This is a genomic window from Massilia sp. GCM10023247, from assembly GCF_042653325.1.
Classification (GTDB): Bacteria; Pseudomonadota; Gammaproteobacteria; order Burkholderiales; family Burkholderiaceae_D; genus Telluria.
Window position 1 is genome coordinate 1 of record NZ_JBHSIB010000023.1, and the last position, 186,582, is coordinate 186,582.

Here is a 186,582-nt window from a genome sequence, read left to right on the forward strand (position 1 = left end):
GGCGCAGGCGGCACGGCGACCGGCGGCGCAGGCGGCACCGGCGGCGCCAACACGGCGGGCACCGGCACCGGTGGCGCAGGCGGCACGGCGACCGGCGGCGCAGGCGGCACCAACACCGTCAGCGCAGGCACCTTCGACATGTCCAACACGATGAGCAGTGTCGGCCAGTCGGCCGCCGGGGTGATGGTGATCAGCCAGAACAACGGCTTCTCGTCCCTGATCCAGCAGAGCGTCAACGTCCAGAGCAACTTGACGGTCGGACCGTAAGCGCTGGCCGGCAAGCGCCGGTCCTGCTGTCGCGCTGTAAGTGTTCAGTATAGATGTTCAATGTCAGTGCTTTACCGGAAGGCCGTCCCGCCTGCGGGCGGTCTTCCGGACCCGGGAGAAACGATGAGCCCTACCTTTGCATCTGCCCGCATGGGCCAGGCCTGCGCGCTGGCGCTGGCCGCTATCCTGGCCGCGCCGGCCGGCGCAGCCGAACCCGCGGTGCTCGGCGCGGCCGACCTGCACGGCGCGCCCACGGTCGACGTCAGGACGCAATTGCTTGCGCTGCCCAGGCTCGAAGTGCACGCCAGGCTGCAGGTCGGCGGCGACAGCATCGAGGCGGTCGACCTCGAACGGCTCGGCCACGAACGGGGACGCGCGGACACGGTCGTCAACGACACCAGGCTCAACGGCGACGTGGCGAACAACAGCGCGGTCAACGTCAGCACCGGTTCGAACACGATCGACGCCGGCTCGTTTTCCAACATGTCCGGTATTCCGGTGGTCATCCAGAACAGCGGCGCCAACGTGCTGATCCAGAACGCCACCGTCATCAACCTGCAATTCCAATGAAATTGCCATTCCTGATCGTTTCAACGGCGCTGCTGTTCGCGCCCGCGGCCGGCGCGGCCGAGCTGTCGCTGCCGACCGGCCTGCGCGTCGGCATGCCCGTCAAGAGCATGAAAGACCTGCGTTTCCAGGCCACGCTGCGCCAGCAGTACGACTTCAGCTGCGGCTCGGCCGCGCTGGCAACGCTGCTGACCCACCATTACGCGACGCCGACCAGCGAGCAGGACGCCTTCCGCCAGATGTATGCCGACGGCGACCAGCAAAAGATCCGCCGCGAGGGGTTTTCCCTGCTCGACATGCAGCGTTTCCTGAAGAGCCGCGGCTTCACCGCAAACGGTTTCCTGCTGCCGCTCGACAAGCTGATCGAGGCAAAGCTGCCGGCCATCGTGCTCATTTCCGACAATGGCTACCACCACTTCGTGGTCGTCAAGGGCTACGAGGACGGCCGCATCCTGCTCGGCGACCCCTCGCGCGGCACCCGCCTGATGGCGCGCGCGCGCTTCGAATCGATCTGGGCCAACCGCATCCTGTTCGTGGTGCATGAAGGCCCCGTGAAACCCGGTTTCAACCTGGCCGCCGACTGGCGTAACGCGCCGCGCGCGCCGCTGGCGGAGGGCCTTGGGCGCGCCATCGAGACGACCTACGGGTTACCGAAATTCGGCCCCGGCGATTTTTAATACGTAAGTGCGAAGGAATACCGTCATGCGGCTTCATCTTTCCCTGCCGATGCTGCTGGCCCCGCTGGCCGGCCTGGCACTCGCGGCGCCGGCCGAATTGGCGCCTCCCAGCCTGTTTACGCCCGACCATGCCGTCGACAGTGCGACGCTCGACGAAACGCGCGGCGGCTTCATCACCCCCGAGGGCCTGGTGGTGCGGCTCGGGCTGGAGCGCATGGTGAGCATCAACGGCAATGTTGTCGAGCGCACCGAACTGCAACTGGGCGACATCGGCAAGCTCGCCAGCGGCCAGGGCAGCATCTCGGGCGAAGCCCTGGGGCAGCTGCGCCTGATCCAGAACGGGGATGTACGCGCGGTGGCCTCCGATTCCTCGACTTTGCTGGGCGGCACGCTCATCCAGAACACCTTGAACGACCAGCTGATCAAGAGCCAGACCGCGATCAATGCCACGGTGAACACCGCCGGCATGCTGCGCGCGCTCAATTTCGGCACAAGCCTCAACAATGCATTGTCAACCGCCGTCACGCCCCGCTGACGGCTCTCATCCAGGGAGCGATTCATGCAGAAAATCCCGGCGCTCAGTGCTGGTTTACTTTCCGTCAGCGCCGCCTTGTGCGCGGTACCGGCGCAGGCGCAATCCGTCGAGGAACTGGTCGAACAGGTCAAGGCGATGCGCCAGCAGCTTGCCTCGCAGCAGGCCCGCATCGAGGAACTCGAGCGCGGCGTGCGCAGCGCGCGCGCAGTTGTTCCCGCAGTTGTTCCCGCTGTTGCTCCCGCTCCCGATCCGGCCGCTGCACCGGCTGCCGCGGCGCCGCCCTTCCTCGCAGGCACGGCGGCGCCGCCCGCATCGGATGCCGAACTGGCAGCCACCCGGGGCGCCGCCATCGCCGCGGGCGCGGCCGCCAATCCGGCCTCGGCGTCGCCCCTGGCGGCAGGACTGGCCGTGCCGGCATCCGGCGCCCAGCTCGAGCTGCTGCGCGGTACCGGCGGCGCGCCCCAGGCCCCGGCCGCACCGGCCGCGCCCGTCGGCGGACCGGCCAGCGCGCCGACCGCCCCGGTGGCGGCACCGGCCGCCGGCACGGCCGCCGTCGGCCGTGCTCCGGCGCGCGACAGCCGCCTGCCCGAGGTGGCCCCGATCTTCGAGCAGCCCGGCGTGCTGACGCCACGCGGCAAATACGTCGTCGAGCCTGCCCTCCAGTACGGCTATTCCTCCAGCAACCGCGTGGCGCTGGTCGGCTATACCGTGATCCCTGCCCTGCTGATCGGCCTGATCGACGTGCGCGAGGTCAAGCGCAACACGACGACTGCCAGCCTGACCCTGCGCCGCGGCCTGACCAACCGCTTCGAGGTCGAGGCCAAGCTGCCGTATGTCTACCGCAGCGACGCGACCGTCAGCCGCGAAGTGTTCACCGGCACCGCGGTCGAGCGCGCCTTCGAGACCAGCGGCCGCTCGCTCGGCGACGTCGAGCTGGCGGCACGCTACCAGCTCAACGATGGCGGTCCGGACAAGCCGTATTTCATCGGTGGGCTACGCTACAAGTCGCGCACCGGCAAGGACCCCTTCGAAGTCGTCACCGATTGCCAGCGCCGCTGCATCGGCGACAACATCACCGGCACCGGCCTGCCGCTGGAACTGCCGACCGGCTCCGGCTTCCATTCGCTGCAGCCGAGCCTGACCTGGCTCTTCCCCTCGGACCCGGCCGTCTTCTTCGGCAGCTTCAGCTACCTGCACAACTTCAAGCGCACCGTCGCGCGCACGGTGATCGGCGGGGTGCAGGAACCGCTCGGCGAAGTCGCCCCGGGCGGCGTCATCGGCTTCAATTTCGGCATGGGCCTGGCGCTCAACGACAAGGCCTCGTTCAGCGTCGGCTACGACCACAACTCGATCGCGCGCACGAAGCAGTCCGGCGTCACCGTGCCGGGATCGGTGCGGCTCCAGCTCGGCACGCTCCTGATCGGCTACTCCTACCGCCTGAGCGACAAGAAGACGCTCAGCGTGGCCGTCGGCGCCGGCCTGACCCGCGACACGCCGGACGTCACACTGATGGTGCGGGTGCCGATGTCGTTCTGATGCGGCGCCGGCCGGCCCATGCCGCCCGTGTGCGCTGACAAGGCCGCTTCGATTCACATCGGAGCAGGAGCTTGCGCCGCCCACAGGGAGCCGGCCGGGCTCCCTGCGCGTGCCGCGGCAATCACCTGGCGGAAGAATCCGACCAGTTCGGGCACGTGCGCATCGAAGCAGAAGCGCTGCCGGTTCGCCTCCACCCGCGCGCGGATGGCATCGAGCGCGGGACGGTCGCGCAGCTTGTCGGCCAGCTCGGCGATGTCCCGATAAAACACGCCGATGTCGCAGTCGCGTGCCAGGGCCTGGGCGGCGACGATCGCCCCGGTATTGTCGCGCTGGATCATCGGCAGTCCGGCCGCAGCGAGCGTCGACAGCCGCGCCGGCAGGTTCAGGTCGTCCCAGTTCGCACGGCGCAGCTCGCCCTCGTTGGCGCTGGCGAAGGCGTGCAGCCAGCCGGCGTCGTAGCGCGAGAATTCGCTGCGCCAGCGCGCCTGCTCGACATTGGCATGCAGGTGCAGGTGGCCCGGTGCCAGCGCCTGGGCGTCCTTGATCCAGCCGCGCCACTGGCCCTGGGTGAAGTCGCCATAGAAATGCAAGTGCACGCCCTCGCCCGCCAGCTGCGCCACCGTGTGCGGATGCAGGCCGATCGGCCGTCCGGGCACGACGGTATGGATGACGCCGTCGCGCGCGGACAGCCGTGGCGACGGCTCGCCGGCGACCGAGGCGGCCAGCGGCAGATCTCCATCGAGCACATGTGTGGGCCCCATGGTCGAGAGACCCGGCACGGCGGTATCGAACCAGTCGCGCATCTCGGGGCTGCTGAAGATGCGTCCGTCGGCCTCGCGGTACAGGGCAGCCAGCTGCGGCCAGCTCCCCTTCTCGATACAGATGAACGGCCCCTCCTTGAAATGCCAGACGAAGGGAATGCCGCGCGTGGCCAGCATCACTTCGTGGGCGAACGGGACCGCCTGCCAGTTCAGCAGGCCATAGATGATGTCGGGCCGGAGCCGTTCGATCGCGGCGCGCCAGTCGTGCGCCGGCAAGTCCTGGACGTGGCCGAAGGGCAGCGGGCCGACGGTATTGAACCAGTTGGGCTGGCGCGTCCAGAGACCGTACAGCGCATGGCCCGCCTCGGCCAGGGCGAGCACGCGGTCTGCGTTGTAGGCCAGTTCGCCCGCCAGCACGATGCGCAAGCCGTCGGCGGCGCGTGCGGCCGGTGCGCGCTCGCGTGCCGCCCGGTACTGTCCTACCTCGTCGATGGCATTGCCCACCGAGCTGCGAAAGCGCAGCGGCACTTCGACGCGGTAGTGCTGGCGGAACGGGTTGATGCCGCCCAGCGGTTCCTGCATCAGTTTGTGGCGCTGTGCCGGGTGGTCGACCCATTCGCAACTGACGCTGCCGGTGCCGGCAAAATCGCCCAGCGGGCGCAGGCGCCGCCAGAACAGTTGTTCGAGGTCGTCGGACTCGAACTCGGCGCGCTCGACCCAGCGCGCGGCGCTGCGCCGGTGCAGGCATTGCACCAGTTGCAGCCAGCCGCCGGGAAGCGGCCCGGCTGCGCTGCGGTTGTAGTGGTGGCGCAGGCCCGAATAGGCCAGCACGGCCTCCGGCTTGCCGTCGAGCGCGGCGCACAGCTGCGCCAGGTGGTGGCGGTAGTAGACATCGTCGCTGGGCAGGTAGGCGATGAGCGGTGCCCGCGCGTGCTCCAGCCCGATGTTGAGCGAGCGCCCCAGCCCCTCGTTGCGCTCGTTGCGCAAGTAATAAACGCGTGAATCAGGAACGCGTGAACCAGGAACGCGTGAACCAGGAACGCGTAAAGCGGAGGCGTGCGGGTCATCGCGCCAGCGTGCCAGCGCCTCGCAGGTTGCGCTGCCGGAGCCGTCGTCGATGACGATCGCTTCCCAGTCGCCCATGGACTGCGCCAGGAGGCTGTCGAGTGCGCGCGGCAGGAAGGCGGCCTGCTCGTAGCTGGGCATGAGCACGCTGACGCGGGGCGCCGCACGGCTCATGGCAGGCTCCCGGCGCAGGGCCGCCCGGCACCTGCGCAGCCGATGCACGGCGGCGGGCAAGTGCTATGGCGCCGGCTGGGGCGCGCTGTCGGGTACATGGTATTGGCCTCGCTGTCAGTGGATTCGATCAGCTTATGGCAGAGAGACCGTCAGGGTTTGCGTGAAATCAGGCGTGAACGGGGAACTGTTCAGTTTCCTGCGACTCTGACTTGACAGGCTGATCCAACTTCACGTCGTCCGGCAGAACGGGTCCGCCGCCAGCGCCCGACATGAGGAGTACTTATGGAAACGTCAGAACTATTCGCAAAGCTGATGGATCGCGCGCTGGTCGTGGCGCAACTGGCGCGCCTGCCGGTGGCCCGGCTGCGCTTCGAGCGACGCCTGCATCCGGAGCACATTCCCCGCGCCCATGCCAATTTCACGCGGCGCCATCCACGCCTGAAGCTCATCCGCAACAAGACGATGGGGATTGCCCTGATCGACCTGGCGGCCTTTGGCGGCGAGGCCAGCAACTACCTGCACAGCGTGCGCCGCGACGGCTATGCCGGCCAGAAAAGCCGGAAGGCGGCTGCCCGCGGCTACCGGCTGCGCCCGATCGACCGCAACGACCACATCGACGAGATCCACGCCATCCATACGTCCTGCGAGGAACGCCAGGGCCGTCCGATGGACGACGCCTACCTGGTCAAGAAAACCCGCTACGACAACCTGCCCCACGGTACATGTTACGGCGTCTTCGATCCCGAGGACCGCCTGACGGCCTATTGCAGTACCCTGCGCTATGGTAATTTTGTTTCAACCGACCAGCTGATGGGCTACAAGAACAACGACGGCATCATGTACCTGCTGCTGGCCACGATCGTGTGCCGCCTGATCGAGGAAGGCGCGGTCGATTACTTCATGTACGACACTTTTCTCGGCGCCCAGCCGGGACTGCGCGACTTCAAGCGCCGGATCGGATTCCGGCCCTACCGGGCGCGTTACGAACTGGTGTGACGGGCATGGCGCTGGCGCAGGCAGGCGGCAGGACAGCGAGCGCGTCGGCTCAGATGAAGGGCCAGGTCAGGAGGCGCCTGACGTGCAATATCGTCCGGGCGACGACATAGCCGATCGCAAAACCGAAGGACAGCAGGCAGCGCCAGTCGCCGAGGACGGCGAGCCAGACGCCGCCGACGGTGGCCGCGGCCACCAGCACCATCAGCCACAACTCGATACTGAGAAAAAAATGGATCGCTTCGCGCCAGACGCTGAGCGTCAGCACACCGGCTTCCTTGAAAGTCTTGATTTCGCGACGCATGGTCATTTTCGCTATTGTGGATCCAGAAATGCAAAATCGCCGACGGGCGGCGATTTTGTTCGTGCATTCTGGAGGCGAGGACGGGAGTCGAACCCGTCTAGACGGCTTTGCAGGCCGCTGCATAACCGCTTTGCTACCTCGCCAGAGTATACTGTACGACTGCTGACCCGGACGGTTATGTTCCAAATCAACATGAGAAGAAATGTCCTCTCTGAATTCTGGAGCGGGAGAAGAGTCTCGAACTCTCGACCTCAACCTTGGCAAGGTTGCGCTCTACCAACTGAGCTACTCCCGCTTAGGAGTCCTGCTATGACACGCCTTGTGGAGCGGGAGAAGAGTCTCGAACTCTCGACCTCAACCTTGGCAAGGTTGCGCTCTACCAACTGAGCTACTCCCGCACGGAGTGTTACTACCTTTACTACTACTGCTGCTCCAGGTGACTGGAGCGGGAGAAGAGTCTCGAACTCTCGACCTCAACCTTGGCAAGGTTGCGCTCTACCAACTGAGCTACTCCCGCATACTGGAAACATCGATTATCGCAGAAATTGTTTCAACTTCCAAGACACGCTGTTTTTGCTGACTTCGCTGCAAACGCTGGAGCGGGAGAAGAGTCTCGAACTCTCGACCTCAACCTTGGCAAGGTTGCGCTCTACCAACTGAGCTACTCCCGCTTTGTCTGTCGTTTGCTGCGTTGTCGTCGCAACAGGCAAGCATTATAGATGATCTGATCCGTACGTCAAGGATGCCGAAGAATTAATCTTACAAGTTTCCGCTCTTTTCTTTAATCAGCGGCCACGCGCGGCGCAGATAGTAGAACATCGACCATACGGTGAGCACACCGGCGACCCACAGGAAGACCTGGCCCCAGTAGTACATGTCCAGGCCCAGCAGGCGGTCATGGAACAGCAGCATCGGGATCGCCGCCATCTGGGCCGCGGTCTTGACCTTGCCCAGCGAGCTCACGGCCACCGACTTGCGGGCCCCGATTTCGGCCATCCATTCGCGCAGGGCAGAGATCGTGATCTCGCGGCCGATGATGATGAAGGCAATGATCGCATTCACCCGGTCGAGCTGGATGAGGACCAGCAAGGCGCCGGCGACCATCAGCTTGTCGGCCACCGGATCGAGGAAGGCGCCGAAGGCCGAGGTTTCGTTCCAGCGCCGTGCGAGGAAGCCGTCGAACCAGTCGGTGACGGCGGCCACGATGAAGACCAGGGTCGCCGCGAGGTTGCGGTCGGCTACCGGAAGCCAGTGGGTGGGGAGGTAGTAAACGCCGACAACGAGGGGGATCAGTGCTACACGTAACCAGGTCAGGAGAATCGGGATGTTAAAAGGCATAGGGGCTTGAACTGGCTTACCGTTGGAAAAATGCGTGCGCCGCTAGTCTACATGGGTATTGCTCTTTAAACCAGTTGAGCTCGGGCGCAGGACAGCGGCGGACCGGCGCAGGGGTGCTTGAGGCCAGTGACCTCAAGCACCCTGCGCGGCTCAGTGCAACTGCCGGTAAATCTCTTCCGCCAGCGCCGTCGAGATGCCCTCGACCTGGCACAGGTCTTCGACGCTGGCGTCGATCACGCCGCGCAGGCCGCCGAAGCGGGCGAGCAAGCGCTGGCGGCGCTTGGCGCCGATGCCCTCGATCTCCTCGAGGCGCGAGGCCTGGCGTGCCTTGGCGCGCTTGGCGCGCATGCCTGTAATGGCGAAACGGTGCGCCTCGTCGCGGATCAGGGCGACGAGCATTAGGGCGGCCGACTCCTTGCCGAGTTCCTGCGGCGCCCGGCCATCGGCGAAGATCAGCGTCTCCAGGCCGACCCGGCGCCCTTCTCCCTTCGCCACGCCGACGATCAGGCCGATGTCGAGCCCGAGTTCGGACAAGACCTGGCGCGCCATCTCGACCTGGCCCTTGCCGCCGTCGACCAGCACGACGTCGGGCATGACGCCGTCGCCGCCGGCGACCTTCTCGTAGCGGCGCATGAGTACCTGGCGCATCGCCGCGTAGTCGTCGCCCGGGGTGATGTCATTGATGTTGTAGCGCCGGTATTCCGCATTCTGCATCGCGTGGTGGTGGAACACGACGCAGGAGGCCTGGGTCGCCTCGCCCGCCGTGTGGCTGATGTCGAAGCATTCGATGCGCAAGCTGTCGAGGTCGGCCGCGTCCAGCGAAAGCGCCTCGGCCAGGGCGCGCGTGCGCGACTGCTGCGACCCTTGTTCAGACAACAGGCGCGCCAGGGAGATCTCGGCGCCCTTCTGAGCGAGCTCAAGCCACTGGCGGCGCTGGCCCTGCGGCTGGAAAATCAGGTTGATCCGGTGCCCGCACTGCTCGGTCAGCGCCACCATCAGTTCGGGCTGGTCGAACTCGATGTTCAGGATCAGGGTGCCCGGGATGAACTTGTCGGTGTAGTGCTGCACCAGGAAGGCAGCCAGCACCTCGCATTCGATCGACTGCTCGGCGATCGCCTCGGCGACCTGGGTCGGGAAGTAGGCACGGTCGCCCAGGTGGCGCCCGCCGCGCACCATGGCCAGGTTGACGCAGGCGCGTCCGCCCTGCACCACCACGGCGATCACGTCGACGTCGGCGTCGCCCGTCGTTTCCATGCTCTGCTGGTGCAGCACGCGCGAGAGCGACTGGATCTGGTTGCGCACCCCGGCCGCCTGCTCGAACATCAGCTTTTCGGCGAAGCCGTGCATCTTTTGCTCCAGGTCTTCCAGCACCTCGGTCTGGCGCCCGCGCAGGAACTTGGCCGCGTTCTCGACGTCTACCTTGTACTCATCCTTGGCGATCAGGTTCACGCAAGGTCCGCTGCAGCGCCCGATCTGGTGCAGCAGGCAGGGCCGCGTGCGGTTGGCAAACACGCTGTCCTCGCAGGTGCGCAGCATGAACACCTTTTGCAGGATCTGCATCGATTCCTTCACCGCCCAGGCGCTCGGGAAAGGGCCGAAATACTGGCTGCGCTTGTCGAGGGCGCCGCGGTAATAGGCCATGCGCGGAAAATCGCCCCCCGAGAGCTTCAGGTAGGGGTAGGATTTGTCGTCGCGGAACAGGATGTTGTAGCGGGGCTTGAGCGCCTTGATCAGGTTGTTTTCCAGGATCAGGGCTTCGGCCTCGCTGTGCGTGATCGTCGTCTCCAGGTTGGCGATCTGCGCCACCATCATCGCGATGCGCGGGCTCGACAGGTTTTTCTGGAAATAGCTCGACACGCGCTTCTTGAGGTTGCGCGCCTTGCCGACATATAGCACGTTCTGGTTGGCGTCGAAATAGCGGTACACGCCCGGCAGGTCGGGCAACTTGGCGACCGTCGCCAGCACCTGCTCCCTGGCCGTGGCGCCGGGCTGCACGGGGTCGGCCGCGTCGCCCTTCAGGGTGGCGGTCAGCTCTTCCTTCACGGCCTGCCAGGCGTCGGGGCGCACACGTGGTGCCGGGGCCTCGGCCGGCTTGCTGCGGGCGGCGCGGGCACGCCTGGGCTTGCCCTCGACGGGATGCGGGGCCGGCATGGCGGCACCGCCCGCGGCCGCATAGGCGACGGGCGCTTCGGCCACCTCATTGGCCACCTCATTGGCCACCTCATTGGCTACCTCATCGGCCGGCTGGTTGTCTGGCGCCGGTCGATCCGGCAGCTCGGGGGATTGCACTTCCTTGGTCACTGGCTGTCACTTGCGTTGGTGGTGCGGACGAATGGGCTCAGGACGCCGCCGGGTCCTGGGTAACGATCACGAAAGCGACGCCATAGTCGGCCTCGTCGCTGATCGTGACCTGGGCGCTCAGGCGGTGCTCGCGCATGAATGCGTCGAGTGCGCCGCTGCACACGATGACCGGCTTGCCGCTCGGGGCATTGAGCATCTGGGCCGAGCGCCAGGTCATCGGCATGCGCATGCCGAAGCCGATCGCCTTGGAAAACGCCTCCTTGGCCGAAAAGCGGGTGGCGAGAAAGCGCAGGCCGCGCACTTCGCTGCGCGCGCGCCGCGCACGAAATTTCTCGAGCTCCTCGGGGCCGAGGATCTTCTCGGCGAAGCGCTCGTTGCGCGCCAGCGCCGCCTCGACACGCGAGATCTGGACGATGTCGGTGCCGATTCCATAGATCATTTTGCGGCCCCCAGCGACACGCCGAGCCGGGCCGCCACCATGATCGCCTTCATCTCGCGCACCGCATTTTCCCAGCCGGCGAACAGCGCATGGGCGACAATCGCGTGGCCGATGTTGAGTTCGGCGATCTCGCGGATGGCCGCTACCGGCTGCACGTTGGTGTAATGCAGGCCGTGGCCCGCGTTCACCACCAGGCCGTGGCGCACGCCCGCCAGCGCGCCGGCCTGGATGCGCTCGAGCTCGTGCTGGACCGCGGCGCCTTCGGCTTCGGCATAGCGCCCCGTATGCAGCTCGATCACGGTGGCGCCGGTACGCGCCGCCGCTTCGATCTGGGCCTCGTCGGCGTCGATGAAGAGCGATACGCGGATGCCCTCGCCTTTCAGCTGTTGCACTGCCGTCTCGACCTCGTGGAAATAGCGGATCACGTCGAGCCCGCCTTCGGTGGTGACTTCCTCGCGCCGCTCGGGCACCAGGCAGACGTCCTGCGGGCGGACCTGGCAGGCGAAGTCGATCATCTCCTGCGTGACCGCCGCTTCCAGGTTCATGCGCGTGGCCAGTTGCGGGCGCATCGCGATCACGTCGGCATCCTTGATGTGGCGGCGGTCTTCGCGCAGGTGCAGCGTGATCAGGTCGGCGCCGGCCTGCTCGGCCAGCAAGGCCGCGCGCAGCGGGTCCGGATACACGGTGCCGCGCGCATTGCGCACGGTGGCGATGTGGTCGATGTTGACGCCCAGGTCGATGACCGGGCCGGCGGGTTGCAGGAAGCTCATGTTATTCAGGTGTTATAACTGCATCAAGTCGATCAAAATCTGCCGGGTGTTGAGCGGCGTGCCGCCCAGGTGGTGCGCCAGCAGGAAACGCATCAGCTGCTTGCTCTGGCTTTGGGTGGCCGGGTCGCCGTAATCCTCGCGCTCCATGTCCAGCAGGGTTTTGCCGGATACCACCGGCCAGACGTCGGACACCCGCGCTTCGCGCGCCCCGCGCTCGGGATCGACCACGTAGTCGACGGCAGCCTGCACCGCTTCGCGCGTCGTCGTCGAACGGCCCAGGTCGGCGGCGACGCCTGTTTCCTTAAGTAAGGCCCGTTCGAATTTTCGCAAGGCGATTTGTGCCGGTTCGCCATGCGCCAGCTCGTTGAGCGTGGAAACGTAGTGGTCGAACAGCGCGCGGTGCGGGTCGTCGCGGGCCAGCAGCCTGACCAGCAGCTCGTTCAGGTAAAAGCCGCACAGGAGCGCGGTACGCTCCAGCGGCAGCATGCCGCCTACCCACTCGGCGTCGATCAGCGTGCGCAGTTCGGACTTGCCGCTCCAGGAGACCGACAGCGGCTGGAAGGTTTGCAGCACGCCGCGCAGCTTCGACAGCGGCCGCTTGGCACCCTTGGCCACCACCGCGATGCGGCCGTGGTCGCGGGTGAACAGGTCGACGATGAGGCTCGTTTCCTTGTAGGGATAGCTGTGCAGCACGAACGAGGGCTGGCCATTGATGCGCAGGTTGCCGACCGGCGCCCGGTTGCGGCGCGCCGGCGCGGCAGGCTGGCCCGTGCGCGGCGCCTCCGCGGCGGGCACGGCCGCCTGGGCGTCGCGGGGCTGGAGGTCGGCGTCGGGGCTCGTCATGCGTGCTGGATCGGCCCGGCCTTACTCGTAGCCGTAGGCGCGCAGGCCTGCTTCGTTGTCGGCCCAGCCCGACTTCACCTTGACCCAGATCTCCAGGTACACGGGGCCGTCGAACAGCTTTTCCATGTCGAGGCGCGACTGGGTCGAGATTTCCTTCAGGCGGGCGCCCTTGTTGCCGATGATCATGGACTTGTGCGTGTCGCGCTCGACCAGGATGGCGGCGAAGATGCGGCGCAGGTTGCCCTCCTGGATGAACTGCTCGATGATGACCGTGCTGGTGTAAGGCAGCTCGTCACCCAGCAGGCGGAATACCTTTTCGCGCACGATCTCGGCGGCCAGGAATTTCTCGCTGCGGTCGGTGATGTCGTCCGGTCCGAACACCGGCGGGTTTTCCGGCAGGTGCTTGCGGATCTCGCGTTCGAGGGCGTCGACCTGGAAGCGCATCTTGGCCGACACCGGCACGATGGCGGTGAAGTCGCGCAGCGAGGCCACCTTCTGCGCGAACGGCATCAGGGTGGCCTTGTCCTTCATGCGGTCGGACTTGTTGATGACCAGGATCACGGGCACGTTCTTCGGCAGCAGGTCGAGCACTTGCTGGTCGGCGGGCCCGAAGGTGCCGGCCTCGACCAGGAAGAGCACCACGTCCGATGCCGTCAGCGTGTTCGAGACAGTCTTGTTCAGGGTTTTGTTCAGTGCATTCGCATGACGCGTCTGGAAGCCCGGCGTATCGACATAGATAAACTGGGCATCCTCGATGGTCTGGATGCCGGTGATGCGGTGGCGCGTGGTCTGCGCCTTGCGCGAGGTAATCGATACCTTGGCCCCGATCAGCACGTTCATCAGCGTCGACTTGCCCACGTTCGGGCGGCCGACGATGGCGATGTAGCCGCAACGGAAGCCCTCGGCCGAGGTGCCGCCGCTGGCGTCGCTGCGGTCGGCGAAGAAGGCGTCCACATCGACCGCCGGCTTGTCGCCGGCGGGCTGCTTGTCGGCCTGCTTGTCGGCTTGATTGTCGGCCGTCTTGGCAGATTCGTGTTCGGCGGATTGCTGGTCGGCGGGGTTGTTTTCGGTATTCATGCTTCGTTCATGCCTGTTTGGTAGGGGCGACGGCGGCCGGGGCCTGCGCATTGGCCGCGTCCTCGCCCTGGATGGTGGCGATGCCGGCCAGCTTGAGCTGGGCGGCACGCGGCTTGGCCTTGCGGCCGGCGGCCGGCGTCTTGCGCAGCGCCTGTTCGGCCGTGTCGAGCGCCAGGCGGGCGGCGGCCTGTTCGCCGGCGCGGCGGCTGCCGCCGCGGCCGAAGACCTGGATGTTCAGTTTCGGGACCAGGCATTCGATCTCGAATTCCTGGTTGTGGGCGGCGCCGTGGGTGGCGATCACGTTATAGGTCGGCAGTGCGATGCGGCGGCTCTGCAGGAACTCCTGCAGCAGCGTCTTGGCGTCCTTGCCGAGCGTGCGCGGGTCGACCGTGTCGAGCAGGGGGATGTAAAAGGCGCGGATGACCTCGCGCGCCGCCTCGAAACCGGCGTCGAGGAAAATCGCGCCGAGCAGGGCCTCGAGGGTGTCGGCGAGGATCGACGGCCGGCGGAAACCGCCCGACTTCAGCTCGCCCTCCCCCAGGCGCAGGAACTGCGACAGTTCGAGCTTCTGGGCGATTTCGAACAAGGACTGCTGCTTGACCAGGTTGGCGCGCAGGCGCGACAGGTCGCCCTCGTCCAGATGGGTGAAGCGCTCGTACAGGATCGAGGCGACCACGCAGTTGAGGATCGAATCGCCAAGGAACTCGAGGCGCTCGTTATGCAGGGCGCTATGGCTGCGGTGCGTCAGGGCCTGCTGCAACAAAGCAGCGTTCCGGAACGTATAACCTAGGCGCGTTTGCAGTAACTGAAGATTCATCATGGGTTCATTCTAGTACGAACGCCGCGCGCGGCGGCGCTTATGCAGCCGGACCGAGCCGGCCGGGGCCGCACCGGCGGCGCGCAGGGTGTGCTGGAGGACGGTCCTCCGGACGGCAGACGCCGCATCGGCGCCTGCGCTTCCGCCAGCGCGCCGGCGCGGCGGGCGGAGCAAGCCGGCCGCGGGCCAGGTGCGCTCAGTCGGCAGCGGCGGACTTTGCCGCGACGACGCCGCTGGCCTCGGTGGTGCCATCGTAATCGATGACAAGGGTCGCTTTCCCGGTCAGCGGGATGCGCTTTTCGTAGGCGAAGCTGATTTCGGGGCTGGCGCCGTCACGGCTGATGACGAGGTCACGGCCGCGCACGGCTTCGACGTTGTTGATTTCAGCAAACTTGTCGAAGGCCTGCTGCATCTCGGCAGTCGAGCCGCCCGCGGCCTTGGCGCGAACGATACCGTCCTGCACCGAGCGGTATTCGAGCCAGGACGGCACGATCTTGATGGCCAGGACCGCGAACAGCCCCAGCACCATCAATACCAGGATCAGCCCGGTGAGCGAGATGCCCCGCTGCCGCTCCAGACCCACTTGCTTATGTTTGCACATCTTGCCTCCTCAGCGACGACGGCAGCGCCGTCACTGGATGCCGCCGATGCGCTTCGGATCGCCGAAGTTCATCCACACCAGGAAGGCTTTGCCGACGATATTTTTGTCGGGAACAAAACCCCAGTAACGGCTGTCCGCACTGTTGTCGCGGTTGTCACCCATCATGAAGTAATTGCCTTCCGGTACGATACAGGTAAATTTGTCGTACGAATAGTCGCAGGCTTCCCGGTGTGGGAAGTTCTCCACGGCATCGAGATTGAAGGAGCGCGCCGGCTCCGTGTTCAGGATACGGTGCCGGCTGCCCGGCAGCTCTTCGATAAATTGCTTGTGATAGATCGGCCGGTCCGCGTCCAGGTAATCGTCGAGCGGCGTGTATTCGACCGCCTTGCCGTTCACCGTAAGCCGCTTGTTTTCGTAGGTAATCTTGTCGCCTGGCACACCGATGACGCGCTTGATGTAGTCCTGGCTCATGTCCTTCGGATACTTGAAGACCATCACATCGCCACGCTGCGGATCGTTGATCTCGATGATCTTCTTGTTGACGATGGGCAAGCGAATACCGTAGGTGTACTTGTTCACGAGGATCAGGTCGCCGACCTCGAGGGTCGGCACCATCGAGCTCGACGGAATCTTGAACGGCTCCCACAGGAAGGAGCGCAGGAAGAACACGAGTGCGATCACCGGGAAGAAACTGCCCGAATACTCGACCCAGGTCGGCTGGCGCAAGTGCGCCGCTTCGATCGCGGCGCGCTTGTTGCTGTCGACCTTGATGCCTTCGCTGGTGAGCTTGGCCATGCGTGCGTCGTACTCGGCCAGTGCGGCATCGGCGGCGGCGCGGCGCTGCTTGGACAGGACCAGCACATCCCAGAACCAGATGACGCCCGTGATCACCATGAGCACGAGCAGGATAAGCGCAAAATTCGCCAGGATTGGTTGCATCGTTATTTGTCTTCCACTTGAAGGATCGCGAGGAAGGCTTCCTGTGGAATTTCCACCGAACCCACCTGTTTCATGCGTTTCTTACCGGCTTTTTGTTTCTCAAGCAGTTTCTTTTTACGGCTGATGTCGCCGCCATAGCACTTCGCCAGCACGTTCTTGCGCAGCGCCTTGACGTTTTCGCGCGAGATGATGGTGGCGCCGATGGCCGCCTGGATCGCCACGTCGAACATCTGGCGCGGGATCAGTTCGCGCATCTTGGCGGCCACCTGGCGGCCGCGGTACGGTGCGTTGGCGCGGTGCACGATGATGGCTAGCGCATCGACCTTCTCGCTGTTGATCAGCATGTCGACCTTCACCACGTCGGCGGCGCGGTTTTCCTTGAACTCGTAATCCATCGAGGCATAGCCGCGCGAGGTCGACTTCAGGCGATCGAAGAAGTCGAGCACGATCTCCGCCATCGGGATCTCGTAGTGCAGCTTGACCTGGCGGCCGTGGTAGGCCATGTCCATCTGGATGCCGCGCTTGCCGTTACACAGCGTCATGACCGAGCCGACATATTCCTGCGGCATGTACAGATTGACGTCGACGATCGGCTCGCGCACCTCGTTGATCTTGGACGGTTCCGGCATCTTCGACGGATTGTCGACGCGGATGATCGAGCCATCGCGCATCTCGACCTCGTACACCACGGTCGGCGCCGTCGTGATCAGGTCCATGTCGAATTCGCGCTCCAGGCGTTCCTGCACGATTTCCATGTGCAAGAGGCCCAGGAAGCCGCAGCGGAAACCGAAGCCCAGCGCCTGCGACACTTCCGGCTCGTACATCAGGGCGGCGTCGTTCAGCTTGAGCTTTTCCAGCGAGTCGCGCAGCGCGTCGTACTGGTTGGCTTCGACCGGGAACAGGCCGGCGAACACCTGCGGCTGGACTTCCTTGAAGCCCGGCAGCGGCGCGGCCGCCGGACGGCTGGCCAGGGTGACGGTGTCGCCCACCTTGGCGGCGGTCAGTTCCTTGATGCCGGCGATGATGAAACCCACCTGGCCGGCGGACAGTTGCGGCAGCGAGACCGAGCGCGGCGTGAAGATACCGATGTTCTCGACCAGGTTGACCGATTCGGTGGCCATCAGGAGGATCTTCTCTTTCGGGCGCAGGGTGCCGTTGACCACGCGCACCAGCATGACGACACCGACATACGGGTCGTACCAGGAGTCGACGATCAGCGCCTGCAGCGGCGCGTCCGGATCGCCCTTCGGCGGCGGCACCTTGGCGATCAGGGTTTCCAGCACGTCTTCCACGCCCAGGCCGGTCTTGGCCGAGCACACGGTCGCGTCGGACGCATCGATGCCGATGACGTCTTCGATTTCCTTCTTGGCGTTGTCCGGGTCGGCGTGCGGCAGGTCGATCTTGTTCAGGATCGGCACGACTTCCACGCCCAGGTCGAGCGCGGTGTAGCAGTTGGCGACCGTCTGCGCCTCGACACCCTGGCTGGCGTCGACCACCAGCAGCGCGCCTTCGCACGCCGACAGCGAGCGCGAGACTTCGTAGCTGAAGTCGACGTGGCCGGGGGTGTCGATCAGGTTCAGGTTATAGGTCTGGCCGTCGCGCGCCTTGTACTGCAAGGCCGCGGTCTGCGCCTTGATGGTAATGCCGCGCTCGCGCTCCAGGTCCATCGAGTCGAGCACCTGCGCGTCCATTTCGCGGTCCGACAGGCCGCCGCACAGCTGGATGATGCGGTCGGCCAGGGTCGATTTACCGTGGTCGATGTGGGCGATGATGGAGAAGTTACGTATGTTGTTCATTAACAAAGCTCAAAACCAAAAAGGGGCGAGGCCGCAGGCGGGTGGCCGGCCGGCGCCGCGAACTGCCGGCGCAACAAGAAAAAAGCGCTCCGTGGGGGGCGTGTCTTCCCCAGGCGAGCGCCTTAGTTCAACTGAATTCAACTGAGTTCAACTTAGCTCTACGTGCGAAGCTTCCGGGACAGCGCTGGAAGCTTTTTTCAAACCAGGCATTTTACCGGATTTCAGGGTAGAAAGCCCGGTTTGTGAGGAAGTCGACGAGGCGAAAGGACGAATTGCCGCCAGGGCGGCCGCGAAGGACCTAGACTGGGCACCCTGTGCCCACGCGCAAGCCTGCGTCGTGTCGGCATGATTGGAGGGCGCAGGGTGGGCACTTGAGCCCACGCGGAGGCGGCGCCGAAGGAATCGCCAACGGACGGACATGCACGGGCACGACCGCGCGGGCAGGCGTCCCCACCCTACATTGCCTGCTCGGCCACGCCCTCGAGGTAGCGCCGCACGGCGGCATCGTCGAGAAAGTAATGGCAGAGTTCCGGCTCGTCGAGCCGGCCGTACAGCACCGGCACCAGCTCGTCGAAGCGCTCCACCAGCGCCGGGTCGGCATCGACGTCGATCACCTCGACCTCGAAGGGCCGGCCGGCCGGCGCCAGCGCCTGCAGCGCCGCCAGCATGTCTTCGCACAGGTGGCAGTAGCTGCGCGAATAGAGGGTAAAGGTGCTCACTGCGGCCTCACTTGCCTGGCTTGACGACGAGGTATTGGGTGACGTTGTCGCGCCGCACCAGCACCGCCACCGGCTTCTTCGGATCGAGCTTGGCGGCCAGGGCATTGAACTGGGCCGCGTCCTTGATCTCGACATTGTTCATCTGCAGGATCAGGTCGCCCGCGCGGATACCGGCGCTGGCCGCCCTGCCCTCGGCGGCGTCGACCGCCACGCCGCCCTCGATGCGCAGCTGGCTGCGCTGGGCTGCCGTCAGGTTCGAGACGTGCAGGCCGAGCACGTTGGGCGGGGCGCCCGGGGCCGGCTTGTTCGGCTGGGGCCTGGCGTCGGCCGTCTTTTCGTCCTCGAGGGCGACGATGGTGACCGGCACGTCGAGCTGGGCGCCGCGGCGCCAGACGGTGACGGTGGCGCGGGTGCCGATCTTGGTCGCGCCGACGATGCGCGGCAGGTCGCGCGTGGTCTCGATCGGCTGCCCGTTGAACTTCAGGATGATGTCGCCGACCTTGATGCCGCCCTTCTCCGCCGGGCCGCCCGGCTCGACCATCGACACCTCGGCGCCGCGCGCCTTGCCCAGGCCCAGCGACTCGGCGACGTCGCGCGTGACTTCGCTGATCTGCACGCCCAGGCGCCCGCGCGTGACCGTGCCGGTCTTCTTGAGCTGGTCGGCAACCCGCATCACCTCGTCGATCGGCACGGCGAACGAAATGCCGTTATAGGCACCGGAGAGCGTGGCGATCTGCGAATTGATGCCGATGACTTCGCCGCGCATGTTGATCAAAGGTCCACCCGAGTTGCCGGGGTTGACGGCGACATCGCTCTGGATCAGCGGCAGGTAGTCGCCGGTGTCGCGCGACTTGGCCGAGATAATGCCGGCGGTGACCGTATTGTCGAGATTAAACGGTGAACCGATCGCGATCACCCATTCGCCGACCCGGATCTTGCTCGAGTCGCCGGTGCGCAGGTAAGGCAGGTTGGTGGCGCTGACTTTCAGCAGGGCGACGTCGGAACGGCGGTCCGCGCCCAGCACCTTGGCCTTGAACTCGCGGCGGTCGGTCAGCGTGACCGTGACCTCGTCGGCGCCCTCGACCACGTGGGCATTGGTGAGCACATAGCCGTCGTCCGAAATGATGAAGCCGGAACCGACGCCGCGCTGCACTTCCTGCTCGCCCTGCGGCTGCGGCGAACGCCGGCGCGGGATCGGCTGGCCGAAGAAGCGGCGCAGGAATTCCTGCATTTCCTCCTCCCCCGGACCGCCCTGCCCCAAGCGCACCCGCTCGGTCGTGCGGATGTTGACCACCGCCGGCCCGGCCTTGTCGATCAGGTCGGTAAAGTCCGGCAGTCCGGTCACCACGGGAGTGGGAACCGGTGCGGCGCCGATCGCCGCGCCAGGGGTGGACAGACCGGCACACGCCAACAGCAGGGCCGACAGGACTAGGCTACGGGTTTTGCTTGTCATGGGAGTCAGGGATGAGGACGTAAATTGACGTTATGGTAAGCCAAAATCCATTGATTTGTCGCGCCATCCTGACGTCCCGTCTTGACGTCCCGTCTTGACGTCCCGTCTTGACCTTCCAGGTTGACGTGCGGATGCGCCTCTTGCGGCAAACCCGCGGGTGCGGCCAGCGGCCAGCGGCAAGCGGGACGCCGGCACGCGGGCGCTGCCGGCCAGGCTGCCGGCCCGCGTGTTCAGGGGTGCGCCAGGAGAACCTGCGCCGGCCGCTACCGGAGACCGGACGCCCGGCAGGCGGGCGCCGGCCTGGGCCGATCAGGAGGATGGCGAGGAGGCGGCGAGCGCGGCCGGCTTGGCGTGCTCGGCCTCGGAGCTGGCAGCGCGGCGCGGGTGCAGCGGCTCGGCGGCCAGGCGCGCGGCGAGGCGGCTGGAGAAGTCCGGCGACAGGTCGGCGGACTCTCCTGTACGCAGCATATCGCCGATCAGGTGATAGACCTCCCAAGCTGCCCGCCCCTCGTCCGTGCGCAGCGCGGCGCTGGTCAGTTCGTGGTCGTCTTTTGGCAGCGCGTCGTCGCACAGGGCGGAAATACGCTCGCGGTTTTTCTTGTTCGTGTCCATCGGTGGTTCCATGACAGTAGCTGCGTGATCCAAAATACCAAAAATGCCCCAGGTTTCCAGACACTCAAGAAAAAGTATCCGTCTTGCGATCATCGCTACTACCGACGCTTGTCAGCGGGAAAGTCAAGCAAGGGCCTTAATTTCTCGGCGATCACTTCCCGCGCCCGGAAAATCCGGCTGCGCACCGTGCCGATTGGACAAGCCATCACTTCGGAGATTTCCTCGTAGCTCAAACCCTCAATTTCGCGCAGGACAATCGCCGTCCGCAGTTCCAGCGGTAGCGCTTCCATTGCTGCATTGACCGTGTACGCGATCTGCTTGCTCGCCAACACCGATTCTGGTGTGTTGATGTCCCGCAAGCTATCCGCATCGTCAAACCCCTCGGCGCGTTCCGAATCGGCCTCGGTCGAGGTCGGTGCACGCCTGCCCTGTGTGACGAGAAAATTTTTTGCTGTGTTAATGCCTATCCGGTACAGCCAAGTGTAAAACGCAGACTCGCCGCGGAAGTGGCGCAAGGCGCGGAAGGCCTTGATAAAGGTTTCCTGCACCACGTCCTCCGCTTCGGCGGGGTCGTGCACAAGGCGCGAGACCAGCCGCATCAGCCTGCGCTGATACTTCGCCACCAGCAAATCAAACGCCTGCCGGTCACCGGCCTGCACACGTTCGACCAGCAGTTGATCACCCTCGCGTTCTGTCGTCACTGACGGTGCCCCTTGGCTGCCCGCCTGAGGGGACCTCGATAAACCTACTGCGCGTCGACTATTTGGCCTGCGATGCTCGCTGTACTAACGTACAGCGAGCATCATCCCTTTGGGGGCGCGGCCAAATCTGCTTCCGCTCGCGACGGTTTATCGAGGTCCCTTCAAGCTTAAGAGTTGGCCTGCTGCAATAAGTTCAAAGTATTTTATTTGTCGTTGCCGCCGGCGAAATGTGCCTGCGGGAGCCGGCCAGCGCGACCCGCAGCGCCCGGTAGTCGGACGGGGCCAGGCTGTCGCGCAACACCGGCACCACCCTTGTTTTTCCCTGCGCATCGCCCAGATGCAACAGCAGAAAATGCGACCAGACCAGCGTGTCGGGCAGCACGGTAACGACGTTTGCTTCCGGCGCCACCGCATCGACCTCCATCTCCTGTTTTACCGTCAGCCGCACCGTGCCGGTTCCAGATACATCAATCTGGTGCGTCTTTGTCGCGCTGACGCATCCGTGCAGGGAAAGCAGGCCTGCCAGGAGGAAAAATGCGGAGCAAAAAGGGGCGCCGATGAAGCGTCCGGGCAACACCAGGACAATGGCGGCGGCGGCGCCGATACAGGCGAGCGCAAACAGCGCGAGCACGGCGCGCAAACTGCGTGACGGCGCGATATGCGCGGACACGGCGATCGACATAAGGAGGAAAGGAGAAGCGGAACGCCTGCCGCGCGCGGGATGCGGCAGGATCAGGCGCCCGATCCGTTAGACCGGACCGGGCGGAACAGGTTCAAACCTTAGCGAAGACGAGGGTACCGTTGGTACCGCCGAAGCCGAAGGAGTTCTTCACGGCGTAGTCGATCTGCATGTCGCGGGCGGTATTCGCCACGAAATCGAGATCGCAGGCCGGATCCTGGTTGAAGAGGTTGATGGTCGGCGGCGAGACCTGGTTGTGGATGGCCAGCACCGTGAACACCGACTCGAGGCCGCCGGCGCCGCCCAACAGGTGGCCGGTCATCGACTTGGTCGAGTTGACCACGAGCTTGTGCGCATGGTCGCCGAAGGTGCGCTTGATGCCCTGCACTTCCGCGAGGTCGCCCAGCGGCGTCGAGGTGCCGTGCGCATTCACGTAATGCACCTGGTCGGCATTGATGCCGGCGTTCGCCATGGCCGAGACCATGCAGCGGCTGGCGCCACTGCCGTCTTCCATCGGCGCGGTGATGTGGTTCGCATCCGCGCTCATGCCGAAGCCCAGCAGCTCGGCGTAGATCTTCGCGCCGCGCGCCTTGGCATGCTCGTACTCCTCGAGCACCATGACACCGGCGCCCTCGCCCAGCACGAAGCCGTCGCGGTCGCGGTCCCAGGGACGCGAAGCCGTGGCCGGATCGTCGTTGCGCGACGACAGCGCACGTGCCGAGGCGAAACCGCCCAGGCCCAGCGGCGAGATGGTCGACTCGGCACCGCCGGCGATCATCACGTCGGCATCGCCGTACTCGATCAGGCGGCCAGCCGCGCCGATGCAGTGCAGGCCGGTGGTGCAGGCCGTGACGATGGCGAGGTTCGGTCCGCGCAGGCCGTACTTGATCGAAAGATCGCCCGAGATCATGTTGATGATCGACGCCGGCACGAAGAACGGCGAAATGCGGCGCGGGCCGCGCTGGTCGTACTCGTCCTTCTGCTCTTCGATCCGCGGCAAGCCGCCGATACCCGAGCCGACAATCACGCCGATGCGATCGGCGTTTTCTTCAGTAACTTCGAGGCCCGAATCCTGCAGCGCCTCAATGCCCGCTGCCATGCCGTAATGGATGAAGGTATCCATGTTGCGGGCTTCTTTCGCGGGGAGGTAATCCTCGATATTGAAGCCTTTGACTTCGCCCGCGAAGCGGGTCGAAAACGGCGATGCATCGAACTTCGTGATGTTGGCAATGCCTGACTTGCCAGCCAGTGCCGCGCTCCACGCCTCGGCAATCGTGTTGCCGATAGGTGAAATGCAGCCCAGGCCGGTAATGACAACGCGGCGGTTGCGTGAACGGCTCAAGCGAATCTCCCGAAAACTAAAACAGCTTAGGCCTTGACGTGCGCGGTCGCGTAGTCGATCGCTTGCTTGACGGTGGTGATCTTCTCGGCCTGCTCGTCAGGGATTTCCATTTCGAATTCGTCTTCCAGGGCCATCACCAGTTCAACGGTGTCCAGGGAATCTGCGCCGAGGTCGTCAACGAACGAGGACTCGATTTTGATGTCGGCTTCTGCAACACCCAGTTGCTCAGCGACGATTTTTTTAACGCGTTGTTCGATATCCGACATGTTATGGCTCCATTAGGTATGTGTTGCGGAAAGTGCGCGCATTTTATCAGGTTTGCGCGCCGAAAAACTATTTTCGGCGTCTGACGCTAATTCAGCCGAAACTCCTGCTAAAAGATGAGATCCTGCCGCGATTCAAAATCGGGATCGTCCTATCGTACGCCCCGTGGCGGCGTTTCGCCCATCGGTCCGGCATCAATTCATGTACATGCCACCGTTAACGTGCAGCTCGGTACCGGTGATGTAGGCAGCGGTCGGACCGGCCAGGAAGGCCACCGCGTGGGCGATGTCCTCGGGCTGGCCGAGGCGGCCCAGCGGAATCTGGGTCAACAGCGCCTCGTGCTGGCCTTCGCCGAGAGCCTTGGTCATGTCGGTGTCGATGAAGCCCGGCGCCACGCAGTTGACGGTGATGTTGCGGCTGCCGATTTCGCGCGCCAGTGCGCGCGTCATGCCGGCCACGCCGGCCTTGGCGGCGGCGTAGTTCATCTGGCCCGGGTTGCCCGAGGCGCCCACCACCGAAGTGATGTTGATGATGCGGCCGTGCTTGGCCTTCATCATCCCGCGCAGGACCAGGCGCGACATGCGGCCGACGGCCGTCAGGTTGGTCGCGATCACGCTGTCCCACTCCTCGTCCTTCATGCGCATGGCCAGGTTGTCCTGGGTGATGCCGGCATTGTTGACCAGGATAGACAGGGTGCCGACGGTCTTTTGCACGTCGTCCAGGACCGCGGCGCAACCTGCCGCATCGGTCACGTTCAGGACGAGGCCCTTGCCGCCGAATTCGGCCAGGTAGGCGCTGATCGCTTCGGCGCCGGCTTCGCTGGTGGCGGTGCCGACGACTTTCGCGCCCTGGCGCGCCAGTTCCAGTGCGATGGCCTTGCCGATGCCGCGCGAGGCGCCGGTAACGAGGGCGACTTGATTCTGCAGATTCATGTGATTCCTGTTCTTGTCTAAAACGGCGGGCTCCCTGCCCGCGTTATACAGCTTGTTCGACGCCCGCTCAGGCGCCCTTGACGGCCGCCAGCACGCGCTCGAGCGCAGCCTGGTCGACCAGGGCCTCGCCCGCCAGCACCGGGTCGATGCGCTTGGCCATGCCGATCAGGGTCTTGCTTGGAGCGCATTCGATGACCTGGGTCACGCCCTGGGCGGCCATCATCTGCATCGTTTCGACCCAGCGCACCGGGCCGGCCGCCTGGCGCACCAGGGCGTCCTTGATCGCTTCCGGATCGTTCACGATGGCGACGTCGACATTGTTGATCAAATCGATCTGCGGCGCATGGAAGCTGAGCTTGGCCATGTAGTCGCGCAGGCGGTCCGAGGCAGGCTTGAGCAGCGACGAGTGGAACGGCGCCGAGACGGCCAGCTTCATGGCGCGCTTGGCGCCCTTGGCCTTGGCGATCTCGCAGGCGCGGTCGATGGCGGCGGCGTGGCCGGCGATGACGATCTGGGTCGGCTCGTTGAAGTTGACGGCCTCCACGACTTCGCCCTGGGCGGATTCCAGGCAGACGGCACGCACCTCGTCGGCAGCCAGGCCCAGCACGACGGCCATGCCGCCCTGCCCGACTGGCACCGCTTCCTGCATCGATTGCGCGCGGAAACGCACCAGCGGCACGGCATCCTTGAAATCGATGACGCCCGCGGCGACCAGCGCCGAGTATTCGCCCAGGCTGTGGCCGGCAACGATGCTCGGCGCCGGGCCGCCGGCGGCGATCCAGGCGCGGTACACGGCCACCGCCGCGGTCAGCATGACCGGCTGGGTGTTGGTGGTGAGGTCCAGCTCTTCCTTCGGGCCTTCGGCGATCAGGCGCTTGAGGTCCATGCCGAGCGCGTCGGAGGCTTCCAGCACCGTCTGTTCGACGACCGGGTTGCCGGCGAAGCCATTGAGCATGCCGACCGCTTGCGCGCCCTGGCCCGTAAACAGAAATGCGAATTTGCTCATCTTGTTGTTCTTCCTTTCAGTGCCACAGCTTATTGCAGCAGCTCAGTTTGCAGCAGATTACGTGCGGCAGCTTACATGCGGGCCAGGATGGCGCCCCAGGTGAAGCCGCCGCCCACGCCTTCCATCAGCACATTGTCGCCCGGTTTGACTCGACCGTCGCGCACGGCAAGGTCGAGCGCCAGCGGGATCGATGCCGCCGAGGTGTTGCCGTGCTCGTCGACGGTCACGACCATGCGCTCGAGCGGCAGGCCGAGCTTCTTGGCCGTGCTCTTCATGATCCGGATATTGGCCTGGTGGGGGATCAGCCAGTCCACGCTCGAGGCCGGCATTTGCGCCGCGTCCAGCACTTCGGCTGCGACCTGCTCGAGCACGGTAACGGCCAGCTTGAACACGGCCTGTCCATCCATGTGCAGGAAGCCGCCGCCGGCGGCGCTGCCGGCCGGGTTGGCCGGAATCGACAGGATGTCGGCATGGGTGCCGTCCGCATGCAGCTTGGTGGCCAGGACGCCCGGCTCGCTCGACGCGGCCAGTACCACGGCGCCGGCGCCGTCGCCGAACAGCACGCAGGTGGTGCGGTCTTCGAAGTCCAGGATGCGCGAGAACACTTCGGCCCCGATCACCAGCACGGTCTTGTGCATGCCCGATTTGATGAAGGCGTCGGCGGTGGCGACCGCGTACACGAAGCCGCTGCAGACGGCCTGCACGTCGAACGCGGCACTATTGTTGAGCATGCCCAGTTTTTGCTGGACGATGCAGGCGGTGCTGGGGAAGCTGCCCTGGAAATCGGGGGTCGAGCTGGCGACGATCACCATGTCGATCTCGGCCGCCGTCTTGCCGGCCATCTCGAGCGCCTTGCGCGCCGCCTGGACCGCGAGATCCGAGGATTTTTCGTCGGCCGCAGCGTAGTAGCGCGCGGAAATGCCGCTACGCGAGCTGATCCACTCGTCCGAGGTTTCGATGCCCTTGGTTGCCAGCTCGGCAGCGAGCTCGTCGTTAGTGACCCTGCGTGCCGGCAGGTAGCTGCCGGTGCCGATGATTTTGCTGTAGACAGTCATTGCATCTCCACCCATCTTGCGTCGTGTTTCCGTCGAATATCAGCCCTGGCGCTCTGCGCCCGGGGTGTCTGGCATCAAGTCGGCGATCATCGTCGACAGTTGCTCTTGTACATTATATTTCGCCGCGTCAAAAGCGCGTCGAATTGCCCATTCAAAGGCATACGCATTCGCGCCGCCATGGCTCTTGAACACCAGTCCCTTCAGGCCGAGCAGGCTGGCGCCGTTGTAGCGTTCGGGATTGAGCTTCTTGAGCGCGCCCTTGGCCAGCACCGCGCCCAGCATCGACAGCACGTTCTGCTTGAAAACGGACTTGACGAAGCGCGACAGGCCTTCAACGGCCTTGAGCGTCACATTGCCGACAAAACCGTCGCAGACGACGACATTGGTCGTGCCCTTGAAGATGTCGTTGCCTTCGACATTGCCATAGAAATTCAGGGCGCCGCGTTCGTGGTCGGCGCGCAGCAGGAGCGCGGTGTTCTTCACCACGTCGTTGCCCTTGATCTCTTCGGTGCCGACATTGAGCAGGCCGATCGTGGGCTTGGGCACGCCTTCCATTGCCGAGAACAGGACCGAGCCCATGATCGCGAACTGGTGCAGGTGGTGCGGCTCGCAGTCGACGTTCGCGCCGAGGTCGAGCATGTAGGTCGGGCCGTTCTTCTGGTTCGGCAGGATCGAGCAGATCGCCGGGCGGTCGACGCCCGCCATCGTCTTGAGGACGTAGCGCGACACGGCCATCAGCGCGCCGGTGTTGCCGGCCGAGACGCAGGCATTGGCGCTGCCGTCCTTGACCAGCTCGACGGCCACGCGCATCGAGGAATCTTTCTTGCGCCGCAATGCGACCTCGACCGGATCGTCCATGGCCACGACTTCCGAGGCGTGGCGGACCGACAGGCGCGGATTCGCATCGGCGTGGTGTTTTTTCAGTTCCGCGCGCAGCACGTCCTCGAGACCGACCAGGATCAGTTCGGCTTCAGGCTGCTGTTTCAGGAACGATAACGCTGCAGGAATCGTGACGGAAGGACCGTGGTCTCCGCCCATGCAGTCGATGGATATTTTAATTGTCATCTGTGGGGTATTACCGCGACTCACACGAAGCGGGCGATTGGATGCCCGCGCTGGCTGGCGCGATGCCGGCGCCCGGTGAAAACCGAAGCGACCGTAACGGCGCGCACAATGTGCCGCCGGGGATAAAGAAAAAGCGGCGCCACGCACTCAACATACGTTGCACCGCTTTCATGGTACGAAAAACAAGACGGCGATTACTCGTCGTTCTTGGTCTTCAGGACCTTGCGACCACGGTAGAAGCCGTTCGGGCTGATGTGGTGACGCAGGTGGGTCTCACCGGTGGTTGGCTCGACTGCCAGGTTTGGGGCAACCAGGAAATCGTGCGAACGGTGCATACCGCGCTTCGACGGGGACTTCTTATTCTGCTGAACTGCCATGATGACTCCTAATACTAAAGTTCGAAAATTCTAACACAACCGATTTGCAAAAAACATGCGCATCGAGTATCCCACCGGCAATCTCACGATTGCCGACATGTTTTAAAACGCTGCCCTGACATACTCGACTGTGCACGCGTTTGACACGTTCTGACGTACTACAACTACTTACTGCTTGGTACTTATTCGGATTTCAGGTTCTTCAAGCCGGCGAAGGGCGAGACCTTTTCAGACTTCAGGGTGTCCAGCAACGTGGTGTCGGGACATACCTCGTGTTTCGGCGCCTGCGGCAAGGCCAGCAGGGCTTCGTCCTCGAGCAGCTCGCGGATATCGGCAGCGTGGCTGCCGACAATGACGTCGATGCTGTCGTCGTCGAGGACTTCCTCGAACTGATCGGCTTCCTCGTCGTCGCGCCCCAGCACCAGCTGGGTCGACGAATCGATACGGTAGTCGAACGGGGCCAGGCAGCGCTGGCATACCAGCTGGACCGGGCCGGCCACCGACAGGGTCATCGTCGGATAGCCTTGCGGGGTGCTGCCACCCTGGATCGACCAGGAAATCTCACCGCTGTCGTTGGCGCAATCGGCGGCCAGGCGGGTCATTTCCGTGACCGGGGTCACCCCTTCGCGATAGCCGCTAGTGCGGCAGAATTCAAAGGCGTCGATGACAAAAGCGCTCATTGCAGAAAACGTCCCCGGAAAACCTGCGATAATAACAGGCTTATCCCCGCGCAGTCAAAGACTTGGCGCGTTTTTTTGAGTGCAGCCAGCCCAGCCGTTGTGCGGCGACGAAACCTGGCGCGAGCCATCGGCTTTGCTTGCCGGGGTGCCTTATCTATCTGTTTTACTTATACTTTCAAGACGTCGGCCCGACATGATACCAAGTTCTTCCCCGCCGCGCCCAGTTCCACAGCTTCCGCCACTCATCCTCGCTTCCAGCTCCAGCTACCGCCGCGAACTGCTGGGGCGCCTGCACCTGCCCTTCGAGGCGATCGCCCCGCAGATCGACGAAACCCCGCTCCCCGGCGAGGCGCCCGAGGCCACCGCCTTGCGCCTGGCGCGCGCCAAGGCCGGCGCGATTGCCGCCCAGCACCCGGGCGCGCTCGTGATCGGCTCCGACCAGGTCGCCACGCTCGACGGCGCCCAGATCGGCAAGCCCGGCGACCACGCGCGCGCCCTGGCGCAGCTGCAAACGATGCGCGGGCGCGAAGTCGTGTTCCATACCGCGCTCTGCCTGTGGGACGGCCGCGTTGCCGACCCCGATGCCGCCGTCCAGGTCGAGAACGTCCAGGTCTTCGTGCGTTTCCGCGACCTGCCCGACGCCGAACTCGACGCCTACCTGCGCATCGAGCAACCCTATGATTGCGCCGGCAGCGCCAAGAACGAAGGGCTCGGCATCGCCTTGCTCGAACGCATCGAGTCGACCGACCCGACCGCCCTCACCGGCCTGCCCCTGATCGCCCTGACCGGCATGCTGCGCCGCGCCGGCGTGGCCTTCTTCCGCACCCAGAACAACTAACTCGTCCTCATGCCCGGCACCCTCTACCTGATTCCGAACACCCTCGGTCCCACCGACGCCGCACCCGATGCCCTGTCCCATGTCCTGCCCGGCCAGGTCCAGGCGATCACCGCGCAACTCGGCTATTTCGTCGCCGAGAACGCCAAGACCGCGCGCGCCTTCCTGAAGCTGGTCGCGATCGACCATCCGCTCGCCAGGCCGCTGCAGGAAATCCGGATCGCGGAACTGAACGTGAACACGCCGGCTTCGATGCTGGAGCAATTGCTCGAACCCTTGCTCAATGGCGAAGACGCCGGCCTGGTCTCGGAAGCGGGCGTGCCGGCCGTGGCCGACCCCGGCGCCGACCTGGTGCGCCTGGCCCACGCGCACGGCATCACGGTGCGGCCGCTGGTCGGTCCGTCGTCGCTGCTGCTGGCCGTGATGGCAAGCGGCCTGAACGGCCAAAGCTTCGCCTTCAACGGCTACCTGCCGACCGATGCTGCCGCACGCAGCAAGCGCATCCGCGAACTGGAAGCGCGGTCGCGCAACGAAAAACAGACGCAGTTGCTGATCGAGACCCCCTATCGCAATGGACAGATGCTCGAGGCCCTGGTGGCGAGCTGCCAGCCGGGCACGCTCGTGTGCGTGGCCACGGATTTATCGCTGGACAGCGAATCGGTGCGCACGCTGACGGCGGCGAAGTGGAAGGCGCAACTGGCGGCCGGCAAGGCGCCGGATTTTCACAAGAAGCCGACCGTGTTCCTGTTCCTGGCGTAGGGTGGGCTCCGCCCACGCGTAAAACGTGATCAGTGTTGGCGGCGATAGCTGCGCTCAGTTCCGCGTGGGCACGAAGCGCCCACCCTACCCTTCGCTGACCAGCTCGCGCACCCAGTCGAAGGCCGCCAGCTCGATCTCGCGCACCTGCTTCGAGCTCAGCTTGAGCTTGCGCAGCGCGGCCGTGAACTGGCGGCCGGTGTCGGCCTTTTCCAGCCGCTCGACCAGGTCGAGCATGGTGCCGAGTATGCCGGCGCGCTCCAGCAATGCCATCCGCACGTCGTCGGCCAATTCGACATTGTCGAGGATGTCGGCCATCGACATCGAAAACAGCACGTCGGCCAGCGACATGATGCCGACCGTGAAGGCGCGCTCGGCGCCGACCACGTCGCCCGGACGCACCTGGAGCGACATCAATTCGAGCAGCTTGCCGCGGGTGGTGGCTAGCTGCAGCAGCGGCGAGGCCAGCTCGACCGGGTTGCCCGGGATGGTGTAGAGCAGGATCTGCAGCCAGCGCCGCAGTTGCTTGCGGCCGAGCTTGTTCAAGGCCTCGGCCACCGATTCGATGCGCTTGTCGGGTCCGGGGGCACGGCTGTTCACGAGCCGCAGCAGGTTCAGGCTGATCAAGGCATCGCGCTTGACCGCCGTTTCGATGGCGGCGTTGTCGGCCTCGCTGTTGATCAGTTCGAGCAGGCGCAGGATCACCATTTCCGAGGGCGTGATCTTGCGGCCGCTGAGGATCACCGGCCGCGCAAAATAATAACCCTGGAAATAATCGAAATCGAGCTCCATGCAGAGCCGGAACTCGCTTTGCGTTTCGACCTTTTCCGCGAGCAGCTTCTTGCCGGCCGCGTGCAGGGACAGCACCAGCGGACCGAGCGCTTCCCTTGCCACGCCTTGCAGGTCGATCTTGACCACGTCCACCAGGGCGAGCAACTGGTCGACTTCCTCGGTATGGCAGACCACGTCGTCGAGCGCGAACTTGAAGCCCAGCTTTTTCAGCTCGATCACGCGGGCCAATAACGCTTCAGTCGGCTTGACGGTTTCGAGAATTTCGAGGATAACCTTATTTGGAGGCAGGAAACGGACAAAATCGCTCATCAGGACGACTTCATCCACGTTGACGAATGCCAGTTTCTCCCCGACCACTTGCGCCAGGCCCAACTGCGACGCATGTGAGATGACGGCCGCGGTCGCGGCGGCGCCATCGGTCAGGCGGGCGTCTTCGTGCTCGCCCGCGGCGCGAAACAGCAACTCGAAGGCGACCAGGTGCTGGTCGCGGCCGAGGATGGGCTGGCGCGCGAGGAAAAATTCGTCGGACGGTATCGTGGTCGATACCGGCCTTACTTCGGCATGCATGATGGCTCCTGAAAACAATTGCTACGCGGCAGGCGCGGCAATAGGGGCGCGTGCTCGCACACCCTCTTCCGACTATACACCAACTCGCGAATCTTTACATTTTTACATCGAAATGGACGCAGGAAGGGTGCGTGCTGTTGCGCGCACGCGCCGCATTTCATGACGATCGGGTAGCTGCACCCGGCTGTGCGGGCGGCAATCTGCTGCGTCGCTGCGCCCAGGCAAAACGGGCCGCCGCCTGCACGCGCTCAGCGGCGGTGCAGGCGGTCAGCCCCGCTCAGCGCGGCTTGCGGGAGCGCGCCGGGCCGCCGGCGGTGCGGGCAGTGCCGCTGCCGTCGGGCCGCGCCGGGCCCGGACGGCCACTGGCGCCGGCTTGCGGACGCTTGCTGCGCGGGCCTTCGTCGGCATATCGGGCACGCGGCGCCGCCGGACCACGGTTCGGATCGAAGCGCTCGTCCGGACGGTTGGCGGCACCTGCCCCTTCGCCTGCAGGACGCGAAAAACGCTTGGCGCGCGCGGCGGCGCCGACCTTGGCGGCGGCCCTGCCGTCGCTGCCGGCGACCTTGTCGGCCGACGCGCCCGGACGGCGCGCAGCGCCCTCGCCGCCCTCGGCGACGCGGGGAACTGCCGCCTGGCCCGGCAGGCGCAGGCTGCCGGTGCCCGACAGGGGGCTGGCGCGGCGCGCGTTGCCGACCGGCTGGCGTGCCGTGCCGCCGGCGCCGACCCGGGCCGCGGCGGCGCCGGTCACCTGGGTGCCGCGCTCGATCACGAAGGTCGCGCCCGCATCCTTGCCCAGCACCTTGACCAGGTAAGGCATGACTTCGCGCAGCAGCGGCTCGAGCGTGTACGGCGGATTGAGGATGAACATGCCGCTGCTGTGCAGGCCGAAGCCGTCCGGGCCGGGCGTGGAGACGGTCAGCGTGACGTTCAGCCATTCCTTGGCCGGCAGGCGCTTGAGGCGGTCGGCGAACTGGCGCGACTCCATACGCTGCAGCAAGGGGTACCAGACCGCGTACATGCCCGCCGGGAAGCGTCCGAGCGCCTCCTCGATCGCATCCTTCACCTTGCGGTAATCGTCCTTCATTTCATACGGCGGGTCGATCAGCACCAGCGCGCGGCGCGACGGCGGCGGCAGCAAGGCCTTCAGGCTGAGGAAGCCGTCGCCGCGCTCGATCATCACGCGGCGCCCGCGCGCGCGTTCGCCCTGCTCGGCCTTGTGCGCCTCGGCCTTGCGGAAGTTTTCCGCCAAAATCTTGCTGTCGGCCGGGTGCAGTTCGAACAGGCGCAGGCGGTCGTCAAGCCGCGTCATCTGGTCGGCGACATACGGCGAGCCCGGGTAGTAGCGCATCTTCCCGCTCGGGTTCATGGCTTTTACCAGGTTGACGTACTCGGCCAGGGCAGGCGGCAGGTCGCTGCGGTTCCACAGCGGGCCGATGCCGGTGTCGAACTCGGCATTCTTGGAGGCAAACGAACTGTCGAGCGCATACACGCCGGCGCCCGAGTGGGTGTCGATGTAGGTGTAGGCCGTGTCCTTCTGGTTCATATACAGGTGCAGTTGCACCTGGACGAAATGCTTGAGGACGTCGGCGTGATTACCCGCGTGAAAGGCGTGGCGGTAGCTCAACATAGGGGAATTTCCAAATAAAAAGAGTCGATGCAGATGCCGCCGAGCGGGCGGCGCAATGTCCGACATTATCCACTACAACCGCGAACCGCCGAAATTAATCGCACGTAAACGAAAAAAGCCGCAGGACCCTTGGCCGCTGCGGCTTTCCGGTCGACGCCACCCTTATCGGGGCGGCGGCCGGGTTCAGGCGACCTTCTTCTCGTCGAAGAACTGTTCGTCCTCGGTCGAGCCGTGCAGTGCCGTCGTCGAGCTCTGGTTTTGCTGGATCGTCTGGGTCACCGCATCGAAGTAGCCGGTGCCGACTTCGCGCTGGTGCTTGACGGCGGTGAAGCCCTTCTCGGCGGCGGCGAATTCCGCTTCCTGCAGCTCGACGAAGGCCGACATCTGGCGGCGCGCATAGCCGTGGGCCAGGTTGAACATGCCGTAGTTGAGCGCGTGGAAGCCGGCCAGGGTGATGAACTGGAATTTATAGCCCATCGCGCCCAGTTCCTTCTGGAACTTGGCAATCGTCGCGTCGTCCAGGTTTTTCTTCCAGTTGAACGATGGCGAGCAGTTATAGGCCAGCATCTTGCCCGGGAACTTGGCGTGGACGGCTTCGGCGAACTGCTTGGCGAAGTTCAGGTCCGGCTTGCCGGTTTCGCACCAGACCAGGTCGGCATACGGTGCGTAGGCCAGCGCGCGCGACACCGCCTGGTCGATGCCCGGACGCACCTTGTAGAAACCTTCGACGGTGCGCTCGCCGGTGCAGAACGGCTGGTCGATCGGGTCGACGTCGGAGGTCAGCAGGTCGGCCGCCTCGGCATCGGTGCGCGCGATGACCAGGGTCGAGGTGCCCATCACGTCGGCCGCCAGGCGCGCGGCGGTCAGTTTCTCGACCGCTTCGCGCGACGGCACCAGCACCTTGCCGCCCATGTGGCCGCATTTCTTCACCGAGGCCAGCTGGTCTTCGAAGTGCACGCCGGCCGCGCCCGCCTCGATCATCGACTTCATCAGCTCGAAGGCGTTGAGCACGCCGCCGAAGCCGGCTTCGGCATCGGCCACGATCGGCGCGAAGTAATCGATGTCGTCCTTGCCCTCGGACCATTGGATCTGGTCGGCGCGCTGGAAGGTATTGTTAATGCGGCGCACCACCACCGGCACCGAGTTGACCGGGTACAGCGACTGGTCCGGATACATCTCGCCGGCCAGGTTGGCGTCGCCCGCGACCTGCCAGCCCGACAGGTAGATCGCCTTCAGGCCGGCCTTTACCTGCTGCATCGCCTGGTTGCCGGTCAGGGCGCCGAGGGCGTTGACGAAGGGTTCGTTGTTGACGAGGTCCCACAGCTTCTCGGCACCGCGCTTGGCCAGCGTGTGCTCGATCTGGAGCGAGCCGCGCAGGCGGACCACGTCTTCCGCCGTGTAATTGCGCACGACACCTTTCCAGCGTGGATTGGTGTCCCAGTCGGTTTGCAAGGCTGCGATCTGCTGTTCACGAGTTGCCATTTGATTCTCCTGACGAATAAGTAGCTGGGTAAGAAAAAACTGAGAAAAACCGGGTTGCTAAGTGAAATCCGTTAGACAAATCATAGATCAGATGGTGCGCAGCACAATCACTCTTATATAAGACATCTGATTATTTTTTTCGGGTTTAAAAACAGATACTTACGCTTTAGATATCATGATGTGAAACGAAATTTCTCAGAATGAGAGGCGAACCGCTGTGCTTTCTGTTGCGGCTTCCCACTCCGTGGAAGGCAGATTTCACTATGTGAAAATTACGTGCGGCGCGGGTCCTGGCCATTTCGTGTCGGGCGCCTTGCGGACGAATTCACAAAACGTTGCAAAACTGCTCAATTAATTTCTCAAATGCATAATTTATTTACTAAGTGCATTAAAACAGGCAGCATGCTGGCTTGGTGTCATGACAAACAACAAAGCGCCCAGGATTGTTGGCGCACAAGAGGGAACGTATGCTGAAAACGACTTTTCGAAAATTAGCGCTGGTACTGGCGGCGAGCGCGGCGATGAGCTCCGCCCATGCGGGCGTGCTGACCTGGCAGGATGTCGTATTCACGACGAGCTGGACCGACAACGTGCTGAGGCTGGAGATCGACGCCGCCGCACGCAGCGGCGACTGGAGCCAGGCCACCATGCTCGGCGCCCTCAGCCTGAAGGGCATCGGCGCTTTCGACAGCGTGTCGGTGACGGCCGCGCCGACAGGCGCCGACCAATGGAAGATGAGCGCGCGTGAGCTCAACGCCAGGGGATGCGCCGGCGGCGGCGGAAAGCGGACCGACACCGCCTTGTGCCTGGCGGGCGCGCCGATCGCCCTGGGCGACGACATGGTGTTCACCTTCGCCTTCACGGGCACGCCGCAGCTCGACGAGCCGCACCTGAAGGTGCAGTTCCTCGACGGGTCGAAACGCAAGACGGGCGACCTGCTGTCGCAGACGATCACGGCGTCGAAGGTCGTCATTCCGCCGCCGCCGCCGGTGGTCGTGCCGCCGGTGACGCCGCCGGTCGTCGTGCCGCCGGTGGTCGAGTTGCCGGACGCGAATGAAGTGCCGGAACCGCAGAGCGTTGCCCTGCTGCTGGCCGGCCTGGTCCTGATGGGAACCGTGTTGCGCAAGCGCCGCTGAACCAAGCTGCAGGCATGAAAAAGCGCACGGCCGCAAGGCGCGTGCGCTTTTTTTCGCGCTTTTTTTTCGTTTTCGCTTAAGCGGAACCGCTCAAGCCTTGTGCGGCAGCGGCGCCCGTCCGTTTGCCCCGGCCCCCACCGCCGTCGCGATCGCCAGGGTCTGGAACAGCGCCACGCCGATGAACAGCGCGGCCGGGCGGCCGTCGTCCATCAATGTGCCGAACAGCAACGGCCCCATCGCCATGCCGCTGTCGAGGCCCGAATACACGATGCCGAACACCCGCCCGCTGGCGTTGGGCGGGGCGGCGGCGCGGATCAGCAGGTCGCGCGACGGCCCGGCGATGCCCATCGCCAGCCCCATGGCGCCCATCACCAGCAAGACCATCGGCCCCGGCACGATCGAGGCCGACACCAGCAGCGCCAGCCCGGCTGCGAACAGGAAGGCAATCGCGATGGTGCGCCCATGGTTGTGGGCGCGGGTGGCGAGGAAGCCGCCGGCCACCATGCCTACGGCCGTGGACAGCATGAAGGTCGTGTAGGCGGTGGCGGCGGTACCCAGCGAGATGCCGTACAGCGCGGTCAGGCTGGTGGACGAGAAGGCCTGGATGCCGCCCAGGGCCACCGAGGTCAGGAAGAAGAAGCCGAAGCAGAGCCAGATCTGGGGCAGGCGCAGGAAGGCAAACGAGCCGCCCGGCGCGCTCGTGCCCTGGGCCTGGGGCACGGCCAGGATGGCCAGGGCCTTGCGGTTCAGCACCAGGACAGTGAGCATGCAGAAGGGAATCGCCGCCGCCGACAGCAAGGCGATACGCCAGCTCGAGAGCGTGGCGACGGCCGCCAGGAACAGCGGCGCCGCGGCCCAGCCGATATTGCCCGAAATACCATGCACCGAAAACGCATGCGGCAGGCGCGCTTTCGACACGTTGTGGTTGAGCAGGGTAAACCCGGCCGGGTGGAACACGGCGTTACCGCAGCCGGCGAGGAAGGAACCGGCCATCAGCACCGCATAGCTGGGCGCACTCGCGAGCACCAGCGCCGCGATGCCGAGCAGCGCGTGCCCGCAAAACAGCACGCGGCGCGCGCCGACCCGATCGACAATAAAACCGGCCAAGGCCTGGCCTACCCCCGAGACCACGAAAAACACGGTCATCAGGAGACCCAGTTCGGCATACGAGAGCGCGAACGCAGTCTTAAGCCAGGGGAACAGGCCCGCCAGGATCAGGTGGAAAAAATGGGACACCCCATGCGAAACGCCGACCAGGCCGATCACACGCGCATCCTGGCGCAGGCTTGTTGTACTCATTGTGTTGCAGGCAGTTGAAAGCTCGAGACCCGCAAGTGTAGTCAAAACCGGGCGACCTTGCTGGCCGAGGGCTCGCGAGGTACGCAAGCGCCGTACCCGCAGGCATACCTGCCCACCCTACCGCTGCTGCCGCAAGGGACGCCCGTTGCCGGGCGTTTCAAGGGCAGGCAAGCGGTGGGCGGAGCCCACCCTACACGGACAGCGGCATGTGCGTGATGAGCTTGTCGAGCGTGATCGGATAGTTGCGCACGCGCACGCCCGTGGCGTTGTAGACCGCGTTGGCAACCGCGGCGGCCACCCCGCAGATCCCCAGCTCGGCGATGCCCTTGGCCTTCATCGGCGAGGACATCGGGTCGGTTTCGTCGAGGAACACGACCTCCTGGTGCGGGATGTCGGCATGCACCGGCACCTCGTAGCCGGCGAGGTCGTGGTTGACGAAAAAGCCGAGGCGGGTGTCGACCGCCAGCTCCTCCATCAACGCCGCGCCGACGCCCATCGTCATCGCGCCGATCACCTGGCTGCGCGCCGTCTTCGGGTTGAGGATGCGCCCGGCCGCGCACACGGCCAGCATGCGCCGCACCCGTACCTCGCAGGTGACCGCGTCCACGCCCACTTCCACGAAGTGCGCCCCGAAGGTCGACTGCTGGAAGCGCTTGTTGATGTCGCCGTATTCGATCAGGTCCTCGGCCACCAGCTCGCGCTCGCCGACCGCTTCGCCCAGCGGCAGGCTTTTGTCGCCGGCGCGCACCAGGCCGTCGGCGAAGATGGCGCGCTGCGGATCGAAGCCGGCCTGCCTGGCCACCGCCTCGCGCAGCTTGACGCAGGCGGCGTACACGCCGGCCGTCGAGTTGTTGCCGCCCCACTGCCCTCCGGAGCCGCAGGAAGCCGGGAAGCTCGAGTCGCCCAGGCGCACCTTCACCCGCTCGAGCGGGATGCCCATCATTTCGCTCGCCGTCTGCGCGATGATGGTGTAGCTGCCGGTGCCGATATCGGTCATGTCGGTTTCCACGGTGAGCACGCCGCGCCGGTCGAGGCGCACGCGCGCCGCCGACTTGGTCAGCAGGTTGTCGCGGAAGGCCGAGGCCATGCCCATGCCGACCAGCCAGCGGCCGTCGCGCACCTGTGCGGGTTTGGCGGAGCGCTTGTCCCAGCCGAAGCGCCGGGCGCCCGTTTGCAGGCATTCGACGAACTGCCGTTTCGAAAACGGCGGATGCGGATTGTGCCGGGTCTTCTCCTCGGGCTTCTTCGACTGCGGGTCGGTCGACCCCTGCTTTTGCGGATTGTCCGGCACCACTTGCGTGTCGTTCAGGATGCGGAACTGCACCGGGTCGAGGCCGAGCTTTTCCGCCATCTCGTCCATCGCGATCTCGAGCGCCGCCATGCCGGGCGCCTCGCCGGGCGCGCGCATCGCGTTCGCTTCGGGCAGGTCCATCGCCGCCACGCGGTTCGCCGTCATGCGGTGCTCGCCCGCGTACAGCGAGCGGGTCTGGGTGGCCGCGTTTTCCGGGCTGCCTTCGGGCAGGTTGCCGGAAGCCGTTTCGTGGGCGATCGCCGTGATCCTGCCGTCGCGGTTGGCGCCGATGCGGATGCGCTGGATGGTGGCCGAGCGGTGCGTGGTGTTGTTCGGGATCAGCGCCCGCTGCAGGCTCACCTTGACGGGGCGGCGCGCCGCCCGCGCCCCGAGCGCGGCCAGCAAGGCGTCGGCCCGCGTAAACAGCTTCGAGCCGAAGCCGCCGCCGATGTAGGGGGACATGACGCGCACCTTCGTCTTCGGGATGCCCAGCGTCTTGGCCAGGTCGCCGGCATTCCAGGCGATCATCTGGTTCGAGGTCCAGACGCTCAACTGGTCGCCGTCCCAGGCCGCGATGCTGGCGTGCGGCTCCATCATCGAATGCGATTCGTGGGCAGTGGTGTATTCGGCATCCATCCGCACCGGGGCCGAGGCGAAGGCGCCGGTGAAGTTGCCGACCTTCGATTCCGCCGTGCTGTCCTTCTTCGGCGCGGCCGCCTTGGCGCGCACCGCGTGCAGGTCGTACACGCCCTGCTCCCGTTCGTATTTGATGCGCACCAGGTGGGCGGCGTCGCGCGCCTGCTCGAAGGTGTCGGCGACGACCAGCGCCACCGCCTGGTGGTAGTGCTCGATGCGCGGGCCGCCCAGCAGCAGCGCGGTATTGAAATTACCCTTGTTGAGCTTGCCGGCATTGGCGGCGGTGACGATGGCGATCACGCCCGGCGCCGCCTTGGCCGCCGCCAGGTCCATCGAGACGATGCGCCCCTTCGGGATCGCCGAGCCGATCACATAGCCGTGCGCCTGGTTCGGCACCACGTCGTGGCGGTCCATCGCATACGGCGCGGTGCCGGTCGTTTTCAGGGGCCCGTCGATGCGGTCGACCGGCTGGCCGACGACCTTGAGCTGGTCGATCGGGTTCGTGGTGGCAGGTTCGTTGAATTTCATGGCTTACCCTTGTTTGGCATCGGCGAGGATGGCGGCGACGCTGCGTTCGACCAGCGGGACCTTGAAGGCGTTGTCCTCGGTGGTGCGGGCGCCGGCCAGCAAGGCGGCGGAAAAGGCCTGCGCGCCGCGCGGCAGCGCGGCCTCCGCGCTCTCGACGCGCCAGGGTTTATGCGCCACGCCGCCCAGCGCCACCCGGCCGCTGCCGTCGCGCTGGACGATGGCGGCCACCGACACCAGCGCAAAGGCATAGGACGCGCGGTCGCGCACCTTGCGGTAGACCTGCAACCCGCCGGCGGGCGGCGGCAGCGTCACGGCCGTGATCAGTTCGCCCGGCGCCAGGTTGTGCTCGATGTGCGGGGTCTTGCCGGGCAGGCGGTGGAAGTCGGCGATCGGGATCACGCGCGTGGCGCCTTTCGGGTCGATGGTTTCGACCTGGGCGTCGAGCACCCGCATGGCCACCGCCATGTCGCTCGGGTGGGTCGCGATGCAGGCCTCGCTCTGGCCGAGGATGGCGTGCAGGCGCGAAAAGCCGCCAATGGCCCCGCAGCCGCTGCCGGGCTGGCGCTTGTTGCAGGGCTGGTTGGTGTCGTAAAAATACGGGCAGCGGGTGCGCTGCAGCAGGTTGCCGGCGGTCGTCGCCTGGTTGCGCAGCTGGCCCGAGGCGCCTGCCACCAGGGCGCGGGTCAGCACGCCGTAGTCGCGCCGCACGCGCAGGTCGCTGGCCAGGTCGGCATTCCTCACCAGGGCGCCGATGCGCAGGCCGCCGTCCTGGGTGGCTTCGATGCGGTCGAGTGCGAGGTCGTTGACGTCGATCAGGTGCGAGGGCGTTTCGATCTGCAGCTTCATCAGGTCGAGCAGGTTGGTGCCGCCAGCAACGAAGCGCGCATTCGGGATGCGCGCGGCCGTGGCGGCGGCTTCGGCCGGTGTCTTGGCGCGCTCGTAGGTGAATGCTTTCATGACCTGGCTCCCGCCACTTCCGCAATCGCTTCCTGGATGTTCGAATACGCTCCGCAGCGGCACAGGTTGCCGCTCATGCGCTCGCGAAATTCGAGCGGGCCAGCCTGGACCGGCGCGTTGAGGTCGCCCGTCACATGGCTCGGCGCGCCGGCGCGCAATTCGTCGAGCATGCCCACGGCCGAGCAGATCTGGCCCGGCGTGCAGAAGCCGCACTGGAAGCCGTCGTGCTTGATGAAGGCGGCCTGCAGCGGATGCAGGTTGTTGGGCGTGCCCAGCCCTTCGATGGTGGTGATCTCGTGACCTTCCTGCATCACGGCCAGGTTCAGGCAGGAAGTGACGCGCCGGCCGTCGACGAGCACGGTACAGGCGCCGCACTGGCCCTGGTCGCAGCCCTTCTTGCTGCCGGTCAGGTGCAGGCGCTCGCGCAGCGCGTCGAGCAGGGTCGTGCGCGGGTCGACCAGCAACTGGTGTTCGACGCCGTTCACGCGCAGGCGGATACTCATCAGGGCAGGCGCGGCCGGGACGGCCGCCGGCGCGGCTGCGGCCTCGGCGTGGGGTGCGAGCTGGGCGGCGGCGGCAACGCCGCCCACGGCCACGGCGGACGCTTTCAGCATCTGGCGCCGGTTCGAATCGAAGTCGGGCATCGTTCTTCCTTCTCGGAGATAGGATCGTGACGAATCGTAACGGCTTACCGCAAAGGCGAGCGCGCAACAGACCGGGCCGCAGCCATTCTTGCAAGCGCCCGGCAAGATCTGCAACGCAGCCATGCGGATCTTGCTGGACGCTTACGCGTGCGGCACGCGGTTGACGAGTTCCTCTCCCCGTTCGAAGGCGCTGATGCTGTCGATGGTGGTCTGCATGATCTGGCCGATGGCTTCGACCGTGAAAAATCCCTGGTGGCCGGTGACGATCACGTTCGGGAAGGAGACCAGCCGCTGGATCACGTCGTCGCAAATGATGGTCGAGGACAGGTCCTGGAAAAACAGCTTGGCTTCCTGTTCGTAGACGTCGATCGCCAGGCCGCCCAGTTGCCCCGTTTTCAGCGCTTCGATCGCCGCTTCCGTATCCACCAGGCCGCCGCGGCTGGTATTGACCAGGATGCAGCCGTGCTTGGCGCCGGCCAGGGTCCGCGTATTGACGATGTAGCGGGTCTGTTCGCTCAAGGGGCAGTGCAGGGAAACGGCGTCGCTGCACGCCATCAGCTCGGCGACCGGCAGGTAGCGTCCGCCCAGTGCTTCGAAAGCGGGAGTCGGGTAAGGATCATGGCCGAGGATGGTGCAGCCGAAGCCGCTCATGATCCTCGCGAAGATGAGCCCGATCTTGCCGGTGCCGATCACGCCGACGGTCTTGCCGTGCAGGTCGACGCCCATCAGGCCGTCCAGGGTGAAGTTGCCGTCGCGCGTGCGGGCGCTGGCCCGCGCGATTTTCCGGTTCACGGCCAGCAGCAGGCCGACGGCGAACTCGGCGACGGAATACGGCGAATAGTCGGTCACGCGCACGACCGCGATCCCGCGCCGCTCGGCTGCAGCCGTGTCGATCTGGTTGTAGCCGGTGGAGCGGGTGGCGATCAGCCGCGTGCCCTGCCTGGCCAGGATGGACACGACCTCGGCATCGACATTGTCGTTGACGAAGACGCACACGGCCTCGCAGCCGGCGGCCAGCGCGGCCGTTGCCGCGTCCAGCCGGTCTTCGATGAAGCGCAGCTCGTGGCCTGCCCCGGCATTGGCGCTGGCGAGCAGGGTCCTGTCGTAGCGGCGCGCGCTGAACACGGCTGTCTTCATCTTCACCCCGGCATGGTCGAGTCCAGCTTCAACGATAAGCCAGGCCAAAAAAAAGGGGCGCATCGCTGCGCCCCTTCGTCTTGTTTCGTCCGGCTTACTTGGCCAGCTCGACCTGCGGGGCTTCGCCGAACACGAGTTGCCCATGCTGCACGCGCACCGGGATCGTGTCCTTCGGCCCGAAGCGGCCCGACAGGATCGCTTTCGACAGCGGATTTTCGATCTGCTGCTGGATCGCGCGCTTCAACGGCCGCGCGCCATACACCGGATCGAAACCGGCTTCGGCGATCTTCTGCAGCGCCTCGTCGTCGATGTCGAGCGTCATTTCCATCTTCGCCAGGCGCTCCTCCAGGCTGCGCAGCTGGATCTTGGCGATCGCGCCGATGTTCTTCTCGTCGAGCGCGTGGAAGACCACGATGTCGTCGATGCGGTTGATGAACTCCGGACGGAAGTGCCCGCGCACCTCGGCCATCACGGCCAGCTTCACCACTTCCGGCTCGTCGGTGTCCATCGACTGGATCTTGTGCGAACCCAGGTTCGAGGTCATCACGATCACCGTGTTCTTGAAGTCGACGGTGCGGCCCTGGCCATCGGTCATGCGGCCGTCGTCGAGCACCTGCAGCAGCACGTTGAACACGTCCGGGTGCGCCTTCTCGATCTCATCTAGCAGGATCACGCTGTAGGGCTTGCGGCGCACGGCTTCGGTCAGGTAACCGCCCTCCTCGTAGCCGACATAGCCCGGCGGCGCGCCGATCAGCCTTGCCACCGAATGCTTCTCCATGAATTCGCTCATGTCGATCCGGATCAGCGAGTCCTCGGTATCGAAGAGGAAGGAGGCGAGTGCCTTGCACAGCTCGGTCTTGCCGACGCCGGTCGGGCCCAGGAACATGAAGGAACCATACGGCCGGTTCGGGTCCGACAGGCCGGCGCGCGAACGGCGGATCGCATCCGACACCGCCTCGATCGCCTCGTCCTGGCCGACCACGCGCTCATGCAGCTTTTCCTCGATGTGCAGCAATTTGTCGCGCTCGCCCTGCATCATGCGCGAGACCGGGATGCCGGTTGCGCGCGAGACCACTTCGGCGATTTCCTCGGCGCCCACCTGGGTGCGCAGCAGCCTCGGCTTGCCGTCGGCCTCGGTTTGCTCACGGCCGGCGGCTTCCTCGGCCTGCTTGAGCTGGGCCTCGAGTTGCGGCAGCTGCCCGTACTGGAGTTCCGAGACCAGTTGCCAGTTCGACTGGCGCTTGGCTTCCTCCATCTGGTGGCGGATGCGCTCGATCTCTTCCTTGATGTGGGTGGTGCCCTGCACTGCCGCCTTTTCCGACTTCAGGATTTCCTCGTAGTCGTTGTACTCGCGCTCGAGGCGCGCGATTTCCTCGCCGATCAGGTCGAGGCGGCGCAGCGAGGCTTCGTCGGTTTCCTTGCGCACGGCTTCGCGCTCGATTTTCAGCTGGATCAGGCGGCGTTCGAGCTTGTCCATCACTTCCGGCTTGGAGTCGATCTCGATCTTGATCTTCGAGGCCGCCTCGTCGATCAGGTCGATCGCCTTGTCCGGCAGGAAGCGGTCGCTGATGTAGCGATGCGACAGCTCGGCCGCGGCGATGATGGCCGGGTCGGTGATCTCGACCTTGTGGTGCAGCTCGTATTTTTCCTGCAGCCCGCGCAGGATGGCGATGGTCGCCTCCACGCTCGGCTCGTCGACGATGATCTTCTGGAAGCGGCGCTCGAGCGCGGCGTCCTTCTCGACATACTTGCGGTATTCGTCGAGCGTGGTCGCGCCGACGCAGTGCAGCTCGCCGCGCGCCAGCGCCGGTTTCAGCATGTTCCCGGCATCCATCGCGCCCTCGGCCTTGCCGGCGCCGACCATCGTGTGGATCTCGTCGATGAAGACGATGGTCTGGCCCTCGTCCTGGGCGAGTTCCTTCAATACGCTTTTCAGCCTTTCTTCGAATTCGCCACGGAATTTCGCCCCGGCCAGCAGCGCGGCCATGTCGAGCGACAGGACCCGCTTGCCCTTCAGGGAATCGGGTACTTCGCCGTTGACGATGCGCTGGGCCAGGCCCTCGACGATCGCCGTCTTGCCGACACCCGGCTCGCCGATCAGCACCGGATTGTTCTTGGTGCGGCGCTGCAGCACCTGGATCGCGCGGCGGATCTCGTCGTCGCGGCCGATCACGGGGTCGAGCTTGCCTAATCGGGCGCGTTCGGTCAGGTCGAGGGTGTACTTCTTGAGCGCTTCGCGCTGGCCCTCGGCGTCCTGCGAATTGACGTTCTCGCCGCCGCGCACGGCCGAAATGGCCGATTCGAGCGACTTACGGGCCAGGCCGTGTTCGCGCGCCAGGCGGCCGGCGTCGGATTTATCTTCGGTCAGCGCCAGCAGCACCATTTCCGAGGACAGGAACTGGTCGCCGCGCTTCTGCGATTCGCGGTCGGCCAGGTTCAAGAGGGCCATCAGTTCGCGCCCCGGCATCACTTCGCCGCCCGTGCCCGAGACTTTCGGCAGGCGGTCGAAGGCGCTTTTGAGTCCATTGGTCAGGGCGCCGACGTTGACCCCGGCGCGCTGCAGCAGCGAGCGGGCGCCGCCGTCGTCCTGGTTCAGCAGGGCCGCCAGCAGATGCACCGGTTCGATGTACTGGTTATCGTTGCCGACCGCCAGGCTCTGGGCATCCGCCAGGGCTTCCTGGAGCTTGGTCGTCAATTTGTCTTGCCGCATAATGTGCTCCTAGTGAGTGTTCTTAACTAGGAAACAAAATTGGGATGGCCGCGCGCATTTCAAGATCTTCCCATCATGCGGTAAGCATTGTCCTACGTCAGCCGGACATGAAAGGCAGACGATTCGAAAAAACTGGATCGTCGCAAAGGAATACTCGACTTTTATTGCGCGATCCGTACCGCTATGCTGTGGGTCATCGATTACCACAACAGCGAGGAACACAATGCGAACCTATCCGACCGACAGCCAGGAAGCCGTGTGCAGGCTGCTGGCCCTGGCGATGATCGTCGACGGCCACATGGCCCCGTCGGAACTGAAGGCGATGGAATACAGCGCCATCCTGGAGCGGGTCGGCGCCGATACCGACACCTTCGACACCGTGCTGCAGGCCCTGTGCGAAGACATGCTGGCCAGCGCCAGCCGGGAGGCCAGCGCCGAAGTCGAACTCGACCGGAGCACGCTCGACAGCCTGTTCGGCGAGATCGCCGATCCGCTGCTGCGCATGTGCACCCTGAAGGCGATGCTCGACATCGTCCACGCCGACCAGATGCTCGACAGCCGCGAACACCTGCTGCTGCAGCGGGCGCTCAAGAAATGGTCGGCCCCGGCGGAGATCGGCAGGCTGTTGCGTCCGAACTAAGCGTTTGCCGGCGTTCGACCGAGGGGCGGCCGGGCCGCCCCGCTCGTGTGCTCAGTTGTGCTCAGTTGTGCTCAGGCGTGCTCGGGCAGCGCCGCATTCACCGGCGCCGGACCCGCGCCGAGGTCGCGCACGTTCTTCTGGACGGCGACCACGGCGAACAGGCTCAGTACGAACGACATCGCATAGAAACCCTTTTCGCTGGGCGCCAGCGTCGCGTTCCACAGACCGACCGTGAGCAGCAGGATGACGGCGCACAGCGACAGCCAGCACAGGCCGAAATACAGGCCGGTCACGGCAATGCCTTCGCTGCGGTCGCGCACCGATTTTTGCAGGGAGATGGCGGCGAACAGGCCGTACAGTAACAGGGCCAGGTAATAGCCCTTTTCGTTGAGCTGCATCTGGGCGTTCCACAGCCCCCACAGGAAAGCGCAGGCGCCGATCAGCAGCGCGCCCCAGGAAGCGCCGACGAAGGCGGCGGTCGGGCGTTGAACAGTTGTCATGTCTGGCTCCAAGAAGTTGACCAGCGGAAAGCGTAGCAGCCGTGGCGGGTGGCGGATTGACAAACGGCAGGGTCTGCCCTGTATCGTCGTCTCGCAGGTATTTTCTTGATGGCAATATGTTTTCGGTCTAGTATTTGGCATCCAACATCAGACGACCCTCCTGGTATGAACATCACGTTTGCAAAAGCCGGCGCTGCACTCCTCCTGGTATCCCTGCTCAATGGCTGCGCTTACCAGAAAATGGAGCAGCGCCAGCTGTTGAGTACCAGCGAGGCGATTGCGGCCTTCCAGGCGCTCGGGTACGGCGATTGGGCCGCAAACCCGTTCGTCCGAACCGAAGCAGTGTGCGGCGCCCAAAAGCTGCCTGTCCAATTCTCCGAAATCAAGCAGGCCATCTTTTCGCTACGGCAATCGAAGCTGAACGTGTTCACGGACCGCAAAGGCGTGTGCAGCGCGTCGTATGCCTTCCTGCTGAAAGACCGAGAGGATGCAAATCGGCTCGTGACTGCCGCCAATTCGCTGGGTGCGAACCTGTCCTATCTATTCACGACGGATTGATCGCCCTGATTCGCCAAGGGTGCCTGGCGGCGGATGGACCGCTCCCCCGTCGACGCATGTCCTGTCTCATTTCGTCCGGTCGACGACGGCCAGCCGCCGCGCTGCCTGCACCGGCGGCGTATCGCCCAGCGGCAGCAGCGCGGCCGAGCGCGCCAGCGTGCGCACCAGCAGCGCCTCCCCCGGGCGCAAGCCGCGGCCCCGCAGCTGGGGCAAGGAACGCACCGGCTCGGGGATGAGCTCGACCGCGGCGCGCACCAGCAGGCGCTGGAGCGGACGCAGCGGCGCCGGCAGGATCGGCGCCGCGTTCATGATGCCGATGAAATCGGCCAGGATGCCTGAGCCTTCCAGGCTCGGCGCGGTCGCGGCCAGCAGCGCTTCCCATGCCGCCCAGCTGCACGGCAGGCCGGTCGCGCCGTACAGGCAGGCGGAAAGCCGGCCTTCGGCGAAGGCGGCATCCTTCTCGGCCGGCGACAGGGGCCGGACGTAGCGATGGTAGGCCTCGGTAAAGCCGAACACGGCCGTCGCCTGTACCCAGTCGAGCAGGCGCGGATCGTTGGCGTGGTAGGGTGTCCCGCTTGGTGTAGTGCCGTGGACCTGGCCGTGCAGCCGCACCACCTGAGCGATCATCTTCTCCGCCGCCGAGCGCGGGCCGTAGACGGTCATCATGGCCGCAAAGCCGGTGCGCCGCAGGCGCAGCCCCGGGTCGCGCTGGAAATTGCTGTGGTTCCAGACGCCGGAACGCACCGAGGGTTCGGCCAGTTCGAGCAGCACCGCCGCCACCCCGCCGATAAACAGCGACACCGGATTGGCGAACAGTTGCCAGGAAATGCCGTCGGCCGGCGCCAGCGCCGGCTCGCCCGCCGGCTGGCTGAAGTCGAAGGCCATGCCCGGTGGCGGGCGCATCAGCTCGCGTATCGTTTCCAGCATCGCCCTCCTCCTCGTGTCCGGGTTCGCCGCTGCGCGCGAGCGGCAAGTGGCCATTGCGCATCAACCAGCACGGATTTCTCCTTAGTGAACGGTGCCCAGGGCGCCGTGGTCGTTATACTGTCGCGCCGGTGCCTCAATTCTCCCGCCCGCGCCCTCGCAATCCCGCCGGCGCCGGCACGCAAGGCATGGCCGCGACTACAATGAATCAAGGACGAAAAGAACACAAATGCACGGTGAATCCATTTCTCAGAGGCTCCGCTCCCTGGTCCGCTCCCTGCCGCCGACCGGCATCACCCTGAGCGAACTGATCCGCCGCGTCGGCGACGACGGGCTGCTGCTCCTGACCGCCCTGCTCACGCTGGTCTTCCTGATCCCCGTGTCGATCCCGGGCGTGAGCACCGTGTTCGGCGCCGCCATCCTGCTCATCGGCCTGGCGCGCATGCTCGGGCGCGACCTGTGGATCCCGGCAAAAATCCAGCACCGGATGATCGGCACCAAGAAGCTGCGCCCGCTGCTGCGCAAGGCCCTGCCCTGGCTGCAAAAGATCGAACGCGTGAGCCGCCCCAACCGGATCCAGTGGCTGGTCGCGCAAGGCGCGATGGACCGTATCAACAGTGGTTCGCTCGTCCTGGGCGCCGTCCTGCTGATGATGCCGTTCGGCTTGATTCCCTTCAGCAATACCTTCCCGGCCGTGGCCCTGCTGTTCTTTGCCATCGGCCTGCTCCAGCGCGACGGCGTCTGCGTCCTGCTGGGCCACGTCAGCAACGTCGCCACCATTGTGTATTTTGCCGTGCTCATCGGCGGCGGCGGCATGGCGGCGCGCGAGGTATTCGAGCGCATGACGGGCTGAGGGGCGGCCTGAACCAGGCGTGCTGCCGCCCTGGCCGCCCTGGCCGCCCTAGCCGCGTAATGCGCGCCAGGTCGCAAAGCCGGCGACGCACAACAGGACCGAGCCGGCCAGGTGCAGCAGCGTGTGCAACAGCGCCCAGCCGTAATCGCCGCGCTGCAGCAGCACCACCGATTCGGCCGAGAAGCTGGAAAACGTGGTCAGGCCGCCGAGGAAACCGGTGACGACGAACAGGCGCCATTCGGGCGACAGGTGGGGCGTGCCCGAGAAAAAGCCGAGCGCGATGCCGATCAGGTAGCCGCCGATCAGGTTGGCGGCCAGGGTGCCCGCCTGCAGGTGGGCGTGCACGTGCGACAGCCACATGCCGAGTCCCCAGCGCAGCCAGGCGCCGAGCGCCGCGCCGACGCCCACGGCTCCGAACGCAAGCCAGTTCAAGCCGCCGACCACTTGGCTTTGGCGCTGTCGTCGCTGACGCGGGCGTCGACCCAGCGCGCGCCGTCCGGCGTCTGTTCCTTCTTCCAGAACGGGGCGTCCGTCTTCAGGTAGTCGATGATGAACTCGCAGGCGGCAAAGGCTTCGCCGCGGTGGGCCGCGCTGCACGCCACGAGCACGATCTGCTCCATCGGCGCCATCGGGCCGACCCGGTGGATCACCAGCGCGTTGTAGAGCGGCCAGCGCGCCCGTGCCTGTTCCACGATGTCTTCAAGGGCGCGCTCGGTCATGCCGGGATAATGTTCGAGCTCGAGTTCGGACACGTCGGCGCCCTCGTTCATGTCGCGCACGGTGCCGACGAAGCTGACCACCGCGCCGACCCGGGCGTCGCCGGCGCGCAGGCGCGCCAGTTCGGCGCCGAGGTCGAAGTCCTCGCTTTGTACCCGGACGGCGCTCATTTGGCCCCCTGCATGCTGCGCATGACGAGCTGCTCGAGGCGCAGCGCGGTGCGTTCGTCGGCCAGGGCCGGCAGCGCGCACAGCGCCTGCACATCGTGCTGGCGCTGGCCGGCCTGGGGCTTGTTGCCGGCCTTCAGGGTCGACTGCAAGGCTTCGACCTGCAGCTTGAGGCGCTCGCGCGCGAATTCGGCGCCGCTGTCGATACCGGCCGCCACTTCCAGGCGCAGCAGCTCGTCCAGCAGGACGCCGCGGTTCGCTTCCAGCTGGCGTGCATAGCCGGCACGGTCGCCTTCGAGGGCGCCCAGGGCGGCCTCGAAGCGGGCGTCGAGGACCGGATCGAATTCGGGGCCGGCGGGCAGCAGCGCCGCCCAGCGATTGCGCCAGTCAGCGGCGGACACCTGTTGGCCGGCGTCGGCCAGCATGGCCTCGAGCTCCTGGCAGGCGCGCAGCTTGTCGCGCACGGCGCCGGCGAGCACCATGCCGGCGGCGCGGCGCGCCAGGTCGGCGTGGTGCTGGACCTTGGCCACCGCGTCGTGGTAGCGCTTTTCGACACGGGCTTCATGCGCGCGCGGCACCGGGCCGACCGCCTGCCATTCGGCGGCGGCCTCGCGCAGCAGCCTGGGCGCGGTGGCCGGGGTGGCCTCGGGCGCGGCCGCTTCGAGGCGCGCGCTGATCGCCTCCTTGACCGTCTCGTGGGCGCGCCGTTCGACGTCGGCCGCGTGCGCGCTGTCCTTGCGGCGCGCGAACAGCTTGTCGCATTCGGCGCGGAAGCGCGCCCACAGCGCCTGCTCGGCCTTGCGTTCGAGCGGCAGCGCCCGCGCATGCTCCTGCCAGCGGGCCTGGATCTCGCGCAGGCGGTCGATGGCGTGGCGGTCGTGCGGGTCGAGCGCGGCCACCTCCTCGATGAGTTCCTCGCGCCCCGTCACTTCCATCTTGCGCTGCGCTTCGAGCGGCCCTTGCAGCGTGGTCAGCGCGGCCGCGAATTGCTGGTCGAGGCGTTTCTTGTCCTTGCGGTCGATCGCGCCCAGGTGGCTCCAGGCCAGGCGCAGGCGCTGCACGGTGCCGGCGACATGCTTCCAGTCGGCCTCGCCCGATTCGAGGCGGGCGATCTCGGCCTGGGCTTCCTGCAGCAGCGCCTCGCCGCGCGCGGCGTTCGCGTGGCGCTCGTCGGCCAGGTGCTTGAAATGGGCCGCGGCCGGGGCGTAGGCCACGGTGCAGGCATGGTCGAAGCGTTCCCACAGGCTTTTCGGGGCGGCGCCGGACAGGCTGTCGAGCGCCTTCCAGCGCTCGCGCATGCTGCCGACCTTCTTCGCCAGTTCGGCCATCGCCAGGTTCTGGGTCGGCAGCGCTTCCACCGTCTTGATCAATTCTTCGCGCGAGACGTTGCCGCCCCAGCGCGCCCAGTCCGACAGGCGCTTGAGTTCGGCGCGCAGGTGGGCCAGGCGGTCGGCTTGGGGCCCGGTCAGGCGCATGCCCTTGCCCTTGGTGTCCTTCAGGGCCTTGTCGAGCTCTGCGGCGTGGGCAAGCGAACCTTGCTGCAGGGCCGCCTCCAGCGCGTCCATCGTGTCGAGGAAGGCCTGGTCGGCGCCGCGCGGCGGCTTTTCCGGCCGGGGCCGCGCATCGGGCGCCGGCGTGCCGTCCGCGCCTGCGGCGGCGTCAAGCGCCTGGCCGCCGTCTGCCGGGTCGCGCTGCGGCTGTTCGCGTAGCGGTGGCTTACGCTCCGCTTGCGGCAGGCCGGCCAGCAAGGCTTCGAAGCGCGCCTGCAGCTCGGCCGTGGCAGCGCCTTCGGGCAGCGCCGGCATTGTTCGCCAGGCGCGGCGCAGGGCCTCGGCATTCAGTTCCTCCACCGGCTGGGCCTGCCACTCGGTAAGCTGCGCTTCGCGCGCGGCCAGCGCCGCCTGCGCCTGCTCGAGCGTGCCCAGCAAGGCGCTCAAGCGCGCATGCTCGGAGGCAAATTCGGCCACCAGGGAGCGCGGCAGCGACACCCGTTCCGGGTCGGCCAGCGCCGCTTCCTGTTCCTGTGCCATGCCTGCCAGGCTGGCTGCGAACTCGCCGGCGTTCAGCGCACCGGGGTCGAGGCGGCGCAGCGCGGCCAGGCGGTCGATCATGGCGCGCTGGAGTTGCACTTGCGCCTCGAGGCGGGCACCAAGCGCGGCGCGCACGGGAGCGAAGGCCTCGGCCAGTTCGGGCGCGGCGATGACCGACCATTTGCGGTCGAGATCGGCGACCTGGTTCGGGGTCAGTTGTTCGTCCTGGAGCAGGCCGCGCGCGGCGTCGAGGGCAGCCTGGCCGCGTACCAGTTCGGCGTCATGGTGGCGGATCGCGTCCAGGCGCGACTGCGTCAGCTTGGCGACACGGCGGTCGATGTTGCGCATGGCCGTGTGCACGCGTTCGAGCGCCGCGCGGCTGTGCAGCAGCTCGGCCGCGGCAAGGCGCAGTTCGGAGTATTCGGAGTGCAGGATGAAGTCGACCGCGCGCGATTCGTCACCGTCGAGCGACTTGAGCTGCGCGGCCTGCTGCTCGCGCGCGGCCCTGGCCGGGCGCTCGCTGGCCGCGCCGCCCTGGACCGGCGCAGCCGGCGCGCCCGCGGCTTGCGCGGCAGCCGGCTTCTCCAGCTTGGCGGCGGGCTTGCCTGCGGACTTGCCCGCCTGCTTGCCGCCGGCCTTGCCGCCCTGACGCTTGAAAAGGAATTCGAACATGATGAAGTCGCACTTCCAAAACCCCCATCATATCAAAAGAACGATGGCCGCTTTTTCTGCCGCACCCGGCAGGCGCGCCGCATTCCCGCTGCGTGCACTCAGGCGCGCACTCAGGCGCACACCCAGGCGCCAGCGCGGCGCGGGTTTGCGAGCGACCGGTGCGCGCAGCGTCGTGGGCAAACCTCGGTGTGCAGCCTCAATGCGCAAACGCCAGCGGCGGACCCGGCCGATGCGCATGCTCGCCCCGGGCCGGCCGGTTCGCCGGCGGCGGCGCCCGGCCACGGTGCTCCTCGACATAGGCGTCGTGCGCGAGCATCTGGTTGGCGACCGCGAACCAGGCGTCGCCGGCAATCGCGGCGCGCGCCACCGGGAACAGTTCGCGCTCCTCGCGCTCGAAACGCTGCATCAGGGCCGAACAAAAACGTTCCACCGCTAAGCAGAACGCGTCGACCCGCTCTTCGTTGTCGACGCCTTCGAGCAGCAGCTTGCACACACTGGCGAGCGCCTCGGCCGCGCTGCGGCTGAGCATGTCGAGCTCGCACAGGAGCGGGTTGGCGCCCGCCCCGGCGCGGCGCAGCGCCGGCATCAGGAATTTATCGAGCTTGCGGCGATGACATTGCTCGTACAGCCGGCGCAGCGTGTCGCAGACATATTCGGCCTGGCCTGCCGACAGCGCGCTCTGGCGCATGAAGCCCTTTTCGACGAGCTGTTGCACGGCATGCAGGCTGACGCGCATGTTTGTTTGCTCAACAGAAAGCGCAACGAGCGTGTAGGTCGCGGTAAGCATTCGGTCTCCTCTCGATGTCGTCAACGCAGGCACGCATGCTCCGCGCAATGGAACAGCGCGGGACGGCCTGGCTGGACATACTGGTTATTGGACAGGCCGTTGTCTGTTTTTCTATTTTTCGGCCTGAAAGAACTAGTAGTTTAGGGAGCGCTGGCGTACCGGGTTTGATCTGGCACAAACTCTAGGCCAAGCTGCGGCGCCGCGCGTCAACCCGGCCCGGCTCGCGCGCGTTGGCGGCGGGCGCCGCCGGCTGGACAATTCATGCAGCCCGGATAGGGTGCTGAGCGTCGGGGCCGCGTCGATATCATTTACCGGTTCCAGCATTCTTTGCTACCTCGATTGCTGACCTGACGGCGATCGCAGCCAGCCAGATGACACCCAGCGCCACGACGCCCAACAGAAGAATTGCAAGGTTCAGAGGATCGATACCGGACGCGGCCTCGATCGTCGATGGTGCGATTGCTGGCATGTTGCCCCCATAAATGATCTGATTTGAAATTGCATTCGACGTCTGAACAACATCTTCATGGACGAGTGCCGTGAGTTGTTTGAAGATACGCCTGTCCGGGTTATCCTTCATTTCACTAATTGGACATTTTGGTTGACAACCATGCCGGATGACATCGATGTTTGGGAGGGATGTATTTGGGAAGGATGCAACTCTTCAATGGCCTTGGCTGTTGAAGCATTCGCTAGCCAATGGGAACCCTATTCGACAACGTCTCGCCGCTATTCCCTCTATAGCCTGGTAGAGCGAATCCTGGATCCGGAATGGGGACGATACATAGATGCCCTGCCCGAAATCCACCCGGGCCGTACGCTATGCCAGGGTCGCATGCCAGGCAGACTCGCCCGAGAACATGGATTTTGGGAGCTCGGAGACTGGTTCAAGAGCACGGTGCACGCCTATCTCGGCTTATGTGAAACCAACAGCTCGGACCACGACGCGGAATTTCTGGCGACACTCGACACCATGCTCGACCTGGCCGACCTATGTGCATCGAAGAAGCCGAAGCATCAACCCGTTGGAAATATCAAGCAGGTCAACCGTGTTAACGGACGGCTCGCCCGCAAGTTTTGCGCGTTCTGCGGCCAGCCTTCCGAACTCGAGGCATTCCGGATCGATCAGTCAAGGTGGCCGGAAGAACCAGGCGACAACAGGAGACTGAGTTCCAGGTACTGCCAGGAACATCGCACGGTACGACAGGACGGCGGCTTTAACACCGCGTACAAACGCGCAGCCAGGAACCGGATGAAGTTCAAGCGTGAACTGGATCGTCTACAAAGGCAGAGTTGGAGCGTCGTGGCGCCTCGCGCAAATACTGGCAGTGCCGCTGCCGACTTGTTCGTCCTGAACCTTATCGGACGTGATGCGATTTATCCGGATGAACGAGGCAAGCTGCGCGACTTGGCAAACCGACTGGTTGAGAGCAAGTTAAGCGACCGGAAAAAAGAGATCGTGTGCATGCTCGCTTCCGGTATGAAAGCGGCCTGTATCGCGCGCCAGCTCGGCGTTTCACGTCAGGCCGTGAGCAAGACCTTAAAGTCCATTCCCGCCGAATTCCGCTTTGACCTTGCCTCAGGTAAGGTCACGGCAGAGGGCCCGGCAGGAACAAACGGCGAGCAGGAAGCCAGCCACGCTTTGGACCCGATCCTGAAAGCAGCCCTGGAAAATCCGGAGATTCATGAAATTTACGTGAACCCTGACGCCAGGCTGTGGGCGGAATACACTGACTCACCAGCAAAGTGCATCGGTCTCATGGAAATACGCCAAGTTTCCAGACTGATCGCATGGATCGCGCAGTGTGCGGGAAAACAGGTCGATCCTGAACATCCAATAATGGAAGCCGACTTTCCCGGCTACAGCGCACGTTTCATGGGAATCGTGCCTCCGGTGGTAAAGCAGGCTATTTTTTCAATTCGAAAGAAAACTGATCCGAATGGTTGGCAAGGGCGCTGACGCACACGACTGGGCCGCCAGGCGCAGCACGGATGCGGGATTTTTTTGAAGCGGCGCCACGGCTGCGTTATAGTGCAGCCGGTAGTCCAAGCCACCTTTCCTCCCATCTTCCACTTCCGAGTATCGACTCTCCATGCGGCTGTTGCACACTTCCGACTGGCACCTCGGCCAGACCCTGCACAATTACGACCGGACCTACGAGCACGAGTGCTTTCTCGACTGGCTGCTCGACACCATCGTCAACGAGGAAGCCGACGCGCTCCTGATCGCGGGCGATATTTTCGACAACGCCAATCCCTCGTCCGCCGCCCAGCGCCAGCTCTACCGCTTCCTGCAGCGGGCCAGGGCACGCACGCCGCACCTGCAGATCGTCGTGATTGCCGGCAACCACGATTCGCCGGGCCGCCTGGAAGCGCCGGGTCCGCTGCTCGAAGCGCATGGCACGGTGGTGATCGGCAATGTGGTGCGCGACCGCGAGGGCGCCATCGACCTCGAACGCCTGCTGGTGCCGCTGCACGACAAAGCTGGCGAGATCAAGGCCTGGTGCCTCGGCATTCCCTTCCTGCGCCCGGGCGACGTACCGAAGGCGCAGTTGGAGGGAGGCGACGCCTACCTGAACGGCATCGCCCTGCTCTACCAGCAGGCTTTCGCGCTGGCCCGGGCGCGGCGCGCGCCCGGCCAGGCGATCCTGGCGATGGGCCACTGCCACATGGTCGACGGCCAGTCCTCGATCGATTCCGAGCGCCGCATCGTGATCGGCGGCACCGAGGCACTGCCGGCGTCGATGTTCGACCCCGAGATCGCCTACGCCGCCCTCGGCCACCTGCACCTGGCCCAGCGCGTCGGCAAGAAAGAGCACCTGCGCTATTGCGGCAGCCCGCTGCCGCTCTCCTTCGCCGAAGTCGGCTACCAGCATCAGATCCTGCGCATCGACCTCGACGGCCCCAATGCGCGCGAAGTCACGCCGTTGTACGTGCCGCGCGCGGTCGAGCTGCTGCGCGTGCCGGCGAAACCTGCACCGCTGGCCGAGGTGCTGGCCGCGCTCGAAGCGCTGGAACTGGACCACGACCTGCCGCCCGAATGCCGGCCTTATCTGGAGGTGCGGGTGCTGCTCGACGGCCCGGAGCCGAGCCTGCGCGCGCAGGTCGAGGCGGCCATTGCCGGCAAGCCGGTGCGCCTCGCAAAGATCGAGCCGACCCGCAAGACCGTCGCCGCCCAGGGAGGCGGCGCCCTGACGCTCGACCAGCTGGCCCAACTGCAGCCGGACGACATCTTCCGCCGCCTGTGGCAGCAGCGCTTCGGCGAGGAGGCACCGGACGAACAATTGTCTGCCTTTAACGAACTTATGTTGGACGACGACGGGAGCGCGGCATGAAGATCCTGCGCATCAGCGGCCGCAACCTCGCCTCGCTGGCGAGCGAATTCGAGGTCGACTTCGAGCAGGAGCCGCTGGCGTCCTCCGGCCTGTTCGCCATCTGCGGCCCGACCGGCGCCGGCAAGAGCACCCTGCTCGACGCGCTCTGCCTGGCCTTGTACGGCAACACGCCGCGCCTGCAGCTGAAAAGCAGCCGCGGCGCCCTGCCCGACGCCGGCGGCGAAAGCGTCTCGACCACGGACGCGCGCAACCTGCTGCGGCGCGGCGCCGCCGAGGGGCATGCCGAGGTCGATTTCGTCGGCAACGACGGCATCCGCTACCGCGCGCGCTGGAGCGTGCGGCGCTCGCGCAACAAGGCCAGCGGCTTGCTGCAAGCGTCGAACATGACCCTGCACCGGCTGCCGGAACTGGCGCAGCTGGGCAGCACCAAGACCGAGACGCAAGCCGAGATCGCCGCCCGCATCGGCCTGTCCTTCGAGCAGTTCACGCGCTCGGTGCTGCTGGCGCAGAACGAGTTTTCTGCCTTCCTGAAAACCGACGAGAACGAACGCGGGGAACTGCTCGAAACCCTGACCGGCAGCGCCGTCTACAGCGCCATCTCGAAACGCGCCTACGAGCGCTACAAGCAGGAGCAGGACGCGGTGCGCCGCCTCACCTCGCGCCTCGCCGACCACGCGCCGCTGCCCCAGGAAGCGCGCGAACAGCTCGACGCCGAACGCGCCGCGGCGGACGTCGCCTTGCAGGCGGTCGACGTGCGCCGGGCCCTGCTCGAGGCCCAGCTGCGCTGGCACCAGGAAAGCGAGCGGATGCGCCAGGGCGAAGCCCAGGCCGAGAGCCTGCTGCAGGAAGCGCGCGCCCGGGTGGAGGCCGCGCAAGCGCGGCGCATCCGCCTGGCCACGCTCGACGAGGTCCAGGCGGCGCGCCCGCTGATGGCGGAACTGGCGCGGCTCGACGCCGAACGCGCCCAGCTGGAAGCGACGCTGGCCAACGGCCAGGGACAACTGGAAGCTGCCGCCGGGGCCGCGCGCCAGGCGCTCGAAGGCGTGCAGCTTGCGACCATCGCGCTGGAAAGCGCCGAGGCGGCCCAGCAGGAGGCGGCCGTCCAGCTCGACGCGGCCAAGGCCCTCGACGCCACCGTCGCGACCTTGTCCGGCGCGCACGCCCAGCTCGCCGCGCGGCGCGACGCGACGGCCGCCGACGCCGCGCGCGCCGGCAGCCTGCTCGCCGAAGCCGCGGCGCGCCTGACGCAGACGCGGACGGCCGAAGAAGGCAGCGCCGCCTGGCTCGCGGCCCACCGCAGGCACGAGGCGCTGGCGGCCCAATGGCCGCGCTGGGACAAGCTGTTCTCCCAGGCGGCCCAGGCGGCGGCTGCCGAAGGCGCGAACGAGGCCGCGCTCGCCAAAACCGCGCGTGAGCGCGCGGGCGCCGCCGCCGCCGCCGAGGCCGCGCAAAGCGCGGCCGAACGGGCCGCCGCCCGCATCGCCGAACTCGATACGGCACGCCAGGCTGCCGGCGCGGCGCTGGCCGGGTTCGACCTCGAGGCCCTGCACACCGAACGCGAGGGCCTCGACGCCCGCCGCGAACAACTGGCCGCCGCAGGCCGGGTCGCGAAGCAGCTGCACCTGGCGCGCGAGCACCTGGCCCGCAGCGACGCCGAACTGGAACGCACGCGCGCCGCAGGCGCCGGCGCCGACACCCGGCTCGCCGCCGCCGTGGCCGCCGAGCCGGCGCTGGCCGCCGCCGCCACCCAGGCCGAGCAGGCGCTGGCCGCCGCAGAGCGGGCCATTGCCGGGAATGTCGAAGACCTGCGCGGCGCCCTCGTCGACGGCGAGCCTTGCCCGGTCTGCGGCAGCGAAGCCCATCCGTATGCGCACCAGGACGCGCGCCTGCACGCCGTCTTCGACACGCTGCGCGGCCAGGTCGGCGAGCGCCGTGCCGCCCTGCAGAAGAACCTGTCGGAACAGGCCACGCGGCGCGCCCAGGCCGAGGCCGCCGGCGAGCGGCTGGCCGCGCTCGGCGTGGAGCGGACCACGCTGGCCGGGGAGATCGTCGAACTCGAGGCAGCGTGGAACGCCAGCCCGGTGGCAGCGCAAGCGCCGCCCGCCGGCGAACGCGCGCCCTGGTTCGAAGCCGAGGCCAGCGCCGTGCGCGCAGCCCTGGGCGCACTCGACGCGCGCCAGCAGGCGGCGCGCCGCGCGGCCCAGGCGCGCGAGGCGGCCCAGGCGGCCTTCGAGGCCGCCACCAAGGAACACCAGCGCCTGCGCGAAGCCGCCCTGGCGGCGCGCAGCGCGCTCGGCACGCTGGAAACCGAACACGCCGCCCTCGCCGCCCGCATCGAGCGCGAGCGCGGCACCCTGGAAGGCCTGCTGGCCGAGCTCGACCCCGTCCTCGCCGAGGCGGATGGCGACGGCTGGCAGGCCGCCTGGCGCCGCGACCCGGCCGCCTGGCACGGCGCGCGCGCCCTCGACGCCAAAACCTGGACGGCGCAGTCGGCCCAGCTGGCCGAACAGCGTGCCGCGCTGGCGGCGCTCGAGGCCGCCCAGCGCGAAGCGGCGGTGCGCGCTGAACACGCGGCAGGCGCCGCCGCGGCGGCCGACGAAGCCTTTGCCCGCAGCGAAGCCGAATTGCGCGCGCGGCGCGCGGAGCGCGCTTCCCTGTTCGAAGGCCGGGCCGTGGGCGAGGTGGAACACGCCCTGCGCCGCGCCGTTGCGGCCGCGCGAGAGCTGCTCGCCACGCGCCAGGCCGCCGCGGGCGAAGCGGCGCAGGCCGAGGCGCGCGTGCGCAGCAGCCTGGCGCAGGCCCAGGAACGCATCGGCGCGCTGCAGGACCATGCGCGCGACGCAGCGGCCCGGCTGGCCGACTGGATCGAGGACTACGCCGCCCATCACGCCGACCTGGAACCGGTCGAGAACCAGGCGCAGCTGGCCGGCCTGCTGGCCGTCGGCGCCGCCTGGCTGGCCCAGGAGCGCGCCGCCCTGGGCGAACTCGACGCGGCCCTGGCCAAGGCGGCGGCCGTGCTGGCCGAACGCAAGAGCCAGCGCGAACTGCACGAGCAGGTCGCGGCGCCGGACGGTGCGCCGCAGGACGCCGCGACCGTGGCCGAGGCGCTCGAAGCGGTGCTCGAAGAGCGCAGCGCCGTGCACGAGCGCGCGACGGGCCTGCGCCTGCAGGCGGCGCAGGACGACGAGCGGCGCGTCAAGGCGCAGTCGATGCTGCTGGAAATCGAGCGCCAGCAGGCGATCGAGCAGCGCTGGGGCAAGCTGTCCGAGCTGATCGGCTCGGCCGACGGCAAGAAATTCCGCAACTACGCCCAGCAGTTCACGCTCGACGTCCTGCTCGGCTACGCCAACAGCCACCTTGCGCAACTGGCCAGGCGCTACCGCCTGGAGCGGGTCGACAATGCGGGCGCGCCGTCCCTCGGCCTGATGGTGCGCGACCAGGACATGGGCGGCGAAATCCGCTCGGTCAACTCGCTCTCGGGCGGCGAATCCTTCCTCGTCTCGCTGGCGCTAGCCCTGGGCCTGGCCTCGCTGTCCTCGAACCGGGTGCGGGTCGAGTCGCTGTTCATCGACGAGGGCTTCGGTTCGCTCGACAGCGACACCCTCGGCATCGCGATGGACGCGCTCGACGCGCTGCAGTCGATGGGCCGCAAGGTCGGGGTGATCTCGCACGTGCACGAGATGACGGAGCGGATCGCGGCCAAGATCCAGGTGCGGCCGGCGGGTGGGGGCAGCAGCGCCGTGACGGTCGGGGCGTGAAGCATGCCCCGTTGTACAATGCCGCCTTTGCACATCCCCATTTCAAGCACATGAAACCCGCCCGCACCCTTACCTTCAAATGCGCCAAGTGCGCCAAAAACGTCACGGTCTACCTGCAGAAAGTCTCGGCCTGCTCGCACATCCAGCCTTACCAGGGCATTTGCGGCTGCGGCGAAGTGAAGCGCCACGCGACGGGCAATCCGGACGCCGTGAAGTCCTTCCTCGAGTCGGGCGACGGCAACTGGCACCACCATCATTGATATGACGCGCATCGAGTGGACTGAAGGCGGCGAGGCACGTTCGGCCCTGTGGCGCTCCGAGAGCGGCTGGCCGGCGCCGAAGAAGGTGGTCGTCGCCGACGACACGATGACGGCCGATGCCGCCTACCGGCTGGCACTGGACGGCACCGCCCTGCTCTGGCGCGGCGACTTCCAGAACGCGCGCCAGCTGCTGCAGGCGCTCGCGCGCCGGATCGACCACAAGGGTCCACGCGCAAAACGTGGCAAGGGCGGCGGCAAGGACAAGCCGGCGCCCACGCTGACCGAGCAGTTCCACCGCCACCGCCTGGCCCAGCTGCAGCGCGCGCGCACCCTGGCGATGCTGGTGATCCCGTTCGATGCCGGCTACACGATTCCCCTGCGCCGCGCGCCCGACGTGCGCCAGGCCTGCAACGAAGCGTACGGCGCTTCCTCCGAAAACTTCGTCATCTCGCTGCGCGAGCTGCTGGGGCTGATCGGCGCCCACGAATGGCGCAGCAAGGGCGTGTTCATCCCGTCCCTCGACGAGCGCATCCACCCCTGGTACGGCGTGTTTTCGCCGGTACGCGGCGAATACGTCGAACTGGTGGCGCAGGCGGCCCTGCCGCCCCAGGCCCGGCTTGCCTTCGACATCGGCGCCGGCACCGGCGTGCTGTCCGCCGTGCTGGCCCGGCGCGGCGTCGAACGGGTGGTCGCCACCGACATGGACCAGCGCGCCCTCGGCTGCGCGCGCGAGAACCTCGAGCGCCTCGGTGTCGCCGGCCAGGTCGAGGTGATCCAGGCCGACCTGTTCCCCGAAGGCCAGGCCGACCTCGTCGTCTGCAATCCGCCCTGGCTGCCCGGCAAGCCGAGTTCGGCCATCGAATACGCGATCTACGACCCGGACAGCCGCATGCTGCGCGGCTTCCTGGCCGGCTTGAAGTCGCACCTGGCGCCCGGCGGCGAAGGCTGGCTGATCCTGTCGGATCTCGCCGAGCACCTCGGCCTGCGCTCGCGCGAGCAGCTATTGAAATGGATCGAGGCCGCCGGGCTGGCGGTGGCCGGCCGCCACGACGTGCGTCCGACTCACCCGAAGGCGATGGACGCCGACGATCCGCTGCACGCGGCGCGCTCGCAGGAGCGCACGTCGCTGTGGCGGCTGCGCGTCGCCTAGCGCGCTGGAACCGTCTTTGCCGGAGGATTTGCGTCAACACGCCGGACGCGGTACAATAGCCTCCTCAGACGCGGGGTGGAGCAGTCTGGCAGCTCGTCGGGCTCATAACCCGAAGGTCACAGGTTCAAATCCTGTCCCCGCAACCAAACACTAGTAACGAAACGAGCCCGACTCTTGTAGCCGGGCTTTTGTTTTCTGGGGCCAGCGACGCCAGATGAGAGACAAGAAAGACAACGCAACGATCGATCTGCCCGGCTTCGAGCAAGCCGCACCGCTCGCCGTACCCGTTGTCGTACTTCCAGAGCCTCCGAAGCGTGTCCCGCGCCCGCGCCGCACCACCATGAAGCAGGAACAGATTTCCCTGCTCGAAGAAACCGATACCACCGGCCTGCCAGTCTGGCGCCGCGACGATAACCTTGATCTGACCGGGCTGCCGGTCTGGGCGCCGGATGCGTCGGACGCTCCGGCCTGACGGCTGGAGGGCCACATGACGACACCATTCAACACGCTGCCGCTGGCACCGCAATTCCTCGCCAACCTCGGCACGCTCGGCTACCACGAGATGACGCAGATCCAGGCCGAAAGCCTGCCGGCCGTCCTCGAAGGCCGCGACCTGATCGCCCAGGCCAAGACCGGCAGCGGCAAGACCGCCGCCTTCGGCATCGGCATCCTGAATAAACTCAATCCGGCCTGGTTCGCGATCCAGGGCCTGGTGCTGTGCCCGACGCGCGAGCTGGCCGACCAGGTCGCGGGTGAACTGCGCCGCCTGGCGCGCGGCGTCGGCAACGTGAAGATCCTGACCCTGACGGGCGGCGTCGCCATGCGCCCGCAAATCGCCTCGCTCGAACACGGCGCCCACATCGTGGTCGGTACCCCGGGCCGCATCCGCGACCACCTGGGCCGCGCCACGATCGACCTCTCCAAGGTGCAGACCCTGGTGCTGGACGAAGCCGACCGCATGACCGACATGGGCTTCTACGACGAGATCGCCGGCATCGTCAGCGCCTGCCCGCAGCGCCGCCAGACGCTGCTGTTCTCGGCTACCTACCCCGACGACATCCGCCATGCCACCGCGGGTTTTCTCAACGCGCCGCTGGAAATCGCCGTCGAATCCCAGCACGACGCCAGCAAGATCGAGCAGCGCTTCTATGAAGTCGGCTTCGACACCCGCGACGATGCCGTGGCGCGCCTGCTGCGCCATTACCGCCCGGTTTCCACGCTCGCGTTCTGCAACACCAAAGCCCACTGCCGCGAGCTGGCCGATTCGCTGCGCGAGCAGGGTTTCTCGGCACTGGCCCTGTACGGCGAACTCGAGCAGCGCGAACGCGACGAGATCCTGATCCTGTTCGCCAACCGCAGCTGCTCGGTGCTGGTGGCAACCGACGTCGCCGCGCGCGGCCTCGACATCGCCAACCTGGAAGCGGTGATCAACGTCGACGTCTCGAAGGACGCCGAAGTCCACGTGCACCGCATCGGGCGCACGGGACGCGGCGCCGAGACCGGCCTGGCCCTTTCCCTATGCGCGCCGAACGAAAAGAAATGGGTGCGCCTGATCGAGGAATACCAGGATGCCCCGGCCTCCTGGTACAAGGTCGACGACCTGGGCGACTCGGTGCTGCCGGCCGAACCGGCACCCATGGTCACCCTCGTCATCGCCGGCGGCAAGAAGGACAAGCTGCGCCCGGGCGACGTGCTGGGCGCGCTCACCGGCGACGCCGGGCTGACGAAGGAACAGGTCGGCAAGATCAACGTCACCGAATTCCAGACCTATGTCGCGATCGCGCGCGAGGTGGCGGACCAGGCCTTCCGCAAACTCAACGCCGGCAACCGCCTGGGCCCGGATTTCGGCAACTTCAAGGGACGCAGCTTCAAGATGCGTTTCCTGGAGGTCTGAACGGCCCGCGCCGAATCATTTTTATTTGACGCGCACGGTTGACTCAGCAGCGACACGCTTGCGGTAAATCTGGCATAGTTTTGCTAAAAATAAATGTTTAGCAAAATGACCAGCCAAATGACAACCATCTATACCCCGTTTGCGGACGGGCGCACGGTTCGCGACATCGTCGAACACAGCCCGGCACTGGTCAACGAGACCTGGTGCCGCGACCTGCTGCGCCATCTCCTCGATTCGCTCGAACGCCAATACGCGACCGGGGCGCCGCACCGTCCGATTTCGCCGGACACCATCGTCATGCTCGCCAACAACGAGCCGCTGCTGCTGCCCGCACCCGAGGAGGTGGGCCCGGCCGGCACGGCGACCCTGGCCGCGGACCTGCATGCGCTGGCGCTGGTCGTCCATTACGCGATCACGGCGGAAATGCCGCCGGACGGACCGCTCGGCCCGCGCCTGTACGACGACTACAACACCGTTCTTACCAACGGCCTCGACCGCTGCCTGGGCCCGAACCAGCGCCTGCGCCCGAAGACCGTCGCCGACATGCGCAGCCTGCTGGGCATCGAGGCGCCGGCCGACGACCAGCCTGCCCATGCGTCGACGCTGGCGCCGGCGGCGATGCCGGCACCCTCGCACGACCTCGCCGAGGCGGAGCCGGCGGCCTTGGATGGCGCGGCGGCAGGCAGCTTCGCCGACGCGCCGCAACCGGTTCCGGCCACTACGCCCGAATTCACCGAACCGGCCGCCGCCCAGGCTGTCCAGGCCACGGAGTCCCCCGTGGCGCGGGACTACAGCCAGCCGCTGCCCACGCCGGCCGTGCCGGAAGCGCGGCCGGCCGAGCCGCAGCCGGAGCCCGGTCCGCGCCTGCATACGCCCTCCACCACCGCAATTCCGGCGGCCGCGTCGGCCGCAGCTCCGGCCGGCAAACGCAGCGAGCTGCCGCCGGCCGCCACGGCTGCCGAACCGCTGCTGCGCACGCCGGCGGCGGCCGTCACCGGCGCGCCTGCGGCCGCCGCGCCGCGCGCCGGGGCAGCCGCCGCCAAGCAGCCCACTACCCTGGAAGCCGCCACCGCAGCACGCCTGCAGGAGGAGGCCGCGAGGAAGCGGGCCGCAGCCGCCCCTCGGACGAGCAATGTGCAGCGCTGGGGCTGGATCGCCGGCGCCGCCATCGTCCTGCTCGCCGCCGGCAGCGCCCTCGTCTCCTGGCTCGACCAGCAAGACGCGGACGACATGGCGGCGCTGTCGCTGCCGCCGGCGCAGCGCGCCGCCAGCGGGCTCGGGCCTGGCGAAACGGTAGTCGTGCCGCGCGCCGAGGGCAGCGCTGCTGCCGTGCAGGGCGAAGCGCCGGCAGCCGAGGCCGGTGCCGCGCTCCCGCCCGGCGAAACGCCGGATGCCGCCGAAGCGGTCCCCGTACCCGGCCACGCTGCCGAACCGGTCGTCAACGGCGTCACGTATAAACTGCTGATCAAGCCCTGGGGCACCGTGTATGTCGACGACATCGACCGCGGCGTCAGCCCGCCGGTCAAGCGCCTGACCCTGAGCCGGGGCAAGCACACGATCCGCATCGTCAACCCGAATTTCCCCGATCACGTCCTGGCCATCGACGCCGGCAAACGCGGATCGGCGACGATCGAACATGATTTCACGGCCAAGGCCGAGTAAGGAGTTGGCATGACCCGTCTTTCCCCTCCACGCTGGATGTGCGCCCTGCTTGCCGCAGGCGCGCTGGGCGGCTGTGCCCAGCTGGAATCCCTGCTTGAAACCAAACCGCAGCGCGAGCAAAAAAATGCCGTCAAGCGCGAAGCCGAACGCGACCATAGCCGCGCCGTGCAGCGCGAGGCCGAGCGCAACGAAGCGCGCACGGAAGCGCGCGCCGAGGCGCCGGCCGCGCGCGAGCAGGCCGCCCTGCGCGACGGTATCCGGCTCTACAACGAAGGCGATTTCAACGGCGCGATCCGGCGCCTGAACTCGAACGACATCGGCAGCAAGGCGTCCCTGCGCACCCGGGTGACGGCACTGAAATACACGGCCTTCAGCTATTGCGTCACCTCGCGCCCGAAACAGTGCGAGCAGGCCTTCGAGCGCGCCTTCAAGCTCGATCCGGAGTTTTCGCTGGAGCCGGGCGAGGAAGGCCATCCGCTGTGGGGGCCGGCATACGAGCGCGCCAAGCGGGGGTGAGCAATACGTCCGGCCACCGTACGCGAAAACGATGAATCGCGCGAAAAAAACGGCCCGGCCGATCCGGGCCGCTGCCGTTTTCAGGCCTTGAGATTCACCGAGGCCGCGTAGGCCGGCGCGCGGCGCCGCTTGCTGGCCTGCTCGTAGGCATAGGCCATGCCGATCAGCGCCGCTTCGCTGTAAGCGCCGCCGACGAAGGAGATCCCGACCGGCAGGCCGTGCGCGAAGCCGGCCGGCACGGTGATGTGCGGGTAGCCCGCCACCGCGGCCGGCGACGAGAAACTCATGCCGTAGTGGTCGCCGTTGATGTAGTCGGTCAGCCAGGCCACGCCGCCGGTCGGCGCCACCAGCGCGTCGAGCTTGTGCTCGCCCATCACCTTGTCGATGCCCTCCTCGCGCGAATAACGCAGGTTGTTTGCGAGCGCCTCGCGGTAGGCTTTCGAATCCAGTCCCGGCTTCTTTTCGGCGGCGATCAGGTGTTCCTGGCCGAAGAAAGGCATTTCGCGCGCGGCGTGCTGCTCGTTGAAGGCGATCACGTCGGCCATGTCCTTCACCGGCGCGTGCGGCGCATAGGCGGCCAGCCAGGCCGCCAGGTCCGGCTTGAATTCGTGCAGCAGCACCTCGACTTCGGTCTCGTTGTACTTGTCGGTGTTGGGCACCTTGACGTCGACCAGGATCGCGCCCTGCGCCGCCAGCACGGCCAGCTCCGTCTCAACGATCGCATCGATTGCCGTGCTGCCTCCAAAGAAATTACGCGCCACGCCAATGCGCTTGCCGCGCAGGCCATCAAGACGCAAGGCGGCCGCATAGTCGGCGCTCTTGCCCTGGCTTTCCTTCGTCACCGGGTCGGCCGCATCGACGCCGGTCATGGCGGCCAGCATCAGGGCGGCGTCGGCGACGCTGCGCGTCATCGGACCGGCCGTGTCCTGGGAATGGGCGATCGGGATGATGCCGCTGCGGCTGAGCAGGCCGAGCGTGGGTTTCAGGCCGACGATGCCGCAGCTCGACGAAGGCGAGACGATCGAGCCGTCGGTCTCGGTGCCGACCGCGAGGGTGGCGAGGCTGGCGGCGATGGCCGCGCCCGAACCGGAGCTCGAGCCGCTCGTGTTGCGGTCGAGGGCGTGCGGGTTTTTCGTCTGGCCGCCGCGCCCGCTCCAGCCGCTGACCGAATGGGTCGAGCGCATGTTCGCCCATTCCGACAGGTTGGTCTTGCCGATGATGACGGCGCCGGCCGCGCGCAGGCGTTCGACGATGTGGGCGTCGCGGGTGGCGCGCACGCCGTCGAGTGCGAGCGAACCGGCGCTCGTGCTCATCTTGTCGCCGGTGGCGATGTTGTCCTTGAGCAGGACCGGAATGCCGTGCAAGGGCCCGCGCAGCTTGCCTGCCTTGCGCTCGCGGTCGAGCTCGGCCGCAATCGCCAGCGCGTCGGGATTGAGTTCGATGACGGAATGCAGGCGCGGACCGGCCTTGTCGACGGCGGCGATCCGGGCCAGGTAGCGCTGCACCAGTTGTTGCGAACTCAGCTTGCCTGCCGCCATCGCGGCCGCCTGTTCGCGCACGCCGGCGTCGAGCAGCGCATCAACGGCCGCTCCGGACTTCGGCGCCGCCGACGCTGTCGCTGCCGCGCCCGCGACGGCACCGGCCGCCACACCCAATCGAACGAAATCCCTGCGATCCATGCGTCTCCCCTTCTTTTTATATGAAAACACCAGCATAGCAGTGCTTGCCGTTCGACACCATTCGGACGAGGCGAGAGACAAGAGCAGGAGTCGGGACGAAAAAAAACGCTGCCGGTCAGGGCAGCGTTTTCTCGCGGGACGAGTTCACGGTATCGATCAGTTACGAACGACGCGCTTGTACTCGTTGGTGCGGGTATCGATCTCGATGGTGTCATCCTGGCTCACGAACAGCGGCACCATGACGATGTGCTGGTGGGCTTCGATGGCGTTCTCGATCTTGGCTTCTTTCAGGACGTTGCCCGAAGTGTTGCCCTTGACTGCAGGCTCCGAGTACACGACCTGGCGCGCGATGGTGGTCGGCAGTTCGACCGAGATGGCCTTGCCGTCGTAGAACACCGCTTCGCATTCCATACCGTCTTTCAGGTAGTGCAGCGCGTCGCCCAGGTTTTCTTCTTCGATTTCGAACTGGTTGTACTCTTCGTCCATGAAGACGTACAGCGGATCGGCGAAGTACGAGTAGGTCACCGGCTTCTTGTCCAGCACGACGACGTCGAACTTGTCGTCGCCACGGAACACGTTTTCCAGCGGAGCATTGGTCAGAAGATTCTTCATCTTCCACTTGTAGGTGAAGCCCGTGCGGCTCGAGCCGTTGACGTCAGAACGCAGCACGATAAAAGGCTTCTCATCAACCATGATGATGTTGCCGACACGGATCTCTTTTGCGGGTTTCATAGGAGTCTGAGTAATCTAAAAAAGGGGTTGCAGTAACAGAGCATGATACCACGTAACGGATGCGATGCTCAACGAAGTGAGGCCGCGAAGGCCAGCAGATTCGACGCCAGGTCGCCGTTTTTCAACATTTCCGCATGCCATACGGCCGAACGCGCGGCGATCGCGGCGTCATCGGCGCGCAAGGCGCGCCACAGCGCAGGCCAGTCGCCCTCCTCGAGCGCCGCGTTCCAGTGCAGCGAAAACGCTTCCAGGCTGTCGAGTCCGGCGGCATAGCGTTGCATAAAAGCACGCAGTTTCTTGTGATGCAGGTTCTCGTCCTGCGGGTAGATGTGCCACACGAAAGGCTTGCCGGCCCACTGGGCACGCACCCAGGAATCCTCGCCGCGCACGACATTCAGGTCGCAAGCCCATAGCAGGCGGTCGTAATCGGGCTGCGGCACGAAAGGCAGGACGCGCACGGTGAGCGCGCCGCGGGTCGCGGCCGCGCCGGCCGCGCCCTCCCGCCCGAGGAAAGTTTCCACGGCCCCGCGCGCGACGCCTTCGGGCACCAGGCAGGTGATCGCTTCATTGCCGCCCTGCCAGGCATCGAACAAGGCCGCGACCGGCGCATGCGGATAGCAGAACAGCGACACGACATAGGCATCGATCTCGCCCTCGGACAGGCCCAGCCCGGCCAGGAATGCGCGCCGCGCCCCGGGATCGGCCTGGAAAGCCTGGCGCGCAGCCTCGAGTTCGCGCTCGCGCAGCAGCCCGCCGGTCCGTTCCGTAAAGCCGGGAAAGAAGAAGTGCTTGGTCAATTTCAGGCGCGGGTGCATCGACGGCAGCCGGTGGCAGCCCTCGACCCACTCTTCGGCCGTCAGCCCTTCCAAGTTGAGCCAGACCGGCTTCGGGGAACGCTGGGCCATGGCCTCGATATAGCCCGGCGGAATGTCGCAGGCGAAAAATTCGATGACGATGTCGGCCACCTCCTGCGGCGTGTAGCTGTCTTCCTGGCTGCGCCAGTGGCGCACGGCAACGCCCGCGATCGTTTGCTGTTCGTGTTCGACGGCCACTTCCGGGCAGATCCGGCGAAAACTCGCCAGGTCGTCGACCCAGAGCGTGACCGCCACCCCGTGTTCGCGCTCGAGCTGGCGCGCCAGGCGCCAGCAGATGCCGATGTCGCCGTAGTTGTCGACGACCTTGCAGAAAATCGCGAGCGACAGCGTGGGTTCCTGGGATGCGGGGATGTTCATTGAGCGATCGACTTGTTCAGTGGCGGCGAGGATGGCACCGCAAAAAAGATGACAGTGCGGCAGCAGGCTGCACTGCGCACGATGCGAGACCAAAAGCAAAAAGCCGCTCAAGGCGGCTTTTGCTTTTGGTCTTGCTATGACTTGGCGTCCCCACGGGGATTCGAACCCCGGTACTCACCGTGAAAGGGTGATGTCCTAGGCCTCTAGACGATGGGGACCTAAAACTGTTTGCACTACTGTACTGCTATTACCAAATTCTTGGCGTCCCCACGGGGATTCGAACCCCGGTACTCACCGTGAAAGGGTGATGTCCTAGGCCTCTAGACGATGGGGACCCTGGACTGCTACAACGTTTGTTCTTCGTGGTGGAGGTAAGCGGGATCGAACCGCTGACCTCTTGCATGCCATGCAAGCGCTCTCCCAGCTGAGCTATACCCCCCACGGGGAAAAACATTATAACATACTGCTCTTGCTTCTACTACCGCTGCCGCTGGCGCAGCTTCCGGCAAACTTCTGCCAAAACCTTGGCGTCCCCACGGGGATTCGAACCCCGGTACTCACCGTGAAAGGGTGATGTCCTAGGCCTCTAGACGATGGGGACCCTGAACTACCGATTACTACACTTCAACTTGGTGGAGGTAAGCGGGATCGAACCGCTGACCTCTTGCATGCCATGCAAGCGCTCTCCCAGCTGAGCTATACCCCCGTACTGCTGAAGTGCGAGCATTATAGCGGGCGTTCTTGCATTACGCAAATACCGATTCGACGATTTTTTATCGAATCGGCGAACGCACATTCTCCGCCCGTTACAAGCCCTTCCCGACACGGGCCAGCACGGCCTCGCGTCCGAACAGTTCCAGCACCGCATCGATGGCCGGGGTCTGCAGCTGGCCGGTGACGAGCAGGCGCAGCGGCATGGCGATCTGCGGCATCTTGAGGCCGTGGGCGGCCAGCACTTCCTTGAGCATGGCGGCGATGGCCGCCTTGTTCCAGTCGACCGTCTGGCAACGCTCGGCAAAGCTTGCGAGCGCCGGGCGCACGGCATCGGTCAGGTGCTGGGCCAGCAGTGCCGCGTCCGGCTGCGGCTGGCGGAAGAACAGCATGGCGGCGTCGGCCAGCTCGTTGATCGTGTTGGCGCGGTCCTTGACCAGGGCCAGCACGGCCGGCAAGGCCGGGCTAGCTTCGAATTGGGCGCCCTGCCCCTCCAGCTTCGGGCGGACCAGCCCGGCCAGGCGCTCGTTGTCGGCCGCCTTGATGTAGTGGTTGTTCAGCCAGGCCAGCTTTTCCGGATTGAACTGGGCCGCCGAGGCCGTCAGGTGTTCGAGGTTGAACCACTCGGTGAACTGCTCCATCGAGAAGATCTCGTCGTCGCCGTGGCTCCAGCCCAGGCGCGCCAGGTAGTTCAGCATCGCTTCCGGCAGGTAGCCCTGTTCCGGGTATTCCATCACGCTGACCGCGCCGTGGCGCTTGGAGAGCTTCTGGCCGTCGGCGCCCAGGATCATCGGCAGGTGGCCGTACTGCGGCAGCTCGGCGCCGAGCGCGCGCAGGATGTTGATCTGGCGCGGCGTGTTGTTGACGTGGTCGTCGCCGCGCAGCACGTGGGTGATGCGCATGTCCCAGTCGTCGACCGAGACGCAGAAGTTATAGGTCGGGGTGCCGTCCGGACGCGCGATGATCAGGTCGTCGAGTTCCTTATTGGCGATCGTGATCGGGCCCTTGACGACGTCGTTCCAGGTGACTTCGCCGTCCAGCGGGTTCTTGAAGCGCACCACCGGCTTGACGCCTTCCGGCACCTGCGGCAGCGTCTTGCCCGGCTCCGGACGCCAGGTGCCGTCGTAGCGCGGCTTCTCGCCTGCTGCGCGCATGCGCTCGCGCATCGCCTCGACTTCCTCGGGCGAGCAATAGCACAGGTAGGCGGTGCCGGCGTCCAGCATGCCCTTGATCACCTCGCGGTAACGGTCCATGCGCTGCATCTGGTAGAACGGACCTTCGTCGTGCGACAGGCCGAGCCACTGCATGCCGTCCAGGATCGCCTGCACCGCTTCCGGCGTCGAACGTTCGAGGTCGGTGTCTTCGATGCGCAGGATAAAGGTGCCGCCGAAATGGCGGGCATAGGCCCAGGAATACAGCGCGGTGCGGGCGCCGCCGAGGTGGAGGTAGCCGGTCGGGCTGGGAGCAAATCGGGTGCGGACGGGGGTGCGGACGGTCATGGTGAAAGCCGAAATGATAAAGCGGCTATTTTACCCCGATGCGCTGCGCGCAGGCGGCGCCTGCATCCGCTTTTACCCCCTCCCCGCGCGGCGCGGCGGCCGCCGTTCAGCGGTGGCGGCGCCCGTGGCACGGCGGCGCGCAGGCCGGCTCGATGCCGAGCGCGGCGCCGGCGACGACAACGGCTGCGCCGGCCAGGCGCGCGCCATCGCGCAGCTGGGCGGCCTCGTGCCCCGCCATGACCTGCAGCCGCAGGCGCGCCGCGCCGGGCTGCGCATGCGCGCACTCGGCGCCGTCGACGAACACACCGTCGCGCGCCAACGTGCGCCCGGCCAGGCGCGCGACCTCGTCGCTGCCGACCCACACCGGGACGATCGGCGCGGGGAGCCCGAGGCAGCGCATCCCCATCTCGGCCAGCTGCGCGCGCAGCGCCAGCGCATTCTTCAGCAGCGCGGCGCGCAAGGCGTCGCCCTCGGGACAGGCGGCGATGCGCAGGGCTTCCAGGGCGCAGGCCGCCGCCACCGGCGACAGCGCATCGGCATCGCGCCAGGTCCCGGCGAACAGCTGGACCTGGCGCTTGAGCGCGCGCGCGCCGGTGGCGACGAAGCCGCCGTTGGCGGCAAACGCCCTGGCCAGGGAGCCGACCACGATGCCGGCCTGGCCCAGCATCGCCTGCACGCCCAGCGAGCCCGTGCCGGCGGGGCCGAACGCGCCCAGGTCGTGGCTCACGTCGACCAGCAAGGTGGCGCCGTACTCGCGGCACAGGTGCTGCATCAGGGGCAGGTCCGGCACGTCGGCGTCCAGCGCGAACAGCCCTTCGGTCACGACCAGGATGCCGTTCGCGGTGTCGCGCGCGCGGATCGCCGCCAGCACTTCGCGCACCTGGCCCGTGTCGAGGTGGCGGTGCGCCATGACCTTACGGGTGGCGGCGCCTGCGCCCTGCTGCAGCGCGGCGCCGGCCTCTTCGTCGATGAGCACATAGTCGCGCTCCTGCACCAGCGCCGTGATCGCCCCAAAAGCCGCGCCCCAGCCGGTCGGGAACAGGGTCACGTGCTCGAAGCGGAGCAGCGCGGACAGTGCCGCCTCCAGGGCCAGGGAAAGATGGCTGTTGCCGAGCAGGCTGGCCGGCCCGGCGCTGTGCGGGCCGGCGCCCTGCAGGGCTTTGGCGCCGGCCTTGCGCACCGCCGGGTGCGCGGCCAGCGAAAGGTAATCCGCGGACGCGAAATTGATGCCGCGCCTGGCCGTGGCGGGCGCTGCGCCCTCCTCGCGCACGCAGGCCCCGGGCGCCGGAGCGCCGTCGAGCACGCGCGCGTGCTGCCACAAGCCATGCGCGGCGCGCAGCGCGCACCAGTCGTCGAGCGCCTGGGCGCGGCGCGCCAGGTCCGGCCCGCCCGGCTGCGCAAAGCCGGCGAGGCTGCCGCGCAGCGCGCCGCAGGCCAGCAGGGTCTGGATGTCGCTGGCGCCCTCGAAGACGCTGGTTTCATCGCGCACGGTGCTCTCCTGATTCAATTGGGAGGTTCAAGCCAGGGCCGGCACCGCAGCAGCGGAAGCGGCAGCCGCCTGGCAGGCGAGCAGCGCGCCGATGGCTTCGGCCGGCAGCGGACGGTGGAACAGGTAGCCTTGCGCCTCGTCGCAGCGCATCGCGTCGAGGTCGGCCAGCTGCTCGGCGGTCTCGACGCATTCGGCGATCACTTTCAGCTCGAGCCGGTGCGCCATCGCCACGATCGTTTCGGCGATCGCATACGGCCGGGTGCGCAGGCTGGTGCCGAGGCGGCGCACGAACAGGCCATCCATCTTGAGGATGTCGACCGGCAGCTCGGACAGGTAGTTCAGGCTCGAGTAGCCGGTGCCGAAGTCGTCGATCGACACCAGCACGCCGGCCGCGCGCAGTTCGCCCAGCACCTTGCGGTTCGCTTCCAGGTCGTCGATCAGCACGCCCTCGGTGATCTCGAGGTCGAGGCAGCCGCAGGGCAGTCCGCTGGCGCCGACGATCTCCATGACCCGCGCCGCGATCTTGGGGACGCGCAGCTGGCGCGCCGACAGGTTGACCGCCGTCTTCACGCCAGGCAGGCCGGCGTCGCGCCAGGCCCGGTTCTGGGCGCAGGCGGTGCGCAGCACCCAGTCGCCGATCGGCACGATCATGCCGGTTTCCTCGGCCAGCGGGATGAAGCGGCCCGGATCGATGCGCCCGTAGACCGGATGCTGCCAGCGCAGCAGCGCCTCGACGCCGACGATGCGGCGCGTGGCCAGGTCGACCTGCGGCTGGTATTCGAGGAACAGCTGGCCGCGCGCGAGGGCGTCGCGCAGGCCGTTCTTCAGGGCCAGCCGCTCGCTCCTGGGCTCGCACACGGCGCTCGAATACAGCTGGACGCTGTTTTCGCCCCAGGCGCGCGCGCTGCGCATGGCGATGTCGGCGCGCTTGAGCAGCGCGTCGAGGTCGCAGTCGGCGGCCGGATACAGCGCCACGCCGACCGACAGCGTGATGAAGCATTCGCGCTCGGCCACCGTCAGGGGCAGGCCGAAGCCGTCGAGGATCTTTTCCGCCACCCGGCGCGCATCGCCCTCGCCGCCGAGGTCTTCCAGCAGGGCCACGAATTCGTCGCCGCTCCAGCGCGCCACCGTGTCGCAGTCGCGCAGGCAGTGGCGGATCATCGCGCCCACCTGCACCAGCAGCGCGTCGCCGGCCTCGTAGCCGTGGGCGTCGTTCACTTCCTTGAAGCCGTTGATATTCAGGAGCAGCAGCGCGACCAGGCGCCGGTTGCGGTCGGCGCGGTCCATCGCATGACGCAGGCGGTCGCGCAGCAGGCGCCGGTTGAGCAGGCCGGTGAGCTGGTCGCAATGGACGCTGTCGAGCATGCGCCCGACGCTGGCGCCGAGGTCCTGCTCGTCCGGAATCCCGGGCGCGCTGTCGCGCAGGGCGAGCGCCAGCGGCTCCCTGTTCTCGCCATGGCAGACGACGCGGTTGCGCCCGCTCGACTTGGCCAGGTAGAGCGCCTCGTCGGCGCGCCCGACGGACAGGCCGATCGCCTCTCCCATGCGGTACTCGGCCACCCCGATCGAGACCGTCAGCGCGATCTCGCTGCCCGCCTCCAGGCAGCGCAGCTTCTCGATGGCCTCGCGCACCCGTTCGGTCAATACCAGGGCGTCGGCGGCCGGCGTTTCGGGCAGCATCAGCAGGAACTCCTCGCCGCCGTAGCGGCCGAAACAGTCGCTGCCGCGCACCTGCGCCTCGACGGTACGGGCAACGGCGCGCAGCACGGCGTCGCCCGCGCTGTGGCCGTAGGTATCGTTGACGCGCTTGAAGAAATCGATGTCCAGCAGGCACAGGCAAAACGCGCGGCCGTTGCGGTCGGCGCGCTCCTTTTCCTTTTCGATCAAGCCCATCAGGTAGCGCCGGTTGTGGACCCCGGTCAGTTCGTCGCGGAGCGCCAGTTCGTTGATGGTGCCCAGCGCCTGCTCGAGCTTGACGAAGCCCTGGGTCTTGGTCATCTCGACCAGCAGCGCGAAGACCAGCACCACCACGAACAGCCCCAGGTGGCAGGCCAGGTAGAGCAGCGCCATGTCCGATACCGGGTGGACCGGCAGCGCATGGCCCGCGCCCGGCAACGCATAGATGGCGATGGCGGCGACGCAGCTGAGCGCCAGCCAGGACAGCGCACACCCCACGCCGCCGAGGAACATGGCGACCAGTGGCGGGGTGATCAGCCAGCTGGCGGTCGGCGCGCCGATGCCGCCCAGGTAATAGCTCAGCCAGGTAAAGTTGAAGAACAGCGCGCACAGGAACAGTTCGCGCGCGGCGCGCACGCTGCCGGTCGCGCGCAGCAGCAGGGGCGCGGCCAGCATGCAGAGGCAGCACAGCAGGATTTCGAGCCCCGCCGCCGGAAAGCCGAGCAGGAAATAGGCCAGCGCGTAGAACGGTCCCGCCGTCCCCGCCAAGAGCGTCGCATTGACGACGTTTTCGGCGCGCGAGCGGGCCGCCGCCGGCCCGTTGAGGACGTCGGCGGGGATGAACCAATGGGTCGCGACGAGGTATCGGTCGCTCCATCGCGCGCAGGTGCTGTTCATGTGTGTTCGGTCGGGCGTGAGCCGGCCCCGGCGAGTGGGTCAAAACGCCAGTGTAGGAAGCAAGTTTCCGGCAGACTTTATTTTTAAGCAGAAACAAAGCCGAAACCCATGCGCCGGCACTACGCGCCACGCTTGACGATGCGGCACGCATTCCGGGCCGCGTGTCGGCGCGCCCTTCCCGGCACGGGCGCCGGCGCCAGCTCGGCCGTGCGTGGTTCGGCACGCGGGGCATATGCTAAAGTGACATGATTCCCGTCTGCGAATGCGTCCAGCATGCTGCCGGTTGCGCCTGGTGCACGGTAGCGGAGCGGAGCCCGCTCGAGCAGAGTGACCCAAATAAGGTTGTTGGCATCCCATGAGTTTGTTCGAACATTTGGCCGTCCTGTTGGTATTGGTGCTGGCGGCCGGCTTCCTGTCACTGACCGAAATCTCGCTGGCCGGCGCGCGCAAGATCAAACTGAAATTGCTGGCGGAAGCGGGCGACGAGCGTGCCCAGAAGGTCATGGCCTTGCAGACCCACTCCGCCGAGTTTTTTGCGGTGTCGCAGCTCGGCCTGAATGCGATCGCCATCCTCGGCGGTATTTTGGGCGAAGGCGCGATGCGTCCCTTCTTCCTCGAGTGGCTGTCCGTGTTCTACAGCGGCCCGGGCCGCGAGAACGTGGCCTTTGTCCTGTCCTTCGTGTTCGTCACGAGCCTGTTCGTCCTGTTCTCCGACCTGATGCCCAAGCGCCTGGCGATGATCGCGCCGGAAGCGACCGCGATGGCCGTGATTCGTCCGGTGTTGCTGATCATCCGCCTCTTCAAGCCGTTTTCCTGGGCGCTGAACCTGGTCGCGAACATGCTGTTTCGCCTGTTCGGGGTCGACATGACGCGCGAGGACCGCATCACCTTCGACGAGATTTCGGCCGTCGTGGAAGCCGGCGCCCAGGCCGGGGTATTGCAGAAACAGGAACAGCATTTCATCGAGAACGTCTTCGAGCTGGAATCGCGCACGGTGACGTCGACCATGACGACCAGGGAAAACGTCGTGTTCTTCAACCTGAACGAACCGGAAGCGAGCATCCGCGACAAGATCGCCCGGCACGCCCTGTCCAAGTTCCCGGTCTGCGACGGCGTGATCGACCGCGTGATCGGCTATGTCGACACCAGGGACCTGCTGGTTCGCCTGCTGAACAACCAGTCGCAGTTCCAGCTGAACGAATCGAGCATCCGCAATGTCCTGATGATCCCGGATACCTTGACGCTGTCCGAGCTGCTCGACCGCTTTCGCGCCACCAAGGAAACCTTCGCCATCATCATCAACGAATACGCGCTGGTGGTCGGCGTCATCACGCTGAGCGACATCATGGTGACCGTGATGGGAAGGTGGGGCAGCCCGCTGGAAGCGGACCAGCAGGCCCTCCAGCGCGACGATGGCTCCTGGCTGATCGATGGCAGCACGCCGGTGGCGGACATGAAACGCGTGCTCGAGCTCGAATCCCTGCCCGAGGAAGAGCATTACGAGACGGCGGCGGGATTCATGATGTACATGCTGCGCAAGGTGCCCAAGCCCACCGACAGCGTCGAGTACGAAGGCATGCGCTTCGAAGTGCTCGACGTCGACCACTTCCGTATCGACCAGCTGCTGGTCAAGCGCCTCGAGCGCGGCACGGCCTCCCCCGCGCAAGACAGCTCGGCCCTGCCCCAGCGCGTGTAGCCGGGCCCGGGCCGATGGCGCTGCGCTTCAGAAGCCGACCTGGAAGCCGACCTAGAAGCCGACCTTGATGCTGGCGCGCACGGCGTCGGCGTTGGTCACATTGCTCCACTTGCTGGCGGCCTGGCCGTGGCGCCCGACCTCGGCATCGATGCCTGCATGCTCGCCCAGCTTGTAGCGGGCGCCGATCCCGGTGTACGGCCCGGTATCGGTGGCCACCCTCCCATATGCCTTGCGCTCGCTGCGGGCGACGCCCAGCTTGCCATAGGCCGACAGGCGCTCGCCCAGCGGCACCGACACCTTGCCGGCCACGTGCATGCTGTAGCCCTGGTTGCCCAGCGCGCCCGCCACTTCTTCCGGCCGGCCTTCGTCGATGGCATGGAAGCCGCGGTCGAAGCCGTTCACATAGCCGGCCTCGAGGGCCAGGCCGGGTGCCAGCTCGATGCCGCCGACCAGCCTGGGATCGGTGCGGAAGCCCTTGTGCAGGCGGTCGTTGGGGTTGGCCGCCTGGTTGCTCCCATAGGTGCGCGGGAAAGGCCGGAAGCTGGGCTCGAAGGCCTTGGCCGGGGCCTGCGGCTGGAGGGTGGGAGGCGCGGAGCCTGGCGCCAGCTGTGCCTGGGCGCCGACCGAAACAAGGGCCGCTGCGGCCAGAATCCATCGCGTTGTTGTCATCTTCGGGGCAAGAGGTAGTTTAACTGGTCGTCAAAGGGAAACAGCAACAGGATAGCAGTTTTGCCATGCAAAAATGTATGCAAATGTCGGCTGGCTTTGCCGCCAAACGGCCGGTTCCGGCCGCAAAGTCGACATGTTCGGAGGGTCAGGGCAAGTGCGCAGGCGCGCAGGGGGCTTCAGGCGGGCGCGATCGCAATGGTCCGCCCTGCCCGCGCCCGCAACTGGCCGCAGCCGCCCTCCACGTCCTGGCCGGCGGAGTCGCGCAGCTTGGTCAGCACGCCGCGCCCGTGCAGGTGGGCCGCGATGGCGCGCGCACGCTCCCAGCTCGGGCGGCGGAAGGCCAGGCCGGGGATCGTGTTATAGGGGATCATGTTGAGGATGGCGTATTTGCCGCGCAACAGGTCGACGATGCCGTCGAGCTCGTCCTGGCCGTCGTTTACCCCCTCGAGCAGTGTCCACTGGTACTGGATCGGATACGCGCTCAGGCGCGCGTAGCGTTCGCCGAACTCGACCAGTTCACGCGGGGCGAGTCGGGGCGCGCGCGGCAGCAGTTCGGCGCGCAGTTCCGGCTTGGTGGTGTGCAAGGACAGGGCCAGCGCCGGTTTCACGCGTCCCAGCGGCAGGCGCTCGAAGGCGCGCGGGTCGCCGACGGTGGAAAACACGAGGTTCTTGTGGGCGATATTCGCCTCGATGCCGAGCAGCTCGATGGCTTCCAGCACATTGTCGAGGTTATGGGCCGGCTCGCCCATGCCCATGAACACGACCTTCTTGACGGGCCGCAGGCGCCGGGCCAGCACCACCTGCGCCACGATCTCTCCGCTCGTCACCTGGCGCAGCAGCCCCTCCTTCCCGGTCATGCAGAAGGCGCAGCCCACCGCGCAGCCGACCTGGCTCGAGACGCAGACGCCGTCGCGCGGCAGCAACACGGTTTCGACCGCCTGGCCGTCGTTCAAGCCCACCAGCAGGCGTGCCGAGCCGTCCGCGGCCGGGTGCTCGCTGATGACGCGCGCCAGGCCGGTCAACTCGGCATCGAGTTGCGGCAAGGCTTCACGGACAGGTTTGGGCAGGTAGTCGGCGGGACGGCGCCGGCCGCGTTCGTGCGGCGCGCCCTGCACCCAGTCGCGCAGCACGCGCGCCTGGTGTTCGGGCAAGGCGCCCAGCTCGGCTAGGCGCGCGCGTAGTGCGGCGACCCGCATTATTCGATCCTCCCCGAGAGCGACCCACAGGCTCCAGGGCAAGGCGCGTTCGTCGAAGACAGTACGCTAGTACGGCGAGACGAACGCAACGCAGTCATGGGGCCTGTTAGTCGCTCTCAGTCGTTCTTGACGACGATGCTCGGGAACTTGCTGGTCATGTCCTTCGCCTTTTCGGCGACCTTGACCGCCACCTTGCGCGCGATCTCCTTGTAGACACCGGCCACGGCGCCATCCGGATCGGCGACGACCGTCGGGCGGCCCGAGTCGGCCTGCTCGCGGATCGCCATCGTCAGCGGCAGCGCGCCGAGGAAGTCGACGCCGAAGTCCTTGCACATCTTCTCGCCGCCGCCCTGGCCGAAAATCGCCTCGGTATGGCCGCAGTTCGAGCAGATGTGGGTGCTCATGTTTTCCACGACGCCGATGATCGGGATGCCGACCTTCTCGAACATTTTCAGGCCCTTGCGCGCATCGAGCAGGGCGATGTCCTGCGGCGTGGTGACGATCACGGCGCCGGTGACCGGCACCTTCTGCGACAGGGTCAGCTGGATGTCGCCGGTGCCGGGCGGCATGTCGACGATCAGGTAATCCAGGTCGCGCCAGTTGGTCTGGTCGAGCAATTGCTGCAGGGCCTGGGTGACCATCGGGCCGCGCCAGACCATCGGCTCGTCCGGATCGATCATGAAGCCGATCGACGACACCTGCACGCCGTGGTTCTCCAGCGGCTCCATGGTCTTGCCGTCCAGGCTTTCCGGGCGCGCGTTAATGCCGAGCATGGTCGGCTGCGAGGGGCCATAGATATCCGCGTCGAGCACGCCGACGCTGGCGCCCTCGGCGGCCAGGGCCAGGGCCAGGTTGACCGCCGTGGTCGACTTGCCGACGCCGCCCTTGCCTGAGGCCACGGCGATGATGTTCTTCACGTTCGGCATGACCTTCAGGCCGCGCTGCACGGCGTGCGACAGGATCTTGACCTGGACGCTGACGCTGACGTTGCCGACGCCGGCAATCGTCTTCACGCCGTTCACGACCGCCGCGCGCAACGAGGCGATCTGGCTTTTCGCCGGATAACCGAGTTCCAGGTCGAGCGCCACGTCGGCGCCGTCGATCTGGATATTCTTGACCGATTTGGAGGACACGAAGTCCTTGCCCGTATTAGGATCGATGACCTTTGACAGTGCCGCCTTGACGTCGTCCGCAGTGATGCTCATGTGTTTCTCCGAATGTGATGGGCGCAGTGTAGCAAAAAACGCCCGAGTCTCTCTTGTTCTTATGGCAAATCCGGTCAATACCCCCTGAGCGTTCAGGGCCATCCACTGTTAAAATGCCTTTTTTCATCCTACCAATAGCGCTTCGACCATGACCCGCAAGCTGTTCGTCACTACCGCACTGCCCTATGCCAACGCCGCCTTCCACATCGGTCACATGATGGAATACATCCAGGCCGATATCTGGGTTCGCTTCCAGCGAATGCAGCGCGATGCCGGGGCGCAGCGCCAGGTGCACTTCGTGTGCGCCGACGATACCCACGGCACGCCGATCATGATCGCCGCCGAGAAGGAAGGCATCACGCCGCAGGAGTTCGTGGCGAAAATCGCCGCCGGCCGCGCCCAGTACCTGGACGGCTTCCACATCGCCTTCGACAACTGGTATTCGACCGACTCGCCGGAAAACGTCGAGCTGTCGCAGAGCATTTACCGCAAGCTGCGCGATGCCGGCCTGATCGTCACCAAGACCGTCGACCGTTTCTACGACCCGGTCAAGGGCATGTTCCTGGCCGACCGCAACATCAAGGGCGAGTGCCCGAAGTGCGGCGCCAAGGACCAGTACGGCGACAACTGCGAAGTCTGCGGTGCCGCCTACCAGCCGACCGAACTGGTCAACCCGTTCTCGGTCTTCACCGGCTCGACCCCGGTCCTGAAACCGTCGGAACAATATTTCTTCAAGCTGTCGGACCCGCGCTGCTTCCACTTCCTCAAGGAGTGGCTCAATACCCCGGGCCGCCTGCAGTCCGAGATGGTCAATAAAGTCTCCGAGTGGCTGGGCGAAGACGGCGAAAAGCTGGCCGACTGGGACATCTCGCGCGACGCGCCGTATTTCGGCATCCCGATTCCGGATGCACCGGGCAAGTTCTTCTATGTCTGGCTGGACGCGCCGGTGGGCTACCTGGCCTCGCTGAAGAATTACTTCGAGAAGCAAGGCCTGGACTACGAGGCCTTCCTGAACGACCCGGACGCCGAACAGCTGCACTTCATCGGCAAGGACATCGTCTCCTTCCACCTGCTGTTCTGGCCGGCGATGCTGAATTTCTCGGGCCACCCGATCATCGACAAGCTGAAGGTGGCCGTGCACGGCCACCTGACCGTCAACAACGAAAAGATGTCGAAGTCGCGCGGCACCGGCATCTCGCCGCTGCGCTACCTGGAACTGGGCATGAACCCGGAATGGCTGCGCTATTACCTGGCGTTCAAGCTGAACTCGAAGGTCGAGGACCTCGATTTCAACGGCGAGGATTTCGTTGCCCGCGTCAACAGCGACCTGATCGGCAAATACGTCAACATCGCCAGCCGCTGCGCCGGTTTCATTACCAAGAAGTTCGACGGCAAGCTGGCCCCGACCCTGTCGGATAACGCGAAGTCGTGGATCGCGAAAGCATTGACGGTCGACGGCGCCGAGCGCCAGGCCAGCATCGCCGCCAGCTTCGAGGCGCGCGAATACGGCCGCGCGCTGCGCGAGATCATGGAAATCGCCGACGTCACGAACCAGTTCGTCGACGAAAACAAGCCATGGATCCTGGCCAAGGACGAATCCAAGCTTGCCGAACTCCACGACGTCTGCACCACCGCCCTGATCCTGTTCCGCCAGCTGACGATCATGCTCTCGCCGGTGCTGCCGCAGGTGGCGGCGCGCGTCTCGGAATTCCTGAACGACAAGGATGTCAGCTGGGCCGATACGCAGGGCGACGCCGTCTACGGCATGCTGGGCCGCACGATCGGCGCCTACAGCCACCTGATGCAGCGCGTCGACGCCAAGATGGTCGAGAACCTGTTCGACAAGCCGGCCCCGGCGCCGGCGCCGGCAGCGATCGAGGCAGCCGCCCCGGCCGCGCAAGCTGCCGCCGGCGATATCGAGGAACTGGCCCCGGAAATCACGATCGACGACTTCACCAAGATCGACCTGCGCGTGGCGAAGATCGTCAACTGCGAGCACGTCGAAGGCTCCAGCAAGCTGCTGCGCCTGACGCTCGACGTCGGCGAAGGCCGCCACCGCAACGTGTTCTCCGGCATCAAGTCGGCCTACCAGCCGGAAGACCTGATCGGCAAGCTGACCGTGCTGGTGGCCAACCTGGCGCCGCGCAAGATGAAGTTCGGCGTGTCCGAAGGCATGGTGCTGTGCGCCTCCGCCGCCGACGAGAAGGCGAACCCCGGCCTGTACCTGCTCGACCCGATGCCGGGCGCGACCCCGGGCATGCGTATCCGCTGAGCCGAACCACCCTCCCCCCTGCCCCGGGCGCCGTTTCCCGGGGCAAGCGAGGGCGTTATAATGCCGTTTTTCTGAAGAAACATGCGCCTGACGCCCCTTCAAACTCTTTGATAGGTAGCTAATAAAATGACCGAATTGACTCCCCTCCGCCACATCCCGCAAGCCAACGTGTTCCGCAAGGGCGACGTCTTCGTCCTGTTCGGCGAACTGTTCGGCCGCGGCTATGTGAACGGCCTGATCGATGAGGCACGCAAGGCAGGCATGACCATCGTCGGCATCACCGTCGGCCGCCGCGACGAAACCGGCGCCCTGCGCGCCCTCACCGCCGAAGAGCATGCGGAAGCCGAAGAGAAGCTGGGCGGGCGCATCGTCAACGTGCCGCTGATGGCCGGCTTCGACATGGACGCCCCGGAAGGCGAACAGAACCCGACCGAAATGCTCTCCGGTATCACCCTGAAGAGCTGGCAGGAAGACAAGCTGGACTGGGAAAAGATCGAGCGCTGCCGCGAAGCCGGCGTGCGCCGCTTCACCAGCTCGGCCGCGCAGGCGATGGCCGAGATCGACAAGCTGATCCCGCAAGGCGCGAACGTCTTCTTCGCCCACACCATGGCCGGCGGCATCCCGAAGATCAAGGCCTTCCTGGCCATTGCCAACCGTATCTACAAAGGCCGCGGCGAGCGCTTCATGTCCTCGCGCGCCCTGTTGGAGAGCGACCTGGGCAAGTTGATCCTGATGAACTTCGACGAAGTCACGGCCAACACGCTGAAATACCTGATCGATGCCTCCGCACCGATTCGCGAGCGCGTGACCAAGGCCGGCGGCGAAGTGCGCTACACCGCCTACGGCTATCACGGCACCGAAATCCTGATCGGCGGCAAGTACGTGTGGCAGACCTACACCAACTACACCCAGGGTTACGCCAAGATGCGCCTGGAGAGTGTGGCGCAAGCCGCGTGGAACCAGGGCATCGCCGCCACCGTCTTCAACTGCCCGGAAATCCGCACCAATTCGTCCGACATTTTCGTCGGCGTCGAACTGTCGCTGTTCCCGCTGCTCATCGCCCTCAAGAAGGAAGGCGGCGGCGCCTGGGCCGACCAGCAATGGCAGATCTGCCAGGAACTGCTGGGCGAAGGCACCTCGCTGCAGTCGCTGCTCGACACGATCGAGCAGTACAACAACGACGCGACCAGCGCCGAGTTCCGTCAATTTGACGCTTGGCCGATGGACAACACCCCGGCCCTGGCCGAGGTCATGATCGGTACCTCGGAAGCCATCACCGCCCTGCACAAGGACAAGAAGGCCCTGATCACCGACCACCTGTCCTCGCTGGTGCTGGAAGGCGCCGGTCCGCTGATGTTCCATGGCGCATCGGAAAAGATCGCACCGGTGCTGTGGCTGAACCACGACATCATCGCCCGCCAACTGAACGCGCTCCACCCTTAAACCTTGACGCCGGGATACCGCGGGCGGAACAATCTGCCTCGCCATCCCGGCCTTATTTTTCCAGACTAAAACAATGCCTAAATTCACCGGTTACGTGTCCGACCATACCAAATTCATCGACGAACTGAAGTCGAAGACCCCTGGCATGGAGCAGCGCCAGCAAGAAGGCCGCGCCCTGCTGTGGGACAAGGCACCGATCTCGCTCGAAGAAGAAGAGCGCGTCAAGCAGTCGCGCCTGCGCCAGGCTGCCTATCCGTACCAGAGCAAGTTCTAAGGGCAAGCGGGACACACGGGCATGCTGCCGGAACAGGCCGCGCCGGACGTGCCGGCCGCCAAGCTGATGGAACAGGACCAGGCGCCGGACGCGTTGCCCGAAGGTGCGCCTCGCGCTCCTTCGAACCCCGACGATATGGCCGCGGCAGAGACGGTCGAGGCCACTGCACGCCTGTACGGCGAGCCGCTGCTGCGCATGCCCAACGACCTCTACATTCCGCCGGACGCGCTCGAGGTCTTCCTCGACGCTTTCGAGGGGCCACTCGACCTGCTGCTGTACCTGATCCGCAAGCAGAACTTCAACATCCTCGACATTCCGATGGCGCAGGTCACCCTGCAATACCTGGAATACGTCGAGCAGATCCGCAAGAGCAACCTGGAGCTGGCTGCCGAGTACCTGTTGATGGCCGCGATGCTGATCGAGATCAAGTCGAGGATGCTGCTGCCCAAGCGCCAGGACGACCTGGTCGAGGATGTGGGCGATCCGCGCGCCGAGCTGGTGCGCCGCCTGCTGGAGTACGAGCAGATCAAGCTCGCCGCCGTGCGGCTGGGCACGCTTCCGCAGGAAGGGCGCGATTTCCAGCGTCCTTCGCTCACCATCGAGCAGAGCCTGATCCCGGTACTGCCCGAGGTCGACCCGCACGACCTCCAGCGCGCCTGGCTGGACGTGATCCGCCGCGCCAAGCTGACCCAGCACCACCGGATCGGGCGCCAGGAACTGTCGGTGCGCGAGCACATGTCGGCCATCCTGCGCACACTGCAGTCGCAACGCTTCGTCGAGTTCGGCGAACTGTTCGCGGGCAAGGAATCGGTACCGATCGTGGTCGTGCATTTTGTTGCCTTGCTCGAACTGGCCAAGGAAACCCTGGTCGAAATCACCCAGGCCGAACCGTTCGCGCCGATCTATGTAAGACTGGCTTATTCGCCGGCCTGAGCCGGCAATACGCCGGCTGCTCCCAACTTATTGCATTGACATCATGAAAATCATTACGACCATCGAGGAACTGCGCGACCAGCTGCGCGGCCAGCTGCGCACCGCATTCGTGCCGACCATGGGCAACCTGCACGAAGGCCACCTGTCGCTGATGCGCCTGGCCCGCAAGCATGGCGACCCGGTGGTGGCCTCCATTTTTGTCAACCGCCTGCAGTTCGGCCCGAACGAGGACTTCGACAAATACCCGCGCACCTTCCAGGCCGACGTCGAGAAGCTGGAAAAGGAAGGCGTCTACGTGCTGTTCGCGCCGACCGAGAAAGACCTGTACCCGGAACCGCAGGAATACCGCGTGCAGCCGCCGGATACCCTCGGCAATACCCTGGAAGGCGAATTCCGCCCGGGCTTCTTCGGCGGCGTGTGCACGGTCGTGACGAAACTGTTTTCCTGCGTGCAGCCGCGCGTGGCCGTATTCGGCAAGAAGGATTACCAGCAGCTGATGATCGTTCGTAACATGGCGCGCCAGTTCGCCCTGCCGACCGAAATCATCGGCGCCGAGACCTACCGCGCCGAAGACGGCCTGGCGCTGTCCTCGCGCAACATGTACCTGTCGCCCGAGGAGCGTGCCGAAGCCCCTGCCCTGTACCAGGGCCTGCAGTTCGTCGCCAACGAGATCCGCGGCGGCCATCTGGACATCTTCTCGGTCGAGCGCGAGGCCATGGCCCAGCTCGCCGCGCGCGGCTGGAAGCCGGACTATATCTCGGTACGCAAACGTGCCGACCTGCAGCCACCGTCGGCCGGCGACCTGGCCGAAGGCGCCGAACTGGTCGTGCTCGCCGCGGCCAAGCTCGGCACCACGCGCCTGATCGACAACCTCGAGATTTAACATTGCGCCGGCCGGGGACCCCGGCCATGCTGATGTTTTTGCAAAGGCCTATTAACGTTTTGCAACAATTGACACGGCGGTTTATACTCCCGCTACCCGGCGCTCAGGCCGGTCAGCTTCCCCAGCAAGGACCATCGCCGTGACCGATTCCCCTCCCCGCCCGCCCCGCAAGGGCCCGCCCCGCGCGGGCGACCAGCTCGATCGCATCGCGCCCGCCATGGCGCCGCACGAGATGCGCGACCCCTACGACATCGGCGAGACCCTCACCGCACTGGCCGCCTCCGGCGAGCCGCTGACCATCTATCCCGCCGGACTGGCCGAGCCGCTGCTGGCGCGGATCCAGTCGGTCGATCCCGACGAGCCGCATTTTGTGCTCGACGTGGCCGGCACGGAACCGATTCCGCCTGGACGGGCCACCTTCGTCGCCGCCCTCGGCGGCAATGCAAAGCTCCAGTTCGATCTCGAGAGCGACTGGACGGCGCGGCCCGACCAGCGGCACCTGGTGCCGGCCGTGTTCCCGGAATCCTGCCTGGTGCTGAACCGGCGCGCCGCGCAGCGCCTGGACACGCCCGTCAACGGCAACTACGCAGCAAGCTTCACGCTGCTCAACAAACAGTTCGAATTGCCGCTGTGCGACTACTCCACCGGCGGCGTCGGCCTGCGCGCGACGCCCGACCAGGCAGCGGAACTGTATCTCGGACGAAAACTCAAGAGTGTGCGCTTGCAGCTGGGACCGGCGCTGGCCATCGTGGCCGACCTCGAGGTGCGCCTGCTGCGCCCCTTCCGCAGCTTCCTGCTGGGCGAGCAGGTGCAGATCGGGTGCAGCTTCGACCACATCGAAATGCAGATGCAGCAAACGCTGGAGCGGCTGGTGACGAGCAATCGCCGGCGCTAAGCTTCGGGCAGCGGCTCGCCCAAAGGCGGGCAAGACATTGAAGTTGTAGCAATCAGGAAATTCCAATACTATCCAGAACCCAGGTGTACCGCACCGTCCGTTCGTCTATTGTGAGATCCGATTGCATGAAGAATTTTCCCTCTACCGTCTTGCTGGCCGCCTGCCTCACCTCGGCCGCAGCCAACCCGGCCTACTCCGCAACGCCGAAACAGGCGGCACAAAAGACGACACTGAAAGTGGACTACCAGAAGTTCACGCTGGCAAATGGCATGGACGTCATTTTCCACATCGACCGCTCCGATCCGGTCGTGGCCGTGAACCTGACCGCCCACGTGGGGTCGGCCCGCGAGAAGGCCGGCCGCACCGGCTTTGCCCACCTGTTCGAACACCTGCTGTTCCTGGAATCGGAAAACCTGGGCAAGGGTGGCCTCGACAAGATGACCGCGCGCATCGGCGGCTCCGGCGCGAACGGCTCGACCTCGCAGGACCGCACCAACTACCTGCAGACGGTACCCAAGGACGCGCTCGAGAAAATGATCTGGGCCGAAGCCGATAAACTCGGCTGGTTCATCAACACCGTCACCGATCCGGTGCTGGCCAAGGAAAAACAGGTCGTCAAGAACGAGAAGCGCCAGGGCGTCGACAACGCGCCCTACGGCCACACCTCCTACGTCATCAACAAGGCCCTGTACCCGGCGGACCACCCCTACAACTGGCAGGTCATCGGGTCGCTCGAGGACCTGCAGAATGCGACCCTGGACGACGTCAAGGAATTCTTCCGCCTGTGGTACGTGCCGAACAACGTCACCCTGGTGCTGGCCGGCGACTTCGATCCGGTCCAGGCGCGCAAGTGGGTCGAGAAGTATTTCAGCGAGATCAAACGCGGCGAACCGATCGCACCGATGGCCAAGCGTCCCGGCCAGCTCGAGCAGACCGTCAAGCTGGCCCACGAAGACAATTTCGCCAAGCTGCCCGAGCTGACCATGACCTGGCCGACGGTCGAGGACCTGCACGACGACGCCTACGCCCTCGAGGTGCTGGCCGAATACCTGTCCCAGACCAAGCGCGCGCCCTTCTACCAGGTGCTGGTGGAAGACAAGAAGCTGGCCCCGAACGTCCAGATGGTCAACTTCACGTCCGAGCTGGCCGGCCAGTTCCGGATGCGCATCCGCGCCTTCGAGGGCAAGCCGCTCGACGCGGTCGCCGCCTCGGTCGACCAGGCCTTCGCCAAGTTCGAAAAGGAAGGGATTTCGGAAAAGGACCTGAACCGGATCAAGGCCGGCCTCGAGACTCGTTTCTATAACTCGGTATCGAGCGTGCTCGGCAAATCGGCCCTGCTCGCCGAATACAACTACCTGAACGGCAATCCGGGCTACGTGGCCGAAAGTGTCAAGAAAACGCTGGCGGTGACCACCGCCGACGTGCGCCGCGTCTACGACACCTATATCAAGGGTCAACCCTATGTGGCGACCAGTTTCGTCCCGAAGGGCAAGCTGGCGCTGGCCTTGAGCGGCTCGGCCAAGGCCGAAGTGGTCGAAGAGAAGGTCGTGCAAGGCGCCGAGAACGCCGTCGATCCGAGCCAGAACGCGAGCTATGCCAGGACCCCGTCCTCGTTCGACCGCAGCAAGGAGCCGGAGTACGGCCCGGCGCCGGCCGTGAAGGTGCCGCAGGTCTGGGACACCAGGCTGGCCAACGGCATGCGCGTGGTCGGCATCGAGAACAAGGAAGTGCCGCTGGTCCAGTTCGATATCGCGATCGACGGCGGCCTGCTGCTCGACAAGCTCGACAAGGTGGGCGTCGCCAACCTGATGGCCCGCCTGATGACCCAGGGCACCGCCAACAAGACCCCGCAGGAACTCGAGGAAGCGATCCAGCAACTGGGCGCGACGATCGCCATGTCGGCGCGGACGGAAGATGTGCGCATCAGCGTCACCACCCTCGCCCGCAACTACGACGCGACCCTGGCCCTGGTCCGGGAAATCCTGCTCGAGCCGCGCTGGGACGAGAAGGAATTTGCGCTGATCAAGCAAAGCGTGCTGAGCCAGATTCGCCAGCAGGAAGCCGATCCGAATGCGCTGGCCAGCATCCACTTCGCCAAGCTCATCTACGGCAAGGACGACATCCGCTCGCGCAACATCCTCGGTACCTTTGATACCGTCAACGCGATCACCATCGACGACCTGAAGGACTATTACCGCCGCAACCTGTCCCCCTCGGTCGCTCGCATGCATGTGGTCGGCGCCTTGCCGCAAGCCGCCATCACGCGTTCGCTCGCCAAGCTCGGCCGCGATTGGCAGGCCAAGCCGGTCAAGCTGCCGGCGGCGTCGCAGGCGGCCGGCCCGGCGCCTGCCAAGGTCTATTTCGTCGACGTGCCCGATGCCAAGCAATCGGTGCTGCACGTGGGCTACCGCGCGCTGGCGGCGACCGACCCGGACTACTACCCGGCGACCGTGATGAACTACATCCTGGGCGGCGGCGGTTTCGCTTCCCGCCTGACCCAGCAATTGCGCGAAGGCAAAGGCTACACCTACGGCATCAACTCGGGTTTCGGCGGCACCCGCAGCGCCGGCCCGTTCACCATCGCCAGCGGCGTGCGCAGCAACGTCACGCTCGAGTCGACCCAACTGGTCAAGCAGATCCTGCAGGACTACCCGTCGACCTATACGGCGGCCGACCTGGAGACGACCAAGAACTTCCTCGTCAAGAGCAATGCACGCGCCTTCGAGACGGCCGGCGCCAAACTCGGCATGCTCGACAACATCAGCAAGTACGGCTGGCGCCCCGACTACGTCAAGGAGCGCGAACAGATCGTCAAGGCGATGACGCTGCCGCAGGTCCAGGCCCTGTCGGCCAAGTACCTCGATCCGTCGAAGATGGTCTGGCTGGTGGTTGGCGATGGCAAGACGCAGTTGCCGCGGATGAAGGAACTGGGCTTCGACGAACCGGTGGTGATCGGCAAGTGATAGGTCAGCAAGCGGGCGGCGGGCAAGAATAAGGCCGTTTCCGTAAATACTTGTACGTTATACTGTTGCTCCCAGAACAGACAACGCACGGATACGGTCGCCCGCCTACCGCCGTCGCACGGACGTCATGCATCTTGATATAGCCTCGCTGTTCATTGCCATGACACTCAGCATGTTGACGATGGCCGTGGCGCTCTCGTCTGTCATGGGCCAGGCCAGCAGGGCAGCCAGCCTGGCCAAGTATGGCGTGCTGCTGCAGGCCTGCGGCTGGGTATCGCTCCTGGCTTCAGGCTTGATGGTTCCCGGAGCCGGCGCGGATTTCGTGTTGTCGACGCTGTCGATGGCCTGTATTTCCGGCAGTTTTGCCTGCACCGCCGCGGCCTTCGAGCTGTGGTCGGGCCGCGCCGCTCCAGCCCGCTCCCCCGCCCTCGTCGCCCTCATCCTGACCGCGGGCTATGCCCTGTGTTTTCCCGATTACGCCCTGCGGGTAGGCTGGGCCAACGGCTGGCTGGCGGTACAGATGGGCCTGATCGTCGTCGCCCTCGTGCGCAAGCCGCAGGTCGCCGTGGGGCGCTGGCGCTGGCTGCTGCTGGTCGCCTTTGCGGCGCAGATGGTCGTGACCGCCTGGCGCGGCGTGCTCGGGGCCTTCTTCACCGATCAATTGCCGGCTTTTCTTTCCCCTCACCCCGTGAACCTGGCGTTTGCCCTGGTCGGCAATGCGACTGCCGTGCTGAGCCTGGTGGGCATCCTGCTGGCGCACCGCGACGAAGCGGCGCGCGCCCTCGAGCGGCTGGCCACGACCGACGGTCTTACTGGCGTGCTGAACCGGCGGGCCTGGCTGGCGCTGGCCGGGATCGAACTGTCGAACAGCATTCGCTACCGGCGGCCGTTCGGGGTGCTGCTGATCGACCTCGACCATTTCAAGCACATCAACGACACGCTCGGCCACGAGGCGGGCGACAAGGCCCTGGCCTTCTTTGCGGCGGCCCTGCACGCGGTATGCCGCGATGGCGATCTAGTGTGCCGCTACGGCGGCGAGGAGTTCTGCGTGCTGTTGCCGGGCGCCGGACACGACGAGGCGCACGCCTTCGACGAACGCATGCGCACTCACTTGCAGAACGCGGTCATGCGCGAACTGGGTCATCCGCTGACCTACAGCGCCGGCGTGGCACTGCGCGCGCCGCACGAAACCGGCATGGCCGAGATCATGTCGCGCGCCGACCAGGCCCTGTACCGGGCCAAGGCAATGGGCAGGAACCGTACGGTCGATGCCGACGCCGGAGCAGGTGCGAAGGTCCAGCTCGTGTAGAGGCGCTCTTCCTGCGCGGTGCGCCGCTTGCCGGCGCCGACCGGCAAGTTACTGCGCCACCGCCTGGGCCCATGCCAGCGCCGACAGGTGCGCCTTGTTGACCTCCAGCGGGCTCAGGTCGAGCGAGCCGGCGAGCGAGCCGACCAGGTTCGAGCTCAATTCGCAGGCTTCGGCCAGGGCCAGGTAAGGGCCGTACATGCCTTCGCGCCGCAGCAGCGCGCGCACGACTTCGGGCGGCAGTGGAATCGTTTCCAGCACTTCCTGCATCGGCAGCCCGAGCAGGCGGTCGAGCAGGGAGAACATGCCGGCGACGAACAGGTTCTCGCCCTCGCCTTTCGGCAGCGCGTGCAGGCCGAGCAGCTCGGTCAGGCGGCCCCGCACGACCGCCGTTTCCATCAGCACCGGCGAGTAGCCGCTCTCGCTGGCGCCGGCCAGCAGCAGGGTCAGCCAGCGGTACAGGGGCGCGTAGCCCATCAGGCTGATCGCCTGGCGGATCGACTGCACCTCGCGGCCGGCGCCGAAACCGGCCGAATTGATATTGCGCAGCAGTTTATAGGTCAGCGCCGGGTCGCGCTTGAGCACGCCTTCCAGCTTGGGGATGTCGTCGTTGTTCTGCACCATCTGCATCAGTTGCAGGATGATGGTCTGGGCCGGGTTCAGGCCCTTGACCGGGTTACCCGGGCGCGGGGTCAGGTGCAGCTTGCCCACGAAGGCGTCCAGCCCCAGCGCGGCGCAGGCGTCGTAGTCGATCCAGTTGCTGACCGGGCGCCCGAGCATGCGCAGCGAGGCTTGCTTCGCTGCCGCATAGCTGCGCGCCTGCTCGGCCACGTTGATGCCGGCAAAGCGCATCTCGACGTGCGAGGCGTAGGGCAGCAGCGCCTTGGTGAGGTGTTTCGGCTCGAGGCCGCGGATCGAGATGCCGACGCCGCCGGCGCGCACGGCCTGGATCGCGGCGCGGGCGTCGGGGTCCATCAGGTGGCGTGCCTGCAGGCTCAGCACCGTACGCTCGGGCGGCAGCGCGAACAGCGCGTCGGTCGAGAGCATCGCCGGGACGGCGTCGAGGAAGAGCTGCTTGTCGCGCAGCAGCCAGCCGTGGTCCTCGTCCTGGACGTGTTCGGCAACGAAGCCGACGAGCTCCTCGAGTTCGGCATCCGGGACCGGCTGGCCGCCCCGCTGCCACAGCAGTTCGTAACCGATGACCCGCTGCGCGGGATCGAGCAGCGGTTCGCGAACAATGTAATTAGTGTGATGCATGGGAAGCTAGGCGAAGAAATCGGATGGCGGCCCCTGGGCCGCCCCTACCAGGACTTTAAGCGCCAGGTGCGCCTAAAAACCCAGGCTGTCGAGCAAGTCGTCAACCTGCCCCTGGTTCGCCACGACTTCGACGTTGCCTTCCGGCTTGATCTGCGGGCCGTTCAGCAGGCCATTGTCGAGGTCGCGCCGGATCTCGCTCGGGGCGAAGTCGATCAGTACCTGCACCAGCTGCTTTTCGAGGTCCTGGGCGATCGAGGTGATCTTGCCGATCACCTGGCCGGTCAGGTCCTGGAAGTCCTGGGCCAGCATGATGTTCATCAGCTCGGCGCGGGTGGCGGTCGCGGCACGCTCGGATTCCGCCATTCCCGCCACGGTACGTTCGGCCAGGGCGCGCCAGTCGGCGTCGCCGCCCTGCCCCTTGTCGAGCAGCGCCTGCCACTGCGCGCGCAGGTCCGCGCTGCGGCTCTCGATCGCATCCTGGAGCGGGCTGGCGGCATCGGTCGCGTCGAGCACGCGCCGGGCAGCCTGCTCGGAAAGCCGCGCCACGTAGTCGAGGCGGTCGCGCGCATCGGGGATGTCGCTGGCCGCTTTCTCGACCAGCTTGTCCAGCCCCAGGCCGCGCAGGCTGTCGTGCAGCGTGCGCGTCATGTGGCCGACCCGGCTCAGGACTTCCTCGTGCGACGCTAGCTCGACGCTTGGCTGGAGCATGATTACGCCTTTTCCATTTTCTCGAAGATCTTGTTCAGCTTTTCGTCGAGCGTGGCCGCGGTGAACGGCTTGACGACGTAACCGCTGGCGCCGGCCTGGGCGGCCGCGATGATGTTTTCCTTCTTCGCTTCCGCGGTCACCATCAGCACCGGCAGCTTGGACAGGGCGGGATCGGCACGGATGTTCTGCAGCATGGTCAGGCCGTCCATGTTCGGCATGTTCCAGTCGGAGACCACGAAGTCGAAGGGTTCGCTGCGCAGCTTGGCCAGGGCCATCACGCCGTCTTCCGCTTCGTCGACATTCGCGTAACCCAGTTCTTTCAACAGATTCCGGACGATGCGGCGCATCGTCGAGAAATCGTCAACAACCAGGAAACGCATCTTTGGATCAGCCATGAATTACTCCGTTGATTCTTTTACTATGGTTAGTGTGGCTTGAGTCGCTACAACAAGCAGACCCAAGAATAGCAGTTTTGTTTCCTTGCGGCTATAAAACAGGCCAAAAAGGGACGTTCGGGGATCGATACGGATCAAACTCGCAACGCTCGGCCGCCATGGGCCGACATATGGCCCAGCACCAGCCCCGGCAGCGCGGTCAGGGGCGCCACTTCGTGGGCCGCGCCGATCGCAATGGCCTCCCTCGGCATGCCGAAGACGACGCAGGACGCTTCGTCCTGGGCGAAATTCTGGGCGCCCGCGTTTTTCATTTCCAGCATACCAGCCGCGCCGTCTTTTCCCATGCCCGTCAGGATCACGCCGACCGCGTTCTTGCCCGCCGCCAGGGCCGCCGAGCGGAACAGCACGTCGACCGAGGGACGGTGCCGGTTGACCGGCTCGCTCTGTTCGATCCTGGTCATGTAGTTGGCGCCGGAGCGGGCCAGCAGCAGGTGCGAGTGGCCCGGTGCGATGTAGGCGTGGCCGGGCAGCACGCGCTCGTTGCCGGCCGCTTCGAGCACGCGGATCTTGCACAGCGAGTCGAGACGGCGCGCGAACGAACTGGTGAAGCCTTCGGGCATGTGCTGGGCGATCAGGATGCCGGGACAGTCCGAGGGCATCTGCATCAGGAATTCGCGGATGGCCTCGGTGCCGCCGGTCGAGGCGCCGATGATGATCAGTTTTTCCGACGAGGTGAGCGGGCTGCGCAGTTGCGGCAAGGCCGTGGTCGGCGCGGCGCTCGCGCTGGCGCGCCTGACGCGGGCGCGCGCGGCGGCGCGGATCTTGTCGGCGATCAGCTCGGTGTACTCGCGCATGCCGGTCTGGATCGACAGCTTCGGCTTGGTCACGAAATCGACCGCGCCAAGTTCCAGCGCGCGCATCGTGATTTCCGAGCCGCGCTCGGTCAGCGAGGACACCATCAGCACCGGCATCGGGCGCAGGCGCATCAGCTTTTCCAGGAAGTCGAGGCCATCCATCTTCGGCATCTCGACGTCGAGGGTCAGCACGTCGGGGTTGTGTTTCTTGATCAGTTCGCGCGCGACGAGCGGATCGGGCGCCGTCGCGACCACCTCCATGTCGGCCTGCGAATTGACGATCTCGCTCATCACGCTGCGGATCAGGGCCGAGTCGTCGACGATCAGGACCTTGGTTTTCATTGTGGTTCCTTCGGCTTCAGAACAGATCGATCTCGCCGCCGACCGGCTCGACCTTCAGCCGCTTGGCGTAGTCGAGCTCGCGCTTGGCGAGGGTATCGTTCCGGGTTTGCATCAGTTTCTTGACCATGACCTTGCCCGTGCGCGGGAAGAAATACACCTTGCGCGGGTGGATGTCGTTCAGGTCTTCCGCCAGCACGGGAATGCGTTCGGTCTTGAGGAAGTTCATCACGAACGCGGCGTTGCGCTCGCCCACGTTCATCGCGGTAAACCCGCGCAGCACGGCGCCGCCGCCGAACACTTTCGCTTCCAGGTGCTCGCGCCGGGCGCCCGCTTTCAGCAGGTCGTTGATCAGCACTTCCATCGCATAGGTGCCGTAGCGCATCGAGGCCGACACCGGGTTGCCGGCATCGCCGCCGCCGTCGGGCAGCATGAAGTGGTTCATGCCGCCCAGGCCGGTCACCCGGTCGCGGATGCAGGCCGACACGCAGGAGCCGAGCACGGTGACGATCAGCATGTTCTTGCCGGTATAGTAGTACTCGCCCGGCAGGATCTTGGCCGCGTCGCAGTCGAAGGTGCGGTCGTAATAGACGTTGGTGGCGAACTGGTTATTGGAGTGCATGCTAGGCTCGACGGTCGTTGCGCGTTTCATTGAGCTCGTAGACGGTCTTGCCGCGCAGGCGCAGCGAGCTGGATACGTACAGGAAGTTCTCGGAATGGCCGGCAAACAGCAGCGCGTGCGGCTTCATCAGCGGCACGAAGCGCGCCAGGATCTTGCGCTGCGTTTCCTTGTCAAAATAAATCATGACGTTGCGGCAGAAGATGGCGTCGAACTGGCCATTCAGGGGCCAGCTCTCCGACAGCAAATTGAGTTGGCGGAAAGTGACCAGCTTGCGCAGTTCCGGACGCACCCGCACCATGCCCTCGTGGCGGCCCTTGCCGCGCAGGAAGAAGCGCTTGAGACGCTCTTCCGACATCTTCTCGACGCGCTCGATCCCGTACATGCCTTCGCTCGCAACGGCCAGCACATTGGTGTCGATGTCGGTGGCGACGATCTGCACCGGCGGGGTGGCGCTGTTGAAGGCCTCGCACAGGGTCATGGCGATCGAGTACGGCTCCTCGCCGGTCGAACTGGCCGAGCACCAGATGGTCAAGGGCGCACCGTCGCGCGCGCCGAGCGAGCGCACGTGCTCGGCCAGCAGCGGGAAGTGATGGGCTTCGCGGAAGAAGGACGTCAGGTTGGTCGTCAGCGCGTTCGTGAACGACTCCCACTCCTGCGTCATGCGCCCGGCTTCCAGGTCGTCGAGGTATTTGGCGAAAGACTGGATGCCGGTCGCGCGCAGGCGGCGCGCCAGGCGGCTGTACACCATTTCCTGCTTGCTGTCGGCCAGCGAGATGCCGGCGCGGCTGTAGATCAGGGCGCGCACGCGCTCGAAGTCGGCGCGCTTGAAGTCAAATTCCTTGACCGTATCGGATTTCTGTAACGGCACTTTGCCTTGCCTTCATTCTTGCCGGCCGCAAGGCCGGCGATTCATTGCTCGCGCCGCCGGGGAGACGCGGCTTACGCAGCCAGCTTGTTGTCGATCAGGCCCATCTCGGCCGAGGACATCAGACGGTCGATATCGACCAGGATCAGCATGCGCTCGTCGATCGTGCCGAGGCCGATCAGGTAGTCGGCGCTGAAGGCCGTGCCCATGTCCGGGGCCGGCTTGACCTGGTCCGGGGTGAGCGTGGTCACGTCCGAGACGCTGTCGACCACCATGCCCATCACGCGGCCGGCGATGTTCAGGATGATGACCACCGTGAACTGGTCGTAGGTCGGGGTGCCGAGATTGAACTTGATGCGCATGTCGACCACCGGGATGATGATGCCGCGCAGGTTGATCACGCCCTTGATGAACTCGGGCGCGTTGGCGATGCGGGTCACGGCTTCGTAGCCACGGATCTCCTGCACTTTCAGGATGTCGATGCCGTATTCTTCCGAGCCGAGCGTAAAGGCCAGGTATTCGCTGCCGGCACCGTCGTTGGCATGGGAGATGCTTGGGGTCATGGACATGGTGTTTTCCTTGTTTTTCAGTGTTAATGTCAGGCCAGCGCTTCGTCGGCCACTTGGCGCGACGAGCGCACCAGCGCCGCCACGTCCAGGATCAGCGACACGCCGCCGTCGCCCAGGATGGTCGCGCCCGAAATGCCGGCCACCTTGCGGTAGTTCGCTTCCAGGTTCTTCACGACCACGTGCTGCTGGCCGACCAGGTCGTCGATCAGCAAGGCGGCGCGCTTGCCCTCGGACTCGACGATGACGACGATGCCCTCGGCCGCATCCTGCACGCGGGCGTCGATGCCGAACAGGCCATGCAGGGCGATCAGCGGCAGGTATTCCCCGCGCACCTTCAGCACCTGGCCGCGTCCGGCGATGTCGCGCACGTCTTCGCGGCGCGGTTGCAGGGACTCGACGACGTAGCCTAATGGAAGGATATAGATTTCCTCACCGCAACGTATAGTCATGCCGTCCAAAATCGCGAGTGTCAGCGGTAAAGAGATCGAAATCGTGGTGCCGAAACCACGGGCGGACCGGATATCGACCGAGCCCCCCATCGCAGTGATATTACGTTTGACAACATCCATGCCGACGCCGCGGCCCGACACGTCGGTCACCACGTCGGCCGTGGAAAAGCCCGGGGCGAAGATCAGCTGCCAGACCTCGGCGTCGCTCATGCCGTCCGATACGGGCAAGCCGTTCTGGAGCGCTTTCGCCAGGATCCGTTCGCGGTTCAGGCCGGCGCCGTCGTCGGCCACTTCGATGACGATGTTGCCGCCCTGGTGGCCGGCCGACAGGAACAGGCGCCCGGCATCGGACTTGCCGGCGGCGCGCCGGGTGTCCGGCATTTCGATGCCATGGTCGATGCTGTTCCTCACCAGGTGGGTCAGCGGGTCGACGATGCGCTCGATCAGGCCCTTGTCCAGTTCGGTCGCGGCGCCATGGGTGATGAAATCGACTTTCTTGCCGAGCTTGCCGGCGAGGTCGCGCACCATGCGCGGGAAGCGCGAGAACACGAAGTCCATCGGCATCATGCGGATCGACATCACCGCTTCCTGCAGTTCGCGGGTGTTGCGGGTGAGCTGGCCGACCGAGGACAGCAGGCGCTCGTGCAGCATCGGATCGAGCCCGCTGGAGCGCTGTTCGATCATCGCCTGGGTGATCACCAGTTCGCCGATCAGGTTGATGAGCTGGTCGACCTTTTCGACGGAAACCCGGATCGAGGACGACTCGGCGCCCTTCTCGTCCTTCTTGACGGTTTTTTTCTCGGCCAGCTCGACGGTCTCGTTTGGTGCGGCCGCCTTCGGCGGCGCGGCCTCGACGCCGGCCAGCGCGCGGATCTGCTCGATCGGCTGGAAGAAGCCATACCCGCGCTCGTCGTCGGAGAGCTCGGGGTCGGCGGCGGCCGGCTCCTCCTCGCTGGCATCGAAGAAGCCGTAGCCCTGGTCGTCCTCGATGCGGGCGCGCTCGGCGGCCTCCAGCGCGCGCTGTTCGGGCGTGAGCGGCGGCGCCTCGAAAATCTTCAGGTCGTCCGGGTCGAGCACGAAGGAGCAGATGGCGACGATGTCTTCCAGGCTCTCGTGGGTCGTGATCACCAGCGCGCTGCGCCCGCCCTCGAGCGGCGTGACCGATACCCGTCCCATCAGGCCGAGCTCCTCGACCAGCGCATTCACGTCGCGCTGCGGAACTTGCGGCAGTTCGATCTTGTAGCGGCGTGCGCCGTGGCCGGCCTGGGCCTGGGCCTTCGGTTCGGCATGCAGGAAGGACGGCGCCACGATGGCGGCGGCCGGCACCAGGCCTTCCGACAGGTCGTGCAGCACCATGCGCACGTTGGCGACGTTGTCCTGGTCGACCGGCGCGCCGTTGCGGTGGCCGTCGAGCTGCATCTTGAGCGTGTCCTTGGCGGCCAGGAAGGCGTCCACGTGCTGCGAGGTGAGCGCCATCTCGCCCTTGCGGATGCGGTCCAGCAGCGACTCGAGCACGTGGGTGACCTCGCTCATGTCGGTGATGCCGAAGGTCGAGGCGCCGCCCTTGACCGAGTGCGCGGTACGGAAGATCGCGTTCAGGTCTTCGCTGTCGGGCGCGGCCACGTCGACGGCGAGCAGCAATCGCTCCATTTCGGCGAGCAGCTCCTCGGCCTCGTCGAAAAAGACCTGGTAAAACTGGCTGATGTCGATCGTCATGGTGAAACCTTGCTGGAAATCCCGTGCATTCGGCGCTGCATCATGACGATCAGCCGATCACTTTTTTGACGACCTCGATCAGGCGCTGCGGATCGAAAGGCTTGACCAGCCAGCCGTTCGCGCCGGCCGCCCGGCCTTTCGATTTCATCTCGTCGGACGATTCGGTGGTCAGCATCAGGATCGGCACCTTCTGGTACTCGGGCAGGCCGCGCAGCTGCTTGATCAGCGCCAGGCCGTCCATGCGCGGCATGTTCTGGTCGGTCAGGACCAGGTCGACGACCTGGTTCCTGGCCTTCTCCAGGCCGTCCTGGCCATCGACCGCTTCGACCACCTGGTAGCCGGCCGCCTTCAGGCTGAACGCCACCATCTGGCGCAGCGAGCTCGAATCGTCGACCGCGAGAATTGTTTTAGCCATGTTGTGCTCCTGCTGTTTGCGTAGTGTTAAGTTGCAGCGAATTGTCCGAAACCCGGTCAGAACAGTTCGATGTCGCCGCTTTCAAGATGCTGTTGCTCCACCGATTTGCGCAGCACGCTGCGCAACTCCAGTGACTGGATCGCCAGCGCCATGCTGACCTTGCCGAGGCGCTCGACGATTTCGTCGCTGCCCGTCTCGGGCCGGATGTCCGAGCCATGGTCGCCCAGCGTGCCGAGGAACTCGCGCAGGCCCGTCACGCGCTTCAGGGTACGGTCGATCAGCTGGCTCGTCATGTCCTGGAACTGCATGCTGGTGATTGCCGTGTTCACATGGGTGCCGATCTCGCCCGACATGGCCGCCAGGTGGGCGCTGTCCTCGGCCGTCGGGGTGCCGCCCGCCAGCAGGCGGTCGATCGCCTCCTGGCGCGCGCCGACCGCATGGTGGATGGCGATGAAGCTGGAAGTCAGTTTTTCGACCGCTTCCTCGAGCAGCAATTCGGTTTGCAGCAGGTCGGTCTCGACCTCGCTCAGGTGGCGCCGGCCGTGCGTGGACACGCCCGACAACAGGCGCTTGACATGCGATCCCAAAATTTTTTTCCTTGCCATCATGGTTTTCGATTCCTGTCCCGCGCGTTATTTCGCTGCACCAGGCACTGCAGCGGCGACGGCCTGCGCCGCGGCCGTGGCTTCATCTGCCGGCACCTCGAGCGTGGCCGCGTCGCGCATGACGGCGTCCTCGGTGCGCTTGTTCATCACGATGATGCTGATCCGGCGGTTGATCGGGTTGAACGGGTCGGCGCGGTCGAGCGGCGCGGCCGCGGCCAGGCCCACCACGCGCAGGATCTTCTCGTCGGCCAGCCCGCCGACCACCAGGGCGCGGCGCGAGGCGTTGGCGCGGTCGGCCGAGAGTTCCCAATTGCTGTAGCCGGCGTCGCTGGAGTACGGGGTCGAATCGGTGTGGCCCGACAGGCCGATGCGGTTCGGCACCTCGTTCAGCACGAAGCCGAGCACGTGCAAGATCTCGCTGGTGTAGGGCTGCAGGGTCGCCTTGGCGAGCGCGAACATCGGGCGGTTCTGCTCGTCCACGATCTGGATGCGCAGGCCTTCGCTGGTGATGTCGAGCAGCAGCTGGTTGCGGTAATTCTTGAGCGTCGGGTTGGCCTCGATGACGGCCTCGATCTTCGACTTCAGGTTTTTCAGGCGCTCGCCCTCGGCCTTTTCGAGCGCGGCCTTGGCGGCCTGCAGGTCGTAGGTCTTGTGCGATGGATCGGTGTCGCCGCGCTTGACCTGGCCGTTGCGGCGGGTCAGGTCGGTGCCGCCGCCCTTGATGATCGAGGAGCTGTCGCCGGAACCGGAACCGCCCTCCATCGCCACCTTCAGCGGGTTCTTGAAGAACTCGGAGATGCCCTCGAGGTCGCCCTTGGAAGTCGAGCCAAGCAGCCACATCAGCAGGAAGAAGGCCATCATCGCCGTCACGAAGTCGGCATAGGCGATCTTCCAGGCACCGCCATGGTGCCCGCCAGCGGTCTTCTTGATCCGCTTGACGATAATCGGGCGCATTCCTTCGTCAGCCATGCGGGTTCCGTCCGGTGTTCAGGTTAAGGGTGGCGATGAGGGTGACAAGATACGGAATTATTTGCTCTTCGATTTCTTGATGTGCTCTTCGAGCTCGGCAAACGACGGCCGCTCGGTCGAGTACAGCACCTTGCGGCCGAATTCGACGGCCAGGGCCGGCGCGTAGCCGTTCAGGCTGGCGAGCAGGGTCACTTTCACGCACTGGAACATCTTCGAGGATTCGTCCAGCTTCTGCTCGAGCTGGCTCGCCAGCGGCGTCACGAAACCATAGGCCAGCAGGATGCCGAGGAAGGTGCCGACCAGGGCCTTGGCGATCAGGATGCCGAGTTCGGCCGGCGGAATGCCGACCGACTCCATGGTGTGCACCACGCCCATGACCGCGGCCACGATACCGAAGGCCGGCAGGCCGTCGCCCAGCTTGGCGATCACGTGGGCCGGCACCGCGCCTTCGTGGTGGTGGGTCTCGATCTCGTTGTCCATCAGGTTCTCGATCTGGAAGGCGTCCATGTTCCCCGACACCATCAGGCGCAGGTAGTCGGTCATGAATTCGATGATGTGGTGGTCGGCCAGCACCAGCGGGTACTTCGAGAACAGCGGGCTCGCTTCGGGCGCCTCGATATCGCCTTCGATCGACATCAGGCCTTCCTTGCGCACCTTCGACAGCACGTCGAACTGGAGCGCCATCAGCTCCATGTACATGTCGCGCGTGTACTGCGAGCCCTTGAACACCGAGGGCAGCGCCTTCATGGTCGCCTTGATCGACTTGTTGTTGTTACCGACAAAGAATGCGCCCACGGCCGCGCCGCCGATCATCAGGAGCTCGATCGGCTGGAACAGGATGGCCGCATGGCCGCCAGCCAGGATAAAGCCGCCGAACACCGAGGCGCAGACGATGACGTAACCGAGAATGACTAACAAAAGCTGCTCCAGAAGGCGGCCGGACCGGGCCAGAAGATCGCAACACCCAAGACAGAGTGTCTCAGAGAAATATTTACGTGCGGAACTACTACAGCTGGAACAATAGCTGGAGAATGGCCTACGGGCAAGTAAAAAGGCCCGAGTTGTCGCCTAAAAGTGCCATATATAAAGAGTTCTGCCGGTCTCGGGCAAACGCAGCGACAGGCTCGGCGGATGGCCCTCGATGGCGAACTCATAACTCATCAAGAGCGAGCCGGGACGCATCTCGCGCCGCGCCTTGTGCCAGAGCGCCGTCATCGCGGCCGGCGACAGGTAGGCGAACACGGCATCGAAGCCGGCAAAATCGCAGCGCTCGTAGTCGCCCAGGACGAAACGGGCGCGGCTGCCCGTGGCCCGGGCGCGCAGCCAGCTCGCCAGCCAGGGCAGCGGCGCCAGCTCGATCCCGGTGACCTCGGCGTCGGGCCGGCGCCGCGCCAGGTCGAGCACCAGCCCGCCCAGGCCGCTGCCGATGTCGATCACCTTGATGGCCCTGTCCTGCTGCAACTGCCCGGCCACCACGGCCCAGGCCGCCGTGCCGGACGGGTAATACGGCACCTGGGTGCGGAAGGTCGACCAGTACAGCAGCAGCATGAACAGGAAGATGCCGAGAAAGATGCCTGGCGGCACGGCGCTGCCGCTGGCGCCATGCAGGGCCAGCGGGAACGCGGCGCCGATCGCAACCCACCACGGGGCGAGGCGCCAGCGCCAGGTCAGCAGCGCCGCGAACAGGCCCTGCAGCAAGGCGGCATGGAAATAGGAGGGACGGCAGCCGGCGCGGGCCAGCAGGTAGACCGCGGCCAGGGTCAGCGGAAAAGCGGCCAGCTGGCACAGCAAGGCGCGTACCGAGGGCGCGCGCCACAGCCGGGCGAGCCGGCCGGCGCCGCTCAAGGCCGGCTCCGCAACTGCGGGCGCATCGCGGGTCGGTCAGGCGCCGCGCTCAAGATCCTGGCGGGCGCTTTCCGCGCGGTCAGCCTCGGCCTGGGCGTTGGCGGCATCCTTGGCCTTGCGCGTCTTGCCGGCGCGCGAGGGCATGTGGCACAGGCCGCACAGGTAATCGCTGTTGAGGTCGAAGGCGTTGACGACGAATTTGCCCTTGCACTTGCCGCAGGGCGCCAGCGCCAGCATGTTGCTCTGGAAGAAACGGACCAGGGTCCAGGCGCGGGTCAGCGAGAGCAGCGGCTCTTCGCCGGGCGCGGCCGGCATCTGTTCGAGGTAGAGTTTATAGGCCTTCATGACTGCCTGGACGCCGGAAGCGCCGGCGTGTTCGACCAGGAAGTAATAGATGTTGATGAACAGCGAGGAATGGATGTTGGGCTGCCAGGTCAGGAACCAGTCGGTCGAGAAAGGCAGCATGCCCTTCGGCGGCGACATGCCCTTCAGTTCCTTGTACAGCTTGATCAGGCGCTCGCGCGACAGCGAGACTTCGCTTTCGAGGAGCTGCAGGCGCGCTCCCAAATTGATCAGCTCGATCGCGAGCTGGATTTCCTGCGCTTCAGATACGACGCTTTTTTTACTCATCACTGCTCCGGCTTCAACCGGCCTCATCCTACACCATCGGAGCGGAGCGTCGGGATCTTTTAGGCAATTTCTTCCGCAGGCTGACCGGCCATCAGGATGGCGGCGTGGGACTGGGCCAGGGCGCGGTCCTTGGTGTGGCTGGTGAGCATCGACAGGATGGCGGTGTCGTCGAAGCGGAAACGGGCCAGCATCATGTTGCCGCCGGCAAGCTTCAGGATCTGGGCATTGCTCATGCCTTCGATCAGGTCGGCGATGTCGGCCGAGATACCGAGACGGAAGATGGCGGTGACCTTGTCGCTGCGGATCATCTGCTGGGCCAGCATCAGGTAGCTCAGGTTCGCATCCCGGATTTCAGCCATCATGTCGTTTGCAGTCATCTTCCACTCTCCGTCGTTTCGTTGTGCCTGGCTGTGTGTGTTGCCAGTGAGATAGATTCTGACTGTGTGGAAACTTTTCGCAAATCGGAGGAAGTCTGTATTTTGCGTCCGCAAAAGACGGCATCCGCCATAGGAGTTTGTCTGACAAACCCTCGCGGATGGGGGAGGCGCTCCTATGAAAAGGAGGCATTTTCGATGTTGTCGAGCGGGCCGTTTTGACTGCCGGAACGCCGGCCGCGGATACGCTCATGTGTTGCTTATTTGTAGCTTCAGATTGATTAACGACAACCAAAACCGAAACTTGAGGGCTGTCCTGAACTATTTTTCAGGCCTGCTTCCTGCCCTTCCACCCCTTTAACGGCAGGGGTGACGAGAACTTTAGGGTTGTTTTGAAATATTTTTAAAATATTTTTTAGCGGCCCCGTTTCTGCCCTCTGTACCCTTTACGGCCGGGCCGCCGGGAACTTTAGGCTTGTTGGCAAAAAAACTTAAAAAAGTTCAAACCGGGCCGGTGCGGCCTGCGAAAATAACAAAACGTCATCGCTTGGTGGCTTGCGCCGGTCTTTTCTTGCTACACTGCCGCCCCATCAGGCCCTGCCGCCTCCATTGGATACGCCACCTATGAACGCTTCCACGATCACCCGCGCCGATTGCCTCGCACGCGATGCGCAAGACCCGCTCGCGCCCTTGCGCGAGCGCTTCGACCTGCCGCAAGGCCTCATCTACCTGGACGGCAATTCGCTTGGCGCCCGCCCGCGCGCGGCGCTGGCCCGCGCCCATGAGGTGGTAGCGCGCGAATGGGGCCAGGACCTGATCCGCAGCTGGAACACGGCCGGCTGGTTCGACATGCCGAAACGCCTGGGCGACCGCCTGGCGCCCCTGATCGGCGCGGGCAGCGGCGAGGTCGCCGTCACCGACACCACCTCGCTGAACCTGTTCAAGGCGCTCGCTGCCGCCCTGCGCATCCAGGCCGAGGGGCCGAATGCGGCGCGGCGCACGATCGTCACCGAACGCAGCAACTTCCCGACCGATATCTATATGGCCGAAGGCCTCACCAGCTGGCTCGAGCGCGGCTACCGCGTGCGCCTGGTCGATTCGATCGAGGAACTGCCGGCCGCGGTCGACGCCGACTGCGCCGTCCTGATGCTCACCCACGTCAACTACCGCACCGGCTACCAGCACGACATGGCGGCGCTGACCCGCCACGCGCACCAGAACGGCGCGCTGGTGGTCTGGGACCTGGCCCATTCGGCCGGCGCGGTGCCGGTCGACCTGCGCGGCGCCGAAGCCGACTTCGCGGTCGGCTGCACCTATAAATACCTGAACGCCGGCCCCGGCGCCCCCGCCTTCATCTGGGTGCCGCAGCGCCACCAGGCCCAGTTCGCCCATCCGCTGACCGGCTGGTGGGGCCATGCGCAACCGTTCGCGATGGCGCACGGGTTTGCGCCTGTTGAGGGGATCGGCCGCGCCCTGTGCGGCACCCAGCCGGTCGTGTCGCTGGCGCTGGTCGAATGCGGCCTCGAGATCTTCGAGGAGACCGGCATGGAGGCGATCCGCGCCAAGTCCCTCGCCTTGACCGACCTCTTCATCGAGCTGGTCGAAACCACCTGCGCCGCCCACCCGCTCGGCCTGGTCACGCCGCGCGAGCATGCGCGGCGCGGCAGCCAGGTCAGCTTCACCCATCCGCACGGTTATGCGGTGATGGCGGCCCTGATCGCGCGCGGCGTGATCGGCGACTACCGCGAGCCGGAGATCATGCGCTTCGGCTTCACCCCGCTCTACACCCGCTTTGCGGACGTGTTCGATGCGGTCGCGATCCTGCGCGACATCCTGGAGCGCGAAGACTACGATGTCGCTGCCGCGCGCAGCAACGTGACCTGAGGCCGCCATGAGCGACAAGCACGACAAGCCGGCCGAATGGCACGGCGCCAAAATGGACTTCAAGGAGTCGATGAGCTACGGCGACTACCTGGGCCTGGGCCAGATCCTGTCGGCCCAGCATCCGCTGTCGCCGAACCACAACGAGATGCTGTTCATCATCCAGCACCAGACCAGCGAACTGTGGGTCAAGCTGATGCTGCACGAGCTGGCCGCGGTGCGCGTGCAGCTGCGCGCCGGCGAACTCGATCCGGCCTTCAAGATGCTGGCGCGGGTGGCCCGCATCATGGACCAGCTGGTGCATGCCTGGGATGTGCTGGCGACCATGACGCCGTCCGAGTACACGGCGATCCGGCCCTATCTCGGCGCTTCTTCCGGCTTCCAGTCGCACCAGTACCGCGAGCTCGAATTCATCCTCGGGAACAAGAACGCGGCGCTGCTGGCGGTGCACGAAAAGAACCCGCCGGCGCACGCCATCCTCGAGCGCGAACTGCACACGCCCTCGGTCTACGACGAGGCGATTGCCCTGCTGGCGCGCAGCGGCTTCACGATCGCGCCCGAGCGCCTGGCACGCAACGCCACCCTGCCGACCGAGGCCGACGAATCGGTCAAGGCGGCCTGGCTCGCCGTCTACCAGGCGCCCGACCGGCATTGGGGCCTGTACGAACTGGCCGAAAAGCTGGTCGACCTGGAGACCGCCTTCCGCTTCTGGCGCTTCCGCCACGTCACCACGGTCGAGCGCATCATCGGCTTCAAGACGGGCACCGGCGGCACCGCCGGCGTGAGCTACCTGCGCAAGATGCTCGACGTGGTGTTGTTTCCCGAACTGTTCGCGCTGCGTACCGCCCTCTAATCCACGTAGAATAGGCCCGACAACGTCAGGAGGCTCCATGGATGGCGACGTACTGATTCTTCCGGGCCTGTGGAATTCGGGCCCGCAGCACTGGCAGTCGCTGTGGCATGCCCGCCATCCCGCATGGCGGCGCCTCGAGCACCGCGACTGGAACGACCCGGCGCGCGCCGAATGGGTCGCCGAGCTCGACGCCGCCATCGCCGCCTGCGACGGCGCGCCGGTGCTGGTCGCGCACAGCCTGGGCTGCATCCTGGCCGCGCACTGGGCCGCATCCAACTCGCCGCTGCGCGTGGCCGGCGCCTTCCTGGTCGCGCCGAGCGACGTCGAGGCCGGGTCCTACCCGATCGAGGCCAACGGCTTCGCCCCGGTCCCGATGGCCCGCCTGCCCTTCCCCAGCATGGTTCTGGCCAGCACCAATGACCCCTTCGTCACGCGCGAGCGCGCACTGGCCTTTGCCACCGCCTGGGGCAGCAGCCATGTCGAGATCGGCGACGCCGACCACGTGAATGCCGATGCCGGCTACGGCGACTGGCCGGAAGGCGAGCGGATGCTGCGCGACTTCTGCGCGCAGCTGCGCCCGGCGCGCTGACCATCGGTCCCTGCAGCGTGCCCATGGCCGCCCCTGCCCCGGCCCCTGCGGCCACAGGCGCCGCCTTGACGCCGCCCGCCGCGCCCCTCGCGCGCCCGTTGTCGCTCTACCTCGACTGCTGCCGCTTCCTTGCGGCCGTGCTGGTGGTGGCCAGCCACCTCGGCCCGTACGGCATCATCGGCGCGCAGCGCGACGCCTGGCTGCTCGACCTCGGCCGCGAATCGGTGGTGGTGTTCTTCGTGCTGTCCGGTTTCGTGATCGCCCATACCACCCGCCACAAGAACACCGACTTGCGCGGCTATTGCCTGGCGCGCTGCACCCGCATCTACTCGGTGGCCCTGCCGCTGCTGGTGCTGGCCTTCGCGCTGGCGGCGGCGCTGGCTGCGGCCGGGCTCGCGCCCGGCAAGCAGTTCTACCAGCTCGCCAAGCCCTGGCTCTACCTGCCGCTGCACCTGCTCTTCATGGGCGAGCTGTGGACGATCTCCGAGCCGCCGCCGCTGCTGGCGCCCTGGTGGTCGCTCGGCTACGAGGTCTGGTACTACGTGCTGTTCGGCGCCCTGTACTACCTGCGCGGACGGCGCCGCATCGTCGCCGGCGCTTCCCTGCTGCTCCTCATGGGGCCGAAACTGTGGCTGCTGCTGCCGGTATGGGCGGCCGGGGTGCTGGTCTACCGCTGGCAGCAGGGGCTGGTTTTCAACCGCCCGCTGGCCCTGCTCGGATGGGGCGCGAGCCTGGGGCTGCTGGTGCTGTTCAAGGAGACGGGGACCGACGACGCGCTGCGCGCGCTGGCCCGCGACATCTGGCCCTTCCCCGGCCTGCCGCTGAAAAGCGCGGACCGCTTCCTGGCCGACTATGTCGTCTGCCTGCTGGTGGCGGCCAACTTCCTGTGCGCGAAAAGCGCGGGCTTTTCCAGCCTGCTGCGCATCGAGCGCCCGGTGCGCGGGCTGGCTTCCTACACCTTTACGCTCTACCTGGTGCATGTGCTGGTGATGCGCCTGTGGCTGGTGCTGTACCCGCACGACCCGGGCAGCGCCGTCGACCTGGCCCTGCTGCTGGCGGCCATTGCGGCCGTCACCTGGCTGGTGGGACAGGTGACCGAGCAGCGCAAGTGGTGGTTCGGGAGGCAGTTCGAGCGGCTGGCGGCCGCGTGGTGGCCGCGCCAGGTCCGCCGGACGTAAAAAAACCGGGCCATCGGCCCGGCTTTCATGTGAGGCAGACGCTTACTTGGCGGTCGCCAGCAGCATCTCGTTGAGGCGCTTCACGAAGCTCGCCGGATCGGTCAGGCTGCCGCCTTCGGCCAGCATCGCCTGGTCGAACAGGATGTGCGACCAGTCGGCGAAGCGGGTGCCGCTCGCGTCTTCGTACTTCAGGCGCGTCACCAGCGGGTGGTTCGGGTTGATCTCGAGGATGGGCTTCGAGTCCGGCGCGTTCTGGCCCGCGGCTTTCAGCATGCGCACCAGGTTGGCCGACAGCTCGTGCTCGTCCGCGACCAGGCAGGCCGGCGAGTCGGTCAGGCGGAAGGTCACGCGCACGTCCTTGGCCTTGTCAAGCAGCGCGGTCTTCATCTGCTCGACCAGCTCCTTGTACTGGGTCTCGGTCTCTTCGTGTTCCTTCTTCTCGGCCTCGTCTTCCAGCTTGCCGAGATCGAGGCCGCCCTTGGCGACCGAAGCCAGTTCCTTGCCTTCGAATTCGGTCAGGAAGGACAGCATCCACTCGTCGACACGGTCGGTCATGAGCAGCACTTCGACGCCCTTCTTGCGGAAGATTTCCAGGTGCGGGCTGTTCTTGGCGGCGTTGTAGCTGTCGGCGGCGACATAATAAATCTTGTCCTGGCCTTCCTTCATGCGGGCGACGTAGTCGGCCAGCGAGACGGTCTGCTCGTCGCCTTCGTTGGCGGTGGAAGCGAAGCGCAGCAGCTTGGCGATGCGGTCCTTGTTGGCCGCGTCCTCGCCGATGCCCTCTTTCAGCACCTGGCCGAATTCCTTCCAGAAGGTCGCGTACTTGTCCTTGCCTTCCTGCTCCTCGGCGTTCGCCATTTCCTCGAGCATGCCCAGCACGCGCTTGGTCGAGCCTTCGCGGATCACGCGCACGTCGCGCGACTCCTGCAGGATTTCGCGCGAGACGTTCAGCGGCAGGTCGGCCGAGTCGATCACGCCCTTCACGAAGCGCAGGTAGGTCGGCATCAGCTGCTCGGCGTCGTCCATGATGAAGACGCGCTTGACGTACAGCTTGATCCCGCCGCGCTTGTTGCGGTCCCACAGGTCGAACGGGGCGTGGCTCGGCACGTACAGCAGCTGGGTGTATTCGCTGCGGCCTTCGACCCGGTTGTGGGTGTAGGCGAGCGGCTCCTGGAAGTCGTGCGAGACGTGCTTGTAGAACTCGTCGTACTGCTCTTTCGTGACCTCGTTGCGGGGGCGTGCCCACAGCGCGCTGGCCTGGTTGATGGTCTCGAACTCGTCCTTCAGCACGGTCTGCTTCTTTTCTTCGTCCCACTCTTCCTTCTGCATCACGATCGGCAGCGAGATGTGGTCGGAGTACTTGCGGATGATCGATTTCAGCTTCCAGGACGACAGCAGCTCTTCCTCGCCGGCGCGCAGGTGCAGGATGACGTCGGTGCCGCGGCTCGCCTTCTCGATGGTCTCGATGCTGTAGTCGCCCTCGCCGCTCGATTCCCAGCGCACGCCGTCGGAAAGGAAGGCGCCGGCGCGGCGGGTATTGACGATGATCCGGTCGGCGACGATGAAGCCCGAATAGAAGCCGACGCCGAACTGGCCGATCAGGGCCGCGTCGGCCTGCTGGTCGCCGGAGAGCTTGCTGAAGAATTCCTTGGTGCCCGACTTGGCGATGGTGCCGAGGTGGGAAATGACCTCCTCGCGGCTCATGCCGATGCCGTTGTCGGAAATCGTGATGGTGCGCGCGTCCTTGTCGAAGGTGACGCGGATCTTCAGCTCGTGGTCGTTACCGTAGAGGGCGTCGTTGTTGATCGCCTCGAAGCGCAGCTTGTCGGCCGCGTCGGACGCGTTCGAGATCAGTTCGCGCAGGAAGATCTCCTTGTTAGAATACAAGGAGTGAATCATCAGTTGCAGCAGCTGTTTTACTTCAGCTTGAAAGCCAAGGGTTTCTTTTTCGGCGACAGCCATGTTGTTCCTCGTGGTGATACGGGTTGACGATAAGAGTTGTGCGGACTGCAGCAATATTGGGTGGGTGTGCTGCTTTTCAAGAGGTCTGTTATACAAGGAATCTTACGAAAACCGCAACACCCTTGCCACGGCCATCGGGCTAGACCTTGTTCGCCGGCAGCGCCGCGGGCGCCGGCACGGCCAGCAGGCGGCGCGCCGCCAGGTGCACGGCCAGCGCGCAGCCCAGCGCCAGCGCGAAGGCCGAGCCGACTGCGCCTTCGCGCAGCTGCGCGGCAAGCACGACGCAAAAGACGGAGAACCCGACATACCCCGTCACCATGCCGCGCAACAGGGCGACCGCGTCGGCGCGGCCGCGGCCGGCATGGGCGAATCCGACCAGTACCGTGCCCATGACGGGGAACATCGCGAAGAAGCCGGACAGGCGCGCGCCGAGCCGGGCCGCGGCGGTGCTGACGGCAAGCACCAGCACGGCGCCGGCGAGCATGCGCCACGGCAGGTCGCTGCGGTGCGCGCCTGTCGCTGCCGGGGCCTGCGCTGGTGCCTGCGCTGGTGCCTGCGCTGGTACCTGAGGCACTGCCGGAAACAGCCTGGCCGCCACCAGCAGCGCGCACCAGACCAGGATGGCAGCCCCCGCCAGCGGCAAGGGCAGCGAGCGCAGGGCTGCCACGGCCGCGCCCCATGCCAGCAGCGCCAGCGCCATCGACCCGGCCACCTTGCACCACCCCGAGGCCCAGGCATACACGACGCTGAACACGAGGATCGCCACCACCGCCAGCAGCGTGCCCTCGGCCGCGCTCGCCGCAAAACCCGCGCCCTGTTCGATGGTCAGCACGAACAGGATCGGACCGGCGACGATCGGAAAGGCGGACAGCCAGCCGGCCACGCCCGGACCCCAGCGGCGCCCTGCCAGGGTCACCAGCCAGATCAACAGGGGCACGAGCAACAGCTTGAGTGCGAGCACGGCATTCATCGGTGGGCCTCACGGCAAGCCGCAGCGCGGCGATCCTGAATGATACCATGAGGAAATAATAAAGCGACAACACCAAAGCGCGCCGGCCGAGGACGCGCTGTGATAATTGATGAGAAATTAAGCATGAAAATAAGCATGAAAACGGCCTATACTCAGCGACAATTCTCATGAATTGACCCACATCACATGACTGCTTCCCCACGCGGCCCCGCAATGACGCCGCCGCTGCCATTCGACGGCGCCCGCGCTTTCCCGCGCGTCCATGCCGCGGCGGCGCGCCGGGTCGCCGGCTGGCTTGCGCAGGGCGAGAGTCATGCGCCAATCGGCGCTTTCGCCGTGAGCGTCGGCGTCGAAACGCTGCAGCTACCCGAGCGGGTCTACTATCAACCGGCACGCTTGACGACAGCTACCCATGCCGGCGGTCTCGACGGCCTGCTCGCCCTCTGCCTCGGCAGCCGCCACCACGACGGCTTCGTGCGCGAAGCCTGCCTGCGCCGCCTGCTCGAGGCGCCCGAGCCATGGGTCATTCCCTTTGTCGTCCGGCTGGCGGGCGAATACGTGGTCGAGATCGTGCAGGCGATCGAAGACGCGCTCCCGGCGCTCGACCCGCTCTCCTACGGGCGTTTCTTCCTCGACAACCCGCGCTTCCTGGACACCACCGGGCGCCGCGTGACCAGTTATTACTACGCCTACCACGCGGCGGGCTACCTCCGGCGCGGGGACGAACCCGGCTCGCGGGTGTTGGCCGCGTTCAGGCGCATGCGCGACGCGGCCGGCGCTGCGCCGGGCTAGCGCGACGGTTGCCGCGCGCCGGTGTCCATCCGGGCTTTCAAGTCGTACAATACCGGCTTCATCCACCGCAACCGGAAATGCCATGTCCGTCTACGACAAACTCAAAGAACTCAACATCACCCTGCAACCAGCCGCCGCCCCGGCCGCCGCCTACGTCATGTACGTCCAGACCGGCAACCTGGTCTTCGTCTCCGGCCACATCGCGAAGAACGCGGACGGCTCGGTCAACGCCGGCCAGCTGGGCAAGGACAAGACCACTGCCGACGGCCAGGCCGCTGCGCGCGCGATCGCGATCGACCTGATGGGCACGCTGCAGGACGCCTGCGGCGGCGACCTGAACCGCGTCAAGCGCATCGTCAAGCTGATGAGCCTGGTGAACTCGACCCCGGACTTCACCGAGCAGCACCTGGTCACCAACGGCGCCTCCGAACTGTTCGGCGAAGTCTTCGGCGACGCCGGCAAGCACGCACGCTCGGCCTTCGGCGTGGCGCAGATCCCGCGCGGCGCCTGCGTCGAGATCGAAATGATCGTCGAAGTGGCGTAAACGAGCCAGGCAATTCACGGGCCGGGCTACCCGCCCGGCCCTTCGCGGGCGGCTTACCGGCACGCCCATCGTGGCCTCAGCGGCCGGCGGCACTTATCAGTGAGACCAGCATGACCATCGAACAATCCCGTCCCTTCCCGTGGCAGTTTTCCGAACGCGCGCAGGGCCTGCAAAGCTCGTTCATCCGCGAAATCCTGAAGATCACCCAGCGTCCCGAGATCATCTCGTTCGCCGGCGGCCTGCCCTCGCCCGCGACCTTCCCGGTCGAGCGCATGAAGGCGGCCTACGACAAGGTGCTCTCGGAGACCGGCAAGGTGGCCCTGCAATACGGCCCGACCGACGGCTACGCCCCGCTGCGCGAATGGATCGCGAACTCCCTGTCGACCGAAGGCGCGAAGATCCTGCCGGAGCAGATCCTGATGGTGTCGGGTTCGCAGCAGGCGCTCGACCTGATCGGCAAGGTGCTGATCGACGAAGGCAGCCGGGTGCTGGTCGAAACCCCGAGCTACCTGGGCGCGCTGCAAGCCTTCTCGGTGTACCGCCCGGAATTCGCCTCGGTCGCCACCGACGACGACGGCCTGGTGCCGTCTTCGATCGCCGCCGTGGCCTCGGTCGCCAACCGCGCGCGCCTGCTCTATTCGCTGCCGAACTTCCAGAACCCGACCGGGCGCTCGCTGTCCCTGGCCCGCCGGCGCGAACTGGTCGACACCTGCGCCTCGCTCGGCCTGCCGCTGATCGAGGACGATCCCTACGGATCGCTGTCGTACTCGGGCGAGCCGATGCCGAAGATGGTGGCGATGAACCCGGAAGGCGTCATCTACATGGGCTCGTTCTCGAAAGTGCTCACGCCCGGCATCCGCCTCGGCTACGTGTGCGCGCCGCTGCCGCTGGTGCGCCGCCTGGAACTGGCCAAGCAGGCGGCCGACCTCCACACCGCCCAGCTGACCCAGATGGTGGTGCACGAAGTGGTGAAGGACGGCTTCCTCGACGAGCATATCCCGACCATCCGCACGCTCTACGGCAACCAGTGCCGGGCGATGCTCGACGCGATGGCCGAGCACTTCCCGGCGCAAGTGAGCTGGACCAAGCCGGATGGCGGCATGTTCATCTGGGTCACGCTGCCGAAGTCGATCGACGCCATGAAGCTGCTCGACCAGGCCATCGCCGCGCGCGTCGCCTTCGTGCCGGGCGCGCCGTTCTACGCCACCGACGCCGAAACCAACACGCTGCGCCTGTCCTTCGTGACGGTGCCGCCGGAGCGCATCCGCGAAGGCATCGCCATCCTCGGCAAGCTGATCGCCGCCCAGCTGTAAGCGGCGGCCGGGCCGTGCTCGCCACGGCCGATGCGGGCCGGACGCTCGGTCATGCAAGGTGCATGGCGTACCGGCGGTTACCTGTTTCCGCCTGCTTTGCGGTTGCAGCGCAACAACAAGAACATACTAGCTATCAAGCAACAAAAGTTACCGTAAGCATCGACATCGGGTTATGATTTTGAACGAAATCAATCCCGTGCCGCGACGCCACCGATGTCCACTTTAACCCCCGCACCTGCCATGCGCCAGGCCGCCGTCCTGATCGTCGACGACGCCCCCGCGCACCTGGGCGCCTTGCGCGCCATGCTGCTCGGGCAGGGCTACCAGACCTTCGTCGCCAACAGCGGCGAACGTGCGCTCGACATCGCCCGGCGCGCCCTGCCCGACCTGATCCTGCTCGACATCGTCCTGCCCGGCATGGACGGCATGGAGGTGTGCCGCCGCCTGAAGGCGCACCCGGCCACCAGCAATATCCCCGTGATCTTCATGAGCGCCCGCGCCGACACCGACGACATCGTCGCCGCCTTCGACATCGGCGCGGCCGACTACATGGCCAAGCCGCTGCGCCTGGCCGAGGTGTGCGCGCGGGCGCGCGTCCAGCTGCAGTTCCGCCGCACCGTGCTGTCGCAACAGCAGCAGAGCGAACGCCTGCGCCTGATCGTCGACAGCATGGACGAAGGACTGATGATGATCGAGCCAAGCGGGCGCATCCAGTACGCCAACCCGGCCTGCGAGCGCTACCTCGGCTACGCGCAGGGAGAACTGGCCGGCCGCGCGCTCGACGACCTGCTGGCGCCGCCGGTGGCGCAGGAGTACCTGGAATTTTTCAGGCAGAGCCTGGTCCGGCCGCCCCCCCAGGGCTGGCGCGGCGCGCGCGAGCTGCTGATCCGCCAGCGCGACGGCATCCTGCGCGCAATGGACTTCACGCTCACGCCGATGGGAGAAGAGCAGCCCCTGTTCATCGCCCTGCTGCACGACATCACGCACCACAAGCAGTCGGAAAACGCGCTGCAGCGCGTGGCCCTGCTCGACCCGCTGACCAAGATCGCCAACCGGCGCCACTTCGACACCTTCCTGGAAAAGGAATGGCAGCGCGCGATCCGCTCGAGCCAGCCGCTGTCGCTGATCGTGCTCGACGTCGACCACTTCAAGTACTACAACGACAGCCTCGGCCACGTGGCCGGCGACGCCTGCCTGCAGCAGGTCGCGATGGCGCTGCAGTCGCACGCGCTGCGCGCGACCGACCTGGCCGCGCGCTTCGGCGGCGAAGAGTTCGTCCTGCTGTTCGGCGAAACCGGGCACGCCGCGGCCTGCGCCATCGGCGAAGCGATCCGCGCCCACATCGAGTCGCTCAACATCCCCAACCCGCGCTCGCCCATTTCGCCCTGGGTCACCGCGAGCCTGGGCGTGTCGACCATCGTGCCGACCCAGCTCGACGACATCAAGGAGTTCTTCGTCTCCGCCGACCGCGCCATGTACGCGGTCAAGGAGGCCGGCCGCAACGGCGTGCGCGCGGTGCAGACCGGCGCCACGCTGGAACTGATCCAGGCCGCGCTGCAGTCCTGAGGCGGTTCGGACACCGGCGCCGCGCGCATCGCCGGTTCAGGATTCATCGGTCGTGCTTGGGCGGGTTGCCGGCGGCACGCGCCAGCGAGCGTTTGAGGTCGTCGGCCGCGGGCACGATCGCCAGCAGGCACAGCAAGGCGGACAGGGGCAGTGTCGCCAGGTAGCCGACATGGCGAAAACCGGCCGCGCCGGCGACCCCGCCCGCGACGAAGCTGGCCAGCAGCGCGGCAAGCAGGCGCAGGCGCTTGCGGTTGGCGCGGACCGGCGGCAGGTCGCCGTCCGCATTCCAGTACAGCAGCCTGCCGAGCTCGATGCCGATGTCGGTGACGATGCCCGTCATGTGGGTGGTGCGGATCTCGGCCTGCGAGAGCTTGGTCACGACGGCGTTCTGCAGCCCCATCACGTAACAGAGCAGCATCACCGTGACCGGCACGGCCATCGGGCCGTGCGCGGACAGCCGGGTTCCGAGCACGCCGAAGGCCAGCAGCAACAGCGCCTCGACCAGCAGCGGCAGCGCATACTCGCTGTAGAGCCCCCGGCGGCGCGCGAAGTTGACCATCAGCGCGGTGCTGGCCGCCCCCAGCGCAAAGGCCACGACCGCGCCGAGCGCCGCGGCGACCAGCGCATCCCTGCCCAGCACCAGGTTGTCGGCGATCGAGGACACCATGCCCGTCACGTGCGAGGTGTACTGGCCGATGGCGAGGAAGCCGCCGGCATTCACGGCGCCCGCGACGAAGGCCAGCGTCAGCCCGAGCTGGCGGTTGGCCGGCGCCGAGCGTTCGGCACCGGTGAGGCGGCGCATGTAGTTGATCGGCACAGGAATCCGGCGAGCTGGTTTGATAAGCAATCTTACTGCAAGTCCACATCAAGAGTACTGCGGCGCCCCGCGCTTCACGGCGCTATAATCAAAAGTTCTATTTCCCGAACATATACTCATAGCACTCATAGCGATTACGGTCCCGTCGTGAATCCACACCTCGAAAAACTCCACCCCTACCCATTCGAAAAGCTGCGCGAGCTGTTTGCCGGCGTCACGCCCAAGGCCGGCCTTGCCCCGATCAGCCTCGGCATCGGCGAACCGAAGCACCCGACCCCGCCCTTCATCGAACGCGCCCTGACGCATGCCGTGGCAGGCCTGTCGAGCTACCCGAGCACCATCGGCAGCGAGCCGCTGCGCGCGGCGATCGGGGCCTGGCTGGAGCGCCGCTACGGCATTCCGGCGGTCGATCCGGCCACCATGGTGCTGCCGGTGAACGGCTCGCGCGAAGCCCTGTTCGCCATCGCCCACGCCGTGATCGACGCCAGCCGCCCGGATCCGCTGGTGCTGTGCCCGAATCCCTTCTACCAGATCTACGAAGGCGCTGCCTACCTTGCCGGCGCGGCGCCGTATTTCGTCAACTCCGACCCGGCGCGCAACTTCGCCTGCGATTACGGCTCGGTGCCCGACGAGGCGTGGAAGCGGGTGCAGCTCCTCTACGTCTGCTCGCCCGGCAATCCGACCGGTGCCGTCCTCGCGCTGGACGACTGGCGCGAGCTGTTCGCGCTGGCGGACCGCCACGATTTCGTGATCGCCGCCGACGAATGCTATTCCGAGATCTACACCACCTCGATGCCGCCGCTCGGCGCGCTGGAGGCGGCGCACCAGCTCGGGCGCAGCACGGGCAGCCGCCCCTATTCCAGGCTGGTCGTGTTTTCCAGCCTGTCGAAGCGCTCGAACGTGCCGGGCATGCGCTCGGGCTTCGTCGCGGGCGACCCGCAGGTGCTCAAGAAATTCCTGCTGTACCGCACCTATTCCGGCGGCGCCATGTCGCCGGTCGTGCAGGCCGCCTCGATCGCGGCCTGGGGCGACGAAACCCACGTGCAGGACAACCGCACGCTGTACCGCGAAAAGTTCAAGCTGATCACGCCGCTGCTGCGCGAGGTGATGGACGTCGACCTGCCCGACGCCGGCTTCTACCTGTGGGCCGACGTGCGCCGCACCGGGCTGTCCGACACCGAGTTCGCACGCCGGCTGTACGCCGAATATAATGTGACGGTTTTGCCCGGCTCCTATCTCGCGCGCGACGCGCACGGGACCAATCCGGGCCGCAACCGCATCCGCATGGCGCTGGTGGCAGGCGTCGACGAGGGGCTGGAAGCAGCCACCCGCATCGTGCAATTCTGCCAGTCGCTCGGTACCAAGCACACCGCTTCCTGAAAACGAGATCATCATGACCCAACAACTCCAGAACATCATCGACACCGCCTGGGAACAGCGCGCCGACTTCAGCCCATCGAACGCCAGCGCCGAAGTGCGCGACGCGGTCGCCCACGTCCTGGCCGGCCTCGACGCCGGCACCCTGCGCGTGGCCCAGAAGGAAGGCGCCGACTGGATCGTCAACCAGTGGATCAAGAAGGCCGTGCTGCTGTCGTTCCGCCTCGAGAACAACGTCCCGGTCGAAGGCGGGGGCATGCAGTTCTACGACAAGGTCCCGACCAAGTTCGTGGACTACACGGCCGAAGACTTCGCCAAGGGGGGCTTTCGCGTGGTGCCGCCGGCGGTCGCCCGCCGCGGCTCCTTCATCGGCAAGAACGTGGTGCTGATGCCGTCGTACGTGAACATCGGCGCCTACGTCGACGAAGGCGCCATGGTCGACACCTGGGCCACGGTCGGCTCCTGCGCCCAGATCGGCAAGAACGTCCACCTGTCGGGCGGCGTCGGCATCGGCGGCGTGCTCGAACCGATGCAGGCCAATCCGACCATCATCGAAGACAACTGCTTCATCGGCGCGCGCTCGGAAATCGTCGAAGGCGTGATCGTCGAAGAGAACTCGGTGATCTCGATGGGCGTCTACATCGGCCAGTCGACCAAGATCTACAACCGCGAAACCGGCGAAGTCAGCTACGGCCGCGTGCCGGCCGGCTCGGTCGTCGTGTCGGGCAGCCTGCCGTCGGAAGACGGCAAGTACAGCCTGTACTGCGCAGTGATCGTCAAGCAGGTCGATGCCAAGACGCGCGCCAAGACCGGCATCAACGAGCTGCTGCGCGGGATTTGATTTTCCGTCGGGCCGATCGCGCGATGATCGGACCTGTAGGGTGGACGGCTCTGCCGTCCACGCGTTCAACGAACACCTGAATGACCGTACCACCCCGGGAGACACCGCCTATGGCCATGGACCGCCTGTTCCAGCTGATGAAAGAAAAAAACGCGTCGGACATGTTCTTCGCGGTCAATTCTCCCGTCCACATCAAGATCAACGGCAACCTGATCCCGATCAACCAGCACCGGCTCGACCCCGACAACATCGCCTCGCTGCTGCAGGAGGTCGCCTCGCCCGAACAGCTGGCCGAACTCGCGCGCGAGAACGAACTGAACATGGGCATTTCGGTGCCGAACCTCGGCCGCTTCCGCCTGTCGGCCTTCCGCCAGCGCGGCAGCGTGTCGGCCGTGTTCCGCTTCGTGCCGGCGACCATCCCGCCGCTGGGCGAACTCGGCCTGCCGCCCGTGCTGTCCGAACTGATCATGGAAAAGCGCGGCCTGCTGCTGGTGGTCGGCGCCACCGGCTCGGGCAAGTCGACCACGATCGCCTCGATGCTCGACTACCGCAACGAGCACCGCACCGGCCACATCCTGACGCTGGAAGACCCGATCGAATACCTGTTCAAGAACAAGAAATCGATCGTCAACCAGCGCGAGATCGGCAGCGATGCGCCGCATTTCGACGTCGCCCTGCGCAATTCCCTGCGCCAGGCGCCGGACGTGATCCTGATCGGCGAAATCCGCGACCAGGCCACCATGGGCGCGGCACTGGCCTACGCCCAGTCCGGCCACCTGGTGGTCGCCACCCTGCACGCGAACAACAGCTACAACGCCCTGAACCGCATCATCGGCTTCTACCCGGTCGAGAGCCGCTCCGCCCTGCTCCAGGACCTGGCCTCGGCCACCCGCGCCATCGTCTCGCAGCGCCTGGTGAAAGCCGCGGCCGGCGGCACGCGCCAGCCGGCGGTCGAGATCATGTTGAATACCCGCTACATCGCCGACCTGATCGAAAAAGGCGAGCTGTCCGGCATCAAGGAAGCGATGGACAAGAGCCTGTCGCCGGGATCCCAATCCTTCGAGGCGGCGCTGCTGCAACTGGTGCAAGCGGGCCTGGTGACGCAGGAGGAAGCGCTGGCGAATGCGGACTCGGCGACCAATTTGCTCTGGCTGCTCAACAACGGGTCGGCGCAAGAGCTTGAAAACAAGCAGCATAAAACGGACGAGCCGGCGACGACGTTTACCGAGTTCACCTTGAATACCTGATCAGGCCGAGCGTTGACGTTAACGGGGCTGTTGCCTGCCCTGTTCCCGGCTCGCTTGATCCGCGTGGGCTCGAGAGCCCACCCTACGCAATACGGTAGCGACTGGCGGTTGACGAAACCCGCGGCCTTGTCCGTAGCGTGGGCACGCGTGCCCACGCGGACGATGCATGCCCATGGCAGCGACGGCAACAGCCCCGATATCCCCCTGTGCTATCCTTCGCCTCTTCCCGAACGATTCCATCACGGCAGCCTGGCGTTGCCTTGCATCATTTACGTCCATGACCAAGACCCTCTACGGCATCCCCAACTGCGACACCGTCAAGAAAGCCCGCACCTGGCTGGCCGAGCACGGCATCGCGTTCACCTTCCACGACTTCAAAAAGCAGGGCCTGGACCGCGAGACGGCCGCGCGCTGGCTCGAGCAATGCGACTGGGAAACCCTGGTCAACCGCAAGGGCATGACCTGGCGCAATTTGCCCGACGAGCGCAAGGCGGCGGTCAAGGACAAGGCCAGCGCCCTCGAGCTGATGCTGGAACACACCTCCGTCATCAAGCGCCCGGTGCTGGAAGGCGCCGGGCCGCTGTCGGTGGGTTTCTCCGCCGACGCGTATTCCCGCCTGTTGGCCGAGGCGGCGTGATGGTCAAGCCTTCGCGCACCCAGGACCTGGCCGCCGAGCTGATCGCGCTCGATTCCGTCACGCCCAACGACAAGGGATGCCAGCAGCGCCTGGCCGAACTGCTCGCGCCCCTGGGTTTCCGCTGCGAGACGATCGAATCGAACGGCGTGACCAACCTGTGGGCGCGCCGCGGCGTCGAAGCGCCGGTGTTCGTGTTCGCCGGCCACACCGACGTGGTGCCGACCGGTCCCGCGCAGCAGTGGGAATCGCATCCCTTCATCCCGACTGTCCGCGACGGCAAGCTGTATGGCCGCGGCGCGGCCGACATGAAGACCTCGATTGCGGCGATGGTCGTCGCCTGCGAGGAATTTGTCGCTGCCCACCCCGACCACCAGGGTTCGATCGCCTTCCTGATCACGAGCGACGAGGAAGGCCCGGCCGTCGACGGCACCGTGATCGTCTGCGAGCTGCTGGAAGAGCGCGGCGAGACGCTCGACTATTGCGTGGTCGGCGAGCCGACCTCGAACCACATCCTGGGCGACACGATCAAGAACGGGCGCCGCGGCTCGCTGTCGGGCCACCTCGTCGTCAAGGGCGTGCAGGGCCACATCGCCTACCCGCACCTGGCGCGCAACCCGATCCACCAGGCCGCGCCCGCGCTGGCCGAGCTGGCCGCCGAGGTCTGGGACGAAGGCAACGAGTATTACGCGCCGACTACCTGGCAGATGTCGAACATCCACGCCGGCACCGGCGCCAACAACGTGATCCCGGGCCAGCTGACGATCGACTTCAACTTCCGCTTCTCGACCGCCAGCACCGCCGAGGGCCTGGAAGCGCGGGTGCACGCCATCCTCGACCGCCACCTGCTCGAGTACGAACTCGAGTGGACGCTGTCGGGCCTGCCCTTCCTGACCCCGAAGGGCACGCTGTCGGAGGCGGTGTGCGGCGCGATCAGGGACGAGACCGGCGTGACGACCGAACTGTCGACCACCGGCGGCACCTCGGATGGGCGCTTCATCGCCCGCATCTGTCCCCAGGTGATAGAATTCGGCCCACCCAACGCCAGCATCCACAAGATCGACGAGCACGTCGAGCTGCGCTTCATCGACCCGCTCAAGAACATCTACCGCCGGACGCTTGCGAATTTGCTCACTTAGCCTGCTGGCGCAGCCACAACAGAAATAATAGAAATAACAAGCGAGGACACGCCATGACCACGACCACCTTCAGCACCCCGCGCGACCTGCTGCGCTATGCCGTCACCCGTTTCAACGGCGCCAAGCTGTTCTTCGGCCACGGCAGCGCCGAGGCCTTCGACGAAGCGGCCTACCTGGTCCTGCACACCCTGAAACTGCCGCTCGACCGCCTCGACCCCTTCCTCGACGCCAAACTGCTGCCGGAAGAAGTGCTGCAGGTCCTGAGCGTGATCGAACGTCGCACGGTCGAGCGCGTGCCGGCCGCCTACATCACGAACGAGGCCTGGCTCGGCACCTATGCCTTCTATGTCGACGAGCGCGTGCTGGTGCCGCGTTCCTTCATCGCCGAACTGATCCCGAACCACTTCAGCCCCTGGGTCAACGATCCGTTTGCCGTCGAGAACGTGCTCGAACTGTGCACCGGTTCCGGCTGCCTGGCGATCATGATGGCCGACGTCTTCCCGAATTCGGTGGTGGATGCGGTCGACATCTCGCAGGATGCGCTGGCCGTGGCCGAACGTAACATCCGCGACTACAAGCTCGAGGGCCGGGTCAATCCGATCGCCTCCGACCTGTACGAGAACGTGCCCTTCAAGAAGTACGACCTGATCGTCACCAATCCGCCCTACGTCAACGCCGGCTCGATGGCCAAGCTGCCGCCGGAATACCTGCGCGAGCCGCAGATCGCCCTGCATGGCGGCGAGGACGGCATGGACCTGGTGCGCAAGATCGTCGCCGGCGCCGCCGAACGCCTCACGCCGGAAGGCATCCTGGTCGTCGAGATCGGCAACGAAGCCGAGTACGCCGAAGCGGCCTTCGGCCACCTCGGCCTGACCTGGCTCACCACCAGCGCCGGCGACGACGCGGTTTTCCTGCTCACCGCCGAGCAGCTCCAAAACGCCTAAGCGCGCCTGAGCGCGCCCAAGCCCTAGATAAGAACCCGCATGATCCGCTTCCTGAACGTCAGCCTGATGCGCGGCACCAAGCCGCTCTTCGAAGGCGCCGACCTGACCCTCAATCCCGGCGACAAGATCGGCCTGATCGGCGCCAACGGCGCCGGCAAATCGAGCCTGTTCGCCATGCTGCGCGGCGAGCTGCACGCCGACGGGGGCGAGATCGACTATCCTTCCAAGTGGCGCATGGCCTACGTGGCGCAGGAAACCCCTGCGCTCGACCGCCCTGCCCTCGAATACGCGATCGACGGCGACGTCGGCCTGCGCCGCCTGCAGGCCGAGCTGGACGCGCTGGAAGCGGCGCCCCACACCGAGGAGAACGGCATCGCGATGGGCAACGTGCACGCCGCGCTGATGGACGCCGACGCCTACACGGTGCAGTCGCGCGGCGAACAGCTGCTGCTTGGCCTGGGCTTCTCGCTGGAACAGATGCAGCAGCCGGTATCGAGCTTCTCGGGCGGCTGGCGCATGCGCCTGAACCTGGCGCAGGCGCTGATGTGCCCTTCCGACCTGCTGCTGCTCGACGAGCCGACCAACCACCTGGACCTCGATGCGATCATCTGGCTGGAAGACTGGCTGAAACGCTATGCCGGCACCCTGGTCATCATTTCGCACGACCGCGATTTCCTCGACGAGATCGTCAACGTCGTCGTCCACATCGACGAGCGCAAGCTGAAACGCTACTCCGGCAACTACTCGTCCTTCGAGCGCCAGCGGGCAGCCGCCATGGTGCTGGCCGCCAGCGCCCTGGAAAAACAGCAGCGCACCCGCGCCCACCTGGAATCCTTCATCAACCGCTTCAAGGCCCAGGCCACCAAGGCGCGCCAGGCCCAGAGCCGCATGAAGGCGCTGGCGAAGATGGAGGAACTCGCCCCGCTGCGCGCGGCCGCCGAATTCTCCTTCGAGTTCCGCGAGCCGCTCGCCGCGCCGAACCCGCTGCTGGTGATGGAAGACGTCGACGCCGGCTACCCGATCCTCGACGAACACGGCGACAAGGTCGACGCCAAGACCATCGTCAAGCGCGTGAACTTTTCGCTGCAGATCGGCCAACGGATCGGCCTGTTGGGTGTCAACGGCGCCGGCAAGTCGACGCTGATCAAGACGATTGCCGGCGAACTGGCACCCCTGCTAGGGGTCGCCACCCTCGGCAAGGGCCTGTCGATCGGCTATTTCGCCCAGCACCAGGTCGAGATGCTGCGCCATGACGAGTCGCCGCTGTGGCACCTGGCGAAGATCGCGCCGACCGTGCGCGAGCAGGAACTGCGCAACTTCCTCGGCAGCTTCAACTTCCCCGGCACCATGGTGACCAGCCCGATCGCCCCGTTCTCGGGCGGAGAAAAGGCACGCCTGGCGCTGGCCCTGATCGTCTGGCAGCGCCCCAACCTGCTGCTGCTCGACGAACCGACCAACCACCTGGACCTGGAAACGCGCGAGGCCCTGACGCTGGCGCTGGCCCAGTTCGAAGGCACGCTGGTCGTCGTCTCGCACGACCGCCACCTGCTGCGCGCCACCACCGACCAGTTCATCATCGTCGCCGACGGCCGCCTGCAACCCTTCGATGGCGACCTCGACGACTACAAGGACTGGTTGTTCCAGACCAAGCTGGGCAAGGGCAGCGAGGCGCTGCCGGGCGCCGCTGCCGCTGCCGCTGCCTCTGCCGCCAAGGCGGCGCCCGCTGCGGTCGCGGCGGCGGCGCCGGTCTCCACGGCCGACCGCAAGGAGCAGAAACGCCTGGACGCGGAAGAGCGCCAGCGCGTCGCGGCCCTGAAAAAACCGATCGAGAACCGCATCAAGCGCCTGGAAGAGCAGATGGCCAAGCTGAATGCGAAGAAGGCCGGCATCGACGCGCGCCTGCTCGATGCGAGCGTCTATGAAGCGGACAAGAAGGACGAACTGAAGGTGCTCGTCGCCGACCAGGCCTTCTGCGTGCGCGACCTGGGGACGCTGGAGAACGAATGGCTGGAGTTGCAGGAGCAGCTGGAGGGCCTGGCGGCTTGATCCTGGCTTTGCGGCTGTGCTGACAGGCGTGGAGTCGGGGACTCCACCCTACGTGCGACGTCGCTACGCCACCTGGCGCTTTCCGGTGCCGCGATCGATCGACATCAAGCGGTCGATATCGACCAGGATCAGCCGGCGCCCGTCGGCCACGCCCAGCCCCAGCAGGTAGTCGATGGCGCCGCCGCCGGTGTCGGGGATCGGCGAGATCTGTTCGGGGCGCAGCAGCACCACGTCGGTGATCCCGTCTACCACCATCCCCATCACGCAGGTCGACAGTTTGAGGATGATCACGTCGGTCATCGGCGTGGTGGCCACCGGATGCCCGTAAAAGGCGGCGCGCATGTCGACGATCGGCATGATGACGCCGCGCGAGACGGCCACGCCCTCGACGATTTCGCCGTCCGAGGCGAAGCGCTCGAGCGACTTCAGTACGCGCAACTCCTCCACCATCGCGAAATCGACTCCGTATTCGAGGCCGCCGAGCCGGAAGCTCAGGAACTCCTTGCCCGCCGGGCGCCCTGCCGCTGTGTCCTTGTGCATGATGCTCCTTTCGGTAACAGCCACCATGCTAGGCGCTCGCGCCCCCGCTCCCGTTGCGAGCGGTCAATATTTCCTGTCTACATTAATCGGGCGCCGGCATGCCCGCTCCGCTTTCCCAGCCATAGCTGCCGCAGGCGCCCGCATACAGGGGCGTGCCTTCGTTGGCGCGCAGGCGGCCCTTGAGCTCGCGCGGCGGCAGGTGGTGCAGGGCCGGCGCGTCCGGGTCGAAGGCGAGCAGCCGCACTTGCGTGTCGCCCGCCAGCTGGCCGAGAGCCAGCGTGCTCGTTGCGGCGCGCTCGCTTCGCTGCACCGCCAGCCGCGCCAGCAGCGCCTGGCCGCCGGCCATGTCCTCCGCCAGCGCCTTCCTGGCGGCCGACACCTCGCCGATCCGCTGCAGTTCCGGGGAGACTGCCTGGCCCATCTGGCGGAACTGCTGCGCCTGGGCCGGGTTCAGGACCGCCTCGCCGCTGCGCACGCGCCCCGCAATGTCGAGGTATTTGCGCAAGGCCGGCTGGGCGCACAGCTGCCCCAGCTCGTTCTGGTGGCGCGCCATCGCGGCTTCGATCTGCACCAGGCGGCCCTTGATCTCGTCGCGCGCCGCATCGATGCGGCTGCAATCGGCGCACAGCACATACACCAGCATGTCGCTGGCATGCCAGGCGCTGGTGCTGTCGATCCTGATCCGCCGGCCCGCCACCGCGCAGCCTTCGGCCTGGCCGATCGACACGTCCTCGGCGGCGATCTCGCAGTTGATGGCCTGGGCGATGCGCACCCGCTTGCCCTGGATGACGCAGTTCTCGGCGCGCGCCAGGATCACGCCGCCGTCCAGCGCCTGGACCACGGCGTTCGCGGTCACGCCATCGACCTGGATGTCGCCGCACTTGTTGTGGGCGCTGCCGCCGACCAGGTTGGCGCGCAGGCGCACCATGCCGCCGCGCGAGACGATCTCGCCGTAGACGTCGGCGTGCACGGTGATGCCGTTGCCTTCGATGACGCGCTTTTCCTGCACCTCGCCGAATTCCTCGTAGTCGCCGGTGAGCTCCAGGTTGCCGGTGGTCTTGGCGCTGACGCCGTCGCGGCTGACGATCTTGTCGCCCACCGCGATGCGGCCGCTCGCGCGGTCGACGTCGAGATAGCCGGTGCGCGTGGCGACCAGGTATTCGCCGGCGCTGGCGCGCTCGACGCAGGTGCCCTCGCCCGCGAAAAGGCTGAAATCGAGCTCGCGCGGCGCGGCCGGTTCGATGCGGATGCCGGACAGCTCGAATCCCGGTTCGCCGGCCCGCGGCGGCAGCTTTTGCAACAGGCAGGTGCCCCTTTGCACTTGCGGGAAGCGGTTCTGGAAGCGCATCAGGTCGAGCTTGCCGTTCGCGAGCTGGCGCGGCGCGTCGCTGCGGTGGATGTCGTCCGACACCTCGACCACCATCGCGTCGACACCCGGCACGGGTTCCTGGCGGCGCGCCACCACGCTGCGCCCCGCGCCCGGGTTGGCGATGCCGGCCCGCACGGCCGCCATGTCGATCCCGAAGCGGATGCCCTTGAGCCACATGTCGGCCACGAACTCGTCGGCGTCCAGGCTGGCCGGCAGCTCGCCCTCGCCATCGGCGGCGGGCAGGTAGACCGGTTCGAAACAGTATTCCGCCTGGCCGCCGGCTATCCGCACCGAGCGGTACAGGCTGCGCCGCTGCGCGTCGAAGGGAAGGATGGCGCGCGCCAGGCGCACCACGGGCTGCCCATCCGGTCCTGCGGGCAGGGCCGGACCGCAGCCGTAGATGGCCTTGATCAGGAGCGGGTAATCGAGGCCGGCCAGGTAGCTGCCCGACTGCAGGATGGCGTCGACCGCGGCCAGCACGGTGGTTCCGAGCACGGCCGGATCGGCATACACGCCGTCCGGGCGCTGTTCGATGCAATGCTCGGGACCGGCGGCAGCGAAGCGGGCGGGCGCAGCGGATGCGGCAGGGGTGGCAACCACGGTATCGGACACGTTCGCGCTCCAGGATGTTGGCCGGCCCTTGGACAGGGCCTCACGGCTTGCAGCACGACAGCGTAACATGTCGTCATCAACAAATAAATAATTGTTAACGACAATTTATCCAGGGAGCGCCCTGCCCGCCCTGGCGCGCACAGGCAAAGAAAAAGCCGGGTCTGGCCCGGCTTTCATGGGGGTGATCGCGCGCGTTCAGCGCCGTTCGCGGTTCGGGTAGATGTCCATCCCGGCCTCGTTGACCTGGCGCCGCAGCTCGCGCCGCTCGTCCGGGGTGAGGCGGCCGCCGCGGCGGCCGCCGTCGCGCACGCCTTCGTTCTGCATCATCTGCACGGCCTGGCGGCGCTCCTCCGCCATGCGCTGGTGGTCGCGCTGCTGGTCAAACATGCGCTGCTCGCGCGGCGCGTCGATCTGTGGCGGCACGGCCAGGCGCTCGGCGCGGGCCGACGGTGGAGGCGGCAACTGGGCGTCGTTGTTACGGCCATGGTATTGTGCCTGAGCAGCGCCAATGCCGGCACAGGCGAGCACGCACACGGCGATACCGCGGCGCGCCAGGCGCGCAAACAGGCGGCCTTTCGCCCCGGTTACTGCAGTGGTTTTGATGTGCGCGTTTGTCATGGTGTTCCTCTTCCGCGATGCCGGATAAACAGATAAGCTGTACTTCATTGGTGCCCAGTGTATGTGGATCCGCTCCGGGGTATAAGCCTAATTGGGTAAAGTTTGTAACACAATGTAATGCCCTGCCGGTATTCGGAAGATTTGGCGCGCAAAGAAGTTACCATATCGGAAGTTACCATAGCGACATGATTCTAACAAATTAACGACACATGAATACATCTTCCACCTCCATTACAGGCAATAACGCAACAACAGCGGGCGCCAACGGACACAGCGCGAAGATCATGGTCGTCGACGACGACGTGCGACTGCGCGACCTGCTGCGCCGCTACCTCACGGAACAGGGCTTCCAGGTCGTGACGGCCGAAAGCGCGCCGGCCATGAACAAGTTGTGGCTGCGCGAGCGCTACGACCTGCTGGTGCTCGACCTGATGCTGCCGGGCGAAGACGGCCTGTCGATCTGCCGCCGCCTGCGCGGCGCCGGCGACCAGACCCCGATCATCATGCTGACCGCAAAGGGCGAGGACGTGGACCGCATCGTCGGCCTCGAGATGGGCGCCGACGACTACCTGCCGAAGCCGTTCAACCCGCGCGAACTGGTGGCCCGCATCGGCGCCGTCCTGCGCCGCAAGGGCCCGGACGAAATCCCGGGCGCGCCGTCCGAGACCCCGCAGACCTTCGAGTTCGGCCAGTTCGTGCTCGACCTGGGCACGCGCACCCTGAAAAAGAACGGCGAGACCGTGCCCCTGACCACCGGCGAATTCTCGGTGCTGAAGGTGTTTGCGCGCCATGCGCGCCAGCCGCTGTCGCGCGAAAAGCTGATGGAACTGGCGCGCGGGCGCGAGTACGAAGTGTTCGACCGTTCGCTCGACGTGCAGATTTCGCGCCTGCGCAAGCTGATCGAGCCGGATCCATCGAGCCCGCTCTACATCCAGACCGTCTGGGGCCTGGGCTACGTGTTCATCCCTGAAGGACAGCCCCGCTAGTGCTTGCATCGCTTGCAACAACGTCGCCGCCCGCGCCGGGCCGCATGAGCTGGATGCGCAGCGGGCTATTCTGGCGCACCTTCTTCCTGCTCTCGCTGCTGACCACCTTGTCGATGGGCTCCTGGATCGGCATGCTCAACGTGTTCCAGCGCGGCCCGCAAGTGCAGCAGACCGCCGCGCTGGTGGTGTCGGCGGTGACCCTCACCAAGGCGGCGCTGACCCACTCGGCGCCCGATTTGCGGCGCGAGCTGCTGTTCGAACTGGTGTCGAACGAAGGCATCCGCATCTTTGCGCTGGAAGACACCGACAAGGTCGATCCGCCCCCCGCCACCCCGCTGATGCCGGAGATCGCCGCCGCCGTGCGCGAAAAACTCGGCCCGCAGACGCGCTTTTCCAGCCGCGTGAACGGCGTGGCCGGCTTCTACATCAGTTTCAACATCGACGAGGACCAGTACTGGCTGATGCTCGAGCGCGAGCGCCTGGCGGGCCTGACGCGCGTGCAGTGGCTGGGCTGGGCCAGCGTGGTCGGCGTCCTGTCGCTGCTGGGCGCGGCCTTCATCTCGAGCCTGATCAACCTGCCGCTGGCGCGCCTGACGGCGGCCGCGCGCGTCATCGCCAAGGGCGAGCGCCCCGCCCCGCTGCCCGAAAAAGGCTCGCGCGAGATCATCGAGGCGAACCGCAGCTTCAACCAGATGGTCGACGACCTGGCGCAGGTGGAAAAGGACCGCGCCGTGATCCTGGCCGGCATCTCGCACGACCTGCGCACGCCGCTGGCGCGCATGCAGCTCGAACTGGAGATGGCCAACCTGTCGCCGGACGCGCGCGAAGGCATGCAGTCCGACATCGCCCAGATGGACGCGATCATCGGCCAGTTCCTCGACTACGCCAAGCCAACCGAGGCGGCCAGCTTCGTGCCGGTCGACCTGTCCGGCCTCCTGGCCGATTGCGCCACGCACGCCACCCGCCTGCCGAGCGTGCAGGTCGCGACCGATATCGAGCCGGGCGTGCAGGTGATGGGCAACGAGACCGACCTGCGCCGCGTGATCAACAACCTGATCGAGAACGCGCGCCGCTACGCGCGCACGCCGGACCGGGACATCGTCGAACTCGAATTCGGCTGCCACGTGCGCAGCACGCCGCAGGGCCGGCGCGCCGTCGTCGAGATCGCGGACCGCGGACCGGGCGTGCCCGAAGACCAGATCATCCAGCTGATGAAACCCTTTACGCGCCTCGACACCGCGCGCGGCCAGGCCAACGGCGCCGGTCTCGGCCTGGCCATCGTCGAGCGCGTGGTCAGCCGCCACAATGCCGAGCTGGCGGTGCGTAACCGCGAAGGCGGCGGCCTGCTGGTGCGCCTGGCGCTGCCGCTGGCGCCTTGATTCCATCTTGCCTTTGCCTGGACCGGAAGCTGGTCTTGGATTGGCTTGCGCTTCAATTATTGGTCAGAACCGTCCTTTATCGAAGCACGACGACAGGTGATCATCAAGTTCCAGACCAAGCAGATGGTGGGTAACTTGAGCAGCTAGGACGAACCGCTTTTTTAGCGGCTAAAAAAGAAGAAGCCACTCTCATCCGGGACACCGGAGGGAGTGGCTTTTTTTGTTTGAAAAGAAGGGTAATCTCTCACGCCTGGGTTAAAGGCTTACCTGTCCTGCGGGTCTCGGGGCATGGCCCTCAGTTCAGAAAAGCTGCGCGGCGTGAAGGGGCCGCAGGCCACCGAATGCCGGGCAGCGGTGTATCCACGCGCCCGCGCGTGGATACATTTCTCATCCTGTCCTCGATAAAGCTACCATTAACCGTGGGCGTTGCAGTGGGCGTTGCCGTTGAAGTTGCAGTGAGCTATTGCGTTCACCACCAGGCGAATCAGGGTCGAAAGTTATCCCGTCCGTATTGCTCATTTTTCAAGGCGCGCAAATACTGCGTATTCACCATCGGTTCGGAGAATTGGCAGTGGTGCGTCGCACCGTTCGCACGTTATCGACACATCATGGTGGGGGAAACTGGCCATTATTTCTGTTTCGGCCTCCAGCATTGCTTCCGCATCCTCTTCGCGGATTTCGCCATCAAATATTGCACGGGCTCTGATCTCAGAGTCATTCCACCGACACAATATTTTGCGGACTCCGCATCCGATACACCCTAGTAGCGCAACCTGCATTCCTAACAGCACGCTCGCTCGCAGATCATTTTCTTTCATCGTTCGGCCTCGCTGGAACTATGTGAACACCCTTCTTACTCTCGTGAATGATCCCATTCGTGGTAGGGCTTCTTTGCCCAGTAGCTGGATCAACATACACACCAATCTTTGTACCGAAATCAACGCGTTCCCTGGAGCCGGCTTCACCCACGGGAGTACTGCCGACCTGCTGCCCAGTTCCCTTGTGCTCGTCTACAAGGCCTTGGGGGTGACACCGGAGGGAGTGGCTTTTTTTGTTTAAAAAGAAGAGTGATTTCTACCGCCCACGATAGGGGTATCGGGGCATAGCTCTGAGTTCCAAGAAAAGCTGCGCGGCGTGATGGGGGCTGTGCCACCGAACGCTGCGCGGTGCCGTATCGCCACGACTCGTCGTGGCGATACGTTTCTCATCCTGTCCTCGATATAGCTACCACTAATCGTGTACGTTGCCGTGTACGTTGGAGTATATGTTGCCGTGTACGTTGGAGTATATGTTGCAGTGTACGTTGGAGTGTATGTTGCAGTGTGAGCTATAGCGTTGACCAAACTGAGCGTCACTCTTCGCTACCAAAACGGCCAGCCGAGCTCTTGACTCCTTTGCCGTGGCAAGGTCAGAGGACTAAGGAAGAGGCCGGGGCCGAATATCAGACCTGCCCCGCGTTTCCCTGATCCCGGGCCGCTCATTTGTCGCGGAGGCCGGGTACCTCTTCGAGAACTTCATCCGTTCGAAAAGCCAATATGGGCTGCTCATTACAAATTAAGTCTATCCATTCATCAGTGATGATGGCGAGGTGAAACAATGGGTCCTTTGCATAAATATTGAGGGACTCCGAATTTAACCACTCCAGCAATCGTGAATTTTCGACGATAAAGAATGAAGTATTTGCGTTGGGTGACAACGCGGGCAACGACGCCAAGCGCAGACTCTCATTTGTAACCCGGACGGCTGTAGGCAGCTCCGGAAAACTTAGCGAAAGCGGACGCTTCGCACCTGCCGCCTCGCGAAGTTCGATAGTCATGCCTTCGCCTCCATAGATGATTTTTTCGAAAAGCACCTTCGAAATTATCGTGGAATCTTGCGGGGACCACGGGATCAATATCTCGTTCTTCATTCCGGGCTACTCCTTATCGCCATAGCGTACTTTGTCTTCGGATCTCTTACCATCAGGTCGCTGAACTTCAATCGTCGGTCGTCCATCCGTACTCCCCGGCCTCACAATGATTCGCTTTCCATCCTCGAGAGTCCCTACTCGAACTCCGTTTCGCTTGTCTTCCACATTCGCCGGATTTTTATTATCGAAATCTTGATTGGCAACACCAAAATCTCCAGGCTTGTCCCAGATTCTTGTGCCAGTATTGGTCTTTTCGCCGCCTGAAGCACCCGGTACTGGCGCCTTGTTATTGTCCGATTTTAGAGCATCGGCGCTACCCTTATCCCCCGCGCCACTATTGAAAATGGCATTACCTACTGCCCGACCAGTCTCTTCTCGTCCTTGTCGCCCCGGCAGCACATAGTGCCCTACAACTGCTACCGTACCCCCACCCACGATATAAGGGATGAGTGGTAGCAAAAATGGGAATCGCCCATCCGGATCGACATACTTGTAGGGACTGTTGTTCGCGTAAGCGTAGCGATTGAAGCCGCCGCCGCTGTTCGCATCCGTCGTTACCGGATCAATGCTCAAGAATCGTCCACCCGACATGCGTTTGTCGTAGGCGAACCGATTTCCCCTAGTCCGTTCAAGGACTTGGCGCAGGTTTTTGCTGGCGGATTGTGCGTAAAGAGCGAATTTTCCCTAGACGCGATTCTGGCTCGCGCACGCGCGCGCGACAAGCTGTTTCTTAGCCTGTTTATTATTAGTCCGCTTGGCCGCTGGGGTTGGGTTTGCGTGGATTCCGTCTGATTGACGGCGAAGCGCGGCGGCAAGCGACGCAGGAGCGCGCCCTGTGCGCCTGACTGGCTTCACCCCGTATGGTGGACTGCGCGCAGCACCTGGACAAAACCTTGCGCTGGCCGCGCACGCATTGGCAACGCTCGCTCGCTCGCAGATCATTTGCTTTCATCGTTCGGCCTTGCTGGAACTATGTGAACACCCTTCTTACTCTCGTGAATGATCCCATTCGTGGTAGGGCTTCTTTGCCCAGTAGCTGGATCAACATACACGCCAATATTTGTGGCAGAGGTCGAGTCCTGACCCGCTCTTAATTTCAGACTTGACCCCGCTCTTGCGCTCTTCCCGCTAACTCATTCATCACCGAGTCGGATCCGCACAACCGCAACTCAAAGTTCCATTATTTCCTTCAACCTTTCAATTGAACGGGCGATTGATGGAGTTTTCTCAATTTCGTTCTCATCCAACGTGTCTATTAATGTCTCAAGAGCTATTCCATACTCACCTGCATCAAAGAACACTTTCGGTTGCGTCATATCTACTTCCGAAAGCAAGCCGGACAACCGCTCAAAAAGCGATGTAAATAGGTTCTCTATTTCTTGATATTGCATTTTTCGTCCGTTATGGAGTGTTAGATGTCGGCTTTGCCGGCGGATTACGCGGAACATTTGTAGGAAATCCCGTAACAATGCGCCCACCTTTAGAACCAGGCTCTGTGACTGTTGTGATATCTACCCCATCCCTCGTACCGGTTGAGATTGTTCGCCCACCTTTTCCAGGGCTATGTGTGGAATCAGGTGCGGTAGCCACGTCAGAAATCTCGCCGAGTATCTTTTCGTCGCTCCAGTTTGTTGGGAACTCGCTTTTCCCCGGACTCCCAGTACCGGGTCGATGGCCGCCACCAGTTTTATCACCGTCCAGAATATGCTTTTCGCCTTTTTCATCTACGAGGCTAGGCTTCTTTTCAGAGTCGCTTCTTTTCGGCTCCGACCGAGAATTCCACCAATCTACAATCTTCTTGCCGGCATACGATCCACCAATGAGCACGGTTCCCGCTGCTATACCACCGCATACAGGACCACAAACGAAGGTTCCCCCCACACCGGCTGGAATCGCAGCAGGATTTCTTCCATCCGGATCGATGTACTTGTACGGGCTGTTATTCGCGTAAGCGTAGCGGTTGAAGCCACCGCCCGTGTCGGCATCCGTCGTGACCGGATCAATGCTCAAGAATGGTCCACCCGACATGCGTTTATCGTAGGCGAACCGGTTTCCCCTAGTCCGTTCAAGGACTTGGCGCAGGTTTTTGCTGGCGGATTGTGCGTAAAGAGCGAATTTTTCCCTAGACGCGATTCTGGCTCGCGCACGCGCGCGCGACAAGCTGTTTCTTTGTCTGTTTATTAATGGCCCGACTTGGCCGCTGGGGTTGGGTTTGCGTGACGCCGTGCGCTTCGGCCAGCTGCCGTACCGGTACGTCTTTCTTTAGCCGCTCGATCTCTTCTGCCGGTATGCGTGCCATGCGTTTCCCCAAAACCTTGTCAAGACATTTCACATGTATTATTACAGTACATGACTATGTACTTTGGTCAAGACGTGAAAATTTCAGGGGGTAGCATGACGGCTGGTTCATTTTCGATATGGTTATCCATGACACTGCCCGCACGCCTGATCGCCTTGCGCAAGGAGCGTGGCCTGTCGCAACAGGCCATGGCCGAAGCGATCGGCATCCACGTCAACAGCCTCAAGAAGTACGAGTCCGGCCAGGCGCAGCCGTCGCTGGACGCGCTGCGCAAGATCGCCGTGGCCTTGCACACCAGCACAGATTTCTTGCTGTTCGATGAACACGAGCGTGGACCATCGGACGACCTGCGCCTGCAGTTCGAGGCCGTGTCGCAATTCCCCGAGGAAGAGCGCAGGATCGTCAAGGCGCTGCTCGAGGGGATGATCATCAAGTTCCAGACCAAGCAAATGGTGGGCAACTTGAGCAGCTAAAACGGACCGCTTTTTTAGCGGCTAAAAAGGAAAAGCCACTCGCATCCGGGACACCGGAGGGAGTGGCTTTTTTTGTTTAAAAAGAAGGATTGCTACCGCTGCGGTATGGGTCTCGGGGCATGGCCCTGAGTTCAGGAAAAGCTGCGTGGCGTGAAGGGGGCGGCAGGCCACCGAATGCCGCGCAGCGGTGTATCCACGCGTCTGCACGTGGATACATTTCTCATCCTGTCCTCGATAAAGCTACCGTTAATCGTGGGCGTTGCAGTGGGCGTTGTAGTGGGCGTTGCCATCGACGTTGCAGTGAGTTTAGCGTGAACCAATCTAAGGCCACTCTTTCTGCAACCAGAACGACTAGCCGAGCCCTTGGCGCCTTTAGCCGTGGCAAGGCCAAAGGACTAAGGAAGATGCCGTGTCCGAATGCCAGACCTGACTCCGTGTTTCTCGGAGGTCGGGGCCGGATGTCAGACCTGACCCCGTCACCCGGTCGGTGTCGGAATAACGGGGCCCCGTGCCTCTATACCGTTGTAGCCTATTCGAGAGTGCGCGCGGTCAGCCGAAAGCCCGCATTCGCAACAATCTCAGTAGCCATCTCAATAAAATTGCGCCCTTCCGGATCGACCTCATGTTGGAACACAATATCAATCACAACTGATCTTCCTTTGGCCTTTGGATAAGAGTCAAATATTTCGCCGCTTTCAATAAAAGCCAAATAACTGTTTATTTTTTCTTGCAGCAGCAGTAGATGAGTGTCTTTCTCATTCCAATCGAGGTGGTCCGAAATAGTCATGACCACTTCATCAGTTCTGGGATCAACGCTAATTAGATCTACTTTTTCCGTTTGTTCAAAGGTCATATCACTCTCACGGTCGAACTACATCAACTTTTTGCGCCGAAATTATCGTTCCTCCTGGAAAGCCAGGCTTGCCCTGACCGACAACGACACCTCCCGATTGCATAATCTCAGGATGCGCTACTTTTTGATTACCTGTAAGAGGTGCTGTAGCCGAGCCCTTGCATTCGGTACACTTAATAGCCCCTGCCGCATCTCGCGAAACGATATCCATTCGGGTTTTCACACCACTCGCCGTCTTAATAGTAATTTCCTGAGCAGTGTCCACATTTTTCGCTGCACATCCGCGGCAACGTTACTCTGAAATGCAGCCCCCATCTTAGCATTCGCAGCTAAATTTGACGCTGCGCGGGAGGCCCCTATGGCAGTCGCCGCACCGCCTGGCACCCCTGGGGTGGCAGTGGCGGCGGCATCTGCTATCACCCCAACCGCGTCAATTGCGGCTCCAACATAATTGCCAACAGCTAGGTTCTTCCCGAGGCTAGCGACACCCATTGCGACATTCGCAGCATCCCACGGCGTTTCTATTGCCCGCCCATCCGGGTCAATGTACTTGTAAGGGTTGTTGGCTGCGTAGTTATATCGGTTGAAGCTCGATCCAGTGTTCGCATCCGTAGTCACCGGATCAATGCTCAAGAATCGTCCACCCGACGTGCGTTTATCGTAGGCGAACCGATTTTCCCTAGCCCGTTCGAGGACTTGGCGCAGGTTTTTGCTGGCGGATTGTGCGTAAAGAGCGAATTTTTCCCTAAATGCGATTTTGGCTCGCGCACGCGCGCGCGACAAGCTGTTTCTTTGCCTGTTTATTAATGGCCCGACTTGGCTGCTGGGGTTGGGTTTGCGTGGATTTCGTCTGACTGACGGCGAAGCGCGGCGGCAAGCGACGCAGGAGCGCGCCCTGTGCGCCTGACTGGCTTTACCCCGTATGGTGGACTGCGCGCAGCGCCTGGACAACACCATGCGCCGGCGGCGCACGCATTGGCCTGGCAGACCCGCAGGGGCGCAAGACATAACGCCTATTCTGTCAACCCGCAGGGCGCGCAGCGATCGGCTCACCGAACGCAGCGCAGCGTAGTGAATGGGCCGATTTGACAGAATGCCGCGTTATGTTAAAGCGCGCGGCACGCGCGATTTACCCCGGAGGGGCTGTGCCTTTGCGTGGTCGTTTTCTGGCTGACGGCGAAGCGCGGCGGCAAGCGAGGAACGAGCGCGCTTTGTGGGCCTGACCAGGGTTCTACGCCTGCTCGCCGGCGCCTGGGCCGTGCAGTCGGGCCGGATGGGTCGCCTCATGCACCTGCTTGAGCTTGACGATCGCCACGCGCGTGTAGATCTCCGTCGTGCCCAGGTTGGCGTGCCCGAGCAGCGCCTGGATGAAGCGGACATCGGCGCCGTTCTCAAGCATGTGGGTGGCGCACGCATGCCGGAACAGATGGCACGAACTGTTCAGCGGTCCGGACACCTGCACCCGCTCCAGCTCGGCCGCGTCGATCGCCTTCTTGACGATCCCCGAGAGCTGCTTGCCGGTCAGCCGCAGTCCCTGCTTCGAGAGGAACAGCGCGTGCGCGTCGCCGTCCTGGCCGGCGCGCATTTCGTCGCCATACCTGGCAAGCCAGGCCAGCGCCCGGTCCCCGATCGGCACCATGCGGTCCTTCCTGCCCTTGCCCTGCCGGATCAGCACCGTGCCGCGCTCGGCGTCGACGTCGGCCAGGTCCAGTGCCACCAGCTCGGCGCGCCGCATGCCGGTGCTGTACAGCGTCTCGAGGATGGCGCGGTCGCGCAGGCCCAGTTCGCCGCTGCCGGCCGCGTCGATGACCTGCGCGATCTCGGCGACGGTCAAGACATGGCGCGGCAGGCGCGTCTCCTTCTTCGGCAAGTCCATCTCGCCGGCCGGATTGAACAGCAGGTGATGCTGGCGTGTCAGCCAGCGGAAGAACACGCGCACCGCCACCAGCCGCGTTCCCTGGCAGTTGAACGACAGCGGCTGGCCGTCGCGCTGCCGGCGGTAGGCGAACACGTATTGCCGGTAGCGCTCCAGCATGGCCCGCGTCACCTCGTCCGGCCGGCGGATGCCGCGCTCTTCGCACCAGTCGATGAAGTAGCCCAGGTCGATACGACGCGTCTTGATCGTGTGCTCCGAGTAGCGCATCGCCCGCAGCCAGTCGATGAAGCCGACCAGGTGGCCGTGGAAGCCGCCGGCAATCGACGGATCGCCCGCGTGCAGCGGCTTCGCAGTACGCGCCGTCATGCTTCACCCGCCGTTACGGTGACGACTGGCGCGTGGCCGTTCACCGCAGGATGCGTGGCGGCAGCGGCAAATGGCTCGCCTTCCGCCGCAACCCTCGCCGCCACTGGCTTTGCGGGCGGCAGCACGCCCCGGCCGGGCACCGACACCGCCCCGACCTCGGCCCGACCGGACGCCGACCATGCCTTCCGCGACCCCGACCGCTCGCCGTCATACCCGCCCAGCGCGGCCGCGTCGAGCAATCCGAACAGGTGCGGCGCCCGGCTGCCGTCGCCGTCATACAGCAACTCATACACATAGCCCTGCCCACGCTCGGCCCGGTGCACCAACAGGTATTCCAGCTCGGCCAGCCGGCCCAGGTGGATCTTGAGCTGGGTATCTCCCCAGCCGGTGGCGGCACGCACGTCCTTGCGGCTGAAGCGGATTTCCTTGCGCGGCAGCTCGAGCGCGGCCGCGCAGGCGTCGACCATGCCGGCGACGAGCGTAAGCAGGCGCCGCGTCTGCGGCGGCAGCTCGTCCAGGCTGCGGCCCAGCACCTCGTGCGTCAGCCGGTTGGCCTGCTCGATGTCGCCAAAGGTCACCTCGATGTACTCCAGCGCGGCGCCATCCGGCCCGCGCGCGCTCTTGACCACCCGCTGGTACTGGTGCAGCAGCGCGATGGTGTCGATCAGCGTCAGGTATTTTTCGTGGTCGCGCCGGGTGCGCGTTTTATCCGACAGGAAGGTCAATTGATCGGCGTAGGGATTGACCACCGCCAGCGGCCGCAGCAGGCGCTGCGCATTCTGGTGCAGGGTGAGCACGGCATCTTTCCCCTGCCTGGCCAGCAGGCCGGCCAGCGTGCGCCGCTGCCGCTGCAGGCTGTGGATCGCCTCGGTCTGGGCGCGCCCCTCGTCCACCGTCAGCACGATGCAGCGGTTCATCAGCTCTTCGTCGATCTCGATCGCGGTCGTCGTCAGGAAGATCATCACCGGCCCCGTTACCCGGTACTCCTGCGTGATCAGGCTGCCGCTGTTGGCGTCCTTGCCGGTCGAGGCGATCGTCAGCTCCCCCTCGGACTGCAGCAGTTTCAGCGCATAGCTGGCGCGGCTCGCGCCTTCCTCTTCGACGATCGCCAGGATCTTGTGCTGCAGGTTGGTCTCGCCCATGTAGAACAGGCTCTGGCCGGTCATCGCGCTGTACTTGATGCGCTCTTCCTGCGGGATCATCGCCAGCACCGCGTCCATCAGGCTCGACTTGCCCGCCGCCGACGAGGACTGCACCACGATCGCCAGCGGCCGGTCCAGCTTGCGGCTGACCGCCGCCAGGTAGCCCACCAGTTTATTGGTCCGCTCGCCTACCAGGCCGCAGGCGTCGAAGTCGGCCACGATCCGGTCGAGCAAACCGGGGCCGCGCAGCATCGCCAGCGCGGCGTCGCGCTCGGCCTCGCTCATCGCCGGCACGGCCGGCTCCGGCTTCGTCGCGGCCCGGATGCGCTCGTCCTGCAGCGCTTCGAGTTTCAGCAGGATGCGCCCCAGGTCGTGCTTGACCACGTCGTCGCGCACGCCCAGTTCCTTGGCCGCCTGCTGCAGGTAGTGGGTGCGGCCCTTGGCGCTGTACAGGTCGAGCGTGTCGACGTGAAAGGCTTCGCCGTTTGATGCCAGCAGGTTGATTTTCAGGGTTTCCGGCGACAGGTTCTTCGGCAGGCCGCGCACGCGGTAGCGGCGCTCGGCGAAGGTGAACAGCACTTCGTCGTCCTTGATCTCGGCGGCGGTTTCAGTGGCAGGGGCCGCTACCGGCGAAGCGGCCAAGGAAGGCGCGCTCACCGGCGCTGCAGCCACGCGTTCCACTGTCTCGACGTCCAGCCCAGCCTTGGCCTGCGGCGCCGCACCTTTTCCCATCCACGCCGCCTTGCGCACCAGGATGCCCAGGCTCTTCGCGGCCGGCGTCACCTTCAGGGCATATTCGTTGGCGTCCATCCCTTTCGGGAACTCGATGCGGTAGCACTCGATGCCGGCCGCAGTCAGCTGCTCGGCCAGCGCCGCGGCGGCCTTGTCGCCCGCTTCGTCGCGGTCGTAAGCAATCAAGACCCGTTTCACGCCGTGCAGCTGGAACGCGGCCAGGTGGTCGGACGTAAAACCGCCGACGCCATAGCTGGCCGTCACGTTATGAAAACCGGCCTGCCAGAACGTGAGCGCATCGATCAGCGCCTCGCACAGGATGACTTCCTCGAACTGCGCCAAAGCCGCCGCGTTCCATACGCCCTTGTGCGCGCCCGGCAGGTACAGGTGCAGCGGCGTGCCGGTGCGCAGGTCGTCGCGCAGCTTGCGGCCGTACACCTCGGTCACGTTGCCGTCGACGTCGATCACCGGGACCACGATCGAGCCGTTGAAGTGTTCATGGCCCGAGGCGCGCAGGATGCCGATCCGCTGCAGGCGGCCCTTGATGTCCGCGCCGGCCTTGACGTTCTTCGCCGGCAGCCGGTAGCCCAGCGTGCGGTTCGCGTACCCGAGCCTGAAGCGCGCGATCAGCTCCGGGTCGCCCAGGCCGCGCTTGCCGAGATAGGCCAGCGCCTCGGGCGACTCCAGCAGGCTCTGGTGGTAGAACCCGACCACCTAGTTCAGCAGCTCGCCATCGGACGCGCTCGGCGCCACGGGCGGCGCCAGCTTGACCGGCACGTCCACCCCGGCAGCTAAAGCGGAATCGGCGCGCAACAGCTCGACCGCGTGCCGGAACGAGACGCCGTTGGCCCGCATCACCCAGTCGATCGGCCCGCCGCCGGCCTGGCACGCGCCCAGGCAGTGCCACAGGTTTTTCTCAGGCGTGATCACCAGCGACGGCGTCCGGTCGGCGTGGAATGGGCAGCGCCCGATCAGGTTCGCGCCCTGGCCGGCCAGCTCGACGCCGTGCGCTTCGGCCAGCTGCCGCACCGACATGTCCTTCTTTAGCCGCTCGATCTCTTCTGCTGGAATACGTGCCACGAATCTGCCTTTCGTCAAAAACTGTCAATGCCCTTTACGTGTTTTATTTTAATACCTTATACTGTGTATGTGTCAATCATTTCAAAAGTCGGGGGTTAAAGTATGCAATCGCTCACACTGTGGTTCCTCCCCATGCACTTCCCTGCACGATTGATTCAACTACGTAAGACGCTCGGCTTCACGCAGCAAGGGGTGGCCGCCGCCGCCGAGCTGCATGTCAATCAGATCCGGCGCTACGAGGCGGGGACGGCGCAACCAACCTTAGACGCCCTGATCCGGCTAGCCAAGGTGCTGCGCGTCAGCCTCGATGACCTGGTGTTCGGTGAAGGCGAGCGTGGCCCATCGGACGACCTGCGCCTGCAGTTCGAGGCGGTGTCCCAATTCCCCGAGGAAGAGCGCAAGATCGTCAAGGCGCTGCTCGACGGGATGATCATCAAGTTCCAGACCAAGCAGATGGTGGGCAACTTGAGCAGCTAAGACGAACCGCCTTTTTAGCGGCTAAAAAAGAAGAAGCCACTCGCATCCGGGACACCGGAGGGAGTGGCTTTTTTTGTTTAAAAAGAAGAGTGATTTCTACCGCCCACGATAGGGGTATCGGGGCATAGCTCTGAGTTCCAAGAAAAGCTGCGCGGCGTGATGGGGGCTGTGCCACCGAACGCTGCGCGGTGCCGTATCGCCACGACTCGTCGTGGCGATACGTTTCTCATCCTGTCCTCGATGAAGCTACCCTTAATCGTGTACGTTGCCGTGTACGTTGGAGTGTACGTTGTCGTTGATGTTGCAGTGAGCCATTACGTTGACTGAGTCGGAGTCAAAACCGCCCAAGGCTAAAAGCATAAGCCGCGCTCAGTAAAACGGAGGTGTGGATTAAGGCAGAGGTCGAGTCCGAATGTCAGACTTGCCCCCGCTCTCGCTCTTTTGACCAATGACCCATACATTTCTCATCCTGTCCAGCAGTTAGTGGATAGGCCGTTTATGAAATCGTGTACGAGTTAGTGTACGACTTCGTACACGATGCCGTGCATGCTCCTATGATTCGCCCAAGGGAAAATCATGTTTCACAACCGACACTTTCTCACTGAGCAATAACACATCTGCGCCGTATAGCGAAACGATCTCCAGTAGAACTTTTCGACCGCAGGCTATATCCTCCGTTAATTTTGAAATCATCTCGGACAAAACGCCCTCGCCTTTATCATCGAGCTCTCGGCCTTGGAGTAAATAAAAGATTTTCTTCCGGATATCAGCCGTACACGCCGCAAAATTGACGTCGTCATATAGCGAAATAGTTTCAATTATATTCCTCAATCGCATTGCATCAAGTGTGAAATAATCCACTGACTCCGCGATCAGGTCGTGAATGCCGCCTTGGTGGTCGACAATAGTAAGTGTCACATTCTGGCGATCCCGCAATGAGCCAATCGCTACCGTTGTTATATAACATTCAATATATTGAGCAAAATCTCTCATTCTGAAACTCCAAATTTATCGAAAGCAGGTCCTAGACACTATTGACGCGGCCATGGTGAATAATCACGACCAGGGTGCTCGCGCCCATTCTTATCCCACTCATGAACATGCGGTCTTTCATGTCCTTGATGTGGCTTATCAAGATCAAGCTCAGGCTTGCCGTCTGGACCATATTTTCGAGATCCATTCTTCCCATCAATCCATTCACCCGGAGGTCCTTCATTTGGGCGATCCTTTATCCGATTCAGCATTACTGACAGAGTGGAATCCAGCTTCCCTACCCACGAATTAGAATAAATTTGTTTTAATGCTTCCTGGAGCTTCCAAGCTTCGAAGGCCGCGTTTAGTTTCCCGCCAACAACGGGCACTGTAGCTACTGGTCCTGCGGGCATCGGGAAAGGGACTGTCCCGCCTGAAACTATAGGCGGCATACCTGGCAACGGAGGGAATATTAATGGAGTTATTGTTTTCGGAGGTGGCGGGGTCGGCACGAAGGGATCTTCAACCGGTGTACTTGAGCGTCCATCAAGGTCGAAATAATAATATGGGTTATTGTTCGCGTAACTGTAACGATTGAAACTGCTTCCCGTATTCGCATCTGTCACCACCGGATCAATGCTCAAAAACCGCCCCGCAATCGGATCATAATACCGCTGCTGCATGTAGGTCAGCCCGGTATCTGCGTCGTTCACGTGTCCTGTGAAGCCGATGGTCGGCATTGCTCCGCTTGCAGCGTAACCGTAGGGTTCGTAGCGCGTGCGACTGATTACGTTACCGGCGCCATCGGTGCGCGCGATCGGACTGCCCAGCGCATCCGTGTGGATGAAGGTAACGCGGCTCAGGTCTTCGGTCACGGTCACCTGGCTGCCAGCATACGCACCGAACCACTCGACCCCGTCCTGCACCATTCGCCATTGCATGTCATAGCTGTCAGGCACTGGAGCAATGACTTGGAAGGAGAACGTGTACTGCTGTCCAGGAGCTACGGGGGTTGCTAATTCGACCCTTCCCAAGCCCCACATATTGTCATACCCGCTGGCTGCGCCAAGTCGATGTAAGGTGCCGGCAGCCCAACTCTTGGTGCCGCTGTTTTTCATCGTCACCGATATGTTGTAGCGCTGCCCTGTCTGCATGCGTGCAGGCACCGCGATACCGACAACCTCAGCATTGTTTACCAACGGTGGTGGCGCAACGACGTTGATTGTGATCGGCGTCGTGCCGGGCCCGAACGAACCGTAGCCTTCGCGCTGCATTCCCCATTGGAAGGCGTAGCTCCCCGGAACGCTAGGTGCAATGACCTGGAAGTTAAAGGTCGCACTCTCACCCGGTGCCACACTGTCGAACGGCAATGCAACCCGGTTGAGGCCCCAGGTCATATTGTTGTGCGGGCTTTGCGCCATCAGGGTGTATTGCTGTGCGCGGGTCCAGGTCGACTCGCCGTTGTTGTACATCGTGACCGAGACGTTATAGGCTTTGCCCGTCTCCATCTGTGCAGTTGCACTCTGGCCTGTCGGCGCCGCGTTGTTCAGGGGTTCCCGCACTGTGACCGTAGCCGCCATGCTCGCATTGCCAAACCATGCAACACCTTCCTGCAGCATTCCCCACTGGAAAGTATAGGAGCCCGGCGTCGAGGGAGCTCTTGCCTGGAAATTGATGGTGACGGTTTCCCCGGGCGCGACACTTTGCCGTAAGGCGATACGCGAGTTGCCCCATATCCAGTTATCCTGAGGACTGAGCGAGCCCAGGGTGTAGCCTGTGTAAGGATCCCAAACAGTTGTGCCATAGTTCTGCACAGTCACGGAGACCTCGTGCACGCTATTTGTCACCATCGTCGAGGGCACGAACCGCCGAAGGAACATGGCATCGTTGTACGGCGGTTCATCGCCTGGGTCCGGCGGCGGCGGGACAGCTGTCGGTACGTTTGTGCTTGGCACACTCTGCGCCAGGCCGGGGGTGCTCAAGGCAAGCGCGAACAAGGTGACCAAACTCAGCACCAGACGCAGGCAGCTTGTTCTGACGGACCTGAAAGGCCAAGCAACGCAGGGCACGCGCATTATTTCACCTCCGCGATGACATGGTTGTTCAGGTAGATATACTTCGTGGCGACACCCCCAGTGGGCCCGGAATAAAGTAGCTTGCCCTCCTGCGTGTAGATCTGGATCCTGTTGACCTGGTCGGCACCGACGGTACTGATCCGGCGACCCAGCCCATCGTAGGAATAAGTGGCCAGGCCGCCCGCTGATGTCATGCGGTTGGCCTGGTCAAACGTGTAGGTTTGGTTGCCGCGCCGAGTGATGTTGCCCTGCGCATCGTAGAGATAGCTGAAGTTGAAGGCGGCCGGTCCTCCGGAGATCGTGTCCAGGCGATTCGTCGTCGAATTGATCGTGTGCGTCAAGGTGCGAGCATTGGCCCCGCCACTGATCGTGCTCGATATCAGGTTGTCTAGCGCGTCGTAATTGTAGGTTGCGTTCCCCCAGAGGTTGGGTGCCGAAACGGTACGCAGTCGATCCAAGGCATCATAGCCAATGGTTCGCGTTGCCAAATTCTGCAGATTGTCGCTGATTTGCGATGGGTTACCGTTGGCATCGTAAGAGTAGGTCTCATCGAACACGCCCATGTCGATCGTCTGCTTTGGCAGGCCGCGAATGTGCTGCGAGAGCGACCGGCGAATGCCATTGCCGTACACGAAGGCTTTCACCGCACCGCTCGGATGATATTCAATACCCGTGGCGTAACCGCCGACCTTACGCGCTTCGCCAAGCGCGTTCGGACGATAGGTCAGACTCACCTCATCGAACGGATAGTCAAGCTGGGCCAGCGAGCCATTTGCATCATACGTGCGGACGATATGATAAATACTGCCCCCATAGGTCAACTTCTCGAGCCAGCCCATCTGGCGTTTGTTGTACTCGTACTCCCACAGCGCACCATTCGACAAGACCGTGGCAAGCAGGCCGTCGGCAGTATACGTGCGAGTTACACCAGGGCTATTGTCGCCATAAGTAGTCGTTCGAAGGCGGTTTCGGGCGTCGTATCCGAAGACCGTTTTGGTAGCCGAGGGGACGCTGGTAGTGCCACAGGCGGTAGTCGATGTCAGTGACGAGCCGGTTGCTCGCCAACTGACATTATGGGCCGCGTCGTAAGCCTGAACCGTTGCGCCGCCTTCTGGTTCGACAATTTTGAACAGCCGCTCCACGCTATCGTACACAAAGCTTCGCTTCAGGCTCTTGGTCCCGCCGCGTCGGGTTACCGAGAGGGGCTTGCCAAAGATATCGCGTGCAATGTCGACGCTTACACCTTCAGGAGCGAGAATTTTCTTCACTACATCTTCGCCCGGCTCATCAAAGGTCTGAAAGCTGTAGGTGCTCGCATATCCTCGCGCGTTGGTGTGTATTTTTTGAAAACTTGTCGAGCTATAGGAGTAGGACTCGGCAAGACGTCCTAGCTCACTGTCAAAGGCAGTCGAAGTTCGGCGGCCGAGAGCATCGAACTCGTAATAAACGCCATTGCCCGCTTCGCCGTAAGTGCGCGCTGGATACGACTCGAAGACCAAGCGCCCGGTAAAGTCGTACGTTCTCCTGACCAGGCGCTGTGTTGCATTACGATCCGCGTCGTCCCACCGTTCGTTGTAAACCGGCCGTCCGAATGCATCGAAATAATTTACCTCGATGCCAGTACCTGTCGTAATCGTCTGCTTCCAATGTCCTCCAGCAAGATCAAACTCCGGGTCTGCGACTTTTTCAAATGCGATCCCGGTTCGGTTCCAGGCTACGCTGTCCGCCGTCGGATAGTTAATGCCTGCATAGCGGCCCATCGCGTCATGGTCGAATGATGTGGTGTCGCCTGACGCAGATGTTGCCGACGTAAGCCCGCCAAGGTCATTGACGACAGCGCTGACGCGGGTGTTGTCCGCGAATGTAACGCTCTGCGGAATGCCGCGCTTGTAGTTGTCGAAACGAGTTGACTGGTTCAGGCCGTCCGTAACACTCGCCAAGGTCCCGTCCGGGTGATAGGTGCGGGACTCCTGAAACGCACCGAATTTCCTCACGTCCTTCAGATTCGCGGTTTCCGGGAAGTAGGCATGTCGTACCATATCCTTGACGGCACTCGTCGCAGTATTGACTTGAGCAATGGACTTTACCTGGCCCAGAACCCAGCGCATCGTATTGTTTTCAAATTCGGTTCGTTCTGTCCGCGTCGAGCCTGGACTGCTGAAACGCGTCACTAATGTGGGCTGGGCAAAACCATTGAACTCGTCGGCCTGCCACACGAAATTCGTACCTTGTTGTGCTATCGTGCGCCGATTTACCTCCGTCACCCGAGCCGCCATTTCGCCATCGCCACGCGGCTGGAGGCTGATTCCTCGCGGGAGCACCGGGTCGACATATCCCAACTGCGTTGAACGGAGCAGAATCGTGTTCGCTCCGAGGGTTTCGGTCAGCTGCAACTGACCTTCGGTTTGCCGGAAAATGGTTCCGAAGTGCCGGTAGGTCACGGCACCCGAGGGGTCGACAAGTTCGACACGCTTGCTGCCATGCTGTCCATCCCATGACGCCCAGCTGAAAGCCGCTTGCGGATAGGTGGTACGCCACTCAAGGGAGCCGATACCCGGACCGGTGATCGTTTTGCGCGTTAAAGCATAAGTGTCGAAGTATCTCGGATAGGTTACCTGCCCCTGTCCGGTGTTCTGATACTCCTGACAAATGCGGTCGACGTTAACTCGACCATGACGCGTTGGGGTGAGAACGAACTCGCCTGTCGCCCCGGACGGATGGGTCATCGAGCCGCTGCGTACAAGCTCGACAAGTGAGCTTGGAATGTCGCACGAGCCGGTACTTCCCTCGATGTGGCTGATGCCTGCCAGCAGAGGCTCGAGTCCGCGAACGTCCCAGCTTGAATTGTCTGGCAACACAACTGTTTGAAGCTTTCCTCCCGAGTCGTTACGGTCGTATGTATAACGCCAGGTGCGGGTGCCATCCGTGATGGAAGCGACCAGGTTCGATGCTGTCGAGCCAGGTGTCAGGTAGGCCAATGTAATCGTGCGCGGTGAACCTGCCGCGTCGGTTCCGACAATCGTTTTTAACTGCCATTTGTTCGTAGCGTCATATGTGTACGTCACTATGTTGCCGAAACGGTCAGTAATCACCGTTGGCAGGATCCAGACCTCCTTGCGGGTGAGACTGTATCCCTCGCCCACCGCCGGAGCTAGTTCTCCATGGCCGGTTGACGCTGACATTCCTGAACCTGGTTCGAGCATGGGGGAGGATAGAACCTCGGGCGCCGGAGAGCTTTTGGTGAGCGTAGGCGCTCGACGCTCCACCAGCCAATCAAAACGGTAAGTCGTCCCGTCCGGTGACACAGCAAGGAAGGCTTCGCCCGTAGCCCCGTTTCGTGGATCCAGTGACGGCAAGCACTTGATCTGCCAACCGTTACGAGTAACAATCGGGTATGTCGAACTTGCAACATTCCCAGGCGTTTCGGCGTAGGCCGGAGATCGGCTCAGCATTTCCTGGTCGCCCGCACCTGGGACGTACAGAAAATTGCCGTGCCAGTATTCGTCGGCCAACCAACCCGAGCCCGACATCCCTATCACATCCGGTGGTTTGCTGTAAGACGAACAGCGCGAGGCGGGCTGTCCGCTGCGAGGCGTCCATGAATAATTGACCGGAAAAATACCGTGGAGATGGGGAATCTCGATATCCCAGTTCCCGAAATGCCGGTTAGACCCTGGCTCTTGTCCAGTCACCAGCCTGCGTCCTATACTGACCGGCAGTGTGCTGTTACCCGGCAAGGCAAGGTCCGTCTGCACAAACTCCAGTGAGCCCGTGTACAGATTGACCTTATCGCCAAGGAGATCAGGCCCGAGTGTTGTTACAGCTCTGGCCGCCCTAAAGAGCTTCGCCTGCTCGGCATAGATCGTCGTGTCCGCATTGTCGCGGTCGCGAGTGTCAGGAACGCCCAGCCGAAAGCGAAGTGGCGGAGTCGACCGCTTTGTTGAAGGGGAATCCGCAAACTCTGCATGTTCAGTATCCTCGATGGAGATTACTCGATACGGCTGAGATAGATCATCAGGATATAGCTCTTTTTTTCGGCAATACTATCGAATTGTCACGGCGAAAGATCCGCGGCGACAATTCTTTCACCCACACGGTTGAACCTCGGAAACTTCCGCGCCCCTCACCGTAGAGATAACTTACCAAACACATAGCCCATGCCAGATACCGCCACCCTGCAATTCAGCGACGTCGAACAGGCCGCCGCCCGCATCCAGGGCGCCGCCCACCGCACCCCGGTGCTCACTTCCAGCACCGCCGACGCCCGCCTCGATGCCCGCCTGTTCTTCAAATGCGAGAACTACCAGCGCATGGGCGCCTTCAAATTTCGCGGCGCGTATAACGCCATCGCGCGCTTTTCCGACGCCCAGCGCGCCGCCGGCGTGCTGACCTTCTCGTCCGGCAACCACGCGCAGGCGATCGCGCTGTCGGCGCGCCTGGCCGGCATCCGCGCCACCATCATCATGCCGCAGGACGCTCCTGCCCTGAAGGTGCAGGCGACCCGGGAATACGGCGGCGAAGTGATCTTCTACGACCGCTATACCGAGAACCGCGAGGAGATCGGCCTGCGCCTGGCCACGGAGCGCGGCATGACCCTGATTCCGCCCTACGACCACCTGGACGTGATCTGCGGCCAGGGCACGGCGGCGCTGGAATTGTTCCAGGACGTGGGCCCGCTGGACGTGCTGCTGGTGCCGCTCGGCGGCGGCGGCCTGCTGGCCGGCAGCGCGCTGGCGGCGGCCGGGCTGTCACCGGGCTGCAAGGTCATCGGCGTCGAGCCGGAAGCCGGCGACGACGGCCGCCAGTCGTTGCGCCGCGGCGAGATCGTCCACATCGGCGTGCCGCAGACGATCGCCGACGGCGCCATGGTCACCCACGTCGGCCAGCACAATTTCGAGGTGATCCGCCGCCGCGTCGACGACATCGTCACCGTCAGCGACGCCCAGCTGGTCGACACCATGAAGTTCTTCGCCGAGCGCATGAAGATGGTGGTCGAGCCGACCGGCTGCCTGGGCGCCGCGGCCGCCATGCATGGCGCATACCCGGTCGCCGGCAAGCGCGTGGGCATCCTGATCAGCGGCGGCAACGTCGACCTGTCGCGCTTCGCGGCGCTGGTGGCGTGATGGAGTTGATCCAGTCGCCCGAGCTGCCGGCGCCCGGCGGGCATTATTCGCAGGCGGTAGCGGCCGGCGGCCTGGTGTTCGTGTCGGGCATCCTGCCGGCGCGCGACCAGGTCGGACCGGAGGCCGGCTTCGAGGCCCAGTGCGCCTCCGTCTTCGCGCAGTGCGAACAGGTGCTGCGCGCGGCCGGCTGCGGCTTCCAGGACGTGGTCCAGTGCACGGCCTATATCGCCGGCGTCGAGCACTGGCCGGCCTTCAACGGCATCTATGCCGGCGTGTTCGGCGCGCACAGGCCGGCGCGGGCCGTGGTGCCGGTCCCGGGCCTGCACTACGGCTTCCTGGTCGAGGTGCAGCTGGTCGCGCAGCGGCCGCAGCCGCAAAGCTAGCCACGCAAGCGCCCGCCGTGGGCTGAAGAGCTAGCCCAACAGTGGTTTTTTTGACAATGTTTGTGAACAGTGTGGCACCGAACAGAGTGAGGCGGCCACGGCCGTGACAATGGTTCCATCGTATCGATGGAGGTGACCATGAAGCGCCTGGCCTCTCAGCTGAGTTCGCAGTTAGCCCTCGCCCTCGCGGCCCTTGCCGCGACTCCCGCCGCGCTGGCGGGTTCCGAAATCATGAAATGCGTCGATGCCAGCGGCCATGTGACGCTGACCGACCAGCCCTGCGCAAGCGGTGAACGCGCGACGCGCCTGCTGGTCGTGGCAGCTGCCGAGCCTGCGTCCGCGTCAGGCCCCGAGAGCGCCGCCGGCCAGCCGTCCGCCGCGCAGCGCTACGACGCCTCGCCCGCCATGCTGCGCCAGCAGGACTGGCGCCCGCGCATGGCCAACCGCGACCGGCCGCTGGCGCGCGACGTCGCCACGCTCAAGGCCGCGCGCGCGCAGTTGATGCTGATCGATGCCGACCGCCACCCGCGTCCGCAACTGGCGACGATCCAGTAAGCCCCTCAGGGGAGCCGCATCATCCCGAGCAGGTCGAGCGCGGCGCCATTCCCCAGGGTGGGCAGCAGTTCCAGCAACTCCCTGTCCTGGATGAAGCTGGCCGACGAGCTTGCCGTGAGCATGTTTTCCGGCGGCAGCGAGCGCGCCACCGCCCAGCCCTGCACGTAGTCGACGCCGATCTCGGCCAGGGTCTGCACGGTGGCCGCGTCCTCGGCCCATTCGGCGATCGTCTTCATCCCCAGGTTCACCGCCAGGTTGACGATCGCCTCGACGATCGCCACGTTGGCCGGGTGGGCGTTGATGTTGACGATGAAGTTGCCGTCGATTTTCAGCACGTCGGCCGGCAGTTCCTTCAGGTAGGAGAACGAGGTGTAGCCGGCGCCGAAGTCGTCGAGCGCGACCTTCACGCCGAAATTGCGCACCTGGTCGATGAAGCGGCGCGTGTTGTCGAGGTCGTGCAAGGCCACGCTCTCGGTGATCTCGACGCACAGGCGGCTGGCCACGTGCACGTGGCGCGCCAGGATCTCGAGCGTGTCGGCCACGAAACGCTCGTCGTTGAGCGAGGCGCCCGACAGGTTCATGCACACGAAACGGGTATTCGGCAGGCGCGTGATGTGCTCGGCGATCCAGCCCAGGGTCGTGGTCAGGACCCAGCGGTCGATCACCCCTGCCCGCCCGCTTTTCTCGGCCGCCCCGATCAGCGGGCCGGCCGGCATCACGCGTCCGTCGGGCCCGCGCATGCGCAGCAGCACCTCGAAGTTGAGCGAGTCGCGCGGGGTCTTGAGCGACATGATCGGCTGCATCTCGATGAACAGGCCGTCGGTCGCGTTCGGGCCCTGCAGCTTGGCCACCAGGTTCAGTTCGGCTTCGCGTTCATGGAAGGCCGAGGCGTTGCGCTCGTAGATCACCAGGCCGTCGCTGGCCTCCTTGGCTTGGCGGCAGGCGCGGTCGGCGGTCGAGATCACGTCGCGCATCGGCATGCCGGTCGATACTTCGATCAGGCCGACCGAGCCGCGCACCTGGAAGGCCTTGTCGCCGACCCGGTAGGCGACGCCGCCGATCCGCTCGACGATGCCACGGCAGATCAGGGAAGCCAGCGGGATCGGCGTGTCCGGCATGACGATGACGAACTCGTCGCCGCCGACACGCCCGAGCCGCTGGGTGCCGGTCAGGGTCATGGAGATGCGCTCGCATACCTGCTTGAGCACTTCGTCGCCGGCGGCATGGCCGAACAGGTCGTTGATCAGCTTGAAGCGGTCGAGGTCGATATATGCCAGCGCCATCGGCTTGCCCGTGGCCAGCGACACCGCGGCCTCCTCGAACATCTTCTCGATCCCGCGCCGGTTGAATACCTTGGTGAGCGGATCGTGGTCGGCCATGAAGCGCAGTTGCTCGGTAGCCTTGTACTTCTCGGTGATATCCTGCAGCACGCCTTCGATCCGGCCGCGCGCGAGCGTGGCACTGACCAGGAAGCGGCGCGTGCCTTCGTGATTGGCAATCTCGAGTTCGGCGTCGGCGCGGCCGTGCACCTGCTCATGCAATTCTTTCCACACGCTTTGGTCGAAGAAGTCGTGCCAGGCGGTGCGGCCCGGCAGGAAGCGCATCACCCCCAGCATCTTTTGCAGCGCCGGATTGGCACTCTGGAAGTGGCCGGACATATCCAGCGTGAACAAGCCGACTGGCATGGCCTCGTAGGCATGCTCGAGCTTGCGCTGGGCTTCCTCGCGTTGTTCCGTCTCGGCACGCATCTGCTCGGCTACCGCCAGCGCGGCCAGCAGGCTCGACGCGAGCGCGGCGGTGACGCTGTTGACGAAGCCGACCACCTCATGCATGCCGAGCGCTGCCGAAACGATCTCGACCAGCGTGGCGACGACCGCCAGCGCGAAGGCAGCGGCAAACCAGCTGGCAACGCGGTTGCGCGACTCGACGATGACCTTGAACATGCCTGCGATCATGATTGCGAGGCAGCAGGCGCAGGTGACCCACAGGACAGGCAGGTAGACGTGATAGGGCAACAGTATCGCGCACGCCAGCAAGGGCAGCGCGAGCGACTGCATGAAGCGCATCGCCGCGCCATAGCGCAAATCCTCGAGGCTGGTGCGCAGCAGGTTCTGGTACAGGGCAAGGGTGGCGATGCCGTACAAGGTCAGCGTCACCGAGCGGGACAGCAGAAGCAGGTCAGCGGGGATCGTCTGTCCCAGCCACTGGATGTCCCATCCGGCCGACAGCGCGCCGACCCGCAGGTTCAGGATCAGCCAGCCCGAAAACAGCACGTACAGGGGCTGGCGATTGATCAGCGCCGTGAGGAGGACGAACAGCGCGAGCACGATCATGCCGCCGTCGAGCAGGCCCGACTTGCGATGGTACTGCTCCACCGAGGATGCAAATTGTTGTGCCGGCCATTGCAGCACGCTTACCTGCGCCGGGCCGGCGAAGGTGCCGTTGCACAGCAACTGCGCCGGGAGGCGCGCCATGTTCAGCGCAAAGCCCGCCTTGACGGCCTCGATCGCGCCGTGGGCACTGGCGCGGCTGGCCTCGCCCAGCGGCCGCAGGCCCGCCGCATCCCAGCAGCGGATCGACAAGGAGTGGCGGGACGGGAATTCGATGACGTCCTGACCGGCCGGCCCCGGCACGGGCGCAAAGCTGAACCAGATGGGCTTGCTGCTGAGATTGGTGTCGTAGCGGGCGACGGCCGTCGCGGAAGCAAGGCGGGCCAGTGCCTGGGCGGGCGTCAGCACCGCCCCCTCTTCCTGCACCAGCACCTTCAAGGGCAGCGATGCCGGTTCGCTGACCTTGTATTGGTTGTGCCAAAACAACAGTGCAACAAAGGAGAACAGGCCGATCCCGATCGGAATCAGGTAATACGCGAACACCCGCACCACCTCCTCCAGGACCACGTTGGCCGCGGACGAGGGAGAACTGCGCTGGTGAACGGTAGGGTTTGGCATAGGCGATATCGAGCGAACTACAAGGGCCGCGATTCACCGCGGCCTGATAAGGCGCAAGGATACAGCTTTAAAGAAATGCCGTCATGCAATATCTACTTCAGGCGAGGGCCAGTTCGCGCATGGAGAAGCCGCTGGAAGCCGCCGGTGCATGTTGCGGAACACGCCCAGCATGCAGGCGCGGTGCAGCCTTCGGGCCGACGTCGATGTCCGGATGGTGCGTCTGGCGGAAAAATTTGAGCAGCGGATGGGCGGCCTCGCGCCAGCGCGTCTCGCCGGTGGCGATTTCGAAGGCCATGATGCGGTGCGGGATATTGCCGATGTGACGCAGCGGCACCATTTCCTTGTCGGCGAACACATCGGTAAACAACAGCTGCTCATACTGGCGGTCGACCGGGGCGCGGCCGGAGATGACGGCCCACTCGAGGTCGTTCTTTTCGAAGAACTCGAAAAACGCCTTGACCAGCGCGACCTTGACGACATGGCCGATCCGTCCCTGGCTCACGCCCAGCCGTTCGACTTCGCCAAGGCGGCGCCCTTGCAGCCACTGCGGCAGCATCACCGATTCCTCGATGTGCAGGGGGTGGTGGATATTGGTGCGGATGCGGGCCGTGCCCAGCTCCGTGCCGTCGAGCTTGGATTCGGCGAGCAGGACGATGGTGTCGCTCTCGTAATCGGCCTCTTCCGGCAAGGCCAGCGAACGGGCAAACTCGGGAACGTGGCGTGCGTAGGCCGCATGGCGGACACGCACGGCCTTGAGCAGGTCATCCTCGGTCTCGACGCGGCGGATGGTGAACGGCAGGCGCTCGACTGCTTTCTGCGGCGCCGAGGCGACTTCGAACAGGCCGGCCGCTGCCGCGTTGGTGACGTTTGCTTGGCACAGTTCCATGACTGCTCACTCCTAAGATTTGTTTAATTCGGGAAAACTTCTGTCCTGATAATTATCAATCTTTGGAGGAATTCTTAATTGATGAGTAAGAGTACTTTTCCCCCTCTCATTACAAATTGACAAAACCCGCTTTTGGGCAATAAATGTTTTCAGTGGTAAATATTTGCAAGGGCCGCGCAGTGCCGGAGACGCGGATCGATCCGCCCGTGTCCGGCCCGATGGCGGCGTGCAGGCGCGAACGCATGCCCATGTCCTCGCCCTGGACGACATCGATGGCGCCGCCATGCGGCCAGCCGAGGTCGCGCAGGTAGCCCGCCAGCGCCGCTGTGCCGGCGCCGGTTGCCGGATCCTCATAGACGCCACCGGCGGCGAACGGATTGCGGGTGTGGAACAGGCGCGAGCTCTCCGCCCACGCCAGCACCACGGTCACGATGCCCAGCTCGCGCATGAAGGCGCGTCCGGCGTCCAGGTCGTAATGCATCGCCGCCAGCAGCGCACGGCTGCGCAAGGCCAGCACCAGGTGCGGAGCCCCGCCATGGGCCAGCGCCGGCGGGAGGCGCGGGTCGAGATCCTCGGCGCGGTAGCCGAACAGCGCCAGCGCGCGCTCGACCGCAGCGGCCGGCGCCGGGCGGCTGTGCGTGGGCGGCGACTGCAGCGCAACCGACACCAGCGGCGCCCCGCCGGGTCCGGCCGTGCGCCGGCCTTCGACCGTGATGCGGGCGTCGTTCAGCACCAGCGCATAGCTGCCCTCGCCATGGGCGGCAGCGAGCGCCGCGCCGAGGGCGATGGTGGCGTGGCCGCAAAACGGCACTTCGGACTCCGGCGAGAAATAGCGCACGCGCCAGCCCTCGCCTACCGGTGCCGCGAAGGCCGTCTCCGAATAGCCGATGTCGTGCGCGACACGCTGCATTGCCGCGTCCGGGGGCAGCGCCGCGCCGATCCAGACACCGGCCGGGTTGCCGCCCTGCAGGCCATCGGAAAAAGCGGCGATACGCTGGACCTCGAGGGCATTCATGGATGCACCGCCGGGGTCGCGTGGACCGGCGCGGCTTGCGCCTTGCAGCAGGACGCAGGGGCCACGCCCGCCGCGCTCATGATTTCCATGTGGAAATAATTTAATTGAATAGAAAGCATCGATAATTCGAAATAATGTTGTTGTGCGATCAAGCACGGCCGCAGGGCCCGCGCCGGCTTTTCCCGGTCAGGGCGGCCGGGTCAGGGGTAGTGGACCGGCCTGCCCTTCTGCTCGGGCAAGGGAATGAACTCGGTTTCGCCCGGCACCCGGGGAAACGCGCCGGCCTGCCAATCACGCTTGGCCTGCTCGATGCGCTCCTCGGAACTGGCCACGAAATTCCACGACAGGTAGCGCGGCCCGTCCATCGGCTCGCCGCCCAGCAGCATCACGCGGGTCTCGCCGGGCCCGGGCGCGGCCAGCACGAGCTGCGCACCCCGCTTGAGCACCACCAGCTGGCCGGCCTCGAACACGCCGTCGCGCCCCAGGTCGAGGCGGCCCGAGACGATGTACAGCGCCTGTTCGGGGTATTCCGCAGGCATGGCGATGCGCGCGCCGGCGGCGAGGCGCACGTCCACGTAGAACATGTCGGAGAGCGTCGCGACCGGCGCGCGCTTGCCCCAGTAGCTGCCGGCCACGATCCGGGCGCTGACGCCCTCGCCTTCGATGACGGGCAAGGCGCCGGCCTCGATGTGGGCAAAGGCGGGATCGGTTTCCTCATGGCGAGTCGGGAGCGCCACCCAGCATTGCAGGCCAAACAGGTTCGAGGCGCCCTGGCGCAGGACGCTGTCGGTGCGCTCGGAATGAACGATGCCCTTGCCTGCCGTCATCCAGTTGACCTCGCCGGGCCGGATCGCCTGCACGCTGCCGAGGCTGTCGCGGTGCAGGATCTCGCCGTCGAACAGGTAGGTGACGGTTGCCAGGCAGACGTGCGGGTGCGGACGCACGTCGAGGCCGCGGCCGGCATCGAATACGTGCGGGCCCATCTGGTCGAGGAAAACGAAAGGCCCGACCATGCGGCGCTGGCGGCTCGGCAGCGCGCGCCGGACCTGGAAGCCGTCGCCCAGGTCGTGCGTCGGTGGCACGATCACGGTCTCGAGTGCGCTGATGTCGTCTGGTTCCAAGCTGTCCTCCTTGAGTGGTCGATGGGCGGCCGCGGTCGGCCGGGGCCGTGGAAAGCCAGTCTACGTGGGCGACAGGTCTTGTGCAAATGTTCACGTGCGCCGCCGGTGCCGCCAGGACTTTTATTGCAGAGCTGGCAGGAGGCCTGGGCGCGTTTGCTCAGGTATAATGGCGCTTCCATTGGGGAGTAGCCTGCTTCCGCCAGTCCACCAGCGCAGCATGCGCGCGCCGGCAAGACTGCGCCGAAGTTCCCGTATCAACATACTCGGCGCGCGCCTGCGTGCCGTGGTACGGGCAGCCGTCCGGTTGGCAAGACCTTTGGCATGCACGCGCGCAATCGGGCCGCGCGGGCCTGCCTTTGCGTGCGCCCGGCAAACAACACCATGAACCTTTTCGCCACCGCTTCGCTTGCCCTGGCCATGTCCACCGATGCCTTTGCCGCCGCCGTCGGCAAGGGCGCCGCCCTGCAGCGGCCGCACCTGCGCGAGGCCTTGCGCACCGGCGCCATTTTCGGCGTCATCGAAGGGCTCACCCCGCTCGTCGGCTGGGCGCTCGGGAATGCCGCCGCACCCTATGTCGAAGCCTGGGACCACTGGATCGCCTTCGTCCTGCTCGGCGTGCTCGGCCTGCGCATGGTGCGCGAAGGCCTCAGCGCGCCCGAGGCCGGCGAAGAAAAGCCCAGCAGCCACTCCTTCCTGCGCCTGGCGCTGACCGGCATGGCGACCAGCATCGACGCGCTGATCGTCGGCGCCGGCCTGGCCTTCGTCGACGCCAACATCCTCGTCACGGCGGCCGCGATCGGCTTTGCCACCTTCGTCATGGTGACGCTGGGCGTGATGCTGGGGCGTGGCCTCGGCGCCCTGGTGGGCAAGCGCGCCGAGTTGCTGGGCGGCATCGTGCTGATCGTGATCGGCAGCCTGATCCTCTACGACCACGTGGTGCTGGCTACGGCATAGGCCGCGGCATAAGCAACAAGCAGCGGCGCGAAGCCGCGCCTGTTCAGTCCGCGCTCAGTTCCTTCTCACGCGCACTCGCGCTTCATCGCCGCTTCGATCTCCTCGGGCGACACGTCGCGGATGTGGGTCGCCAGCGACCAGCGGTGGCCGAAGGGATCGTCGAGCTGGCCGTAGCGGTCGCCCCAGAACTGGTCGGCCAGCTCCATGCGCACGGTGGCGCCGGCCGCCGTGGCATTGGCCCACACCTCGTCGACATTCGGCAGCGACAGGTGGATCGTCACCGGCGTGCCCTTCAGGGACAAGGGACCGAACGAGCCGTAGTCGGGGAATTCGTCGGCCAGGAACAGGGGTGAGTCGCCGATGCGCAGCATGGCATGGCCCACCTTGCCGTTTGGCATGGGCGAGCGCATGATTTCCACGGCGCCGAAGGCCTTCTTGTAGAACTCGATCGCCTCGTGACAATCCGCGCAGACCAGGTGCGGGGTGATGGTGTGCATGCCCTCTTCGACCGGCTTGACCTCTGAACTCATGGCGCTTTCCTTTCAAACCCTGTTGGATGGATGTGTCGGCGCAACCGGCAGCTTGCCGGCGCCCGCTGTTATCGTTAGTACTACCCTATCGAGCCTAGCGCCCGGCGCAAGTTCAGGCAAGCGCGATCGATGCTGCGCTGCGCCAAGCGCCGCACCCGGCTATGCGTCGAGTTCGGGATAGCGCCGGAAGATGCCCTGCTCGTTGAAGGGCAGGCGGCGCGGCGAGCCCAGGTAGGCCGCGATGCGCGGCCGCGCGCCGATCCGGCTGCGCAGGCCTGCCAGGTTCGGATGCGCGCCAAGGGCGCGCGCAGTCGCCTTCGGGAAGGCATAGTCGAGCCCTTCGAGCACCTGGAACAGGGACAGGTCGGCATAGCTGAGCGCAGTGCCGGCGAGGAAGTCCTGCTCGCCCAGCACGTGCCCGAAATAATTCAGGAACTTCGGAATGCGGGCGGCCGTAAACCCTGCCGCGCGGCGCCGTGCCTCGTCTTTCTGGTCTTCGTAATACAGGTCGGTGCCGACCGGATGATGGGTCTCGTGGGCTTCGGCGACCAGGTCGGCAATGGTCAGCTGCAGCTGGTGGACCCAGTAGCGGCCGGCCGTGTCCTGCGGGGCCAGCCCATGACGCTCGCCGAGGTACATCAGGATCGCCGCCGTCTGCGCGATCATCATGCCGCCGGCACGCAGGAAAGGCGGCGCGAAGGCCGGCGTCGGCCCCTCCTTCATGGCGGCCATGACGGCGTCGACGCCGCCCGGCCCGCGTGCCACGTCCTCGTAGTCCTCACCCGTTTCCTCGAGCGCCAGGCGGACGAATTCGCCGCGTCCCTGGATGTCCGGCCAATAGAACAGTTCGTAAGCCATGCTGCCCTCCGCCATGTGGAAGCACGAGTATGGAGCAGAATTTCGCGGCGCTGCGCGCGCGACGTATGCTATCTTCCAGGAAACGAACGTGAACGTTCGACTACAAAAACAAACCAGTCCAAGGGGAGAAGATGTCGATAGAGCGTGGCCGTCACGGCAGGAATGAGGTGCCGAAGAGTATTGCCCTGAAGAACTTGTTTCTCTTGAGCAATATCACCGCCCGAGTACGTCAGGTAGGACACCATGAAGCTGTCCGCAACCCGACGTCTTCGAAGGAAAGCCCCATGATCTTCGCTCACCTCGTCCGTCACTGGCTGGCCCGCCGCAGGCCGCTGCCGCTCTCGTCCTGGCTGCTCTCGAACCTGCGCAGCGCGCGCGTCCTGCTGTTCTACCGCGACCACGCCGCCCTGTGCCAGCTCGATGTCTACCGCAATTATGTGATGACTTCCCCTAACGGCGATCCGTTTCACCACCTCGGCCATCGCGGCTACCTGGTCGAAGGCCTGAGCGCGCGCCAGCGCGTGCAGTGCGCGCTGTCGCACTACCGCTTCGAGGAGACGAGCTTCAATGCCGCCTACAAGCAGGCCGTGTATGCGGCCGGCGGCCTGATCCTGTGGCGGCATGCGGTGGACGACTGCGAATTCCTGATCCGGCTCGAGATGTCCTCGCAGGCAAATGCCGAGGGCGACCTGACGATTGCGCTGGTGGCGGCGGGCAAGGTGCTGCACCGGCTCGCGTTTTCCTGGGTCGACGGCGCCATCGCCGGCGTGCCGGCGCCGCTGGTGCCGTTCGTCGCCCGCAACCAGGGACGCTGGAACGATTCGAGCGAAGCCTTCGACGCCTTCGAGCGCTGCTTCCCGAACAATTCACCCAGCTTCTTCTGCTTTGCCGCGATGCAGGGGGTAGCCCAGGCGGTCGGCATGGAGCAGGTGCTGGCCGTCAAATGCGGCGCGCACGTCGCCTACGACCCGCTCGACGCCAGGCATTTCGCGAACGCCTACGACGGTTTCTGGCGGGTCCTGGGCGGGGTCGAACTGCCGGGCAATGCCTGGCTGATCGCCCTGCCCTTCTACCTCAAGCCGCTGGCCGACATGCCGTCCAAGCACCGCAAGCGCGCGGCCCAGCGGCGCGAATACTGGCGCGCGATCGGCGACGGCGCCCGCGGCACGCTGCAGCGGCACCTGCTGCATGCCCGCTCGCACCACGAGCATGCGGCGCCGCTGCGGGAAACCGCGGAGGTGTAAGGACACATCGGGTTGACAGAACCACCACGGCCGGCACCGGCCGTGCTACACTCACGCTTCGCTAGGGGTCCTGGAATTCGCGTTCCGGGTGAGAGATACCCTTCGTACCTGATCTGGATAATGCCAGCGAAGGAAAGCGCAACGCCTGTTCCTGTCCCAGTTTGCCCTTCCCCCAGTTGGCTCCGGCTTTTTGTTTAAAAGCGGCGCAGCTGTTTCCATACGTGTGCGCCGCTCAAATCCTGAGCACACAATGAAACCTGTCTTCAAGCATTCCCTCATCGCCTGCGCCCTGGCCCAGGCTTTCGCCGTTTCTGCAACGGCCCAAACCGCCGAGCCGATCGCCTCGGTTGTCGTCACCGGCACCAAATGGGGCGCGAGCGAGCGCGCCAGCGTCGGCGGCTTCGCCGACATGGCGATCATCGACACCCCCGCCTCGGTCAGCGCCTTCAGCCGCGAACAGATGCAGGACCTGTCGATCCGCAGCGCCAGCGAAGCGGTCGCCTACGATGCCTCGGTCGGCGACGCCTACAACGCCGTCGGCTATGCCGAGCAGTTCTCGGTGCGCGGCTTCATGTTGAACAACAACTCGGGCTACCGCAAGGACGGCATCGCCATTCCGGCCGACGCCCAGATCCCGCTGGAAAACAAGGAACGCTTCGAGCTGCTCAAGGGCGTGGCCGGGATGCAGGCCGGCCTGGCCGCGCCCGGCGGCATCCTGAACTTCGTCACCAAGCGCCCGACGAACACGCCGCTGCGTTCCGTGACGGTCGAGGCGCGCGAGCGCGGCACGCTGTACGGCGCGGTCGACCTGGGCGGGCGCTTCGAGGACCGCCGCTTCGGCTACCGCGTGAATGCCGCCGCCGAGCGCCTGCGCTCGTATATCAAGGGGGCCGACGGCAAGCGCCAGTTCGCATCCGGCGCCTTCGACTGGCAGATCACGCCGGACGCGCTGCTGCAGCTCGACATGGACTTCCAGCACAAGGAGCAGGTCACGGCGCCCGGCTACCAGCTGATCCGCGGCGTGGCGCTGCCGGCCAATGTGTCGGCCAAGACCCTGCTCAATGCCCAGCCCTGGACCAAGCCGGTCGATACCGACAGCGCCAACCTCGGCCTGCGCTTCGACTACCGGCTCAACCAGGACTGGCGCGCGACGCTCAGCGCCAACAAGCACTGGTTCAAGCGCGACGACTTCACCGCCTTCCCCTACGGCTGCAGCAACGAGGGCGACGGCTATTACCCGGGCTACTGCTCGAACGGCGACTACGACGTCTACGACTACCAGAGCACGGGCGAGCGCAAGACCCCGTTCGGCGTCCAGGCCCAGGTCCAGGGCCGCTTCGCCACCGGCACGCTGCGCCATGTGCTCACCGCCGGCCTCGGCTACAGCGAACGCCACAACAGCTACGGCGACTATGTCTACGACTACGCCGGCTCCAGCAACATCTACCGCAACCAGATCGTTCCGCCGGCACCGGGCAATCCCACGACCGGCCCGGTCAGCGAACGTTTCAGCGAGCGCGAGCGCTCCCTGTTCGTGCAGGACATCCTCACGCTCACGCCCGAGCTGACCTTGCATGCCGGCCTGCGCTACGTGAAGATCGACAGCGACCAGCTGCCCGAGCCTGAGCTGGGCTGGACCTCGAGCCGGGCCTCGTTCCTGCTGCCGAGCGTGTCGCTGGTCTACGGCCTCACCCCCGCCTGGAACGTCTACGGCACCGTCGCGCACGGACTCGACGCGGGCGGCGTCGCCGAGATGGAGACCACCAACCAGAACCAGGACCTGGGCCCGAACCGCTCGAAGCAGTTCGAGCTCGGCACCAAGGGCGAGTTCGGCGGTGTCGCCATGAGCGCGGCGCTGTTCCAGATCACCAAGGGGCTGGAGTACACGAATGCGGCCAACACGTTCGTGCGCAACGGCGAGCAGCAGCACCGCGGCCTCGAGCTGGCGGCCCAGCGCGCCAGCGGCGCGCTGGGCTATGGCGCTTCGCTGATGGCGCTGCGCGCGAAGCAGCAAGGCACGGGCGAGCCGCTCTACGACGGCAAGCGCGTCACCAACGTGCCGGAACTGAAATCCACGTTGTGGGCCGACTATGCCGTGCCAGCCGTGCCGGGCCTGAAGATCGGCGGCCAGTGGCAGTACGCGGGCGAAAAATCGTTCGACCCGGAGAACACCGTGAATGTGCCGGGCTACCACGTGTTCGGCCTGAACGGGTCCTACGGCCTGAAGCTGGGCGCGACCAGGGTCACCCTGCGTGCTCGCGTCGACAACCTCACCGACAAGTTCTACTGGCGCGACGTGACCCAGCAACTGGGCGGCTACCTGCTGCCCGGCGCGCCGCGCACTTTCCGCCTGTCGGCGCAGTTCGACCTCTAAGGGCGGCCCTAGACGGCGCCGATTACCTTCAGCGCCGCTTCCACCTGCCGCAGCCGCTGCGGCAGGTCTCCCCGCACCAGCACGAACGGAATGCCGCGCGCATCGAGTTCGTCCACCACCATCGTGTACACCCGCTCGCGCACCGCCTCGGATTCGCGCATCAGGCCGTCCGGGACCCAGGGCACATCGGGCGCCGTCACCAGGGTCAGCGCATAGTCGTGCCTGGCGGCGAGCTGCGCCAGCCGGGCATCGACGCGACCCCAGTACACGCGGCTGTAGAGCGCCGTCATCAGCGGCGTGGTGTCGCAAAACAGCAGCCGGCGGGCAGCCACGGCGGCGGCGTCCTCGCGCTCCTGCTGGGTGAGTGCGATCCCGAACTGGTCTTCCTCGAAGGGCACCCGGCCGTTCGTCTCCACGAATTCGCGCAGGTATTCCGGCACCCACAGCGTATCGTGGGCCCGCGCCAGCACTTCGCACAGCGTCGACTTGCCGGACGATTCGGCCCCCAGCACCGCCACCCGCAGCAGGCCGCTCATGCCCGCACCTGCGCAACGTTGCTCCAGGCGCGCAGCCCGCGCGCGGCCAGCACCACGAACACGGCGTACAGCACCGCCGTGACGTGCAGGTCCTTGTAGACGTACAGGCCGACGTAGAGCACGTCGACGACGATCCAGACATGCCAGTTCTCGACTTTTTTACGGGCCAGCAGCAGCTGGCCGACCAGGCTGCCGGCCGTCAGGAAGCCGTCGGTGTGCGGCACGTCGGTATTCGTGTAGCTCCCCAGGAACCACGACAGCGCGAAGTAGCCCGCGCCCCAGGCCGCGAGCGCCCAGGTCCAGCCCGCGCGGTCCAGGCGGGTGACGTGCAGGCGGGTCTCGCCGGCGCCGCGCAGCCACTGGCTCCAGCCCCAGACCGAGGCGGCGATGAAGACCAGTTGCAAGGCGCTGTCGCCATACAGGCGGGCGCCGAAGAACACGACCGCGTAGGTGGCGGACGAGGCGATCGAGAACAGCCAGGCCCAATGGTTCTGGCGGATGTTGAGCAGCACGGTCGTCACCGCGAGGGAGAAGGAAACCAGTTCCAGCGGGGTGGTCGTGAAACCGGCAAAGACAAGCGAATCGTTCATGCACGCTCTAGCAGGCCGGATCGGTCGCGGGAGCGCGCCAGGGCTGCGTCGAAAAGGTTAGTGGGAGGGACAACTCATCGGGCACGCGAGTATGCGCCCTGCGAGTCAAATATGCAACGCGGGGGCCGCCGCCGAGCGCCGGCAGCCCGCGCGTCGCGTGGTGGAAAAGACGACGCTGTGGCCAAACCTTGCGCCGGCCCGCCGCCATCCGGGACGCGGCCTACCCGCGATGGATGCTATTCTGTTCATAATATTGCTCCTCGAAGGTGATCGATGCCGGCGTTCGCCTGTCGTATTGCCGTGCAGGCTGCGGCGTACGCTTCGCTGCACGCCCCGCTGTATGCCCAGTCGGGAAAGCCCTTTTCATTGCTCGGGCTCGCCTGTCCCGGCGCTCACCCAAACCACCAGGATCACGTATGGTTTTCCGTATTTCCTTGTTATTGATCTTCGCGCTGGCGGTCGCTGCCGGATTCGCGCCGAAGCCGTTCGAGGCCGCCAGCGATGCGGCGCTCGCCGCCGTCATCCAGAACGCCGGCTGGCTCTACCTGCTGATCGTCTTCCTGACCCTGGTCTTCCTCGGCTGGCTCGCCTTCGGCCCCACCGCGCGGCTGCGCATCGGCGGGCGCGATGCCGAACCCCAGTTCTCGAACGCGGCCTGGCTGTCGATGCTGTTCGCCGCCGGCATGGGCATCGGCCTCGTGTTCTGGGGCGCCGCCGAGCCGATCTCGCACCTGGTCAAGCCGCCCGAGCGGCTGCCGTCGATGTCGCCCCAGGCCGCCAGCGCGGCGATGCGCTACACCTTCTTCCACTGGGGCCTGCACCCGTGGGCAGTCTACGGGCTGATGGGGCTGGCCATCGCCTGGTTCCAGTACAACCGCAACGGGCGCGGCCTGATCAGCGACCTGCTGCAACCGCTGATCGGCGACCGCCACCTCGGCTGGATCGGCAAGCTGGTCAACATCGTCGCCGTCGTGGCGACGGCGATCGGCGTGGCCACCACGCTCGGCTTCGGCACGATGCAGATCAGCGCCGGCATGACGCGCGTGTTCGGCCTGCCTAGCGGCCTGGGCATGCAACTGACGGTGATCGGGATCTGCTTCGTCCTGTACATGGCCTCGAGCGCGAGCGGCGTCGAGCGCGGCGTCAAGTGGCTGTCGAGCTTCAATCTCGGGCTGGCCACGCTGCTGCTGGTGGCGGTGGCGGTGCTGGGACCGACCGGCTTCATCTTCGATACGTTCACGACCTCGGTGGGCAGCTACCTCGACCGCCTGATCGAGATGAGCCTGCGCATGGCCCCGTTCACCGCGAATCCCTGGGTGGCCGAGTGGACCATCTTCTACTGGGCCTGGTGGATCTCCTGGTCGCCGTTCGTGGGCGCCTTCATCGCGCGCGTGTCCTATGGGCGCACGGTGCGCGAATTCGTGCTGGGCGTGGTGGTCCTCCCGAGCCTGCTCGGCTTCGCCTGGTTTTCCACCTTCGGCGGCACCGCGCTCTGGGCGCAGCTGTTCGGCGGCGTCGACATGGCCGGTGCGCTCGCGGTCGGCTACGAGACGGTCCTGTTCCGCATGTACGACGCCCTGCCCCTGTCCGGGCTGCTCTCGGGCATGAGCATCGTGCTGCTGGTGATTTTCTTCGTGACCTCGGCCGATTCCGCGGTGCTGGTGCTCGGCATGATGTCGAGCGAAGAGCCTGGCGATCCTACGCTGGGGCGCAAGTTCGCCTGGGGCATCGCCGTCGCGCTGATCGCGGCGGCCATGATGATCGCCGGTGGCCTGGACGCGCTGCAGACCTTGATCACCGTGGCCGCCCTGCCCTTCGCGCTGCTGCTGGTCGCGGTGATGGTCGGGCTGTACCGCGTGCTGAGCATAGAGGCCCTGCGCGAGAAGGCCACCGAAAGGCGTGCGCACCGCGCCATCGAAGAGTGGATCGCGCGCGAACAGAAAGAGAAAGCCATGGCCCAGCGTACGGAGGGCGGCGCCGGCGACAGCCTTGGCACCGCCGACCCGCAGCGCTGATCCATTTCCCCGGCTCGACCATTGCAATACGAACAGGCGCATTTATTTTGACCATCGAGCTCATGCTGGCAGCCGGCAAAGCCTTCATCCTGGTGCTCGCGACCATGCTGCCCATCCTCAATCCCGCGGCGACGGCGCCCATCTTCCTGAGCCTGACCGATGGCGCATCGCCGGCAACCCGCACCCTGCTGGCGCGCCGCATCGCGCGCAACATGTTCTGGCTGATCACGGGCTCGATGCTGGTCGGTTCCTATGTCCTCGACTTCTTCGGCATTTCCTTGCCCATCGTCAGGGTCGGCGGCGGCCTGCTGCTCGCCTCAGTGGCCTGGCGCCTGCTCAGCGCGACGCCGAGCACACCCGACAGCCGGGTAGCGCTCGCCGAAAGCTTCACGCCCGACCATGCCCACCGCCAGGCGTTTTATCCGCTCACCTTTCCGATCAGCTGCGGTCCGGCCTCGATCTCGGTCGCGATCACGGTCGGCGTCTCCCTGCATGATGTCCGGCTCGTGATCTCGCTGGCACGCATGAGCGGCGCCCTGCTCGCGCTGGGCATCATCGGCGTGCTGCTCTACCTCGCCTTCCGCTACGGCGAGCACTTCCTGCGCCTGATCGGCGATTCCGGAACGGCCGTGTTCCTGCGCCTGACCGCCTTCATCCTGCTCTGCCTTGGCGTGCAGATCGTGTGGGACGGCCTGAGCGAACTGATGCTCGACGTGCTGTCGCAGTCGAACCAGTGGACCACGGTCCGACTGCTCCCGCGCTCCCCCGCCAAGGTGACGATGTATGACTGAACTCCACAAGCCGCGGCGCCTGGCCGCCCTCGCACTCGGACTGTCGGGCTGCCTGTCCTGGACCGGGGCCGCCGCCCAGAGCGCCCCCACGATCGATTTTCACGGTTCGCTGCGTACGCAAATCGAGACCGTCAGTCCCGATCGCCGCGACCGTTTCGATAGCTACACGTCCTTGCGTGACGCCTATTCCCGGGTCGGCGTCAAAGGCGAATATCCGTTCGGCACCGGACTGGTCCTGACAGGCGAGCTGGAAATTCCCATCGATACCGCCAACCTCAGGGTGCGCGACCCCTACGACCAGGGAGATGCCAGCCGGCCCAAAGGGCAGCGGATCAGGATCGCCCAGGTCGGACTGCGGGGCCGCTTCGGGACGCTCGCCTATGGCCAGCAGTGGATGCCCTACTACAATGCCATCGCGGCACCAGTGGACCGGTTCAGCAGCTACTACACGGGCTTTGCGACCTATACCGTCGTGCGTGTCGCCGACACGATTGCCTACACCAGCCCGGAATACAAAGGCTTCTCCGTGACGGCTGCGCATGCCGGCAGCAGCGGCAACAAGCGTTCGACTTCGCGCATCGACGACCGGCGCTGGCAGGTCGCGGCCACCTATGCCCTCGGCGACACCCGCCTCGCCGCCGCGATCGACGACCGCGGCAATACGGGCCATGGACACGACCGCCTGCTCGGCCTGACGGCCAGCCACAAGGCCGGCGACCTGTACCTGGCGCTCAAGTACGAGCGCTTCGATACCGGCAACCGCCGGCCGGGCACTTTTTCCAGCGACGGCAACCAGGCGCTGAACCTGTTCGGCAGCTACACGATGGGCAAGAACACGTTCAAGCTGATGCTGGCGAAGGTGGACAACTACGGGGACCGCGTCGTCCATCTCGGCATCGACCACCGCCTCTCGGAGAAATCGAAAGTCTTCGCGGAATACTATCGGGAAGCGAGCACTGCCGCACTCACCAGGGAACGCGGCGGCCTGGGCGATTTCGATGCAAGCATCAGCGGCGGCCACGCCTTTGCGGTCGGCATTCGCCACGATTTCTGAGGCGCCGTCCGCTTCGCGCAAAAAAAACGGCGCCCGCAGGCGCCGTCTTCGTAGCGACGAATCGGTGGCTTACTTCAGTGCTTGCTTCTTCGGATACTTGATCGTCATTTCCTTGAGCAGGTTGTCGGCGCCGTCGACTTCCTTCATCACCCACAACATGTAGCGGATGTCGACGTGGATCGCGCGCGTGATCGCCGTGTCGAAGTACCAGTCCTTGGTGATCGACTCATAGGTCGAATCGAAGTTCAGGCCGACCAGCTCGCCGCGCTTGTTCATGATGGCCGAACCGGAGTTGCCGCCGGTGGTGTCCGCGCTCGACAGGAAGTTGACCGGCACCGTACCCAGCACCGGATCCTTGAACACGCCGAAACGCTTTTCCTTGACGGCCCGGGTCAATGCGGCCGGCACCAGGAACGGGTCCTTGTCGGTAGCCTTTTCCAGGATGCCGTCGACGGTCGTGAACGGCCCCTTGACCAGGCCGTCGCGCGGCGCGTACGGCGCCACGGTGCCGTAGGTCACGCGCAGCGTCGAGTTGGCGTCCGGGTAGACCGGCTTGCCCTGCGACTTCTTGTAGGCGATCACGGCCGCCATGTATTGCGGGATGGTGCGGTCGAGGTTGCCGTCGACTTCCTTGCGGCGCTCGTCCAGGTTTTTCGCGACGGCGTCGAGGCGGACCGCGAGCTGGATGAACGGATCGTTCGACTTGCGGAATGCCTCGACATCCTGGCCGATCCAGGCCAGGCGCTTGGCGGTGTCGGCCAGTTCGGTGCCCTTGTAGAAGGCGCCGAGGCTGCCGGCGCTTGGGACCAGCGCATCGAGGCCCTGCGGACGCAGTGTCGGATCGATCTTCGCGTAGCGGCCCAGCGCCGCGGCCCAGCGCGCCTGGTCGACGGCCGGCACGAAGGACTGCTCGAGGCGGGTCAGGCGCGCCTTGATGAAGGACAGGTCGCGTTCCTGGTAGCCGGTCTCGCGCTGGGCGTCCGGCTTCTGGCGCTCCTGCGCCAGGCGGTACAGGGTGCGCGCGCTTTTCAGCAGGTCGCTGTGGGTCGCTTCGCCGTAGGCGCCCTCTTCGCGCGAGAGCGCCATGTCGAGCGCGATCACGGCATCGAGGTCGGACAGCAGCGTGTTACCACTGGCGTTTTTGGCATACCAGCCGCGGAACTCGGCGTCCTGGGCATCCTTGATGGCGGCGATGTCCTTGCGCGCGAAGCCGTCGAGCAGGCCCTGGCTCTTCTTGAGCACGTTGTTCAGGCTTTTCGCGACGCTGGCGTAGCGCACGTCCCAGGCGGCATTGCCGCGGGTTGCCGTGGCGATCACGTCGAGGTCGGCCGTGATGGTCGACACCTTGCCCGGCAGGTCGACGTCGCGCGCGAAGCGGATTTCCGAAGGCAGCTTGTAGCGGCTGGTGCGGCCCGGGTAGCCGGCCAGCAGGATCGGGTCGCCGTTCTTCAGGCCTTCGGCGGAGACGACCAGGAAGTCCTTCGATTTGTACGGCACGTTGTTCGGCGACGGATCGGCCGGGCGTCCGTCCGGACCGACGTAGGCGCGCAGGAAGCTGTAGTCGCCGGTCTGGCGCGGCCACTCGTAGTTGTCGATGTCGCCGCCGAAGTTGCCGATCTTGTCCGACGGCGCATGCACCAGGCGCACGTCGCGGATCATCAGCTGCTTGATGCGGTAGTACTCGAGGCCGCGGTGGAAGGCCGGCACCGAGCAGCGGTAGGCCTTGTCGCTCTCGCACTCGGCGATCAGGGCCTTGACGCGCGAGGAGATCGCCTCGTTGCGCTCGCGGCCGGACAGGTTCGCGCCCAGGTCCTTCAACACGCGGTCGGTCACGTTCTCGACCTTTTCGGTCACGTAGACCAGCGCGTTCGGGCCGCCCGGCAGTTCCTCGGCGCGCGTTTTGGCCAGGAAGCCGTCGACGATATAGTTCTTTTCCGCGGTCGAGTTACGCTGGATCGAGCCGTAGGCGCAATGGTGGTTGGTGACCACCAGGCCGTCGGGCGAGACGAAGGAGGCCGAGCAGCCGCCCAGCGACACGATCGCGCTCATCGGGTGCTTCGACAGGTCCGCCAGCTTCTCGGCCGGCATCGTGATGCCGATGCGTTTCAGTTCGGATTTGAGCTGCGGCAGCTGGTGCGGCTGCCACTGGCCTTCGTCGGCGGCGGCGTTGGCCGCAACGCCCAACAGTACGGCCGGCACGAGCGCAGGAAGAACGATCGATTTGAACAAGGTAGGACCCCGGATGAGTGAAAATGAAACGGCGAGTATAGCCCGGTTGCCGGGGCCGGAAAACGATTTTTTGCCGTCAATACGGGCGCGGCGCGGGTAGCCGGAAAACGCCGTTTGCCCGTTCTCGCTAGAATAGCGGTCCTGCATCAGCTTCGCATTTGAAAGTCACACATGGCACGCACCACCGCTTTCTTCGCCACCACCGCGCGCCACCTCGCACTCGATCCCTACACCGTCGCCCTGCTGGGCATGGTCGTGCTTGCCAGCCTGCTGCCGGCCAGCGGTACGGCGGCGCTGGCGCTCGGACACGTCACGACGGCCGCCATCGGCCTGCTGTTCTTCCTGCACGGCGCCAAGCTCTCGCGCGAGGCCATCGTCGCCGGCCTGACCCACTGGCGCCTGCACCTGCTGGTACTGGCCTCCACCTTCGCGATGTTCCCGCTGATGGGCATTGCCCTCAAGCCGCTGGCGCTCACCCTGCTCACGCCCGAGCTCTATCTCGGCATCCTGTTCCTGTGCGTGCTGCCCTCCACCGTGCAGTCCTCGATCGCGTTCACCGCGATGGCGCGCGGGAACGTCGCGGCCGCCGTGTGCAGCGCCTCGGCCTCGAACTTCCTCGGCATCTTCCTCACCCCGCTGCTGGTGGGCGCCCTGATCGCGGGCGTGGCCGGCGACGCCGGCTTCGACCTCGATGGCGTGCTGGCGATCGTGGTCCAGTTGCTGCTGCCGTTTGTCGCCGGCCAGCTGCTGCGGCCCTGGATCGGCGCGCTCGTCGACCGCCACAAGCCGCTGCTGCGCTACGTCGACCAGGGCTCGATCCTGCTGGTGGTCTACGCCGCCTTCAGCGAATCCGTCACCGAAGGCCTGTGGCAGCACGTCTCGGGCGCCACCCTCGCCGCCCTGATCGGCATCACCTGCCTGATGCTCGCCATCGCCCTCGGCCTGTCCACCTGGACCAGCCGCCGCCTCGGCTTCTCGAAGGAAGACGAGATCACCATCGTCTTCTGCGGCTCGAAGAAGAGCCTGGCCAGCGGGGTGCCGATGGCCAAGGTGCTGTTCGCGCCCTCGGCGCTGGGCATGATCATCCTGCCGGTGATGCTGTTCCACCAGATCCAGCTGATGGTGTGCGCCGTGCTGGCGCAGAAGTGGGCGCAGCGGCCGGGGGCGGAGCAGACTTAGAGCGCCTAACAAAACCTCCATAGCTGCGTTGCAGCTCCTCGCCGTACGGTCGTACTGTCTTCGTCGCCGCGTCGGGTGGCCGCATCCCTTGCCCTGAAGGTTTTGCTAGGCGCTCTTAGGCCGCCAGACCAAATCTCCTGTCAACAGTTCAGGAAGCTCGTTGGCCAATGAGCGCTACGCTGGTGCCACCGAACGCAAATGAGTTCGACATCACCGTCCGGATTGTCCCATCGGCACGCGCATGGTTCGGTACATAATCGAGATCGCATGCCGGATCGGGCTGCTGCAAGTTGGCCGTCGGCGGCACCAGCCCTGCGTTCATTGCGAGAATGCTGATGGCGAACTCGAGCGCGCCCGCGGCGCCGAGCAGGTGGCCGTGCGTCGACTTGGTCGAACTGACGGGAATCGTATAGGCCCTGTCTCCAAACACCTGCTTGATGGCAGCCGTTTCCACGGCATCGTTGGCGAGCGTTCCCGTCCCATGCGCGTTGATGTAGTCCACCGACGCGGCATCGATCCGGGCAGTGGCCAGGGCCAGCTGCATGGCGCGGGCCTGCCCCTCTGCGCTCGGATGGGTCAGGTGGGAGACATCGGTCGTCAAGCCATACCCGGTGATTTCGGCAAGGATGAGGGCACCGCGGGCCCGCGCCGCTTCCCATTCTTCCAGCGCGAGGATGGCGGCGCCTTCGCCGAGCACCATGCCGGTCCGGTCCCTGGAGAACGGTTTGCAGGATGCGCGCGGATCGCGCGGGTCTTGCGTGGCGATGGTCCGGATCGCTTCCCATGCTTTCATGGGGCCCAGGCACAAAGGCGCTTCGCTGCCGCCGGCGAGCATGACGTCGGCAGCACCGCCGGCAATGCGCATTGCCGCCTCGCCGATGGCCACCGCCGATGACGAGCAGGCGGTCGAGTAGGTCAGGTTGGGACCGGTGAAGCCGTATTCGAGGCCGATCCAGGACGCGGCTGCATTGTTCATCGCAAGCAGTACGCTAAAAGGCTGGATGCGGTCGGACTGCTCGGCATACAAGGTGCGGTAGCCGTCGTCCGTGCTCTGCGCTCCCCCCATGCCGGTCCCGATGAAGACGCCGACGCGCGAGGCGTCAAGCGCGCCAGGCACCAGTCCAGCCTGGGACAGTGCCTGGCCGCTGGCATCGAGCGCGAAGCGGGTAGTACGATCCATCATCCGTAACCTGGATGGCTCGGACGCCGTTACCGGCTCGGCTGCCGCGGGAGCGGCGATGGGGCTGGCAAGCCGGCTGTAAAGCGCCCCTTCAAGCCGGCGAATGCCCGAGCGGGACGCGGCCAGGCTTTCCAGCAATGCACCCGTTGAATTCCCGAGCGGCGAGACGACGCCGATGCCGGTGACGGCCACCCGTCTCATGATGCGGCTTGATGCGGCACCGCATCCTTCTGTCGCGCGATCAGATCGTCCACATAGCCGACCACGTCACGGATCGTGAGGAGCGCCACCTGGTCGTTCGGCACCTGGATGCCGAATTCCTCTTCGATCTTGAATAGCAATTCCATGACGCTCAGCGAGTCGATACCCAGTTCATCGAGGCGCGCATCGGGCTGCAGCGTTTCTGGCGCAAGCTTGTATTCGTCGGCAATGATGCGGACAAGGCGGTCGTTCGTATCCATGCTCATTCCTTTGGGTGATGGTCTGTGTGTCCGGGTATCTTTTTCCTGCTCACGCATATCGGTCGCCCGCTCGCCTTGGCGAAGCCGGACCGGGACGCACCTTGCCGCACCAGCGCGCAAACCGGGTCAGCAGCGCCGGCTTGTGCTCGACAGCAGACAACAGGCCGCCAAAAACATGAGGGCGCATTGCCAGCTGGGCGTACAGCGCGGACAGGCGGATGCGCCGGGCAAAATGGCGGCGCCAGGCATCGGCATAGGCCGCGTGGATGCGCAGTTGCGCCGGCCCATCCACACCTTGCGTCCCATGGTGGACGATCGTGTCCACGAGCAGTACGGCCGACTGGAGCGCCATGCTGATCCCTTCGCCGATGATCGGATGCGCTTCCCCGGCCGCGTTTCCGATTCGAAAGATGACCTCGTCGCGCTTGCCCAGGTGGATGCCGGGACGAATCGGCCCGGCGCCCAGCCATTTGCCAAGCTGGACGCCGTCATCGAGCAGTGCGGCCGCCGCGCTGGAATGCCGTCTCACCCAGCACTGTGCCGCTTCGGCCGGCTTCAAGCCTGTAAACTGAGAACGTGCTTTCATCAGGGCGTCACGGCGCAGGCAAAAAGCAAAGGTGGCGCGTGCGCCATCGGCGATCACGATGCCGCCATAGCCACCCGGGAACGCGAGCACGGGAAGCAGACCCGGTTCGAGTGATGTGCGGGCAAAATTTGCCTTGAATGCGAACAGGTCCGACGATCGATGCGGATAAGCCGGCGGGGCCGCCGGCCCTCCCTCCTGGCGTATCGGCGGCTCCCAGGAGCCGTGCGCGTCGATCACCAGCGAAACGGCCAACAGCCGTTCGTCGCCCGCGTCCGCCTGGCGAAGCCGGCATTCGAAATGGCCGGGTGTGCCGGCGATGCCGCACACCTGCCACGGCTGGAAGACCGATACGCCACGGCACCTGGCCTGCTCCAGCAACAGCGCATCGAGATGTTCGCGACCGATCGCGACGCCCCATCGGTGGACCGGATCAGCATACGCGGGTAGCGGGGCGCGCACGATGCGTGCGCCGCACACGAGCGCGACCTGGCGCAGCGGCCGTCCGGCAAGCTGGGCGACGGCATGGCCGATACCGAGGACGTCGAGTATCGGCAGATTGGTGGCCGAGATACACTCGCCACACACCTTCCTTCTGGGGTAGGCCTGCTTCTCGACCAAGGCAACCCGCCAGCCGGCGCCGGCCAGCAGGATCGCCGCGCAGCTGCCCGCCGGGCCGGCACCGATGACGATGGCATCGAACCCGGTGCTCATGCGCCCACTGTCCTGCGGCACGCCGTAAACACGTGACTGAACAAGCCTGCGCGCTGTTCGGTCATCCGCCATCCCGGGTTCGCCGGCCATAACGAAGACAATTCCTCCCCCTGGAACCCGGCCCTGACACTGGCAACCGCATCGGAGCGAGTGACCTCATTGGCACCTAGCAGTCCGACCAGGCGGCTGGCAAGGAGCGGCAATGGCGCGCGCCGGGGTTCGCACGCGACGAAGACATCGGTACGCGCACTGAGCGCGTTGAACAGGTGGACGATCCGTTCCTCGTCGAAGTGATGGATGAACAGGTTGGCCAGCGCGATATCGAACCGCTCCCCGTCCGCGCCGGAAATCCAGTCGGCAACGTCTTCTTGCCGGACCTGCACTGTCCATCCTGTCCTGGCGATGGCTTCGCGTGTGTGCGGGGCGATGCAATGCTGGCGATCGAGCAGCACGACGTGGATGCCGGGCCAGCGCGGGGCCAGGCGCTGCGCCAGGCGCAGCATCAGGCTGCCGTCGCCCGCACCGAATTCGATCATGCGCCCGGGGACGACGGCGCCGGCGGTCAATGCGCGAACCAGGATCCCTGCCGTTCCCATGACGTAGTTAATCCGCCCCAGGTCCTGGCGCGATCGCACGGCGCGCGGATCGTCCTCGCTCAATTCGTCGAGGATTTCGGCGGCGAGCAGACGCGGAAAGAATGGCTTCATCGGGCGTTCCGGTCCAGGTGCTCCCGGTCCACTTTTAACAATGCGCCATGACAGCTGAACCCGGCACCGAACGACGACAGCCACCAGTGGCCACCCGGGGCATGGTCGCGCAGTGCTTCCTTGAGCACGAAATACACCGAAGCGCTGCTGATGTTGCCAAAGTCGCGCAAGACTGCTGCGCTATAACGCAGCGCTTCCGGGTCGAGCATCATCTTTTTCTGGAGCGCCACCAGGACATCCCGTCCACCAGGATGCATGATCCAGGCGCGGATGGTGTCGCGACGGGTTTCGCTGCGGTCCAGTCCTGTCTCCAGCACTTGTTGCGCATACTGCGCGGCCAGGCCTGGTACTTCCCGCGTCAGCACGTTGCGCAGCATCCCCTGGCGCGATTCGAATTGCAGGCGATCCCGCCGCTGGGGCGCAAGCAGCGATTCCGCATGCAGCCACTCGATGCGACGCAAGCCGGCCTGCGGCTGGCGCGACAGCACCATGGCACCCGCGCCGTCGCCGAACAGGCACGCGCTGATGAGGACACCCGGGTCTTCGTCCAGGTACATCGCAGCGCTGCAGACTTCCACGCAGACCGACAGGACGTGCCGGCACTGCCCGGCGATGAGCAATGCGTTCGCCAGGCGCATGTTCGGCAAGGCTGCGCCACAGCCGTGACCGACCAGGTCGAATGCCTGTACGTCCTCCCGCAAGCCCAACTGCTCGACCACATAGCCGCTCAGTCCAGGGCATAAATAGCCTGTACAACTGCTGACGACGACCGCATCGATGTCCTGCGGCGCCAGCTTCGACAGCGCCAGTGCCGCACCGCCTGCCTGCCGGGCCAGCGCCGGCGCGTGCGCCAGGAAACGTGCATGCAAGGCATCGGGCTCGATATGGAATACGTCCGTCAGCGAATCGACGGCAAGATGCCGTGACTCGATGCCGTTATCACGCAGGAGAACGGTCCTGGCAACGGCATGCGCGCGGGGTCCGAGGCGTTCGAACCAGGCAGAGTCGGAAAAGGCATTCCAGCAGTCCAGCTTGGAATAGAGGTTTGCGGGAGCCGCAGTGCCAATTCCATTGATAAACATCAGGCGAGCCCGTCCCAAATCGCTCCCAATCGGGCACTGTCGGTCAAGTTAAGCCCACTATCCACTTTATTGACATCGCGCATTCAAGTCCGCCTTTCCGGGGCAAGCACTCGGGTATTTCAAACGCATATCGGATCAGGCCGCCAGAGCCGGCAAGAGCAGTCTTATTGCATATTAGCGCTAACGCTTGATTCGCTTCGCACGTTAACTTCAAGCATCAAACCGCGTAGAAAAGCGGGGCCTTCCTGTCGCTCTCCTTTCCTCATCCGTGCAGCGCACGAGGATCCTATGTCTGTTTCCGCACTGAACGCTTCGATTCGCGGCCCTATGCTGGAGGCGTGACTCAGGCGGGCACGATGCAGGTGGCCTGCATCCGCCGAGCAAGCAAGTTTGCACCCAAGCCGATGACTGCGACGACGAACATGGCCACACCTACCTCCACTCCCCGCGCCGCTGCGCCCTGCGACGATCCGGCCGCGCCGGAACAGGCACCGCGCGCCGCGCCGCTGTCGCTGGCCGCATGGAAGCAATTCCTGAAGGTGGCGAAACCGTACTGGCTGGGGGCGGAAAGGAAAAAGGCCTGGAGCCTGCTCATGCTGCTGGTCGTGCTGATGCTGGTCGAGACCAAGCTCGCCGTCATGCTGAACAACCAGGCCGGCGAAATGACCTCGGCGCTCGCAGCGAAAAACGGCGGCCGCTTCTGGACCGCGGTACGAACCTGCCTGCTCGTGCTGGCCTTTGCGGTCCCCGTCTACGCCTTCTATTACTACATGCGCGACCTGTTCGCCAACCAGTGGCGGCGCTGGCTCACCGGCCGCTTCCTCGACGGCTACCTGAAAGGGCGCACCTATTACGCGCTCGGGTCGAGCAGCGAGATCGACAATCCGGACCAGCGCATCAGCGAAGACGTCAACACGTTTACCGGCAGGTCGATCCACTTCCTGCTGATCTTTCTAGGCTCGATCATGCAACTGGTCGCCTTCAGCGCGGTGCTGTGGTCGATCTCGCACGTCCTGGTCGGGGTATTGGCGGTGTATGCGCTGGCGGGCACCGTGATCGCCCTCTACGTCTTCGGCAATCCTTTGATCCAGCTAAATTTCTGGCAGCTGCGGCGCGAGGCCGACTTCCGCTTCAGCCTGATCCGCCTGCGCGAAAATGCCGAATCGATCGCCTTCTACCGCGGCGAAGCGCAGGAGCGGGCCCACATCGACGGCAAGTTCGAGCAGGTGATCCGGAATTTTGCCCGATTGATCAGGAAGCAGCGTTCGCTCAACCTGTTCCAGCGCACCTTCAGCCAGCTCACCCTGGTGCTGCCGGGCGTGATCCTGGCCGACGGCGTCCTGTCGGGCGAACTGGAAGTGGGCCGGGCGATCCAGGCCACCGGCGCGTTTACCGCCGTGCTCTCGGCCGTGGGCGTGATCGTCGATAACTTCGAGAGCCTGAGCCGCTTCGTGGCGGGCATCGGCCGCCTGGAGGCATTGTCGCGGCTGGTGCTGCCGGAGGCCGGGCGGGAGGCCAAGGCCGGCGACGGGCAGGCCGGCATCCGGACGCGCCCCGGGGAGCGGCTCGCGCTGGACTCCCTGACCCTGCATCCGCCGCAATCCGAGCGGGTGCTCATCAAGGAACTGAGCCTGGTCCTGAAGCCGGGCGACGCCCTGCTCATTACCGGCGAAAGCGGCTGCGGCAAGAGCTCGCTGCTACGCGCGATTGCGGGCTTGTGGCACACCGGCAGCGGCGCAATCGAGCGTCCGCCGCTGGAGGCGCTGTTCTTCCTGCCCCAGCAGCCCTACCTGCAGCCGGGCACCCTGCGCAGCCAGCTACTCTACCCCAGCGCGCAATCGGACCTGGGCGACACGCAGCTGCTGGGCATACTCGATCAGGTCCACCTGCCCCAGCTGGCCGCGCGCGTCGGCGGCCTGGACGCCGTGCAGGACTGGGGCAAGCTGCTGTCGGTCGGCGAGCAGCAGCGCCTGGCCTTCGGGCGGGTGCTGGTGCATGCGCCCGACATCGTCATCCTCGACGAAGCGACCAGCGCGCTCGACAGCGGGAACGAGGCCTCGCTCTACACGCGCCTGCGCGAGCGCGGGACGACCGTCATCAGCATCGCGCACCGCCCCGCCGTGCTGCGCCACCATACCCATGTGCTGCACCTGATGGGCGAAGGCGCGTGGCAGGTCCACGACGCCGCCGGCTATCGGTTCGACGAGGAGCCGGCCGGCGCGGGTGCCGGTCGCGCCGCTCCGCAGGCGCGCCCGGTGGTGGCCGAAGGCTAGCCGGCTGGCTCGGCAGCGGGCGCGACGGCCGTAGGGCCAGGCCGCGGTCGTACCTCAAGGCTGCGCCCCCACGTGCCAGCCTCCGCCCAGCGACTGGATCAGGGCCACCGCCACCGTCTGCCGGTCGGTCTGCGCCTGCACCAACGCGCGCCGGGCGTTCAGGGCCGTGACCTGGGCCTGCACCACCTCGGTATAGCCCACCTGCCCGGCCCGGTAACGGTTCATGACCTGCTGCTCGACCAGGTCGGCCGCGTTCGATGCCTGGCGCCGCAGTTCCTGCTGCTGGCTGAGGATGCGGGTGGCGCTGAGCTGGTTCTCGACGTCGGCGAAGGCGCTCAGCACCGTCTGGCGGTAGCGCGCCACGGCGGCCTGGTGGCGCGCCTCGGCGCCGGCCACGCTGGCGCGGGTGGCGCCGGCGTTGAAGATGGTCTGCGCCGCCGACAGGCCGAAGGACCAGGCCGCGCTGGACGCCGAGAACAGGTCGCCCACGCGGCTGCCGGCCGTGCCCAGCGCGCTCGACAAGCCGATGTTCGGGAAATACGCCGAGCGCGCGATGCCGATCTCCGCGTTGGCGGCGGCCACCTCGCGTTCGGCGGCGGCGATGTCGGGGCGGCGCTGCAGCAGCGTGCTCGGGACCCCGACCGGGACCTCGGGCACCGTGACGCGCCACTCCTCGCGCGGCGCCAGCGCGAATTCGCCCGGCGCCTTGCCGACCAGGACCGCGATCGCATGCTCGAACTGGGCGCGCTGGCGCCTGAGCGCCAGTTCGTCGCCGCGCGCGGTCGCCAGCTGGGTTTCGGCCTGCAGCACGTCGGTGCGGGCGACGATGCCGACATTGAAACGGTTCTGGGTGATCTGCAGTTCGCGCTCGTAGCCGGCGATCGTGCGGAGCAACAAGGCGCGCTGGGCGTCGAGCGCGCGCAGCGTGAAGTAGTTGGCCGCCAGTTCGCCCTGGCTCGACAAGCGGGCGTTGGCCAGGTCGGCGGCGCTGGCCTCGAGGCCGGCCTGGGCACTCGTCACGCCGGCACGCAGCCGGCCCCAGACGTCCGGTTCCCAGCTGCCGCCCAGGTTCAGGCGGTAGCTGCTGCCGGCGCCCTCGCCGCGCACGCCGGAACGCTCGCCCGACAGGCCAAGCGACAGCGCCGGAAACAGCGCCGCGCGCTGCTGGGCGACCAGGGCGCGCGCCTGGGCATAGGCGGCGACCGCCGCGGCGACGTTCTGGTTCGAGACATTCACGCCGGCAGCCAGCTCGTCGAGGACCGGGTCCTGGAACAGCTGCCACCAGGGCCCCCGCTCGAGGGCGTCGGCCGGGGCGGCCGGCACCCAGCCGTCGAGCTCCTTGAACGCCACCGGCGCGGGCGTGGCCGGGCGCTGGTAGGCGGGGCCGACCGCGCAGCCGGCAAGGCTCAGTGCGAGGGCAAGCAGGGTCAGTCGGCGCAAGGGGGTGTTCTGCATAGGGTACTCATCGCTTTTTTATTTGGACATGGCCGGCGCAGCCGGTTCTTCGAAGGGGTGGCGCGCCAGCGCGCGTTCGCCCGGCGACTTGCGGCGCAAGCCGTCGAGCAGGACGTAGACCACCGGCGTGGTGAACAAGGTCAGCACCTGGCTGGCCAGCAGGCCGCCGATGATGGCGATCCCGAGCGGCTGGCGCAGCTCGTACCCCTCGCCGAAGCCGATCGCCAGCGGCAGCGCGCCCAGCGCCGCGGCCAGGGTCGTCATCAGGATCGGGCGGAAGCGCAGCAGGCAGGCTTCGCGCACGGCCTCCACCGCCGACACCTCCTTCGAGCGCTCGAGTTCGAGCGCGAAGTCGATGATCAGGATCGCGTTCTTTTTCACGATGCCGATCAGGAGGAACACGCCGATCAGGGCGATGATCGAGAACTCCATGTCGAACATCAGGAGCGCCAGCACCGCGCCCACGCCGGCCGAGGGCAAGGTGGACAGCACCGTGATCGGATGGATCAGGCTTTCGTACAGGATGCCCAGCACGAGATAGATGACGACGATCGCGGCCAGGATCAAGAGCGGCTGCTCCTTGCTCGACTCCTGGGCCGCGCGCGCGGTGCCCTCGAAGCTGCCGCGCACGTTGGACGGCATGGCGATGTCGGCTTCGGCCTGGCGCACCGCGGCCTGCCCGTCTTCCAGGTTGTAGCCTTCGGCCAGGTTGAAGGAGACCGTGGTGGCCAGTTCGCCGTCCTGGTGATTGACCGAGGTCGGGGTCGCGCTTTCGGCGAAGCTGGCGATGCTTGACAAGGGCACCATCGTGGTGGCGCTGTTGGCCAGGGCCGCGCCGCTGGAGGCGTCGCGCGTGCCGCCGAGGGTGGAGGCCGGCGCCGGGGTGCTGCCGGCTGCGGCGCCGCCGGCGCCCCCGGTGCTTGCTCCGCCGCCGCTCGGGCGCGCCGGCACGTAGACGTCGTTCAGTGCCTGCGGCGACTGTGCATACTTCTGCGCCACGCCCATGATCACGTTGTACTGGTTCAGTTCGTCGTAGATCCGGGCGACCTGGCGCTGGCCGAAGTTGTTGTACAAGGCGTTGTTGACGTCGCGCGTGTTGATGCCCAGGCGCGCGGCGCTGTCCTTGTCGATCGTGACGTACATCTCGACCCCGTTCTCGGCCTGGTCGGTATCGACGTCCACCAGGGCCGGCTGGCGCCGCATGGCGTCGGCCAGCCTGGTCGCCCATTCCTTCAGGTCGGCGCTGCTGTCGCTCTTCAGGGTGTACTGGTAGGTCGAATTGCTCGAGCGCCCGCCCATGCGCAGGTCCTGCACCGGGTTCAGGAACATGCGCACGCCGGTTACCTTCTCCAGCTTCGGCCGCAGGCGCGCGATCACGGCCTGGCCCTTGTCGGTGCGTTCGGACGCGGATTTGAGGTCGATGAACATGAAGCCGCCGCCGGCCCGTCCGCCGCCGGTAAAACCGACCACCGTGTTGACCGCCGGGTCGCGCCGGATGATGTCGACGATCTGGTGCATCTTGCCCTGCATTGCCTGGAAGGAAATGCTCTGGTCGGCGCGGATGCCGCCGCTGATCTGGCCCGTGTCCTGCTGCGGGAAGAAGCCTTTCGGGATCGCCGTGAACAAATACCAGTTCAGGCCGATCACGAAGACCAGCATCACCATCACCAGCGCCTTGCTGTCGAGTGCCCAGTCGAGCGAGCGCGCGTAGCCGCGCAGCACGCGGTTGAAGCCCGCCTCGAGCCAGCGCGACAGGCGGCCCTGCTCGCGCTCGACGGTATGGCCCTTCTTGAGGAGCCAGGCGCACATCATCGGCGTGGTGGTGAGCGAAATCACGAGCGAGATCATGACGGCGGCGGACAAGGTGACCGCGAACTCACGGAACAGCCGGCCCACCTGTCCGCCCATGAACAGCAGCGGGATGAAGACGGCCACCAGCGACAGGCTGATCGACAGGACGGTAAAACCCACTTCGCGCGCGCCAAGCAGCGCGGCGGCCATCCGGTCCATGCCCGCTTCGACGTGGCGCGACGTGTTTTCCAGCACCACGATGGCATCGTCGACCACGAAGCCGGTGGCCACCGTGAGCGCCATCAGCGACAGGTTATTCAGCGAAAAGCCCAGCATCCACATGACGCCGAAGGTGCCCAGCAGGGACACCACGGTGGCCACCGCCGGGATCACGGTGGCGCGCGCGCTGCGCAGGAAGACGCTCACCACCAGCACCACCAGCAGGATCGAGAGCATCAGCGTGAACTCGACTTCGTGCAGCGAGGCGCGGATCGAATGGGTGCGGTCCGACGCCACCTGCAGCCTGATGTCGCCCGGCAGCTGGGCCTGGAGCGACGGCAGCAGCGCGCGCACGCCGTCGACCGTCTCGATGACGTTCGCCGCCGGCTGGCGCGTGATCAGCACGATCACGGCCGGCTCGCCGTTGAACAGGCCGAGCGTATTGATGTTTTCCGGGCCGTCGACGACCTCGGCCACGTCCTGCAGGCGCACCGCGGCGCCGTCGCGCCAGGCGACCACCAGGCCGCGGTAGTCGGCGGCGGTGCGGCCGCCGGTAGCGGTATCGGACTGCGAATAGATCTGCAAGCGGTTGCCGTTGCCTTCGATCGCGCCCTTCGGGCGGTTCGGGTTGCTCGACTGGATGGCGGCGCGCACGTCCTCGGCCGAGACACCGAGGCGGTTCAGGGAATAGGGATTGAGGTCGACCCGCACCGCCGGCAGCGAGCCGCCGCCGATCTCGACTTCGCCCACGCCCGGCACCTGGGCCAGGCGCTGCTGCACGATGTTCGACACCGCGTTGTAGATCTGGCTCGGGGAACGCGTCTGCGAGGTCAGCGCCAGGATGATGACCGGCGCGTCGGACGGGTTGGCCTTGCGGTAGGTCGGGTTGCTGCGCAGGGTCGCCGGCAGGTCGGCCCGGGCCGCGTTGATCGCGGCCTGCACTTCGCGCGCGGCCGAGTCGATCTTGCGGTTCAGGTCGAACTGCAGGCTGATGCGGGTCGAGCCGTTGCCGGAGTTCGAGGTCATCTCGTTGACCCCGGCGATCACCCCCAGCCTGCGCTCGAGCGGCGTGGCGACGCTGCTGGCCATGGTTTCGGGACTGGCGCCCGGCAGCGAGGCCGACACCGAAATCGTCGGGTAATCGACCTGCGGCAGCGGCGACACCGGCAGCACGAAGAAGGCGGCGATCCCCGCCAGCGCCAGCCCGAGCGTCAGCAGGACGGTCGCGATCGGGCGCCGGACGAAGGGCTGGGAGAGATTCATGCGCCGACCCCGCGTGGCTTGGCCGGCGCGTTGCCGCTCCAGCGGCGCGCAAGGCGGTCGAAGGCCAGATAGATCACCGGCGTCGTGAACAGGGTCAGCAGCTGGCTGACGACCAGGCCGCCGAAGATCGCCAGGCCCAACGGCCGGCGCAGCTCGGCGCCCTCGCCCCAGCCGAGCATCAGCGGCACGGCGGCGAACAGCGCGGCCAGGGTCGTCATCAGGATCGGGCGGAAGCGCAGCAGCGCCGCCCGGCGGATGGCGTCGACCGGCGCCATTCCCTGGTCGCGCTCGGCCTCGATCGCGAAGTCGATCATCATGATCGCGTTCTTCTTGACGATGCCGATCAGGAGGATGATGCCGATGATGCCGATCACGCCCAGCCCCTGCCCGGACACCCACAGCGCCAGCAGCGCGCCGACGCCGGCCGAGGGCAGCGTCGACAGGATGGTCAGCGGGTGGATATAGCTCTCGTAGAGCACGCCGAGCACGATATACACGCAGACCACGGCGGCCAGGATCAGCCAGAGCTGGTTCGACAGCGAGTTTTCATAGGCGCCGGAAGCGCCGAGGAAGTGCAGCGTCACCGAGGGCGGCAGCTTGATGTCGCCGGCGGCCGCGCGCACGGCATCGACCGCCTGCCCGAGCGAGGTGCCGGGGCTGGTGTCGAAGCCGATGGTCGCCGCCGGATACTGGGCCACCCGCGTCACCTGCAGCGGCGCCTCTTCCTGGCGGATGGCCGCCACCGCCGACAGCGGCGTCGGCTGGCCGGAACTGGTGCGCAACTGCAGGCGGCCGAGGGCTTCCAGCGACATCGCATCACTCTGCTGGGCTTCCAGGATCACCCGGTACTGGTTGGTCTCGGTGAAGATGGTCGAAACGATGCGCTGGCCGAAGGCGCTGTAGAGGGCGTCGTCGATGTTCGCCGCCGTGATGCCCAGGCGCGAGGCGGTGTCGCGGTCGATGTGGACCACGGCCGCCGCGCCGCGCGCGCCGGCGTCGGTCGTCACGTTGCGCAGCTGCTCCTGCCGGGCCATCCGGGCGACCAGCTTCTTCGCCCATTCGGTCACGGTGGCTTCGTCGGCGCCTTCGAGCGAGACCCGGTACTGGGTCGGGCCGCTTTCGGCGTCGATCGTCAGGTCCTGCGTCGGCTGCAGGTAGAGCCGCAGGCCGGCCACGTTCGCCACGCGCCGTTGCAGGCGCGTCATGATCTCGTCGAGGTCGCCGCGCCCGTCCTTCAGGTTGATCAGCATGGTCCCGGTATGCAGCATCGTGTTGTTGGCGGCATCGACGCCGACATTCGAGGCCAGCGACGCCACTTCCGGATCCTCCAGGATCGCTTTCGCGGCGGCCTGCTGCATCTCGGCCATGCGGTCGTAGGAAATCGCCTGGCGCGCCTCGACCCGGGCCTGCAGCTGGCCCGTGTCCTGGGTCGGGAACAGGCCTTTCGGGATCATCACCCACAGCAGGGCCGTGAGCGCCAGCGTGCCGACGGCGACCAGCAAGGTCAGGCCCTGCCGCGCCAGCACCCGGTCCAGGCCGCGGTCGTATTGGGCGATGACGCGATCAAAAAAGGCTTGCGTCTTGCGCGCCCACCTGCCCGGCTTTTCTTCCTCGAGGCTGCGCAACCAGCGCGCCGACATCATCGGCACCAGGGTCAGCGACACCAGGGCGGAAATCAGGATCGTGATCGCCAGGGTGACGGCGAACTCGCGGAACAGGCGGCCGACCACGTCGCCCATGAACAGCAGCGGAATCAGGACGGCGATCAGCGAGACCGTCAGCGAGATGATGGTGAAACCGATCTGCGCCGCGCCCTTGATGGCGGCGGCCATCGGCTGCTCTCCCTCTTCGATGTAGCGGGCGATGTTCTCGATCATGACGATCGCATCGTCGACCACGAAGCCGGTCGCGATCGTCAAGGCCATCAGCGACAGGTTGTTCAGGCTGTAGCCGAGCAGGTACATGATGCCGAAGCTGCCGATCAGCGAGATCGGCACGGCCAGGCTGGCGATCACGGTGGCGCGCACGCTGTGCAGGAAAGCAAAGATGACCAGCACCACCAGCATCACGGCCAGCAGCAGTTCGAGCTGCACATGGTCGACCGAAGCGCGGATGCCGGTGGTGCGGTCGGAGAGCACGTCCAGGCGCAGCGCGGCGGGCAGGCCGGCCTGCAGTTCCGGCAGCCGCTCCTTGATGGCGTCGACGGTGGCGATCACGTTCGCGCCCGGCTGGCGCTGGACGTTGAGGATGATCGCGGGTTTCAGGTTGGCCCAGGCGCCGAGGCGCACGTTCTCGGCGCTGTCGACCACCTGCGCCACGTTCTCCAGGCGCACCGGCGCGCCATTACGGTAGGCGACGATCAGGTTTTTATAGTCCTCGACCGTCACCAGCTGGTCGTTGGCGTTGATCGCATAGGCGCGCGTGGGGCCGTCGAAGCTGCCCTTGGCGCTGTTGGCGTTGGCGGACGTGATGGCGGTGCGCAGCGAGTCCAGGCCCAAGCCGTAGGACGCCAGCGCTTCGGTGTCGGCCTGCACCCGCACGGCCGGCCGCTGCCCGCCGGAGAGCGTCACCTGGCCCACCCCCGAAACCTGGCTGATTTTCAGCGCCAGGCGCGTGTTGACCAGGTTCTGCACTTCGGTCAGCGGCAGCGTATCGGAGGTAATCGCCAGCGTCAGCACCGGCGCGTCGGCCGGGTTGACCTTGGCGTAGACCGGCGGCGCCGGCAGGTCGGCCGGCAGCAGCGAGCCGCCGGCATTGATCGCGGCCTGCACTTCCTGCTCGGCCACGTCGAGCGTCTGGCCCAGGCCGAACTGCAGCGTGATGACCGAGACCCCGGCGGCGCTGGTCGAACTCATGCGGGTCAGGCCCGACATCTGGCCGAACTGGCGCTCGAGCGGGGCCGTGACGGTGCGCGACATCACCTCGGGACTGGCGCCGGGATACAGGGTCTGGACCTGGATGGTCGGGAAGTCGACCTGGGGCAGCGCCGACAGCGGCAGGAACTTGTAGCCGACCAGGCCGGACAGCACGATGGCCAGCATCAGCAGCGCCGTGGCGACCGGGCGCCGGATGAACGGGCCGGACGGGCTCATGGCGTCACCTCATACCCTGCGCCCACCATCATTGCGCCGTCCCTTCGCGCGGGCGGCGCGGGCGTTCGCCCTGCGCGCCGGCAGCCGGCGCGGCGCCTTCGGCCTGCGCACCCTGCCCGCCGCGGCCGCCCTGGCGTCCGCCCGCCCCGCCCTGCGGCCGGTCGCCCGGCAGCGTTACCTTGGCCCCATCCTTGAGGCGGTCGGCGCCTTCCGTGATCACCCGCTCGCCGGGCTTCAGGCCGGTTTTCACTTCGATGCGGTCGGCCGTCGCATGCCCGCGCGTGACCGGGCGCAGCGACACGGTGCGCGCCTGCTCGTTGAGGACGTAGACGAAGTCGCCGTCGGCGCCGTGGCGCAGGGCGTTGACCGGCACCACGACGGCACCCTCGATGGTGCGCAGCTGCAGGCGCAGGTTGACGAACTGGCTCGGGAACAGTTTATTGTCGGCGTTTTCGAAGCGAGCCTTGGCGCGCACGGTGCCGGTCTGGGTGTCGACCTGGTTGTCGAGGGCGGCGAAGCGGCCGCTGGCGAGCGTAGTGCTGCGCGTGCGGTCGAGGGCCGTGGCCGGCAGCGTCGCGCCCTGGGCGATGCGTCCCTGGAGTTCCGGCACCTGGTCCTGCGGCACCGCGAACTCGACGTCGATCGGCGAGAACTGGGTGATGACCGCGATGCCGTTGGTGTCGTTGCTCCCGACCAGGTTGCCGATGTCGACCGTGCGCAGGCCGACGCGACCGGAAATCGGCGCCTTCACCTGGGTATAGCCCAGGTTCAGGCGGGCCAGGTTCTCGGCCGCGGTGTCGGTTTTCACGGTTGCCTCCAGCTGGCGCACCAGCGCCGCCTGGGTGTCGACCTCCTGGCGCGCGATGGAATCCTGCTCGAGCAGCGTGCGGTAGCGCGACAGCAGCAGGCGCGCGTTCTCGAGCTGGGCTTGGTCGCGCTGGCGCTGGCCGGTCGCCTGCAGCAGCGCGATTTCGGATTGGCGCGGATCGATCGTCGCCAGCACCTGGCCGGCACGCACGACCTGCCCTTCGTTGAAATGGATTTTTTGCAGCACGCCCGACACCTGGGGCCGCACAGTGGCGACCGCGGCCGGCGTCACCGTGCCCAGCGCCTCGAGCGTGACGGGAATGTCGACCTGCTCGGCGGTGGCAACCCCGA

The 186,582-nt window shown here is 65.5% G+C and carries 162 protein-coding genes, 11 tRNA genes, 2 pseudogenes and 1 riboswitch; of the genes and pseudogenes, 62 read left to right on the top strand and 113 right to left on the bottom strand.

The window, feature by feature from the left end:
• The 5 genes and pseudogenes from ACFPAH_RS18310 to ACFPAH_RS18330 all read left to right on the top strand — a co-directional run.
• Nucleotides 1-267: pseudogene (locus ACFPAH_RS18310) on the top strand (hypothetical protein); the annotation flags it as partial.
• Nucleotides 268-390: 123 nt separating this feature from the next.
• The gene (locus ACFPAH_RS18315) at nt 391-837 is read left to right on the top strand and encodes a hypothetical protein (RefSeq protein ID WP_379748179.1); all 447 of its coding nucleotides are present in this window, start codon (nt 391-393) and stop codon (nt 835-837) included.
• Complete coding sequence (locus ACFPAH_RS18320; RefSeq protein WP_379748181.1) at nt 834-1,511, top strand: C39 family peptidase; 678 nt, start codon at nt 834-836, stop codon at nt 1,509-1,511. The genes ACFPAH_RS18315 and ACFPAH_RS18320 overlap by 4 nt, the downstream gene beginning before the upstream one ends.
• A gap of 25 nt (nt 1,512-1,536) precedes the next feature.
• A complete protein-coding gene (locus ACFPAH_RS18325) occupies nt 1,537-2,046 on the top strand; it encodes a hypothetical protein (RefSeq protein ID WP_379748183.1) in 510 nt (169 codons plus the stop codon).
• A 24-nt stretch (nt 2,047-2,070) separates the two neighbouring features.
• Complete coding sequence (locus tag ACFPAH_RS18330) at nt 2,071-3,582, top strand: hypothetical protein (protein ID WP_379748185.1); 1,512 nt, start codon at nt 2,071-2,073, stop codon at nt 3,580-3,582.
• Nucleotides 3,583-3,635: 53 nt separating this feature from the next.
• Here the strand turns inward: ACFPAH_RS18330 and ACFPAH_RS18335 are convergent, their stop codons facing one another.
• Entirely contained in the window at nt 3,636-5,582 is a 1,947-nt protein-coding gene (locus tag ACFPAH_RS18335) for a glycosyltransferase family 2 protein (RefSeq protein WP_379748187.1), read from the bottom strand.
• Nucleotides 5,583-5,864: 282 nt separating this feature from the next.
• Between ACFPAH_RS18335 and ACFPAH_RS18340 the strand changes: the two genes are divergently transcribed.
• Nucleotides 5,865-6,578, top strand: coding sequence for a hypothetical protein (locus ACFPAH_RS18340; protein ID WP_379748189.1), 714 nt, complete (start codon nt 5,865-5,867; stop codon nt 6,576-6,578).
• A gap of 49 nt (nt 6,579-6,627) precedes the next feature.
• Here the strand turns inward: ACFPAH_RS18340 and ACFPAH_RS18345 are convergent, their stop codons facing one another.
• From ACFPAH_RS18345 to ACFPAH_RS18485, 29 genes are all read right to left on the bottom strand, one after another.
• Nucleotides 6,628-6,879 (bottom strand): hypothetical protein, encoded by a 252-nt coding sequence (locus ACFPAH_RS18345; protein WP_379748191.1) that lies wholly within the window; start codon nt 6,877-6,879, stop codon nt 6,628-6,630.
• Between the two features lie 69 nt (nt 6,880-6,948).
• Nucleotides 6,949-7,022 (bottom strand) — tRNA-Cys (locus ACFPAH_RS18350).
• 76 nt (nt 7,023-7,098) lie between these two features.
• Nucleotides 7,099-7,174, bottom strand: a tRNA-Gly gene (locus ACFPAH_RS18355).
• Nucleotides 7,175-7,201: 27 nt separating this feature from the next.
• Nucleotides 7,202-7,277 (bottom strand) — tRNA-Gly (locus tag ACFPAH_RS18360).
• 43 nt (nt 7,278-7,320) lie between these two features.
• Nucleotides 7,321-7,396: transfer RNA gene (locus tag ACFPAH_RS18365), tRNA-Gly, on the bottom strand.
• Nucleotides 7,397-7,474: 78 nt separating this feature from the next.
• Nucleotides 7,475-7,550, bottom strand: a tRNA-Gly gene (locus tag ACFPAH_RS18370).
• Between the two features lie 88 nt (nt 7,551-7,638).
• Nucleotides 7,639-8,217: a CDP-diacylglycerol--glycerol-3-phosphate 3-phosphatidyltransferase gene (gene pgsA / locus ACFPAH_RS18375; protein WP_379748193.1), complete on the bottom strand. Its 579-nt coding sequence runs from the start codon at nt 8,215-8,217 to the stop codon at nt 7,639-7,641.
• 150 nt (nt 8,218-8,367) lie between these two features.
• Nucleotides 8,368-10,518, bottom strand: coding sequence for an excinuclease ABC subunit UvrC (gene uvrC, locus ACFPAH_RS18380; protein WP_379748195.1), 2,151 nt, complete (start codon nt 10,516-10,518; stop codon nt 8,368-8,370).
• A 37-nt stretch (nt 10,519-10,555) separates the two neighbouring features.
• Entirely contained in the window at nt 10,556-10,957 is a 402-nt protein-coding gene (acpS, locus tag ACFPAH_RS18385; RefSeq protein WP_379748197.1) for a holo-ACP synthase, read from the bottom strand.
• Complete coding sequence (locus ACFPAH_RS18390; RefSeq protein ID WP_379748199.1) at nt 10,954-11,727, bottom strand: pyridoxine 5'-phosphate synthase; 774 nt, start codon at nt 11,725-11,727, stop codon at nt 10,954-10,956. The genes acpS and ACFPAH_RS18390 overlap by 4 nt, the downstream gene beginning before the upstream one ends.
• A gap of 12 nt (nt 11,728-11,739) precedes the next feature.
• Nucleotides 11,740-12,570, bottom strand: coding sequence for a DNA repair protein RecO (gene recO, locus ACFPAH_RS18395; protein ID WP_379748201.1), 831 nt, complete (start codon nt 12,568-12,570; stop codon nt 11,740-11,742).
• A gap of 21 nt (nt 12,571-12,591) precedes the next feature.
• Nucleotides 12,592-13,647, bottom strand: coding sequence for a GTPase Era (gene era / locus ACFPAH_RS18400; RefSeq protein ID WP_379748203.1), 1,056 nt, complete (start codon nt 13,645-13,647; stop codon nt 12,592-12,594).
• 7 nt (nt 13,648-13,654) lie between these two features.
• The gene (gene rnc, locus ACFPAH_RS18405) at nt 13,655-14,410 is read right to left on the bottom strand and encodes a ribonuclease III (protein WP_379748205.1); all 756 of its coding nucleotides are present in this window, start codon (nt 14,408-14,410) and stop codon (nt 13,655-13,657) included.
• A 250-nt stretch (nt 14,411-14,660) separates the two neighbouring features.
• Entirely contained in the window at nt 14,661-15,065 is a 405-nt protein-coding gene (locus tag ACFPAH_RS18410; protein WP_379748207.1) for a DUF4845 domain-containing protein, read from the bottom strand.
• Between the two features lie 30 nt (nt 15,066-15,095).
• Nucleotides 15,096-16,010 carry a signal peptidase I gene (lepB, locus tag ACFPAH_RS18415; RefSeq protein ID WP_379748496.1) on the bottom strand — a complete coding sequence of 305 codons (915 nt, stop codon included), beginning with the start codon at nt 16,008-16,010 and terminating at the stop codon, nt 15,096-15,098.
• Nucleotides 16,007-17,800: a translation elongation factor 4 gene (gene lepA, locus ACFPAH_RS18420; protein WP_379748209.1), complete on the bottom strand. Its 1,794-nt coding sequence runs from the start codon at nt 17,798-17,800 to the stop codon at nt 16,007-16,009. Before lepA ends, lepB begins: the two co-directional genes overlap by 4 nt.
• Before the next feature lie 455 nt (nt 17,801-18,255).
• Nucleotides 18,256-18,519: a glutaredoxin family protein gene (locus ACFPAH_RS18425; protein ID WP_379748211.1), complete on the bottom strand. Its 264-nt coding sequence runs from the start codon at nt 18,517-18,519 to the stop codon at nt 18,256-18,258.
• Between the two features lie 7 nt (nt 18,520-18,526).
• Nucleotides 18,527-19,972, bottom strand: a complete 1,446-nt coding sequence (locus ACFPAH_RS18430) for a DegQ family serine endoprotease (protein WP_379748213.1) — start codon at nt 19,970-19,972, stop codon at nt 18,527-18,529.
• A gap of 309 nt (nt 19,973-20,281) precedes the next feature.
• Nucleotides 20,282-20,584 carry a sigma-E factor negative regulatory protein gene (locus tag ACFPAH_RS18435; RefSeq protein ID WP_379748215.1) on the bottom strand — a complete coding sequence of 101 codons (303 nt, stop codon included), beginning with the start codon at nt 20,582-20,584 and terminating at the stop codon, nt 20,282-20,284.
• Between the two features lie 98 nt (nt 20,585-20,682).
• The gene (gene rpoE, locus ACFPAH_RS18440) at nt 20,683-21,285 is read right to left on the bottom strand and encodes an RNA polymerase sigma factor RpoE (RefSeq protein WP_379748217.1); all 603 of its coding nucleotides are present in this window, start codon (nt 21,283-21,285) and stop codon (nt 20,683-20,685) included.
• Between the two features lie 193 nt (nt 21,286-21,478).
• Nucleotides 21,479-21,955 (bottom strand): protein YgfX, encoded by a 477-nt coding sequence (locus ACFPAH_RS18445; protein WP_379748220.1) that lies wholly within the window; start codon nt 21,953-21,955, stop codon nt 21,479-21,481.
• A gap of 103 nt (nt 21,956-22,058) precedes the next feature.
• Nucleotides 22,059-23,306 (bottom strand): beta-ketoacyl-ACP synthase II, encoded by a 1,248-nt coding sequence (gene fabF, locus ACFPAH_RS18450; RefSeq protein ID WP_379748222.1) that lies wholly within the window; start codon nt 23,304-23,306, stop codon nt 22,059-22,061.
• A gap of 26 nt (nt 23,307-23,332) precedes the next feature.
• Nucleotides 23,333-23,572 carry an acyl carrier protein gene (gene acpP / locus ACFPAH_RS18455; RefSeq protein ID WP_020653257.1) on the bottom strand — a complete coding sequence of 80 codons (240 nt, stop codon included), beginning with the start codon at nt 23,570-23,572 and terminating at the stop codon, nt 23,333-23,335.
• A 192-nt stretch (nt 23,573-23,764) separates the two neighbouring features.
• Entirely contained in the window at nt 23,765-24,502 is a 738-nt protein-coding gene (gene fabG / locus ACFPAH_RS18460; protein WP_379748225.1) for a 3-oxoacyl-ACP reductase FabG, read from the bottom strand.
• 67 nt (nt 24,503-24,569) lie between these two features.
• On the bottom strand, nt 24,570-25,508 hold the full coding sequence (fabD, locus tag ACFPAH_RS18465; RefSeq protein ID WP_379748227.1) for an ACP S-malonyltransferase: 939 nt from the start codon (nt 25,506-25,508) through the stop codon (nt 24,570-24,572).
• 71 nt (nt 25,509-25,579) lie between these two features.
• On the bottom strand, nt 25,580-26,563 hold the full coding sequence (locus ACFPAH_RS18470; protein WP_379748229.1) for a beta-ketoacyl-ACP synthase III: 984 nt from the start codon (nt 26,561-26,563) through the stop codon (nt 25,580-25,582).
• A gap of 39 nt (nt 26,564-26,602) precedes the next feature.
• Nucleotides 26,603-27,628 (bottom strand): phosphate acyltransferase PlsX, encoded by a 1,026-nt coding sequence (gene plsX, locus ACFPAH_RS18475; protein WP_379748231.1) that lies wholly within the window; start codon nt 27,626-27,628, stop codon nt 26,603-26,605.
• Nucleotides 27,629-27,822: 194 nt separating this feature from the next.
• On the bottom strand, nt 27,823-28,005 hold the full coding sequence (gene rpmF / locus ACFPAH_RS18480; protein ID WP_028104096.1) for a 50S ribosomal protein L32: 183 nt from the start codon (nt 28,003-28,005) through the stop codon (nt 27,823-27,825).
• A 182-nt stretch (nt 28,006-28,187) separates the two neighbouring features.
• Nucleotides 28,188-28,685: a YceD family protein gene (locus tag ACFPAH_RS18485; RefSeq protein WP_379748233.1), complete on the bottom strand. Its 498-nt coding sequence runs from the start codon at nt 28,683-28,685 to the stop codon at nt 28,188-28,190.
• Nucleotides 28,686-28,878: 193 nt separating this feature from the next.
• Here ACFPAH_RS18485 and ACFPAH_RS18490 point away from each other — a divergent pair, with 193 nt between their 5' ends.
• Nucleotides 28,879-29,523 carry a Maf-like protein gene (locus ACFPAH_RS18490; protein WP_379748235.1) on the top strand — a complete coding sequence of 215 codons (645 nt, stop codon included), beginning with the start codon at nt 28,879-28,881 and terminating at the stop codon, nt 29,521-29,523.
• A 9-nt stretch (nt 29,524-29,532) separates the two neighbouring features.
• A complete protein-coding gene (locus ACFPAH_RS18495) occupies nt 29,533-30,279 on the top strand; it encodes an SAM-dependent methyltransferase (RefSeq protein ID WP_379748237.1) in 747 nt (248 codons plus the stop codon).
• 84 nt (nt 30,280-30,363) lie between these two features.
• On the opposite strand, the gene ACFPAH_RS18500 is transcribed toward ACFPAH_RS18495, so the two are convergent.
• The 3 genes from ACFPAH_RS18500 to aceA all read right to left on the bottom strand — a co-directional run bounded on the left by ACFPAH_RS18500 (nt 30,364) and on the right by aceA (nt 34,744).
• Nucleotides 30,364-31,635 carry an EAL and HDOD domain-containing protein gene (locus ACFPAH_RS18500; protein WP_379748239.1) on the bottom strand — a complete coding sequence of 424 codons (1,272 nt, stop codon included), beginning with the start codon at nt 31,633-31,635 and terminating at the stop codon, nt 30,364-30,366.
• Between the two features lie 277 nt (nt 31,636-31,912).
• Nucleotides 31,913-33,262: a 23S rRNA (adenine(2030)-N(6))-methyltransferase RlmJ gene (gene rlmJ / locus ACFPAH_RS18505; RefSeq protein WP_379748241.1), complete on the bottom strand. Its 1,350-nt coding sequence runs from the start codon at nt 33,260-33,262 to the stop codon at nt 31,913-31,915.
• A 183-nt stretch (nt 33,263-33,445) separates the two neighbouring features.
• Nucleotides 33,446-34,744 (bottom strand): isocitrate lyase, encoded by a 1,299-nt coding sequence (gene aceA, locus ACFPAH_RS18510; RefSeq protein WP_379748243.1) that lies wholly within the window; start codon nt 34,742-34,744, stop codon nt 33,446-33,448.
• Nucleotides 34,745-35,265: 521 nt separating this feature from the next.
• On the opposite strand from aceA, the gene ACFPAH_RS18515 reads away from it, so the two are divergent.
• Nucleotides 35,266-35,880, top strand: coding sequence for a PEP-CTERM sorting domain-containing protein (locus ACFPAH_RS18515; RefSeq protein WP_379748245.1), 615 nt, complete (start codon nt 35,266-35,268; stop codon nt 35,878-35,880).
• 90 nt (nt 35,881-35,970) lie between these two features.
• Here ACFPAH_RS18515 and ACFPAH_RS18520 read toward each other — a convergent pair whose 3' ends face one another.
• From ACFPAH_RS18520 to clpB, 6 genes are all read right to left on the bottom strand, one after another.
• Complete coding sequence (locus tag ACFPAH_RS18520; RefSeq protein WP_379748247.1) at nt 35,971-37,179, bottom strand: MFS transporter; 1,209 nt, start codon at nt 37,177-37,179, stop codon at nt 35,971-35,973.
• A 190-nt stretch (nt 37,180-37,369) separates the two neighbouring features.
• Nucleotides 37,370-39,634 (bottom strand): molybdopterin cofactor-binding domain-containing protein, encoded by a 2,265-nt coding sequence (locus tag ACFPAH_RS18525; RefSeq protein ID WP_379748249.1) that lies wholly within the window; start codon nt 39,632-39,634, stop codon nt 37,370-37,372.
• A gap of 3 nt (nt 39,635-39,637) precedes the next feature.
• Nucleotides 39,638-40,591, bottom strand: a complete 954-nt coding sequence (locus tag ACFPAH_RS18530) for an FAD binding domain-containing protein (RefSeq protein WP_379748251.1) — start codon at nt 40,589-40,591, stop codon at nt 39,638-39,640.
• A complete protein-coding gene (gene paoA / locus ACFPAH_RS18535) occupies nt 40,588-41,235 on the bottom strand; it encodes an aldehyde dehydrogenase iron-sulfur subunit PaoA (RefSeq protein WP_379748253.1) in 648 nt (215 codons plus the stop codon). The genes ACFPAH_RS18530 and paoA overlap by 4 nt, the downstream gene beginning before the upstream one ends.
• A gap of 141 nt (nt 41,236-41,376) precedes the next feature.
• Complete coding sequence (locus tag ACFPAH_RS18540; protein WP_379748255.1) at nt 41,377-42,372, bottom strand: 2-hydroxyacid dehydrogenase; 996 nt, start codon at nt 42,370-42,372, stop codon at nt 41,377-41,379.
• A 94-nt stretch (nt 42,373-42,466) separates the two neighbouring features.
• A complete protein-coding gene (gene clpB, locus ACFPAH_RS18545; RefSeq protein WP_379748257.1) occupies nt 42,467-45,082 on the bottom strand; it encodes an ATP-dependent chaperone ClpB in 2,616 nt (871 codons plus the stop codon).
• A 223-nt stretch (nt 45,083-45,305) separates the two neighbouring features.
• On the opposite strand from clpB, the gene ACFPAH_RS18550 reads away from it, so the two are divergent.
• A complete protein-coding gene (locus ACFPAH_RS18550; RefSeq protein ID WP_379748260.1) occupies nt 45,306-45,722 on the top strand; it encodes a TerB family tellurite resistance protein in 417 nt (138 codons plus the stop codon).
• Nucleotides 45,723-45,793: 71 nt separating this feature from the next.
• On the opposite strand, the gene yiaA is transcribed toward ACFPAH_RS18550, so the two are convergent.
• Complete coding sequence (gene yiaA / locus ACFPAH_RS18555; protein WP_379748262.1) at nt 45,794-46,222, bottom strand: inner membrane protein YiaA; 429 nt, start codon at nt 46,220-46,222, stop codon at nt 45,794-45,796.
• Between the two features lie 165 nt (nt 46,223-46,387).
• On the opposite strand from yiaA, the gene ACFPAH_RS18560 reads away from it, so the two are divergent.
• Nucleotides 46,388-46,780, top strand: a complete 393-nt coding sequence (locus tag ACFPAH_RS18560; RefSeq protein WP_379748264.1) for a hypothetical protein — start codon at nt 46,388-46,390, stop codon at nt 46,778-46,780.
• A gap of 66 nt (nt 46,781-46,846) precedes the next feature.
• Here ACFPAH_RS18560 and ACFPAH_RS18565 read toward each other — a convergent pair whose 3' ends face one another.
• Nucleotides 46,847-47,707, bottom strand: coding sequence for an oxygenase MpaB family protein (locus ACFPAH_RS18565; protein ID WP_379748266.1), 861 nt, complete (start codon nt 47,705-47,707; stop codon nt 46,847-46,849).
• Between the two features lie 226 nt (nt 47,708-47,933).
• Between ACFPAH_RS18565 and ACFPAH_RS18570 the strand changes: the two genes are divergently transcribed.
• The gene (locus ACFPAH_RS18570; protein WP_379748268.1) at nt 47,934-48,557 is read left to right on the top strand and encodes an exopolysaccharide biosynthesis protein; all 624 of its coding nucleotides are present in this window, start codon (nt 47,934-47,936) and stop codon (nt 48,555-48,557) included.
• 48 nt (nt 48,558-48,605) lie between these two features.
• Here the strand turns inward: ACFPAH_RS18570 and crcB are convergent, their stop codons facing one another.
• The 5 genes from crcB to ACFPAH_RS18595 all read right to left on the bottom strand — a co-directional run bounded on the left by crcB (nt 48,606) and on the right by ACFPAH_RS18595 (nt 53,510).
• Nucleotides 48,606-48,989: a fluoride efflux transporter CrcB gene (gene crcB / locus ACFPAH_RS18575; RefSeq protein WP_379748270.1), complete on the bottom strand. Its 384-nt coding sequence runs from the start codon at nt 48,987-48,989 to the stop codon at nt 48,606-48,608.
• Nucleotides 48,986-49,444: a molybdopterin synthase catalytic subunit MoaE gene (gene moaE, locus ACFPAH_RS18580; protein WP_379748272.1), complete on the bottom strand. Its 459-nt coding sequence runs from the start codon at nt 49,442-49,444 to the stop codon at nt 48,986-48,988. Before moaE ends, crcB begins: the two co-directional genes overlap by 4 nt.
• Nucleotides 49,441-52,143, bottom strand: a complete 2,703-nt coding sequence (locus ACFPAH_RS18585; protein ID WP_379748274.1) for a DUF349 domain-containing protein — start codon at nt 52,141-52,143, stop codon at nt 49,441-49,443. Before ACFPAH_RS18585 ends, moaE begins: the two co-directional genes overlap by 4 nt.
• Nucleotides 52,144-52,339: 196 nt before the next feature.
• Nucleotides 52,340-52,879 (bottom strand): hypothetical protein, encoded by a 540-nt coding sequence (locus ACFPAH_RS18590; protein WP_379748276.1) that lies wholly within the window; start codon nt 52,877-52,879, stop codon nt 52,340-52,342.
• Nucleotides 52,880-53,234: 355 nt separating this feature from the next.
• A complete protein-coding gene (locus tag ACFPAH_RS18595) occupies nt 53,235-53,510 on the bottom strand; it encodes a hypothetical protein (RefSeq protein ID WP_379748278.1) in 276 nt (91 codons plus the stop codon).
• A gap of 30 nt (nt 53,511-53,540) precedes the next feature.
• Here ACFPAH_RS18595 and ACFPAH_RS18600 point away from each other — a divergent pair, with 30 nt between their 5' ends.
• The 10 genes from ACFPAH_RS18600 (at nt 53,541) to ACFPAH_RS18645 (ending at nt 65,505) form a co-directional block, all read left to right on the top strand.
• Nucleotides 53,541-54,890: a hypothetical protein gene (locus tag ACFPAH_RS18600; protein WP_379748280.1), complete on the top strand. Its 1,350-nt coding sequence runs from the start codon at nt 53,541-53,543 to the stop codon at nt 54,888-54,890.
• A 133-nt stretch (nt 54,891-55,023) separates the two neighbouring features.
• A complete protein-coding gene (locus ACFPAH_RS18605) occupies nt 55,024-56,265 on the top strand; it encodes an exonuclease SbcCD subunit D C-terminal domain-containing protein (protein WP_379748282.1) in 1,242 nt (413 codons plus the stop codon).
• Complete coding sequence (locus ACFPAH_RS18610; protein ID WP_379748285.1) at nt 56,262-60,023, top strand: AAA family ATPase; 3,762 nt, start codon at nt 56,262-56,264, stop codon at nt 60,021-60,023. Before ACFPAH_RS18605 ends, ACFPAH_RS18610 begins: the two co-directional genes overlap by 4 nt.
• Before the next feature lie 50 nt (nt 60,024-60,073).
• On the top strand, nt 60,074-60,283 hold the full coding sequence (locus ACFPAH_RS18615) for a hypothetical protein (protein WP_379748287.1): 210 nt from the start codon (nt 60,074-60,076) through the stop codon (nt 60,281-60,283).
• A gap of 1 nt (nt 60,284) precedes the next feature.
• A complete protein-coding gene (locus tag ACFPAH_RS18620; RefSeq protein ID WP_379748289.1) occupies nt 60,285-61,433 on the top strand; it encodes a methyltransferase in 1,149 nt (382 codons plus the stop codon).
• A 69-nt stretch (nt 61,434-61,502) separates the two neighbouring features.
• Nucleotides 61,503-61,579, top strand: a tRNA-Met gene (locus ACFPAH_RS18625).
• Between the two features lie 68 nt (nt 61,580-61,647).
• Nucleotides 61,648-61,905 (top strand): hypothetical protein, encoded by a 258-nt coding sequence (locus ACFPAH_RS18630; protein ID WP_379748291.1) that lies wholly within the window; start codon nt 61,648-61,650, stop codon nt 61,903-61,905.
• Between the two features lie 15 nt (nt 61,906-61,920).
• Entirely contained in the window at nt 61,921-63,327 is a 1,407-nt protein-coding gene (dbpA, locus tag ACFPAH_RS18635) for an ATP-dependent RNA helicase DbpA (protein WP_379748293.1), read from the top strand.
• Between the two features lie 117 nt (nt 63,328-63,444).
• Nucleotides 63,445-64,989, top strand: coding sequence for a hypothetical protein (locus ACFPAH_RS18640; protein WP_379748295.1), 1,545 nt, complete (start codon nt 63,445-63,447; stop codon nt 64,987-64,989).
• A 9-nt stretch (nt 64,990-64,998) separates the two neighbouring features.
• Nucleotides 64,999-65,505, top strand: coding sequence for a TssQ family T6SS-associated lipoprotein (locus tag ACFPAH_RS18645; protein WP_379748297.1), 507 nt, complete (start codon nt 64,999-65,001; stop codon nt 65,503-65,505).
• 80 nt (nt 65,506-65,585) lie between these two features.
• On the opposite strand, the gene ACFPAH_RS18650 is transcribed toward ACFPAH_RS18645, so the two are convergent.
• The 11 genes from ACFPAH_RS18650 to ACFPAH_RS18700 form a co-directional block, all read right to left on the bottom strand.
• On the bottom strand, nt 65,586-67,184 hold the full coding sequence (locus ACFPAH_RS18650) for an amidase (protein ID WP_379748299.1): 1,599 nt from the start codon (nt 67,182-67,184) through the stop codon (nt 65,586-65,588).
• Nucleotides 67,185-67,340: 156 nt separating this feature from the next.
• A complete protein-coding gene (locus ACFPAH_RS18655; protein ID WP_136218665.1) occupies nt 67,341-67,916 on the bottom strand; it encodes an elongation factor P in 576 nt (191 codons plus the stop codon).
• A 68-nt stretch (nt 67,917-67,984) separates the two neighbouring features.
• On the bottom strand, nt 67,985-69,148 hold the full coding sequence (gene earP / locus ACFPAH_RS18660; protein ID WP_379748301.1) for an elongation factor P maturation arginine rhamnosyltransferase EarP: 1,164 nt from the start codon (nt 69,146-69,148) through the stop codon (nt 67,985-67,987).
• Nucleotides 69,149-69,290: 142 nt separating this feature from the next.
• Nucleotides 69,291-69,366 (bottom strand) — tRNA-Glu (locus ACFPAH_RS18665).
• Between the two features lie 41 nt (nt 69,367-69,407).
• Nucleotides 69,408-69,483 (bottom strand) — tRNA-Glu (locus tag ACFPAH_RS18670).
• Nucleotides 69,484-69,511: 28 nt separating this feature from the next.
• Nucleotides 69,512-69,587 (bottom strand) — tRNA-Ala (locus tag ACFPAH_RS18675).
• An 86-nt stretch (nt 69,588-69,673) separates the two neighbouring features.
• Nucleotides 69,674-69,749, bottom strand: a tRNA-Glu gene (locus tag ACFPAH_RS18680).
• Between the two features lie 29 nt (nt 69,750-69,778).
• Nucleotides 69,779-69,854: transfer RNA gene (locus ACFPAH_RS18685), tRNA-Ala, on the bottom strand.
• Nucleotides 69,855-69,954: 100 nt separating this feature from the next.
• Nucleotides 69,955-71,358 (bottom strand): glutamate--tRNA ligase, encoded by a 1,404-nt coding sequence (gene gltX, locus ACFPAH_RS18690; protein WP_379748304.1) that lies wholly within the window; start codon nt 71,356-71,358, stop codon nt 69,955-69,957.
• Nucleotides 71,359-71,464: 106 nt separating this feature from the next.
• Nucleotides 71,465-72,847 carry an aminotransferase class I/II-fold pyridoxal phosphate-dependent enzyme gene (locus ACFPAH_RS18695; protein WP_379748306.1) on the bottom strand — a complete coding sequence of 461 codons (1,383 nt, stop codon included), beginning with the start codon at nt 72,845-72,847 and terminating at the stop codon, nt 71,465-71,467.
• A 27-nt stretch (nt 72,848-72,874) separates the two neighbouring features.
• Nucleotides 72,875-75,421 carry a diguanylate cyclase gene (locus tag ACFPAH_RS18700; RefSeq protein WP_379748308.1) on the bottom strand — a complete coding sequence of 849 codons (2,547 nt, stop codon included), beginning with the start codon at nt 75,419-75,421 and terminating at the stop codon, nt 72,875-72,877.
• A 355-nt stretch (nt 75,422-75,776) separates the two neighbouring features.
• Here ACFPAH_RS18700 and ACFPAH_RS18705 point away from each other — a divergent pair, with 355 nt between their 5' ends.
• On the top strand, nt 75,777-77,117 hold the full coding sequence (locus tag ACFPAH_RS18705) for a hemolysin family protein (RefSeq protein WP_379748311.1): 1,341 nt from the start codon (nt 75,777-75,779) through the stop codon (nt 77,115-77,117).
• Between the two features lie 51 nt (nt 77,118-77,168).
• Here the strand turns inward: ACFPAH_RS18705 and ACFPAH_RS18710 are convergent, their stop codons facing one another.
• The 3 genes from ACFPAH_RS18710 to apbC form a co-directional block, all read right to left on the bottom strand.
• The gene (locus tag ACFPAH_RS18710; RefSeq protein WP_379748313.1) at nt 77,169-77,786 is read right to left on the bottom strand and encodes a hypothetical protein; all 618 of its coding nucleotides are present in this window, start codon (nt 77,784-77,786) and stop codon (nt 77,169-77,171) included.
• Nucleotides 77,787-77,962: 176 nt separating this feature from the next.
• Entirely contained in the window at nt 77,963-78,982 is a 1,020-nt protein-coding gene (locus ACFPAH_RS18715) for an RNA methyltransferase (RefSeq protein ID WP_379748315.1), read from the bottom strand.
• 116 nt (nt 78,983-79,098) lie between these two features.
• Nucleotides 79,099-80,187 carry an iron-sulfur cluster carrier protein ApbC gene (gene apbC, locus ACFPAH_RS18720; protein ID WP_379748317.1) on the bottom strand — a complete coding sequence of 363 codons (1,089 nt, stop codon included), beginning with the start codon at nt 80,185-80,187 and terminating at the stop codon, nt 79,099-79,101.
• A 148-nt stretch (nt 80,188-80,335) separates the two neighbouring features.
• Here apbC and metG point away from each other — a divergent pair, with 148 nt between their 5' ends.
• The 8 genes from metG to ACFPAH_RS18760 all read left to right on the top strand — a co-directional run bounded on the left by metG (nt 80,336) and on the right by ACFPAH_RS18760 (nt 91,159).
• Nucleotides 80,336-82,459 (top strand): methionine--tRNA ligase, encoded by a 2,124-nt coding sequence (gene metG, locus ACFPAH_RS18725; protein ID WP_379748319.1) that lies wholly within the window; start codon nt 80,336-80,338, stop codon nt 82,457-82,459.
• Nucleotides 82,460-82,585: 126 nt separating this feature from the next.
• On the top strand, nt 82,586-83,902 hold the full coding sequence (locus ACFPAH_RS18730) for an enoyl ACP reductase FabMG family protein (protein WP_379748321.1): 1,317 nt from the start codon (nt 82,586-82,588) through the stop codon (nt 83,900-83,902).
• A gap of 73 nt (nt 83,903-83,975) precedes the next feature.
• Nucleotides 83,976-84,176 (top strand): DUF3460 family protein, encoded by a 201-nt coding sequence (locus ACFPAH_RS18735; RefSeq protein WP_379748323.1) that lies wholly within the window; start codon nt 83,976-83,978, stop codon nt 84,174-84,176.
• Between the two features lie 21 nt (nt 84,177-84,197).
• On the top strand, nt 84,198-85,109 hold the full coding sequence (locus tag ACFPAH_RS18740; protein WP_379748325.1) for a segregation and condensation protein A: 912 nt from the start codon (nt 84,198-84,200) through the stop codon (nt 85,107-85,109).
• A gap of 43 nt (nt 85,110-85,152) precedes the next feature.
• Nucleotides 85,153-85,992, top strand: coding sequence for a pantoate--beta-alanine ligase (gene panC / locus ACFPAH_RS18745; RefSeq protein WP_379748327.1), 840 nt, complete (start codon nt 85,153-85,155; stop codon nt 85,990-85,992).
• A 139-nt stretch (nt 85,993-86,131) separates the two neighbouring features.
• Nucleotides 86,132-86,887 (top strand): flagellar brake protein, encoded by a 756-nt coding sequence (locus tag ACFPAH_RS18750; protein ID WP_379748329.1) that lies wholly within the window; start codon nt 86,132-86,134, stop codon nt 86,885-86,887.
• 125 nt (nt 86,888-87,012) lie between these two features.
• Nucleotides 87,013-89,850: a M16 family metallopeptidase gene (locus ACFPAH_RS18755; protein WP_379748331.1), complete on the top strand. Its 2,838-nt coding sequence runs from the start codon at nt 87,013-87,015 to the stop codon at nt 89,848-89,850.
• A 127-nt stretch (nt 89,851-89,977) separates the two neighbouring features.
• Nucleotides 89,978-91,159: a GGDEF domain-containing protein gene (locus ACFPAH_RS18760; RefSeq protein ID WP_379748333.1), complete on the top strand. Its 1,182-nt coding sequence runs from the start codon at nt 89,978-89,980 to the stop codon at nt 91,157-91,159.
• Between the two features lie 48 nt (nt 91,160-91,207).
• On the opposite strand, the gene ACFPAH_RS18765 is transcribed toward ACFPAH_RS18760, so the two are convergent.
• The 15 genes from ACFPAH_RS18765 to flhD all read right to left on the bottom strand — a co-directional run bounded on the left by ACFPAH_RS18765 (nt 91,208) and on the right by flhD (nt 103,771).
• Complete coding sequence (locus ACFPAH_RS18765) at nt 91,208-92,413, bottom strand: EAL and HDOD domain-containing protein (protein ID WP_379748335.1); 1,206 nt, start codon at nt 92,411-92,413, stop codon at nt 91,208-91,210.
• A 72-nt stretch (nt 92,414-92,485) separates the two neighbouring features.
• Nucleotides 92,486-93,121 (bottom strand): protein phosphatase CheZ, encoded by a 636-nt coding sequence (cheZ, locus tag ACFPAH_RS18770; RefSeq protein ID WP_379748337.1) that lies wholly within the window; start codon nt 93,119-93,121, stop codon nt 92,486-92,488.
• Between the two features lie 2 nt (nt 93,122-93,123).
• Nucleotides 93,124-93,516, bottom strand: coding sequence for a chemotaxis response regulator CheY (gene cheY / locus ACFPAH_RS18775; protein WP_379748339.1), 393 nt, complete (start codon nt 93,514-93,516; stop codon nt 93,124-93,126).
• Between the two features lie 134 nt (nt 93,517-93,650).
• Entirely contained in the window at nt 93,651-94,712 is a 1,062-nt protein-coding gene (locus tag ACFPAH_RS18780) for a protein-glutamate methylesterase/protein-glutamine glutaminase (protein WP_379748342.1), read from the bottom strand.
• 16 nt (nt 94,713-94,728) lie between these two features.
• Entirely contained in the window at nt 94,729-95,331 is a 603-nt protein-coding gene (gene cheD / locus ACFPAH_RS18785; RefSeq protein WP_379748344.1) for a chemoreceptor glutamine deamidase CheD, read from the bottom strand.
• Nucleotide 95,332: 1 nt separating this feature from the next.
• Nucleotides 95,333-96,199: a CheR family methyltransferase gene (locus ACFPAH_RS18790; protein ID WP_379748346.1), complete on the bottom strand. Its 867-nt coding sequence runs from the start codon at nt 96,197-96,199 to the stop codon at nt 95,333-95,335.
• Between the two features lie 71 nt (nt 96,200-96,270).
• On the bottom strand, nt 96,271-96,765 hold the full coding sequence (locus ACFPAH_RS18795; RefSeq protein ID WP_379748348.1) for a chemotaxis protein CheW: 495 nt from the start codon (nt 96,763-96,765) through the stop codon (nt 96,271-96,273).
• Between the two features lie 29 nt (nt 96,766-96,794).
• Complete coding sequence (gene cheA, locus ACFPAH_RS18800; protein ID WP_379748350.1) at nt 96,795-98,930, bottom strand: chemotaxis protein CheA; 2,136 nt, start codon at nt 98,928-98,930, stop codon at nt 96,795-96,797.
• A 49-nt stretch (nt 98,931-98,979) separates the two neighbouring features.
• Nucleotides 98,980-99,345, bottom strand: coding sequence for a response regulator (locus ACFPAH_RS18805; protein ID WP_379748352.1), 366 nt, complete (start codon nt 99,343-99,345; stop codon nt 98,980-98,982).
• A 56-nt stretch (nt 99,346-99,401) separates the two neighbouring features.
• Nucleotides 99,402-99,950, bottom strand: a complete 549-nt coding sequence (locus ACFPAH_RS18810) for a chemotaxis protein (RefSeq protein ID WP_379748497.1) — start codon at nt 99,948-99,950, stop codon at nt 99,402-99,404.
• Between the two features lie 27 nt (nt 99,951-99,977).
• A complete protein-coding gene (gene motB / locus ACFPAH_RS18815; RefSeq protein ID WP_379748354.1) occupies nt 99,978-100,919 on the bottom strand; it encodes a flagellar motor protein MotB in 942 nt (313 codons plus the stop codon).
• Between the two features lie 57 nt (nt 100,920-100,976).
• Nucleotides 100,977-101,837, bottom strand: a complete 861-nt coding sequence (gene motA / locus ACFPAH_RS18820) for a flagellar motor stator protein MotA (RefSeq protein ID WP_379748356.1) — start codon at nt 101,835-101,837, stop codon at nt 100,977-100,979.
• 150 nt (nt 101,838-101,987) lie between these two features.
• Entirely contained in the window at nt 101,988-102,764 is a 777-nt protein-coding gene (locus ACFPAH_RS18825) for a class I SAM-dependent methyltransferase (protein ID WP_379748358.1), read from the bottom strand.
• Nucleotides 102,765-102,800: 36 nt separating this feature from the next.
• Nucleotides 102,801-103,394 (bottom strand): flagellar transcriptional regulator FlhC, encoded by a 594-nt coding sequence (flhC, locus tag ACFPAH_RS18830; protein WP_379748360.1) that lies wholly within the window; start codon nt 103,392-103,394, stop codon nt 102,801-102,803.
• Nucleotides 103,395-103,453: 59 nt separating this feature from the next.
• Nucleotides 103,454-103,771: a flagellar transcriptional regulator FlhD gene (gene flhD / locus ACFPAH_RS18835; RefSeq protein ID WP_379748362.1), complete on the bottom strand. Its 318-nt coding sequence runs from the start codon at nt 103,769-103,771 to the stop codon at nt 103,454-103,456.
• Between the two features lie 621 nt (nt 103,772-104,392).
• Here flhD and kynU point away from each other — a divergent pair.
• The 4 genes from kynU to ACFPAH_RS18855 are packed head-to-tail and all read left to right on the top strand — an operon-like array spanning nt 104,393 to nt 108,269.
• On the top strand, nt 104,393-105,652 hold the full coding sequence (gene kynU, locus ACFPAH_RS18840) for a kynureninase (protein WP_379748364.1): 1,260 nt from the start codon (nt 104,393-104,395) through the stop codon (nt 105,650-105,652).
• A gap of 7 nt (nt 105,653-105,659) precedes the next feature.
• On the top strand, nt 105,660-106,502 hold the full coding sequence (gene kynA, locus ACFPAH_RS18845; RefSeq protein WP_379748366.1) for a tryptophan 2,3-dioxygenase: 843 nt from the start codon (nt 105,660-105,662) through the stop codon (nt 106,500-106,502).
• A gap of 37 nt (nt 106,503-106,539) precedes the next feature.
• Nucleotides 106,540-107,091: an RBBP9/YdeN family alpha/beta hydrolase gene (locus tag ACFPAH_RS18850; protein ID WP_379748368.1), complete on the top strand. Its 552-nt coding sequence runs from the start codon at nt 106,540-106,542 to the stop codon at nt 107,089-107,091.
• Between the two features lie 23 nt (nt 107,092-107,114).
• The gene (locus ACFPAH_RS18855; RefSeq protein WP_379748370.1) at nt 107,115-108,269 is read left to right on the top strand and encodes an acyltransferase family protein; all 1,155 of its coding nucleotides are present in this window, start codon (nt 107,115-107,117) and stop codon (nt 108,267-108,269) included.
• A gap of 42 nt (nt 108,270-108,311) precedes the next feature.
• Here ACFPAH_RS18855 and htpG read toward each other — a convergent pair whose 3' ends face one another.
• A complete protein-coding gene (gene htpG, locus ACFPAH_RS18860; RefSeq protein ID WP_379748373.1) occupies nt 108,312-110,231 on the bottom strand; it encodes a molecular chaperone HtpG in 1,920 nt (639 codons plus the stop codon).
• Nucleotides 110,232-110,370: 139 nt separating this feature from the next.
• Nucleotides 110,371-111,201 carry a hypothetical protein gene (locus tag ACFPAH_RS18865; RefSeq protein WP_379748375.1) on the bottom strand — a complete coding sequence of 277 codons (831 nt, stop codon included), beginning with the start codon at nt 111,199-111,201 and terminating at the stop codon, nt 110,371-110,373.
• A 186-nt stretch (nt 111,202-111,387) separates the two neighbouring features.
• Here ACFPAH_RS18865 and ACFPAH_RS18870 point away from each other — a divergent pair, with 186 nt between their 5' ends.
• The 4 genes from ACFPAH_RS18870 (at nt 111,388) to ACFPAH_RS18885 (ending at nt 115,416) form a co-directional block, all read left to right on the top strand.
• Complete coding sequence (locus ACFPAH_RS18870) at nt 111,388-111,993, top strand: hypothetical protein (protein ID WP_379748377.1); 606 nt, start codon at nt 111,388-111,390, stop codon at nt 111,991-111,993.
• 82 nt (nt 111,994-112,075) lie between these two features.
• Nucleotides 112,076-112,537, top strand: coding sequence for a RidA family protein (locus tag ACFPAH_RS18875; RefSeq protein WP_379748379.1), 462 nt, complete (start codon nt 112,076-112,078; stop codon nt 112,535-112,537).
• Between the two features lie 110 nt (nt 112,538-112,647).
• Complete coding sequence (locus ACFPAH_RS18880; protein ID WP_379748381.1) at nt 112,648-113,850, top strand: PLP-dependent aminotransferase family protein; 1,203 nt, start codon at nt 112,648-112,650, stop codon at nt 113,848-113,850.
• Nucleotides 113,851-114,063: 213 nt separating this feature from the next.
• Nucleotides 114,064-115,416: a diguanylate cyclase gene (locus tag ACFPAH_RS18885; RefSeq protein WP_379748383.1), complete on the top strand. Its 1,353-nt coding sequence runs from the start codon at nt 114,064-114,066 to the stop codon at nt 115,414-115,416.
• A gap of 43 nt (nt 115,417-115,459) precedes the next feature.
• Here ACFPAH_RS18885 and ACFPAH_RS18890 read toward each other — a convergent pair whose 3' ends face one another.
• Nucleotides 115,460-116,233, bottom strand: a complete 774-nt coding sequence (locus ACFPAH_RS18890; protein WP_379748385.1) for a YoaK family protein — start codon at nt 116,231-116,233, stop codon at nt 115,460-115,462.
• A gap of 147 nt (nt 116,234-116,380) precedes the next feature.
• On the opposite strand from ACFPAH_RS18890, the gene dapC reads away from it, so the two are divergent.
• The 7 genes from dapC (at nt 116,381) to ACFPAH_RS18925 (ending at nt 124,461) form a co-directional block, all read left to right on the top strand.
• Nucleotides 116,381-117,613 carry a succinyldiaminopimelate transaminase gene (gene dapC / locus ACFPAH_RS18895; RefSeq protein WP_379748388.1) on the top strand — a complete coding sequence of 411 codons (1,233 nt, stop codon included), beginning with the start codon at nt 116,381-116,383 and terminating at the stop codon, nt 117,611-117,613.
• Nucleotides 117,614-117,626: 13 nt separating this feature from the next.
• Entirely contained in the window at nt 117,627-118,451 is an 825-nt protein-coding gene (dapD, locus tag ACFPAH_RS18900) for a 2,3,4,5-tetrahydropyridine-2,6-dicarboxylate N-succinyltransferase (RefSeq protein ID WP_379748390.1), read from the top strand.
• A 110-nt stretch (nt 118,452-118,561) separates the two neighbouring features.
• Nucleotides 118,562-119,698, top strand: a complete 1,137-nt coding sequence (locus tag ACFPAH_RS18905) for a PilT/PilU family type 4a pilus ATPase (RefSeq protein ID WP_379748392.1) — start codon at nt 118,562-118,564, stop codon at nt 119,696-119,698.
• Between the two features lie 277 nt (nt 119,699-119,975).
• The gene (locus ACFPAH_RS18910; RefSeq protein WP_379748394.1) at nt 119,976-120,335 is read left to right on the top strand and encodes an ArsC family reductase; all 360 of its coding nucleotides are present in this window, start codon (nt 119,976-119,978) and stop codon (nt 120,333-120,335) included.
• On the top strand, nt 120,335-121,471 hold the full coding sequence (dapE, locus tag ACFPAH_RS18915) for a succinyl-diaminopimelate desuccinylase (RefSeq protein ID WP_379748396.1): 1,137 nt from the start codon (nt 120,335-120,337) through the stop codon (nt 121,469-121,471). The genes ACFPAH_RS18910 and dapE overlap by 1 nt, the downstream gene beginning before the upstream one ends.
• A gap of 53 nt (nt 121,472-121,524) precedes the next feature.
• Complete coding sequence (prmB, locus tag ACFPAH_RS18920; RefSeq protein ID WP_379748398.1) at nt 121,525-122,415, top strand: 50S ribosomal protein L3 N(5)-glutamine methyltransferase; 891 nt, start codon at nt 121,525-121,527, stop codon at nt 122,413-122,415.
• A gap of 39 nt (nt 122,416-122,454) precedes the next feature.
• On the top strand, nt 122,455-124,461 hold the full coding sequence (locus ACFPAH_RS18925; protein ID WP_379748400.1) for an ATP-binding cassette domain-containing protein: 2,007 nt from the start codon (nt 122,455-122,457) through the stop codon (nt 124,459-124,461).
• 63 nt (nt 124,462-124,524) lie between these two features.
• On the opposite strand, the gene ACFPAH_RS18930 is transcribed toward ACFPAH_RS18925, so the two are convergent.
• The 3 genes from ACFPAH_RS18930 to ACFPAH_RS18940 all read right to left on the bottom strand — a co-directional run bounded on the left by ACFPAH_RS18930 (nt 124,525) and on the right by ACFPAH_RS18940 (nt 127,600).
• A complete protein-coding gene (locus ACFPAH_RS18930; protein ID WP_379748403.1) occupies nt 124,525-125,001 on the bottom strand; it encodes a chemotaxis protein CheW in 477 nt (158 codons plus the stop codon).
• An 82-nt stretch (nt 125,002-125,083) separates the two neighbouring features.
• Complete coding sequence (locus ACFPAH_RS18935) at nt 125,084-126,982, bottom strand: flagellar assembly protein A (RefSeq protein WP_379748405.1); 1,899 nt, start codon at nt 126,980-126,982, stop codon at nt 125,084-125,086.
• 195 nt (nt 126,983-127,177) lie between these two features.
• The gene (locus ACFPAH_RS18940) at nt 127,178-127,600 is read right to left on the bottom strand and encodes a hypothetical protein (protein ID WP_379748407.1); all 423 of its coding nucleotides are present in this window, start codon (nt 127,598-127,600) and stop codon (nt 127,178-127,180) included.
• Nucleotides 127,601-127,884: 284 nt separating this feature from the next.
• On the opposite strand from ACFPAH_RS18940, the gene ompR reads away from it, so the two are divergent.
• The 3 genes from ompR to ACFPAH_RS18955 all read left to right on the top strand — a co-directional run bounded on the left by ompR (nt 127,885) and on the right by ACFPAH_RS18955 (nt 130,729).
• On the top strand, nt 127,885-128,586 hold the full coding sequence (gene ompR / locus ACFPAH_RS18945) for a two-component system response regulator OmpR (protein ID WP_229425647.1): 702 nt from the start codon (nt 127,885-127,887) through the stop codon (nt 128,584-128,586).
• Between the two features lie 44 nt (nt 128,587-128,630).
• Nucleotides 128,631-129,965 carry an ATP-binding protein gene (locus ACFPAH_RS18950; protein ID WP_379748409.1) on the top strand — a complete coding sequence of 445 codons (1,335 nt, stop codon included), beginning with the start codon at nt 128,631-128,633 and terminating at the stop codon, nt 129,963-129,965.
• 341 nt (nt 129,966-130,306) lie between these two features.
• A complete protein-coding gene (locus ACFPAH_RS18955; RefSeq protein WP_379748411.1) occupies nt 130,307-130,729 on the top strand; it encodes a hypothetical protein in 423 nt (140 codons plus the stop codon).
• 40 nt (nt 130,730-130,769) lie between these two features.
• Here the strand turns inward: ACFPAH_RS18955 and ACFPAH_RS18960 are convergent.
• From ACFPAH_RS18960 to ACFPAH_RS18985, 6 genes and pseudogenes are all read right to left on the bottom strand, one after another.
• A pseudogene (locus ACFPAH_RS18960) lies at nt 130,770-131,006 on the bottom strand (polymorphic toxin type 50 domain-containing protein); the annotation flags it as partial.
• A gap of 436 nt (nt 131,007-131,442) precedes the next feature.
• Nucleotides 131,443-131,874 (bottom strand): hypothetical protein, encoded by a 432-nt coding sequence (locus tag ACFPAH_RS18965; protein WP_379748413.1) that lies wholly within the window; start codon nt 131,872-131,874, stop codon nt 131,443-131,445.
• Between the two features lie 6 nt (nt 131,875-131,880).
• Nucleotides 131,881-132,447, bottom strand: a complete 567-nt coding sequence (locus ACFPAH_RS18970) for a hypothetical protein (protein ID WP_379748416.1) — start codon at nt 132,445-132,447, stop codon at nt 131,881-131,883.
• 365 nt (nt 132,448-132,812) lie between these two features.
• Nucleotides 132,813-132,974: a polymorphic toxin type 50 domain-containing protein gene (locus tag ACFPAH_RS18975; RefSeq protein WP_379748498.1), complete on the bottom strand. Its 162-nt coding sequence runs from the start codon at nt 132,972-132,974 to the stop codon at nt 132,813-132,815.
• A gap of 69 nt (nt 132,975-133,043) precedes the next feature.
• Nucleotides 133,044-133,265 carry a MafI family immunity protein gene (locus ACFPAH_RS18980; RefSeq protein WP_379748418.1) on the bottom strand — a complete coding sequence of 74 codons (222 nt, stop codon included), beginning with the start codon at nt 133,263-133,265 and terminating at the stop codon, nt 133,044-133,046.
• A 10-nt stretch (nt 133,266-133,275) separates the two neighbouring features.
• On the bottom strand, nt 133,276-133,884 hold the full coding sequence (locus ACFPAH_RS18985; protein WP_379748420.1) for an EndoU domain-containing protein: 609 nt from the start codon (nt 133,882-133,884) through the stop codon (nt 133,276-133,278).
• A gap of 417 nt (nt 133,885-134,301) precedes the next feature.
• Here ACFPAH_RS18985 and ACFPAH_RS18990 point away from each other — a divergent pair, with 417 nt between their 5' ends.
• Nucleotides 134,302-134,646, top strand: coding sequence for a helix-turn-helix domain-containing protein (locus ACFPAH_RS18990; RefSeq protein WP_379748422.1), 345 nt, complete (start codon nt 134,302-134,304; stop codon nt 134,644-134,646).
• A 529-nt stretch (nt 134,647-135,175) separates the two neighbouring features.
• On the opposite strand, the gene ACFPAH_RS18995 is transcribed toward ACFPAH_RS18990, so the two are convergent.
• From ACFPAH_RS18995 to ACFPAH_RS19015, 5 genes are all read right to left on the bottom strand, one after another.
• Nucleotides 135,176-135,499 carry a DUF6572 domain-containing protein gene (locus ACFPAH_RS18995; RefSeq protein ID WP_379748424.1) on the bottom strand — a complete coding sequence of 108 codons (324 nt, stop codon included), beginning with the start codon at nt 135,497-135,499 and terminating at the stop codon, nt 135,176-135,178.
• 219 nt (nt 135,500-135,718) lie between these two features.
• Nucleotides 135,719-136,507 carry an RHS repeat-associated core domain-containing protein gene (locus ACFPAH_RS19000; RefSeq protein WP_379748426.1) on the bottom strand — a complete coding sequence of 263 codons (789 nt, stop codon included), beginning with the start codon at nt 136,505-136,507 and terminating at the stop codon, nt 135,719-135,721.
• Between the two features lie 223 nt (nt 136,508-136,730).
• Complete coding sequence (xerC, locus tag ACFPAH_RS19005) at nt 136,731-137,741, bottom strand: site-specific tyrosine recombinase XerC (protein WP_379748428.1); 1,011 nt, start codon at nt 137,739-137,741, stop codon at nt 136,731-136,733.
• The gene (locus ACFPAH_RS19010) at nt 137,738-140,329 is read right to left on the bottom strand and encodes a toprim domain-containing protein (RefSeq protein ID WP_379748430.1); all 2,592 of its coding nucleotides are present in this window, start codon (nt 140,327-140,329) and stop codon (nt 137,738-137,740) included. Before ACFPAH_RS19010 ends, xerC begins: the two co-directional genes overlap by 4 nt.
• Nucleotides 140,330-140,695: a CHC2 zinc finger domain-containing protein gene (locus ACFPAH_RS19015; protein WP_379748432.1), complete on the bottom strand. Its 366-nt coding sequence runs from the start codon at nt 140,693-140,695 to the stop codon at nt 140,330-140,332. It lies immediately after the preceding gene.
• A gap of 132 nt (nt 140,696-140,827) precedes the next feature.
• Between ACFPAH_RS19015 and ACFPAH_RS19020 the strand changes: the two genes are divergently transcribed.
• Nucleotides 140,828-141,172 (top strand): helix-turn-helix domain-containing protein, encoded by a 345-nt coding sequence (locus ACFPAH_RS19020; protein WP_379748500.1) that lies wholly within the window; start codon nt 140,828-140,830, stop codon nt 141,170-141,172.
• Nucleotides 141,173-141,724: 552 nt separating this feature from the next.
• Here ACFPAH_RS19020 and ACFPAH_RS19025 read toward each other — a convergent pair.
• From ACFPAH_RS19025 to ACFPAH_RS19035, 3 genes are all read right to left on the bottom strand, one after another.
• The gene (locus ACFPAH_RS19025; protein ID WP_379748434.1) at nt 141,725-142,165 is read right to left on the bottom strand and encodes a hypothetical protein; all 441 of its coding nucleotides are present in this window, start codon (nt 142,163-142,165) and stop codon (nt 141,725-141,727) included.
• Nucleotides 142,166-142,203: 38 nt separating this feature from the next.
• On the bottom strand, nt 142,204-144,150 hold the full coding sequence (locus tag ACFPAH_RS19030; protein ID WP_379748436.1) for an NBR1-Ig-like domain-containing protein: 1,947 nt from the start codon (nt 144,148-144,150) through the stop codon (nt 142,204-142,206).
• Nucleotides 144,151-144,218: 68 nt separating this feature from the next.
• The gene (locus ACFPAH_RS19035; RefSeq protein WP_379748438.1) at nt 144,219-147,422 is read right to left on the bottom strand and encodes an RHS repeat domain-containing protein; all 3,204 of its coding nucleotides are present in this window, start codon (nt 147,420-147,422) and stop codon (nt 144,219-144,221) included.
• Between the two features lie 954 nt (nt 147,423-148,376).
• On the opposite strand from ACFPAH_RS19035, the gene ACFPAH_RS19040 reads away from it, so the two are divergent.
• The 3 genes from ACFPAH_RS19040 (at nt 148,377) to ACFPAH_RS19050 (ending at nt 150,280) form a co-directional block, all read left to right on the top strand.
• Nucleotides 148,377-149,342: a threo-3-hydroxy-L-aspartate ammonia-lyase gene (locus ACFPAH_RS19040; RefSeq protein WP_379748440.1), complete on the top strand. Its 966-nt coding sequence runs from the start codon at nt 148,377-148,379 to the stop codon at nt 149,340-149,342.
• Nucleotides 149,342-149,725: a RidA family protein gene (locus ACFPAH_RS19045; protein WP_379748502.1), complete on the top strand. Its 384-nt coding sequence runs from the start codon at nt 149,342-149,344 to the stop codon at nt 149,723-149,725. Before ACFPAH_RS19040 ends, ACFPAH_RS19045 begins: the two co-directional genes overlap by 1 nt.
• Nucleotides 149,726-149,863: 138 nt before the next feature.
• Nucleotides 149,864-150,280, top strand: coding sequence for a DUF4124 domain-containing protein (locus tag ACFPAH_RS19050; protein ID WP_379748442.1), 417 nt, complete (start codon nt 149,864-149,866; stop codon nt 150,278-150,280).
• A gap of 5 nt (nt 150,281-150,285) precedes the next feature.
• Here ACFPAH_RS19050 and ACFPAH_RS19055 read toward each other — a convergent pair whose 3' ends face one another.
• From ACFPAH_RS19055 to ACFPAH_RS19070, 4 genes are all read right to left on the bottom strand, one after another.
• On the bottom strand, nt 150,286-153,228 hold the full coding sequence (locus ACFPAH_RS19055; RefSeq protein WP_379748444.1) for an EAL domain-containing protein: 2,943 nt from the start codon (nt 153,226-153,228) through the stop codon (nt 150,286-150,288).
• A 97-nt stretch (nt 153,229-153,325) separates the two neighbouring features.
• Nucleotides 153,326-154,114 (bottom strand): hypothetical protein, encoded by a 789-nt coding sequence (locus tag ACFPAH_RS19060; RefSeq protein ID WP_379748446.1) that lies wholly within the window; start codon nt 154,112-154,114, stop codon nt 153,326-153,328.
• A gap of 109 nt (nt 154,115-154,223) precedes the next feature.
• On the bottom strand, nt 154,224-155,129 hold the full coding sequence (locus tag ACFPAH_RS19065; protein WP_379748448.1) for a PhzF family phenazine biosynthesis protein: 906 nt from the start codon (nt 155,127-155,129) through the stop codon (nt 154,224-154,226).
• Nucleotides 155,130-155,329: 200 nt separating this feature from the next.
• A complete protein-coding gene (locus ACFPAH_RS19070) occupies nt 155,330-156,250 on the bottom strand; it encodes a pirin family protein (RefSeq protein ID WP_379748450.1) in 921 nt (306 codons plus the stop codon).
• A 381-nt stretch (nt 156,251-156,631) separates the two neighbouring features.
• Here ACFPAH_RS19070 and ACFPAH_RS19075 point away from each other — a divergent pair, with 381 nt between their 5' ends.
• Nucleotides 156,632-157,204: a manganese efflux pump MntP family protein gene (locus ACFPAH_RS19075; protein WP_379748452.1), complete on the top strand. Its 573-nt coding sequence runs from the start codon at nt 156,632-156,634 to the stop codon at nt 157,202-157,204.
• Between the two features lie 65 nt (nt 157,205-157,269).
• On the opposite strand, the gene ACFPAH_RS19080 is transcribed toward ACFPAH_RS19075, so the two are convergent.
• Both ACFPAH_RS19080 and ACFPAH_RS19085 read right to left on the bottom strand, forming a co-directional pair.
• Complete coding sequence (locus ACFPAH_RS19080; RefSeq protein ID WP_379748454.1) at nt 157,270-157,734, bottom strand: VOC family protein; 465 nt, start codon at nt 157,732-157,734, stop codon at nt 157,270-157,272.
• Between the two features lie 159 nt (nt 157,735-157,893).
• Nucleotides 157,894-158,592: a glutathione S-transferase gene (locus ACFPAH_RS19085; protein ID WP_379748456.1), complete on the bottom strand. Its 699-nt coding sequence runs from the start codon at nt 158,590-158,592 to the stop codon at nt 157,894-157,896.
• 284 nt (nt 158,593-158,876) lie between these two features.
• On the opposite strand from ACFPAH_RS19085, the gene ACFPAH_RS19090 reads away from it, so the two are divergent.
• Nucleotides 158,877-159,836 carry a DUF535 family protein gene (locus ACFPAH_RS19090; RefSeq protein WP_379748458.1) on the top strand — a complete coding sequence of 320 codons (960 nt, stop codon included), beginning with the start codon at nt 158,877-158,879 and terminating at the stop codon, nt 159,834-159,836.
• A 53-nt stretch (nt 159,837-159,889) separates the two neighbouring features.
• Nucleotides 159,890-159,988: riboswitch (TPP riboswitch) on the top strand.
• Between the two features lie 98 nt (nt 159,989-160,086).
• Nucleotides 160,087-162,210: a TonB-dependent siderophore receptor gene (locus tag ACFPAH_RS19095; RefSeq protein ID WP_379748460.1), complete on the top strand. Its 2,124-nt coding sequence runs from the start codon at nt 160,087-160,089 to the stop codon at nt 162,208-162,210.
• 8 nt (nt 162,211-162,218) lie between these two features.
• On the opposite strand, the gene ACFPAH_RS19100 is transcribed toward ACFPAH_RS19095, so the two are convergent.
• Together ACFPAH_RS19100 and pnuC are read right to left on the bottom strand one after the other, a co-directional pair.
• The gene (locus ACFPAH_RS19100) at nt 162,219-162,746 is read right to left on the bottom strand and encodes an AAA family ATPase (protein ID WP_379748462.1); all 528 of its coding nucleotides are present in this window, start codon (nt 162,744-162,746) and stop codon (nt 162,219-162,221) included.
• A complete protein-coding gene (gene pnuC / locus ACFPAH_RS19105; RefSeq protein ID WP_379748464.1) occupies nt 162,743-163,336 on the bottom strand; it encodes a nicotinamide riboside transporter PnuC in 594 nt (197 codons plus the stop codon). Before pnuC ends, ACFPAH_RS19100 begins: the two co-directional genes overlap by 4 nt.
• Before the next feature lie 416 nt (nt 163,337-163,752).
• Between pnuC and ACFPAH_RS19110 the strand changes: the two genes are divergently transcribed.
• Genes ACFPAH_RS19110 through ACFPAH_RS19120 form a run of 3 tightly spaced genes read left to right on the top strand, consistent with a single transcriptional unit; the run spans nt 163,753 to nt 167,196 of the window.
• The gene (locus tag ACFPAH_RS19110) at nt 163,753-165,351 is read left to right on the top strand and encodes a BCCT family transporter (protein WP_379748466.1); all 1,599 of its coding nucleotides are present in this window, start codon (nt 163,753-163,755) and stop codon (nt 165,349-165,351) included.
• Between the two features lie 47 nt (nt 165,352-165,398).
• Nucleotides 165,399-166,142, top strand: coding sequence for a MarC family protein (locus ACFPAH_RS19115; protein ID WP_379748468.1), 744 nt, complete (start codon nt 165,399-165,401; stop codon nt 166,140-166,142).
• On the top strand, nt 166,135-167,196 hold the full coding sequence (locus ACFPAH_RS19120; protein WP_379748470.1) for a porin: 1,062 nt from the start codon (nt 166,135-166,137) through the stop codon (nt 167,194-167,196). The genes ACFPAH_RS19115 and ACFPAH_RS19120 overlap by 8 nt, the downstream gene beginning before the upstream one ends.
• A gap of 69 nt (nt 167,197-167,265) precedes the next feature.
• On the opposite strand, the gene ACFPAH_RS19125 is transcribed toward ACFPAH_RS19120, so the two are convergent.
• Nucleotides 167,266-169,425 (bottom strand): S46 family peptidase, encoded by a 2,160-nt coding sequence (locus ACFPAH_RS19125; RefSeq protein WP_379748472.1) that lies wholly within the window; start codon nt 169,423-169,425, stop codon nt 167,266-167,268.
• A gap of 171 nt (nt 169,426-169,596) precedes the next feature.
• Here ACFPAH_RS19125 and ACFPAH_RS19130 point away from each other — a divergent pair, with 171 nt between their 5' ends.
• Complete coding sequence (locus ACFPAH_RS19130; protein ID WP_379748474.1) at nt 169,597-170,604, top strand: bile acid:sodium symporter family protein; 1,008 nt, start codon at nt 169,597-169,599, stop codon at nt 170,602-170,604.
• A 148-nt stretch (nt 170,605-170,752) separates the two neighbouring features.
• Here ACFPAH_RS19130 and ACFPAH_RS19135 read toward each other — a convergent pair whose 3' ends face one another.
• From ACFPAH_RS19135 to ACFPAH_RS19155, 5 genes are read right to left on the bottom strand one after another with little or no spacing between them, the layout of a single operon-like run.
• A complete protein-coding gene (locus tag ACFPAH_RS19135; protein ID WP_379748476.1) occupies nt 170,753-171,985 on the bottom strand; it encodes a beta-ketoacyl-[acyl-carrier-protein] synthase family protein in 1,233 nt (410 codons plus the stop codon).
• Nucleotides 171,982-172,245 carry an acyl carrier protein gene (locus ACFPAH_RS19140; protein ID WP_379748478.1) on the bottom strand — a complete coding sequence of 88 codons (264 nt, stop codon included), beginning with the start codon at nt 172,243-172,245 and terminating at the stop codon, nt 171,982-171,984. The genes ACFPAH_RS19135 and ACFPAH_RS19140 overlap by 4 nt, the downstream gene beginning before the upstream one ends.
• A gap of 49 nt (nt 172,246-172,294) precedes the next feature.
• Nucleotides 172,295-173,542 carry an NAD(P)/FAD-dependent oxidoreductase gene (locus ACFPAH_RS19145; RefSeq protein ID WP_379748480.1) on the bottom strand — a complete coding sequence of 416 codons (1,248 nt, stop codon included), beginning with the start codon at nt 173,540-173,542 and terminating at the stop codon, nt 172,295-172,297.
• Complete coding sequence (locus ACFPAH_RS19150) at nt 173,539-174,249, bottom strand: methyltransferase domain-containing protein (protein WP_379748482.1); 711 nt, start codon at nt 174,247-174,249, stop codon at nt 173,539-173,541. Before ACFPAH_RS19150 ends, ACFPAH_RS19145 begins: the two co-directional genes overlap by 4 nt.
• Nucleotides 174,246-175,331 carry a type III polyketide synthase gene (locus tag ACFPAH_RS19155; RefSeq protein WP_379748484.1) on the bottom strand — a complete coding sequence of 362 codons (1,086 nt, stop codon included), beginning with the start codon at nt 175,329-175,331 and terminating at the stop codon, nt 174,246-174,248. The genes ACFPAH_RS19150 and ACFPAH_RS19155 overlap by 4 nt, the downstream gene beginning before the upstream one ends.
• A 422-nt stretch (nt 175,332-175,753) precedes the next feature.
• Here ACFPAH_RS19155 and ACFPAH_RS19160 point away from each other — a divergent pair, with 422 nt between their 5' ends.
• On the top strand, nt 175,754-177,604 hold the full coding sequence (locus tag ACFPAH_RS19160; protein ID WP_379748486.1) for an ABC transporter ATP-binding protein/permease: 1,851 nt from the start codon (nt 175,754-175,756) through the stop codon (nt 177,602-177,604).
• Between the two features lie 54 nt (nt 177,605-177,658).
• Here the strand turns inward: ACFPAH_RS19160 and ACFPAH_RS19165 are convergent, their stop codons facing one another.
• The 4 genes from ACFPAH_RS19165 to ACFPAH_RS19180 all read right to left on the bottom strand — a co-directional run.
• Nucleotides 177,659-179,059, bottom strand: coding sequence for an efflux transporter outer membrane subunit (locus tag ACFPAH_RS19165; RefSeq protein ID WP_379748488.1), 1,401 nt, complete (start codon nt 179,057-179,059; stop codon nt 177,659-177,661).
• Between the two features lie 18 nt (nt 179,060-179,077).
• A complete protein-coding gene (locus tag ACFPAH_RS19170; protein ID WP_379748490.1) occupies nt 179,078-182,332 on the bottom strand; it encodes an efflux RND transporter permease subunit in 3,255 nt (1,084 codons plus the stop codon).
• On the bottom strand, nt 182,329-185,424 hold the full coding sequence (locus ACFPAH_RS19175) for an efflux RND transporter permease subunit (protein ID WP_379748492.1): 3,096 nt from the start codon (nt 185,422-185,424) through the stop codon (nt 182,329-182,331). The genes ACFPAH_RS19170 and ACFPAH_RS19175 overlap by 4 nt, the downstream gene beginning before the upstream one ends.
• 28 nt (nt 185,425-185,452) lie before the next feature.
• Nucleotides 185,453-186,582, bottom strand: a 1,130-nt coding sequence (locus ACFPAH_RS19180; RefSeq protein WP_379748494.1) for an efflux RND transporter periplasmic adaptor subunit, incomplete at its 5' end; no start/stop codon positions are given.

Excerpts from the sequence above, each read along its gene's own strand:
- ACFPAH_RS18315 (WP_379748179.1), top strand. The coding sequence starts at position 391 with ATGAGCCCTACCTTTGCATCTGCCCGCATGGGCCAGGCCTGCGCGCTG.
- ACFPAH_RS18320 (WP_379748181.1), top strand. The coding sequence starts at position 834 with ATGAAATTGCCATTCCTGATCGTTTCAACGGCGCTGCTGTTCGCGCCC.
- ACFPAH_RS18325 (WP_379748183.1), top strand. The coding sequence starts at position 1,537 with ATGCGGCTTCATCTTTCCCTGCCGATGCTGCTGGCCCCGCTGGCCGGC.
- ACFPAH_RS18330 (WP_379748185.1), top strand. The coding sequence starts at position 2,071 with ATGCAGAAAATCCCGGCGCTCAGTGCTGGTTTACTTTCCGTCAGCGCC.
- ACFPAH_RS18335 (WP_379748187.1), bottom strand. The coding sequence starts at position 5,582 with ATGAGCCGTGCGGCGCCCCGCGTCAGCGTGCTCATGCCCAGCTACGAG.
- ACFPAH_RS18340 (WP_379748189.1), top strand. The coding sequence starts at position 5,865 with ATGGAAACGTCAGAACTATTCGCAAAGCTGATGGATCGCGCGCTGGTC.
- ACFPAH_RS18345 (WP_379748191.1), bottom strand. The coding sequence starts at position 6,879 with ATGCGTCGCGAAATCAAGACTTTCAAGGAAGCCGGTGTGCTGACGCTC.
- pgsA (WP_379748193.1), bottom strand. The coding sequence starts at position 8,217 with ATGCCTTTTAACATCCCGATTCTCCTGACCTGGTTACGTGTAGCACTG.
- acpS (WP_379748197.1), bottom strand. The coding sequence starts at position 10,957 with ATGATCTATGGAATCGGCACCGACATCGTCCAGATCTCGCGTGTCGAG.
- ACFPAH_RS18390 (WP_379748199.1), bottom strand. The coding sequence starts at position 11,727 with ATGAGCTTCCTGCAACCCGCCGGCCCGGTCATCGACCTGGGCGTCAAC.
- recO (WP_379748201.1), bottom strand. The coding sequence starts at position 12,570 with ATGACGAGCCCCGACGCCGACCTCCAGCCCCGCGACGCCCAGGCGGCC.
- era (WP_379748203.1), bottom strand. The coding sequence starts at position 13,647 with ATGAATACCGAAAACAACCCCGCCGACCAGCAATCCGCCGAACACGAA.
- ACFPAH_RS18410 (WP_379748207.1), bottom strand. The coding sequence starts at position 15,065 with ATGTGCAAACATAAGCAAGTGGGTCTGGAGCGGCAGCGGGGCATCTCG.
- lepA (WP_379748209.1), bottom strand. The coding sequence starts at position 17,800 with ATGAACAACATACGTAACTTCTCCATCATCGCCCACATCGACCACGGT.
- ACFPAH_RS18430 (WP_379748213.1), bottom strand. The coding sequence starts at position 19,972 with ATGACAAGCAAAACCCGTAGCCTAGTCCTGTCGGCCCTGCTGTTGGCG.
- ACFPAH_RS18435 (WP_379748215.1), bottom strand. The coding sequence starts at position 20,584 with ATGGACACGAACAAGAAAAACCGCGAGCGTATTTCCGCCCTGTGCGAC.
- acpP (WP_020653257.1), bottom strand. The coding sequence starts at position 23,572 with ATGTCGGATATCGAACAACGCGTTAAAAAAATCGTCGCTGAGCAACTG.
- fabG (WP_379748225.1), bottom strand. The coding sequence starts at position 24,502 with ATGAATCTGCAGAATCAAGTCGCCCTCGTTACCGGCGCCTCGCGCGGC.
- fabD (WP_379748227.1), bottom strand. The coding sequence starts at position 25,508 with ATGAGCAAATTCGCATTTCTGTTTACGGGCCAGGGCGCGCAAGCGGTC.
- ACFPAH_RS18470 (WP_379748229.1), bottom strand. The coding sequence starts at position 26,563 with ATGACTGTCTACAGCAAAATCATCGGCACCGGCAGCTACCTGCCGGCA.
- plsX (WP_379748231.1), bottom strand. The coding sequence starts at position 27,628 with ATGACAATTAAAATATCCATCGACTGCATGGGCGGAGACCACGGTCCT.
- rpmF (WP_028104096.1), bottom strand. The coding sequence starts at position 28,005 with ATGGCAGTTCAGCAGAATAAGAAGTCCCCGTCGAAGCGCGGTATGCAC.
- ACFPAH_RS18485 (WP_379748233.1), bottom strand. The coding sequence starts at position 28,685 with ATGAGCGCTTTTGTCATCGACGCCTTTGAATTCTGCCGCACTAGCGGC.
- ACFPAH_RS18490 (WP_379748235.1), top strand. The coding sequence starts at position 28,879 with ATGATACCAAGTTCTTCCCCGCCGCGCCCAGTTCCACAGCTTCCGCCA.
- ACFPAH_RS18495 (WP_379748237.1), top strand. The coding sequence starts at position 29,533 with ATGCCCGGCACCCTCTACCTGATTCCGAACACCCTCGGTCCCACCGAC.
- ACFPAH_RS18500 (WP_379748239.1), bottom strand. The coding sequence starts at position 31,635 with ATGCATGCCGAAGTAAGGCCGGTATCGACCACGATACCGTCCGACGAA.
- rlmJ (WP_379748241.1), bottom strand. The coding sequence starts at position 33,262 with ATGTTGAGCTACCGCCACGCCTTTCACGCGGGTAATCACGCCGACGTC.
- aceA (WP_379748243.1), bottom strand. The coding sequence starts at position 34,744 with ATGGCAACTCGTGAACAGCAGATCGCAGCCTTGCAAACCGACTGGGAC.
- ACFPAH_RS18515 (WP_379748245.1), top strand. The coding sequence starts at position 35,266 with ATGAGCTCCGCCCATGCGGGCGTGCTGACCTGGCAGGATGTCGTATTC.
- ACFPAH_RS18520 (WP_379748247.1), bottom strand. The coding sequence starts at position 37,179 with ATGAGTACAACAAGCCTGCGCCAGGATGCGCGTGTGATCGGCCTGGTC.
- ACFPAH_RS18525 (WP_379748249.1), bottom strand. The coding sequence starts at position 39,634 with ATGAAATTCAACGAACCTGCCACCACGAACCCGATCGACCAGCTCAAG.
- ACFPAH_RS18530 (WP_379748251.1), bottom strand. The coding sequence starts at position 40,591 with ATGAAAGCATTCACCTACGAGCGCGCCAAGACACCGGCCGAAGCCGCC.
- paoA (WP_379748253.1), bottom strand. The coding sequence starts at position 41,235 with ATGCCCGACTTCGATTCGAACCGGCGCCAGATGCTGAAAGCGTCCGCC.
- ACFPAH_RS18540 (WP_379748255.1), bottom strand. The coding sequence starts at position 42,372 with ATGAAGACAGCCGTGTTCAGCGCGCGCCGCTACGACAGGACCCTGCTC.
- clpB (WP_379748257.1), bottom strand. The coding sequence starts at position 45,082 with ATGCGGCAAGACAAATTGACGACCAAGCTCCAGGAAGCCCTGGCGGAT.
- ACFPAH_RS18550 (WP_379748260.1), top strand. The coding sequence starts at position 45,306 with ATGCGAACCTATCCGACCGACAGCCAGGAAGCCGTGTGCAGGCTGCTG.
- yiaA (WP_379748262.1), bottom strand. The coding sequence starts at position 46,222 with ATGACAACTGTTCAACGCCCGACCGCCGCCTTCGTCGGCGCTTCCTGG.
- ACFPAH_RS18560 (WP_379748264.1), top strand. The coding sequence starts at position 46,388 with ATGAACATCACGTTTGCAAAAGCCGGCGCTGCACTCCTCCTGGTATCC.
- ACFPAH_RS18565 (WP_379748266.1), bottom strand. The coding sequence starts at position 47,707 with ATGCTGGAAACGATACGCGAGCTGATGCGCCCGCCACCGGGCATGGCC.
- ACFPAH_RS18570 (WP_379748268.1), top strand. The coding sequence starts at position 47,934 with ATGCACGGTGAATCCATTTCTCAGAGGCTCCGCTCCCTGGTCCGCTCC.
- moaE (WP_379748272.1), bottom strand. The coding sequence starts at position 49,444 with ATGAGCGCCGTCCGGGTACAAAGCGAGGACTTCGACCTCGGCGCCGAA.
- ACFPAH_RS18585 (WP_379748274.1), bottom strand. The coding sequence starts at position 52,143 with ATGTTCGAATTCCTTTTCAAGCGTCAGGGCGGCAAGGCCGGCGGCAAG.
- ACFPAH_RS18590 (WP_379748276.1), bottom strand. The coding sequence starts at position 52,879 with ATGCGCGTCAGCCTGCATGCCGTGCAACAGCTCGTCGAAAAGGGCTTC.
- ACFPAH_RS18595 (WP_379748278.1), bottom strand. The coding sequence starts at position 53,510 with ATGAAGGATAACCCGGACAGGCGTATCTTCAAACAACTCACGGCACTC.
- ACFPAH_RS18600 (WP_379748280.1), top strand. The coding sequence starts at position 53,541 with ATGCCGGATGACATCGATGTTTGGGAGGGATGTATTTGGGAAGGATGC.
- ACFPAH_RS18605 (WP_379748282.1), top strand. The coding sequence starts at position 55,024 with ATGCGGCTGTTGCACACTTCCGACTGGCACCTCGGCCAGACCCTGCAC.
- ACFPAH_RS18610 (WP_379748285.1), top strand. The coding sequence starts at position 56,262 with ATGAAGATCCTGCGCATCAGCGGCCGCAACCTCGCCTCGCTGGCGAGC.
- ACFPAH_RS18615 (WP_379748287.1), top strand. The coding sequence starts at position 60,074 with ATGAAACCCGCCCGCACCCTTACCTTCAAATGCGCCAAGTGCGCCAAA.
- ACFPAH_RS18620 (WP_379748289.1), top strand. The coding sequence starts at position 60,285 with ATGACGCGCATCGAGTGGACTGAAGGCGGCGAGGCACGTTCGGCCCTG.
- ACFPAH_RS18630 (WP_379748291.1), top strand. The coding sequence starts at position 61,648 with ATGAGAGACAAGAAAGACAACGCAACGATCGATCTGCCCGGCTTCGAG.
- dbpA (WP_379748293.1), top strand. The coding sequence starts at position 61,921 with ATGACGACACCATTCAACACGCTGCCGCTGGCACCGCAATTCCTCGCC.
- ACFPAH_RS18640 (WP_379748295.1), top strand. The coding sequence starts at position 63,445 with ATGACAACCATCTATACCCCGTTTGCGGACGGGCGCACGGTTCGCGAC.
- ACFPAH_RS18645 (WP_379748297.1), top strand. The coding sequence starts at position 64,999 with ATGACCCGTCTTTCCCCTCCACGCTGGATGTGCGCCCTGCTTGCCGCA.
- ACFPAH_RS18650 (WP_379748299.1), bottom strand. The coding sequence starts at position 67,184 with ATGGATCGCAGGGATTTCGTTCGATTGGGTGTGGCGGCCGGTGCCGTC.
- ACFPAH_RS18655 (WP_136218665.1), bottom strand. The coding sequence starts at position 67,916 with ATGAAACCCGCAAAAGAGATCCGTGTCGGCAACATCATCATGGTTGAT.
- earP (WP_379748301.1), bottom strand. The coding sequence starts at position 69,148 with ATGAACATCCCCGCATCCCAGGAACCCACGCTGTCGCTCGCGATTTTC.
- gltX (WP_379748304.1), bottom strand. The coding sequence starts at position 71,358 with ATGACCGTCCGCACCCCCGTCCGCACCCGATTTGCTCCCAGCCCGACC.
- ACFPAH_RS18700 (WP_379748308.1), bottom strand. The coding sequence starts at position 75,421 with ATGAACAGCACCTGCGCGCGATGGAGCGACCGATACCTCGTCGCGACC.
- ACFPAH_RS18705 (WP_379748311.1), top strand. The coding sequence starts at position 75,777 with ATGAGTTTGTTCGAACATTTGGCCGTCCTGTTGGTATTGGTGCTGGCG.
- ACFPAH_RS18710 (WP_379748313.1), bottom strand. The coding sequence starts at position 77,786 with ATGACAACAACGCGATGGATTCTGGCCGCAGCGGCCCTTGTTTCGGTC.
- ACFPAH_RS18715 (WP_379748315.1), bottom strand. The coding sequence starts at position 78,982 with ATGCGGGTCGCCGCACTACGCGCGCGCCTAGCCGAGCTGGGCGCCTTG.
- apbC (WP_379748317.1), bottom strand. The coding sequence starts at position 80,187 with ATGAGCATCACTGCGGACGACGTCAAGGCGGCACTGTCAAAGGTCATC.
- metG (WP_379748319.1), top strand. The coding sequence starts at position 80,336 with ATGACCCGCAAGCTGTTCGTCACTACCGCACTGCCCTATGCCAACGCC.
- ACFPAH_RS18730 (WP_379748321.1), top strand. The coding sequence starts at position 82,586 with ATGACCGAATTGACTCCCCTCCGCCACATCCCGCAAGCCAACGTGTTC.
- ACFPAH_RS18735 (WP_379748323.1), top strand. The coding sequence starts at position 83,976 with ATGCCTAAATTCACCGGTTACGTGTCCGACCATACCAAATTCATCGAC.
- ACFPAH_RS18740 (WP_379748325.1), top strand. The coding sequence starts at position 84,198 with ATGCTGCCGGAACAGGCCGCGCCGGACGTGCCGGCCGCCAAGCTGATG.
- panC (WP_379748327.1), top strand. The coding sequence starts at position 85,153 with ATGAAAATCATTACGACCATCGAGGAACTGCGCGACCAGCTGCGCGGC.
- ACFPAH_RS18755 (WP_379748331.1), top strand. The coding sequence starts at position 87,013 with ATGAAGAATTTTCCCTCTACCGTCTTGCTGGCCGCCTGCCTCACCTCG.
- ACFPAH_RS18760 (WP_379748333.1), top strand. The coding sequence starts at position 89,978 with ATGCATCTTGATATAGCCTCGCTGTTCATTGCCATGACACTCAGCATG.
- ACFPAH_RS18765 (WP_379748335.1), bottom strand. The coding sequence starts at position 92,413 with ATGCATCACACTAATTACATTGTTCGCGAACCGCTGCTCGATCCCGCG.
- cheZ (WP_379748337.1), bottom strand. The coding sequence starts at position 93,121 with ATGCTCCAGCCAAGCGTCGAGCTAGCGTCGCACGAGGAAGTCCTGAGC.
- cheY (WP_379748339.1), bottom strand. The coding sequence starts at position 93,516 with ATGGCTGATCCAAAGATGCGTTTCCTGGTTGTTGACGATTTCTCGACG.
- ACFPAH_RS18780 (WP_379748342.1), bottom strand. The coding sequence starts at position 94,712 with ATGAAAACCAAGGTCCTGATCGTCGACGACTCGGCCCTGATCCGCAGC.
- cheD (WP_379748344.1), bottom strand. The coding sequence starts at position 95,331 with ATGCACTCCAATAACCAGTTCGCCACCAACGTCTATTACGACCGCACC.
- ACFPAH_RS18795 (WP_379748348.1), bottom strand. The coding sequence starts at position 96,765 with ATGTCCATGACCCCAAGCATCTCCCATGCCAACGACGGTGCCGGCAGC.
- cheA (WP_379748350.1), bottom strand. The coding sequence starts at position 98,930 with ATGACGATCGACATCAGCCAGTTTTACCAGGTCTTTTTCGACGAGGCC.
- ACFPAH_RS18805 (WP_379748352.1), bottom strand. The coding sequence starts at position 99,345 with ATGGCTAAAACAATTCTCGCGGTCGACGATTCGAGCTCGCTGCGCCAG.
- ACFPAH_RS18810 (WP_379748497.1), bottom strand. The coding sequence starts at position 99,950 with ATGGCAAGGAAAAAAATTTTGGGATCGCATGTCAAGCGCCTGTTGTCG.
- motB (WP_379748354.1), bottom strand. The coding sequence starts at position 100,919 with ATGGCTGACGAAGGAATGCGCCCGATTATCGTCAAGCGGATCAAGAAG.
- flhC (WP_379748360.1), bottom strand. The coding sequence starts at position 103,394 with ATGAGTAAAAAAAGCGTCGTATCTGAAGCGCAGGAAATCCAGCTCGCG.
- flhD (WP_379748362.1), bottom strand. The coding sequence starts at position 103,771 with ATGACTGCAAACGACATGATGGCTGAAATCCGGGATGCGAACCTGAGC.
- kynU (WP_379748364.1), top strand. The coding sequence starts at position 104,393 with ATGAACGCTTCCACGATCACCCGCGCCGATTGCCTCGCACGCGATGCG.
- kynA (WP_379748366.1), top strand. The coding sequence starts at position 105,660 with ATGAGCGACAAGCACGACAAGCCGGCCGAATGGCACGGCGCCAAAATG.
- ACFPAH_RS18850 (WP_379748368.1), top strand. The coding sequence starts at position 106,540 with ATGGATGGCGACGTACTGATTCTTCCGGGCCTGTGGAATTCGGGCCCG.
- ACFPAH_RS18855 (WP_379748370.1), top strand. The coding sequence starts at position 107,115 with ATGGCCGCCCCTGCCCCGGCCCCTGCGGCCACAGGCGCCGCCTTGACG.
- htpG (WP_379748373.1), bottom strand. The coding sequence starts at position 110,231 with ATGGCTGTCGCCGAAAAAGAAACCCTTGGCTTTCAAGCTGAAGTAAAA.
- ACFPAH_RS18865 (WP_379748375.1), bottom strand. The coding sequence starts at position 111,201 with ATGAATGCCGTGCTCGCACTCAAGCTGTTGCTCGTGCCCCTGTTGATC.
- ACFPAH_RS18870 (WP_379748377.1), top strand. The coding sequence starts at position 111,388 with ATGACTGCTTCCCCACGCGGCCCCGCAATGACGCCGCCGCTGCCATTC.
- ACFPAH_RS18875 (WP_379748379.1), top strand. The coding sequence starts at position 112,076 with ATGTCCGTCTACGACAAACTCAAAGAACTCAACATCACCCTGCAACCA.
- ACFPAH_RS18880 (WP_379748381.1), top strand. The coding sequence starts at position 112,648 with ATGACCATCGAACAATCCCGTCCCTTCCCGTGGCAGTTTTCCGAACGC.
- ACFPAH_RS18885 (WP_379748383.1), top strand. The coding sequence starts at position 114,064 with ATGTCCACTTTAACCCCCGCACCTGCCATGCGCCAGGCCGCCGTCCTG.
- dapD (WP_379748390.1), top strand. The coding sequence starts at position 117,627 with ATGACCCAACAACTCCAGAACATCATCGACACCGCCTGGGAACAGCGC.
- ACFPAH_RS18905 (WP_379748392.1), top strand. The coding sequence starts at position 118,562 with ATGGCCATGGACCGCCTGTTCCAGCTGATGAAAGAAAAAAACGCGTCG.
- ACFPAH_RS18910 (WP_379748394.1), top strand. The coding sequence starts at position 119,976 with ATGACCAAGACCCTCTACGGCATCCCCAACTGCGACACCGTCAAGAAA.
- dapE (WP_379748396.1), top strand. The coding sequence starts at position 120,335 with ATGGTCAAGCCTTCGCGCACCCAGGACCTGGCCGCCGAGCTGATCGCG.
- prmB (WP_379748398.1), top strand. The coding sequence starts at position 121,525 with ATGACCACGACCACCTTCAGCACCCCGCGCGACCTGCTGCGCTATGCC.
- ACFPAH_RS18925 (WP_379748400.1), top strand. The coding sequence starts at position 122,455 with ATGATCCGCTTCCTGAACGTCAGCCTGATGCGCGGCACCAAGCCGCTC.
- ACFPAH_RS18930 (WP_379748403.1), bottom strand. The coding sequence starts at position 125,001 with ATGCACAAGGACACAGCGGCAGGGCGCCCGGCGGGCAAGGAGTTCCTG.
- ACFPAH_RS18940 (WP_379748407.1), bottom strand. The coding sequence starts at position 127,600 with ATGACAAACGCGCACATCAAAACCACTGCAGTAACCGGGGCGAAAGGC.
- ompR (WP_229425647.1), top strand. The coding sequence starts at position 127,885 with ATGGTCGTCGACGACGACGTGCGACTGCGCGACCTGCTGCGCCGCTAC.
- ACFPAH_RS18950 (WP_379748409.1), top strand. The coding sequence starts at position 128,631 with ATGAGCTGGATGCGCAGCGGGCTATTCTGGCGCACCTTCTTCCTGCTC.
- ACFPAH_RS18955 (WP_379748411.1), top strand. The coding sequence starts at position 130,307 with ATGCCGGGCAGCGGTGTATCCACGCGCCCGCGCGTGGATACATTTCTC.
- ACFPAH_RS18965 (WP_379748413.1), bottom strand. The coding sequence starts at position 131,874 with ATGAAGAACGAGATATTGATCCCGTGGTCCCCGCAAGATTCCACGATA.
- ACFPAH_RS18980 (WP_379748418.1), bottom strand. The coding sequence starts at position 133,265 with ATGCAATATCAAGAAATAGAGAACCTATTTACATCGCTTTTTGAGCGG.
- ACFPAH_RS18990 (WP_379748422.1), top strand. The coding sequence starts at position 134,302 with ATGACACTGCCCGCACGCCTGATCGCCTTGCGCAAGGAGCGTGGCCTG.
- ACFPAH_RS18995 (WP_379748424.1), bottom strand. The coding sequence starts at position 135,499 with ATGACCTTTGAACAAACGGAAAAAGTAGATCTAATTAGCGTTGATCCC.
- ACFPAH_RS19000 (WP_379748426.1), bottom strand. The coding sequence starts at position 136,507 with ATGTCTTGCGCCCCTGCGGGTCTGCCAGGCCAATGCGTGCGCCGCCGG.
- xerC (WP_379748428.1), bottom strand. The coding sequence starts at position 137,741 with ATGACGGCGCGTACTGCGAAGCCGCTGCACGCGGGCGATCCGTCGATT.
- ACFPAH_RS19020 (WP_379748500.1), top strand. The coding sequence starts at position 140,828 with ATGCACTTCCCTGCACGATTGATTCAACTACGTAAGACGCTCGGCTTC.
- ACFPAH_RS19025 (WP_379748434.1), bottom strand. The coding sequence starts at position 142,165 with ATGAGAGATTTTGCTCAATATATTGAATGTTATATAACAACGGTAGCG.
- ACFPAH_RS19035 (WP_379748438.1), bottom strand. The coding sequence starts at position 147,422 with ATGCTCGAACCAGGTTCAGGAATGTCAGCGTCAACCGGCCATGGAGAA.
- ACFPAH_RS19040 (WP_379748440.1), top strand. The coding sequence starts at position 148,377 with ATGCCAGATACCGCCACCCTGCAATTCAGCGACGTCGAACAGGCCGCC.
- ACFPAH_RS19045 (WP_379748502.1), top strand. The coding sequence starts at position 149,342 with ATGGAGTTGATCCAGTCGCCCGAGCTGCCGGCGCCCGGCGGGCATTAT.
- ACFPAH_RS19050 (WP_379748442.1), top strand. The coding sequence starts at position 149,864 with ATGAAGCGCCTGGCCTCTCAGCTGAGTTCGCAGTTAGCCCTCGCCCTC.
- ACFPAH_RS19055 (WP_379748444.1), bottom strand. The coding sequence starts at position 153,228 with ATGCCAAACCCTACCGTTCACCAGCGCAGTTCTCCCTCGTCCGCGGCC.
- ACFPAH_RS19060 (WP_379748446.1), bottom strand. The coding sequence starts at position 154,114 with ATGGAACTGTGCCAAGCAAACGTCACCAACGCGGCAGCGGCCGGCCTG.
- ACFPAH_RS19065 (WP_379748448.1), bottom strand. The coding sequence starts at position 155,129 with ATGAATGCCCTCGAGGTCCAGCGTATCGCCGCTTTTTCCGATGGCCTG.
- ACFPAH_RS19075 (WP_379748452.1), top strand. The coding sequence starts at position 156,632 with ATGAACCTTTTCGCCACCGCTTCGCTTGCCCTGGCCATGTCCACCGAT.
- ACFPAH_RS19080 (WP_379748454.1), bottom strand. The coding sequence starts at position 157,734 with ATGAGTTCAGAGGTCAAGCCGGTCGAAGAGGGCATGCACACCATCACC.
- ACFPAH_RS19085 (WP_379748456.1), bottom strand. The coding sequence starts at position 158,592 with ATGGCTTACGAACTGTTCTATTGGCCGGACATCCAGGGACGCGGCGAA.
- ACFPAH_RS19090 (WP_379748458.1), top strand. The coding sequence starts at position 158,877 with ATGATCTTCGCTCACCTCGTCCGTCACTGGCTGGCCCGCCGCAGGCCG.
- ACFPAH_RS19095 (WP_379748460.1), top strand. The coding sequence starts at position 160,087 with ATGAAACCTGTCTTCAAGCATTCCCTCATCGCCTGCGCCCTGGCCCAG.
- ACFPAH_RS19100 (WP_379748462.1), bottom strand. The coding sequence starts at position 162,746 with ATGAGCGGCCTGCTGCGGGTGGCGGTGCTGGGGGCCGAATCGTCCGGC.
- pnuC (WP_379748464.1), bottom strand. The coding sequence starts at position 163,336 with ATGAACGATTCGCTTGTCTTTGCCGGTTTCACGACCACCCCGCTGGAA.
- ACFPAH_RS19110 (WP_379748466.1), top strand. The coding sequence starts at position 163,753 with ATGGTTTTCCGTATTTCCTTGTTATTGATCTTCGCGCTGGCGGTCGCT.
- ACFPAH_RS19120 (WP_379748470.1), top strand. The coding sequence starts at position 166,135 with ATGACTGAACTCCACAAGCCGCGGCGCCTGGCCGCCCTCGCACTCGGA.
- ACFPAH_RS19130 (WP_379748474.1), top strand. The coding sequence starts at position 169,597 with ATGGCACGCACCACCGCTTTCTTCGCCACCACCGCGCGCCACCTCGCA.
- ACFPAH_RS19135 (WP_379748476.1), bottom strand. The coding sequence starts at position 171,985 with ATGAGACGGGTGGCCGTCACCGGCATCGGCGTCGTCTCGCCGCTCGGG.
- ACFPAH_RS19140 (WP_379748478.1), bottom strand. The coding sequence starts at position 172,245 with ATGGATACGAACGACCGCCTTGTCCGCATCATTGCCGACGAATACAAG.
- ACFPAH_RS19145 (WP_379748480.1), bottom strand. The coding sequence starts at position 173,542 with ATGAGCACCGGGTTCGATGCCATCGTCATCGGTGCCGGCCCGGCGGGC.
- ACFPAH_RS19150 (WP_379748482.1), bottom strand. The coding sequence starts at position 174,249 with ATGAAGCCATTCTTTCCGCGTCTGCTCGCCGCCGAAATCCTCGACGAA.
- ACFPAH_RS19155 (WP_379748484.1), bottom strand. The coding sequence starts at position 175,331 with ATGTTTATCAATGGAATTGGCACTGCGGCTCCCGCAAACCTCTATTCC.
- ACFPAH_RS19160 (WP_379748486.1), top strand. The coding sequence starts at position 175,754 with ATGGCCACACCTACCTCCACTCCCCGCGCCGCTGCGCCCTGCGACGAT.
- ACFPAH_RS19165 (WP_379748488.1), bottom strand. The coding sequence starts at position 179,059 with ATGCAGAACACCCCCTTGCGCCGACTGACCCTGCTTGCCCTCGCACTG.
- ACFPAH_RS19170 (WP_379748490.1), bottom strand. The coding sequence starts at position 182,332 with ATGAATCTCTCCCAGCCCTTCGTCCGGCGCCCGATCGCGACCGTCCTG.
- ACFPAH_RS19175 (WP_379748492.1), bottom strand. The coding sequence starts at position 185,424 with ATGAGCCCGTCCGGCCCGTTCATCCGGCGCCCGGTCGCCACGGCGCTG.